General features: G+C 73.8%; 195 protein-coding genes, 7 tRNA genes, 1 other RNA gene and 15 pseudogenes. 47 read left to right on the top strand and 171 right to left on the bottom strand.

Annotated features, from left to right (window positions below):
• The first annotated feature begins 259 nt into the window (after positions 1–259).
• Positions 260–739, top strand: coding sequence for a DUF3515 family protein (locus POD19_RS11045; RefSeq protein WP_036382062.1), 480 nt, complete (start codon positions 260–262; stop codon positions 737–739).
• Between the two features lie 28 nt (positions 740–767).
• Here the strand turns inward: POD19_RS11045 and POD19_RS11050 are convergent.
• From POD19_RS11050 to leuC, 6 genes and pseudogenes are all read right to left on the bottom strand, one after another.
• Positions 768–1906 (bottom strand): annotated as a pseudogene (locus tag POD19_RS11050) (D-alanine--D-alanine ligase family protein).
• Entirely contained in the window at positions 1903–2940 is a 1038-nt protein-coding gene (locus tag POD19_RS11055; protein ID WP_036382068.1) for an NAD(P)H-dependent glycerol-3-phosphate dehydrogenase, read from the bottom strand. Before POD19_RS11055 ends, POD19_RS11050 begins: the two are co-directional and overlap by 4 nt.
• Positions 2937–3611, bottom strand: coding sequence for a lysophospholipid acyltransferase family protein (locus POD19_RS11060; protein WP_095347316.1), 675 nt, complete (start codon positions 3609–3611; stop codon positions 2937–2939). The genes POD19_RS11055 and POD19_RS11060 overlap by 4 nt, the downstream gene beginning before the upstream one ends.
• A gap of 80 nt (positions 3612–3691) precedes the next feature.
• On the bottom strand, positions 3692–5020 hold the full coding sequence (gene murA, locus POD19_RS11065; RefSeq protein WP_002856412.1) for a UDP-N-acetylglucosamine 1-carboxyvinyltransferase: 1329 nt from the start codon (positions 5018–5020) through the stop codon (positions 3692–3694).
• Positions 5021–5192: 172 nt separating this feature from the next.
• Entirely contained in the window at positions 5193–5798 is a 606-nt protein-coding gene (gene leuD, locus POD19_RS11070; RefSeq protein ID WP_010078962.1) for a 3-isopropylmalate dehydratase small subunit, read from the bottom strand.
• A 3-nt stretch (positions 5799–5801) separates the two neighbouring features.
• Positions 5802–7255, bottom strand: a pseudogene (leuC, locus tag POD19_RS11075) (3-isopropylmalate dehydratase large subunit).
• Positions 7256–7484: 229 nt separating this feature from the next.
• On the opposite strand from leuC, the gene POD19_RS11080 reads away from it, so the two are divergent.
• The gene (locus POD19_RS11080) at positions 7485–8261 is read left to right on the top strand and encodes an IclR family transcriptional regulator (protein WP_002856418.1); all 777 of its coding nucleotides are present in this window, start codon (positions 7485–7487) and stop codon (positions 8259–8261) included.
• Between the two features lie 122 nt (positions 8262–8383).
• Entirely contained in the window at positions 8384–9850 is a 1467-nt protein-coding gene (locus POD19_RS11085; RefSeq protein WP_070709130.1) for a UDP-glucose dehydrogenase family protein, read from the top strand.
• 27 nt (positions 9851–9877) lie between these two features.
• Here the strand turns inward: POD19_RS11085 and POD19_RS11090 are convergent, their stop codons facing one another.
• The 23 genes and pseudogenes from POD19_RS11090 to ilvD form a co-directional block, all read right to left on the bottom strand.
• Positions 9878–11026, bottom strand: a complete 1149-nt coding sequence (locus POD19_RS11090; protein ID WP_247316746.1) for a thiamine-phosphate kinase — start codon at positions 11024–11026, stop codon at positions 9878–9880.
• Positions 11023–12784 (bottom strand): annotated as a pseudogene (locus POD19_RS11095) (GTPase). Before POD19_RS11095 ends, POD19_RS11090 begins: the two are co-directional and overlap by 4 nt.
• Complete coding sequence (locus tag POD19_RS11100) at positions 12781–14589, bottom strand: dynamin family protein (protein ID WP_134416627.1); 1809 nt, start codon at positions 14587–14589, stop codon at positions 12781–12783. Before POD19_RS11100 ends, POD19_RS11095 begins: the two are co-directional and overlap by 4 nt.
• Positions 14590–14695: 106 nt before the next feature.
• Positions 14696–14768: transfer RNA gene (locus POD19_RS11105), tRNA-Glu, on the bottom strand.
• Positions 14769–14897: 129 nt separating this feature from the next.
• Positions 14898–14970, bottom strand: a tRNA-Glu gene (locus tag POD19_RS11110).
• 55 nt (positions 14971–15025) lie between these two features.
• A tRNA-Gln gene (locus POD19_RS11115) sits at positions 15026–15097 on the bottom strand.
• Positions 15098–15216: 119 nt separating this feature from the next.
• A complete protein-coding gene (locus POD19_RS11120; RefSeq protein WP_041103180.1) occupies positions 15217–16002 on the bottom strand; it encodes an HAD family hydrolase in 786 nt (261 codons plus the stop codon).
• An 8-nt stretch (positions 16003–16010) separates the two neighbouring features.
• Positions 16011–17588, bottom strand: a complete 1578-nt coding sequence (gene gltX, locus POD19_RS11125) for a glutamate--tRNA ligase (RefSeq protein WP_041103182.1) — start codon at positions 17586–17588, stop codon at positions 16011–16013.
• A 50-nt stretch (positions 17589–17638) separates the two neighbouring features.
• Complete coding sequence (locus tag POD19_RS11130; protein WP_036338067.1) at positions 17639–18433, bottom strand: fumarylacetoacetate hydrolase family protein; 795 nt, start codon at positions 18431–18433, stop codon at positions 17639–17641.
• 188 nt (positions 18434–18621) lie between these two features.
• Positions 18622–18867, bottom strand: a complete 246-nt coding sequence (locus tag POD19_RS11135) for a YbdD/YjiX family protein (protein ID WP_069941574.1) — start codon at positions 18865–18867, stop codon at positions 18622–18624.
• A gap of 1 nt (position 18868) precedes the next feature.
• Positions 18869–21130, bottom strand: a complete 2262-nt coding sequence (locus POD19_RS11140) for a carbon starvation CstA family protein (protein WP_144818332.1) — start codon at positions 21128–21130, stop codon at positions 18869–18871.
• Positions 21131–21155: 25 nt separating this feature from the next.
• Positions 21156–22205, bottom strand: a complete 1050-nt coding sequence (locus tag POD19_RS11145; RefSeq protein ID WP_069941579.1) for a branched-chain amino acid aminotransferase — start codon at positions 22203–22205, stop codon at positions 21156–21158.
• Positions 22206–22392: 187 nt separating this feature from the next.
• The gene (locus POD19_RS11150) at positions 22393–23469 is read right to left on the bottom strand and encodes a 3-isopropylmalate dehydrogenase (protein WP_144818330.1); all 1077 of its coding nucleotides are present in this window, start codon (positions 23467–23469) and stop codon (positions 22393–22395) included.
• 71 nt (positions 23470–23540) lie between these two features.
• Positions 23541–25166, bottom strand: a complete 1626-nt coding sequence (gene metG, locus POD19_RS11155; RefSeq protein ID WP_063190343.1) for a methionine--tRNA ligase — start codon at positions 25164–25166, stop codon at positions 23541–23543.
• Positions 25159–25671, bottom strand: coding sequence for a hypothetical protein (locus tag POD19_RS11160; RefSeq protein ID WP_257997770.1), 513 nt, complete (start codon positions 25669–25671; stop codon positions 25159–25161). The genes metG and POD19_RS11160 overlap by 8 nt, the downstream gene beginning before the upstream one ends.
• Positions 25635–26018 (bottom strand): hypothetical protein, encoded by a 384-nt coding sequence (locus tag POD19_RS11165; protein ID WP_241252039.1) that lies wholly within the window; start codon positions 26016–26018, stop codon positions 25635–25637. The genes POD19_RS11160 and POD19_RS11165 overlap by 37 nt, the downstream gene beginning before the upstream one ends.
• 64 nt (positions 26019–26082) lie before the next feature.
• Positions 26083–27677, bottom strand: a pseudogene (gene serA, locus POD19_RS11170) (phosphoglycerate dehydrogenase).
• Positions 27678–27826: 149 nt separating this feature from the next.
• Positions 27827–28858, bottom strand: a complete 1032-nt coding sequence (ilvC, locus tag POD19_RS11175) for a ketol-acid reductoisomerase (RefSeq protein WP_010078979.1) — start codon at positions 28856–28858, stop codon at positions 27827–27829.
• Between the two features lie 35 nt (positions 28859–28893).
• The gene (gene ilvN, locus POD19_RS11180; protein WP_002854209.1) at positions 28894–29403 is read right to left on the bottom strand and encodes an acetolactate synthase small subunit; all 510 of its coding nucleotides are present in this window, start codon (positions 29401–29403) and stop codon (positions 28894–28896) included.
• 12 nt (positions 29404–29415) lie between these two features.
• Positions 29416–31317 (bottom strand): acetolactate synthase large subunit, encoded by a 1902-nt coding sequence (locus tag POD19_RS11185; protein WP_340309472.1) that lies wholly within the window; start codon positions 31315–31317, stop codon positions 29416–29418.
• A gap of 290 nt (positions 31318–31607) precedes the next feature.
• Positions 31608–32828 (bottom strand): N-acetylglucosamine-6-phosphate deacetylase, encoded by a 1221-nt coding sequence (locus tag POD19_RS11190; RefSeq protein WP_340309473.1) that lies wholly within the window; start codon positions 32826–32828, stop codon positions 31608–31610.
• A gap of 43 nt (positions 32829–32871) precedes the next feature.
• Positions 32872–33657 carry a glucosamine-6-phosphate deaminase gene (nagB, locus tag POD19_RS11195; protein ID WP_063190340.1) on the bottom strand — a complete coding sequence of 262 codons (786 nt, stop codon included), beginning with the start codon at positions 33655–33657 and terminating at the stop codon, positions 32872–32874.
• A 103-nt stretch (positions 33658–33760) separates the two neighbouring features.
• On the bottom strand, positions 33761–35488 hold the full coding sequence (gene ilvD / locus POD19_RS11200; RefSeq protein WP_340309474.1) for a dihydroxy-acid dehydratase: 1728 nt from the start codon (positions 35486–35488) through the stop codon (positions 33761–33763).
• A 104-nt stretch (positions 35489–35592) separates the two neighbouring features.
• Between ilvD and POD19_RS11205 the strand changes: the two genes are divergently transcribed.
• The 8 genes from POD19_RS11205 (at position 35593) to POD19_RS11240 (ending at position 43547) form a co-directional block, all read left to right on the top strand.
• Positions 35593–36141, top strand: a complete 549-nt coding sequence (locus POD19_RS11205; protein WP_095353806.1) for a hypothetical protein — start codon at positions 35593–35595, stop codon at positions 36139–36141.
• 67 nt (positions 36142–36208) lie between these two features.
• Positions 36209–36281: transfer RNA gene (locus POD19_RS11210), tRNA-Lys, on the top strand.
• 86 nt (positions 36282–36367) lie between these two features.
• On the top strand, positions 36368–36856 hold the full coding sequence (gene bcp, locus POD19_RS11215) for a thioredoxin-dependent thiol peroxidase (protein ID WP_010078986.1): 489 nt from the start codon (positions 36368–36370) through the stop codon (positions 36854–36856).
• A 67-nt stretch (positions 36857–36923) separates the two neighbouring features.
• Positions 36924–37004, top strand: a tRNA-Leu gene (locus tag POD19_RS11220).
• Positions 37005–37052: 48 nt separating this feature from the next.
• Positions 37053–38408 carry an ABC transporter substrate-binding protein gene (locus POD19_RS11225; protein ID WP_340309475.1) on the top strand — a complete coding sequence of 452 codons (1356 nt, stop codon included), beginning with the start codon at positions 37053–37055 and terminating at the stop codon, positions 38406–38408.
• Positions 38333–38716: a hypothetical protein gene (locus tag POD19_RS11230; RefSeq protein WP_267714127.1), complete on the top strand. Its 384-nt coding sequence runs from the start codon at positions 38333–38335 to the stop codon at positions 38714–38716. The genes POD19_RS11225 and POD19_RS11230 overlap by 76 nt, the downstream gene beginning before the upstream one ends.
• 99 nt (positions 38717–38815) lie before the next feature.
• A complete protein-coding gene (locus tag POD19_RS11235; protein ID WP_241252040.1) occupies positions 38816–40306 on the top strand; it encodes a malate:quinone oxidoreductase in 1491 nt (496 codons plus the stop codon).
• A gap of 7 nt (positions 40307–40313) precedes the next feature.
• Positions 40314–43547 (top strand): efflux RND transporter permease subunit, encoded by a 3234-nt coding sequence (locus tag POD19_RS11240; RefSeq protein ID WP_340309476.1) that lies wholly within the window; start codon positions 40314–40316, stop codon positions 43545–43547.
• A 46-nt stretch (positions 43548–43593) separates the two neighbouring features.
• Here the strand turns inward: POD19_RS11240 and POD19_RS11245 are convergent, their stop codons facing one another.
• Both POD19_RS11245 and POD19_RS11250 read right to left on the bottom strand, forming a co-directional pair.
• A complete protein-coding gene (locus POD19_RS11245) occupies positions 43594–46638 on the bottom strand; it encodes an AAA family ATPase (protein WP_119217399.1) in 3045 nt (1014 codons plus the stop codon).
• Positions 46635–47858, bottom strand: a complete 1224-nt coding sequence (locus POD19_RS11250) for an exonuclease SbcCD subunit D (RefSeq protein ID WP_069941941.1) — start codon at positions 47856–47858, stop codon at positions 46635–46637. The genes POD19_RS11245 and POD19_RS11250 overlap by 4 nt, the downstream gene beginning before the upstream one ends.
• Before the next feature lie 66 nt (positions 47859–47924).
• Between POD19_RS11250 and POD19_RS11255 the strand changes: the two genes are divergently transcribed.
• On the top strand, positions 47925–49079 hold the full coding sequence (locus POD19_RS11255; RefSeq protein WP_049145222.1) for an ADP-ribosylglycohydrolase family protein: 1155 nt from the start codon (positions 47925–47927) through the stop codon (positions 49077–49079).
• Between the two features lie 5 nt (positions 49080–49084).
• On the opposite strand, the pseudogene POD19_RS11260 reads toward POD19_RS11255, so the two are convergent.
• The 8 genes and pseudogenes from POD19_RS11260 to clpS all read right to left on the bottom strand — a co-directional run bounded on the left by POD19_RS11260 (position 49085) and on the right by clpS (position 54576).
• Positions 49085–50228, bottom strand: a pseudogene (locus POD19_RS11260) (exonuclease domain-containing protein).
• Entirely contained in the window at positions 50225–50914 is a 690-nt protein-coding gene (locus POD19_RS11265; RefSeq protein WP_044659188.1) for a non-canonical purine NTP pyrophosphatase, read from the bottom strand. The pseudogene POD19_RS11260 and the gene POD19_RS11265 overlap by 4 nt, the downstream one beginning before the upstream one ends.
• Positions 50911–51675 (bottom strand): ribonuclease PH, encoded by a 765-nt coding sequence (gene rph / locus POD19_RS11270; RefSeq protein ID WP_144818326.1) that lies wholly within the window; start codon positions 51673–51675, stop codon positions 50911–50913. The genes POD19_RS11265 and rph overlap by 4 nt, the downstream gene beginning before the upstream one ends.
• A 22-nt stretch (positions 51676–51697) precedes the next feature.
• Entirely contained in the window at positions 51698–52513 is an 816-nt protein-coding gene (locus POD19_RS11275; RefSeq protein ID WP_144818324.1) for an MBL fold metallo-hydrolase, read from the bottom strand.
• The gene (gene murI / locus POD19_RS11280; protein WP_036313006.1) at positions 52510–53442 is read right to left on the bottom strand and encodes a glutamate racemase; all 933 of its coding nucleotides are present in this window, start codon (positions 53440–53442) and stop codon (positions 52510–52512) included. Before murI ends, POD19_RS11275 begins: the two co-directional genes overlap by 4 nt.
• Positions 53439–53966: a DUF2017 family protein gene (locus POD19_RS11285; RefSeq protein ID WP_340309477.1), complete on the bottom strand. Its 528-nt coding sequence runs from the start codon at positions 53964–53966 to the stop codon at positions 53439–53441. Before POD19_RS11285 ends, murI begins: the two co-directional genes overlap by 4 nt.
• Positions 53906–54205 (bottom strand): DUF2017 family protein, encoded by a 300-nt coding sequence (locus tag POD19_RS11290; protein ID WP_340309478.1) that lies wholly within the window; start codon positions 54203–54205, stop codon positions 53906–53908. Before POD19_RS11290 ends, POD19_RS11285 begins: the two co-directional genes overlap by 61 nt.
• 8 nt (positions 54206–54213) lie before the next feature.
• Positions 54214–54576 carry an ATP-dependent Clp protease adapter ClpS gene (gene clpS, locus POD19_RS11295; RefSeq protein ID WP_002857236.1) on the bottom strand — a complete coding sequence of 121 codons (363 nt, stop codon included), beginning with the start codon at positions 54574–54576 and terminating at the stop codon, positions 54214–54216.
• A 64-nt stretch (positions 54577–54640) separates the two neighbouring features.
• On the opposite strand from clpS, the pseudogene POD19_RS11300 reads away from it, so the two are divergent.
• The 3 genes and pseudogenes from POD19_RS11300 to POD19_RS11310 all read left to right on the top strand — a co-directional run bounded on the left by POD19_RS11300 (position 54641) and on the right by POD19_RS11310 (position 57290).
• A pseudogene (locus POD19_RS11300) lies at positions 54641–55992 on the top strand (nicotinate phosphoribosyltransferase).
• A gap of 3 nt (positions 55993–55995) precedes the next feature.
• On the top strand, positions 55996–56679 hold the full coding sequence (locus tag POD19_RS11305) for an isochorismatase family protein (protein WP_144818322.1): 684 nt from the start codon (positions 55996–55998) through the stop codon (positions 56677–56679).
• 272 nt (positions 56680–56951) lie between these two features.
• A complete protein-coding gene (locus POD19_RS11310; protein WP_260849630.1) occupies positions 56952–57290 on the top strand; it encodes a GNAT family N-acetyltransferase in 339 nt (112 codons plus the stop codon).
• On the opposite strand, the gene POD19_RS11315 is transcribed toward POD19_RS11310, so the two are convergent.
• The 8 genes from POD19_RS11315 to POD19_RS11350 all read right to left on the bottom strand — a co-directional run bounded on the left by POD19_RS11315 (position 57203) and on the right by POD19_RS11350 (position 67122).
• Positions 57203–59266: a heavy metal translocating P-type ATPase gene (locus tag POD19_RS11315; RefSeq protein ID WP_340309479.1), complete on the bottom strand. Its 2064-nt coding sequence runs from the start codon at positions 59264–59266 to the stop codon at positions 57203–57205. The two genes, POD19_RS11310 and POD19_RS11315, sit on opposite strands and share 88 nt — an antisense overlap.
• 134 nt (positions 59267–59400) lie before the next feature.
• Entirely contained in the window at positions 59401–59841 is a 441-nt protein-coding gene (locus POD19_RS11320; protein WP_340309480.1) for a hypothetical protein, read from the bottom strand.
• Between the two features lie 543 nt (positions 59842–60384).
• Positions 60385–62115 (bottom strand): DEAD/DEAH box helicase, encoded by a 1731-nt coding sequence (locus POD19_RS11325; RefSeq protein WP_260849648.1) that lies wholly within the window; start codon positions 62113–62115, stop codon positions 60385–60387.
• An 81-nt stretch (positions 62116–62196) separates the two neighbouring features.
• Positions 62197–62535, bottom strand: coding sequence for a DUF3039 domain-containing protein (locus POD19_RS11330; protein ID WP_044659196.1), 339 nt, complete (start codon positions 62533–62535; stop codon positions 62197–62199).
• Between the two features lie 10 nt (positions 62536–62545).
• Positions 62546–63556 (bottom strand): IS481 family transposase, encoded by a 1011-nt coding sequence (locus tag POD19_RS11335; RefSeq protein ID WP_036383560.1) that lies wholly within the window; start codon positions 63554–63556, stop codon positions 62546–62548.
• 128 nt (positions 63557–63684) lie between these two features.
• Complete coding sequence (locus POD19_RS11340) at positions 63685–65286, bottom strand: Tat (twin-arginine translocation) pathway signal sequence (protein ID WP_036313027.1); 1602 nt, start codon at positions 65284–65286, stop codon at positions 63685–63687.
• A complete protein-coding gene (locus POD19_RS11345) occupies positions 65277–66101 on the bottom strand; it encodes an ABC transporter ATP-binding protein (RefSeq protein ID WP_036313031.1) in 825 nt (274 codons plus the stop codon). The genes POD19_RS11340 and POD19_RS11345 overlap by 10 nt, the downstream gene beginning before the upstream one ends.
• A gap of 64 nt (positions 66102–66165) precedes the next feature.
• Positions 66166–67122 carry a co-chaperone YbbN gene (locus POD19_RS11350; RefSeq protein WP_260849629.1) on the bottom strand — a complete coding sequence of 319 codons (957 nt, stop codon included), beginning with the start codon at positions 67120–67122 and terminating at the stop codon, positions 66166–66168.
• A 126-nt stretch (positions 67123–67248) separates the two neighbouring features.
• Between POD19_RS11350 and POD19_RS11355 the strand changes: the two genes are divergently transcribed.
• Positions 67249–68571: an AI-2E family transporter gene (locus POD19_RS11355; RefSeq protein WP_144818312.1), complete on the top strand. Its 1323-nt coding sequence runs from the start codon at positions 67249–67251 to the stop codon at positions 68569–68571.
• Between the two features lie 34 nt (positions 68572–68605).
• Here the strand turns inward: POD19_RS11355 and POD19_RS11360 are convergent, their stop codons facing one another.
• Positions 68606–68965: a hypothetical protein gene (locus POD19_RS11360; RefSeq protein WP_144818310.1), complete on the bottom strand. Its 360-nt coding sequence runs from the start codon at positions 68963–68965 to the stop codon at positions 68606–68608.
• Positions 68966–69017: 52 nt separating this feature from the next.
• Between POD19_RS11360 and nucS the strand changes: the two are divergent.
• Positions 69018–69712, top strand: a pseudogene (gene nucS / locus POD19_RS11365) (endonuclease NucS).
• 14 nt (positions 69713–69726) lie between these two features.
• On the opposite strand, the gene POD19_RS11370 reads toward nucS, so the two are convergent.
• The 24 genes and pseudogenes from POD19_RS11370 to POD19_RS11485 all read right to left on the bottom strand — a co-directional run bounded on the left by POD19_RS11370 (position 69727) and on the right by POD19_RS11485 (position 94569).
• Positions 69727–70116: a DUF2550 family protein gene (locus POD19_RS11370; protein WP_230259842.1), complete on the bottom strand. Its 390-nt coding sequence runs from the start codon at positions 70114–70116 to the stop codon at positions 69727–69729.
• 34 nt (positions 70117–70150) lie between these two features.
• On the bottom strand, positions 70151–70426 hold the full coding sequence (locus tag POD19_RS11375) for a F0F1 ATP synthase subunit epsilon (protein WP_036313044.1): 276 nt from the start codon (positions 70424–70426) through the stop codon (positions 70151–70153).
• A 6-nt stretch (positions 70427–70432) separates the two neighbouring features.
• Positions 70433–71890 (bottom strand): F0F1 ATP synthase subunit beta, encoded by a 1458-nt coding sequence (gene atpD / locus POD19_RS11380; RefSeq protein WP_102708346.1) that lies wholly within the window; start codon positions 71888–71890, stop codon positions 70433–70435.
• Positions 71891–71943: 53 nt separating this feature from the next.
• Positions 71944–72837: a F0F1 ATP synthase subunit gamma gene (locus POD19_RS11385; RefSeq protein ID WP_036313050.1), complete on the bottom strand. Its 894-nt coding sequence runs from the start codon at positions 72835–72837 to the stop codon at positions 71944–71946.
• 83 nt (positions 72838–72920) lie between these two features.
• Positions 72921–74555 carry a F0F1 ATP synthase subunit alpha gene (gene atpA, locus POD19_RS11390; protein ID WP_036341407.1) on the bottom strand — a complete coding sequence of 545 codons (1635 nt, stop codon included), beginning with the start codon at positions 74553–74555 and terminating at the stop codon, positions 72921–72923.
• Positions 74556–74645: 90 nt separating this feature from the next.
• Entirely contained in the window at positions 74646–75461 is an 816-nt protein-coding gene (locus POD19_RS11395; protein WP_078026026.1) for a F0F1 ATP synthase subunit delta, read from the bottom strand.
• Positions 75458–76012: a F0F1 ATP synthase subunit B gene (locus tag POD19_RS11400; RefSeq protein ID WP_036313055.1), complete on the bottom strand. Its 555-nt coding sequence runs from the start codon at positions 76010–76012 to the stop codon at positions 75458–75460. Before POD19_RS11400 ends, POD19_RS11395 begins: the two co-directional genes overlap by 4 nt.
• Before the next feature lie 84 nt (positions 76013–76096).
• Positions 76097–76312, bottom strand: a complete 216-nt coding sequence (locus POD19_RS11405; RefSeq protein ID WP_002857264.1) for an ATP synthase subunit C — start codon at positions 76310–76312, stop codon at positions 76097–76099.
• Between the two features lie 150 nt (positions 76313–76462).
• On the bottom strand, positions 76463–77263 hold the full coding sequence (atpB, locus tag POD19_RS11410; protein ID WP_002857266.1) for a F0F1 ATP synthase subunit A: 801 nt from the start codon (positions 77261–77263) through the stop codon (positions 76463–76465).
• Positions 77264–77494: 231 nt separating this feature from the next.
• Complete coding sequence (locus tag POD19_RS11415; RefSeq protein WP_036313059.1) at positions 77495–77929, bottom strand: hypothetical protein; 435 nt, start codon at positions 77927–77929, stop codon at positions 77495–77497.
• Entirely contained in the window at positions 77926–79065 is a 1140-nt protein-coding gene (locus tag POD19_RS11420; protein ID WP_078026025.1) for an MraY family glycosyltransferase, read from the bottom strand. The genes POD19_RS11415 and POD19_RS11420 overlap by 4 nt, the downstream gene beginning before the upstream one ends.
• Before the next feature lie 9 nt (positions 79066–79074).
• Positions 79075–79805: pseudogene (locus POD19_RS11425) on the bottom strand (L-threonylcarbamoyladenylate synthase).
• Positions 79802–80704, bottom strand: a complete 903-nt coding sequence (gene prmC / locus POD19_RS11430) for a peptide chain release factor N(5)-glutamine methyltransferase (RefSeq protein WP_078026024.1) — start codon at positions 80702–80704, stop codon at positions 79802–79804. Before prmC ends, POD19_RS11425 begins: the two are co-directional and overlap by 4 nt.
• Entirely contained in the window at positions 80701–81810 is a 1110-nt protein-coding gene (prfA, locus tag POD19_RS11435; protein WP_010079025.1) for a peptide chain release factor 1, read from the bottom strand. Before prfA ends, prmC begins: the two co-directional genes overlap by 4 nt.
• 114 nt (positions 81811–81924) lie before the next feature.
• On the bottom strand, positions 81925–83994 hold the full coding sequence (gene rho, locus POD19_RS11440) for a transcription termination factor Rho (RefSeq protein WP_078026023.1): 2070 nt from the start codon (positions 83992–83994) through the stop codon (positions 81925–81927).
• Positions 83995–84313: 319 nt separating this feature from the next.
• Positions 84314–85267, bottom strand: a complete 954-nt coding sequence (gene thrB / locus POD19_RS11445) for a homoserine kinase (RefSeq protein WP_144818308.1) — start codon at positions 85265–85267, stop codon at positions 84314–84316.
• A 3-nt stretch (positions 85268–85270) separates the two neighbouring features.
• Complete coding sequence (thrC, locus tag POD19_RS11450) at positions 85271–86383, bottom strand: threonine synthase (RefSeq protein WP_036313078.1); 1113 nt, start codon at positions 86381–86383, stop codon at positions 85271–85273.
• Between the two features lie 3 nt (positions 86384–86386).
• A complete protein-coding gene (locus POD19_RS11455) occupies positions 86387–87709 on the bottom strand; it encodes a homoserine dehydrogenase (RefSeq protein ID WP_036313081.1) in 1323 nt (440 codons plus the stop codon).
• A 171-nt stretch (positions 87710–87880) separates the two neighbouring features.
• Positions 87881–89353, bottom strand: a complete 1473-nt coding sequence (gene lysA / locus POD19_RS11460) for a diaminopimelate decarboxylase (RefSeq protein ID WP_078026021.1) — start codon at positions 89351–89353, stop codon at positions 87881–87883.
• An 8-nt stretch (positions 89354–89361) separates the two neighbouring features.
• Positions 89362–91032, bottom strand: a complete 1671-nt coding sequence (gene argS, locus POD19_RS11465; protein ID WP_069942038.1) for an arginine--tRNA ligase — start codon at positions 91030–91032, stop codon at positions 89362–89364.
• A gap of 113 nt (positions 91033–91145) precedes the next feature.
• Complete coding sequence (gene moeB / locus POD19_RS11470; RefSeq protein ID WP_041105268.1) at positions 91146–92342, bottom strand: molybdopterin-synthase adenylyltransferase MoeB; 1197 nt, start codon at positions 92340–92342, stop codon at positions 91146–91148.
• Positions 92339–93157: a thiazole synthase gene (locus POD19_RS11475; protein ID WP_036316581.1), complete on the bottom strand. Its 819-nt coding sequence runs from the start codon at positions 93155–93157 to the stop codon at positions 92339–92341. The genes moeB and POD19_RS11475 overlap by 4 nt, the downstream gene beginning before the upstream one ends.
• A 3-nt stretch (positions 93158–93160) precedes the next feature.
• Entirely contained in the window at positions 93161–93403 is a 243-nt protein-coding gene (thiS, locus tag POD19_RS11480) for a sulfur carrier protein ThiS (protein WP_078026018.1), read from the bottom strand.
• Positions 93400–94569: an FAD-dependent oxidoreductase gene (locus POD19_RS11485; protein WP_073115808.1), complete on the bottom strand. Its 1170-nt coding sequence runs from the start codon at positions 94567–94569 to the stop codon at positions 93400–93402. The genes thiS and POD19_RS11485 overlap by 4 nt, the downstream gene beginning before the upstream one ends.
• Before the next feature lie 145 nt (positions 94570–94714).
• On the opposite strand from POD19_RS11485, the gene thiE reads away from it, so the two are divergent.
• Both thiE and POD19_RS11495 read left to right on the top strand, forming a co-directional pair.
• Positions 94715–95458, top strand: a complete 744-nt coding sequence (gene thiE, locus POD19_RS11490) for a thiamine phosphate synthase (protein WP_036316591.1) — start codon at positions 94715–94717, stop codon at positions 95456–95458.
• A gap of 86 nt (positions 95459–95544) precedes the next feature.
• Positions 95545–95617 (top strand) — tRNA-Arg (locus POD19_RS11495).
• A 196-nt stretch (positions 95618–95813) separates the two neighbouring features.
• Here the strand turns inward: POD19_RS11495 and thiD are convergent.
• Positions 95814–96668, bottom strand: a complete 855-nt coding sequence (gene thiD, locus POD19_RS11500) for a bifunctional hydroxymethylpyrimidine kinase/phosphomethylpyrimidine kinase (protein ID WP_044659216.1) — start codon at positions 96666–96668, stop codon at positions 95814–95816.
• Positions 96669–96741: 73 nt separating this feature from the next.
• Between thiD and POD19_RS11505 the strand changes: the two genes are divergently transcribed.
• The 4 genes and pseudogenes from POD19_RS11505 to POD19_RS11520 all read left to right on the top strand — a co-directional run bounded on the left by POD19_RS11505 (position 96742) and on the right by POD19_RS11520 (position 102414).
• Complete coding sequence (locus POD19_RS11505) at positions 96742–97899, top strand: YkvI family membrane protein (protein ID WP_044659217.1); 1158 nt, start codon at positions 96742–96744, stop codon at positions 97897–97899.
• A gap of 172 nt (positions 97900–98071) precedes the next feature.
• A pseudogene (gene thiC / locus POD19_RS11510) lies at positions 98072–99893 on the top strand (phosphomethylpyrimidine synthase ThiC).
• Positions 99894–100185: 292 nt separating this feature from the next.
• Positions 100186–100935, top strand: a complete 750-nt coding sequence (locus tag POD19_RS11515) for a DNA-3-methyladenine glycosylase I (protein WP_063190326.1) — start codon at positions 100186–100188, stop codon at positions 100933–100935.
• A 63-nt stretch (positions 100936–100998) separates the two neighbouring features.
• Positions 100999–102414 (top strand): NAD-dependent succinate-semialdehyde dehydrogenase, encoded by a 1416-nt coding sequence (locus POD19_RS11520; RefSeq protein ID WP_144818306.1) that lies wholly within the window; start codon positions 100999–101001, stop codon positions 102412–102414.
• A 54-nt stretch (positions 102415–102468) separates the two neighbouring features.
• On the opposite strand, the gene POD19_RS11525 is transcribed toward POD19_RS11520, so the two are convergent.
• On the bottom strand, positions 102469–103062 hold the full coding sequence (locus tag POD19_RS11525; protein WP_144818305.1) for a 2'-5' RNA ligase family protein: 594 nt from the start codon (positions 103060–103062) through the stop codon (positions 102469–102471).
• Positions 103059–104693: a sodium/proline symporter PutP gene (gene putP / locus POD19_RS11530; protein ID WP_073115753.1), complete on the bottom strand. Its 1635-nt coding sequence runs from the start codon at positions 104691–104693 to the stop codon at positions 103059–103061. The genes POD19_RS11525 and putP overlap by 4 nt, the downstream gene beginning before the upstream one ends.
• Before the next feature lie 108 nt (positions 104694–104801).
• Here putP and hrpA point away from each other — a divergent pair, with 108 nt between their 5' ends.
• Positions 104802–108905 (top strand): ATP-dependent RNA helicase HrpA, encoded by a 4104-nt coding sequence (hrpA, locus tag POD19_RS11535; RefSeq protein ID WP_144818303.1) that lies wholly within the window; start codon positions 104802–104804, stop codon positions 108903–108905.
• Positions 108906–108929: 24 nt separating this feature from the next.
• On the opposite strand, the gene POD19_RS11540 is transcribed toward hrpA, so the two are convergent.
• The gene (locus POD19_RS11540; protein ID WP_049160060.1) at positions 108930–109358 is read right to left on the bottom strand and encodes an HIT family protein; all 429 of its coding nucleotides are present in this window, start codon (positions 109356–109358) and stop codon (positions 108930–108932) included.
• Between the two features lie 44 nt (positions 109359–109402).
• On the bottom strand, positions 109403–110224 hold the full coding sequence (locus tag POD19_RS11545) for a sulfurtransferase (protein WP_340309481.1): 822 nt from the start codon (positions 110222–110224) through the stop codon (positions 109403–109405).
• Positions 110225–110639: 415 nt separating this feature from the next.
• Between POD19_RS11545 and POD19_RS11550 the strand changes: the two genes are divergently transcribed.
• Positions 110640–111086, top strand: coding sequence for a Fur family transcriptional regulator (locus POD19_RS11550; protein WP_049160055.1), 447 nt, complete (start codon positions 110640–110642; stop codon positions 111084–111086).
• A 19-nt stretch (positions 111087–111105) separates the two neighbouring features.
• Here POD19_RS11550 and POD19_RS11555 read toward each other — a convergent pair whose 3' ends face one another.
• The 6 genes from POD19_RS11555 to POD19_RS11580 form a co-directional block, all read right to left on the bottom strand.
• Positions 111106–111924 carry a metal ABC transporter ATP-binding protein gene (locus POD19_RS11555; RefSeq protein WP_144818301.1) on the bottom strand — a complete coding sequence of 273 codons (819 nt, stop codon included), beginning with the start codon at positions 111922–111924 and terminating at the stop codon, positions 111106–111108.
• On the bottom strand, positions 111921–112820 hold the full coding sequence (locus POD19_RS11560) for a metal ABC transporter permease (RefSeq protein ID WP_041104321.1): 900 nt from the start codon (positions 112818–112820) through the stop codon (positions 111921–111923). The genes POD19_RS11555 and POD19_RS11560 overlap by 4 nt, the downstream gene beginning before the upstream one ends.
• 2 nt (positions 112821–112822) lie before the next feature.
• Positions 112823–113830 (bottom strand): metal ABC transporter substrate-binding protein, encoded by a 1008-nt coding sequence (locus POD19_RS11565; protein WP_041104319.1) that lies wholly within the window; start codon positions 113828–113830, stop codon positions 112823–112825.
• Positions 113831–113905: 75 nt separating this feature from the next.
• Positions 113906–114964 carry a hemolysin family protein gene (locus tag POD19_RS11570; RefSeq protein WP_041104317.1) on the bottom strand — a complete coding sequence of 353 codons (1059 nt, stop codon included), beginning with the start codon at positions 114962–114964 and terminating at the stop codon, positions 113906–113908.
• Positions 114961–116277 (bottom strand): hemolysin family protein, encoded by a 1317-nt coding sequence (locus POD19_RS11575; protein WP_041104315.1) that lies wholly within the window; start codon positions 116275–116277, stop codon positions 114961–114963. Before POD19_RS11575 ends, POD19_RS11570 begins: the two co-directional genes overlap by 4 nt.
• Before the next feature lie 184 nt (positions 116278–116461).
• On the bottom strand, positions 116462–117943 hold the full coding sequence (locus POD19_RS11580) for a GMP reductase (protein WP_144818299.1): 1482 nt from the start codon (positions 117941–117943) through the stop codon (positions 116462–116464).
• Positions 117944–118143: 200 nt separating this feature from the next.
• Here POD19_RS11580 and POD19_RS11585 point away from each other — a divergent pair, with 200 nt between their 5' ends.
• The 3 genes from POD19_RS11585 (at position 118144) to POD19_RS13060 (ending at position 122697) form a co-directional block, all read left to right on the top strand.
• Positions 118144–121896 carry a multifunctional oxoglutarate decarboxylase/oxoglutarate dehydrogenase thiamine pyrophosphate-binding subunit/dihydrolipoyllysine-residue succinyltransferase subunit gene (locus POD19_RS11585; protein WP_144818297.1) on the top strand — a complete coding sequence of 1251 codons (3753 nt, stop codon included), beginning with the start codon at positions 118144–118146 and terminating at the stop codon, positions 121894–121896.
• A gap of 76 nt (positions 121897–121972) precedes the next feature.
• The gene (locus tag POD19_RS11590) at positions 121973–122578 is read left to right on the top strand and encodes a GDSL-type esterase/lipase family protein (RefSeq protein WP_136939822.1); all 606 of its coding nucleotides are present in this window, start codon (positions 121973–121975) and stop codon (positions 122576–122578) included.
• Positions 122579–122622: 44 nt separating this feature from the next.
• On the top strand, positions 122623–122697 hold the full coding sequence (locus POD19_RS13060) for a 50S ribosomal protein bL37 (RefSeq protein WP_095346645.1): 75 nt from the start codon (positions 122623–122625) through the stop codon (positions 122695–122697).
• Positions 122698–122833: 136 nt separating this feature from the next.
• Here POD19_RS13060 and rsrA read toward each other — a convergent pair whose 3' ends face one another.
• Positions 122834–123112: a mycothiol system anti-sigma-R factor gene (gene rsrA, locus POD19_RS11595; protein ID WP_036313960.1), complete on the bottom strand. Its 279-nt coding sequence runs from the start codon at positions 123110–123112 to the stop codon at positions 122834–122836.
• The gene (locus POD19_RS11600; protein ID WP_036314006.1) at positions 123109–123825 is read right to left on the bottom strand and encodes a sigma-70 family RNA polymerase sigma factor; all 717 of its coding nucleotides are present in this window, start codon (positions 123823–123825) and stop codon (positions 123109–123111) included. The genes rsrA and POD19_RS11600 overlap by 4 nt, the downstream gene beginning before the upstream one ends.
• Positions 123826–124026: 201 nt before the next feature.
• Here POD19_RS11600 and aroA point away from each other — a divergent pair, with 201 nt between their 5' ends.
• From aroA to POD19_RS11625, 5 genes are all read left to right on the top strand, one after another.
• Positions 124027–125457: a 3-phosphoshikimate 1-carboxyvinyltransferase gene (gene aroA, locus POD19_RS11605; protein WP_136939823.1), complete on the top strand. Its 1431-nt coding sequence runs from the start codon at positions 124027–124029 to the stop codon at positions 125455–125457.
• Positions 125457–126557, top strand: a complete 1101-nt coding sequence (gene rsgA, locus POD19_RS11610; RefSeq protein ID WP_044659234.1) for a ribosome small subunit-dependent GTPase A — start codon at positions 125457–125459, stop codon at positions 126555–126557. The genes aroA and rsgA overlap by 1 nt, the downstream gene beginning before the upstream one ends.
• A 29-nt stretch (positions 126558–126586) precedes the next feature.
• Positions 126587–127426 carry a histidinol-phosphatase gene (gene hisN / locus POD19_RS11615; protein WP_136939824.1) on the top strand — a complete coding sequence of 280 codons (840 nt, stop codon included), beginning with the start codon at positions 126587–126589 and terminating at the stop codon, positions 127424–127426.
• Positions 127427–127502: 76 nt separating this feature from the next.
• Positions 127503–127988: a FluC/FEX family fluoride channel gene (locus POD19_RS11620; RefSeq protein WP_041104301.1), complete on the top strand. Its 486-nt coding sequence runs from the start codon at positions 127503–127505 to the stop codon at positions 127986–127988.
• Positions 127985–128431, top strand: a complete 447-nt coding sequence (locus POD19_RS11625; RefSeq protein WP_136939825.1) for a CrcB family protein — start codon at positions 127985–127987, stop codon at positions 128429–128431. The genes POD19_RS11620 and POD19_RS11625 overlap by 4 nt, the downstream gene beginning before the upstream one ends.
• A gap of 79 nt (positions 128432–128510) precedes the next feature.
• Here POD19_RS11625 and ssrA read toward each other — a convergent pair.
• The 16 genes from ssrA to POD19_RS11705 all read right to left on the bottom strand — a co-directional run bounded on the left by ssrA (position 128511) and on the right by POD19_RS11705 (position 141805).
• Positions 128511–128882: a transfer-messenger RNA gene (ssrA, locus tag POD19_RS11630) on the bottom strand.
• Positions 128883–129017: 135 nt separating this feature from the next.
• A complete protein-coding gene (gene smpB, locus POD19_RS11635; RefSeq protein ID WP_044659238.1) occupies positions 129018–129533 on the bottom strand; it encodes an SsrA-binding protein SmpB in 516 nt (171 codons plus the stop codon).
• A 129-nt stretch (positions 129534–129662) separates the two neighbouring features.
• Positions 129663–130328, bottom strand: coding sequence for a CoA transferase subunit B (locus tag POD19_RS11640; protein WP_063190316.1), 666 nt, complete (start codon positions 130326–130328; stop codon positions 129663–129665).
• Positions 130325–131134 (bottom strand): CoA transferase subunit A, encoded by an 810-nt coding sequence (locus POD19_RS11645; RefSeq protein ID WP_144818295.1) that lies wholly within the window; start codon positions 131132–131134, stop codon positions 130325–130327. The genes POD19_RS11640 and POD19_RS11645 overlap by 4 nt, the downstream gene beginning before the upstream one ends.
• 31 nt (positions 131135–131165) lie before the next feature.
• The gene (locus tag POD19_RS11650; protein WP_036313976.1) at positions 131166–132374 is read right to left on the bottom strand and encodes an acetyl-CoA C-acetyltransferase; all 1209 of its coding nucleotides are present in this window, start codon (positions 132372–132374) and stop codon (positions 131166–131168) included.
• 189 nt (positions 132375–132563) lie between these two features.
• Positions 132564–133631 (bottom strand): 2,3-butanediol dehydrogenase, encoded by a 1068-nt coding sequence (locus POD19_RS11655; protein WP_069941469.1) that lies wholly within the window; start codon positions 133629–133631, stop codon positions 132564–132566.
• 217 nt (positions 133632–133848) lie between these two features.
• Positions 133849–134970 carry a peptide chain release factor 2 gene (gene prfB / locus POD19_RS11660; protein ID WP_061867909.1) on the bottom strand — a complete coding sequence of 374 codons (1122 nt, stop codon included), beginning with the start codon at positions 134968–134970 and terminating at the stop codon, positions 133849–133851.
• 167 nt (positions 134971–135137) lie between these two features.
• On the bottom strand, positions 135138–136292 hold the full coding sequence (locus tag POD19_RS11665; protein ID WP_144818292.1) for a LysM peptidoglycan-binding domain-containing protein: 1155 nt from the start codon (positions 136290–136292) through the stop codon (positions 135138–135140).
• 159 nt (positions 136293–136451) lie between these two features.
• Positions 136452–137192 (bottom strand): alpha/beta fold hydrolase, encoded by a 741-nt coding sequence (locus POD19_RS11670; RefSeq protein WP_069941462.1) that lies wholly within the window; start codon positions 137190–137192, stop codon positions 136452–136454.
• Complete coding sequence (locus POD19_RS11675; RefSeq protein ID WP_069941461.1) at positions 137189–137647, bottom strand: pilus assembly protein TadG-related protein; 459 nt, start codon at positions 137645–137647, stop codon at positions 137189–137191. The genes POD19_RS11670 and POD19_RS11675 overlap by 4 nt, the downstream gene beginning before the upstream one ends.
• The gene (locus POD19_RS11680; protein WP_069941460.1) at positions 137647–138075 is read right to left on the bottom strand and encodes a hypothetical protein; all 429 of its coding nucleotides are present in this window, start codon (positions 138073–138075) and stop codon (positions 137647–137649) included. Before POD19_RS11680 ends, POD19_RS11675 begins: the two co-directional genes overlap by 1 nt.
• A complete protein-coding gene (locus POD19_RS11685) occupies positions 138059–138487 on the bottom strand; it encodes a TadE/TadG family type IV pilus assembly protein (RefSeq protein ID WP_010079077.1) in 429 nt (142 codons plus the stop codon). Before POD19_RS11685 ends, POD19_RS11680 begins: the two co-directional genes overlap by 17 nt.
• A gap of 2 nt (positions 138488–138489) precedes the next feature.
• Complete coding sequence (locus tag POD19_RS11690) at positions 138490–138696, bottom strand: hypothetical protein (RefSeq protein ID WP_010079078.1); 207 nt, start codon at positions 138694–138696, stop codon at positions 138490–138492.
• Positions 138697–138783: 87 nt separating this feature from the next.
• Positions 138784–139725: a type II secretion system F family protein gene (locus POD19_RS11695; protein ID WP_041104286.1), complete on the bottom strand. Its 942-nt coding sequence runs from the start codon at positions 139723–139725 to the stop codon at positions 138784–138786.
• Positions 139722–140579: a type II secretion system F family protein gene (locus POD19_RS11700; RefSeq protein ID WP_010079080.1), complete on the bottom strand. Its 858-nt coding sequence runs from the start codon at positions 140577–140579 to the stop codon at positions 139722–139724. Before POD19_RS11700 ends, POD19_RS11695 begins: the two co-directional genes overlap by 4 nt.
• Positions 140579–141805, bottom strand: coding sequence for a CpaF family protein (locus POD19_RS11705; RefSeq protein WP_010079081.1), 1227 nt, complete (start codon positions 141803–141805; stop codon positions 140579–140581). The genes POD19_RS11700 and POD19_RS11705 overlap by 1 nt, the downstream gene beginning before the upstream one ends.
• Before the next feature lie 237 nt (positions 141806–142042).
• On the opposite strand from POD19_RS11705, the gene POD19_RS11710 reads away from it, so the two are divergent.
• Both POD19_RS11710 and POD19_RS11715 read left to right on the top strand, forming a co-directional pair.
• Positions 142043–145042 (top strand): FtsK/SpoIIIE domain-containing protein, encoded by a 3000-nt coding sequence (locus tag POD19_RS11710; RefSeq protein ID WP_049147206.1) that lies wholly within the window; start codon positions 142043–142045, stop codon positions 145040–145042.
• Between the two features lie 578 nt (positions 145043–145620).
• On the top strand, positions 145621–146199 hold the full coding sequence (locus POD19_RS11715) for a dienelactone hydrolase family protein (RefSeq protein ID WP_070708710.1): 579 nt from the start codon (positions 145621–145623) through the stop codon (positions 146197–146199).
• A 19-nt stretch (positions 146200–146218) separates the two neighbouring features.
• Here POD19_RS11715 and POD19_RS11720 read toward each other — a convergent pair whose 3' ends face one another.
• Together POD19_RS11720 and POD19_RS11725 are read right to left on the bottom strand one after the other, a co-directional pair.
• The gene (locus POD19_RS11720; protein ID WP_036339096.1) at positions 146219–147622 is read right to left on the bottom strand and encodes an MFS transporter; all 1404 of its coding nucleotides are present in this window, start codon (positions 147620–147622) and stop codon (positions 146219–146221) included.
• Between the two features lie 71 nt (positions 147623–147693).
• Positions 147694–148275 (bottom strand): LURP-one-related/scramblase family protein, encoded by a 582-nt coding sequence (locus tag POD19_RS11725; RefSeq protein ID WP_036339093.1) that lies wholly within the window; start codon positions 148273–148275, stop codon positions 147694–147696.
• Between the two features lie 141 nt (positions 148276–148416).
• Here POD19_RS11725 and POD19_RS11730 point away from each other — a divergent pair, with 141 nt between their 5' ends.
• The 3 genes from POD19_RS11730 to POD19_RS11740 are packed head-to-tail and all read left to right on the top strand — an operon-like array spanning position 148417 to position 150809.
• Entirely contained in the window at positions 148417–149607 is a 1191-nt protein-coding gene (locus POD19_RS11730; RefSeq protein WP_036313995.1) for an LLM class flavin-dependent oxidoreductase, read from the top strand.
• Positions 149604–150257 carry a CE1759 family FMN reductase gene (locus POD19_RS11735; RefSeq protein ID WP_340309482.1) on the top strand — a complete coding sequence of 218 codons (654 nt, stop codon included), beginning with the start codon at positions 149604–149606 and terminating at the stop codon, positions 150255–150257. Before POD19_RS11730 ends, POD19_RS11735 begins: the two co-directional genes overlap by 4 nt.
• Before the next feature lie 6 nt (positions 150258–150263).
• On the top strand, positions 150264–150809 hold the full coding sequence (locus POD19_RS11740; RefSeq protein ID WP_020628146.1) for a MarR family winged helix-turn-helix transcriptional regulator: 546 nt from the start codon (positions 150264–150266) through the stop codon (positions 150807–150809).
• Positions 150810–150914: 105 nt separating this feature from the next.
• On the opposite strand, the gene POD19_RS11745 is transcribed toward POD19_RS11740, so the two are convergent.
• From POD19_RS11745 to POD19_RS11780, 8 genes and pseudogenes are all read right to left on the bottom strand, one after another.
• Positions 150915–152141, bottom strand: a complete 1227-nt coding sequence (locus tag POD19_RS11745) for a trypsin-like serine protease (RefSeq protein ID WP_223247523.1) — start codon at positions 152139–152141, stop codon at positions 150915–150917.
• Positions 152142–152261: 120 nt separating this feature from the next.
• Complete coding sequence (locus tag POD19_RS11750) at positions 152262–153263, bottom strand: SseB family protein (RefSeq protein WP_078025993.1); 1002 nt, start codon at positions 153261–153263, stop codon at positions 152262–152264.
• Complete coding sequence (gene priA / locus POD19_RS11755) at positions 153260–154045, bottom strand: bifunctional 1-(5-phosphoribosyl)-5-((5-phosphoribosylamino)methylideneamino)imidazole-4-carboxamide isomerase/phosphoribosylanthranilate isomerase PriA (protein WP_020628149.1); 786 nt, start codon at positions 154043–154045, stop codon at positions 153260–153262. Before priA ends, POD19_RS11750 begins: the two co-directional genes overlap by 4 nt.
• A 32-nt stretch (positions 154046–154077) precedes the next feature.
• Positions 154078–154236, bottom strand: coding sequence for a hypothetical protein (locus POD19_RS11760; protein ID WP_004167696.1), 159 nt, complete (start codon positions 154234–154236; stop codon positions 154078–154080).
• Complete coding sequence (gene hisH / locus POD19_RS11765; RefSeq protein ID WP_004167703.1) at positions 154236–154895, bottom strand: imidazole glycerol phosphate synthase subunit HisH; 660 nt, start codon at positions 154893–154895, stop codon at positions 154236–154238. The genes POD19_RS11760 and hisH overlap by 1 nt, the downstream gene beginning before the upstream one ends.
• Positions 154895–155476 (bottom strand): imidazoleglycerol-phosphate dehydratase HisB, encoded by a 582-nt coding sequence (hisB, locus tag POD19_RS11770; protein ID WP_152743305.1) that lies wholly within the window; start codon positions 155474–155476, stop codon positions 154895–154897. Before hisB ends, hisH begins: the two co-directional genes overlap by 1 nt.
• A gap of 181 nt (positions 155477–155657) precedes the next feature.
• A pseudogene (locus tag POD19_RS11775) lies at positions 155658–156778 on the bottom strand (histidinol-phosphate transaminase).
• Positions 156779–156821: 43 nt separating this feature from the next.
• Positions 156822–157196 (bottom strand): LysM peptidoglycan-binding domain-containing protein, encoded by a 375-nt coding sequence (locus tag POD19_RS11780; RefSeq protein ID WP_020628151.1) that lies wholly within the window; start codon positions 157194–157196, stop codon positions 156822–156824.
• Between the two features lie 291 nt (positions 157197–157487).
• On the opposite strand from POD19_RS11780, the gene lexA reads away from it, so the two are divergent.
• Entirely contained in the window at positions 157488–158204 is a 717-nt protein-coding gene (lexA, locus tag POD19_RS11785; protein WP_020628152.1) for a transcriptional repressor LexA, read from the top strand.
• A 43-nt stretch (positions 158205–158247) separates the two neighbouring features.
• Here the strand turns inward: lexA and POD19_RS11790 are convergent, their stop codons facing one another.
• Together POD19_RS11790 and hflX are read right to left on the bottom strand one after the other, a co-directional pair.
• Positions 158248–160347: an ATP-dependent DNA helicase gene (locus POD19_RS11790; RefSeq protein WP_036314002.1), complete on the bottom strand. Its 2100-nt coding sequence runs from the start codon at positions 160345–160347 to the stop codon at positions 158248–158250.
• Positions 160344–161984 carry a GTPase HflX gene (hflX, locus tag POD19_RS11795; RefSeq protein WP_340309483.1) on the bottom strand — a complete coding sequence of 547 codons (1641 nt, stop codon included), beginning with the start codon at positions 161982–161984 and terminating at the stop codon, positions 160344–160346. Before hflX ends, POD19_RS11790 begins: the two co-directional genes overlap by 4 nt.
• Positions 161985–162490: 506 nt before the next feature.
• On the opposite strand from hflX, the gene POD19_RS11800 reads away from it, so the two are divergent.
• Entirely contained in the window at positions 162491–163591 is a 1101-nt protein-coding gene (locus POD19_RS11800) for an NAD(P)-binding domain-containing protein (RefSeq protein WP_340309484.1), read from the top strand.
• Between the two features lie 25 nt (positions 163592–163616).
• Positions 163617–164252, top strand: coding sequence for a class I SAM-dependent methyltransferase (locus POD19_RS11805; protein ID WP_020628156.1), 636 nt, complete (start codon positions 163617–163619; stop codon positions 164250–164252).
• 57 nt (positions 164253–164309) lie between these two features.
• Here POD19_RS11805 and dapF read toward each other — a convergent pair whose 3' ends face one another.
• The 14 genes and pseudogenes from dapF to dapA all read right to left on the bottom strand — a co-directional run bounded on the left by dapF (position 164310) and on the right by dapA (position 179251).
• Entirely contained in the window at positions 164310–165263 is a 954-nt protein-coding gene (gene dapF, locus POD19_RS11810) for a diaminopimelate epimerase (RefSeq protein WP_020628157.1), read from the bottom strand.
• A 9-nt stretch (positions 165264–165272) separates the two neighbouring features.
• Entirely contained in the window at positions 165273–166211 is a 939-nt protein-coding gene (miaA, locus tag POD19_RS11815) for a tRNA (adenosine(37)-N6)-dimethylallyltransferase MiaA (protein WP_222959099.1), read from the bottom strand.
• Positions 166211–167757 (bottom strand): annotated as a pseudogene (gene miaB, locus POD19_RS11820) (tRNA (N6-isopentenyl adenosine(37)-C2)-methylthiotransferase MiaB). Before miaB ends, miaA begins: the two are co-directional and overlap by 1 nt.
• A 39-nt stretch (positions 167758–167796) precedes the next feature.
• On the bottom strand, positions 167797–168804 hold the full coding sequence (locus POD19_RS11825; protein ID WP_136939827.1) for a regulatory protein RecX: 1008 nt from the start codon (positions 168802–168804) through the stop codon (positions 167797–167799).
• Entirely contained in the window at positions 168801–169865 is a 1065-nt protein-coding gene (gene recA / locus POD19_RS11830; protein ID WP_070708704.1) for a recombinase RecA, read from the bottom strand. The genes POD19_RS11825 and recA overlap by 4 nt, the downstream gene beginning before the upstream one ends.
• A gap of 210 nt (positions 169866–170075) precedes the next feature.
• Positions 170076–170294 carry a DUF3046 domain-containing protein gene (locus tag POD19_RS11835; protein WP_002856506.1) on the bottom strand — a complete coding sequence of 73 codons (219 nt, stop codon included), beginning with the start codon at positions 170292–170294 and terminating at the stop codon, positions 170076–170078.
• A gap of 98 nt (positions 170295–170392) precedes the next feature.
• Positions 170393–170794 (bottom strand): helix-turn-helix domain-containing protein, encoded by a 402-nt coding sequence (locus tag POD19_RS11840; RefSeq protein ID WP_036315027.1) that lies wholly within the window; start codon positions 170792–170794, stop codon positions 170393–170395.
• A gap of 108 nt (positions 170795–170902) precedes the next feature.
• On the bottom strand, positions 170903–172186 hold the full coding sequence (locus tag POD19_RS11845) for a hypothetical protein (RefSeq protein ID WP_102708367.1): 1284 nt from the start codon (positions 172184–172186) through the stop codon (positions 170903–170905).
• A gap of 80 nt (positions 172187–172266) precedes the next feature.
• Positions 172267–172788: a CinA family protein gene (locus tag POD19_RS11850; RefSeq protein ID WP_169577768.1), complete on the bottom strand. Its 522-nt coding sequence runs from the start codon at positions 172786–172788 to the stop codon at positions 172267–172269.
• A gap of 10 nt (positions 172789–172798) precedes the next feature.
• A complete protein-coding gene (locus tag POD19_RS11855; RefSeq protein WP_044658592.1) occupies positions 172799–173413 on the bottom strand; it encodes a CDP-alcohol phosphatidyltransferase family protein in 615 nt (204 codons plus the stop codon).
• Positions 173410–175116 (bottom strand): annotated as a pseudogene (locus POD19_RS13065) (DNA translocase FtsK); the annotation flags it as partial. The gene POD19_RS11855 and the pseudogene POD19_RS13065, both read right to left, overlap by 4 nt.
• Positions 175101–176618 (bottom strand): DNA translocase FtsK 4TM domain-containing protein, encoded by a 1518-nt coding sequence (locus POD19_RS13070; RefSeq protein ID WP_445299762.1) that lies wholly within the window; start codon positions 176616–176618, stop codon positions 175101–175103. The pseudogene POD19_RS13065 and the gene POD19_RS13070, both read right to left, overlap by 16 nt.
• Positions 176619–176633: 15 nt before the next feature.
• Positions 176634–178319: a ribonuclease J gene (locus POD19_RS11865; RefSeq protein WP_078026116.1), complete on the bottom strand. Its 1686-nt coding sequence runs from the start codon at positions 178317–178319 to the stop codon at positions 176634–176636.
• Between the two features lie 14 nt (positions 178320–178333).
• Positions 178334–179251, bottom strand: coding sequence for a 4-hydroxy-tetrahydrodipicolinate synthase (dapA, locus tag POD19_RS11870; protein ID WP_078026115.1), 918 nt, complete (start codon positions 179249–179251; stop codon positions 178334–178336).
• 41 nt (positions 179252–179292) lie between these two features.
• Here dapA and POD19_RS11875 point away from each other — a divergent pair, with 41 nt between their 5' ends.
• A complete protein-coding gene (locus POD19_RS11875) occupies positions 179293–180564 on the top strand; it encodes a heparan-alpha-glucosaminide N-acetyltransferase domain-containing protein (protein ID WP_078026114.1) in 1272 nt (423 codons plus the stop codon).
• 17 nt (positions 180565–180581) lie between these two features.
• Here POD19_RS11875 and POD19_RS11880 read toward each other — a convergent pair whose 3' ends face one another.
• From POD19_RS11880 to rpsO, 5 genes are all read right to left on the bottom strand, one after another.
• Positions 180582–181100 carry a hypothetical protein gene (locus POD19_RS11880; RefSeq protein WP_044658599.1) on the bottom strand — a complete coding sequence of 173 codons (519 nt, stop codon included), beginning with the start codon at positions 181098–181100 and terminating at the stop codon, positions 180582–180584.
• Entirely contained in the window at positions 181093–181803 is a 711-nt protein-coding gene (gene dapB, locus POD19_RS11885; RefSeq protein WP_340309517.1) for a 4-hydroxy-tetrahydrodipicolinate reductase, read from the bottom strand. The genes POD19_RS11880 and dapB overlap by 8 nt, the downstream gene beginning before the upstream one ends.
• A 123-nt stretch (positions 181804–181926) precedes the next feature.
• Positions 181927–183255 carry a M16 family metallopeptidase gene (locus tag POD19_RS11890; RefSeq protein ID WP_036315003.1) on the bottom strand — a complete coding sequence of 443 codons (1329 nt, stop codon included), beginning with the start codon at positions 183253–183255 and terminating at the stop codon, positions 181927–181929.
• An 83-nt stretch (positions 183256–183338) separates the two neighbouring features.
• On the bottom strand, positions 183339–185600 hold the full coding sequence (locus tag POD19_RS11895; RefSeq protein WP_036315001.1) for a polyribonucleotide nucleotidyltransferase: 2262 nt from the start codon (positions 185598–185600) through the stop codon (positions 183339–183341).
• 294 nt (positions 185601–185894) lie between these two features.
• Entirely contained in the window at positions 185895–186164 is a 270-nt protein-coding gene (rpsO, locus tag POD19_RS11900; protein ID WP_017488396.1) for a 30S ribosomal protein S15, read from the bottom strand.
• A 131-nt stretch (positions 186165–186295) separates the two neighbouring features.
• On the opposite strand from rpsO, the gene POD19_RS11905 reads away from it, so the two are divergent.
• On the top strand, positions 186296–187300 hold the full coding sequence (locus POD19_RS11905; RefSeq protein WP_044658601.1) for a CPBP family intramembrane glutamic endopeptidase: 1005 nt from the start codon (positions 186296–186298) through the stop codon (positions 187298–187300).
• On the opposite strand, the gene POD19_RS11910 is transcribed toward POD19_RS11905, so the two are convergent.
• From POD19_RS11910 to POD19_RS12020, 23 genes and pseudogenes are all read right to left on the bottom strand, one after another.
• A complete protein-coding gene (locus POD19_RS11910) occupies positions 187278–188120 on the bottom strand; it encodes a class I SAM-dependent methyltransferase (protein WP_036314991.1) in 843 nt (280 codons plus the stop codon). The genes POD19_RS11905 and POD19_RS11910 overlap by 23 nt on opposite strands.
• Positions 188117–189094 (bottom strand): bifunctional riboflavin kinase/FAD synthetase, encoded by a 978-nt coding sequence (locus tag POD19_RS11915; RefSeq protein WP_036314988.1) that lies wholly within the window; start codon positions 189092–189094, stop codon positions 188117–188119. Before POD19_RS11915 ends, POD19_RS11910 begins: the two co-directional genes overlap by 4 nt.
• On the bottom strand, positions 189094–189525 hold the full coding sequence (locus POD19_RS11920; protein WP_036314984.1) for a hypothetical protein: 432 nt from the start codon (positions 189523–189525) through the stop codon (positions 189094–189096). Before POD19_RS11920 ends, POD19_RS11915 begins: the two co-directional genes overlap by 1 nt.
• An 11-nt stretch (positions 189526–189536) precedes the next feature.
• A complete protein-coding gene (locus tag POD19_RS11925) occupies positions 189537–189905 on the bottom strand; it encodes a hypothetical protein (RefSeq protein ID WP_002855305.1) in 369 nt (122 codons plus the stop codon).
• A complete protein-coding gene (gene truB, locus POD19_RS11930; RefSeq protein ID WP_078026112.1) occupies positions 189902–190867 on the bottom strand; it encodes a tRNA pseudouridine(55) synthase TruB in 966 nt (321 codons plus the stop codon). The genes POD19_RS11925 and truB overlap by 4 nt, the downstream gene beginning before the upstream one ends.
• A 13-nt stretch (positions 190868–190880) precedes the next feature.
• Complete coding sequence (rbfA, locus tag POD19_RS11935) at positions 190881–191333, bottom strand: 30S ribosome-binding factor RbfA (RefSeq protein ID WP_036314977.1); 453 nt, start codon at positions 191331–191333, stop codon at positions 190881–190883.
• Between the two features lie 80 nt (positions 191334–191413).
• Positions 191414–194215, bottom strand: a complete 2802-nt coding sequence (gene infB, locus POD19_RS11940) for a translation initiation factor IF-2 (protein ID WP_206496342.1) — start codon at positions 194213–194215, stop codon at positions 191414–191416.
• A gap of 191 nt (positions 194216–194406) precedes the next feature.
• Complete coding sequence (locus tag POD19_RS11945; RefSeq protein WP_036314070.1) at positions 194407–194748, bottom strand: YlxR family protein; 342 nt, start codon at positions 194746–194748, stop codon at positions 194407–194409.
• Positions 194749–194790: 42 nt separating this feature from the next.
• Entirely contained in the window at positions 194791–195777 is a 987-nt protein-coding gene (nusA, locus tag POD19_RS11950) for a transcription termination factor NusA (protein ID WP_036314069.1), read from the bottom strand.
• Position 195778: 1 nt separating this feature from the next.
• Entirely contained in the window at positions 195779–196366 is a 588-nt protein-coding gene (rimP, locus tag POD19_RS11955) for a ribosome maturation factor RimP (protein ID WP_036314068.1), read from the bottom strand.
• A gap of 130 nt (positions 196367–196496) precedes the next feature.
• On the bottom strand, positions 196497–197246 hold the full coding sequence (locus tag POD19_RS11960) for a sulfite exporter TauE/SafE family protein (RefSeq protein WP_169577818.1): 750 nt from the start codon (positions 197244–197246) through the stop codon (positions 196497–196499).
• A gap of 43 nt (positions 197247–197289) precedes the next feature.
• Positions 197290–199116, bottom strand: a complete 1827-nt coding sequence (locus POD19_RS11965) for a proline--tRNA ligase (RefSeq protein WP_061866730.1) — start codon at positions 199114–199116, stop codon at positions 197290–197292.
• 119 nt (positions 199117–199235) lie between these two features.
• Positions 199236–200168, bottom strand: a complete 933-nt coding sequence (locus POD19_RS11970) for a GNAT family N-acetyltransferase (protein WP_061866742.1) — start codon at positions 200166–200168, stop codon at positions 199236–199238.
• A complete protein-coding gene (gene ispG, locus POD19_RS11975; RefSeq protein ID WP_168196730.1) occupies positions 200143–201327 on the bottom strand; it encodes a flavodoxin-dependent (E)-4-hydroxy-3-methylbut-2-enyl-diphosphate synthase in 1185 nt (394 codons plus the stop codon). The genes POD19_RS11970 and ispG overlap by 26 nt, the downstream gene beginning before the upstream one ends.
• A gap of 105 nt (positions 201328–201432) precedes the next feature.
• A pseudogene (locus POD19_RS11980) lies at positions 201433–202801 on the bottom strand (M50 family metallopeptidase).
• Positions 202798–204033: a 1-deoxy-D-xylulose-5-phosphate reductoisomerase gene (gene dxr, locus POD19_RS11985; RefSeq protein WP_180951237.1), complete on the bottom strand. Its 1236-nt coding sequence runs from the start codon at positions 204031–204033 to the stop codon at positions 202798–202800. The pseudogene POD19_RS11980 and the gene dxr overlap by 4 nt, the downstream one beginning before the upstream one ends.
• A gap of 138 nt (positions 204034–204171) precedes the next feature.
• Positions 204172–205737 (bottom strand): solute symporter family protein, encoded by a 1566-nt coding sequence (locus POD19_RS11990; protein ID WP_340309485.1) that lies wholly within the window; start codon positions 205735–205737, stop codon positions 204172–204174.
• Positions 205738–205791: 54 nt separating this feature from the next.
• The gene (locus POD19_RS11995) at positions 205792–206166 is read right to left on the bottom strand and encodes a DUF485 domain-containing protein (RefSeq protein ID WP_041104222.1); all 375 of its coding nucleotides are present in this window, start codon (positions 206164–206166) and stop codon (positions 205792–205794) included.
• Between the two features lie 202 nt (positions 206167–206368).
• Positions 206369–207247, bottom strand: a complete 879-nt coding sequence (locus POD19_RS12000) for an HpcH/HpaI aldolase/citrate lyase family protein (RefSeq protein ID WP_044658614.1) — start codon at positions 207245–207247, stop codon at positions 206369–206371.
• The gene (locus POD19_RS12005; RefSeq protein WP_041104218.1) at positions 207244–207774 is read right to left on the bottom strand and encodes a MaoC family dehydratase; all 531 of its coding nucleotides are present in this window, start codon (positions 207772–207774) and stop codon (positions 207244–207246) included. Before POD19_RS12005 ends, POD19_RS12000 begins: the two co-directional genes overlap by 4 nt.
• A gap of 1 nt (position 207775) precedes the next feature.
• Positions 207776–208963 (bottom strand): acyl-CoA dehydrogenase family protein, encoded by a 1188-nt coding sequence (locus POD19_RS12010; RefSeq protein ID WP_041104216.1) that lies wholly within the window; start codon positions 208961–208963, stop codon positions 207776–207778.
• 15 nt (positions 208964–208978) lie between these two features.
• The gene (locus POD19_RS12015; protein ID WP_144818285.1) at positions 208979–211114 is read right to left on the bottom strand and encodes an acetyl/propionyl/methylcrotonyl-CoA carboxylase subunit alpha; all 2136 of its coding nucleotides are present in this window, start codon (positions 211112–211114) and stop codon (positions 208979–208981) included.
• A 7-nt stretch (positions 211115–211121) separates the two neighbouring features.
• Positions 211122–212738 carry a carboxyl transferase domain-containing protein gene (locus POD19_RS12020; protein WP_041104212.1) on the bottom strand — a complete coding sequence of 539 codons (1617 nt, stop codon included), beginning with the start codon at positions 212736–212738 and terminating at the stop codon, positions 211122–211124.
• Positions 212739–212851: 113 nt separating this feature from the next.
• On the opposite strand from POD19_RS12020, the gene POD19_RS12025 reads away from it, so the two are divergent.
• Complete coding sequence (locus tag POD19_RS12025; RefSeq protein WP_340309486.1) at positions 212852–213616, top strand: TetR/AcrR family transcriptional regulator; 765 nt, start codon at positions 212852–212854, stop codon at positions 213614–213616.
• Positions 213603–214076: a GNAT family N-acetyltransferase gene (locus tag POD19_RS12030; protein ID WP_051995227.1), complete on the top strand. Its 474-nt coding sequence runs from the start codon at positions 213603–213605 to the stop codon at positions 214074–214076. Before POD19_RS12025 ends, POD19_RS12030 begins: the two co-directional genes overlap by 14 nt.
• A gap of 105 nt (positions 214077–214181) precedes the next feature.
• Here POD19_RS12030 and POD19_RS12035 read toward each other — a convergent pair.
• From POD19_RS12035 to rpsB, 10 genes and pseudogenes are all read right to left on the bottom strand, one after another.
• A pseudogene (locus POD19_RS12035) lies at positions 214182–215608 on the bottom strand (dihydrolipoamide acetyltransferase family protein).
• Positions 215605–216660: an alpha-ketoacid dehydrogenase subunit beta gene (locus tag POD19_RS12040; protein ID WP_044659478.1), complete on the bottom strand. Its 1056-nt coding sequence runs from the start codon at positions 216658–216660 to the stop codon at positions 215605–215607. The pseudogene POD19_RS12035 and the gene POD19_RS12040 overlap by 4 nt, the downstream one beginning before the upstream one ends.
• A gap of 8 nt (positions 216661–216668) precedes the next feature.
• Positions 216669–217823, bottom strand: coding sequence for a pyruvate dehydrogenase (acetyl-transferring) E1 component subunit alpha (gene pdhA, locus POD19_RS12045; RefSeq protein ID WP_041105099.1), 1155 nt, complete (start codon positions 217821–217823; stop codon positions 216669–216671).
• Between the two features lie 154 nt (positions 217824–217977).
• On the bottom strand, positions 217978–218577 hold the full coding sequence (locus POD19_RS12050) for a DivIVA domain-containing protein (RefSeq protein ID WP_041105097.1): 600 nt from the start codon (positions 218575–218577) through the stop codon (positions 217978–217980).
• 49 nt (positions 218578–218626) lie between these two features.
• Positions 218627–219196, bottom strand: coding sequence for a phosphatidate cytidylyltransferase (locus POD19_RS12055; RefSeq protein WP_340309487.1), 570 nt, complete (start codon positions 219194–219196; stop codon positions 218627–218629).
• On the bottom strand, positions 219133–219462 hold the full coding sequence (locus POD19_RS12060; RefSeq protein WP_340309488.1) for a hypothetical protein: 330 nt from the start codon (positions 219460–219462) through the stop codon (positions 219133–219135). The genes POD19_RS12055 and POD19_RS12060 overlap by 64 nt, the downstream gene beginning before the upstream one ends.
• A gap of 36 nt (positions 219463–219498) precedes the next feature.
• Positions 219499–220056 carry a ribosome recycling factor gene (frr, locus tag POD19_RS12065; RefSeq protein WP_144818280.1) on the bottom strand — a complete coding sequence of 186 codons (558 nt, stop codon included), beginning with the start codon at positions 220054–220056 and terminating at the stop codon, positions 219499–219501.
• Between the two features lie 53 nt (positions 220057–220109).
• Positions 220110–220877, bottom strand: coding sequence for a UMP kinase (pyrH, locus tag POD19_RS12070; protein WP_002857706.1), 768 nt, complete (start codon positions 220875–220877; stop codon positions 220110–220112).
• Positions 220878–221085: 208 nt separating this feature from the next.
• A complete protein-coding gene (gene tsf, locus POD19_RS12075; protein WP_010079157.1) occupies positions 221086–221922 on the bottom strand; it encodes a translation elongation factor Ts in 837 nt (278 codons plus the stop codon).
• 103 nt (positions 221923–222025) lie between these two features.
• Positions 222026–222928 (bottom strand): 30S ribosomal protein S2, encoded by a 903-nt coding sequence (gene rpsB, locus POD19_RS12080; protein ID WP_036382563.1) that lies wholly within the window; start codon positions 222926–222928, stop codon positions 222026–222028.
• Between the two features lie 404 nt (positions 222929–223332).
• Here rpsB and POD19_RS12085 point away from each other — a divergent pair, with 404 nt between their 5' ends.
• Positions 223333–224007 carry a M23 family metallopeptidase gene (locus POD19_RS12085; RefSeq protein WP_041105090.1) on the top strand — a complete coding sequence of 225 codons (675 nt, stop codon included), beginning with the start codon at positions 223333–223335 and terminating at the stop codon, positions 224005–224007.
• Here the strand turns inward: POD19_RS12085 and POD19_RS12090 are convergent.
• Positions 223943–225139, bottom strand: a complete 1197-nt coding sequence (locus POD19_RS12090; RefSeq protein ID WP_070708481.1) for a glycosyltransferase — start codon at positions 225137–225139, stop codon at positions 223943–223945. The two genes, POD19_RS12085 and POD19_RS12090, sit on opposite strands and share 65 nt — an antisense overlap.
• Before the next feature lie 371 nt (positions 225140–225510).
• Here POD19_RS12090 and POD19_RS12095 point away from each other — a divergent pair, with 371 nt between their 5' ends.
• The gene (locus POD19_RS12095) at positions 225511–226329 is read left to right on the top strand and encodes an NlpC/P60 family protein (RefSeq protein ID WP_340309489.1); all 819 of its coding nucleotides are present in this window, start codon (positions 225511–225513) and stop codon (positions 226327–226329) included.
• Positions 226330–226390: 61 nt separating this feature from the next.
• Here the strand turns inward: POD19_RS12095 and POD19_RS12100 are convergent.
• From POD19_RS12100 to POD19_RS12120, 5 genes and pseudogenes are all read right to left on the bottom strand, one after another.
• Positions 226391–226464: transfer RNA gene (locus POD19_RS12100), tRNA-Ile, on the bottom strand.
• A gap of 45 nt (positions 226465–226509) precedes the next feature.
• Positions 226510–227729: pseudogene (locus POD19_RS12105) on the bottom strand (glycosyltransferase).
• A 126-nt stretch (positions 227730–227855) separates the two neighbouring features.
• Entirely contained in the window at positions 227856–228497 is a 642-nt protein-coding gene (locus tag POD19_RS12110; protein ID WP_020624488.1) for a CDP-alcohol phosphatidyltransferase family protein, read from the bottom strand.
• A 153-nt stretch (positions 228498–228650) separates the two neighbouring features.
• Positions 228651–229511 carry a phage holin family protein gene (locus POD19_RS12115; protein ID WP_340309490.1) on the bottom strand — a complete coding sequence of 287 codons (861 nt, stop codon included), beginning with the start codon at positions 229509–229511 and terminating at the stop codon, positions 228651–228653.
• Positions 229512–229704: 193 nt separating this feature from the next.
• Positions 229705–230538 (bottom strand): aldo/keto reductase, encoded by an 834-nt coding sequence (locus POD19_RS12120; RefSeq protein WP_044659469.1) that lies wholly within the window; start codon positions 230536–230538, stop codon positions 229705–229707.
• Positions 230539–230686 lie beyond the last annotated feature (148 nt).

Genomic DNA, 230686 nt, shown 5'->3' on the forward strand with positions numbered 1-230686 from the left:
GATGATCCGGGCGATCCCGCCGACGAACACCGCCGCCGCGATGCCCACGGCCAGCAGCGCCACGAGCACGACGGCCAGGGCGATCAGCCACGGGCGGCGACGACGACGACGCCGCCCGACGGCGACGTCCTCCTGCGGGGGCGGGGGCGGGGGTCCGCGGTGCTGCTCACGTGGGCTCCTAAGGCGGGGACGGGAACGGTCTCGCCCATGCTAGGGCACGGGCCCCCGCGGGTCCCGGCGCCGCACGTATCCTGGGCGGATGGAATCCCGCCGTCTGCGTCGTCTCGTGCCCCTCCTGACCGCGATCGCCCTCGGCGCCACGGCCTGCACCGGACGGGTGGCCACGGTGGAGGCCGCGCCCCACGCCGCTGACCCGGCGTGTGCCCCGGCCATGGTGGCCATGCCCGACGCCCTGGGCGACCTCGACCTGCGCCCCACCGACAGCCAGGCGACGGCCGTGTGGGGTGACCCGGCCGCCGTCGTCCTGCGCTGCGGCGCCGAGGTCCCCGGCCCCACCACGGACCGCTGCATCTCCGTGGACGGGATCGACTGGGTCGTCCGGGACGAGGACGAGAACTGGCGGATCACCACCTACGGCCGTGACCCGGCCGTGGAGGTGCTGTTCGGCAAGGACCAGGCCAGCTCGGACACCGTGATGGTGGGCCTGTCCTCGGCGGTCGCGCAGATCGAGCCCAGCGGCGGCTGCGTCGGCGTGCAGGACGCCACACCCGTCGGCTGAGACCGACGCGGGCCGGCCGCGAGCCGCGTCAGTGCAGGCCGACGCCCCGCTCGAGGGCGAGGTCCAGCAGCTCCGAGATCAGATCGTCGTAGGACAGGCCCGTCCGCTCCCACATGGCCGGGTACATGCTGATGGGCGTGAAGCCCGGCATGGTGTTGATCTCGTTGACCACCCACCGCCCGTCCGGGGTGAAGAAGAAGTCGCAGCGGCCCAGGCCGGATCCGTCCACGGCCTCGAAGGCGCGGATCGCCAGGGCGCGCAGCCGCTCGATCTCCTCCTCCGGCAGCTCGGCCGGGCAGGACAGCTGGGTGGTGCCGGTGTCCTGGTACTTCGACTCGAAGTCGTAGAACTGCGTCTCGCCCTCGTCGTGGGCCACGACGATCTCCCCGGCAGCGAGGCGCGCGGGGCGGCGGCGCCGTGCCCGTCGAGGACGGCGCACTCGATCTCGCGGCCGACGATGCCCGCCTCCACCACGACCTTGGGGTCGAAGCGCCGGGCCTCCTCGACGGCGGCGCGCAGACCCGCGGGCTCGGTGACGCGGGTGATGCCGAAGGAGGAGCCGGCGCGGGCGGGCTTGACGAACAGCGGGTAGGCGAGCGCCCCGGCGCGGGCGAGGGCCGCCTCTGGATCGCGCGCCCAGTCGCGGGCGGTGATGGTCTCCCACGGGCCGACCTCGAGGCCGGCGGCCTGGAAGGCGACCTTCATGAAGTGCTTGTCCATGCCGACCGCGGAGGCGAGCACGCCGCAGCCCACGTAGGGCAGACCCAGCGACTCGAACATGCCCTGGAGGGTGCCGTCCTCGCCCCAGGGGCCGTGCAGCAGCGGGAACACGACGTCCACGGGGCCCAGCGAGGAGCCGTCGGCCGCGGTCAGCTCGACGGTGCCGTCCGGCAGGGCGCGCAGGCTCACCGGGGCCTCGGGCTCCGGCACCTCCGGCAGGGCGTCGCCGTCCAGGCGGAACGAGGCCACGTCCAGCTCGTCGTGCGACCACAGGCCGGAGCGGGCCACACCCACCGGCACGACGTCCCAGCGCTGACGGTCGGCCGCGTGCAGCACGCCCGCCGCGGTCACGCAGCTGATGGGGTGCTCGCTCGAGCGGCCGCCGAAGAGCAGGAGCACGCGGGGACGCGCGTCGGCGGCGGCCTCCGGGGCGGGGGTGGCGGTCATGCGGTGCGTCCTTCCGACTTCAGGTCACGGGCGAGCAGCAGCTCGGCGAGGCGGTCCACGGCCACGTCCCCGGCGACCACCCGGTCCATCAGCTCGCTGATGGGCATCTCCACACCGTGGGCGCGGGCGGCGTGCACGATGGCGGAGACGGACTTGATGCCCTCGGCCGTCTGGCTCATGGCGGCCACCGCCTCCTCCGCGCTGAGGCCGGTGCCGATGTGGCGGCCGGCCGTGCGGTTGCGGGAGAGGGGCGAGGCGCACGTGGCCACGAGGTCGCCCAGGCCGGCGAGCCCGGCCATGGTGGCCGGGTCGCCGCCGAGCGCGACGGCCAGCCGGGTGGTCTCGGCCAGGCCCCGGGTGATGACGGAGGCCTTGGAGTTGTCCCCCAGCCCCTGCCCGTCGCAGATGCCCACGGCGAGCGCGATGACGTTCTTCACCACGCCGCCGATCTCCACGCCCACGACGTCCGTGTTCGTATAGGGCCGGAAGGTCCGGCCGGCCGTGAGGGCGGCGATGCGCTCCGCCGTCGCGCGCGAGGCCGAGGCGACCACCGTGGCGGTGGGCTCGCCGCGCGCGATCTCGAGAGCGAGGTTGGGTCCGGAGACCACCGCGAACCGGTCCGGGCTGAGGCCCAGCTCCTCCGCGCAGACCTGCGACATCCGCGCGTCGGTGCCGCGCTCGAGGCCCTTGACGAGGGAGACCACGACGGCGTCCGGGGCCAGGTCGGCGCGCACGGTGCGCAGCGTCTCGCGCACGTGCTGCGCGGGCACGGCCACCACCACGACGCCGGCGCCCCGGACCGCCTCGGCGGCGTCGGTGACGGCGCGCACGCAGGTGGGCAGGGTGATGCCGGGCAGGTACTCGGGGTTCTCGTGTCGCTCGGTGATGGCCTCGGCGACCTCGGCCCGCCGGGACCACATCACGATCTCGGACGCGCGGGCGGACTCGGGGCTGGTGCTCAGGCCCAGGACGCGGGCGAAGGCCGACCCCCAGCTGCCGGCCCCGAGGACGGCGACGGTGCGCGGATCGCTCATGCCCCGATCACCCGCGCTCCGGTCGTGGGATCCCAGCGGCCCTCCGGGGCCGGTTCTCCGCGCAGCTCGGCGACCAGGTCGGTGATCGCGGCCATCATGCGGCCGGTGCCCTCGCGCAGGGTCGCCGCCGTCACGGGGCGGTCCCGCAGGTCCGCGAGGTCGACGGGCGCGCCGACCCGGATCCGGGCGGTCTTGCGCGGGAGGACGCGGAGGGAGCGGCCGCCGTACGGCAGCAGCTCCTGGATGCCCCACTGACCGACGGGGATGAGCGGGGCGCCGGTCTGCAGGGCGAGGCGCACGGCCCCGTTGCGCCCGGCCATGGGCCAGCCGTCGGGATCGCGGGTGACGGTGCCCTCCGGGTAGACGATGATCGCCCGGCCCGTGGCGACGGCCTCGCGGGCGGCGGCGAGCGAGCGGCCGCCGTCGCGGGTGCGCTCGACCGGGATCATGCGGGTGGCCTCGAGGACCTGCTTGAGCACGGGCACCTTCCAGAGCTCGGCCTTGGCGAGGAAGGTCGGCAGCAGGCCCTGGTTGTAGACCATGTGGGCCACGGAGAGCGGGTCCACCTCCGAGATGTGGTTGACGGCGAGGATCGCGCCGGTCTCGGGCAGGTGCTCGGTCCCCTCCCACACCTGGCGGACGAGAGCCCGCATCGCCGGTCGCACGATCACCCCCGGGATCACGTAGGGGGCCCGCGCGGCACGCGTCGGACGACCCCCCGCGGCGGCAGGGCTCTGCGCGTCCACGCCGCTCACCGGTCGCGTTCGGTCAGCTCGACGTCGGCGCCGAGGCCCTCGAGCTTCGCCATGAAGTGCTCGTAGCCGCGGTTGATGATCTCCAGGCCCGTCGCCGTGGAGGTGCCCTCGGCGGTGAGGGCGGCGATCAGGTGGGAGAAGCCGCCGCGTAGGTCCGGGATGTCGAACTCGACGCCGTGCAGCGGCGTCGGGCCGGAGATCACGGCCGAGTGCAGGAAGTTGCGCTGACCGAAGCGGCACGGCACGGAGCCGAGGCACTCGCGGTGCAGCTGGATGGAGGCGCCCATCCGCACGAGGGCGTCGGTGAAGCCGAAGCGGTTCTCGTACACGGTCTCGTGCACGATGGAGACCCCCTTGGCCTGGGTCAGCGCCACCACGAGGGGCTGCTGCCAGTCGGTCATGAAGCCGGGGTGCACATCCGTCTCGAGCACGAGCGGGTTGAGATCGCCGCCGGCGTGCCAGAACCGGATGCCGTCGTCGACGACGTCGAACTCGCCGCCGATCTTGCGGTAGGTGTTCAGGAACGCCGTCAGGTCGCGCTGCTCGGCGCCGCGGACGTAGATGTCCCCGCGGGTGGCCAGGGCGGCGGAGGCCCACGAGGCGGACTCGTTGCGGTCGGGCAGCGCGATGTGGTTGTAGCCGCGCATCTCGCTCACGCCCTCGATGCGGATGGTGCGGTCCGTCTGCACGGTGATGATGGCGCCCATCTTCTGCAGGACGGCGATGAGGTCGTGGATCTCCGGCTCGACGGCGGCGCCCTTGAGCTCGGTGATGCCCTCGGCCTTCACAGCGGTCAGCAGCACCTGCTCGGTGGCTCCGACGGAGGGGTACGGCAGCTCGAGCTTGGCGCCGTGCAGGCCCTTGGGGGCGGAGATGGAGATGCCGCCCGGGCGCTTGTCCACGACGGCGCCGAAGTTGCGCAGCACGGCCAGGTGGTAGTCGATCGGGCGGTCGCCGATCTTGCAGCCGCCGAGGTCGGGGATGAAGGCCTCGCCGATCGCGTGCATGAGCGGGCCGCAGAAGAGGATCGGGATGCGCGAGTCGCCGGCGTGGGCGTCGATCTCGGCGGTCAGGGCCGACTTCACCCCGGCCGGGTCCATCGTGATCCGCCCGGTCTCCTTGTCCCACTCCACGGACACGCCGTGGATCTCGAGGAGGGAGCTGACGACGTCCACGTCCTTGATCTCGGGGATGTTCCGGAGCACGGACGGCGAGTTGCCGAGCAGGGCGGCCACCATGGCCTTGGGCACCAGGTTCTTGGCGCCGCGCACGGTCACCTCACCGGTCAGCGGCTTGCCGCCATGGATGGTCAAGAGCTTCGCCATGCGCGTCCTTCCTCAGTGCGGCCGCAGGGCCACGGTCTCGGCCACTCCGCCGGAGCGGGGAGGTCTCTGAACGGGACCGCCCGCCGTGTGCGGCGGGCGGTCCCGGAATCGCCTCCCAGCATAGGGCGTCGCCGGGCACGCGCGGCAATGGTGCGCTCCCGGCGGCGGCCGGTCAGCCGGCCGTGCGGGCCGGCAGGGTGGTGGGCTTGTACGCGGGGCGGTCCGCCTCATAGGCATCGATCTCGGCCTGGTGCCCCAGGGTGACGGCGATGTCGTCCAGGCCCTCGAGCAGCCGGCGACGGGTGTCGTCGTCGATCTGGAAGGGGGCGGTCACATCCCCGCACTCGACGGTGCGTGTGACGAGGTCCACGGTGACCGTGGTCCCGGGACGGTTCTCCAGCTCCTTCCAGATGCGCTCGACGTCCTCCTGCTCCACCTGAGCCGCGACGAGCCCCTGCTTGGCGGAGTTGCCGCGGAAGATGTCCGCGAAGCGCGGGGAGATCACGGCGCGGAAGCCGTAGTCCTTGAGCGCCCACACGGCATGTTCGCGCGAGGAGCCGGTGCCGAAGTCGGAGCCCGCCACGAGCACGGTGCCCCCGCTGAACGGCTCGGTGTTCAGGATGAAGTCGGGGTCCTGGCGCCAGCCGGCGAACAGGGCGTCCTCGAAGCCCGTGCGGGAGATCCGCTTGAGGTACACGGCCGGGATGATCTGGTCCGTGTCCACGTTCGAGGCGCGCAGCGGCACGCCGACGCCGGTGTGGGTGGTGAACTTCTCCATGGCTCAGGCCTCCTGGAGGGTGAGGGCGGGCAGGTCGGACGGGCTGGCGAGGCGGCCCAGCACGGCGGTGGCCGCGGCGACCACCGGGGACACCAGGTGGGTGCGTCCGCCCTTGCCCTGCCGGCCCTCGAAGTTGCGGTTGGAGGTGGACGCGCAGCGCTCCCCGGGGCGAGCTGGTCCGGGTTCATGCCCAGGCACATGGAGCAGCCGGCGAACCGCCACTCGGCCCCGAAGTCCTCGAACACCCTGTCCAGGCCCTCGTCCATGGCCTGCAGACGCACGCGCGCCGAGCCCGGCACGACCATGACGCGCAGCCCCTCGGCCTTGCGCCGGCCCCGGACGACCTCGGCGAACGCCCGCAGGTCCTCGATGCGGGAGTTGGTGCACGAGCCCATGAACACGGTGTCGACCTCGACCTGCTTCATCGGGGTGCCGGGGGCCAGGTCCATGTAGGACAGCGCCTTGCGGGCCGCCTCCTGGGCCACCGGGTCGGCGAAGTCCTCGGGCGCGGGGACGGTGTCGTTCAGGCTCACGCCCTGCCCCGGGTTGGTGCCCCACGTGACGAACGGCTCCAGCGTGTCCGCGTCGATGACCACCTCGGCGTCGAACTCCGCGCCCTCGTCCGTGGCGAGGGTGCGCCAGTGCTCGACGGCGGCGTCCCAGTCGGCGCCCTCGGGGGCATGGGGCCGTCCCTTCAGGTAGGCGAAGGTGGTCTCGTCCGGGGCGACCATGCCGGCGCGGGCGCCGGCCTCGATGGACATGTTGCAGATGGTCATCCGGCCCTCCATGGAGAGGTTCTGGATGGCCTCACCGCGGTACTCGAGCACGAAGCCCTGGCCCCCGCCCGTGCCGATCTTCGCGATGACCGCGAGGATGATGTCCTTGGCCGTCACACCCGGGCGCAGCGTGCCGTCCACGGTGACCGCCATGGTCTTGAAGGGCTTCAGCGGCAGGGTCTGGGTGGCCAGGACGTGCTCGACCTCGGAGGTGCCGATGCCGAACGCCAGGGCGCCGAACGCGCCGTGGGTGGAGGTGTGGGAGTCGCCGCAGACCACGGTGAGGCCGGGCTGGGTCAGGCCCAGCTGGGGGCCGACGACGTGGACGATGCCCTGCTCGGCGTCGCCCAACGGGTGCAGGCGCACACCGAACTCGGCGCAGTTGGCCCGCAGGGTCTCGATCTGCGTGCGCGAGGTGGGATCCGCGATCGGCTGGTCGATGTCCAGCGTCGGGGTGTTGTGGTCCTCCGTGGCGATGGTCAGGTCGGGCCGACGCACCGGACGCCCGGCCAGACGCAGCCCCTCGAAGGCCTGCGGGCTCGTCACCTCATGCACGAGGTGCAGGTCGATGTAGAGCAGGTCGGGGGTGCGGGAGGCGCCCTCGCCCTCGCCGCGCACCACCACGTGCTCGTCCCAGACCTTCTCGGCCAGCGTCCTGGGCCGCGTCGTCGCCGTCGTCATGTGCCGCACCTTCCTGCTCACGCACCTGTCGGTCGTCGCCCGGCGCGGGGCGCCGGTGCTCACGGACCACTGTGGGGCGCGGCGGGGCCGTTCTCGACCACGCGGCGCGATATTCCATATCGTGAGATTTCGTCTCACATGCCGGACCTGGCGCCGGCCGGCCCGGTCACATGCGACGCACACCGACACCCCCGGTCCGTCCGAGCAGTGAGACGACTACGATCACCCCATGACCACCGAGCCCGTGCGCCCGCCCACCGAGGACGACCTCATCGGCCCCTCGCTCCACCGGCATCCCAGCGGCGTCGGCGTGGTGGACAAGTCGGTGGCGATCCTCGACGCGCTCGAGTCCGGCCCGGCCACGCTCGCCCAGCTCGTCACCGCCACCGGGATCGCGCGGCCCACGCTGCACCGGCTCGCGGCCGCCCTCACGCACCACCGCATGGTGGGCAAGGACCTGCAGGGCCGCTACGTGCTGGGCACCCGCCTGGCCGAGCTCGCCTCCGCCGCCGGCGAGGACCGGCTCACCACGGCCTCCGGCCCGGTGCTGCTGTGGCTGCGCGACGCCACGGGAGAGAGCGCCCAGGTGTTCCGTCGGCAGGCGGACTCCCGCGTGTGCGTGGCCAGCGCGGAGCGGCCCTGGGGCCTGCGCGACACCATCCCCGTGGGCGCCCGCATGTCCATGAAGGCCGGCTCCGCCGCGCAGGTGCTCCTGGCCTGGGAAGACCACGAGCGGCTCGTCGAGGGGCTGGCCGGCGCCGTGTTCACACCCACCGTCCTCGCGGCGGTGCGGCGCCGCGGCTGGGCCCAGTCCCTGGCCGAGCGCGAGCCCGGGGTCGCCTCGGTGTCCGCACCGGTGCGCGGCCCCAGCGGACGCGTCATCGCGGCGGTCTCGATCTCCGGCCCCCTCGAGCGGCTCTCCCGCCAGCCGGGCCGGCTGCACGCGGACGCCGTCGTCTCCGCCGCGACGCGGCTCACCGAGCTCATCCGCGCCGGCGAGGCCTGAGGCCCGCCCGCGCCACCGACGGGACGCGCCGCCGAGACACCCCGTTCTTCCCGCGTTCACCCGCGGGGCCTAGCGTCAGCCAGGTCCCCGACCGCCGCCCCCGCACCACCGAGGAGTCCGCCGTGACCGAGACGACCGCGCCCGCCGCCCCCGCCGAGCAGGAGGCCGCGCCGCGGCTGTCCGTGGTCGGCACGGGCTATCTGGGCGCCACGCACGCCGCCTGCATGGCCGAGCTGGGCTTCGAGGTCCTCGGCGTCGACGTGGACCCGGCCAAGATCGAGCGCCTGGCCCGCGGCGAGGTGCCCTTCCACGAACCCGGCCTGCCCGAGCTGCTGCGCACCCACGTCGCCTCCGGGCGGCTGCGCTTCACCACCGACGTCGCGGAGGCGGCCCGCTGGGCGGACGTCCACTTCATCGGCGTCGGCACCCCGCAGAAGGTGGGCGAGACCGCGGCGGACCTGAGCTATGTGGACGCCGCCGTCGCCTCCCTCGCCGCGGCGATCGACCGCGACGCGCTGATCGTCGGCAAGTCGACCGTGCCCGTGGGCACGGCGCGCCGCCTGGCCGAGCTCGTGCGCACCGTGCGCGCGGAGGCCGGACTGCCGGGCGAGGTCGAGCTCGCCTGGAACCCCGAGTTCCTCCGGGAGGGCTTCGCCGTGAGGGACACGCTCACCCCGGACCGCCTCGTCATCGGCACGCACGGGCCCCGCGCCGAGGGCATCCTGCGCCGCGTCTACGCGCGGCAGCTCGCGGCCGACACCCCGTGGATCAGCACGGACCTCGAGACGGCCGAGCTGGTGAAGGTGGCCGCCAACGCCTTCCTGGCCACGAAGATCTCGTTCATCAACGCGTTCTCGGAGATCACCGAGAACGTGGGCGGGGACATCGGCACCCTCGCGGACGCGATCGGCCACGACGCGCGGATCGGACGCCGGTTCCTCAACGCGGGCGTGGGCTTCGGGGGCGGCTGCCTGCCCAAGGACATCCGCGCGCTCCAGGCCCGCGTCTCCGAGCTGGGCCTGGACCGGACCATGCGGTTCCTGGCGGAGGTGGACGACATCAACCTGCGCCGCCGTGACCGCGTGGTGGACCTGGCGGTGCAGGTGCTCTCCGCGGCTCGCGACGGCCGGATCCGCCGGGCCGAGGCCTCCGGGCCCGCCCCCACCCCCGCGAGCGTGCAGGTGCTCAACGGCACGCGGATCGCCGTGCTGGGCGTCACGTTCAAGCCGGACTCCGACGACGTCCGGGACTCCCCCGCCCTCGACGTCGCCAACCGTCTCTACACGGCCGGCGCCGACGTCCGGGTGTACGACCCCGAGGGCAACGCCAACGCGGCCGCCCGCTTCCCGCGGCTCGACTACGTGGACTCGCTCGAGGCGGCCGTGGACGGCGCCGAGCTGACCCTGCTGCTGACCGAGTGGCGCCAGTTCCGTGAGATGGATCCGGACGCCGTGGGCGCACGCGTGGCCTCCCGCCTGCTGATCGACGGGCGCAACGTCCTGGACGTCGCCGCGTGGCGCGAGCACGGGTGGGACGTCATCGGCCTCGGCCACCGCTTCGACCCGGAGCGACTCCTCCGCGCGGCCTGACCCGCCCGCGGGCCCCGGCCCGGACGCTCAACCGCCGAACGGGTCCCAGCCGGACTCGGGCAGCGGCCGGTGACCACCCGGCGGCCGGGCCCCGTCCGGCACGAGCCGGCCGATCCGCGTGAACCCCCGGGGCAGCTCGGTCTCGGGCCACGCCAGCCCCAGGAGGCCGTAGTCCTCGCCCCCGCCGGTCACGAGCGCCTCCGGACTGGTCCCGGCCAGGGCGGCCACGCGGCGCAGGGGTGCGGCGGTCGCCGCCAGCCAGGCCTCGTCCAGCCACGGTGCCGGCGCGGGTCCGGCCCCGCCGGTGGCGGCCGCCATGCGGTGCGCGTCCTTGCCCAGGCCGTCGGAGACGTCCATGAGGGTGAGCAGGCCGGCCGTCACCGCGGCGGGCCCGAGGGCCAGCGGCGGGCGCGGTCGCAGCTGGGCCCGGACGGCGCGGGCGAGCTCCCGCGGTGACGGCAGGTCGGCGGCGGCGAGGGCGTCCGCCCGTCGCTCCAGCTCCGCGCGGTCGGTGAGCAGCAGGGCGAGCCCGGCGGCGGCCCACCCCGGCCCCGAAGGCGCGGCGGCCCGGGGACTCCCCGGCACCGCCTGGGCATGGACGAGGTCGGCGCCCTCGGCGAGCACGCGGTCCCGGTCCGCCGCGGCCGGCGCGCGGCGCAGCACGCCGCCGGGGTGCGGGTCCCCGAGCACCGTCACTGCGGCGTGGACCCGTCCGCCGGTGCCCAGGTCGCCCCCGGCCACCCGGCAGTCCGGCGCGCCGAGGTGACGCACCGCGCCCACGATGCCCGCGGCGAACGACCGCACCCAGGCGACCGGCGTCGTCGGCGGCAGGGTGAGGGCGGTGACGAGCGCGGAGGCGGTCCCGCCCATCGCGTTGACGTCCGAGAGGTTCTGGGCGACGGCCTTCCAGCCGGCGTCGTGGCCGCGGGTGCGGGGACCGGCGGGCCAGCGGTGCAGGAAGTCCGTGCCCTCCCCCATCGCGTCCGTGGAGATGAGCGTCCCGCCGCGGGGCGCGGGCACGAGGGCGGCGTCGTCGCCCGGGGCGACGGTGCCGGCGGGCCAGTGGCCGTCCCGGACGGCGGGGGCGAGCCCGGCCAGGACGACCTCGAGCAGCTCGGCCTCCGTGAGGTCGCCGACGGTCGCCCCCGCCGCAGCCGCGGGGTCGCGCATCGTCATCGGCGGCCCCGCCGGACCGGGACGCCGGAGGCCCGGGCGAGGGCGTCGCGGAAGGCGCGGAAGCGGTCCACCTCGGCGCGCACCGGGTCGACGACGAGCCGCCGGCCGACGTCGGTGGTCGCCTCCTCGAGGCGGCGGCGCGCGCGGCGTCCCCGCGCCGCGGCGGTCCACCGGGTCAGGGGGATCGCCAGCAGGGCCAGCAGCACGCCGAGCGCGAGGCCGCCGACGAGCAGCAGCGTCGGGAGAGGGGAAGCCCTCGACCGTGGGCGCGGGCGGCAGGGGGAACTGCAGGTACCCCGCCAGGGCGAGGACGCCCAGCCAGCCGGCGCCGACGACGGCGGTGAGGAGGGCGAGCCACTGCAGCACGTCCAGCACGGGGTGCCACCAGCTGCCCCGACCGGCCCCGAGGTCGGTGGCGGCGATCGCCTGGTCCACGGCGCCGGGGAGCTCCTCGGCGTGCTCCCGGCCCGCGCGGCGGATGGCGGCGGCCCACGGCTCGGAGGCTCCCGCGCCGGCCGCGGCGGCCAGCGTGCGGACCGCGCCGTCGACGACGGCCCGCTGGGTGCCCGAGCGCTCGGGCAGGGAGGTGCGGTGCAGCGCGGGGTCGCGGGCGACCTCGTCCCGGTCGCGGCGGGGGGCGGCGCTCTCGGGCATCAGGTGCAGGCGCCGCAGGGGGTCCGCGCGGAAGGAGTGCATCCAGCGCAGCACGGGCCAGCTGGTGCGCTTGGCCGAACGCAGCCGGTACGAGCCCTCGACCGCCCGGACGACGGCCGGCACGCCGCCGGCCACGGCCAGCTCGCGCCCGAGCCGCTGCTCGTCCCCGGGCCCGACGCCGGCCGGCTCGCCCTCGCCCGAGGCGGCGGCGAGGTCCGCGGCACGGGCCGCGACGTCCGCGCCCAGGCGCTCGGCGGCCGCGCCGCGCTGGGCGACGATCGCCGCGACCTGCCGGCCGACCTCCTCGAGGCCCTCCCCCGTGCGCGCGGACACGGGCAGCACCCGGACGTCGCCGAGGCCGTGGCCGGAGAGCATCCGGCGCAGCGAGGCCAGCACGACGTCCCGGTCCCGCACCGAGAGCCGGTCCACCTGGTTGAGCAGCACGAGGGTCACGGCCGCGTGCGAGCCCATGGTCGCCAGGAACTCGCGGTGCAGCACGGCGTCCGCGTACTTCTCCGGGTCCACGACCCACACCAGCACGTCCACGTGGCCGGCCAGCCGGGAGGTGATCTCGCGGTTGCCCCGCTCGACCGAGTCGATGTCCGGCAGGTCCAGCAGGATCAGGCCGGTGGCGTCGGCGCCGTCACGGCGGCCGAAGCCGAGGAAGCCGGGGCGGCCGTCGTCGAGCACGGGGGCCTCGTCCAGCAGGTGGCGGCGGCGCACGCCGAGCCAGTCGAGCAGGGCGGCCGCGCCGCCGCCCTCGCCGGTGCCGTCGCCGTGCTCCGCGTCCGGGTCCAGCCCCTGTCCCCGGCCCACGCCCCAGACCGCGGCGAGCGGCTCGGACGTGGTGGGCCGGGTGGCGGCCACGCGGGCCAGGTCGCGGCCGGTGAGCGCGTTGAACAGGGAGGACTTGCCGGAGCCCGTCGCCCCGAAGAACCCGACCACGGTGTGCTCCGCGGAGAGTGCCTGGCGCTCCCCGGCCGCGCGCACGACGGCGTCGGCCCCGGCCACGACGTCCTCGGGCAGGCGGCCCGCGGCCAGCTCGGCGGCCTCACCGAGGGCGTCCAGGCGGGGGGCCAGGGCGGGGGTGTCGCGGCGGCTCATCGGGGCTCCTCCCCCGCCTCGGCGGCGGACGGGACGTGCTCGGGCCCGGTCGGGCCGTCGACGCCGGCGGCCACCCCGCGGCGCAGCACCGGCACGAGGGCGCGCAGCTCCTCGGTGGCCTGCGGCTCGCGCTCGAGGTGGAGCAGCGGCAGGAAGCGGTCCGCGAGCACGGTCTCGAGGAAGGCCCGCACGCGGTGCTCGAGCAGCTCATCGGCCCGCCGGGCCATGCGGCGCACGGCGTCCTCGCCGAAGATCGACTCGAGCAGCTTCTGCCCGACGACGGCGGCGCCGCCGGCGATGCCGACCTCGATGCCCGCGAGTCCGCCGGTGGAGGCGAACGAGATGATCATGAGGGCCACGGCCGCGCCGTTCACGCCGGTGGCCGCCAGGCGGGCGCGCGTGCGCTTGCCCGCGCCCTCCTCCTGGACCAGTGCCAAGACGTCCGACTGCCAGTCCCGCACGACGTCGGCCGCCCGCGCCGACGTGTCCGGCGCCAGGGCGCCCAGGTCGCGCCCGGCCACGAGGGCCCGGCCCGCCGGCTCGGACGCCCAACGCCGCTCGATCTGCTCGGCGGCCGCGGCAGCCGCCTCGACCATCACGGCGTGCAGGCCGGTCTCGAGCGCGGTCTCGACCTCTTCGGGCGGGGCCGGGCGCCCGCGCACCAGGGCGCCGAGGCGGTCCCGCAGCCGGCCGATCGTGGTCTCGACGCCGCGGAAGAACTCCCCCGTGCCCACGAAGTCCTGCCAGCGGGAGAGCACCTCGCCGCGCAGCAGCGTGCCGTCCGAGGTGGCCTCACGGACCCGGCCGACGGCCTGGTCCGTGGAGTCCCCCACGATCCGGGCGAGCAGGTCCGCGGCATGCCGCTGCTCCTCCTCGGCGCGGGCCAGGTCGGCGACGCGGGCGGCCAGCTGGCCCAGCACGCCGTCCACGGTCCGGCGGGCGACAGCGCCGCGCGCCTGGGCGTCGGCGGCGAGGGTCTCGAGCCAGGCGCGCAGGCCCGCGACGTGCTCCTGCGGGAGCAGACCGCGCTCGTCGAAGCGGGTCTCGGGGATCACGTGGATCCGGGCGTCGGCGAGGCCGCGCTCGGTGAGCATGCGCCGCAGGTCCGGGGTGATGTCCTCCGCCGCGCCCTCGGGCACGCGGCCGAGCACGACGGCCACGGTGATGTCGCGGGCGGCGGCCTCGTCCAGCAGCTGCCAGGGCACGGCGTCGGCGTAGCGGTGCGCCGTCGTCGTGAAGATCCACAGGTCGGCGGCCTCGAGGAGCTGCCGGGCCAGCGCGCGGTTCTGGTCCGCCACGGAGTCGATGTCCGGGGCGTCCACGAGGGCGATGCCCGAGGGCAGTGCGGGCTCGGCCACGAGCGCGACCGTGTCCATCGCGGACTGGTCGGGTTCGACGGGGCCGGCGGCCGCGTCGCGGTGCACGCTGACGCGGGCGAGGTCGGGCAGCACCCGCGGGCCCGTGAACCAGTGGGCGTCGGCGGGGTTGTGCAGCAGCAGCGGCTGGCGCGTGGTGGGCCGCAGGGCGGAGGAGCGGGAGACCTCGTGGCCGACGAGCGCGTTCACCAGCGTGGACTTGCCCGCACCGGTGGAGCCGCCCACGACGGCCAGCAGCGGCGCGTCGAGCGAGTCGAGGCGGGGCAGCACGTAGTCGTCGATCTGGTGCAGGGTGCGCTCGCGCTCGGCGCGGTCCTGCCCCGCGGTGACGGTCTCGAAGGGCAGCTCGAGCGCGGCGAGGTGCTCGCGCACGCGACGGACGGCCGTGTCGACGCCGAGGTCTGGGGCGTTCTGATCCGTGTGTGGCACGTGGGCCATCGTCTCACGGGCGCGCACCGGCCGCCCATCCCGCCGGCCCGGCGGACGGAAACGACGGAAGCCCGGTCCGCAGGGACCGGGCCTCCTGTCACTCGGGTGACCCCAGCGGGATTTGAACCCGCGTTACCGCCGTGAGAGGGCGGCGTACTAGGCCGCTATACGATGGGGCCGAGCGCGCTGTCCGCGTGTGCGGAAGCGATGCCGTGGAGACCTTCTTCTGCGCCTGCGTCTCCTGTTCAGGCGGCGGATGCGTTCATCCGCCCGTGCCGTTCCGGTCCGAGGACCGGGCGGCGACTGCGTGACCCCAGCGGGATTTGAACCCGCGTTACCGCCGTGAGAGGGCGGCGTACTAGGCCGCTATACGATGGGGCCGTGCGCCACGTCCGAGCGTCTCCGCCCGTGCGCGTTCATTGAGTCCGAAGACTCGCTGGGGTACCAGGACTCGAACCTAGAATGACGGTACCAGAAACCGTTGTGTTGCCAATTACACCATACCCCACTGTCGGTCAAGCATGCCTGACCGATGTGCATCATATTCATGAGCTCGGTGTTCCCGGATCTCTCCGGCAACGAGTAAGAACTCTACACCCTCCGGGCGACGTGTGCAAAATCGGCGGGTCAGGCCGCCAGCCAGGTCCGCAGCCCGCCGATCGCCCGCATCCGCCAGCATGCGTGCTCCTCGTCCCAGAGCGGCTCCTCCGCCCCGCCGTGGGCGGGGGCGTCGGGGCTCATCCACACCGGAACGAGCCCCGCCGACCGGGCCCCCTCGACGTCGTGACGCAGGCTGTCCCCCACCATGAGGGTGCGTCCCGGGTCCGTGCCCAGGCGGGAGCAGCCGGCCAGGAAGGGGGCCGGGTCCGGCTTCGGGGCCCCGGCCGTGTCCGAGCCGATCAGCACCTCGACCCACTCCAGACCGAGGGCGTCGGCCTTGCCGCGCTGGTAGGCCTCCACGTTGTTCGTGACGATCCCCACGCCACGGCCTGTTCCCCGCACCTCGGCGAGGACGTCGACGGTCGCGGGGAACAGCGCCCAGTGCCCGCGCACGACCTCTTCGTAGTCGGTGGTCCACAGGCCGTCGAGCGGGGTCGCCGCGTCCTCGGGCACGCCGAGCGCGCGCAGGGCGTCGGCCACGCGGGCCAGCCGCTGCTCCTCGAACGTCAGCTCCCCGGCCACGTAGCGCCCGTAGTGGCCGCCGGCGTCGGACGCGAAGGCGTCGGTGGCCTCAGCCAGCACCGCCGGGTCGACGTCGGCGGCCCCGGCCCACTGCCGGCGCACCGTCGCGTCGAACGCGGCGTGCTGGGCGGAGCGCAGATCCAGCAGCGTGTCGTCCAGGTCGAAGAGGACGGCGTCCCAGGCCGGCGGCGCGGGCGCGCCCGCGGACCCGCCGGCCGGCGTCGTGCTCACGCCCCGGCTCATGCGTCGGCGGGCTGGTCCTGGTCCAGGCCCTGTTCCGCGGCGAAGCGGTCCAGACGGGCGAGCGCGGAGTCCCGGCCCAGGATCTCGAGCGACTCGAAGAGCGGCGGGGACACCTTGCGGCCGGTCACCGCGACGCGCACCGGGCCGAACGCCTGGCGCGGCTTGAGGCCCAGGCCGTCGATGAGGGCGGCCCGCAGCGCCGCCTCGATGCGCTCGGTGGTGAACTCGTCCTCGGGCAGGGCGGCCAGCGCCTCCCGGGCCGCGGCGACGGCGGCGCCCAGGTCCGCCGGCATGCCCTTGAGGGCGCCTTCGGCGGTCCGGACGTCCCGGTCCGCCGTGAAGAGGAAGGTGAGCATCTCGACGGCCTCACCGAGCAGCTGCACGCGCTCCTGCACGAGCGGGGCCGCGGCGGTGAGGACCTCCATCTCCCGCTCCGTCAGGTGCTCGCCCACGAGGCCGGCCGCGTGCAGGTAGGGCACGAGACGGTCACGGAAGTCGGCCACGTCGAGCATGCGCACGTGCGTGCCGTTGATCGCGATCGCCTTCTTCTCGTCGAAGCGGGCGGGGTTGGCCAGCACCTTGTGCACGTCGAAGTGCTCCACGAACTGCTGCGGGGTGAAGATGTCCTCGTCCGCGGAGAGGGACCAGCCCAGCAGGCCGAGGTAGTTCAGCAGGCCCTCCGGGATGAAGCCGTTGTCCCGGTGCAGGAACAGGTTGGCCTGCGGATCGCGCTTGGACAGCTTCTTGTTGCCCTCGCCCATCACGTAGGGCAGGTGGCCGAACACCGGCATGTACCGGGCGACGCCGATCGCGTGCAGGGCGCGGTAGAGCGCGATCTGGCGCGGAGTGGACGAGAGCAGGTCCTCGCCGCGCAGCACGTGGGTGATGCCCATGAGCGCGTCGTCCACCGGGTTCACGAGGGTGTACAGCGGCGACCCGTCCGCGCGGACCACCACGAAGTCCGGCACGGAGCCGGCCTTGAAGGTGATCTCCCCGCGCACCAGGTCGGTGAAGGTGATGTCCTCGTCCGGCATGCGCAGCCGCCAGACCGGCGCGCGGCCCTCGGCCTCGAAGGCGGCGATCTGCTCGTCCGTGAGGTCACGGTCGTGGCCGTCGTAGCCCAGCTTGGGGTCGCGGCCGGCGGCCCGGTGACGGGCCTCGGTCTCCTCGGGGCTCGAGTAGGACGGGTAGATGTATCCGCCGGCCTTGAGCTTCTCGATCACGTCCGCGTAGATCTCCCCACGCTGGGACTGACGGTATGGCTCGTGCGGACCGCCGACCTCGACGCCCTCGTCCCAGTCGATCCCGAGCCAGCGCATCGCCTCGAGCAGCTGCTGGTAGGACTCCTCCGAATCGCGCTTGGCATCCGTGTCCTCGATGCGGAACACGAGGGTGCCGCCGGTGTGCCGCGCCCAGCCCCAGTTGAACAGGACGGTGCGGATCAGCCCCACGTGGGGGGTGCCGGTGGGCGAGGGGGCGAAGCGCACGCGCACGGGGGTCTCGGCGTCCACCTGGGGGACGTCGGCGAAGGGGGCGGGGGCGTTCTCGGACACGGGGGCGGTGGCGTCAGTCATGATGCCCCGAGTCTACGCGGGGGCCCGGACGGCGTAGTCGGGCGCCTGCGTCAGCGGCGGAAGACGGTGGCCAGGACGCCGATCCCCTCGACCTCGGCCTCGACGCGCTGGCCCTCCTGGACCGTCCCGACCCCGCCCGGGGTGCCGGTCAGGATCACGTCGCCGGGCAGGAGGGTGAACATCTCCGAGGCCGCGGCCACGAGCTCGCGGACGCCGAAGACCATGTCCGCCGTCGTGCCGTCCTGGCGGGTCTCGCCGTCGAGCCGGGACGTGATGCGCAGGCCGCCGGCCGGCTCCACGTCCAGCTCGGTCTCGATCCACGGGCCCAGCGGGCAGGCGCCGTCGAAGCCCTTGGCGCGGGCCCACTGCAGGTCGGTGCGCTGGGCGTCGCGGGCGGTGAGGTCGTTGCCCACGGTGTAGCCGAACACGACGTCGTCCACGCGGCTCACCGGCACGTCCTTGCAGATGGTGCCGATGACGACGGCGAGCTCGGCCTCGTAGGAGACCTCGTCCGACCAGCTCGGCAGGGTCACGGGCTCGTTCGGACCCACGACGGCGGTGTTCGGCTTGAGGAAGAACTGCGGCGAGGCGGGGACCTCGTTGCCGAGCTCCTTCGCGTGGTCGGCCCAGTTGCGGCCGACGCCCACGATCTTCGAACGCGGGATGATCGGGGCCACGAGACGCACGTCCTCGAGGCGGTGGGTGGTGCCGGTGGGCTGGATCCCGTGGAAGAACGGGTCGCCCTGCAGGGCGGTGATGCTCAGCTCGGCGGGGTCGGCGTCGGCCGGGCCCTCCACGATGCCGTAGGTCGGTTCGGCCTGGTCCACGAAACGGGCGATGCGCATGGGGGTCAGCGTAATGGGTGAGCGGCGGTCGCCGTCGCCGGACACCCACTCGATGCCAGCCCCGCTGACGCCGCGAACCAGACGATTCGGCCGCGGCGGACGGCCTGAGGCGACCGATTCGTCTGGCTCGCGGGCGGATTCGTCTGGCTCAGCGCGGCGCGGTGCGGAGCGGGGCGGGTCCAGGCCGCTCAGCAGCAGCGGCTGCCCGGATTGGCCTCCTGGCGCGCGTACTCGGCCCGCCAGAACTCCCGCTCGGTCATCGGCGCGCGTTCCGGATGGTGCGCCCGGTGGTGGGCCACGTACGCGTCGTACTTCCCCTCGCCGGAGAGCTGGCGGACCCACCAGCGCGCCCGGGCCCACACGCTGGGCCGAGACGGGCCGGCCGGGCCCTCCGCGGAGGAGGGCCCGGCCGGCGTCGCGCGCGGATCGGCCACGTCAGTGACCCCGCACCGGCTGCCGGTCCGCCGGCAGCGCGTCCCACTTCCGCTGCAGCTCCTTCTCCTCGGCCGTGGCGAACAGCCCGGCCGGGGCGAAGCGCTGCGAGGGCACGTACGGGTCCTGGTGGTCGATGACCTCGGTGCCGCGGAAGGCGCGCACCGTGGCGAGCACCGACGTCGTGATGACGATCAGCGCCAACACCAGGAAGACGACGGAGAGCGTGCCCTGGATGAAGGTGTTGCGGACCACGGCCTCCATGGCCGGCACGGACTTCGCGGCGCCGAAGCTCGTCTTCCCCGCCGCCAGCGCGTCCTGGAACGCGCGATGCTGCGCCCAGTAGCCCACCGCCGGGATGGAGGAGAAGATCTTCTGGAACGACGCCACGGTGGTGACCACGGTGATGAACGCCAGCGGCAGCGCCACGATCCACAGGCCCCGGAAGTCCCGGCGGCGCGCGACGATCGTCAGGACGACGGCGAGCGCGATCGCCGCGAGCAGCTGGTTGGCGATGCCGAACAGCGGGAACAGCGTGTTGATGCCGCCCAGCGGATCGGTGACGCCCATGATCAGCACGGCGCCCCACGCGGCCACCATGATAGCCGTGCAGACCCACGCGCCCACGCGCCACGAGGTGTCCTTGAAGCGCGGGACCACGTTGCCCAGGGAGTCCTGGAGCATGAACCGGGCCACGCGGGTGCCGGCGTCGACGGCGGTGAGGATGAACAGCGCCTCGAACATGATCGCGAAGTGGTACCAGAAGCCCATGAGCGCGTCGCCGCCCACGAGCTGGCCCATGATGTGCGCCAGGCCGACCGCGAGGGTGGGGGCGCCGCCGGTGCGGGAGACCACGGTCTCCTCGCCCACGAGGTCGGCCAGGTGGGTCAGGTCCCCGGGGGTGAGGTTCACGCCGGCCAGGCCGAGGCCCATGACGAAGTCGACGGCGGTCTCCGGGGTGCCGCCGGTGAGGGCGGCCGGGGAGTTCATGGCGAAGTAGATGCCGCGGTCGAGCGAGACGGCGGCCACGAGCGCCATGATGGCCACGAAGGCCTCCATGAGCATGCCGCCGTAGCCGATGAAGCGGGTCTGCCGCTCCTTCTCCACCATCTTGGGCGTCGTGCCCGAGGCGATCAGCGCGTGGAAGCCGGAGAGCGCACCGCACGCGATGGTGACGAACAGGAACGGGAACAGCGAACCGGGCCACACCGGGCCGGTCTGGCCCGAGGCGAACTCGGAGAACGCGGGGGTGCCGATGCGCGGCTGCACGACGACGATGGCCAGCGCGAGACCGGCGATCACGCCGATCTTCATGAAGGTGGACAGGTAGTCGCGCGGCGCGAGCAGCAGCCACACGGGGAGCACGGCCGCGACGAACCCGTAGATGATCACGGCCCAGGCGATGGTGGTGCGGTCCAGGGTGAACAGGGCCGCGCCCCACTCGGTCCCGGCCACCCAGCCGCCGCCGATGATGGCCGCCAGGAGCAGGACGAACCCGATCACGGAGATCTCGGTGATGCGGCCCGGGCGGATCCAGCGCAGGTACACGCCCATGAAGAGCGCGATCGGGATGGTCATGGCCACGGAGAACACGCCCCACGGGGACTCGCCCAGGGCGTTGACCACCACGAGGGCCAGGATGGCCGTGATGATCACCATGATCAGCAGGGTCGCGACGATCGCGGCGGTGCCCCCGACGCGGCCCAGCTCGTCCCGGGCCATCTGGCCGAGCGAGCGGCCGCCGCGGCGCATCGAGAAGAACAGGACGAGGTAGTCCTGGACCGCGCCGGCCAGGATCACGCCGACGATGATCCAGATGGTGCCGGGCAGGTAGCCCATCTGCGCGGCGAGCACGGGGCCCACGAGCGGACCGGCGCCGGCGATGGCCGCGAAGTGGTGGCCGTAGAGCACGCGGCGGTCGGTGGCCACGTAGTCCCGGCCGTCGGCCCGGTACTCGGCCGGGGTGGCGCGGGTGTCGTCCGGGTGGACGATCATGCGCTCGACGTACTTCGAGTAGAAGCGGTAGCCGATCGCGAACGTCGCCACGGCGGCGAACACGAACCAGATCGCGTTGATCGTCTCGCCGCGGTGCAGGGCGAGCATGGTCCAGGCGACGCCGCCGAGCAGGGCGACGGCCACCCAGACGGCGATCTTCGCGGGCGTCCAGCGGGGCCGGCCGGCGGCCTCGGTGGGCGGGAGGTCTTCCGGCGTCGTGGCCGGGAGTGGGGCGCCCTCGGCGGCCGCGGAGGAGCGGTGCGAGCTCACGGGGGTCTCCGTTCGTGGGGTGGGGTCAGACGAGGCGGTGCAGCCAGCCGTGGCGGTCCTCGACGCGCCCGGTCTGGATGCCCTCGAGCTCGGTGCGGATCTTCAGGGCCACGTCGGCCCCGCCGGCGGACTCGATCACGTCGTCGCCGTCGAGCAGACGGCCGATCGGGGTCACGACGGCGGCGGTGCCGCACGCGAAGACCTCGGTGATCTCGCCCGAGCGGACGCCCTCGGCCCACTCGGCGAGGGTGACGCGACGCTCCTCGACGGTCAGGCCCATGTCCCGGCCGAGCTGGAGGATCGAGGAGCGGGTGACGCCCTCGAGGATCGTGCCGGTGAGCGCCGGGGTGACGAGGCGGCCGTCGGCGTGCACGAAGAACACGTTCATGCCGCCGAGCTCCTCGATCGCGTCGTCGTGGTACTGGTCGAGGAACACGACCTGGTCGGCGCCCTTCGCCGCGGCCTGCAGCTGGGGCAGCAGCGAGGCGGCGTAGTTGCCGCCGGTCTTGGCCGCGCCCGTGCCGCCCTTGCCGGCGCGGGCGTAGTCACGCGAGACCCAGATGGTCACCGGCTTGAGCTCGCCGCCGAAGTAGTTGCCGGCCGGCGAGGCGATCACCATGTACCGCACCTGCCGGGCCGGGCGGACGCCGAGGAACGCCTCGGAGGCGAACATGAAGGGGCGCAGGTAGAGGGACTGGCCCGGGCCGGTGGGCACCCAGGCCCGGTCCGCCTCGAGCTGGGCCTGCAGCGAGCCGAGGAACAGCTCCTCGGGCAGCTCCGGCAGGGCCAGGCGGCGGGCGGAGCGGTTCAGGCGGGCCGCGTTGGCCTCGGGGCGGAACGTCCACACCGACCCGTCCTCGTGCCGGTAGGCCTTCAGGCCCTCGAAGATCTCCTGGCCGTAGTGCAGCACGGCGGCCGCGGGGTCCAGGGACAGCGGGCCGTAGGGCTCCACGCGGGCGTCATGCCACGCGCCGCCGTCCTCGTCCCAGGTCCAGTCGATCGAGACCATGTGGTCCGTGAAGACGTTGCCGAAACCGGGGTCCTGGAGGATCTCGACGCGCTGCTGATCGGACATCGGGGACAGATGTGGTTGCCGCGTGAACACGGTCTCGGACACGGTGGGATCACTCCTCGTGACGGGTGACGGATGGGGACGGCTCCGGTGCCGGGCACGACGCGCGGGGGCCACGGCGCCGGGCGTGGCACACGCCACAGGCCGTCGCCCCATCCTAGACCCGGCGTCGACGCGCCGGGCCCGCGCGTCAGACCCGCGCGGCGACGTCGGCGCCCACCTCGGCGGTGGTGCCCCGCGCGCCGTCCACCCGGTCCTTCAGGTGCGCCCACACCGCGGTGCGCACGCGCGCCGCGGCGCCGGTCTCGCCCACGTGCTCGAGCAGCAGGGCGGCGGAGAGGATGGCGGCCACGGGGTCGGCGATCCCCTGGCCCGCGATGTCCGGAGCGGAGCCGTGGACCGGCTCGAACATCGACGGCGCCGTGCCCTCGACGTTGATGTTGCCGGAGGCGGCGAGCCCGATGCCGCCGGTCACGGCCGCGGCGAGGTCCGTGATGATGTCCCCGAACAGGTTGTCCGTCACGATCACGTCGAAGCGGGCCGGGTCCGTCGCCAGGAAGATCATGGCGGCGTCGACGTGCATGTAGTCCCAGGTGACCGCGGGGAAGTCGGCCGCCACGGACTCCACGGTGCGGCGCCACAGGTGGCCGGCGTGGACCAGGACGTTGTGCTTGTGCACGAGCGTGAGGCGCTTGCGCTCGCCCGCGTCGGCGCGACGGAAGGCGTCCTCGACGACGCGGCGCACGCCGAACGCCGTGTTCACGGAGACCTCCGTGGCGATCTCGTGCGGGGTGTCCACGCGGATCGCACCGCCGTTGCCCACGTACGGCCCCTCCGTGCCCTCGCGCACCACGGTGAAGTCGATCTCGCCGGGCGCGGCCAGGGGGCTGACGGCGCCGGGCAGCAGGGTGGCCGGGCGCAGGTTCACGCCGTGGTCCAGCGCGAAGCGCAGCTTGAGCAGCATGCCGCGCTCGATCAGCCCGGACGGGATGCGCTCGTCCCCGGGCGCGGCGCCGACGGCCCCGAACAGGATCGCGTCGTGGCGGCGAAGGGACTCGAGGACCTCGTCCGTGAGCGCCTCGCCGGTCTCGAGCCAGTGCTCCGCACCCAGCGGATACGGGGTGAGCCGGGCCTCCGGACGCCCCTCGGCACGCAGCGCCGCCTGCAGGACGGCGGCGGCCTGGTCGGTGACCTCGGGGCCGATGCCGTCGCCGCCGATGACGGAGATGTCCAAGGGGTCTGCGGAGCTGCGTGTGGTCTCGGTCATGGCCCTCAGGCTACGCGCGGCACGCGTGAGGACCACATCGTGTGACACCCGGTCTCACCCTCCGGACGGACTCAGTCCTCGGCGGGCTCCTCGTGCCGCGGGAAGACCGGCTGCGGGGCGGGCAGCGGGGTGCCGGGGACCAGGTCCTCGTGGAACGCGGCGAAGGACCGCGGGCCGGTGCCGGACGCGCCGGTGCGGCCGGCGTCGCCCTCGGCGGGGACGCCGAGCAGGTCCAGCAGCCGCGAGGCCGAGCCGGGCATCACCGGCTGCGCGAGCAGGGCCACCCGGCGCACGGCCTGCAACGTCACGTACAGCACCGTGCGCATGCGCGGCTCGTCCGTCTTGCGCAGCACCCACGGGGCCTGGTCCGCGAAGTAGGCGTTGATCTCACCGAGCACGCGCCAGGTCTCCTCGAGCGCGTCGTGGAAGTCCTGCACCGCGTACGCGGACCGGGAGCGCTCCAGCAGGGCGTCGACCTGGGCCAGGACGGCGCGGTCCGCCTCGGTGAACTCGCCCGGCTCGGGCACGGCGGCGCCGCAGTTCTTGGCCACCATGGACAGCGAGCGCTGGGCGAGGTTGCCGAGGTTGTTGGCCAGGTCCGCGTTCTTGCGGCTCACCACGGCCTCGTGGCTGTAGGAACCGTCCGCGCCGAACGGGAACTCGCGCAGCAGGAAGAAGCGAATGGCGTCCAGGCCGTACCGGGCCACCCATTCCCGCGGGTGCACCACGTTGCCCAGGGACTTGGACATCTTGGCCCCGTTGTTGTTCAGGAAGCCATGGATCATGACGCGGCGCGGCAGCTCGAGGCCGGCCGACATGAGGAACGCGGGCCAGAAGATGCAGTGGAACCGGGAGATGTCCTTGCCGATCACGTGCAGGTCCGCCGGCCAGTAGCGCGCGAACGCCTCCGGGTCCTCCGCCGGCCAGCCCGCGCCGGTGAGGTAGTTCGTCAACGCGTCGACCCAGACGTAGGTGACGTGGTCGGCGCGCCGGTCGGCGTCGGCGGCGTCGGGGTCCGCGGGCGCCGGCAGGTCGATGCCCCACTGGAAGGAGGTCCGGGAGATGGACAGGTCCTCGAGCCCGGCCTCCACGAAGCGGATGACCTCGTTGAAGCGGTACCGGGGGGCGGCGAAGTCCGGGTGCTCGCGGTAGTGGTCCAGCAGCGGCTGCTGGTACTTGGACAGGCGGAAGAAGTAGGACTCCTCCTCCGTCCACGTCACCTCGGTGCCGGTCTCGACGGCGCGGCGCACCCCGTCCTGACCCACCTCGGTCTCGTCCTCGCCGAAGTAGCGTTCGTCCCGCACGGAGTACCAGCCGGCGTAGGAGCCGAGGTAGATGTCCCCGTTGGCCTCCATCCGCCGCCAGATCTCGCGGACGGCCTCGGCGTGGTCCGTGTCCGTGGTGCGGATGAAGCGGTCGTAGGAGATGTCCAGGACGTCGTCGTCCATCTCCTTGAAGACGGCGGCGTTGCGCGTGGCCAGCTCGAGGGCGCTCACGCCCTGCTGCTGCGCCGTCTGCTCCATCTTCTGGCCGTGCTCGTCCGTGCCGGTCAGGAAGCGCACATCCCGCCCGTCGAGCCGCTGGAAGCGGGCCATCGCGTCCGAGGCGATGTACTCGTAGGCGTGGCCGATGTGCGGCTCGCCGTTCGGGTAGGAGATGGCCGTGGTCAGGTAGTACGGGGCGCGGGCGTCAGTCACAGTCGTCGAGTCTAGCCGCGGGGCCGGGGCCCGCGCCGAGGACGACGTCGTCCGCGCCGGCGTCCGGGACGCCGTCGGCGGTCACCTGCAGATGGCCCGGCGCAGGCCGCAGGTGGAGGTGGGCCCACGGGGCCACCACGAGCACGGACGCCCCGATCATCTCGGTCAGCTCCTCCGCGTGGGTCGCCACGTGGTAGGCCAGGGTGCTGCGCCCGATCCCGAAGACGAGCGGCACCGCCTCGAGGACGATCGCGCCGAAGAAGAACACCGCGCCGCCCGCCACCGTCAGCGCTCGGGTCCGGCGGGGCAGGGCGACGGTGCACAGCGCGAGCAGCCCGAGGACGACGATCGCGGCCGGCGCGCCGAGGATCAGCCACTGGAACGCGGGCAGCGGGTTCTCCCCCGCGAACGGCAGAACCTCCCACAGCTGGCCGGCCTGCTCGTGGAGCTGCGTCGATTCGTCCAGGCTCATGGGGCCGCCAGCAGGGCCGCGGGGGTCAGCCACGCGAGCAGGCTCCGCCGCCGATCCGCCCCCAGCGCGCGGCGCACGAGACCCACCGTGGTGAAGCCCGCGGCCCCCAGCAGGAGCAGGCCCGAGCTCCACCACGCCGTGAGGTTGGCCTCGTGGTTCACGTCGAAGACCTCGCGCCACCACGGCACCTGCCGCGGGCCCAGCCCGAACACGAAGGGGAGGGCGAACGACCAGGCGGCGAGCAGGACACTGACGCCGATCAGCCCGCCCGCCGCGCGCCGGGCCCAGCGGCCCTGCACGCCCGGAGGCGTGGCGGGGCGGGCCGCTGCGGCGCGCGCGGTCGGGGCGGGTGCGGGGCGGGGCTCGGCTGGACGCGACATGGACACCATCTCAACACAGGGCGACGCGCGCCGGCCCCGCGTTGCCCGCCCGGGCGTCGACGGGTCAGACGGAGAGGTCCACCTCGGCCGCACGGGCGGCGCCGATGGCCGCGGCCAGCGTGGCCGCGGTGTCCCCGGAGAGGGCCCCGTCCAGGGTCAGTACGGCCAGGGCGGCGCGCTCGTCGTCGCGCGAGACGTCCATGCCGGCGATGTTCACGCCCTGCACCCCGAGGGCCTGGCCCAGGACGCCGATCACGCCCGGGCGGTCCTGGTAGGCGAACACGAGCAGGTGGTCGGCCAGCGGCACCTCGAGCTCGTGCCGGTCCACACCGACGAGCTTCTGCACCTGGCGCGGGCCGGTGAGCGTTCCGGTGACGGCGGTCTGGGTGCCCTGCGCGGTCGCGGCGCGCACCGTGACGGTGTTGCGGTAGGACTCGGACACCGCGGTGGTGGTGAGGCGGCACTCGACGCCGCGCTGCTCGGCCAGCACGGGGGCGTTCACGTAGGAGACCTGGTCCGAGACGATGTCCGTGAACACGCCCTTCAGGGCGGCCAGGCGCATCGCGGAGACGTCGTGCTCGGCGATCTCACCGGCGATCTCCACCTCGACGGCCGTGATGGACTGCTCGCCCACCAGCGCGGTGAGCACGCGGCCCAGCTTCTCGGCCAGCGGCAGACCGGGGCGCACGTCCTCGTGGATCGCGCCGCCGGCCACGTTCACGGCGTCCGGCACGAGCTCGCCGGAGAGGGCCAGGCGCACGGAGCCGGCGACGGCGACGCCCGCCTTCTCCTGGGCCTCGGCGGTCGAGGCGCCCAGGTGGGGGGTGACGACGGCGGAGTCGTGCGCGAAGAACGCCAGGTCCGTGGCCGGCTCGGAGCTGAAGACGTCGATGCCGGCGCCCCCGATGGTCCCGGCCTCGAGCGCGCGGGCGAGGGCGTCCTCGTCCACGAGGCCGCCGCGGGCCACGTTCACGATGATCGCGGTGTCCTTCATTTGGGCGAACTGCTCATCGCCGATCATGCCGACCGTCTCGGGGGTCTTGGGCATGTGGATCGTCACCACGTCGGCGCGCTCGAGCAGCTCGTCCAGCTCGACGAGGCTCGCGCCGAGCTGCTGCGCGCGGGCGGTGGTCACGTAGGGGTCGTAGGCGAGGATCTCCATGCCGAACGCCTTCATGCGCTCGGCCACGAGCGCGCCGATGCGGCCCAGGCCGATCACGCCCAGCCGCTTGCCGTAGAGCTCGACGCCCGTGTACTTCGAACGCTTCCACTCCCCGCCTTCAGCGAGCCGTGGGCGGCCGCGATGTTGCGGGCGGCGGCCAGGATGTGGCCGCAGGTGAGCTCGGCGGCGGAGATGATGTTCGACGTCGGCGCGTTGACGACCATGACGCCGGCCTCGGTGGCGGCGGGCACGTCCACGTTGTCCAGCCCGACGCCGGCGCGCGCGATGACCTTCAGCTGCGGCGCGGCGGCGATCGCCTCGGCGTCCATCTGGGTGGCCGAGCGGATCAGCACCGCGTCGACGTCGCGCAGGTCCTCGAGGAGTCGGGCGCGGTCGGCGCCGTCCGTGCGGCGGATCTCGAAGTCGGGGCCGAGGGCCTCGACGGTGGCGGGCGAGAGTTCCTCGGCGATCAGGACGACGGGCTGGGCTGCGCTCACGGGTGCTCCTGGAGGTGTGGTGCGGTGGGATGGGAGGCGGGCCGGCCCGCGCTCCGGTTCGAGCCTAGACGCGTGACCGGACCGTGGCCGGAATGCGACGCCGGCCCCGGAGCGCGATGCCCGGGGCCGGCGTCGGGGGCTCGGGCGGCTCAGCGGGCCGCCGTGCCCTCGGTGTAGTCGTCGTCCGCGTCCTTGAGCCAGGAGAACATCTGGCGCAGCTCGCGGCCGGTCTTCTCGATCGGGTGGGCCTCGCCCCGGGCGCGGAGCTCCTTGAACTCGGGCGCACCGGCCTTCTGGTCGTCCATGAAGCGCTGCGCGAAGGCGCCGGACTGGATGTCGGCGAGGACCGCCTTCATGTTCTCCTTCACGTCGGGGGTGATGACGCGGGGGCCGGAGACGTAGTCGCCGTACTCCGCGGTGTCGGAGATGGACCAGCGCTGCTTGGCGATGCCGCCCTCGACCATGAGGTCGACGATGAGCTTCAGCTCGTGCAGCACCTCGAAGTAGGCGATCTCGGGCTGGTAGCCGGCCTCGGTGAGGGTCTCGAAGCCGTACTGCACGAGCTGGGAGGCGCCGCCGCAGAGCACGGCCTGCTCGCCGAACAGGTCGGTCTCGGTCTCCTCGGTGAAGGTCGTCTCGATGACGCCGGCGCGGGTGCCGCCCACGGCCTTGGCGTAGGACAGGGCGAGGGCGTGGGCCTGGCCGGAGGCGTCCTTCTCGACGGCGATCAGCGCGGGCACGCCGCGGCCGGCCTCGAACTCGCGGCGCACCACGTGGCCCGGGCCCTTGGGGGCGACCAGGGCGACGTCGACGCCCTCGGGGGCCTGGATGTAGCCGAAGCGCACGTTGAAGCCGTGCGCGAAGAAGAGGGCGTCACCCTCCTGCAGGTTGCCGGCGATGTGCTGGTCGTACACGTCGGCCTGGACCTGGTCCGGGGTGAGGATCATGATCAGGTCGGCCTCGGCGGCGGCGGTGGCGACGTCGACGACGCGCAGGCCCTCGGCCTCGGCCTTGGCGCGGGACTTGGAGCCCTCGGCGAGGCCGATGCGCACGTCCACGCCGGAGTCGCGCAGCGACAGGGCGTGGGCGTGGCCCTGGGAGCCGTAGCCGATGACGGCCACGGTGCGGCCCTGGATGATCGACAGGTCGGCGTCGTCGTCGTAGAACTTCTTCACGGTCATGCTGTTCTCCTCACGGGATGGGTGGATCGGGACGGTCAGCGGGCCAGGGCGCGGTCGGTCATGGACCGCGGCCCCCGGGCGAGGGCGAGGGTGCCCGAGCGGACGAGCTCGCGCACACCGTAGGGCTCCATCATCTCGAGGAAGGCCTCGAGCTTGTCACGGGTGCCGGTGGCCTCGAGGGTCAGGGACTCCGGGGCCACGTCGACGACGTGGGCGCGGAACAGGTCGGCCGCCTGGACGACCTGGCCGCGGGTGGCCGCATCGGCGCGCACCTTCACGAGCAGGTGGTCGCGCTGAACGGAGGAGTCGGGCGTGAGCTCGACGACCTTGATCACGTTGATCAGCTTGTTCAGCTGCTTGGTGACCTGCTCGAGCAGGTCCGTGTCGGCGTCGACGACCACGGTGATCCGGGACAGGCCCTCGACCTCCGTGACGCCCACGGCCAGCGAGTGGATGTTGAACGCGCGCCGGGCGAAGAGGCCGGCCACGCGGGTCAGGGTGCCGGGCACGTCCTCGACGAGCACGGACAGGGTGTGGCGTTCCATCGGTTGCCCTCCTCAGTCTTCCTGGTCCCAGTCGGGCGTCATGTCCCGGGCCACCTGGATCGCGTCGTTGCTGACCCCCGCGGGGACCATCGGCCAGACCATGGCGTCACGGGAGACCACGAAGTCCACGATCACGGGGCGGTCGTCGATGGCGAGGGCCTGGCGGATGGTGTCGTCCAGGTCCTCCCGGCGGTCGCAGCGCAGGCCCGCGGCGCCGTAGGCGTCGGCGAGCTTGACGAAGTCCGGCACCCGGGCGGTGTCGTGGCCCGTGTTCAGGTCCGTGTTCGAGTAGCGCCCGTCGTAGAAGAGGGTCTGCCACTGGCGCACCATGCCCAGCGAGGAGTTGTTGATCACCGCGATCTTGATGGGGATGCGGTTGATCACGCACGTGGCGAGCTCCTGGTTGGTCATCTGGAAGCAGCCGTCGCCGTCGATGGCCCAGACCACGCGGTCGGGCTCGCCCACCTGCGCCCCCATCGCGGCGGGGACGGCGAAGCCCATCGTCCCGAGGCCGGCCGAGTTGAGCCACTGGCGCGGGCGCTCGTAGGCGACGAACTGGCTGACCCACATCTGGTGCTGGCCGACGCCGGCCACGTAGGTGGCCTCGGGGCCGGACAGGGCCGACAGACGCGAGATCACCTCCTGGGGCGCGAGGAGGCCGTCCTCGGTCTCGGTCCAGCCCATCGGGTAGGTCTCCTGCAGGCGCCGCAGCACCGCCCACCAGTCGGCGAGGTCGGGCAGCGCCTCGGTGTCCGTCGCGAGCTCGGCCACCAGGTCCGGGATGATCTCCTTGACGTGGCCGACGATCGGCACGTCCGCGGTGCGGTTCTTGGAGATCTCGGCCGGGTCGATGTCCGCGTGGATCACGCGGGCGCCGGGGGCGAACGAGGGCAGGTGACCGGTCACGCGGTCGTCGAAGCGGGCGCCGAGCGTGATCAGCAGGTCGGCCTGCTGGAGCGCGGCCACGGCGGGGACGCCGCCGTGCATGCCCGGCATGCCCAGGTGCTGGGGGTGCGAGTCGGGGAAGACGCCGCGGGCGGTGAGGGTGGTGACCACCGGGGCGCCCGTGAGCTCGGCGAGGGCGCGCAGCTCCTCGTGGGCCTCGCCGCGGGCCACGCCGCCGCCCACGTACAGCACGGGGCGCCGGGCCTCGCGGATCAGCCGGGCGGCCTCGCGGATCTGCCGGGGGTGGCCGCGCAGGACGGGGCGGTAGCCGGGCAGGTCGATCCGGGGCGGCCACGCGAACTCGAACTCGCCCTGCTGGGCGTCCTTGGTGACGTCCACGAGCACGGGCCCGGGCCGGCCCGTGGCGGCGATGTGGAACGCCTCGGCGAGGGCCTGGGGGACGTCCTCGGGCCGGGTCACGAGCCGGGAGTGCTTGGTGATGGGCATCGTGATGCCCACGATGTCCGCCTCCTGGAAGGCATCCGTGCCGATCGCGGCGGAGGAGACCTGGCCGGTGATGAACACGACCGCCTGGGAGTCCATGTGGGCGTCCGCGATGGCGGTCACCAGGTTGGTGGCGCCGGGACCGGAGGTGGCGATGGCCACGCCGACCTTGCCGGTGGCCAGGTGGTAGCCCTGCGCCGCGTGACCGGCACCCTGCTCGTGGCGCACCAGGATGTGGCGGATCCGATCGGAGTCCATGAGCGGGTCGTAGGTCGGCAGGATGGCGCCGCCGGGCAGCCCGAACACGTCCGTGACCCCCAGCTCCTCCAGGGAGCGGATGATGCCCTCGGAGCCGGTCATCCGGGTCGGCTCGACGCGGGAGCCCTCGCCGGGCACCCGCGGCTCGACGATCTCGGGCCGGGGGGCCGGACGGCGCTCCTGGACCCGGGCGGTCTCCGTCGGGTGGGAGGCCGGCGTCGGGACCTGCGGGACCGCCGCGCGGGCGTCGCGGGGGGTCGTGCTCATGGGGTCACCTCACTGCGTTCGTCGCTGCGTGTCCGTCGCGGGGGCGTCGGACGGTCGTCGTTCGGATCCGTCGGGCGTCGGGGACCGTGGCCGCGTCGATGACGGATCGGGCCGGCGTGGCGGAGTCTGAGGTGGGGACACGGGCCGCCGGGTCCTTCGGGGTGGTATCAGTATCGACAGCCGTGCGCCCCGTCCGCCATCGACCACCCGCCTGTCTCGCAATGTGAGATAAAGCGTCACATCGTGAGACGACCGGGCGGTCGGGGTCGAATCCCGGGCCTGAGCCCACCCTAGTCAGCCGCCGCGGTGGCGGCCGCCTTCACCCACGTTCCGTGACGGAGCACCCCGCGCACCTCGAGCTCCGGGCCGAGGACGACGGCGTCCGCTCGGCTCCCGACTCGGAGCCGGCCGACGTCGGGGAGCCCCAGGGCGTCCGCGGGCGCGGCCGTCGCCGCCCGCAGCGCGGCGTCGAGGTCGACCCCGGCGGCGACGGCGGAGCGCACCGAGCCGGCGACCGTGGCCGTGGACCCGGCGATGGCCCCGGCGGCCCCGTCTGCGCCGACCACCCGCGCGACGCCGTCGTGGACCCGGACCCGCAGCGGCCCGAGGGGGAACTCGCCGTCGCCGCAGCCGGCGGCGGCCATCGCGTCCGAGACGAGGATCCACCGCTCCCCGGCCTCCCGGGCGACCCGCCGCACCGTGGCCGCGTGCAGGTGGACGCCGTCCACGATGGTCTCGATCCCCACGCGCGGGTCCTCCAGCAGGGCGACGGCCGGCCCGGGCTCGCGGTGGTGGGCGGGCCGGCACGCGTTGTGCAGGTGCGTGGCCATCCGCGCGCCCGCCTCGATCGCCGCGCGCGTGGTCTCGTAGGAGGCGTCCGTGTGGCCGATCGCGACGACGACGCCCGCCTCCGCCAGCCGGCCCACCGCGTCGAGGGCCCCGGGCAGCTCGGGGGCCAGCGTGACCATCGCCAGGTGGCCCGCGCCGACCTCGACGAGGCGAGCGACGTCCTCGGGCTCCGGAGCCCGCAGCGACGCGGCCCGGTGTGCGCCGCGGTGCAGGGGCGAGAGCCAGGGACCCTCGAGGTGCACGCCGGCCAGCACCCCCTCCGCGCACAGGGGCGTCAGGGCCGTCAGCTGCGCCGCGAGCGCGTCGACCTCGTCCGTGACGATGGAGGCCACCACCGTGGTCGTGCCCGCACGGGCGTGGGCCGCGGCCGCCGCGCGTGCCGCGGCCGCGCCGGACTCGAAGGCGTGTCCGCCGCCGCCGTGGCAGTGCACGTCCACGCAGCCGGGAGCGAGGAGGGCGTCGCCGAGGTCGTGTACGGGGCCGTGGGTGCGCGGCGGGTCCCCGCCCCCGACGGCCACCACCCGGCCCTCGGCCAGGGCGATCCAGCCGGGGCCGCCGAGGCGCTCACCGTCATGGACGCGGTCCGCGCACAGCACCGACGGGGACGCGGCGGCCGGCGACGCCTGCTCGGCGCGCGGCCGGTGAGGGACCGAGGCGGGCACGGATGCACCTTCCGGGGTGGGCGGGTCGATGGACGAGGGGCGCTCAGAGGCCCTGCCAGGACGGCTTGGCCTCCCACATGTGGCGGTACTCCCCCGCGAGCTCGAGTCGCCCGGCGGCGGCCTCGTCCACGAGGACGGTCACATGCGGGTGCAGCTGCAGGGCCGTGACCGGCCAGCGCGCGCTCACGGGGCCCTCCACGAGCTGCCGCACCGCCTCGGCCTTGCCCTCGCCCCGGGCCAGCAGGACCAGGTGCCGGGCGTCGAGGATCGTGCCGACGCCCTGGGTGAGGCAGTGGGTAGGCACCTGGTCGAGGTCGCCGTCGAAGAAGCGGGCGTTGTCCCGCCGGGTCTGCTCGGCGAGCACCTTGATGCGCGTGCGGGAGGCGAGGGAGGAGCCGGGCTCGTTGAACGCGATGTGCCCGTCCGTGCCCACGCCGAGCAGCTGCACGTCCACGCCGCCGGCCTCACGCAGCGCCTCCTCGTAGGCGGCGCAGGCGCCCGGGACGTCCGCCGCCCCGCCGTCCGGACCGTGCACGGCCTCCGGGGCGATGTCCGTGCGCGCGACGAACTCCCGCTCGATCACGGTGCGGTAGGACTCGGGGTGTCCCGCGGGCAGGCCGACGTACTCGTCCAGCAGGAACGCGCGGCAGGAGCGCAGGGACAGCTCCCCGTCCCGGACCCGGCGGGCGAGCTCGTCGTAGACGGGCAGGGGCGAGGAACCGGTGGCCAGCCCCAGGACGGCCTCGGGACGGGCCGCCACGTGGGCGGCCACCGCGTCCGCGCCGTGCCGGCCCAGGGCGGCGGCGTCGGGCAGGATGACGACCTCCATCAGCGCGCCTCCCGCCCGGGACGCGGCGGGGTTCCCCCGGCCCGGGCGTCGGTCTCGTGCATGCTCATCCTCTGCTCGTCTCGGCGTGCGGGCCGACCGGCCCTCAGCCCAGGTAGGCGCCCTCGGCGGCCGAGTGCACCAGCTTGGCGTACTTGCCCAGCACGCCCGTGGTGAACTTCGGCTCCACCGGCTTCCAGGACTCGCGGCGGGCGGCGAGCTCGGCCTCGTCCACGAGCAGGTCCATGGTGCGTCCGGCGATGTCCACGCGGATGCGGTCGCCGTCCTGCACCAGCCCGATCGGCCCTCCCTCGGCGGCCTCGGGGGCGATGTGGCCGATGCACAGGCCGGTGGTGCCGCCGGAGAAGCGCCCGTCGGTGATCAGCAGGACGTCCTTGCCCAGACCCGCCCCCTTGATCGCGCCGGTGATCGCGAGCATCTCGCGCATGCCCGGACCGCCCTTCGGCCCCTCATAGCGGATGACCACCACGTCGCCGGCGGCGATGGTCCCGTCCTCGAGGGCGTCCATGGCGGCGCGCTCCCGGTCGAAGACGCGCGCGGTGCCCTCGAAGACGTCCGCATCGAAGCCGGCGGACTTCACGACAGCGCCCTCCGGGGCCAGCGAGCCGTGGAGGATCGCGATGCCGCCGTTGGGGTGCAGCGCGTCGTCCATGGTCCGGATGACCTTGCCGTCCACCGGGTCCGGATCGAGCGCGGCCAGGTTCTCGGCGAGGGTCTTGCCGGTGACGGTGAGGGTGTCCCCGTGCAGCAGGCCCTCGTCCAGCAGGGCCTTCATGACCACCGGGACGCCGCCGATGCGGTCCACGTCCGTCATGACGTACTGACCGAACGGCTTGAGGTCGGCGATGTGCGGGGTGCGGTCGGCGATGCGGTTGAAGTCGGACAGCTGCAGGTCCACGCCCGCCTCCCGGGCGATGGCGAGCAGGTGCAGCACGGCGTTGGTGGAGCCGCCGAACGCCATGGTCACGGCGATCGCGTTCTCGAACGCGGGCTTGGTCATGATGTCCCGGGCCGTGATGCCCTGGCGGAGCATGTTCACCACGGCCTCGCCGGAGCGGCGCGCGAAGGCGTCGCGGCGGCGGTCCGCGGAGGGGGCGGCGGCGGAACCGGGCAGGGACATGCCGAGGGCCTCACCGATGGAGGCCATGGTGTTGGCGGTGTACATGCCGCCGCAGGCGCCCTCACCCGGGGCGATGGACTTCTCGATGCGGAGCAGGTCCTCCTCGGACATGAGACCGCGGGCGCAGGCGCCGACCGCCTCGAAGGCGTCGATGATGGTCACCTGCCTCTCGGTGCCGTCGGTCAGGCGGGCCACGCCCGGCATGATCGAGCCGGCGTAGACGAACACGGACGCCAGGTCCAGGCGGGCGGCGGCCATGAGCATGCCCGGCAGCGACTTGTCGCAGCCGGCGAGCAGGACGGAGCCGTCCAGGCGCTCGGCCATCATCACGGTCTCCACCGAGTCCGCGATCACCTCGCGGGAGACGAGCGAGAAGTGCATGCCCTCGTGGCCCATGGAGATGCCGTCCGAGACGGAGACCGTGCCGAACTCCAGCGGATATCCGCCGGCGGCGTGGACGCCGTCCTTCGAGGCCTGGGCGAGGCGGTCCAGGGAGAGGTTGCAGGGAGTGATCTCGTTCCAGGACGACGCGATGCCGATCTGCGGCTTGCCGAAGTCCTCGTCCCCCATGCCGACCGCGCGGAGCATGCCGCGGGCGGCGGTGCGCTCCATCCCGTCGGTGACGTCGCGCGAGCGCGGCTTGATGTCGGGAGCGGCGGACGGGGTGCTGGGAGTCGACGCGGCGGAGTCCATGCCGCGGAGTCTAGTGAGCACGGCGCCACCGGGCCGACGCGACGTCCCCGTGTGACGGGTGCCGCAGCATGACACGCGCGGACGGGTCCGCGTACGTTGGGCCCATGGACACGCCCACCCTGCACAGACGGCTGCGCCGCGTCTTCGATGCGCGCGTGTTCAACCACGGCGACTACAACGTCGTCTACGGCCAGCCCTCGGGCTCCTCCTCCCCCCTCGTGATCGGCTACCGCCACCAGCCGCTCGAGATGCTGCTGTGCCCGTTCGACCCCACCTCCACCCCGGACGACCACGACCGCCGCGCGCCGGGCGTGGCCGAGGACGACCCGCACGGCCCGGTGACCGAGGCCTCCACGGACCGCGCCGACGTCGTCGAGGTGGGCCTGGCCAACGTGGCCACCGTGGCGGACACGGGCAGCGGCTATCAGGTGGAGACCGTCACGGGCTTCCGGACGTGGTTCGACGTCCCGGAGCACACGCGGGTGCCGGTGGGCGACCTCACGGAGGACGGCACCGCGGAGCTCGACCAGGCCGAGGACGCCACCGACTTCCACGCCTTCATGACCGCCTTCATGGACGAACTGGACCGCCTCTACGCGACCCCGGAGACGGACGCGACGGACGTCACGCCCCCCGATTTGCGCGGCGTCTGAAACCCCTGGTAGGGTTTCACCTCGTTGCACGGCGCACCGGAGAGATCCGAGAGGCGGTGCGGCACCTGCACCTCTAGCTCAACCGGTAGAGCATCTGACTCTTAATCAGCAGGTTCCGGGTTCGAGTCCCGGGGGGTGCACCCACCGAAGCGAAGGCCCCGTCTCCACGGAGACGGGGCCTTCGTCGTCCCCGCTCCCCGCCCGGGCCCACCGTAGGCTGGGGCCCATGACCGACACGACCCAGCACCGCCTCCAGCCCGGCGACACGGCACCCGCGTTCACCCTCCAGGACCAGGAGGGCCGGCCCGTCTCGCTGCGCGACAGCGCGGGCAAGCACACGATCGTCTACTTCTACCCGGCCGCGTCCACGCCCGGCTGCACCACGCAGGCCTGCGACTTCCGGGACAGCCTCGCCTCCCTGACCGCGGCCGGCTACGTCGTCCTGGGGATCTCCCCCGACCCGATCGGCAAGATCATCCGGTTCGCCGAGCAGGAGGGCCTGACGTTCCCCCTGCTCTCGGACGAGGACCACGCGGTGGCCGAGGCCTACGGCGCCTGGGGTGAGAAGAAGAACTACGGGCGGACCTTCGAGGGTCTGATCCGCTCCACGATCGTCGTCGGCCCGGACGGGAAGGTCACCCACGCGCAGTACAACGTGAAGGCGACCGGCCACGTGGCCCGACTGCGCCGCACCCTCGGCCTCGACGAGGCCTGATCCGCGCCCGCCGCGCCCGGGCGCCGCACGGTAGGATCGGGCCTCGCCCCGCCCGCGCGGGGTGTGCGCGGGCGTGGCGGAACTGGTAGACGCGCTGGATTTAGGTTCCAGTGTCCTGGACGTGGGGGTTCGAGTCCCCCCGCCCGCACTCCCCGGACCCGCCCGACCCCGACGTCACCCGCCACAGGAGGCCGCCATGCAGCCCACTCGCCGCGCCTTCCTCGGCGGGGGCCTGGGCCTGCTCGGCCTGGGCGTGGCCGGCTGCGCGACGTCGCCCGCGGCGCCGTCCTCCGCCGCCCCGACCTCCTCGGGCCCGAGCCGGCTGCTCGTGGTCGGCGCCCCGGCGCGGGCGCTGACGCGGGATCCGGCCCGCGCGCTGGACGTCGAGTCCTTCCGTCTGATCCGCCAGGTCTTCGAGACGCTGCTCGGCGTGGACGCGGACACCGGCGCCCCCACGCCCCGCCTCGCCGAGCGGCACGAGGAGTCCGACGGCGGCCGCCTCCACACGTTCCACCTGGTCTCCGGGGTGGTGTTCGACGACGGCGAGCCGTGCGACGCCGCCGCCGTGGTCGCGAACATCGAGCGGTGGGCCGCCGCCCCCGCGCCCGTGGACGGGACCGTCGCCCCGCCCTCCTCGTTCGTCTCGGCCTTCGGCGGATACGCCGGGGACGCGGACTCCGCCTTCGCCGGCGTCGAGGCCCGCGGAGAGCTCGAGGTGCGGCTGCGCCTGCACTCCCCCCGCCGTCACCTCGCGGCCGCGCTGGCCTCGCCGGCCTTCGCGATCTCCTCGCCGGCCTCGTGGGACCGCACGGTCGACGTGGACGGCTCCGAGGTCACCACCCCCGCCGGCACCGGCCCCTACCGCTGGGCCGACGCCGCGGAGACCGCCGAGCTCACGCGCGCCCACCCGGGCGCCTCGGGCGCGACGATCCTGGTCCCCAGCGCCCGCCACCGCGGCTCCGATCCGGCGGCGTACCCGGTGGCCGTGCAGGCGTGGGGTCGGGCCTCCGTGCGCCTGCGGGAGCTGCGGCGCGGCACGGCGGATGTGATCGACGTCGTCGCCCCCGGCCAGCTGCGCCCCCTCGTCGAGGCCGGCACCCAGGTGCTGCCCCGGGACCCCCTGGGCGTGCTCTACGTGGGCATGAACCTGGACCACCCGCGCGTGCGCTCGCAGTACCTGCGCCAGGCGATCGCGTACGCGGTGGACCGCCCGCGCATCGCCGGCAGCGACGTCTTCCTCGAGGGCACCCGCCTGGCCCACGACCTCGTCCCCCCTCCCTCGGCGTCGGCGACGAGGAGGCGCGGCGCTACGACGTCAACCCGGGCCGGGCCCGCGAGTTCCTCGGCCTGGCGGGATACGACGGGGAGCCGTTGGAGTTCCTCTACCCGGCCGGCACGGCCCGCCCCTCCCTGCCCGAGCCGGAGCGGGTCTACGCGATGGTCGCCCGCGACCTCGGCGCGGTGGGGATGCACATCGTGCCCGTGCCCGTGCCGGAGGACCAGGACTACCTGCACGCCGTCGTCTCCCGACCCACCCGAGCCCTGCACCTGATGGGCCGCACCGGCGACTACCGCGACCCGCACGCGTTCCTCGAGCCCTTCGCGCGCTCGGGCCGCGCCGAGACCGGCTACCGCAACCCGCGCGTCGTCGAGGACGTGGACGCGGCCGCGGCCGAGACCGACGACGACGCGCGCCGCGCCCTGTTCCGCCGCGTCGTCCGGGCCATGGCCCTCGACCTGCCGGCGCTGCCGCTGGTCTATCCGATCTCGGCCCTGGCCACCGGCCCGCGCGTGGCCTCCTACCCGACGTCGCCGCAGCTGGACGAGCCCTTCTCGCGCGTCAGGCTGACCGAAGGCTGAACGCACCGGTAGTACAGTGGGAGATCACGGCGCCCGGCCCGACCGCCACTGCTCGGCCTGGTCGCACTGCGCCCACCCGCCGTCGTTCTGCTTCAGGAGTTGACCGTGCCCACCACCTCGTCCACCGCCACCCACGACGTCGTCCTGATCGGCGGCGGCATCATGAGCGCCACCCTGGGCGTGCTGCTGCAGAAGCTCGAGCCCACCTGGTCCATCGCCCTGTACGAGAGCCTCGACCAGGCCGGCCTGGAGTCCTCCGACCCGTGGAACAACGCGGGCACCGGCCACGCCGCCCTCTGCGAGCTGAACTACTCGCCCATGGACAAGAACGGCCGGGTGGACGTCACCAAGGCGCTGGGCATCAACGAGCAGTTCTGGACCACCCGCCAGTTCTGGTCCTCCCTGGTGGCGGACGGCACGCTCAAGGACCCCAAGTCCTTCATCAACCCGCTGCCGCACATGTCCTTCGTGTGGGGTGACGACCACGCGGACTACCTCCGCGCCCGCTACGAGGCCATGTCCGCCCAGCCGCTGTTCGCTGGCATGGAGCACAGCGAGGACCCGGAGCAGATCCGCGCCTGGGCCCCGCTGCTGATCGAGGGCCGTGAGCCGGGCCAGCGCCTGGCGGCGTCCCGCAACACCGGCGGCACCGACGTGGACTTCGGCTCCCTCACCCGCCAGCTCATCACGGCCATGGCCGGCGCCGGCGCCGAGGTGCGCTTCGGTCACAAGGTCACCGGGCTCACCCGCGGCACGGACGGCCGCTGGGAGGTCAAGGTCAAGAACAAGGCCGCCGGCTCCGAGCTCGTGGACCGCGCCCGCTTCGTCTTCGTCGGTGCCGGCGGCGGCGCCCTGCCCCTGCTGCAGAAGTCCGGCATCCCCGAGGCCAAGGGCTTCGGCGGCTTCCCGGTCTCCGGCCAGTTCCTGCGCTGCACGGACGAGTCCGTGGTCAACCAGCACATGGCCAAGGTGTACGGCCAGGCCGCCGTCGGCGCCCCGCCGATGTCCGTGCCCCACCTGGACACCCGCTTCGTCAACGGCAAGCGCTCCCTGCTGTTCGGCCCCTACGCCGGGTTCTCCACGAACTTCCTCAAGACCGGCTCCTACCTGGACCTGCCGCTGTCCGTGCGCCCGCACAACCTCAGCACGATGCTGGACGTGGCCAAGGACAACATGGACCTGACCAAGTACCTCGTGACCGAGGTGCTGAAGTCCCGGGACAAGAAGATCGACGCGCTGCACGAGTTCTACCCGGAGGCCGACGGCGGCGAGTGGGAGCTGATCACCGCGGGCCAGCGCGTGCAGGTGATGAAGCGCAAGGGCCGCTTCGGCGGCGTCCTGCAGTTCGGCACCGAGGTCGTCACGCACGCGGACGGCTCGCTCGGCGGCCTGCTCGGCGCCTCGCCGGGCGCCTCCACCGCGGCCCCCATCATGGTGAAGCTGCTCGAGCGCTGCTTCCCCGCGAAGATGGCCGGCTGGGACGGCACGCTCAAGGAGCTCATCCCGTCCCTGGGCCACACGCTCAACGACGACCCGGCGCTGCTGGACGAGGTCCGCACCGTCACGGACGCCGCACTGAAGCTGGCCTGACGCCCCGATGGGAGCGCTCGCACGGTTCTCACTCGGTCGGCGGGCGCTCGTGGCGCTCGTCACCGTGTTCATCGCGGTGTTCGGCGTCCTCTCCGCCGGGCAGCTCAAGCGGGAGCTGATCCCCCCGCTCGAGCTGCCCGTCATCTCCGTCTCGACGCTCTACCCGGGGGCGTCCCCCGAGGTCGTGGACGCTCAGGTGGGCGAGCCCCTCGAGACGGCCCTGCAGGCCGTGGAGGGGCTCGAATCCTCGCGGTCCACGTCGCAGTCCGGCTTCAACGCGGTCCAGCTGGAGTTCGCCTACGGCACAGACCTGAACCGGGCCCGGTCCCAGGTGGACCGCGTGGTGGCCAACCTGGGGCCGCAGCTGCCGGAGGAGGCGGAGACCTCGTCCTTCGCGGGCTCCGTCTCCGACTTCCCGGTGGTCTTCCTCGCCCTGTCCGGGGACGAGGACCTCAACACCCTGCGCCGCCGCGCCGAGGACGTCCTGGCCCCGCGGCTGCAGAAGATCGACGGCGTCCGTGGCGCCGACGTCCTCGGCGGCACGGACGAGAACGTCTCCGTGGTCCCGGACCCGGCCGCGCTCGCCGCCGCCGGGCTGACCACCTCCGACATCACCGACGCACTCGAGGAGAACGCCGGCCTCTTCCCCGTCGGCCAGGTCACCGAGGGGGCGACCACCTATCCCGTCCAGGCGGGCGCCGCCGTCGAGGACCTCGAGGGCCTGCGCGGGATCGTCGTCGCTCCCTCCGGCGACGGCGAACCGCGCACCCTGGACGAGGTCGCCGACGTCACCCTCGTGGCCGCGGCCCCCACGTCCCTGACCCGCACCGACGGGGTGCCGACGCTGTCCGTCTCCGTGACCGCGACCCCGGACGCCGACCTCGTGGCGGTCTCGCAGGCCGTGCGCGACGCCCTGCCGGAGCTGGCGTCCCTGGTCGGCGGCGGCGCGGACCTGACCGTGGTGTTCGACCAGGCCCCGTTCATCCAGCAGTCCATCGACACGCTGTTCCAGGAGGGCCTGCTGGGCCTGGCGTTCGCCGTGCTGGTGATCGCCGTGTTCCTGCTCTCGGTGCGCTCCACCCTCGTCACCGCCGTGTCCATTCCGCTGTCCCTGCTGGCCGCCCTCATCGGGGTGGCGGCCTTCGGCTACTCCCTCAACACGCTGACGCTCGGGGCGCTGACGATCTCGATCGGCCGAGTCGTGGACGACGCGATCGTGGTGGTGGAGAACATCCGCCGGCACCTCGGCCTGGGTGCCGACTGGCGCACCGCGATCCTGGACGGCACGCGCGAGGTCGCCACCGCGATCACCGCCTCCACCCTCGTCTCCGTGGCCGTGTTCCTGCCCATCGCCTTCGTGGGCGGCCTGGCCGGCGAGCTGTTCCGGCCCTTCGCCGTGACCGCCACGGTCGCCCTGCTGGCCTCCCTCGTCGTCGCCCTGACGATCGTGCCGGTGCTGTGCTGGTGGTTCCTGCGCTCCCCGCGGCGCGGGGCCGAGACCACGGCCGCGCCCGCCGTCCCCGGCGACCGGCCCGTGGCGGCCGGCGGATGGCTCACCCGGGCCTACCGCCCGGTGCTGCGCTGGACACAGCGGCACACCGTGGTCACCCTCGCCGCCGCCCTGGCGCTGCTGGCCGGCACGGCCGCGCTGGTCCCGCTGATCCCCACGAACCTCCTGGGCGACTCGGGACAGAACTCGTTCGTCGTCACGGCGGAGCAGGAGCCGGGGGCGTCGCTGGAGACGACGGCCGCCGCCGCCGAGCGCATCGAGCGGGTGCTGCTGGACACCGACGGCGTCGAGACGGTCCAGTGGACGGCCGGCACCGCCGCCGGTCCGATGGGGGCCTTCGGCGGCTCCTCGGCGGACCGGGCGCGGTTCACGGTGGTGACCGACCCGGATGCGGACCAGGTGGCCCTTCAGGACGGGGTGCGCGCCGAGCTCACGGGTCTCGACGGCGTGGGCGACGTGTCCGTCTCCACGCAGCAGGGGCCGAGCGGCGGCCAGGACATCGAGGTGTCCGTCTCCGCCCCCGACCCGCAGGCCCTCACCGCGGCCGCCGATCAGGTCGCCGAGGCGCTGCGGCCCGTCGAGGGTGCCCGCGAGGTGACGACGCCGGCCTCGGACCTGCGCCCGACGTTCCAGGTGGACGTGGACACCGTCGCCGCCGCCCGGCTCGGCCTGACCGAGGAGGCGGTGGCCGGCCAGGCCGCCGCCGCCCTGCAGGCCGTGCCCGTGGGCGAGGTCCGCTTCGGGTTCGAGAGCTTCGCGGTGCAGCTGGGTGACCCGGAGCCGGTCGAGTCCCTCGACGCCCTGCGCCAGGTGCCCGTGGAGACGGCCGAGGGGCCCGTGCCGCTGGGGGACCTCGCCGAGGTCTCGCGGATGTCCGTACCTGCCCGGGTGACGTCCTCGAACGGCGAGCGGACCGCCGTCGTCACGGTGACCCCGGACGACGAGGACCTCGGGGCCGTCTCGCGCCGGGTCACGCAGGCCGTGGCGGAGCTGGACCTGCCCGAGGGCGTCACCGCGGCCGTGGGCGGCGCGGCGGAGCAGCAGGCGCAGACGTTCCGGGACCTCGGGCTGGCGCTGCTGGCCGCCGTGGCGACCGTGTACGTCGTGATGGTGGCGACGTTCAACTCGCTGCGCCAGCCGCTCGTGCTGCTCGTGTCGATCCCCTTCGCCGCCACGGGCGTGTTCCTGGCGCTGCTGGCCACCGGCACGCCGCTGGGACTGTCCACGATGATCGGGCTGCTCATGCTGGTGGGCATCGTGGTGACGAACGCGATCGTGCTGATCGACCTGATCAACCAGTACCGCCGCGACCGCGGCATGACCTTGGACGAGGCGATCGAGGTGGGCGCGCTCAACCGCGTGCGCCCGGTGGTGATGACGGCCCTGGCCACCGTCCTGGCCATGACCCCGATGGCCCTGGGCGTCACGGGGCACGCGGGGTTCATCTCCCAGCCCCTCGCGGTGGCCGTGGTGGGCGGCCTGGTGTCCTCCACCCTGCTCACGCTCGTGCTCGTGCCCGTGCTGTACCGGCTCACCGAGGTCCGCGGGGAGCGCCGCCTGCAGGAGGAGCGCCGTGTCGCGGCCGAGCGGGAGGCGCAGCGCGTCGCGGCCGAGCGCGCGGCCGAGCAGGCGCGCCGGGCTGAGGAGCGTTGGGCGGCCCCGTCCGAGCTCGACGCCGGACGCCTCGGCCGACTCCGGCAGCGCCTCCGCCGGCGGTGGCGCCGGGCCTGACCGCCCGCCCGGCGCGGGCCGGGGCGGCGGGGCGCACCCCCGCCGCTCAGGCGCCGTCGTGCACCGCGAGGCTCGAGCCGCGCCGGTCCTTGCGCACCTCGAGGCGCACGCCGATCTCCTGCCTCATCCGTTCGACGTGGGAGACGAGGCCCACGGTCCGGCCACCGGTCCGCAGGGTGTCCACGACGTCCAGGACGTCGTCGAGGGTGTCCGCGTCGAGCGAGCCGAAGCCCTCGTCCACGAAGAGCGTGTCCAGTTCGATGCCGCCGGCTTCGGCCTGCACGGTGTCCGCGAGCCCCAGGGCGAGGGCGAGGGAGGCCATGAAGGTCTCGCCGCCCGAGAGCGTGGCCGGGTGGCGCGTCTCGTCCACGTAGTGGTCCCGGATGACGAGTTCGAGGCCCTTGTTCCCGCGCCCGCCCACGGCGTCGGAGTACTCGATCGAATACCGCTGGTCCGTCATGGCGAGCAGACGCTCGGTGGCCGCGGCGGCGACCTCCTCGAGCCGCCCGGCGAGGACGTAGCTCGTCAGGGGCATCTTGAGCAGGTTCTCCCCGCCGCCGCGGACGAGGTCGAGCAGCCCCCGCACCCGCGTGTGCTCGGCGATGAGCCCGGCGGACCGCTCCAGGACCTCGGTCAGGGCGGCTGACTGGCGGCGCACCGTGGCGACGAGTGAATCGAGTCGCCCGACCGCCGTCGCCCGGGACGAGCTCGCGGCCTCGGCCGCGGCGAGCGCCTCGGCGGCGGCGCGGGTCTGCTCCTCGGTCGGCGGCTCGACGCCCGCCTCGGCGAGGGCGCGGCCCCGGCGGACGGGCTCGCTCGCCTCGAGCTCGGCGAGGCGGGCCCGTTCGGCGTGCCACTCCTGCACGGCGGCCGTGCGCGCGGCGGCCTCCGTCTCCTCGAGGCGGGCCGCGCGCGCCGCGTCGACGTCGTCGAAGTGCTGTTCGGCCAGCGCGGCGGTGAGCGCCTGGTCGGTCTCGTCGGCGACCGCCCGGGCGCGCGCGTCCTCGTCCTGCGCCGCAGCGAGGGCGGCCAGGACCCGGCGTGCGGCGGTGACCTGGTCGCGGCGGGCGTCGAGGGTCTCGGCGTCACCGCGGGCGGCCTCGACGGCGTCCCGCAGCTCGGTCAGCCGGGCGGCACGGTGGGCGGCGGCCTCGGCGAGCCGACCGTCCTCGGCCGCGAGCGCGGCGGCGGTCTCGTCGGCCCCGGCGAGCGTCTTCTCGGCGGCGGTCAGCCGCCGGCGGTCCGCGGCGAGGTCCTTCGCCGCCTGGTCCAGCGCGGCCCGTTCGGCCTCGGCGCGCTCGAGCGCCTCCCGCGCGGCCTCGGGTGCGAGCCCGGCGGCGGCCTCGCGCGCCGTGCGGAGGGTCTGCTCGGCGGCGCGCAGGGCGGTCTCGGCGTCGGTCGCGGCCCGGTCGGCCGCGGTCCGGGCCTGCTCGGCGTCCCGCACGTCCGCCTCGGTCACCGTGGTGTCCGCGGTGGCGGCCGGGGCCGGGTGCTCGGGCGAGCCGCACACGGCGCACGGCTCGCCGGGCACGAGCCGCTCCGCCAGTTCGGAGGCGGCCTGCTCGTACCGGGCACGCAGCAGACCGACGTGCCGTTCGGCGGCCTCGCGTCGCCGCTCCTGTGCCTCCCGGTGGGCCCGGGCCGCGGTCTCTGCCTCGACGGCGCGGGCGGCCGCGGCCTCGGCGGCCGTGCGGCGAGCGGCGGCCTCGGACACGGCGCGGTCCACGGCCTCCCGGGCGCCGAGACGCTCGGTGCCGCGTTCGACGGCCGCGCGGTGTGCCGCGACGGCCGCCTCACGCTCGGGGCGGGACTCGACCAGGGCGGCGCGGTCGCGGCCGATCTCGGCCCGACGCTCCGCCGCGGCGGCCGCCTCCTGCTCCAGCTCGCCCATCCGGGCACGGTCCTGGACGGCGCGTGCCACCGCCTCCGCGGCGCGCTCGGCCTCCCCCAGCGCCTGGCGGGAGGCGGGCGCGTCGGCGGCCCCGTCCGCCCGGGCGGCGGCGAGCCACGCCGCCGCGGTCGGCTCGTCCTCGACGTGCGCCAGGGCCTCCGTCACCGTCTCCGACGCGGTGCCGGCGGCGTCCGCCGCCGCGGTGGCCCGCTGGGCGGCCGCGAGCACCCGCCCGGCGCGCTCATGGGCGTCGACGGCGCGGCGCCGCGCCGCGGCGGTCTCGGCCTCGGCGTCGTGGTCGCGTCGACGGCTCGCCCACGCCTCGGCCGCGGCCAGGTCCCGCCCGCGGGTCTCCAGCTCACGCGCCGTCACCCGGGCCCGCTGCTCCGCGGCGCGGGCCGTGGCGAGGTCGGCCCGCGCGTCCTCGTGGGCGCGACCTGCGCGCTCGGCGGCGAGGCCGAGCAGCCGGTCGTCCGTGTCCGGTGACGGCTCCGGCGCATGCCAGTCCGGGCCGAGCGCCTCGTGGAGCGCCTCGGCCAGCTGTGCCCGCGCGGTCCGGGCCACGTCCGCGTCCACGGCCACCGCGGTGTCCAGCCGGGCCGTCTCGACGCGCAGGTGCTCCTCGACGCCGTCGAAGCGCTGCGTGCCGAAGAGCCGCCGCAGCAGGACGCGGCGCTCATCCGACTTCGCGGTGAGGAACTGGGCGAACTGTCCCTGGGGCAGCAGGACCACCTGCATGAACTGCTCGGCGTCCAGGTGCAGGACGGCCGCGATCTGCTGGCCGACCTCGTCCGCCCGGGTGAGCGGCGCCGTCCATTCCCCGTCCACGCGTTCCCGCAGGGAGACCGTGGCCTGCGTGGTGACGGTGGCGCCGCCCGCCGCGCTGCGTCTCCGGCGGGGCCGCTCGTGCTTGGGCGAGCGGACCACCTCGAAGCGCCGGCCCTGCACGGTGAACTCGACCTGCACCTCGGGGATCACCGCGCCGGGCTCGCGCAGCGTGGTCACGAGCGACTCGGCCGACCGTCCGCCCGGCACGGTCCCGTAGAGGGCGAAGCACAGCGCGGCCAGCACCGTGGACTTGCCCGCGCCGGTGGGCCCGTCCAGCAGGAACAGGCCGCCCGCGTTGAGCCGGTCGAAGTCGACGTCCTGCGCCTGGGCGTAGGGCCCGAGCCCCTCCAGGCGCATCCGATGGATCCTCATGCGCGCACCTCCCCCGCGCGAGCGGCCTCGAGGGCGTCCCGCAGCAGGTCCTGCTCGGCCCCGCTGGCCGGCCGCTGCCGGACGTGGTCCACGAAACCGACCGCGAGCGCGTGGTCCGAGGGTGCCTGCCGCAGGACCTGGGCGTAGGTCCGCTCCCGGGCCCGCCTCCCGCCGGCCGGTTCGTGGCGGAAGACGAGCACGGAGGGGAACCGGGTCTTCAGGCGCTCCAGGGCCCGCTCGGGGCGTTCGTCGTCGGTGACGGTGACCTGCACCCAGCACTGCTCCGCCCACGCGAACTCCGGGGACTCCAGCAGGTCCTCGATCGGCCCGGACAGCACCGCCAGGCGCCGTCCGGCGTCCCAGTCCACGGCCTCGACGTCGGTGACGGCCCCGCCCGTGACGTGGACGAGCCAGCCGCCCTTGCGGTGGCCCGCCTCGGAGAAGGAGTACGGCAGCGGTGAGCCGGAGTACCGCACGTGCTCTGCCAGCCGCTGGCGGCCGTGCAGGTGGCCCAGGGCCGCGTAGTCGAGCCCGTCGAACACGGAGACCGGCACCTGCCCCAGCGTGCCCACCAGCATCTCGGGCGGGGCGTCCGGCTCGACGTGCTCGCCCTCGCCGATGTCCCGTTCGGACTCGGAGCCGTGGCCCCCGGCCGCGAACAGGTGGGCCAGCACGACGGCGGCCACCGGCTCCGGCGTCTCGGCGCGGCGGGCGGCCAGATCGGCGTGGACGCGGCGGACCGCCTCCGTCAGCACGGCCGTGTGGTGGGGCTCCACGCCCCAGGCCGGTCCCTGGTGGCGCGGTTCGAGGTAGGGGATGCCGTAGACGGCCACGGTCTGGCCCGCGCCGCCGTCGACCCCGGGCTCGGTGAGCAGCACGGGGCGGTCCAGCTCCGCCGCGTCCGCGCGCACGTGCACGCCCGCGGCCGCCAGGAGTCCGCCGCCGAAGCCGAGGCGCACCGCCGAGTCGTGGTTGCCGCTCGTGAGCACCACCTGGGCGCCGGCCGCGTGCAGCCGGGTGAGCGTCCGGTCCAGCAGCCGGACGGCGTCCGCCGGCGGCAGCGCGCGGTCGTACACGTCCCCGGCCAGCAGGACGGCGTCCACGCCGCGCTCCGTCACGGTCGCGACGAGGGCGTCCAGGACCTCCTCCTGGGCCTCGAGCAGCCCGGTGCCGTGGAACGACCGGCCCAGATGCCAGTCCGAGGTGTGCAGCAGGATCATGCGGCCCACTCTAGGGAGGGTGTGGACGGGATAAGCACGACGCGGTGCAGCTCGTACGATGGCGGCATGTCCGCCACCGCGCCCGAGCCCACCGCCTCCTCGTCCACGCCCCTGCCCGGCCCCGAGCACGCCGACCGGGTCCTGGCCCTCCTCGCGGCCGGTGCCGCCGGGGACGCGCTGGGCGGCGTCGTCGAGTTCACCCCCGCGTCGGGGATCGCGGCGGTGCACGGCCCCGCCGGCGTCACCGACGCCGCGGACCTGCTCGCCCAGGAGGGCGCCCACGCCCTGCCGATCACCGACGACACGCAGCTGACGCTGTACGTGCTCGACGGCCTGCTCGAGTGGATCGAGTGGCAGAACGACGGCGTCCCGGCCGATCCTGCGGCGTGCGTGTGGCTCGCGTGCCTGCGCTGGTTCGCCACGCAGGACGGCGCGCTGCCCGAGGGCGCTCCCCCGGCCCCGCCCCGCTGGATCGACGCGCACGCGGAGCTGAAGGTGCGCCGCGCGCCGGGCACCGCGTGCCTGACCGGGCTCGCCGAACCGGGGATGGGCCTGCCGGGCGACCCGCACAACCCGGGTTCGAAGGGCTGCGGGACGGTCATGCGCTCGGCCCCGTACGGGATGGTGCCGGGGCTCGAGGACCCGCACGTCGTGTCCCTCGCCCGCCAGGGGGCCGTCCTCACGCACGGCCACCCCACCGCGTGGGTCGCGGCGGGCGCGTACGCCCTCGTCATCGCGGCCCTGCTGCGCGGCCTGGACCTGGCCGCCGCGGTCGCGCACGCCCGCGCGTGGCTCGACGGCCTGGGCGAGGAGGCCGCGGAGACCCGCGCCGCCGTGACCGCGGCGGTCGACCTGGCCGGCACCGTCGACGCCGACCCCGGCGCCCCCGGCGCCCTCCCCACCGCGCTCGGCGAGGGCTGGGTCGCGGAGGAGGCCCTGGCGATCGCGCTGTATGCCGCGCTCACCGCGCAGGCGGTGCACCCGGCCGATCCGGCGGCGGCGCTCGCCCTGGCGCTGCGGATCGGCGTGAACCACGACGGCGACTCCGACTCCACGGCCTCGCTGGCCGGGCAGGTGCTCGGCGTGGCGCACGGCACCGCCGTGTTCGGTGCGCACGACCCCGCGGACCGCGCCGCGGCCGAGGCCTCCGTCCCGGGGTGGATCGCCGAGCGCGAGGTCGTCCTGGAGGCCGCCCGGCGCTGGAGCGCCGCGACCACCTGAGTGGTTCAGCGCGCGGCGTCCGGCCAGTTCCCGTCGAGCATCTGCAGGAACTCCCCCTCGGAGACCAGGGCGATGGCCTGCCCACGGTCCCGCCGGCGCAGGGCGTCCCGCGTCTTGCGGTGCGCCAGCGCCGTGGTCACGGCCTGCGGTGCCCCGTCCTCGGCGCGCGGGCGGTGCAGGTCCGCGGCCTCGAAGCCGTCCCCCACGACGAGCATCGTGGTGGCCGCGCCCACCCGGTTCGCGGTCTGCGCGCCGTGCGCGGCCGCGCGCGTCTTGGCACTCTGACGCGACATGCCGATGCCGCCCGTGAACACCACGGTCTGGCCGAACAGGGGGTGGCCCGGGTCGGCGGCCGGGTTCGGGAGCGGATTGACGCCCTCGTCCGGCCAGCGCATGAAGTCGGGCATGGCGCGTTCGTCCCGCAGCGGGACCCGCGCGTCGAAGACGCCCTCGGTACGCCGGGCCTGGCGGGTGGCCTTCGACTCGGCGCCCGATCCCGCCGCCCGGGGGGCGAGGACGCTGACGCTCAGCCCCTGGGCCCGCATCAGGCGGTCGACGCCGCGGCCGGCCGGCGCGTCGGTCAGCCCGGGCAGAATCTCCGCGTCGGCCGGCGGCGCCCCCAGCACGCGCCGGCCGATGTCCACGAGGATGGCCGCGCAGGCCTCGGCGTCGGCCAGTGCGTCGTGGTGGCGCCCCGGGGTGAACCCGGCCTCGCGCGCCGCGGAGGGCAGGGCGTACGAGGGCAGGTCGTAGACGCGGCGCGCCAGCACCAGGGTGCACACGAACTCCAGGCCCGGCACGTCCCGGCCGGAGACCTCGAGGCCGGACTCGATGACGCCGACGTCGAAGCCCGCGTTGTGCGCCGCGAGCACGTCCGTCCCCACGAAGTCCGCGAGCTCGTCGTACACCTGCGCGAACCGGGGGCGTCCAGGACGCGGTCCTCGGTGATGCCGTGGATGCGCACGTTGCGGGGATCGAACCGGTCGAAGCCGACGGGCGGACGGATCAGCCACTCGGCACGGTCCACCATGACCCCGTCCCGCACCGGACGGCGCCCACGGCGCACGGGGAGCCGCGGAAGCCGTTGGCGGTCTCGAAGTCGATCGCGGTGAAGTCCAGCCCCGGCACGGGGACGCGCCCGCCGCTCACGGGCGCGCGTCGAGCGCGTCCACCAGGTAGGGCAGCAGGGCGCGGAAGGCGTGCCCCCGGTGGCTGATCGCGTTCTTGTCCTCGGGGCTCAGCTGCGCGGTGGACACGTCCCGGCCCTCGGGCCGCAGGATCGGGTCGTAGCCGAAGCCGCCGTCCCCCACGGGCTCGCGCAGCAGCGTGCCGGGCAGGCGGCCGTGCTCGACGTGCTCGACGTGGATGGCCCGGGCGCCCGCGGCGTCCGGGCCGCTGGGGACCGCGAGCGCGGCGGCGCACACGAACTGGGCACCCCGATGCTCGTCCGGCACGTCGGCCAGCTGGGCCAGCAGCAGCTCGAGGTTGGCACGGTCGTCCCCGTGGCGCCCGGCCCAGCGGGCCGAGAAGATCCCGGGGGCGCCGTGCAGCACGTCCACGGCCAGACCGGAGTCGTCCGCGACGGCGATCAGCCCCGTGTGCGCGGCCACGGCGCGGGCCTTCTTCAGCGCGTTCTGGGCGAACGTGACGCCGTCCTCGACGACGTCCGGGGCGCCCACGGCGCCCGCGTCCACCACCGCGGCCTCCACGTCGAGGCCGGGCACGGCGCCGGCGAGCAGCTGCCGCAGCTCGCGCACCTTGCCCGCGTTGTGCGTGGCGAGCACGATGCGGGCGCCCTCCGGCAGGCCCGCCGACGAGGAGGCGGGCGCGCTCACGCCCGGTCCTCCGTGGCGGCGGCCAGGGTCTCGGCCTGGACGCGGGCCAGCTCACCCGTGCCGATCAGGGCCAGGTCCAGCAGGGTGTCCAGCTCGGCGCGGGTGAACGGCGCGCCCTCGGCGGTGCCCTGCACCTCCACGAACTCCCCGGCCCCGGTGACGACCACGTTCATGTCCGTCTCCGCCTTCACGTCCTCCACGTACGGCAGGTCGAGGACGGGCACCCAGTCCACGATGCCCACGGACACCGCGGCGACGGAGTCCTTGAGGACGGCGGCGCCCTTCGCGAGGATCCCCTCGCGCCGCGCCCAGGCCACCGCCTCGGCGAGGGCGACGTAGGCGCCCGTGATGGCGGCGGTGCGGGTGCCGCCGTCGGCGTCGAGGACGTCGCAGTCCAGGACGATGGTGTTCTCCCCCAGGGCGGACAGGTCGATGACGGCGCGCAGGGACCGGCCGATCAGGCGGGAGATCTCGTGGGTGCGCCCGCCGATCCGGCCCTTGACGGACTCGCGCTGGCTGCGCTCGTTGGTGGCCCGCGGGAGCATCGCGTACTCGGCGGTGACCCAGCCGGTCCCCTCGCCCTTGAGCCAGCGCGGCACGCCCTCGGTGAAGGAGGCGGTGCACAGCACGCGGGTGTTCCCGAACTCGATCAGGGCCGAGCCCTCCGCCTGCCGGGACCAGCCCCGGGTGATGGTGATGGGGCGCAGCTCGTCGACGGCGCGGCCGTCCGGGCGGGGGGCGGTGGGGGCGGGAGAGCTCATGGCCTCCAGTCTAGGCACGCCCTCAGACGCCGTAGCTCAGCCCCGAGACGGCGACGGCCAGCGGGCCGTCGTACACCTCGCGGGCCTCCTGGACGGCGCGCTGCGGATCGTTCCACACCGGCAGGTGCGTGAGCAGCAGCTTCCGGGCCCCGGCCTGCGCCGCCGTCTCGCCGGCCCGTCGGCCGGTCAGGTGGACGCCGTCGATGCCGTCGTCCCGGCCCTCGTGGAAGGCGGCCTCGCACAGGAACACGTCCGCGTCCCGCGCGGCCTCGACGAGCCCCTCACACGCGTCGGTGTCCCCGGAGTAGGTGAGCACGCGGGTGGTGACGTCGCCGTCGTCGTCGACGCGGTCCACCTCGACCCGGATCGCATAGGCCTCGTCGATGGGATGGCGCACGGGGACCGGGGTGAACCGGAACGGACCCAGCCGCTCGGTGCGGCCGGCGGCCCAGCACCGGAACTCGAAGTCCTGGTGCATCCCCGGCTCGGGGTCCATCCCGTACGCCTCGGCGATGCGGTCGGCGGTGCCGGCGGGCCCGTAGACGGGCAGCCGGCCGCGGCCCCAGCCGGCCGGGTTCCAGCGGATGGCCACGTGCATCCCGCACAGGTCCATGAAGTGGTCCGGGTGCAGGTGGGAGAGCAGGATGCCGTCCAGGTCCGCGAGCTCGACGTAGCGCTGCAGCACGCCGAGGGCGCCGTTGCCGAGGTCGAGCAGGATCCGCCACGTGCGCGGGGTGACGCCGTCCTCGGCCACGCCCTCCGCGGTGAGGAGGTAGCACGAGGCGGGCGAGCCCGGGCCGGGGAAGGACCCGGAGGCCCCGATGATGGTCAGCTTCACGTCACACCCTCCTGCTCGGCGCCCAGCCGCACGAAGGCCGCCGAGCGCGTCGGGACCGGCGCGGCCGCGGGGCGGGGCGCGCCGATCGTCTCCAGGCGTCGCACGGACTCGACCTCGGGTCCGAGGAAGCGGCGCGCGAGGGCCTGGAAGTGGTCGGGGTCGCCGGTGGCGGCGAAGCGGTGGCGAGTGGCCTGGCCGGAGCCCGCGGCCGAGTGGGGGTGCTCGAGGCCGAGGCGGACCAGTTCCCGGTAGAGGTCCTTGGCGGTCTCCTCCGCGGAGGAGACGAGCGTGACGTCCTCCCCCATCACGAGCGAGAGGGCGCCGGTCAGCAGCGGGTAGTGGGTGCATCCCAGCACGAGGGTGTCCACGCCCGCCGCGCGCAGCGGGGCCGTGTACTCCCGGGCGGTCTCCAGCAGTTCGGGGCCGGTGGTGATGCCGGCCTCCACGAACTCCACGAACCGCGGGCACGCGACCGAGGTGATCTCGAGGTGCGGGGCGGCCGAGAACGAGTCCTCGTAGGCGCGGGACCCGACGGTCGCCTCGGTGCCGATCACGCCGATCCGGCCCGTGCGGGTGGCGGCCACGGCGCGGCGCACGGCGGGCTGGATCACCTCGATCACGGGGATGCCGTGGCCTCCCGTGTAGCGCTCGCGGGCGTCGCGCAGCACGGCGGCCGACGCGGAGTTGCACGCGATCACGAGCGCCTTGACGCCGCGCGCGACGAGCTCGTCCATGATCGCCAGGGCGAGGGCCCGCACCTCGGCGATGGGCCGCGGGCCGTACGGCGAGTGCTCCGTGTCGCCCACGTAGAGGATGGACTCGTGGGGCAGCTGGTCCATGATCGCCCGGGCCACGGTCAGCCCGCCCACGCCCGAGTCGAACACGCCGATCGGCGCCGCGGCGTCCACGGCGGCGCGCTGGCCGCTCACTGCTCGCCCTCCGCGTCCCCGGCGCCCGGCGCGGACTCGTCCGCGCCCTCGGGCAGCTCGCTGAGCATCTCCGTCATGAGCGTCTCCAGCAGCCACGAGGTGAAGTTGTAGAGCAGGGCCATGGTGGACTCGACGTCCTCCGCGCTGCGCCAGTCGTCCACGGCGTGCACGCGGGCGGCGTCCTCCTCGGTCTCGACGCCCAGGCGGGCGGCGAGGACGAGGCGCACGTCGTTGAGCGCGCGGCCGAAGGCCGGCGCCTGGTCGTGCGGCACCTCCACGCGCGTCGAGCGCAGCAGCTCGAGGGCCAGGCGCGCGTCCGCGAGCTTCCCCTCCGACAGGGCGTCCTCGGTCAGGGCCCGGTGGGCGCCCTGTTCGGCGGCGCCGGCCTGGGGCATCGCATCCGGCAGGAGGCGTGCGACGGCCGGGTCGGTGGGGGCCGAACGCTGCGGCTCCGGGTCCTGGCTCAGGTGCAGCCCGGAGACCAGCCCCCAGAACGCGGCGTCGGACGCGTCCAGCCCAGCCACGGGGCCCGCGTCCTGCGCGGCGGACACGGACGGCGGCGCCGCCGGGGATCTTCGGGCGTGTCGACGCCGTCCTCGGCGGCCGGGGCCTCGGCGGGGTCCGCCTCGGCGGGGCGCACGTCCGCGCGTCGGCCCTCGAGCAGGGCGACGACGTCCCTGACCAGCCCGCGCAGCAGGCGCACCTCCGGCAGCTCCAGCTGCGCCGTGTACCCCCGCCGCGTCCAGCGGAACCGTTCTGCCATGCCCCTCCTCAGTCCTCCGCCTGCTCCAGCGTGGCCCACAGCCCGTAGCCGTGCATCGCGCCCACGTGCAGCTCGGCCTTCTCCTTGGTGCCCGTCGCCACCACGGACCGGCCCCGCTCGTGGACCTCGAGCATGAGCCGCTGCGCCTTGGCCGCGGAGTAGCCGAAGTGGGTGCGGAACACGTAGGCGACGTAGCTCATCAGGTTCACCGGGTCGTTCCACACCACCACGTTCCACGGCCGGTCCCGGGCTGTGTCCTCGTGAGGCCGCTCCAGCAGGGCGGTGTCGGTGGCGCCGGCAGGGACGGACTCACCCGGCGCCGGACGCACGGCGCGCGGCGCGGACGGATCGTGGCGGGTCAGCACGGACATGCGCCCCAGTGTACGAGGCGGGCGGGCCAGGACCGGCCCCGCCACGGTCCACTAGGGTGGGCGCGTGAGCCAGAACCCCGTGCCCAGCGCCCCGCGGACCGCCGACGACTGGCAGATCCCCACGGCGCTGATGACCGACCACTACGAGCTGACCATGCTCCAGGCCGCGCTGAAGGCCGGCACCGCGCACCGCCGCTCCCGCTTCGAGCTGTTCACCCGACGCCTGCCCAGCGGCCGCCGCTACGGCGTGGTGGCCGGCGTGGGCCGCGCGCTGGAGGGCCTGTCCCGCTTCCGGTTCGACACGCCCGAGCTCGACTTCCTCGCGGACACCACCGCCCTCGACGACGCCACGCTGGCCTGGCTGGCCGACTACGAGTTCACGGGCGACATCGTGGGCTACGCCGAGGGCGAGGCCTACTTCCCGCACTCCCCCTCCTGCAGGTGGAGTCGACGTTCGCCGAGGCGTGCATCCTGGAGACCTACCTGCTCTCCATCTACAACTACGACTCCGCCGTGGCCTCCGCAGCCTCCCGCATGACGGCCGTCGCGGACGGCCGCCCGTGCGCCGAGATGGGCTCGCGCCGCACGCACGAGGAGTCCGCCGTGGCCGCCGCCCGCGCCGCGGCCATCGCGGGCTTCACCGCGACCTCGAACCTCGAGGCGGGCCGCCGGTACGGCATCCCGACCGTCGGCACCGCCGCCCACTCCTTCACCCTGCTGCACGATTCGGAGCGCGCCGCCTTCGAGGCCCAGGTCGCCGCGCTCGGGGCGGACACCACCCTCCTCGTGGACACGTATGACGTGGAGCAGGGCGTGCGCACCGCGGTCGAGGTGGCCGGCCCGGCCCTGCGGAACGTCCGGGTCGACTCCGGCGACCTCGTGATCCAGGCCCACCGCGTGCGCGAGCTGCTCGACGAGCTGGGCAACACCGAGACCGGGATCATGGTCACCTCGGACCTGGACGAGTACGCGATCGCCGCCCTGCGCTCCGCCCCCGTCAGCTCGTACGGCGTGGGCACGCGCCTGGTCACCGGGTCCGGCGCGCCCACCGCCTCCATGGTCTACAAGCTCGTGGCCCGCCAGGACGACGACGGCACGTGGGTGGACGTGGCCAAGGCCAGTTCCGGCAAGGCCAGCCGGGGCGGCCGCAAGGAGGCCGCGCGCCGCCGCGACCCGCGGGGCCGGGCCACCGCCGAGGTGATCGGCGTCAACCGCGGCGCCGCGCCCGACGCCGACGACCGTCCCCTGCTGCACCGTTTCGTGCACGCCGGCGAGCTGGCCGAGGGCTGGACCGGCCCCGAGGCCGTGACCCGCGCCGCCGAGCGGCACGCCGCCTCCCTGCGCGAGCTGCCCGCCTCGGTGGGCCGCCTGCAGCCGGGCGATCCCGCCATCCCGACCATCTTCCTGGAGGACTGACCCGTGGAGAACCTGAACCGCGCCCTGGTGATCGTGGACGTGCAGAACGACTTCTGCGAGGGCGGCGCCCTCGGTGTGACCGGCGGCGCCGCCGTCGCGGCCGGGGTCAGCGAGCACCTGGCCGAGCACGCGGACGCCTACGCGGCCGTGGCCGCCACGCGCGACTGGCACGTCGACCCGGGCACGCACTTCGCGGCGGCCACCGGTGCCGAGCCGGACTTCCGCACCACCTGGCCGGTGCACTGCGTGGCCGGCACCGCCGGCGCCGAGCTGCACCCCGACCTGGACGACGAGCACCTCGACGCCGAGTTCCTCAAGGGCCTGCACACGGACGCCTACTCCGGCTTCGACGGCGCCCTCGGTGAGCCCGACGCCGTCCCGACCGGGGCCGCGGGCGAGCGCCCCTCCGGGACCGTCGGCCCGTACGGGGCCACCGCCGTGGCCGCGGCCGCCGTCGAGTCCGGCGCCCCCGGCCTCGACGAGTGGCTCCGTGAGCAGGGCGTGGACGCGATCACCGTGGTGGGCATCGCCACGGACCACTGCGTGCGCGCCACCGTGCTCGACGCCCTCGACGCCGGCTACGAGGTCACCGTGCTGACCGACCTGGTGGCCGGCGTCGACGAGGCGGCCGCCCAGGCCGCGCTCCACGAGATGGAGGCCGCCGGGGCCATCCTGGCGACCTCGTGAGCGGGTTCGGCCCTGAGCGGCACCGGCGTCGCCTCTGAGGCGCCGCACGCCGAGACAGTGACGGATGTCACTCGATGCGGCATGATGGAGGCACGCGGCCCCGGCGGGCGTGCCGGAGCCGGTGCCCGACGCAGACGAGGAGAGCAGCCATGACCGACTCCCCCATCGCCGCAGACCGGGACGGCATCCGCTACCTCTCCGGGGCGATTCCGGCCGCCGACGACGTCCGCGCCCTCTACGACGCCGTGGGCTAGTCCGCCTACACGGCGGACATGGACACGCTCATGGGCGGGCTGCAGGGCTCGGCCACCGTGGTGACCGCCTTCGACGGCGGCCGTCTGGTCGGCCTGGCCCGCGTGGTCTCCGACGGCCACACCATCGCCTACCTGCAGGACATCCTCGTGGATCCGGGGCACCAGCGCCGCGGCATCGCCTCCGAGCTGCTGCGCCGCGTCTTCGCCCGGTTCGGCCAGGTGCGTCAGCACGTGCTGCTCACGGACACCGAGGAGCGCCAGCGCGCCTTCTACGAGGCCCATGGATTCCGCGAGTCCCGTGACGTGGAGGGTGACGAGCTGCGCGCCTTCGTGCGCTTCCAGTCCCGGGACGGCTGAGCCCGGCGCTCAGGCCGGCACGGCCCGCCGCTCCCCCGGGCGGGGGCGGCGGCGAGATCGCCGAGCCGCTCGGCCTCGTGCGGGCCGGGCTTCATGGCGCGCAGCGCGTTGACGATGGCCACGACGTCCACGAGCTCCTGGAACAGCGCGCCGACCAGAGCCGGGATGGCGCCCGTGGCGGCGATGACCATCAGGACCAGGGAGAGCGCGATGCCGACCCAGATCGACTGCGTGGCCACCTGCAGGGTGCGCTGGCCGGCGGCCACGGCGACGGCGACCTTGGAGACGTCGTCGGCGAGCACCACCACGTCGGCGGACTCGGAGGCGGCGGTCGAGCCGCGGGCGCCCATGGCCACGCCCACGTCCGCGGCGGCGAGCACGGGGACGTCGTTGACGCCGTCGCCGACCATCATCACCGGGCGCTCCGGGCGCTCGGAGAGCAGGCGGACCTTGTCCGCGGGCAGCAGGTCCGCGTGGACCTCGTCGATGCCCGCCTCCCTGGCGATGTGCCGTCCGGTGGCCTCGGCGTCGCCGGTGAGCATGAGGACCTGTCGTGCGCCGAGGCGGTGGAGCGCCTGCACGGTGGCGGCGGACTCGGGGCGGATGCGGTCGGCCAGCAGCAGGACGCCGGCGAAGGCGCCGTCCACGGCCACGTAGACGGCGGACTGACCGGGGGCGAGGTCGGCGGTGACGGTGTCCGGGGCGGCCTGCGTGACGTAGGCGCGCTTGCCGACGACGACGCGCCGACCCTCGAGCACCGCCACGACCCCGTGGGTGGCCTCCTCCGTGGCATCCTGCGCGGTCGCCAGGGACAGCCCGCGCTCCTCGGCCGCCGCGCGGATGGCGTCGGCGAGCACGTGCACGGAGTACTGCTCGGCGGAGGCGGCCAGGCGCAGCAGCTCGTCCTGGGCGAAGCCGGCGGCCGGGCGCACGCCGACCAGCTCGGGGCGGCCGGCGGTGAGGGTGCCGGTCTTGTCGAAGCCCACGGTCTGCACGGAGCCGAGGGCCTCGATGGTCCCACCCGACTTCACGATCACCCCGGACGTGGCGGCGCGGGACATGCCGCCGAGGAAGGCCACCGGAGCGGCGATGAGCAGCGGACACGGCGTGGCCACCACGAGCACCTCGGCGAAGCGGACCGGGTCCTGGGACAGCCACCAGGCCAGGCCGGCGATCAGGTAGGCGACGGCGGTGAACGGCACGGCGTAGCGGTCGGCCAGGCGCACCATGGGGGCGCGGGACTCGGCCGCCTGCTGCACGAGGGAGACGATGGCCGCGTACTGCGAGTCGGCCGCGGAGGCGGTCGCCTCGAGCACGAAGGCGCGGGTGCCGTTGAGCGCGCCGGACATCACGGCCGAGCCGGTGCGGTGCGTGACGGGCAGGGACTCGCCGGTCAGGGAGGACTCGTCCAGGTCCACGGCGACCTCCCCGCCGTCCTCGGCGGAAGCCACGGTGCCGTCCACGGGAAGCACCTCGGCGGGACGCACCAGGAGCCGGTCGCCGGCACGCACCAGGAGCCGGTCGCCGGCACGCACCTCCTCCACCGGCACGTCCTCCACGGAGCCGTCCGGGCCCAGGCGATGCGCGCGCTGCGGGGCGCGGTCCAGCAGGGCGGACAGATCCCGCCGAGCGCGGCCGGCCGCGTAGTCCTCGAGGGCCTCCCCACCGGTGAGCATCAGGCAGACGAGCACGGCGGCGAGGTGCTCCCCCACCAGCACGGTGGCGACGATCGCGGTGACGGCGAGGATGTCCACACCCCAGTGCCCGCGCATCAGGTCCCTGACCATGCCCACCGAGGTCCACGCGGCCACCACCAGGGCATACGCCGAGGCGATCCAGCGCGCCGGATCCTCCGCCCCCGCCAGGTGCAGGCCGAGGGTGAGGGCGACGACGACCAGCGTCGCGAGCACCCACGGGTACCGCGCGGCGAAGCCGAGGACGGCGGGACGTGACGGGGACGGGGCGGACACGGGCATGGCGACTCCTGACATCGTGCCCCCATTCCAGCCCGTCCCCGTGCCGGGTGCCAGCCAGGGGAGGCGAACCTCAGACCGCCGCGTGCGGGCCTTCAGGCCAAGTCGGCGGAGCGCCTCGCTGACGGGATGGCATGTCACGCATCGCTTTCGGCAACATGCTCAACCATCTTTGCCCTCCTGAATGCAGAGTAAAATCCCCTCGCGCTATCTGCAAATGATTCATCCGAATTCCATGAATAGATGAAATAGTCAATATCAAGGAAATCATAGACCTCAGCAATGTCGCACTCATGCGGAGTTAAGCCCTCAGGCGCCAGCTGCTTAGCGCGGAACTCTATAGACGTTAGATCATCAATTGGCCGTGATGACGGCCATTGGCCGACACCAAAAGTCCCACCGCCGAAGAGTCGCCCCGCCACGCGCTCCGCCTGCCGGATCCACCGAGGCCGCTGCTGCGCTTCGGCAGCAGCAAGGGCCTTAATGAGGCAAGGGTCAATATTTTCACGCATACATATGGAATCGATTTGAGACCACGTCTTCTGTCCGATGTCCTTAATGGAGTAATCGATTTCCATTTGCACATCCGGACCGGACCGGGTGTTGAATCGCTGGAAAGATATCGCCAAAACGGAAGCGAACAGGGCTGTCCAGAGTGCAATAACAAGCTCCCTGACCGACGGAACCAGGACAGAGAAGTGCGGGTATACCAATACTGCGACACTGCAATAAATCGTTGTGACGACTACAGACGCCGAAAGATAGACAGTATTCACTGTAGACAATTGTCTCAATGCGCCCTTTGGGCTGAAAGTAGACCGAATTTCCGCCAAGGTCGAATAGGTCCAAAATACGAATGCTGACGTCCAATACGGGTCCCCTCCCGACTCCACGGCCAAGTTCAGGGCCAGGACAGTCACGGAAAACGTAGGTATTCCCCTGTATATAAGTAGATACTTTACCGAGCTTCTTCTTGGCATTAAATCAAGAGAGTCCCGAGCTGTCGCATAAACTTCGGGCCATCTAGTACCAATAGCCTGGTAAATTAGCCATAAAAATATTCCCCCTAAAGATCCGATTACGATTGACACACCCGCCCCCTAGAGTCTCGAATCTGAACCTCAGGTCCGGCCGACGAACCACCCGCGCAGGGTGCTCAGCCGCTTCTCCAGCTGCTCGCGGGAGGCCTGGGCCACGGCGGGGCCGCCGGAGATCTCCCGCAGGCGGTTGTGGATCACCCCGTGCGGCTGGCCGGACCGGGCCGCCCAGGCGGACACCGTCTTGGACAGCTCCGCGCGCAGCTCCTTCATCCGCCGGTGGTCCACGACGTCGGCGGGCTCGGCCGCCTGCGCACGCGGCCGGCGCTGGATCTGCTCGGCCTGCCGCTGCCGCAGCAGGGCGGAGACCTGCTCGGCGTCCAGCAGGCCCGGGATGCCGAGGAAGTCCTGCTCCTCCTCCGAGCCGACGGCGCCGCCGAGACCGAACTCGCCGCCGTCGAAGAGCACCTTGTCGAAGCTCGCCCGGGACTCGAGGGCCTCGAACTTCTCCCGCGTCAGCGCGTCCGAGCCGCTCTCGGCCCGGTTGGCCTCCGCGATGAGGTCCTCCTCGGGGGCGTCCTCGAGGTCCTCGACGTCGACGGCGCCCTCCTTGCGGTCCAGCGCGTGGTCCCGCTCGAGCTCCATCTCGTTGGCCAGCAGCATGAGCGCGGGCACGGACGGCAGGAACACCGAGGCGGTCTCCCCACGCCGGCGGGAGCGCACGAAGCGGCCCACGGCCTGGGCGAAGAACAGGGGCGTGGACGTGGACGTGGCGTACACGCCCACGCACAGGCGGGGCACGTCCACGCCCTCGGACACCATGCGCACCGCCACCATCCACCGCTCGTCCGACGCGGCGAACTCCTCGATGCGATCCGAGGCCCCCTTGTCGTCCGAGAGGATCACGGCCGGCCGCTGGCCGGTCAGCGCCTCGAGCTGCGCGGCGTACGCGCGCGCGTCCTGGTGGTCCGTGGCGATCACGAGGCCGCCGGCGTCGGGCACGTTGCGGCGCACCTCGCTGAGCCGGCGGTCGGCCGCGCGCAGCACGGACGGGATCCACTCGCCCGCCGGGTCCAGCGCGGTGCGCCAGGCGGAGGCGGTGATGTCCTTCGTGGCGGCCTCGCCGAGCTGAGCCTCCATGACCTCGCCGGTGGAGGTCTTCCAGCGCATCTGGCCCGAGTAGGCCATGAAGATCACGGGGCGGACCACGTGGTCGCGCAGCGCCGGCCCGTAGCCGTACGTGTAGTCGGCCTTGGAGCGCTCGATGCCGTCCTGGCCGAGCTCGTAGCGGACGAAGGGGATGGAGGCGGTATCCGAGCGGAAGGGCGTGCCGGTCAGGGACAGCCGCCGCGTGGCCGGCTCGAACGCCTCACGGATGCCCTCGCCCCAGCTCAGGGCGTCGCCGCCGTGGTGGATCTCGTCCAGGATCACCAGCGTCTTGGCGGCCTCGGTGCGGTTCCGGTGCAGGACGGGCTTGTTCGCCACCTGGGCGTACGTCAGCGCCACCCCGCGGTACTCGGCGCCGTGCCGCCCGTCGGCGTTCTTGAAGTTCGGGTCGATCGCGATGCCGACGCGCGCGGCGTTGTCCGCCCACTGGCGCTTGAGGTGGTCCGTGGGCGCGACGACGGTCAGTCGCTGCACGACGCCGGAGTCCATCAGGATCTTGGCCACGCGCAGCGCGAACGTCGTCTTGCCCGCGCCGGGGGTCGCGACCGCCAGGAAGTCCTGCGGCGCGGTCTGGAGGTAGCGCTCCAGCGCCTCCTGCTGCCACTGGCGCAGCTTGGGGGCCGTCCCCCACGCCGCGCGCTCGGGCATGGCGGGGGAAGGTCCTCGCCGATGTGGAACAGGTCGTGCTGGACGCTGCCGTCCGGGGTGCCGCTCGTCAGGGAGCGGCCGTCAGCCACGGCCGCGGCCTCCGAACCAGCCACCGCGCTTGCCGTCGCCGTCGCCGCCGTCCTGCGGCTCGCGCAGGCCCTCGTAGATCTCCTTGCACGTGGGGCACACGGGGAACTTGTTCGGGTCCCGGCCCGGCACCCACACCTTGCCGCACAGGGCGATCACGGGGGCACCGGTGACGGCGGACTCCGTGATCTTCTCCTTGCGGACGTAGTGGGCGAAGCGCTCGTGGTCGCCCGGCTCGATCTCCTGGCGCAGCTCCTCACGCTCGAGGACGGACGTGCCGCCGCCGGCGGGCGCGAAGGGGTCGTTCAGGTCGGGTTCGCCGGTCACACTCATGCGGGCCAGTCTAGCTGTAGGAGGGCATGACGTTGTTGACACGCACCGGGGCCAACGAGGCCGGAGGAGCCTCTCCGCAGGAGGTATGCGGCCGATGGTAGTTGTAGTGATTCACCCACACCTGCAGGGCCTCACGCCGAGCCCGCTCTGAGGAGTACGGGCGGGCGTAGAGGACCTCGTCGACCATCAGCCGGTTGTACCGCTCGACCTTCCCGTTATGGCGCGGGGTGTAGGGGCGGATCCGGTGATGCCGGCCCCCGAGAGAGACCACCTTCCGGGTGAAGTCCACGGCCCGGTAGTTGTTCCCGTTGTCCGTGACCACCCGGTCCACGGTGATGCCGTGAGCGGCGAAGAACGCGCGGGCCCGGCAGTAGAACCCGATCGTGGTCACCGCCCGCTCATCCTCCAGCGCCTCCGTGTACGCCAGGCGGGTGAACCCGTCGATCGCCGAGTGCAGGTAGGTGTAGCCGACCCGCTGGCCAGACCCCCGCTTGGAAGCACGCCCTGCCTCACTGTCTCTTCCGTGGGCGCGCCAGCCTCCCCCTTCAGGGATGCGTCCGATCTTCTTCACGTCCAGGTGCACCATGTGCCCTGGCCCCCTCGCGGTGATCCTCCGGGCCGGCTGCCGGCGGAGGTCTTCTCCGGCTGGGGTCAGGTCCCGTAGGCGGGAGATCCCGGCCCGGTGCAGCCATCGCCCCACGGTGCGAAGACACACCTGGTGGCCCTCGCCGACCAGATGGTGATGGATGCGCCGGGCGGACCACTTCTCGGCCCGGCGCAGGGCCTCCAGCTCGGCCACGATCGCGGGGTCGAGCCGGGCAGGTGAGCGATGGGGCCGGCTCGAGCGGTCTTGCAGTCCTGCCTCGCCTTCGGCACGGTAGCGGGCGACCCAGGTGGCCACCGTGGGCCGACTGACGCGGAACTCCGCGGCCACGTGGGACTGCGGGATCCCGTCGTTCAGGTGGCGGTGGACCATGCGCAGCCGGCCGGTGGGGGTCAGAGGTGCGTTAGCGTGAGTCACGAGCGGGCTTCCTTCCGCGGATGAGTGGATGTCGCAATTCCCATCCTGCGGGGCGGAGCCCGCTCGTCTCATCTCAGCCCGTGCCTCGTGTCAAGAACCTCATGACCCACAACATCTAGCCGCGCCCCTCAGAAGGCGGCCACGGCCTGGTAGGTCTCGGCCTGCGCGCGGTCGTACCAGCGCGCCCCCAGGCGCACACCCAGCCACAGCGCGACGGCGCCCCACGCGAGCCCGAGCGCCACCGTCACCCACCCCCACACGGCGGCCCCGGTGACGAGCCGGACGACGAAGGGCACCAGGAACGGCACCGCGAGCGCCAGGCTGACCAGCATCGCGGCGCCCTGGACGAGCATCGTGCGCATGGCCGCGCCCTGCGGCGTCGCGAACGGGCTGTCCCCCGGCTTCGGAACCGGGTAGACGAAGCGGGCGGAGACGAACGCGGACAGCCCGGCGGTCGTCCCGAACAGGCCGAGGGCCAGGCCCAGCATCGGCGCCAGCAGGGACCAGTCCCCCGCCGCCGCCACCGTCGCCGTCGTCACGAGCAGGATCATCGGCACGCCCCAGCCCGCCAGGCCCAGGACCCGGCCCCAGCGGTCGTCCACGCCCCGCACGCCCGAGACGACCTGCAGGTGGAACGCCGTGTGGTCGTAGGCGATGTCCGCGGAGATCGAGTAGGCCAGGGACCAGGCGGTGATCGGCCCGAGGATCAGCAGCAGGCCCAGTCCGGGACCCCCCTCCGCGGCCATGCCCCCGGTGAACCACAGCAGGACGGCCATGAGCGGGATGATGATGAGCCCGGCCGCGTACCGCGGATCGGCCAGCCAGTAGCGCTGGGCGCGGGCCGCGATCGCGGTGCGCGGGCCCGTGGCCCGTCGGCCCAGCCAGCGCAGCGGCATCGGGTCCGCTCCCGCGGCGACGCGGCGGGACCGACCGCCGCCCACGGCCACCGGCTCCACGGTGCGGCGCACGGCCAGGTGCCACAGGGCCAGGGCGGCCAGGCACCAGGCCGCCGCCACCGCGAGGTGGAGCGCGACGGCGGCGCCGCGGCCCTCGGCGGCCGCCCACGCCGCGGCGGGGCCCGCCCCGAACGGGGTCCACGCCGCGCCGCGGGCGACCTGGGGCGCGATCGCCAGGAAGTCCTCGAACGACGCGATGGCCTGCGAGAGGGCGACGCCGCCGAGCATGAGCGGGATGAACAGCAGGACGGAGACGACGTCCCGCACCCGACGCCGGCTCGCGTAGGCGGCCAGGAGGCCGGCGAGGCCGGAGCCGATCGCCACGGCGGTCACCGCGGTCAGCGCGCCCCCGGCCAGGCCCGCCGCCAGCGCGGCCGGCCGGTCCCACCAGCTGGCCCCCAGGCCCACCAGCACGGCCAGCGTGGCGAGCCCGACCGGCGTCGTGAAGGCGCTCAGGACCAGACCGGCGATGAGGGTGCGGGCCGGGACGGGGAAGAGCACGAAGCTGTGCGGGTCGAGGGTGGCGTCCACGCCCGTGACGAACGGCGGGATGACGAGCCAGGCGAGCACCACGACGGCGGCGGCCAGCACGGTCGTGGCGCCGCGGGCCTCGTCCGGCAGGGCGGGCAGGCCCGTGACGAGCAGCGTCACCGCCACGGCGGCCATGCCGAGCACGTACAGCGCGCCGAGCACGCTCATCACCAGGGTGAACGGGGACCGCCGCCACTGGTTCAGGGTCAGCGTCCAGCGCAGTCGGACGAGCGTCAGAGCCATGCCAGCCCCTCCGAGCCGTGGCGGCCGCCGACGAGGTCCACGAAGCGGTCCTCGAGGTCGCGCCCGTCCCGGACCTCCTCGAGCGTGCCGGCGGCCCGCAGCGTCCCGGCCGCGATCACGGCGACGTGGGTGCACATGCGCTGGACGAGGTCCATCACGTGGCTCGAGACGATCACGGTGCCGCCCCGCTCCACGTACGAGTGCAGGATGTCCCGGATGTTCGCGGCGGAGACCGGGTCCACGGCCTCGAACGGCTCGTCCAGGACGAGCAGGTCCGGGGCGTGGACCATGGCGGCCGCCAGGGACACCTTCTTGGTCATGCCGGCGGAGTAGTCGGCCACGAGCTTGCGGCCGGCGTCCTCCAGGTCCATCACCCGCAGCAGGTCCGCGGTCCGCTCGGCCACGGTGTCCGCGTCGAGGCCATGCAGCAGCCCGGCGTAGGTCACGAGCTGCGTGCCCGTGAGGCGGTCGAAGGTGCGCACGCCGTCGGCGAGCACGCCGACCCGTCGCTTGGCCTCGAGGGGCTGCTCCCACACGTCGACGCCGTGGATCCAGGCGCGGCCGTGGTCCGGGCGCAGCAGCCCGGTGGCCATCGACAGGGCCGTGGTCTTGCCCGCCCCGTTGGGCCCGACCACCCCGAAGAACGATCCGGCCGGGACGTCCAGGTCCAGCGCGTCCAGCGCCAGCTTGTCCCCGAACCGCTGGGTCAGCCCGCGCGTGACGAGGGCGAGGTCCGGATCGGGGGCGTCGGCCGCACGCCGACGGGCGGCGGCCGCCAGGTGGGCGGGGGCAGGCTCGGGCGCATGCGGAGTCATGCCTGGGACGTTACCCACCGTCAGGCGGACACGGCGTCCTCCTCAGGGATGAACTGTGGGTCCCTCAGAACAGCGCTGCGGCCAGCCGACGCCGCGAGGCCTGCACACGGGGGTCGTCCGTGCCCACCACGGTGTAGAGGTCCACGAGGTGGGCGCGCGCCGTCTCCCGGTCGTCGCCGGGGTGGAGGGCGATGAACCGCACGAGCCGGGCGAAGGCGTCCTCCACGTGGCCACCGAGCACGTCCAGGTCGGCGACGGCGAGCTGGGCGGCGACGTCGTCCGGGCCGTCCGCGGCGGCCGCGCGCACCGCCGCAGCGTCGGCGTCACGGGTGCGCAGCATGAGGCGGGCCGCCGACAGGCCCTGCTGGGCCACGGCGTCCGCGGGGCTGTCGGCCAGCGCCGCCTCCCACGCCGAGACAGCCCCGGGCAGGTCGTCGGCGGCGAGGGCCTCGTGGGCCGCCCGGTGCAGCGGCGGCACGGGCGGAGCCTCCGCGGCCGCGGCGCCGGCGTCCTGGCGCGCCGGGGCGACCGCGGGCACGGTGCCGGCGACGCCGTTCTGACGGGCCACCTCGAGGATCTCCCCCATGAGCTGGCGCAGCGTCTCCTCCGGGACCTCCTGATTGACCAGCGGCACCGGCTGCCCCGCCACCACGGCCATGACCGCGGGGCCGGCCCCCAGGCCCAGCGCCTGCAGCACGGCGGGCTCCTTCGCCACGTCCAGACGCGCGAGTACGAGCCGTCCCGCCTGCGCGTCGACCGCGTCCGCGAACTGCCGGTACAGCGCCTCGCTCGCCGCGTCCCCGGGCACGTGCAGGTGCAGCAGCACCGGCACCTGGGCGGAGAGCTGGACCAGCTGCTGCAGCAGACCCTGGTCGGCGTCCGCGATGACCCACGAGCCACCGCCGGCGCCGGCGTCGGCCCCCGGCGCAGTGCGCCCGGCCGAGGCCGGGGTGCCGAGCGAGGACAGGTCGACGGCGCCGCGCAGGTGGGACGGGGCGTCGGAGGGGGGCTGGGCGGTCACGTCGGTCACGATCCTTCCGGTCCGGGTCCGCCCCGTCGTCGGGGCGAGGGGCGTTGTCGCTGGGCACCACGGTAGCCTCCCGGGCGCGGCGCGGTCAGGACCGGGGCGCTGTCGTACGCTGAGCGCGTGGAGGAGAAGGAACCCGCGTCCGGTCCGGACGCCCCCAGCGTCGCCGACGTCCGTGCCCCGGCCGAGCCCGAGGGCGCCGAGCAGCAGCCCGTGGGCGGCATCCCCGTGGAACCGGTCGGGGCGGCCGCCGCGCCGCCGCCGCACGGGCCGACGCCCGCCGGGCGCCGTCGACGGCTCCGCCTGGGCTCCGTCCTGCGGCGGCGCCGACCCTTCCTCGAGGAGGACCGGGTGGACCCCGAGTCGGTCCCCGCCGACGGCGCCGAGGATCCTGCGGTCGCGGCCGTGGCCCTCGAGTCCCCCGTTCTGACCGGCTTCCTGCTCGCGGTGGGCGTGACCCTGGCCATCGGGATCGTCTCGGTGCTGCGCACGAACGGGCAGCTGATCGTGTGGATCGCCGCGGCCCTGTTCATCGCCCTGGGCCTGGACCCGCTGGTGCGCCGGGTCGAGTCCTGGGGCGCGCCCCGCTGGGTCGGCGTGCTCACGGCCGCCCTCGGCCTGGCCGCCGTGGCCGGGGCGTTCGTCGCCCTCCTGGTCCCCACGGTGATCGAGCAGTCCACGCAGCTGGTCCAGGACCTGCCGGCCATCATCGACGGGGTGATGCGGGCCGAATGGTTCGTGCAGCTCGACGAGGAGTTCCACCTCCAGGAGGCCGTCCGCGCCCAGACCGAGCGCCTCGCCGCCGACGGCGTCGCCGTCACCGACCTGTTCGGCGGGCTCCTCGGCTTCGGCCAGACCGTGCTGAACGCCGTCTTCTCGGTGCTCGTGGTGGTCGTGCTGACGCTGTACTTCCTCTCCTCCCTGCCGCACATGAAGTACTGGGCCTACCGGCTCGCACCGTGCTCGCGCCGGCCCCGGATCGAGGCGCTGTCCGAGCAGATCACCTCCTCGGTCGGCCACTACGTGATGGGCCAGTCCTTCGTGGCCGCCCTCAACGGCGCGGTGGCGTTCACGGCGCTGGCCATCGCCGGCGCCCCCTTCGCCGTCCTGCTCGCCGCGATCGCCGCCTTCATGGCGTTCATCCCGCTGGTGGGCGCCGCGATCGGCGGCACGCTGCTGACACTCGTGAGCCTGCTGACCTCGTGGCAGACCGCCGCCGTGTTCGCGGCCATCTACTTCGTCTACCTGCAGATCGAGGCCTACGTCATCTCGCCGCGCGTCATGGCACGCGCGGTGTCCGTGCCGGCGGCCGTGGCCGTGATCGCGGTGATCGCCGGAGGCGCGCTGCTCGGCGTCCTCGGCGCCCTCATGGCGATCCCGCTCGCCGCCGCGCTGCTGCTGCTGGTCCGCGAGGTCTTCATCCCCCGCCAGGACGCCCGGTAGGCCCACGACGGCGGCGCGGCCCGGACCGTCGCGGTCAGCGGCCCGGTCGGGTGCGCCAGCACACCGGGTGCCAGTGCCGCCGGTCCGCCCCCGCGTCCTCGTCCCCCATGATCCAGTCCGCGCGCCAGGCCACGAGGTGCGCCTGGCCCTGCCGGATCACCCGACCGCAGCCAGGGCACGTGTAGTCCTTCACCGCGCGCCACGCGGGGATCTGCCGGACGTGCCAGCCGCCGTCGGACCCGGACTGGCGCGAGTAGCGCGCGTCCAGGCCGAGGAGCTCCTCGAGCGGGTCGGCGCGCCCCGGCGACGGCCGGGACCGCCGGGAGGCGCCGGAGGCCCCGCGCTCACTCCGCCGAGGCGCGGACGAGCGGCGGGGGCGGTTCGAACGGGGCATGCCCCCATGCTGGCACACGAGCGGGTGGGCGCGGTCCGCCTAGGATGGACCGGTGCGACTCGTCATTGCCCGCTGCTCCGTGACCTATGAGGGCCGCCTGAACGCCCACCTGCCCACCGCCACCCGCCTGCTCATGGTGAAGGCGGACGGCTCGGTGCTGGTGCACTCCGACGGCGGCTCCTACAAGCCCCTCAACTGGATGTCGCCGCCCGCGACCCTGCACGTGGAGGAGCCCTCCCCGATCAGGCCGACCAGGGGGTGACGCAGGTCTGGCGCGTGCAGGCCAAGAAGTCCGACGACCGACTCATCGTGCTCATCGAGGAGGTCCTGGCGGACGACTCCCACGAGCTCGGCGTGGACCCCGGCCTCGTCAAGGACGGCGTGGAGGCGGATCTGCAGCGTCTGCTGGCCGAGCAGATCAGCCTGCTCGGCGACGGCCACACCCTCGTGCGCCGCGAGTACATGACGGCGATCGGCCCCGTGGACATCCTGGCCCGCGACGCCGACGGCGGCACCGTGGCGGTCGAGCTCAAGCGCCGTGGGGACATCGACGGGGTCGAGCAGCTCACCCGCTACCTCGAGCTGATGAACCGGGACCCGCTCCTGGCGCCCGTGCGCGGCGTGTTCGCGGCCCAGCAGATCAAGCCCCAGGCCCGCACCCTCGCCGAGGACCGCGGCATCCGCTGCGTCACCCTCGACTACGACGCGATGCGCGGCGTGGACGACGCCGAGTCCCGCCTGTTCTGAGGCGCCGGGCGGGCTCAGCGGCGCCAGAAGGACGACGCCGCGGACGGCCCCGCCTCGCTCCAGGCGCGCAGGGCGCCGGCGTCGTCGGGGTCGACGACGACGCGCACCGGACGTGTGCCGGCGCTCAGCTCCAGGACGGCCCGGCCGGCCTCGTCCGCCGGGAGGCGGTCGATCTGCAGGCGGCTCCGGTCCGCGCTCCAGCGCTCTCGCGAGAGGCGCCAGCCCCCGGTGAGGCGCAGGCGGGACTCGTCGTACACGCCGATCACACGCTCACGCCCCGGGCCCTCCCGCTCCAGGACCGCAGGGAAGGCGGCCGTGACACGGGCGAGGGCCCGGCGCCGCATCACCAGGGCGAGTGCCGACAGCACGATGACTGCCACCACGGTCGCCGAGGCGATGAGCACCGGGCCCTCCACCGTCAGGTCCTGCCGCGCCGCGTCAGGCCGCCGCGGCGTCGCCCAGCCGGGCGGACGTCGCGGCGATCACGACACGGTCGTGGTCCACGGAGAAGAAGCCGCCGCGGGCCTGCGCGGTGACGGTGCCGCCGTCCGTGGTCCGCACCACGACCTCGCCGTCGCCGAGGACGGCGAGCATCGGGGTGTGGCCCGGGAGGATGCCGATCTCACCGTTGACGGTGCGCGCCGACACGGCCGACGCGGCGCCCGACCAGATGGACCGCTCCTCGGAGACGATCTCGACGTTGAGCTCAGCCATGATCGATCAGCCCTCGGCCTGGATCTTGGCCCACTCGCGCTCGACGTCGTCCAGGCCGCCCACGTTGTAGAAGGCCTGCTCCGCGACGTGGTCCAGGTCGCCGTCGGCGATGGCCTTGAAGCCCTCGACGGTGTCCTTGACCGGCACGGTGGAGCCCTCGACGCCGGTGAACTGCTTGGCGGTGTAGGTGTTCTGCGAGAGGAACTGCTCGATCTTGCGGGCGCGGCCCACGGTGATCTTGTCCTCCTCGGAGAGCTCGTCCACACCGAGGATCGCGATGATGTCCTGCAGCTCCTTGTTCTTCTGCAGGATCTGCTTCACGCGGATGGCCACGTCGTAGTGGTCCTGGCCCACGTACTGCGGGTCGAGGATGCGCGAGGTCGAGGCCAGCGGGTCCACGGCCGGGTACAGGCCACGGGACGCGAGGTCACGGGTCAGGTTGGTGGTCGCGTCCAGGTGCGCGAACACGTTGGCCGGGGCCGGGTCGGTGTAGTCGTCCGCGGGGACGTACACGGCCTGCATCGAGGTGATGGAGTGGCCGCGGGTCGAGGTGATGCGCTCCTGGAGCACACCCATCTCGTCCGCCAGGTTCGGCTGGTAGCCCACGGCGGAGGGCATGCGGCCCAGCAGCGTGGAGACCTCGGAACCGGCCTGCGAGAAGCGGAAGATGTTGTCGATGAACAGCAGCACGTCCTGGTTCTGCACATCGCGGAAGTACTCCGCCATGGTCAGCGCGGACAGGGCCACGCGCAGACGCGTGCCCGGCGGCTCGTCCATCTGGCCGAACACGAGGGCGGTGTCCTTCAGGACGTCCGCCTCGTCCATCTCGACCCAGAGGTCGTTGCCCTCACGGGTGCGCTCGCCGACGCCGGCGAACACGGAGGTGCCGCCGAAGTTGCGGGCCACACGGGTGATCATCTCCTGGATGAGCACGGTCTTGCCCACGCCGGCGCCGCCGAACAGGCCGATCTTGCCGCCCTTGATGTAGGGGGTCAGCAGGTCGATGACCTTGATGCCGGTCTCCAGCATCTCGGTGGAGCCCTCGAGGGAGGCGAAGTTCGGCGCCGGGCGGTGGATCGGCCAGCGGTCCTCGGCCTGCAGCTGCGAGGTCGGCATGTCCAGGGTCTCGCCGAGCACGTTGAAGATGTGGCCCTTCACGGCGTCGCCGACCGGCACCGAGATGGGGGCGCCGGTGTCCACGACGTCGGTGCCGCGCACCAGGCCGTCGGTGGACTGCAGGGAGATGGCGCGGACCATGTTGTCGCCGAGGTGCTGGGCGACCTCGAAGGTGACCGTGCGGCGCTGGCCGTTGAGGTCGATCTCGGTGGTCAGCGCGTTGTAGATCTCCGGCATCGCGTTGGCCGGGAACTCGGCGTCGATCACGGGGCCGATGACGCGGGACACGCGTCCGGTGGCACCGCCGGTGGGGGTCCCGGTGCCCTGGTCAGTGATGGTGGCAGTCATCTCTCTCACTTCTATCGTGTGTGGATGGCGAGTCTGGTGAGTCCCGAACGGGCTCAGGAGTTGTTGAGCGCGTCCGCGCCCGCGATGAGCTCGGTGAGCTCCTGGGTGATCTCGGCCTGACGGGCGTTGTTCATCAGGAGGGTGTAGTCCTTGATGAGGCTCGTGGCGTTGTCGCCCGCCGACTTCATGGCGCGCTGACGGTTGGCGAGCTCCGAGGCCGCCGACTGCAGCATCGCGTTGAAGATGCGCGACTCGATGTACTTGGGCAGCAGCGCGTCGAGGACCTCCTCCGCGTCCGGCTCGTACTCGTAGAGCGGCAGCACGTCCTCGGCGGTGGCGGCCTCCTCCTCGACGACCTCGAGGGGCAGCAGGCGCACCACGTGGGGGTTCTGCTTCACGAGCGAGACGAACTCGGTGAACACGACGTGGATCTCGTCCACGCCGCCGTCGGCCGTGTCCGTGAGGAACGCGTCCACGAGCACCTCGCCGATCTCGGCGGCGCGCTCGGCGACGGGGGCGTCCGTCTGACCGGTCCACAGCTGCTTGTAGCCGCGGCCACGGAAGTCGAAGTACGTCTGCGCCTTGCGGCCGACGACGTACACGTCCACGTCCTTGCCCTCCTCACCGAGGCGGGTGAGGAGCTGCTCGGCCTTGCGCAGCACGTTCGCGGAGTACGCGCCGGCGAGGCCGCGGTCCGAGGACATGATGAGCACGGCCGCCCGGGTCGGATTCTCGGGCTCCGTGGTGAGGACATGATCGATGTCGTGCTGGCTCGACACGGCCGAGACGGCGCGGGTGATCGCGTTCGCATACGGCAGCGACGCGCTGACGCGCTCACGTGCCTTGGTGATGCGAGACGTGGCGATCAGCTCCATCGCCTTGAAGATCTTCTTCATCGACGACGTCGACGCGATCTTCTGACGGTAGACCCGGATCTGGGCTCCCATGGTGGTCCTTTCCCTGGCGGGAGGGCAGCCCGGCGTCGTCCCCGTGGGGCCCGACGCCGGACCGCTCCCTCACCGACCGGCGGTCAGCGCTTCTGCTTGGTGATCTGCTCCTGCGCGACCTGGTCCTGCTCGATCGCGCGATGCTCCTCGTGGCCGGCCCGCACGCCGCCCTCCTCGGAGGACTGGAAGCCCTTCGAGAACTCGGCGACGGCCGACTCGAGCGCGGACACGGTGCCGTCCTCGAGCTTGCCGGTGGAGGCGATGTCGGTCAGGACGGAGGTGTGGCGACGCAGGTGGTCGATGAACTCGCGCTCGAAGCGCAGCACGTCCTGCACCGGCACCTCGTCGAGGTGGCCCTTGGAGCCGGCCCAGATGGACACGACCTGCTCCTCGACCGGGTAGGGCGAGTACTGGGGCTGCTTGAGCAGCTCCATGAGGCGCTCACCGCGGGCGAGCTGGCGGCGGGTGGCCGGGTCCAGGTCCGAGGCGAACATGGAGAACGCCTGCTGGTCGCGGTACTGCGCCAGGTCCAGCTTCAGCGTGCCGGAGACCTTCTTCATGGCCTTGACCTGGGCGGCGCCGCCCACGCGGGACACCGAGATGCCCACGTCCACGGCGGGACGCTGGTTGGCGTTGAACAGGTCCGACTGCAGGAAGATCTGGCCGTCGGTGATGGAGATGACGTTGGTCGGGATGTAGGCCGAGACGTCGTTCGCCTTGGTCTCGATGATCGGCAGGCCGGTCATCGAGCCCGCGCCCATCTCGTCCGAGAGCTTGGCGCAGCGCTCGAGGAGCCGGGAGTGCAGGTAGAAGACGTCGCCCGGGTAGGCCTCGCGGCCCGGCGGGCGGCGCAGCAGCAGGGAGACGGCGCGGTAGGCCTCGGCCTGCTTCGACAGGTCGTCGAAGATGATCAGCACGTGCTTGCCGCCGTACATCCAGTGCTGGCCGATGGCCGAGCCGGCGTAGGGGGCGAGGTACTTGAAGCCGGCCGGGTCGGACGCCGGGGAGGCCACGATCGTGGTGTACTCCAGGGCGCCGTGCTCCTCCAGCGTGGCGCGGACGCCGGCGATGGTGGAGGCCTTCTGGCCCACGGCCACGTAGACGCAGCGGACCTGCTTCTCGACGTCGCCCGACTCCCAGTTGGCCTTCTGGTTGAGGATCGTGTCCACGGCGATGGCGGTCTTGCCGGTCTGGCGGTCACCGATGATCAGCTGACGCTGGCCACGGCCGATCGGGATCATGGCGTCGATGGCCTTCATGCCGGTCTGCAGCGGCTCGTGGACCGACTTGCGCTCGGTCACGGTCGGCGCCTGCAGCTCGAGGGCGCGGCGGCCCTCGGCCTCGATCGGGCCCAGGTCGTCGATGGGCTGGCCCAGCGGGTCCACCACGCGGCCCAGGAAGGCATCGCCCACCGGGACGGAGAGGATCTCGCCGGTGCGCTGCACCTCCATGCCCTCGCGGATCTCCTGGAACTCGCCGAGGACGACGACACCGATCTCGCGGGTGTCGAGGTTCTGGGCAAGGCCCTGGATGCCGTTCTCGAAGCGCAGCAGCTCGTTCGCCATGACGGAGGGCAGACCCTCCACACGAGCGATGCCGTCCGCCGCGGAGATGACACGGCCGACCTCGGTGCGATCGGTGCCCGACGGTTCGTACGATGCCGCGAATTCGTTCAAGGCATTGCGGACATCGTCAGCGTTGATGGTCAATTCGGCCATCTGCAGTCCCTGCTCTCTGTGCTTGGTGATCATCGACGTGACGATGATGCTTACGTTCGTGGGTGTTCCGGATGCGGGCGGGGGCCGGCGTCAGCCGGCCATCCGCCGCTGGAGGTCGTGGAGGCGCGAGGCCATGGACCCGTCGACGACGTCGTCGCCGACCTGGACGCGGACGCCGCCCACCACGTGGGGGTCCACCGTCACGTCCATGACGAGATCGCGGCCGAAGGCGCGGCGCAGGCCCAGGGCCAGCCGCTCCTGCTGCTCGGCCTCGAGCGGCCGGGCCACGGTCACCTCGGCGATCCACTGGCGCTGCCGCTCGGCGACGGCGTCCGCGGCCTTGCGGATAGCGGCGGACGGCTTCAGGCCGCGCGGGGCCGAGACGGCGCGCTCGACCAGCAGTCGGCCGGCCGGGCTGGCCGACTCGCCCAGGAGACGACCGGCCAGAGCGGCCCGCGCCTCGAGGGGTGCGTGCTGATCGGTGAGCGCCCGCTGCAGCTCGTGCGAGTCCTCCACCGTGCGGTTGAAGGCCAGCAGCTCGCCCAAGAGGGCGGCCAGGCCCGCGTGTCCGCCGCGTGCGGCCTCCGCGGCGGCCGCGTGCACGGCCACCGTCTCGAGGGCGTCCCCGAGATCGCGCTCCGCGGACCAGCGGCGGCCGGCCAGGTCCTTGAGGACCTGCAGTGCACCGGGGGTCACCCGGGCGCCGAACAGCGAGTCGACGAGGCCGTGACGGCGCTCGGTGGTCCAGGCGGGGTCGGTCAGGGCGCGGCGCAGGGCGCCGTGCTCGTCCACCACGTCCAGCGCGCCGAACAGCTCGCGTGCCAGGGCCACGCCGCCCTCGTCCAGCACCGGACCGACGGCCTCCAGGGAGGCGGCCAGGGAGTCCCTCGATGCGCCCGTCATCATTCGGCGACACCTGCGCTCTGGTGACGGTCCAGGTCAGCCAGGAAGCGGTCGACCACGCGCTGCGAGCGGGCGTCGTCCTCGAGGGACTCGCCCACGATCTTGCCGGCCAGGGTCGTGGCCAGCGAGCCGACCTCGCCCTTGAGCTGCGCGGCGGCCTGCTGACGCTCGGCGGCGATCTGCGCCTGCGCCTGCTCGGAGATGCGCCTCGCCTCGGCGGTCGCGCGCTCGCGCGCCTCGGCCACGATCTCGGCGGCCTCGGTGCGGGCATCCTCGCGGATGCGGTTCGCCTCGGTGCGGGCGTCCGCCAGCTGCGACTCGTAGTCCGCCATCATCGCGTTCGCCTCGGCCTGGGCCTTCTCAGCCTTGGCCAGACCGCCCTCGATCGCCTCGACACGGTCCTGGTAGGACTTCTCGAGGGTCGGGACGATGAACTTGATGACGATGAACATGAGCAGGGCGAAGCCCACCACGACGACGAGGATCTCCCACGGGTTGGGGATCAGGGGGTTGGCCCCCTCAGCCGCCGCGAGGATCAGTCCGTTGCTGATCATGTTTCAACCATCCTTCGGTCAAGAGTCCTGTGGAGATGGAGCACCGACGGTCTCACCGTGCGGGCGCTCCGTGGACGCGGCGCGTCAGGCGCCGATGACGAAGGCGAAGACGAGGCCCAGGATGGCGAGGGCCTCGGCGAGCGCGAAGCCCAGGAGGGCGATCGGCTGCAGGATGCGCTGGGCCTCCGGCTGACGGGCGACGCCGTTGATGTAGGCGGCGAAGATCAGGCCCACGCCGATGGCGGAGCCGATGGCGGCGAGGCCGTAGCCGATCATGTTGAGCGAACCGTGCAGTTCCATGGTGTTCCTTTCACGAGGCCGAGGTGTCCGGCCGGGTTGTGGAGGGTCGGCCTCCCGGGTGGTCCTCCTGCGGAGGGCCGGGAAGACTGGTGGCGGGCTCTCCCGCCGTACCGCAGCCGCCTGGGTCGTGCCCGAGGCGGCCCCGGAAGATCAGTGGTCGTTCGCGTCGATCGCGCCCTGGATGTAGATCGCGGTCAGCAGCGTGAAGACGAAGGCCTGCAGGTACATGATCAGCAGCTCGAGGAAGTACAGGGCCACCGAGCCGAGGATGACCAGGATGCCGGTGCCCTGCAGGGCCAGGCTGCCGGTCTGCGTGATCAGGTAGGCGGCGCCGGCGCCGGCGAGCATCACGATCATGTGGCCGGAGAGCATGGTGGCCATCAGACGCAGGGAGTGGGTCAGCGGGCGCACGATGAAGTTGGAGATGATCTCCAGCGGCACGAGCAGCGGCAGGATCCAGCCGGGCACACCCGAGGGCACGACGGCCAGCTTCAGGTAGCGCACGCCGTGGCGCTTGATGCCGACGCCGATCCAGATCGCGTAGACGATGAGGGCCAGGCCGTAGGCGGCGCCCGCGTGGGAGAAGGTCGGCAGCTGCAGCACCGGGATGGCGCCGAACAGGTTGTTCAGCAGCACGAAGAAGAAGATGGCGAAGAGCAGCGGGACCCACTGCTTGAAGTTCTTCTCGCCCAGGATGTCCTTCGCGATGTCGTTCCGGACGAAGGAGTAGCCGGACTCGGCGAGCCACTGGGCCTTGCCGGGCACGAGCCGGGGACGGCGCATGGCCCACGCGAAGAAGGCGGTGATGAGCACCACGGAGAGCAGGACGAGCAGCATCTGCTTGCCGAAGCCGGTGCCGTACTCCGCACCCCAGGGGAAGATCTCCGGGAGGTGACCATCAGAGATGGTGGGGGGCACGAATGATGCGTTGGCCAGCACGAGGGTCAGCACGCGGTTCCTCTCCGAAGTGATGCAGTCGACGGGACCGCAGCCTCGTCCCCGGACCACAGGCGGGCGCCGCGACATTGCGGGGGTACCGGTGCGATGCGAGACACGGATGGCGGCAGATGGACGCCGTCGAAGTGTTCGCCGCCAACGATACCAAACGGTGACCCGTGCTCCGTACCGCAGACGGGGCCCACGGCATGGCCCGCGGCTCCGTGTCTTCGCCCCTCGGGCGGGTCAGTCGGCGTAGATCCCGCGGCGGGTCCGGGCGAAGACGAGGACCTCCGCGGCCTGCCAGACGAGGATCGTCACGAGGGCGGCGATCGCCGCCGCGTCCGCCCGGACCCAGCCGGGGCGGGGCAGGACCCCCAGCAGCACCGCGAACACCGCGATCTTGAGCACGAACAGCCCCACGCTGACCGGCAGCGCCGCCTCGCGCGCCCGGTCCCAGACGAGTGCCGTCGTCACCCCGGTGAGCGCCGAGAGCGCAAGCACCGCGCCACCGCCCAGCAGGGCGCTCCCGGCTGCCTCCCCGCCGACGGAGAGCAGCCACGCGGCGCACGTGATCGCCAGGGCAACCCCCGCCGCGGCCAGGGACCACCCGAGGATCCCCCACCAGCCGCGGCGGTTCTCCCAGCGGCGCCGGCGTCGGCGACCTCCCGCCCCGGTCACGCGTCCCCCCGCTCGTCCGGGTGGGCCGCGGCGTCGTTCCGGTCCGCGCGACGGCGCTCCACGATCGGATGCAGGGTGAGGTAGCCGGCTCCGGCCAGGGCCACGGCGAGCACGGGCAGGACGACCATGTGGTCCACGAAGTTCAGGGACACCGCGCCCCATGCCACGAGGAACGCCCAGAGCCAGAGCAGCCCGACGGCCTGCGCCTGGGTGTAGCCGCCGTCCACGAGCTTGTGGTGCAGGTGCCCGCGGTCCGCCGAGAAGGGGCTGGTGCCCTTGGCCGTCCGCCGCAGCACGGCCAGGGCGAGGTCCGCGAGCGGCAGTGCGAGGACGGCGACGGGCAGCAGGATCGGCATGTAGGCGGGGACGTTGCGGAAGCGCATCCCGTCCAGGGCGTTCACGTCAGCGGTCACGGCGACCGCGGCCGCAGCCATCAGCAGGCCGATGAGCATGGCCCCCACCTCGCCCATGAAGATGCGGGCCGGGGCCAGGTTCCACGGCAGGAAGCCTACGCACGCGCCGACGAGCAGGGCCATGAGCAGGGTGGCGAGGTTGGCGTAGTCGAACTGGTTGATGGTCCGCGTCAGCAGATACGAGTAGACGAAGAAGGCCGAGCCGCCGATCAGCGCGACGCCCGCCGCCAGGCCGTCCAGACCGTCCACGAAGTTGATCGCGTTCATCGTCAGCACCACGGCGAACACCGTGAGGATGACCTGCGTGGTCTCGTTCCCCACCGGGATCCAGCCCACCGGCATGGCCTCGATGCGGATCCCGCCGAGGGCCACCGCGAGTCCGGCCAGCACCTGGCCGGCCATCTTCACCCACCAGCGCAGGTCCCACATGTCGTCGGCGATGCCCACGACGAGCACGACGGCGACGGCGACCAGGAGCCCGCGCATCGCGGCGTCGTCCGCGTAGATCCCCTGGAGGAACGGCACGACTCCCCCGACGGCGAAGCCGACCAGCACGGCCGCGGCCATGGCGACGCCACCCAGCTTCGGCACGGGGTGCCGGTGCACGTCCCGCTGGCGCAGCGGGGTGAACACGCGCGCGCGCAGCCCCAGCCGGCGCATGAGGGGCGTCAGGGCCCCGCAGGCGACGGCCGTGACCATGACCAGGACGAGATACGCGCGCATAGGGGCCGGTCAGGCCTCCCGGTCGGCGGGGCGCGCCGCGGCAGCGTCCTCAGCCGCGATCCGATCGGCGGCGACCGGGGGCTCCTCGCCCTCGGCGAGCAGGTCCGGCACCACCGCGCGCAGCTCCTCCAGGGGCACGGAGCCCTGCCGGGCCACGCGGAACGGGGTGACGGTGCAGTCCACGATCGTCGAGGGATCCCGGCTCTCGCGGGGGCCGGCGTCGAGGTAGAGGGCCACGGACTCCCCCAGCATCGAGCGGGCGGCGTCGGCGGTGGTGGCGGCGTCCATGCCGGTGCGGTTCGCACTGGAGACGGCCATGGGGCCGACGGCGTAGAGCAGCTCGCGGGCCACCGCGTCGTCGGGCACGCGCAGGGCGACGGTGCCGCGGGTCTCGCCCAGGTCCCAGGTCAGCGTGGGCTGGGACTTGAGGATGAGCGTGAGGGCGCCGGGCCAGAAGCGCTCGGCGAGGGCCTCGGCCTCCTCCGGCACGTCGTACGCGAGGCCCGCCATGACGCGGCGGTCCGCGATGAGCACGGGCGGCGGCATGGTGCGGCCACGGCCCTTGGCGGCCAGCAGCACGGCCACGGCCAGGGGGAGAACGCGTCCGCCCCGATGCCGTAGACGGTGTCCGTGGGCAGGACCACGCAGCCGCGGTCCGCGAGGACCTCGCGGGCGCGGGCCACGGCATTCTCGAGGGCGGCCGGATCCGAGACGTCGATGAAGTCACTCACGTCGGTCATTCTTCCACCTCCGCGCCCGCCGCGGCTTCGCCGGACCGGCGCGCCGTCAGGAACCGGTCCCGTCCGGTGAGGTCCCGGTGGACTCGGACGCCCATGAACCGCGGGTCCGCGCCGAGGGCGGCCAGGAGGGCCGGGCCCTGCGTCTCGTGGTGCTCCATGGCGAACAGGCCGCCCGGGACGAGCAGCTCCGCCGCCCGGTGCACGATGGCCTGCGGGATCCGCAGCCCGGGTGCGTCCCCGCCGTAGAGTGCCCGCGCCGGGTCCAGCCGCGCTTCGGGCTGGGCGGGCACCTCGGCCTCGGGCACATAGGGCGGGTTGCTCACGACGACGTCCACGCGGCCCTCGAGGTCCGGGCATGCGACAAGGGCATCACCTTGTCGCAGGTCGACCCCGCGCGGGGCGAGGTTCCGCCGGGCCCAGTCGGCCGCCGTCGGGTCGAGCTCGACGGCGGTGACGGCCAGCGGGCGGCCCCGTGCCTCGCCCCACGCCGCGACGGCCGCGGCGATCGCGCCGGAGCCGGTGCACAGGTCCACCACCACGCCCGCCGTGGGCCGCGCGGCCAGGTCGGCCACGACGGTCTCCACGAGCAGCTCGGTCTCCGGCCGCGGGACGAAGACGCCCGGGCCGACCGCCAGGTCGAGCCCGTGGAAGTGCGCGACGCCGGTCAGGTGCTGGACGGGCTCGCGGGCGGCGCGGCGTCCGATGAGCGCCTCGAACGCCGCCGCCTGCGCGGGCTCGGCCACGGCCCCGGCGAACACCCGGGCCAGCAGCGCGCCGCGGTCGAGGCCGAGCACGTGGGCCAGCAGCAGCTCGGCGTCCACGCGCGGCGAGTCGATGCCCACCGTGGTCAGGCGTGCGGCGGCGTCGCGCAGCAGCGCGGACCAGGCCGGTGCGCTCACGCGTCCCCGCCCAGCGCGGCGAGCCGCCGCTCCTCGTCGAGGGCGAGGCAGGAGGCGATCACGGCCTCGAGGTCGCCGTCGAGGACCGCGTCGAGGTTGTGCGCCTTGTAGCCGGTGCGGTGGTCCGCGATCCGGTTCTCCGGGAAGTTGTAGGTGCGGATGCGTTCCGAGCGGTCCATGGTGCGCACCTGCGCGGCGCGCGCCGCGGAGTCCTCGGCGTCCTGCTCCGCCCGCTGCCGCTCGAGCAGCCGCGACCGCAGCACGCGCAGCGCGGCCTCGCGGTTCTGGATCTGGGACTTCTCGTTCTGCATGGAGACGACGATCCCCGTGGGCAGGTGCGTCAGACGCACCGCGGAGTCGGTCGTGTTGACGGACTGGCCGCCCGGCCCGGAGGAGCGGAAGACGTCCACCTTGAGGTCGTTCGGATCGAGGTGGACCTCGTCCGGGGCGTCCACCTCGGGCAGCACGAGCACGCCGGCGGCGGAGGTGTGGATGCGGCCCTGGGACTCGGTGACGGGCACGCGCTGCACGCGGTGCACGCCGCCCTCGAACTTGAGCCGGGCGTAGACGCCGTCGGCCGGGTCGGCCGCGCTCCCCCGCACCGCCACGTGGACGTCCTTGTAGCCGCCCAGGTCGGAGTGCGTGGCGGAGAGGACCTCCGTCTTCCAGCCCCGGGAGTCGGCGTAGCGCAGGTACATGCGCAGCAGGTCGCCGGCGAACAGGGCGGCCTCCTCGCCGCCCTCGCCGCCCTTGATCTCGAGGATCACGTCGCGGGCGTCGTCGGGGTCGCGCGGGATCAGCAGCCGGCGCAGCCGTTCGGCGGCCTCCGCCTCGGCCGCCTCCAGACCGGGCACCTCGGCCGCGAAGGCCGCCGCGTCGTCGTCGCCGGCCGCGGCCAGCTCCCGCGCGTCGGCCAGCTCCTCCGCGGCCGCCGACCAGGCGCGGTGCGCCGTCACCACGGCGCCGAGCTCGGCGAACCGCCGGTTCAGCCTCCGGGCGAGCGCCGGGTCCTGGTGCACCGCCGGGTCGGACAGGCGCGCCGTCAGCTCGCGATGCTCCGCCAGGAGCCGATCCACGGCCTCGCGCCGCTGCTCCGAATCGAACACGTGCGTGCCTCTCCTCCTCCGGCCTCAGCGGGCCGGGCTGTCCGACGCGGACGGCCCCGCCCCGTCCGGCGGAGACGAGCTCCCCGGGCGGGACGGGGCCGTGCGACGGGGCGGTCAGTCGTCACCCTTGGACCCCAGCGTGGTCTTGGAGACCAGCATGAGGAACTCGGCGTTGGACGCGGTGTCCTTGATCTTGTTGGTGAGCAGGTCGAGGGCCTGCTGCTGCTCGAGGCCGGAGAGCACCCGGCGCAGCTTCCACATGATCTTGACCTCCTCCTGCGAGAGCAGGGCCTCCTCGCGGCGGGTGCCGGACGCGTTGACGTCCACCGCCGGGAAGATGCGGCGCTCAGCGAGGTGGCGGGACAGGCGCAGCTCCATGTTGCCGGTGCCCTTGAACTCCTCGAAGATCACCTCGTCCATGCGCGAGCCGGTCTCGACCAGCGCGGTGGCCAGGATGGTCAGCGAGCCGCCGTTCTCGATGTTGCGGGCGGCGCCGAAGAACTTCTTCGGCGGGTACAGAGCCGAGGAGTCCACACCGCCGGAGAGGATGCGGCCCGAGGCCGGGGCGGCCAGGTTGTAGGCGCGGCCCAGGCGGGTCATGGAGTCGAGCAGCACGACGACGTCGCGGCCCATCTCCACGAGGCGCTTGGCGCGCTCGATGGCCAGCTCGGCGAGGGTGGTGTGGTCGTCCGCCGGGCGGTCGAACGTGGAGGCGATGACCTCGCCGTCCACCGACCGCTGCATGTCGGTGACCTCCTCGGGGCGCTCGTCCACGAGCACCATCATGAGGTGGACCTCGGGGTTGTTCGTCTTGATCGCGTTGGCGATCGACTGCAGGATCATCGTCTTGCCGGCCTTGGGCGGGGAGACGATGAGGCCGCGCTGGCCCTTGCCGATGGGGCTGACCAGGTCGATCACGCGGGGGCCGATCAGCTTGGGATCGGTCTCCAGGCGCAGGCGCTCCTGCGGGTACAGCGGCACGAGCTTGCCGAACTCCACGCGCTGCGGGTGCTCGACGGCGGGCTGGCCGTTGACCGAGGAGATCTTCACCAGGGCGTTGAACTTCTGGCGGTTGGAGCCGCCGCCGTGGTGCTGCTGCTTCTCGCCGTCGCGCGGGGCGCGGATCGCGCCGACGACGGCGTCGCCCTTGCGCAGACCGTACTTCTTCACCATGGCCAGGGAGACGTAGACGTCGTTCGGGCCCGGCAGGTAGCCGGAGGTGCGGACGAACGCGTAGTTGTCCAGCACGTCGAGAATGCCGGCCACGGGCTGCAGGACGTCATCCTCGGTCAGCTCGGTCTCGTCGACCTCGGGGCCGCCGCGGCCACGGCGGTTGCGGCCGCGCTCGTTGCGGTTGCGGCGGTTGCGACGGTTGCGGCCGCCCTCGTCGTCGCGGTCGTCGCGGCGGCTGCGGTCCCCGCGTCCGCCGTCGCCCCGGCCGCCGTCCTCGGACTTGTCGCCGCGCTGCTCGCGCGAGCCGTCACGGCCGTTCTCACGGTCCCGATTGTTCTCGCGGCCGTTCTCACGGTCGCGGCCGTTGTCGCGGTCCCGCCCGTTGCGGCCGTTGCGGCCGCGGCCGTTCTCGCGCCCGTTGTCGTCACGGTCCTCCCTGTCGCCGCGGCGGTCCGCGCCGTCCTCGCCCTGGGCGCCGTCGGAGCGACGGTCCTGACCCTGCTGGGCGTCGTCGTCGCCGGCGCGGCGGCCGCGGGAGCGGCGCTCGGACTGCGGGCGGCCCTCGCCCTCGTCGCGGGTCTCGGACCCCTCGGACCGATCCTGGTCCGAGGCGGTCTCACGGGGGGCCTGCTCCGTCTGGTCCTCGCGGGCCTCGGCCTGGGGCTGCCCGTCCTGGGCGGCGGCCGGAGCGGAGGTGTCGGCGTCGGCGCGGCGCGAGCGGCGGCGGGCCGGGCGCTCGGCGGCCGGGGCCGCGTCCTGAGAGGACGCGGCGGCCGGGGCGGCCTCGGCGGCGGGGGCCGCGGGGGCCTGGGCCGCGCGCTCGGCGGCGTCGCGGTCCGCCACGGAGCCGCCGCGCTGGTGGTCGGAGATCGCGGTCACCAGGTCGGCCTTGCGCATGCGCGAGCCGCCGGCGATGCCGAGCTGAGAGGCCAGGGCCTGGAGCTGGGCGAGCTTGAGCGAGGCCAGGCCACCGCCGTTCGTCGGCGTGGTCTGTTCCGTGGATTCGGTCACGAAGGTTCCTTCTCCCTCGAATGCGGCCCGGCGGCGCGTGGCGCGTCGGGCTGCGGTGTGCATCCGGTCGGGCCGCGCAGCGGCGCCCCAGAAAACCGGGTTTCATGGTGTGAACTCATCAGTGGCGCCTCCCTGATCGTGCGCAGTCGCTGCGTGACGGGGCGGAGGCGTCCGGACTCGACCGAGCCGGAGGGGGTCCCGCACGCCGGCCGTGCGCAGCACGGGATGGATCGCGGCGGGGTTCCGGCCGACGGCGCACGGTGCGTCCGGCCGTCACTGGCCCGGGCACCGGAGACCCGGGCCGCGCGAGGCGGTGGGGTCAGCCGTGGTGGAGTGATTCCACCCTAACACCGTCCACGGCCACGCACGGCACCAGCACGCGCCAGGAGGCCGCCCCGTCCGCCGTCAGAGCACGCGCCGCCTCCGCGGCGTGCTCGGCCGCCTGAACGCCGTCGCACAGCGCGAGCACGGTGGGACCTGCGCCGGAGACGACGGCGGCGTGGCCGCGCTCGCGCAGCCCCGCGACCAGTGCGGCGCTGGCCGGCATGGCCACGGCGCGCGGCTCCTGGTGCAGCCAGTCCCGCGTGGCGGCCGGCAGCAGCGCGGGGTCCTCCGCCAGCGCGTGGACGAGCAGCGCGGCACGGCCGGCCTGGGCCGCCGCCACGGCGTGGGGCACGTCGGCGGGCAGCACGCCCCGAGCGACGTGGGTGGACAGCTCGGTGTCCGGGATCGCGACCACCGGCACCACGCGCTCGTGCAGCCGCAGCCGCACCGTGGCCGGGCCGGGGACGTCGTCGCGGGTCCAGGAGACGGTGGCCCCGCCCACGAGCGCGGGGGCGACGTTGTCCGGGTGCCCCTCGAAGCGGGTGGCCGCCTCGAGCAGGTCCGCGGGTGCCCGGCGCAGCGCGGCCGGCAGCAGGGCCTCGGCTGCGGCGTAGGCCGCGACGACGGCGGCCGCGGACGAGCCGAGCCCGCGTGCGTGCGGGATCCGGTTCACGGCGCGCAGATGCAGCCCCGGCGCGGTGAACCCGCGGCCCCGCAGGTGCTCGCGCGCCAGGCGCAGGATCAGGTGCGCCCCGTCCCGCGGCAGGGTGGCCTCCCCCTCCCCCTCGACCTCCGCGACGTCGGGACCCGCCACGACCGTGAGCGTCACCTCGTCGCGCAGCTCCAGGGCCAGGCCCATCGAGTCGAAGCCGGGGCCGAGGTTGGCGGACGTGGCGGGGACGGAGACGGACGCGGCGGTCCCGGGCGCCAGCGGCTGCGGTGCGGCCATGGCTCAGCTCAGGCCGAGGGCCTGGGCGACGGTGACCACGTCGAACGGCACCGAGCGCGGGGTCACGTCGGCGCCGTCGGCGCCGCGCAGGGCCCACTGCGGATCCTTGAGGCCGTGGCCGGTGACGGTGATGACCCAGCTCTTGCCGGCCGGCACGTTCCCGGCGGCGTGGTGCTTGAGCAGCCCGGCGACGCCGGCGGCGGAGGCGGGCTCGACGAACACGCCCTCCTTCGCGGAGAGCCAGCGATGGGCCTCGAGGATCTCCTCGTCCGTGACGGAGTCGATCATCCCGCCGGACTCGTCGCGGGCGGCCTCGGCCTGCTCCCACGAGGCCGGGTTGCCGATCCGGATGGCGGTGGCGATCGTGTCCGGGTCCGTCACGGGGTGGCCCTGGACGATCGGGGCGGCGCCCGCGGCCTGGAAGCCCCACATCACGGGGGTCTTCGTGGCCACCGCGGGCAGCTCGGCGTCCGAGGCGCCCTCGTGCGGGTTCACGTAGGGGGCGGCGTACTCGCGGTAGCCCTTCCAGTACGCGGTGATGTTGCCGGCGTTGCCCACGGGCAGCAGGTGGTAGTCCGGGGCGTCGCCGAGGGTGTCCACGACCTCGAATGCGCCGGTCTTCTGCCCCTCGATGCGGGCCGGGTTGACGGAGTTCACGAGGAACACGGGGTAGTTCTCGGCGAGCTTGCGGGCCACCTCGAGGCAGTCGTCGAAGTTGCCCTGCACCTGGAGGATCTCCGCGCCGTGGGCCACGGCCTGGGACATCTTGCCCATCGAGATCTTCCCCTCGGGCACGAGCACGGCGCACGTGATCCCGGCCTGCGCGGCGTAGGCCGCCGCCGAGGCGGACGTATTGCCGGTGGATGCGCAGACGACGGCCTTCGCGCCGTCCGCGACGGCGGCGGTGATCGCCATGGTCATGCCGCGGTCCTTGAAGGAGCCGGTCGGGTTCATGCCCTCGAACTTCACGTGCACGGTGCCCTGCACCAGCTCGGAGAGGTGGGGGGCGTGGATGAGCGGGGTGCCGCCCTCGCCGAGGGTGATCACGCGCGTGTCCTCGGTGACGGGCAGGCGGTCGGCGTACTCGCGGACGACGCCGCGCCACTGGTGGGCCATGGGTCAGTTCCCTTCGACTCGGAGGACGGACGCGACCTCGTGGACGACGTCCAGGGCGGCGAGCGCCTCGACGGTGGCGTCGAGGTCGCGCTGCCGCGCACGGTGGGTGATCAGCCGCAGGGACGCGCCGGGGGCGTCCTCGCGCTCGGACGGGACCTGGCGCAGCGTCTCGATGGAGACGCCGTGCTCCTCGAACACCCCGGCGACGCGGCGCAGCACGCCGGGCTGGTCGGCCGCGCGCAGCACGACCATGAAGGAGGTGTGGGCCTCGGCCGGGTCCAGGGCGGGCAGGGCGGTGACGGGGGTGCGCAGGCGCGCCGGGCCGCCGCGCACGATGCGCTGGGCGATCGAGACGACGTCGCCCATCACCGCGGAGGCGGTGGGGGCGCCGCCGGCGCCGGGACCGTAGAACATGAGCTCGCCGGCGTTCTCGGCCTCCACGAAGACGGCATTGAACGCCCCGCGCACGGAGGCCAGCGGGTGCTCCCGCGGCAGCAGGGTGGGGTGCACGCGCAGGACCGCGCCCTGGGCGCCGTCGGCGGCGCGGCCGCGCTCGGCGATCGCCAGCAGCTTGATGACGTAGCCCGCCTCCGCGGCGGCAGCGTTGTCCTCGGCCGTGATCGCGGTGATGCCCGCGACGGCCACCTGGTCCAGGGTGTACGGCGCGCCGAACGCGATGGTCGCCAGGATCGCGGCCTTCGCGGCGGCGTCGTGGCCCTCGACGTCGGCGGTCGGGTCGGCCTCGGCGTAGCCGAGCCGCTGGGCCTCGGCGAGGGCGTCGTCGAAGTCCGCCCCTTCGGAGTCCATCCGGTCAAGGATGAAGTTGGTGGTGCCGTTGGCGATGCCCATCACGCGGGTGACGCGGTCGCCGCCCAGGGAGTCGCGCAGCGGGCGCAGGATCGGGATGGCGCCGGCGACGGCGGCCTCGAAGCTGAGCTGCGCGCCGGTGGCGGCGGCCGCGGCGTACAGCTCCTCGCCGTGCTGGGCCAGCAGCGCCTTGTTGCCGGTCACCACGGACGTGCCGGCGGCCAGGGCGCGCAGGATCAGGGTGCGGGCCGGCTCGATGCCGCCCATCAGCTCGATGACGACGTCGGCGCCGTCCACGAGCGCCTCGGCGTCGGTGGTGTAGAGCGCCGGGTCCGCCTGCCAGTCGCGCGTCGCGCCCGTGTCCCGCACCGCGATGCCCGTGAGCTCGAGGTCGGCGCCCACGCGGTCCCGCAGGATGTCGGCGTCCTCGGTGAGGATCCGGGCGGTCTGGGACCCCACGGTCCCGCCGCCCAGCAGGGCGACCTTGAGTGCGGTGGGGGCATCGGTGTGCTGGGGCATGGTCCTCCGTGATCCAGGGTGGGGTCGGGCCCGCGCGACCGCGCGGCCCGGCTGGCCTCGAATCTAGCGTGGCGCCCCGGCCCGTCCCGCCGCGCGACACTCGGTGTCCGCAGAGCGGGACGGACCCACCCGGGCCCGAGGCCGGCGGCCGGGTGCGCCGTGCCCGCGTCCTCAGCGGGCGAGGCGCGGATCGGTCTCGCGGGCGAACAGGTCCTCCTGCGTCTCGCGGCGGATGATCACCCGCGCCTGCCCGCCGGAGACCGCGACGACGGCCGGGCGGGCCAGCGCGTTGTAGTTCGAGGACATCACGTGCGTGTACGCGCCCGTGGCCGGCACGGCCAGCAGGTCGCCGCGGCCCAGGTCGGCCGGCAGGTACACGTCGCGGACGAGGATGTCGCCGGACTCGCAGTGCTTGCCCACCACACGGGAGAGCACCGGCTCGGCCTCCGAGGTGCGGCGCGCGGAGACGGCGGTGTAGTCGGCGTCGTAGAGGACGGGACGCGGGTTGTCGGACATGCCGCCGTCCACGGCGACGTAGCGGCGGGCCGCGGTGCCGCCGTCGGGGGCGTCCACGTCCACGGTCTTGGTCACCCCGACCGTGTAGAGGGTCAGCCCCGCGGGGCCCGAGATGGCCCGCCCCGGCTCGAGCGAGATGCGCGGGCACGCCAGGCCGAGGCGCTCGACGGTCTTCTGGACGTCGTCGGCGAGGGCGTCGGCGATCTCCGCGGCCGGACGGGGCTCGTCCACGGCCGTGTAGGCGATGCCGTGGCCGCCCCCGAGGTCGAGCTCGGCCAGCTCCACCCCGTGCTCGGCCTTGACCTCGGCGAGGAACTCGAGCACGCGTCCGGCCGCCAGCCCGAAGCCCTCGGCCTCGAAGATCTGGGACCCGATGTGGCAGTGCACGCCCAGCAGCTCGATCGACTCGGCGGCCAGGGCCGCGGCCACGGCGACGGCGGCCGGCGAGCGGCCGGCCACATTGCCGTCCCGGTCGGTGGAGGCCGGGGCCAGGGAGAGCCCGAACTTCTGGTCCTCGTGCGCGGTGGCGATGAAGTCGTGGGTGTGCGCGTGCACGCCCGGGGTCAGCCGGAGCATCACGGGGGCGCGGCGGCCGGCCTCGGCCGCGAGCGCGGCCAGGTGGGTGAGCTCGTCGAGCGAGTCCACGATGATCCGACCCACGCCCGCCTCCAGGGCCGTGCGCAGCTCGGCGTCCGACTTGTTGTTGCCGTGCAGGCCGATGTGGGCCGGGTCGATGCCGGCGGCCAGCGCGATCGCCAGCTCGCCGCCCGAGGCGGTGTCCACGCGCAGGCCCTCCTCGGCGGCCCAGCGGGCGGTGGAGAGGGTGAGCATGGACTTGCCGGCGTAGTAGACGTCCGCTCCCCCGCACAGGTCGGCGAAGGCGGCGTCGAAGCCCTTGCGGAACGCGCGGGCGCGGGCGCGGAAGTCGTCCTCGTCCACCACGAGCAGCGGCGTGCCGAACTCCGCGGCGAGCGCGCTCGCGCGCAGGCCCTGGACGGTGAGCTCGCCGTCGGCGGCGCGGTCCACGCCGGCGGCCCACAGGCCGGGCACGAGCGCGTCCGGGTCCCCCGGTGCGGGGAGCCAGGCGGGGGCGAGCGGGGAGGCGGGGGCGGGCTGCGGCGTCCTCATCCGGGCGCTCACATCTTCTCCGGGGCGGTCACGCCGAGCAGGCCGAGGCCGTTGGCCAGCACCTGGGCGGTGGCGTCGTTGAGCCACAGGCGGGTGCGGTTGAGGGTCTCGACGGGACGCGGCGTCCCGTCGTCGGTGGGCATGGGCACGATGCGGCAGGCGGCGTACCACGAGTGGTAGGCCCCGGCGATCACCTCGAGGTGTCGGGCCACGCGGTGGGGCTCGCGCAGGCGCGCCGCCGCGCCGACGACGGCCGGGAACTCCGCCAGCTGGGCCAGCAGCTCCGACTCGGTGGCGTGGGTGAGCAGGGCGGCGTCGAACTCGGAGCGGTCCACGCCGTGGGCCTGCGCGGTGCGCGCCGCGCCGGAGGCGCGGGCGTGGGCGTACTGCACGTAGTAGACGGGGTTGTCGTTCGTGGTGGAGCGCAGCAGCTCGGGGTCGATCGTCAGGGGCGAGTCCGCGGGGTAGCGGGCCAGGTCGTAGCGCAGGGCGTCGCGGCCGAGCCACTCCACGAGGTCCTTGAGCTCGATGATGTTGCCGGCGCGCTTGGAGAGCTTCGCGCCGTTGACCGAGATGAGCTGGCCGATGAGGATCTCGATGTTCGTCGCCGGGTCGTCGCCGGCGGCGGCGGCGATCGCCTTGAGGCGGTTCACGTAGCCGTGGTGGTCGGCGCCGAGCAGGTACACCTTCTCCTCGAAGCCGCGGTCGCGCTTGTGGAGGTAGTACGCGGCGTCGGCGGCGAAGTAGGTGGGCTCGCCGTTGGCGCGGATGAGCACGCGGTCCTTGTCGTCGCCGAAGTCCGTGGTCTTGAGCCACACCGCGCCCTCGCGGTCCTCGACGTGGCCCTGCGCGCGCAGCCGCTGCACGGCCTGCTCGATCGCGCCGGAGTCGTGGAGCGTCTGCTCCGAGGTGAACACGTCGAAGTGCACGTCGAAGGCGGCGAGCGTGTTTTTAATGTCCTGCATCTGGAGCCGGTACGCGGCCTCGCGGACCACCGGGCGGGCGGCCTCGTCCGTCAGCTCGCGCACGTCCGGGTGCTCGAGGGCGACGGCGTCGGCCAGCTCCTGCACGTACGCGCCCGGGTAGCCGCCCGCGGGGACGTCGCGGCCGTGCAGGCGGGCGAGGACCGAGTCGGCGAACACGTTCATCTGGTTGCCGGCGTCGTTGACGTAGTACTCGGCGGTGACGTCCGCGCCGGAGGCGCGCAGGAGGCGGGCGATCGCGTCGCCCAGCGCGGCCCAGCGGGTGTGTCCGATGTGCAGCGGGCCGGTGGGGTTGGCGGAGACGAACTCCATGTTCACGGTGTGCCCGGCCAGGGCGTCGTTGCGGCCGTACTCCGGGCCGGCCTCGACGATCTCGCGGGCCAGGGCGCCGGCCGAGGCCGCGTCCAGGGTGACGTTGAGAAAGCCGGGGCCGGCGACGTCGACGGCGGCGATGCCCGGCTTGTCGGTCAGGCGCTCGGCTACGAGCCCGGCGAGGTCGCGCGGGGCCATCCCGGCCTTCTTGCCCAGCTGGAGGGCGACGTTGGTGGCCCAGTCGCCGTGCTCGCGGCTGCGGGGTCGCTCCACCTTCACGCGCGCGGGGGTGATCTCCTCCCGCAGCGCGGCGGGGAGGTCACCGGCATCGACGGCGTCGGTGAGGACAGCGGACAGCAGGGCGGAGAGGTCTTCGGGCTTCACCCGCGCAAGTCTACGGAAGGGCCGCCGCGCCCGTGCGCGTGCGAACGAACCCTGCGAGATGGCCCCTCCGGCCCGCGGTGGGGGCCATCTCGCAGGGTTCGTCGGGGTGGGGGTCAGGCGGGCCAGGCGGCGAGGCCGCCGGCGAGGGACAGGACGCGCCCGCCGGCGCTCGGGTCGGCCCCGACGACGGCGTCCCGCGCCCGGGCCGAGCGGGCTCCGGCGGCGCAGTAGACCACCAGGACGCGGTCCTGCCCGGGCGCGAGGGCCGCCGGCTCCGCGAGGACGGCCTCGAGCGGGACGTGCCGATCGGCCACCGTCGCGGGGGCCTCGACCCGGCGCAGGCGGCGCTCCCAGTCCTCGCGGACGTCGAGCAGGGTGAGGGACGCGGCCCGGGCGGGGTCGGCGAGCAGGGCGGCCAGCGCGGCGGGGGCGATCTCCCCGCCCGCGGCGCCGCACGCCTCCGCCGAGCCGGGGGCGCCGGCGTCGTCCGGGCGGGGGGCCTGGTCCGCGTGGGCGGACAGGTCCGTCACGGGGGTCCGCTCGGGGTCGGGCACGAGCCGCAGCTCACGGAAGCGCATCGTCAGGGCGTCCACGGAGAGCAGCCGCCCGACCAGGGGCTCACCCACCCCGGAGAGCAGCTTGATCGCCTCGGCCGCCATGAGGGAGCCGATGATCCCGGGCAGCACCCCGAGCACCCCGGCCTGCGCGCACGAGGGCACCTCGCCGGGTTCGGGCCGCTCCGGGAACACGTCCCGGTACAGCGGCCCGCCCGGGGCGAACACGCTCACCTGCCCCGCGAACCGCAGGATCGCGCCCCACACCACGGGCACGCCCGCGATCTCGCACGCGTCGGCCACGAGGTAGCGGGTCGCGTAGTTGTCCGTGCCGTCGAGCACGAGGTCCACGGCGCCGACCCGTTCGAGCGCGTTGGCCGCGGTCAGGCGTTCGCGGTGCTCGACCACGCGCACCTCGGGGTGCAGGCCGCGCATCGTCGCGGCGGCGGAGGCGGTCTTGGGGCGGCCGAGGTCCGCCTCGGCGTGGATCACCTGGCGGTGCAGGTTGGAGCGGTCCACCATGTCGTCGTCGATCACGTGGACCTCCCCCACGCCCGCGGCGGCGAGGTAGGTCAGCACGGGCGCCCCGAGGCCGCCGGCGCCGACCACGAGGACGCGGGAGCGCAGCAGCGCCAGCTGGGCCTCGGGGCCGAAGCCGTCCAGGCTCAGGTGGCGGGCGAAGCGCTCCAGCTGGGTGTCGGACAGCGCGGTGAGGTCGCGGGGCTCGCGGGCGGCGGGGTCCAGGGCGGCGGTCACCGCTCGTCCTCCTCGGCCGTGACCCGCCCGGCCATCGGCGAGGAGGCCAGGGCGTGCTCGCGGCGCGGGATGCGCCCGGCACGGCGGGCGTGGAAGCCCGCCTCGAGCGCGAGCCGGCACGCGTGGGCCATGCGGGCGGGCTCGGCGGCGCGCGTGATCGCCGAGGCGGCGAGCACGGCGTCGCAGCCGGCCTCCATCGCCAGGGCGACGTCCGAGGCGGTGCCCACGCCGGCGTCGAGCACGATCGGCACGGAGGCGCGGGAGACGATCAGCTCCAGGTGTGCGCGGTTGAGGATGCCCAGCCCCGAGCCGATCGGCGAGCCCAGCGGCATGACGGCGGCGGCGCCGGCCTGCTCGAGGCGCAGCGCCATGGCGGGGTCGTCCGAGGTGTAGGCCAGGACGGTGAAGCCGTCGGCGGCGAGCCGCTCGGTGGCCTCGAGGGTCTCGACGACGTCGGGCAGCAGGGTGCGCTCATCGGCGATGACCTCGACCTTCACGAGGTCGGTCTCGAGCGCCTCCCGGCCGAGCCGGGCGGTGAGCACGGCGTCCCGGGCGGTGTAGCAGCCGGCGGTGTTGGGCAGCACGTCGATGCCGAGGCGGTCCAGCAGCGCGACCAGGCCGTCACGGGTGTCCGCGGACCAGCGGCGCAGCGCCACGGTGGTGAGCGTGGTGCCGGAGGCGACGAGGGCGCCCTCGAGGGCGGTCAGGTCGGTGATGCCGCCCGTGCCCATGATGAGCCGGGAGGCCAGGTCGTAGCCGCCGATCCGCAGCGGCGGGATCGCGGGGGCGGCGGGCGGGGTGCGGTGCTCGGCCATCGCTCAGCCCCCCTGCACCGCGGTGACGACGTCGACCTCGTCCCCGGCGGCCAGCTCCCGGGTGGCCCAGGCCGACCGGGGCACGACCTCGCCGCCGACCGCCACGGCCACGCCGAGCCGCCGCCCATCCGCGGCGGCGCCGTCCTCGCCGATCGCGCGCCCGGTGACGTGCGCGACGACGTCGCGGACGGTGGCCACGGCCAGCTCGGCGGGCTCTCCGTTGAGGGTCAGGGTGAGGGTGCTCATGCGATCTCCTTCAGGCGGGCGTGCAGCAGCTCGAGGATCCGCCCGGCCGCCCAGGGGGCGAGCAGGATCCCGTGACGGTGGAAGCCGGTGGCGACGACGGCGCCCGGGGCCTCGGGCACGGTAAGCACGCGCGGGGCGTCGTCGGGGGTGCCGGGGCGGGCGGCGGTGGTGATCTCGACCAGCTCGCACTCGCGGACGGCGGGCAGGATCGCGGCGGCGTCGGCGAGCAGGTCCAGCACGGCCCCGGCGGAGGTGCCGGCCAGGCCGTCCTCGCGGGCCGAGGCGCCGACCACGAGGGTGCCGTCCGCGCGGGGCACGAGGTAGACCTGGCGCCCGTGGACGAGGCCGCGGACGGTGCGGGTGATCAGGTGCGACTCCCCCGGCAGCAGCTGCTCGGGGCGCACCCGCAGACGCAGCACGTCGCCGTGGACGGGGCGCAGCGGGACCTCGACGGCGGTGGCCGCGCCGCCGATCCCGCGGTGGCCCAGGCCCGCGGCGAGGACCGCGCCGTCGGCGGTGAGGACGCCCCCGTCGGCCAGCGTGAGGCGCACCCCCTCGCCCTCCGGGCCGGCGGCGGTGACGCGTCCGGCCACGAACCGGGCGGCGGGTCCGGCGCCGACCGGGAGCGGGCCGCCGTCGGGTCCGGTCTCGGCGCGCAGGGCGGCGACGCAGGCGGCGGCGAGCCGTCGCGGGTCCACCTGATGGTCGTCCGGGGCGTCGAAGCCGGCGGCCAGGCCCGGGGCCAGGGCGGGCTCGGCGCGGCGCAGCGCGCGGACGGAGACGGGCTCGACCCGGCGACCGAGGATCGAGGCGTGCTCGAGCACGTGGTCCCAGGCGCGGGCGTCCGAGGGGTCCGCGGCCACGATCCAGGCGCCCTGTGCGAGGAAGCCCGTCTCCACATCGGTGAAGGCGGCGAGCAGGTCCACGAGGGCCGGGTAGGCCTCCCAGCCGGCCTGCAGCAGCGGGGCGAGGTCGTCCTGGCTGAACTGGGTCTCGGCGAGCGGCGCGAGCATCCCCGCCGCGGCGTGGGTGGCCCCGGCCACGGCGTGCGGGCGCCCGGCGGCGTCCAGCTCGGGGGCGATCAGGGTGACGGCGTGGCCTGCGGCACGCAGACGCACGGCGGCGGTGAGGCCGATGATCCCGGCCCCGACGACGGCCACGTGCACGGACCGGTCCTCCTCACGGCGGCATGACCCGCATCGAGTGGTGATGGTCGGCCGCGCCGGCGCGGTGCGCCCCTGCGGCCCTCTCAGCCCGGCGTGTGCGGCCCGGGCTCCCATGGAACAGCGGCCAGTCTGCCACAGTGGGCGCATGCACTCCCCCGATCCGCTCCTGATGACCGCGGCCGGCCGCGACGACGGCGGCACCGGCCCCGGCGCGCGCCGCCGCGCCCGCCTCGCCGCCTCCCGGCTGTACGTCTGCACCGACCTGCAGCGGTTCCTGCGCCCGGACGGCACGCTCGACACGGCCGCGTTCGCCGACTTCTGCGCGGCGGCGTTCCGCGGCGGAGTAGACGTGATCCAGGTGCGGGACAAGGCCGTGGACGTGGCGGTCGAGCTGGCCGCGTTCGCCACGCTCGTCCCGCTGGCCCGGGAGCACGGGGCGCTCTCGGCCGCCAACGACCGCGCCGACGTCGCCGCCCTGGCCGGGGTGGACGTGTTCCACACGGGCCAGACCGACCTGACCACCGCGCAGTGCCGCGCCCTGCTGGGCCCGGACGTGGTGCTCGGCCGCTCGTGCCACACCGAGGCGCAGGTGCGCGGCGCCCGCGCGGAGGACGGCCTGGACTACTTCTGCACGGGGCCGGTGTGGGCGACGCCCACGAAGCCGGGCCGGGCCGCCGTCGGACTGGAACTGCCGACCCTCGCCGCACGCCTGGACGCGGAGGACCCGGCGGGGGCGCGGCCGTGGTTCGCCATCGGCGGCGTCGACGCGGACCGGCTGCCCGAGGTCCGCGCGGCCGGGGCGGAACGGATCGTGGTGGTCCGCGCCGTGACGCAGGCCGAGGACCCCGAGGCCGCGGCCCGGACCCTGCGCGCGGGCCTGCCCGGCTGACGCGCCCCGCGGGGAGGTCACGGACGGGCCGTCCTGATGGTGTAGAGTCGACGAGTCCGCAACGCGCTCGACGCGTCGCGACCCCCGCCTCCGTAGCTCAGGGGATAGAGCGTCTGCCTCCGGAGCAGAAGGCCGCAGGTTCGAATCCTGCCGGGGGCACGAGCGAACAGAGCCGGACCCCCGTGGCGACACGGTGGTCCGGCTCTTCTGCGTTCTGCGGACCCGGACGCTCGAGCGGAGCGGGAGGTCCGGGTCACCGGCATTCGAGGCGGGAAATCGACCTCATAGGACGTCCCGAGGTGCGTATTCGCCGGATTTCCCGCCTCGAACGTGTCGAAGCCCGGAGGTCCCGCCCTCAGCCCCGCTGCGCATGACCGTGGTCGACGGGCCCGTGCCACGTCGGCCGCGAGGCGTCCCCGACCGCGAGCGCCTCCCCCGCCCGCATCGCGTCGGCCAGCCACGGCTTGGCCCGCTCGAGTGCGTCGTCCCAGCTCAGGCCCGCCCCGGCCAGCGTGGCCAGGGCCGAGGAGAGGGTGCAGCCGGTGCCGTGCGAGGCGCGGGTCGTCACGCGCGGGCCGCGCACCTCGTGCACGGCCCCGCCCACGCGCACGACGGCGTCCGGCACCTCCGCCGCTGCGGCCTCGGGCGCCTCGGTCTCGTCCAGGTGCCCGCCCTTGAGCAGCACCGTCACCCCGTGCTCGGCGGCCAGGCCCCGCGCCGCGTCGAGGGCGGCGTCCCAGTCCGTCGCGTCCCGCCCGGTCAGCCGGGCCAGCTCGGGCAGGTTGGGTGTCACCAGGTGCGCCACCCGCAGCAGCCGGGCCCACGCGGCGCGCCCGTCGTCGTCGCCGACCGCGGTGAGGGCGTCCCCGCTCGAGGCCACCATGACCGGGTCCAGCACGACGACGGCGGGCCGGGTCTCCTCGAGCCAGCCGGCGACGGCCCGCATGAGCTCCACCGTGCCGAGCATGCCGATCTTCACGGCGTCCACGGCGATGTCGGCGGCGACCGAGTCGAGCTGGGCGCGCACCACGTCCACCGGCAGCGGGTGGACGGCCTGCACGCCCTGCGTGTTCTGGGCGGTGATCGCGGTGATCGCGGTCATCCCGTAGCCGCCCCACGCGGCGATGGTCTTCAGGTCGGCCTGGACACCGGCGCCGCCGCCGGAGTCGGAGCCGGCGATGCTGAGCACACGGGGGACGGCGGAGGTCATGCGGGGGCTCCTTCGGGTCGGGGCGGATCGGCCGCCCGGGCCGGGCCGATCCCGCCCATGAGAATGTAGTCGCATGTCCCACGTCACAGAGAGCTCTCCCGCGCACCCCGGCCGAGCCGAGGAGTCGGCGCCGCTGCGGCCGACCTCCCCGCTCGGGATCGCCGCCACGTTCATCGGCACCACCATCGGCGCCGGGTACGCCTCGGGCAACGAGATCCTGCAGTACTTCGTGAGCTTCGGCCTCTGGGGCGGCACGGGGGCGCTCGTGATCGCCGGCGCGCTGTTCTTCCTGCTCGCGGTGATCGTGCTGCGGCTGGCGCAGAAGCTGCGGACCACGGACATCCACCGGATCGTGAACCCCACGACGTCGCGCGTGCCCACCTGGTTCGCGGACCTGTCCATCACCACGTCCCTGCTGGGGACGCTGGTGATCATGCTGGCCGGGGCCGGGGCGGCGGTGCACACCGCGTTCGGGCTGCCCTCGCTCGTGGGCTCGCTGGTGATGGCCACCGTCTGCGTGGTCTCGGTGCTGGCCGGCATCACGGGCCTCGTGCGCGTCCAGGCCGTGGTGGTCCCCCTGATCATCGTGGTCGCCGTCGGCGTCGCGGTGTGGGGGTTGGCGAACCCGGGGGCCGCGGTGGACGACGTCGCCGCGCTCGTGACCTCGTCCCCGCTGATCAACCAGTGGTGGCTCTCGGGCGTGCTGTACGTGGCCTTCAACATCCAGCTGGCCTACGCGGTGCTCGCCCCGATCGGCGAGGAGAGCTCCTCGTCGGGCCGCTCCCTCGTCGCCGGGGCCGGGCTCGGGGCCCTGGGCCTCGTGGTGATGGCCGGCGCGGTGATGGCCGCGATGACCGCCCACGCCCAGCTGATCGGCCGCGCCGAGCTGCCCATGGTCGAGCTGGCCGCGATGATCGGCGGCTGGGCCGCCCTGCTGTACACGGTCGTCCTGCTGCTGGCGCAGTTCACGACGGCGGTCTCGTGCCTGTACGGCGGGGTGGAGCGCATCGCCCTGCTGTCCTCGATGCGCCGCGTGCCGGGCTGGGTCATCGCCGTCGTCACGGCCCTGGCCGCCACCCTGCTCTCGAGCGTCGGCTTCTCCGACCTCGTGGGCACCGTCTACCCCGTCCTCGGCTACGCCGGCCTCGTCATCATCGTGATGCTGGTCGTGACGTGGATCGTCGAGCGCTCCACGGTACGCCGCCGGGCGGCCCGCGCGGCGCGCGCCTGAGCGCCCGGCCGCATGGCCGGACGGCGGACGGTGAGGCGCCGCGGGGGACGTGCTAGGGTCGCTCGCATCCCACGGGAGCCCCACGGCACGGGGCTGAGACCGGGCTGACGCCGCCCGGAGACCGTCTGAACCTGTCCGGGTCATTCCGGCGAAGGAAGAAGGAGCAGCGGCCATGTCCGTTTCCGAGCGCACCCCCTGCCCGCAGCCGAGTCGACGGCCGAGGTCGTCGCCGAGGAGAACTACCCCACGCACCGTCTGGGATGGCTCGAGGACGCCGAGCACGGCATCCGCGTGCCCGTCACCGAGGTCCACCAGGACGACTCCCCCGACGGCACGCCCAACGCGCCCCTGACCGTCTACCGCACCATGGGCCCGGGCTCCGTGCCCGAGCGCGGCCTGCCGGCCCAGCGCGCCGAGTGGATCCGCGCCCGCGGCGACGTCGAGGAGTACGAGGGCCGCGAGCGCGACCTGCTCGACGACGGCCGCTCGGCCGTGCGCCGCGGCGCCGCCTCACAGGAGTGGGCCGGCGAGCGCCGCCCCCGCTGCGCGCCAAGGAGGGCGCGCGCGTCACCCAGATGCACTACGCCCGGCGCGGCGAGATCACCCCGGAGATGCGCTACGTCGCCCTGCGCGAGGGCGTGGACGTGGAGCTGGTGCGCTCCGAGGTCGCGGCCGGCCGCGCCATCATCCCGGCGAACGTGAACCACCCCGAGTCGGAGCCGATGATCATCGGCAAGGCGTTCGCCGTGAAGGTCAACGCGAACATCGGCAACTCGGCGGTGACGTCGTCGATCGCCGAGGAGGTCTCGAAGCTGCAGTGGGCCACCCGCTGGGGCGCGGACACCGTGATGGACCTGTCCACGGGCGACGACATCCACACCACCCGCGAGTGGATCCTGCGCAACTCCCCCGTGCCGATCGGCACCGTGCCGATCTACCAGGCCCTCGAGAAGGTCGGCGGCGACCACCAGGCCCTGACCTGGGAGATCTTCCGCGACACCGTGATCGAGCAGTGCGAGCAGGGCGTGGACTACATGACCGTGCACGCCGGCGTGCTGCTGCGCCACGTGCCGCTGTCCGCGGACCGCGTGACCGGCATCGTCTCCCGCGGCGGCTCGATCATGGCCGGCTGGTGCCTGGGCCACCACAAGGAGAACTTCCTCTACGAGAACTACGACGAGCTCTGCGAGATCTTCGCGCGCTACGACGTCGCGTTCTCCCTGGGCGACGGCCTGCGGCCGGGCTCCGTGGCCGACGCCAACGACGCCGCCCAGTTCGCCGAGCTCGACACGCTGGCCGAGCTGACGGAGCGGGCGTGGGCGTACGACGTCCAGGTCATGGTGGAGGGCCCCGGCCATATCCCGCTGCACCTGGTGCGGGAGAACGTGGAGCGCCAGCAGGAGCTGTGCAAGGGCGCCCCGTTCTACACGCTCGGCCCCCTCGTCACGGACATCGCCCCGGCGTACGACCACATCACCTCGGCCATCGGCGCCACCGAGATCGCCCGCTACGGCACCGCGATGCTCTGCTACGTCACGCCCAAGGAGCACCTGGGCCTGCCGAACCGGGACGACGTGAAGACGGGTGTGATCACCTACAAGATCGCCGCGCACGCCGCCGACGTCGCCAAGGGCCACCCCGGCGCCCGCGACCGCGACGACGCCCTGTCCAAGGCGCGCTTCGAGTTCCGCTGGCGCGACCAGTTCGGCCTCGGCCTGGACCCGCAGCTCGCCGAGGAGTACCACGACGAGACGCTGCCGGCCGAGCCCGCCAAGACCGCCCACTTCTGCTCGATGTGCGGGCCGAAGTTCTGCTCCATGCGCATCAGCCAGGACATCCGCAGCGAATTCGGCGGCGCGTCCGAGCAGGCGCGGATCGCCGAGGCCGGCATGGCCGCCAAGTCCGCGGAGTTCCGGGCCGCCGGCGGGTCCGTGTACCTGCCCGAGCCGAGTCTGCGCCGGCCCGAGGGGGACGCGGTGCTCGCGAGGGACTGAGCGGCCCGTGCCGCGGCGCGGGGGCCAGGGTGCCGGCCTTGAGCACCTCCCCGCGCGCGGCGCGAGCCTGCCCTCGCCGGTCGGCCTGCCCTGGGCGCGCTCCCGGCTGGCGTGGCCCCGACCGCGGTCGCCCCCAGCATCTCCCCCCTCGCCGCACGTGCCGCTGCGGGCCGGGCGGCTCGAGTGACGAGGTCCGGCCGCGCCTCCTGCACAGGTGTCCGCAGACGGCGTTGCGTCCCCGGGCGTCGCGTTCCGGCTCCGGATGTCCGGGGCCGCTCTTAGGCTCGGGTGCATGAGCGCGCACCACGCCGACGACGGCCTCCCCGCCCCCGTCTCCACCCTCGCCGAGGATCCACCGGCCGACGGGCGACAGGCGCCGCCGAGTGGCGTCGTCGTGGGTGAGGACGGGCGGGCCCGCCCGCCGTGGGCGGCACGGGATCCGCTGCTGCGGGAGTACTACGACACGGAGTGGGGCCTGCCCGTCACGGACGAGCGGGGCCTGTTCGAGCGCCTCGTGCTCGAGGCGTTCCAGTCGGGCCTGAGCTGGCGGACCGTCCTGGCCAAGCGGCCGCGGTTCCGGGAGGTGTTCGCGGGCTTCGACCCGGACGCCGTCGCGGCGTTCGGGGACGCGGAGGTCGAGGCACTGCTGGCGGACCCCGGCATCATCCGGAACCGGCGCAAGATCGAGGCCGCGGTCGCGAACGCACAAGCCGTCGTCGGGATGCGCGGCGAGCGGTTCGCCCCGCTGCACCCGGGCTCCCCCGGCGCGGGCCCCGCCTGGCACGGCGACGGCGACCGTCCCGCCACCGGCCTGCCGGGGCTGGTCTGGGCTCACCAGCCTGCCGCGACCCCACGGCCGGAGACGGTGGCGCAGGTCCCCTCGACCTCGGACGAGTCGCGCGCGCTCGCGAGGGCGCTGAAGGCGCATGGCTGCCGATTCGTGGGGCCGACCACTTGCTTCGCCCTGCTGGAGGCCGCCGGGATCGTGGACACCCACCTTCTCGGCTCGTGGCGAAGAGGGGCGTCCGGGATCTGGGAGTGAGCGGGGGCCTCCGGCAGGATGGGGAACTCAACGCAGGACGTCCACACGAAAGGGTGACGACTGATGACCACCACCTCCGCCTCTCAGGGCTACCGCACAATCAACCCGGCCACCGGGGAGCTGCTGAAGTCCTTCGACAACGCCACGGATCAGCAGATCGCCGACGCCCTCGACGCCTCGCAGGCCGCCTACGAGCAGTGGTCCCGGAAGTCGGTGGCCGAGCGCGCCGCCGTCGTGAAGCGGATCTCCGAGCTGCTGGCCGAGCGGTCCAAGGACATCGCCGCGGTGATCACCACGGAGATGGGCAAGTCCCTCGGCGCGGCGGTCGGCGAGGTGCGCTACAGCGCCCAGATCTTCGGGTACTACGCGGACGAGGCCGAGGAGCTGCTCGCGGACCAGCCGATCAAGCAGTTCTCCGGGCAGGAGGCGTTCGTCCAGCGGCTGCCGATCGGCCCGCTGCTGGGGATCATGCCGTGGAACTTCCCGGTGTACCAGGTGGCCCGTTTCGTGGCGCCGAACCTCATGCTCGGCAACACCATCCTGCTCAAGCACGCCGAGATCAACCCCCAGGTGGCGCAGCTGCTGGAAGAGCTCTTCACCGAGGCCGGACTGCCGGAGGGCGTGTACCAGAACGTGTTCGCCACCCACGACCAGATCTCCACGATCATCGCCGATCCGCGCGTGCAGGGCGTGTCCCTCACCGGTTCGGAGCGGGCCGGCGCCGCCGTCGCCGAGCAGGCCGGCCGGCACCTCAAGAAGGTCGTCCTCGAGCTCGGCGGCTCCGATCCGTACATCGTGCTCTCCGCGCCGGACGCCCGCGCCGCCGCCCGCGACGCACTGGCCACCCGGATGGGCAACTGGGGCCAGGCCTGCAACTCGAACAAGCGCATGATCGTCATGGAGGACCTCTACGACGACTTCGTGGACGAGCTGGTCCAGCGCTCCTCGGAGATGAAGCCCGGCGACCCGACCTCGCGCGACGCCGACGTCTACGGCCCGCTGTCCTCCGAGTCTGCGGCCGACGGGCTCGCCGAGCAGATCGCCGCGGCCAAGGAGGCCGGCGCCACCGTCCACGTGGGCGGCGAGCGCGTCTCCGGCCCCGAGGGCGAGGGCTTCTACGTCTCCCCGGCCGTGATCACGGACGTGGACCAGGAGAACCCCGCCTACACGCAGGAGCTGTTCGGCATGGCCTCCGTGGTCTACAAGGTGTCCTCGGCCGAGGAGGCCGTGGCCCTGGCCAACGACTCCCAGTACGGTCTCGGCGGCGCCGTCTTCTCCACGGACCTGGACGAGGCCAAGCGCGTGGCCGACCAGCTCGAGGTGGGCATGGCGAACGTGAACCTCGCCTCCGCCGCCGGCGCGAACCTGCCCTTCGGCGGCGTGAAGCGCTCGGGCTTCGGCCGCGAGCTCGGCCCCATGGCCGTGGACGAGTTCGCCAACAAGCGCCTGTACGCGGTGCAGGGCCCCCTGGAGGGCTGACCCGGGGCCGGGTCGGCCGGGCGGGTCTCCCGCTCCGGCCGCCCCGTCGGCCTCTCAGCCGCGCAGCGGGACGGTCGCCAGCACCTCGTGCAGCGGCCCGCCGGACCGGCCCTCGCCGAGCCGGGACGCCACGACCTCGACCTCGTCGGCGGTCCACTCCGGCCCGCGGTACACGCCGAGCGCGCGCACGGCCTCGGCCAGCAGGACGGTGGCCGGCGCCGGCGGACGGGGCTCGCCCCGCCTCCGACCCCGAGGTCGGAGCGCGGCCCCCGAGACCCGCGCCACGGTGAGGTGGGCGCGCCGGCGGTCCCGGCCGTCGTCGTCGGCGAGCCAGGGCTCCGCCAGGAGCGCGCCGAGCTCCCGGACCTGCCCACCCACCCCCACCCAGAGCGTGCGGTGCGAGAACTCCCCCGCTCCGGCCAGGTGCAGGTCCAGCGGGCCATGTCCCGCCGCGATGCGGCCGGCGACGGCGACGACGTCGTCCACGGCGCCGGCGGGCACCTCCGGGCGGAACGCCAGCGTCAGGTGCCGCTGCTCCGGCTCGGTCCAGCACAGCGCGCGTCCGGCCCGGTCCCGGACGCCGTCGAGGGCCGGCTCGAGGTGGTCGAGCGCGGCCCTCGGCGGACGGATCGCGAGGAAGAGCCTCACGCCTGCGCGCGCGGATCCGCGGCGGCTGCGGTCGAGCCCCCGGCGGCGTCGCGCGTCATAGCGGCCGGGGCCACGTCCGGGTCCGGCTCGCGGCCGGCCACGATGTCGATCGCGCCGGTGAACTCGGCGTCGATCCGCCGCTGCACCCGGCGCGAGCGCTGGGTCACGAGGGACACCACCACACCCACCACGAAGGCGGCGACGAAGCCCGGCAGCAGCTCGTACAGGCCGAACCACTCCCACGTCTCGGCACTGGCCTCGGACCACACCCAGGCGACGGCGGCGCCGGTGACCATGGCGGCCATCGCCCCCCACGAGGTGAACCGCGGCCAGTACAGGGCGAGCAGGATCACAGGGCCGAAGGCGGCGCCGAAGCCGGCCCACGCGAAGGAGACGAGCTCGAGCACGGAGGAGTCCGGGTTGAGGGCGAGCAGTCCCGCCACGAGCGCCACCACCAGCACGCCGATGCGGCCGAGCCACAGGGTGAACGTCGGGGAACCGGTGCGCCCGCGCAGCATGTAGAGGTCCTCCACCAGGGCGGAGGAGCACACGATCAGCTGCGAGGAGAGCGTGGACATGATCGCGGCGAGGACGGCGGCCAGCACCAGGCCGGCCACGAACGGGTGGAACATGATCGAGGCCAGCACCAGGAACACGGTCTCCGGGTCCTCGAGCGTGGTGCCGGGGTTGGCCTGGAAGTAGGCGATGCCCACGAGGGCCACCATCACGGCACCGAACACGGACAGCGCCATCCAGCCGATGCCGACGCGCCGGGCGACGGCCGCGTCGTGCGGGGTGCGCAGGGCCATGAAGCGGACGATGATGTGCGGCTGGCCGAAGTAGCCCAGGCCCCAGGCGAGGGAGGACAGGACGCCGATCAGCGTTGCGTTCTCGAACATCGAGAAGTGGTTCACTCCGCCGCCGGCGGCGTCGGCGGCGCGGATGCCCTCGACGACGGCGTCCCAGCCGCCCATGGTCAGGATCACGACGATGGGGACGGCCAGCAGGGAGAGGAACATGAGGATGCCCTGGGCCACGTCGGTCAGCGAGGCGCCGAGGAAGCCGCCGAACAGGGTGTAGAGCACCGTGATGCCCGCGACCACGAGCATGCCGGTGAGGTAGTTGATGCTGATGCCCTGGGCGTAGAAGGAGTCGGGGCCGAAGGTGGACTCGACGAACTTGCCGCCGGCCACCATGCCCGAGGACACGTAGAAGGTGAAGAACACGAGGATGATCAGGCCGGCCACGATCCGCAGGATGTGCGTGCGGTCCTTGAATCGGTTCTCGAGGAAGGACGGGATCGTGATCGAGTTCCCGGCCACCTCGGTGTAGGAGCGCAGGCGGGGGGCGACCACGCGCCAGTTCACCCACGCGCCCACGGTCAGGCCGACCGCCATCCAGCCCTCGACCAGGCCCGCGGCGTAGATCGCGCCGGGCAGGCCCATCAGGAGCCAGCCGGACATGTCGGACGCACCCGCGGAGAGCGCCGCGACGGACGGCTTCATGTCGCGTCCTGCGAGCATGTAGTCGTCGAGGTCGGTGTTCTTGCGGGAGGCGTACAGGCCGATCGCGATCATCGCGAGGAAATAGAGGCCGATCGCCGCCAACAGGAAGACGGTGTTCGTGTCCATGGGCTCCAGGGAATCACATCCGGACTCTCAACCCCAGTCCCAGGTCCGTCCCAGATTCGCCCCGTCCGGGTCGGCCCGGGCCCCCGCGCGCCTAGGATGGAGGCCGTCATGACGCAGACTCCCCCGCCCTCCACGCCCGCCGCGCAGCCGTCGGCGACGCCCCACGACGCCGTCGCGATCACGTTCCCCGAACACCTGCCGGTGGCGGAGCGCCGTGAGGAGATCATGGCCGCGATCCGCGACCACCAGGTGGTGATCGTCGCGGGCGAGACCGGCTCGGGCAAGACCACGCAGCTGCCGAAGATGTGCCTGGCCCTCGGGCTCGGGGAGGCCGGCTCGATCGGCCACACCCAGCCCCGGCGCATCGCCGCCCGCTCCGTGGCCGAGCGCATCGCGCAGGAGCTGGGCGAGGAGATCGGGCAGACGATCGGCTACCAGGTCCGCTTCACGACGCAGACCTCGAAGGCCACCCGGGTCAAGGTCATGACGGACGGCATCCTGCTGGCCGAGATCCCCCACGACCCGCAGCTGCGCCGCTACTCCGTGATCATCGTGGACGAGGCCCACGAGCGCAGCCTCAACATCGACTTCCTCCTGGGCTACCTGCGCAACCTGCTGCCCCAGCGCCCGGACCTGAAGGTGATCATCACCTCGGCCACCATCGACCCGGAGCGCTTCGCCCGGCACTTCGGCCGGCCGCTGGCCGCGGGCGAGGACCATGCGGACGCGGTGGAGGCCGACGACGGCGGCCGCGTGGTCCCGGCGCCGATCATCGAGGTCTCGGGGCGCACCTACCCCGTCGAGATCCGCTACCGGCCGCTGACCGACGAGCCCTCCCCCGACGACCCCGAGGACGATGCGGACGACGCCGCCGAGACCCGCGACCCCCTCGACGCGATCGGCGACGCCGTCCTCGAGCTGGCCGCCGAGCCGCCGGGTGACATCCTCGTGTTCCTGCCGGGCGAGCGGGAGATCCGCGAGGCCGCGGACCACCTGACCGGCGTCGTCGCCGGCACCACGCGCCTGGCCGGCACGGAGATCCTGCCGCTGTTCGGCCGCCTGTCCATGGCGGAGCAGCACCGCGTGTTCGGCCGCGCCGGGGCCGGGGTGCGCCGGCGGATCGTGCTGGCCACGAACGTCGCCGAGACCTCCCTGACCGTGCCGGGCATCAAGTACGTGATCGACACGGGCACCGCGCGCATCTCGCGGTACTCGCACCGCACCAAGGTGCAGCGCCTGCCGATCGAGCGTGTCTCCCAGGCCAGCGCGAACCAGCGCGCGGGCCGGTCCGGCCGCACCTCGGACGGCATCGCGATCCGCCTGTACTCGGAGGAGGACTACCTCTCCCGCCCCGAGTTCACGGACCCGGAGATCCTGCGCACCTCCCTGGCCTCGGTGATCCTGCAGATGCTGTCCCTCGGTGTGGCCCGCACCCCGGGCGACGTCAAGGAGTTCCCCTTCGTCCAGCCCCCGGACGGCCGACAGGTCACCGATGGCGCCACCACGCTCACCGAGCTCGGCGCGCTCGAGGCCGGCGGCGCCCGCGCCGGCACCATCACCCGGGTCGGACGCCGCCTGGCCCGTCTGCCCGTTGACCCGCGGCTGGGCCGCATGATCCTCGAGGCCGGTGAACGCGGCTGCGTCCGGGAGGTCATGGTGATCGCCGCGGCCCTGACCATCCAGGACCCCCGCGAGCGCCCCACGGAGCAGCGCGAGGCCGCGGACGAGCTGCACCGCCGGTTCGCGGACGAGAACTCGGACTTCTCCGCGATCCTGAACCTCTGGGCCTACCTGCACGAGCGGCAGAAGGAGCTCTCCGGCTCCCAGTTCCGGAAGCTGTGCCGCCGTGAGCACATCAACTGGCTGCGCGTGCAGGAGTGGCAGGACCTGGTGCGCCAGCTGCGCCAGCTCGCCAAGGACGTGGGCCTCACCGTCGAGGCCGGACCTGTGGACCCGGTGGGCCGGCACGAGGCGGTGCACAAGTCCCTGCTCACCGGCCTGCTCGCGCAGATCGGCGCCTACGACGAGCGCCGTCGCGAGTACGCGGGCGCCCGCGGCACCCGCTTCGCCGTGTTCCCCGGCTCCGCCCTGTTCAAGAAGCGCCACCCGTTCGTCATGGCCGCCGAGCTCGTGGAGACCTCACGGCTGTGGGCGCGCACGGTGGCCCGGATCGAGCCGGAGTGGGCCGAGGAGGTCGCCGGCCACCTCGTCAAGCGGGCCTACAACGAGCCGCACTGGTCGCGGCGGGCGGGCTCCGTCGTCGCGCGCGAGAAGGTGACGCTGTTCGGCGTCACCCTGATCCCGGACCGCTCGGTCCGGTACGGCCGCATCGACCCGGAGCTCTCCCGCGAGCTGTTCATCCGGCACGCCCTCGTGGAGGGCGACTGGCGCACGCGCCACCGGTTCTTCGCCCGCAACCGCGCCGCGCTCGAGGAGGTCGACGCCCTCGAGACGCGCCTGCGCCGCCGCGACCTGCGGATCGGGGACGAGGACCTGTTCGCCTTCTACGACGCGCGGATCCCGGGAAACGTCGTCTCCGAGCGGCACTTCGACGCGTGGTGGAAGAAGGCGCGCCAGGATCAGCCGGACCTGCTGGACCTCGACGTCGCCGCCCTGCTCACCGCCGACGCCGAGGACCTGGACACCGACGCGTTCCCCACCACGTTCACGTATCCGATGCCCGGCGGCGACGTGGAGCTCGACCTCGAGTACACGTACGACCCGACCGGCGCGGCCGGCACCGACGGCGTGACCGTGGCCGTGCCGATCCTGCTGCTCAACCAGGTCTCCCCCGGCCCCTTCGCGTGGCTGGTCCCCGGCCTGCGGGTCGAGCTCGTCACCGCCCTCATCAAGGCGTTGCCCAAGGCCGTGCGCAAGAACCTCGTGCCCGCCCCGGACGTGGCCCAGCAGCTCGTCGCGGACCTCGAGGCCCACGCCGACCCGCTGCGGGACGAGCTGCCGGACGCGCTGTCCGCGGCCGTGCGCCGGGTGCGCGGCGTGGTGGTGGAGCCCGGACTGTGGGCCCCGGACGCGGTGCCCCTGCACCTGCGGATGGACTACCGCGTCGTGGACGCCCGCGGCGCCGTGATGGGCGCCGGCCAGGACCTGCCCGCGCTGCAGGCCCGGCTCGCGCAGGCCAACCGCTCCGCGATCGCCGCCCGGCTCGCCGGCACCGACGACCCCGCCTCGGCCCGGCCGGGGCCGCGCGGCACGGGCCGCGGCGGCCGGGCCCAGGCCGACGGGCGGGCCGGGGCCGAGGGACGCCGTCGCCCGGAGGGCCCCGGGCGGTCCGGCGCGACGCCGGCCTTCGAGGAGCGGCACGGGCTGACCTCATGGAGCATCGGCACGGTGCCGAAGACCGTCTCCACCGCGGCCGGGGCGCGCGGCCCCGCCATCACGGGCTACCCGAGCCTGGTGCCCGAGACCACGCCCGACGGCGGCCCCGCGGCCGGCCTGACCGTGGCCCGGTCCGCGGAGGACCAGGCGGCCTGGCACCGGGCCGGGGTGATCCGGCTGCTGCTGGCCACCCTGCCCAGCCCCCAGCGCTACGTGCTGGACCACCTGGACAACAGGGAGAAGCTCACCTTCACCCAGAATCCGCACGGCTCGGTGGACTCCCTCGTCGCGGACTGCACGCAGGCCGCCGTCGACCGTCTCGTCGGGGACGAGCTGCCGTTCGACGAGGCCGCGTTCCGCGCCCTGTTCGACCGGGTGCGGGCCGACCTGATCGACACGGTCTTCGCCGTCACGTCCCTGGTGGAGCAGGTGCTCTCCCGGGCCGCGCAGGTGCGACGCCGGCTCAAGGGCTCGGTCTCGCTCGCCCTCGCGCCGGCGCTGTCGGACGTGAAGGCACACCTCGAGCAGCTCGTGTTCCCCGGCTTCGTGGCCGCCACGGGATGGGAGCGGCTGCAGCACCTGCCGCGCTACCTGCAGGGCATCCTGACGCGCCTGGACCGGTTGGACGCCGGCGGCCACCTGCAGCGCGACGGGCAGCACATGGCGGTGGTGCAGGGGCTCGAGGACGAGTTCGACGCCGCCGTCGCGGCCCACCGCGCCCGGTTCGCGGGCACGCCCGTGCCCGCGGAGCTGGAGCGGGTGCGCTGGCTCATCGAGGAGCTGCGCGTCTCGTTCTTCGCCCAGGAGCTGGGCACGGCCGTCTCGGTCTCCGAGAAGCGGGTGCGTCAGGCGCTCGCCCGGGCCACGCGCGCCTGAGTCGGGTCCGGGCGGCGCGGCCCGTCAGTCCTGCGGGACGACCTCGCCGTGGCCCAGGTCCCGCAGGGCCGCGCGCAGGCGGGCGGCGGCGTCGTCCAGGTCCGCCGGATCGGGGGCGTTGTCCACGCGGGCCAGGTCGAAGTCGGCGAGCGAGGTGGAGGGCCACACATGCACATGCAGGTGCGGGATCTCGTAGCCGGCGATCATGAGCCCGGCCCGGCGCGCGGAGAACGCCGCCACCTGCGCCTTGCCGATCTGCTGGGCGACCGTCGTCAGGTGCGTGACCAGCGCCGGGTCGACCTCCACCCATTCGTCCACCTCCGCACGGGGCACCACGAGCGTGTGCCCCGGCTGGAGCGGCGCGGCGGACAGGAACGCGACGCATGTCTGGTCCTGCCACACGAAGCGGGCGGGCAGCTCGCCGGCGACGATCCTGCTGAAGACGGTGGCCATGGGGATCCTCCTGAGGGGTCGGCGGGGCGGGGCCCCGGGGGTCGTCAGTCCCGGCCGGACGCGCCGTCGGGCTCGGGGCCGACCGCGACGGCGTTGGACGGGTCCTGGACCCATGCTGACCACGAACCCGGGTAGAGCGCCACTCCGGGTCGCCCCGCGACGGCCAGGGTGAGCACGGCGTGCGCCGCGGTGATGCCCGAACCGCAGTACACGGCCACGGGAGTGGCGTCGTCCACGCCGACGGCGTCGAACCGCTCCGCCAGCTCCGCGGCGGGCCGCAGGCGACCGTCCTCGGCGATGCTCTCCGCCGTGGGCACGTTCCGCGCCCCGGGGATGTGACCGGCCACGGGGTCGAGGGGCTCGACCTCCCCGCGGTAGCGCTCGGCCGCCCGCGCGTCGAGGAGCAGACCGCCGGAGGCCATCGCCTCGGCGCCGGCCGTGTCCACGACGGGCATGCGGCCCCACGACGGCCGGGCGGTGCCGGGCACCGGGATGACCTCGCCGGGCTGCAGGGGCAGGCCCGCGGCGCGCCACGCCTCGAGGCCGCCGTCCAGGAGCACGGAGTCCCGCAGCCCCGCGTGGCGCAGCAGCCACCAGGCGCGCGCGGCGGACAGGCCGTGGTCGTCGTCGTAGACCACGATGGTGTCGCCCTCGTCGATCCCCCACATCCGCACGGTCTCCGCGAACTGGCGCGCGTCCGGCAGGGGGTGGCGCCCCGCCGCCGGACCGGCGTGGCCGGCGAGCTGGCTGGGCAGGGAGACGTAGACGGCGCCGGGCAGATGGCCCTGGAGATAGGCGGCGTGGTCCGGCCCGCCCCCGTGGCCCGGAACCGGACGTCGAGCAGGATCACCCGGTTCGGGCGGCATCGGCCCGGCTGGGCGTAGGCAGGGCCCCCGGGCACCGGCGGCAGGTCCTCGACGGGGGCCAGGCCGAGCCAGCCGGCCAGCACGTCCACCGTCACCAGGGTGGGCGGCTCGGCGGCCTCGGGATCGACGCCGTCGGTGTCCGCGTCCGGGTCGCCGCCGGCGTCATGGGCCGAGGGCGGGGCCGCCGTGGGCGCCGGGACCACGCGGCCCTGCCTCTCGTCGACGACGATCAGCGGGTCGGGTCGATCGGGGGCGGCGCCGTCGCGGTCCGGGACAGGGGATGGGTCCGGGCTCTCGCTGTGCACCCGGACACCCTACTCCACGCCCCCTTCGGCGCCGCTGATAACCTGGAGGATGGCCCGCGCGGACCCGTTCCGGACCGCGCAAGGAGGCGGCAGCCGCCGCAGAAGGAGTCGTGAGCACCGTGAGCGCCCCCCAGCCCGGCCCCCGCGTCGCCCGTCCCCGGGCGACCCGGCAGAAGGCCGCCGTCGACCGAGCCCTGGACCGCATCCCGGACTTCGTGAGCGCGCAGGAGCTCCATGCCCGCCTCCAGGACCAGGGCGAACGCGTCTCGCTGGCCACGGTGTACCGGACCCTGCAGCAGCAGCTCGACGACGGCCTCGTGGACATGCTCCGCCGCGACGACGGCGAGACCGTGTACCGCCGGTGCGAGGACGAGGGCCACCATCACCACCTGGTGTGCCGGATCTGCTGGACCACCGTCGAGGTCACCGCCCCCCACGTCGAGGCGTGGGCCACCGCCGTCGCCGCGGAGCACGGCTTCACGGACGCGGACCACACGGTGGAGATCACCGGCGTCTGTGCCCGCTGCCGGGCCGAGGGGCGCACCCGCGCGGCCTGACCCCGGGGCCGGGCCCCGGTCAGTGGCGGATGCCGCCCGCGGGGTCGTCCAGGAAGTCCGCCGCGTCCTCGACCGCCTTGGAGGGCCCGTGCAGGGCGCCCCGGCCGTACGCGATGTCCAGGTTCTCGACCGTGAGCACGTCCCGCGGCGGGCCCGAGGCCACGACACGCCCGCCCATCAGGACCACATGGTCCGCCTCCGCGGCCTCGTCGAGATCGTGGGTCGTGTAGACCACGGACACCCCGCGCGTCGGCTCCTCGTGGAGGAGGTCGTCGATCGTGCGGGCGGAGACGATGTCGAGGCCCGTCATCGGCTCGTCGAGCAGCAGCACGTCGTGGTCCTGGGCGAGGCCCTGGGCCACGTAGGCGCGCTGGCGCTGGCCGCCGGAGAGCTGGTCGAGGTGCCGCCGCGCCAGGTCCGCGACCTGCATGCGCTCCATGGCGGCCCGCACGATGTCCCGGTCCCGCTTCCGGAACCGGCGGAACCACCCGAGCGTGGGGTACCGGCCCATCCCGACGACGTCGCGCACCGTCACCGGCACGCCCTGGGGCACGCCGATGGACTGCATCACGAAGGAGGTGCGCTGCGTGCGCCGCCGCGGGTCCTCGCCGAGCACCTCCAGCGCACCGGAGGCCGGGTCGCTCAGGCCCGCCAGGGCGGTCAGCAGCGTGGACTTGCCGGAGCCGTTGGGCCCGATCACCGCGATCAGCCGCCGGGCCGGCAGGGTGAAGTCGGAGGGTCGGACGGCCACGTGCGAGCCGTGGCGCAGTTCGAGCGCCCGGGCGACCGCGAGGGGAGGCGGGGTCGCCGCGGCGCCCGCGGGGAAGGACGCGTTCATCGGGGGGCCTCCGCTCCGGGCAGGGCCACGACCGGCGCCTCCTGCTCACGCTGCGCGCGCGAGCGCACGTGCCGGCCCAGGAGCGCCAGCACGGCGGCGCGGACGGCGAGCACCACGAAGAACAGCAGGATCGGCATGAGCGCCATGGTGGCCGAACCCGCCGTGCCCAGCCGGTAGCTGAGGGTGAGCCCGGTGACGACGCACGCCGCGCCGATCACGACGGAGACGAGCATCATCTGGGGCACGCTGCGCGTCAGCAGCGCCGCCGTCGCGGGCGGTCCCACGAGGAGGCCGAACACGAGCACCGTGCCCACCGCCTGGAACGAACCGATCACGGCCGCGCCGATCATCACCAGCAGCAGCGTGTGCGTCAGCCCCGGTCGCATGCCCAGCGAGCGCGCCTTGACCTCGGAGAAGCTCAGCGCCAGCAGGGGCCGGTAGAGCAGCAGGGCCAGGGCGATCACCACGACGGCGATGACCGCCTGGGTCACGATGCCGTCCACGCTGACCCCCAGCACATCGCCGAACAGGATCGACGTGAGCGATCCCGTGTAGGAGTCCGACTTGGAGATGATCACCACGCCCAGGGCCATCATCCCCACGAAGAGCAGGCCGATGGCGGTGTCCTCCTTGAGGGTGGTGGCCCGGTGCACCAGCGAGATGCCCGCCATCATGACGACGGCGGCCACCGCCGCACCGAGGTGGGGGCTGCCACCGGTGACGACCGCCAGGGCGATGCCCGGCAGGACACCGTGCACGAACGCGTCCCCGAAGAAGCTCATCCCGCGCAGCACCAGCCACGTGCCCACGACCGAGCACATCACCACCGCGATGAGTCCGCCGACGAGGGCGCGCTGCTGGAATCCCATCTGGAAGGGCTCGAGCAGCCAGTCCATCCTCAGCCCTCCAGCGCGTCGGCGAGGGTGCGGGCGTTGAGGAGCATGGCCTCGGCGTAGTCCGCCTCCGGGGTGTCCTTCGGGCCGACGCCGCCCTCGTAGACCTCGATGACCGGCAGGTCGCCGGCCTCCTCGGCCACGGTGTCCACGAGGCTGTTGCGCGCGCCCACGGACGTGATCACGGCGTCTGCGCCGCCGTCGCGGATGGACCGGGCGAGCTCGGCGATCTCCTGGGAGGAGGGCTCGCCGTCGGTGGAGCCGCCCGGGACGACGACGCCGGACACGGTGAAGTCGTAGGCCTCGCTGAAGTAGCCGTAGGCGTCGTGGTCCGTGACCAGCGTGCGGCGGTCCTCCGGGACCCCGGCGAGGATCTCCCGGACCTGCGTGTCCGTCTGCTCGAGCTCCCCGCGCACGGTCGCGCCGCACTCGGCGAACCTCTCGTCACCCCGCTCCTGGGCGAGCGTGTCGCCCATCAGCTCGGCGGCCCTCGCCATGCGGGCGACGTCCATCCAGACGTGCGGGTCCTCGGACCCGTGGTCATGGCCCTCGTGGCCCGCCCCCTCCTCGGCGTGGTCATGGCCGCCGAAGGGCAGCGGATCCAGCTGGGGCGCCACCTCGACGACGGTCGCGCCGTCCGCCTCGGCGTTGGCGAGGGCGGACTCCATGCCGCCCTCGAGGCCGAGGCCGTTGGAGAACACGAGGCCGGAGGAGACCATGTCCTTCACCTGCGCGGACGAGGCGGAGAAGTCGTGCGGATCATCCCCCGGGCCCATCACCGTGACGCTGCGGGCGTCGGCGCACGCGACCACGCGGTCGAGCACGGAGCCGAGCTGCGTCGTCGTGGCGACGGCCACGGGCGCGCCCGCGGCCGAGCCGGACCCGGCGGCAGCAGAGGCGCCCGCGGCCTGCTCGCCCGCGGAGTCGCCGCTGGTCCCGCCGCACGCGGCGAGGCTCAGGGTGAGCGCGGTGAGGGCCCCGGTCAGGGCGGGCAGACGACGGCGGCGGAGCATGGGGCGACCTCGTTCGTGTCGGGAGGATGTGTGAAATCGGTTCTCAACAGTAGCACCGCGCCGCCCGCGCGACGCTCACGCGGGCCGGAACCGACGTGGCGACTGCGTCACGTCGTTGATCTCCCCGACGAGCTCCTCGAGCACGTCCTCGAGGAAGAGGATGCCCGCGGTCTCGCCCTCGGGCGTGATGACCCGGGCGAGGTGGGAGCCCGTGCGCTGCATGAGCGCGAGTGCGTCCTCGACCTCGTCCTCGAGCCGCACGTTGGCCAGCGAGCGCACGCGCGTGAGCGGGATCGGCTCGTCGTGTCCCGACGGGCCCACGGTGAGGACGTCCTTCAGGTGCAGGTAGCCGGTGTAGCCGCCGTCGGGGTCCTCGACCACGAACCGGGAGAAGCCCACGCGGCCCACGGTCCACTCGAAGTCGTGCGGCGTGATCCCCTCGGGGACGGTGACGACCCGCTCGAGCGGCACCATCACGTCCCCGGCCCGGTGGTCCGAGAACTCGAGGGCCGAGTGCAGCACGCCGGACTCGTCCTCCAGGGTGCCCGAGCGGGTGGACTCGGCCACGATCGACTGCACCTCCTCGAGCGTGTAGGAGGAGGCCACCTCGTCCTTCGGCTCGATGCGCAAGGCGTGCAGCACGAGGTTGGCCGTCCAGTTCAGCGCGGCCACGACGGGATGCAGCAGCTTCGAGAGCCACACGAGCGGCTGGGCCAGCAGCATCACGGCGCGGTCCGCGAACGAGACGGCGGCGTTCTTGGGCACCATCTCGCCCAGGGTCACGTGCAGGAAGGTGACCACCAGCAGCGCGAGCACGAAGGCGGTCACGTCCGCCGCCGCGGACGGGACCCCGAGGGCGGCCATCGGGACGACGAGCAGGTGGTGCAGCGCCGGCTCGGACACGTTGAGGATGAGCAGGGAGCACACCGTGATGCCGAGCTGGCAGACGGCCAGCATCTGGGAGACGTGCTCCATCGCGTAGAGCGCCACCTGGGCCTGGCGGGAGCCGGCCTCGGCCCGCGGCTCGATCTGCGCCCGGCGGGCGCCCATGACGGCGAACTCGCCCGCCACGAAGAAGGCGTTGGCGGCCAACAGGACCACCAGCCACAGCAGTCCGACGACGTCCCCGTTCATGCGCGCGTCTCCTCGTCCTCAGCGGCCGGGTCGAAGCGCACGCGCTCGATGCGGCGGCCGTCCATCCGCTCGACCGTCAGGGTGCCGCCGTCCACGTCCACCACGTCCCCGACCTCCGCCAGGCGCCCCAGTCGGGCCAGGATGTACCCGCCGACGGTCTCGTAGGCCCCGTCCTCCGGCACCACGAGGGCCGGGATCTGGGTCCGCACCTCGTCGGGCCGCAGCTCCGCCGGGAAGTACCAGCGGCCGGAGGCCGTCTGGAGGACCCCCGGGGTGACGCGGTCGTGCTCGTCCGCGACCTCGCCGACGATCTCCTCCACCACGTCCTCGAGCGTGACCACCCCTGCGGTGCCCCCGTACTCGTCCACGACGACGGCCATCTGCAGGTTCGCGTCGCGCAGCTCGGCCAGCAGCTGGTCCAGGTGCACGGTCTCCGGCACGCGGATGACCTCCGTCATCAGTGCACCGGCCTCGAGGTCGGCGCGGCGCTCCCGCGGCACGGCCACGACCTTCTTCACGTGCACCACGCCGCGGATGTCGTCCGAGGAGTCGCCGATCACGGGGAACCGCGAGTAGCCGGTGCTGCGGGCCAGGTCCAGGACCTCGGGCAGAGCCTGGTCCTCCCTCACCGTCTCCACGCGGATGCGCGGGGTCATCACGTCCGCGGCGGTGCGGTCCGCGAAGCGCAGCGTCCGGTCCAGGAACGTGGCGGTCTGCGCGTCGAGCGTGCCCAGCTGGGCCGAGCGGCGGACCAGCGAGGAGAGCTCCTCGGGGCTGCGGGCGCCGGAGATCTCCTCCTTGGCCTCGATGCCCACGCGGGCCAGCACGCCGTTGGAGAACCCGTTCAGGACCAGGATCGCCGGCTTGAACACGGTGCTGAACACGAGCTGGGGCCGGGCGAGTGCGCGGCCGATCGCCATGGGCTCGGCGATGGACATGTTCTTGGGGATCAGCTCGCCGAGGAGCATCGAGAGCAGGGTCGCCACGACCATCGCGACGACGAGCGAGACGGTGCCCACCACGCCGGCCGGCAGCCCCACCTGGAGCAGCAGCGGGTCGATGAGCCGGCTGATCGCCGGGTCCATCACGTAGCCGGTGAGCAGTGTGGTCAGAGTGATGCCCAGCTGGCACGCGGAGAGCTGGGTCGAGAGTGACTTGAGACAGCGCAGCAGGGGCTCGGCGCCGCGGTCACCCGCGTCCACCATGCGCTGCACGGTGGGCACGTCGATCGCGATCATGGCGAACTCGACGGCCACGAAGAACCCGGTGCCCACGATCAGGGCCAGGCCGAGGATCAGCAGGAGCCACTCCACCCGACCTCACCCCCTCGACGGCGGGCCGGGCGGCGGTGCGGGGCACCGGGACTGGAAGGCTCCGATCCGGCCGCGTCCGCGTGGGCGGACGAGCGGTCTGGCACACAGGTGTCAGGGTGATCCATAGTCCGCCCAGTATAGGGGCGTCAGGCCCCGGCGGAACGAGCAAGGGCATGCGGCCGCCTCACCACGACGAGGCGACCGGCCGGCCCTCCTCGTAGCCCGCCGCGGACTGCAGGCCGACGACGGCGCGGTCGCGGAACTCCGCCAGGTCGTGGGCGCCGGCGTAGGTCAGCGACGAGCGCACACCGGACGTGATGGTGTCCAGCAGGTCCTCCACCGACGGGCGGCGCGGGTCCACGTACATGCGCGAGGACGAGATGCCCTCCTCGAACATCGCCTTGCGGGCCTTGGTGAAGGCGTCCTCGTGGCGGGTGCGGTGCTGGACCGCACGGGCCGAGGCCATGCCGAAGCTCTCCTTGTACCGCCGACCGTCCGGACCGTGCACGAGGTCGCCCGGAGACTCGAGCGTCCCCGCGAACCACGAGCCGATCATCACCGAGCTGGCTCCGGCGGCCAGCGCGAGCGCCACGTCCCGCGGGTGCTTCACCCCGCCGTCCGCCCACACGCGTGCCCCGAGCTCGCGGGCCGCGGCGGCGCACTCCAGGACCGCCGAGAACTGCGGCCGGCCCACCGCGGTCTGCATGCGCGTGGTGCACATCGCGCCCGGGCCCACGCCCACCTTCACGATGTCCGCGCCGGCCGCGACCAGGTCCCGGACGCCGTCGCCGGAGACGACGTTGCCGGCCACCACGGGCACGCCGGGGTCGAGGGCCCGCACCGCAGCGAGCGCGTCCAGCATGGTCCGCTGATGACCGTGCGCCGTGTCCACGACGAGCACGTCGACGCCGGCCTCGACCAGGACGGCGGCCTTCTCCCCCACCGCCCCGTTGATGCCGACGGCGGCGCCGACGCGGAGCCGTCCGTCGTCGTCGAGACCGGGCGTGAACAAGGACGAGCGCAGCAGGCCCGCCGCGGTGACGACCCCGCGCAGCACGGGGGCGGCGGTCCCCACCGCCGGGTCCACGACGGGGGCCATCTCCTGGCGCGCGGCGTGCAGGCGCTCGAAGGCCGCCTGCAGCGCCTCCTTGCTCGGGGCCCCGTCCGTGCCGCCGAGCTCGGCGAGCGTGAGGGTCACCGCCGGAGGGTGCATGACGGAGGCGGCCGAGGCGAAGCGGTCCACGCCCTCGCAGTCCTGGGGGCGGACCACGCCGAGCAGCCCGCCGTGCGCGTCCACCACGCAGACGGCCCCGTGGTTGCGGCGGTCCACGAGGTGGAGCAGGTCCAGCACCGTGTCCTGCGGCCCGACGGTCAGGGCGGTGTCCGCCACGGGGTGGGCCACCTTCACCCGACGCACGACGTCCCGGATCACGTCCGCCGGGATGTCCTGCGGCAGGATCCCGAGACCGCCGCGCCGGGCCATGGTCTCGACCATCCGGCGCCCGGTGACGGCGGTCATGTTGGCGGAGACCAGGGGGATGGTGGCGCCCGTGCCGTCATCCGGGGCGATGTCCACGTCCATGCGACTGGCGACGTCCGAGTGCGAGGGCACGAGGAAGACGTCGTTGTACGTCAGGTCGACGGCCGGGTCGGTGAGGAAGCGCATGGCGTCAGTCTCCCAGACGAGGCGGACGCCGAGAGCCCCCCGCGCGTCCGCCGGGAGCGGAGTCGAGCCGAGGCCGCGGCATTCCGACCGGGGGCGTCGAAGAACTATGATGTCTCGAGGCGTTCCCGGCCCCACGCGCGCCGCGCGGGTGGCCCGGCGCAGCACATCGCATCCCAAGGCTCAGGAAGAGGCGTTACACAGTGCCAGAACTCACGTCGGACCGGCTCGCACAGGAGTTCCCGGGGAACGAACGGCTCGTGGCCGAGATCTACCGGAAGTACCGCGAGGACTCCGGTTCCGTGGACCGGCAGTGGGCACAGATCTTCGCCCGTCTCGAGGCCAGCGCCCCCGCCGAGGCCGAGCCGAAGGCCGCCGCCAAGGCCGAGCCGAAGGCCGCCGCCAAGACCGAGCCGAAGACCGCCGCCCGGGCCGAGCCGAAGGCCTCCGCCAAGGTGACCGAGCCGAAGGCGGCGACCGCCCCGGCCCGGGGTGCGCAGCCCAAGGAGACCTCGGTCAGCACCGGCCCCAAGCCCAAGAAGACCCCGGCGGCCCAGGCCGTGCCCTCCGAGCCCGCCGACACCACCGCCACCACCGCGGACGAGAAGCAGGAGAAGGCCACCGTCCTCAAGGGCATGGCCAAGGCCGTGGCCACGAACATGGACGCCTCCCTGTCCATGCCCACCGCCACCACCGTGCGCGACCTGCCGGCCAAGGTGCTGATCGACAACCGCGTGGTCATCAACAGCCACCTGGCCCGCACCCGGGGCGGCAAGGTCTCCTTCACCCACCTCATCGGCTACGCCGTGGTCCGCGCGCTCGCGGCCATGCCCTCGATGAATGTGACCTACGAGGAGCGCGACGGCAAGCCCACCATGGTGGAGCCGGCCCACGTGAACTTCGGCCTCGCCATCGACCTGCCCCGCCCGGACGGCACCCGCGCGCTCGTGGTCCCCAACGTCAAGGCCGCCGAGACCCTCGACTTCCGCGGCTTCTGGAAGGCGTACGACGACCTCGTCCAGCGCGCCCGCAAGAACAAGCTGACGATGGACGACTACGCCGGCACCACGGTCTCCCTGACCAACCCGGGCGGCATCGGCACCGTGCACTCGGTGCCCCGCCTGTCCCAGGGCCAGGCCGCCATCATCGGCGTCGGCGCGCTGACCTATCCGGCCGCCTTCCAGGGCGCCGCCGAGTCCACGCTGCACGACCTGGCGATCTCCAAGACGATCACCCTCACCTCCACGTACGACCACCGCGTGATCCAGGGCGCCGGCTCCGGCGAGTTCCTGAAGATCGTGCACGGCCTCCTGCTGGGCGAGGACGGCTTCTACGACGAGGTCTTCCACTCCCTGCGCATCCCCTACGAGCCCGTCCGCTGGGCCCAGGACGTGCAGGTGAACCCGGAGGAGCAGATCGGCAAGGTCGCCCGCATCCAGCAGCTCATCCACGCGTACCGGGACCGCGGCCACCTGCTGGCCAACGTGGACCCGCTCGAGTACTCGATGGCCTACCACCCGGACCTCGACATCCGCGAGCACGGGCTGACCCTGTGGGACCTGGACCGCAAGTGGCCCACCGGCGGCTTCGGCGGGGCGAGCAGCCTGACGCTGCGCAAGATCCTCGGCGTGCTGCGTGACGCGTACTGCCGCACCATCGGCGTCGAGTACATGCACATCCAGGACCCGGCCGAGCGCGCCTGGTTCCAGGAGAAGCTCGAGCAGCCGTACGCCAAGCCCACCCGCGAGGAGCAGCTGCGCATCCTGGGCCGACTCAACGCCGCGGAGGCGTTCGAGACGTTCCTGCAGACCAAGTACATCGGCCAGAAGCGCTTCTCCCTGGAGGGCGGCGAGTCCCTCATCCCGCTGCTGGACGGCATCCTCGGCGACGCCGCCGACGCCGGGCTGGACGAGGTCGCCATCGGCATGGCGCACCGCGGTCGCCTGAACGTGCTGACCAACATCGCCGGCAAGACCTACAGCCAGGTCTTCCGCGAGTTCGAGGGGGCCACCCCGGGCGGCGCCTCGGGCTCGGGCGACGTGAAGTACCACATGGGCACCGAGGGCACCTTCGTGTCCGACGCCGGCAACAGCACCCGCGTGTACCTCGCCGCCAACCCCTCGCACCTGGAGGCCGTGGACCCGGTCCTCGAGGGCGTCGTGCGTGCCAAGCAGGACCGCCTCGATCTGGGTGGCCAGCGCCCGGACTCCTTCTCCGTGCTGCCGATCCTCGTGCACGGCGACGCGGCCTTCGCGGGCCAGGGCGTCGTGACCGAGGTCCTGCAGCTCTCGCAGCTGCCCGGCTACCGCACCGGCGGCACGATCCACGTGGTCGTGAACAACCAGGTGGGCTTCACCACGCCGCCGACCCAGGCGCGCTCCGCGGTGTACTCCACCGACGTGGCCAAGACCATCCAGGCCCCGATCTTCCACGTCAACGGCGACGAGCCGGAGTCCGTGGTGCACGTGGCCCAGCTCGCCTTCGAGTACCGCCAGCGGTTCAACAAGGACGTCGTCATCGACCTCGTCTGCTACCGCCGCCGCGGCCACAACGAGGGCGACGACCCGTCGATGACGCAGCCGCGCATGTACAACCTCATCGAGCAGAAGCGCTCCACCCGCAAGCTGTACGTCGAGTCCCTCGTGGGCCGCGGCGACATCACGCAGGAGGAGGCGGACAGCGCCCTGAAGGACTACCAGCAGCAGCTGGAGCGGGTCTTCGCGGAGACCCACGAGGACGCGCCCGCCTCCGGCGGGGAGGGCCTCCGCCCGGCCGAGGACCGGGACGCGGCCCCGGAGGCGCCGGCGTCCACGGCCATCTCGGCCGAGACGCTGCGGGCCATCGGGCAGGCGCACATCGACGTGCCCGAGGGCTTTACGGTCCACCCCAAGCTCGCGGCCCTGCTCGAGCGCCGCGCCAAGATGGCCGTCGACGGCGGCATCGACTGGGGCTTCGCCGAGCTGGCGGCCTTCGGCTCGCTGCTCATGGAGGGCGTGCCGGTCCGCCTGGCGGGCCAGGACTCCCAGCGCGGCACCTTCACGCAGCGCCACTCGGTGTTCCACGACCGGATCACCGGCGACACGTGGGCGCCGCTGAGGCACCTCTCCGAGGACCAGGCGAAGTTCTGGGTCTACAACTCGCTGCTGTCCGAGTACGCCGCCCTCGGCTTCGAGTACGGCTACTCCGTGGAGCGCTCCGACGCCCTCGTGCTGTGGGAGGCCCAGTTCGGCGACTTCGTGAACGGCGCGCAGACGATCATCGACGAGTTCATCTCCTCGGCCGATCAGAAGTGGTCGCAGACCTCGTCCGTGGTCCTGCTCCTCCCCCACGGCTACGAGGGACAGGGGCCGGACCACTCCTCCGCCCGCATCGAGCGCTTCCTGCAGATGTGCGCCGAGGACAACATGCGCGTGGTCAACCCCTCCACGGGCGCGAACCACTTCCACCTGCTGCGCGAGCACGCCTACGCCCGCCCGCGTCGGCCCCTCATCGTGTTCACCCCGAAGCAGCTGCTGCGCCTCAAGGCCGCCGCGAACTCGGTGGAGGACTTCACCGAGGGCGGCTTCCAGCCGGTCATCCCGGACGCCGGGGTGGACGCCAAGGACGTCACGCGCGTGGTGCTGGTCTCCGGCCGGCTGTACTACGACCTGCTCGCCCGCCGCGAGAAGTCCGGTGACACGTCCACCGCGATCGTGCGGGTGGAGCAGCTCTACCCGCTGCCGCTCGACGAGATCCGCAAGGCGCTCCGCGCCTACCCGGTCGCCGACGTCACCTGGGTGCAGGACGAGCCCGCGAACCAGGGCCCGTGGCCGTTCATGGCACTGAACCTCGTGCCGCAGCTCGACGGCCCCGTGACCCTCGTGTCCCGCCCGGCCTCGGCCGCGACCTCCGCGGGCACCAAGGGCCGCCACGACCAGGAGCTCAGCACGCTGCTGGACGCCGCCTTCGGCCGCTGACCCGGACCGACCCTGCGCCGCCGCCGCACCCTCCGGTGCGGCGGCGGCGCCGGAACGGCCGACGAAAGGACACACTGTGCACAACCGCCGGATCCGGATCGCCGCCGTCGGCGACCAGCTGCTGGCCGGTGCGGGCGACGCCCGCGCCATCGGCTGGTGGGGCCGCGTGCTCGCCCGCACCCAGGCCCCCGACGTGGAGCTGGAGAACTACGTGCTGGCCGTGCCGCACGAGACCACCGAGGACCTCAACGAGCGCTGGTGGGGCGAGGCCTCACGGCGCTTCTCCGAGGAGACGGAGAACCGCCTCGTCGTGGCCCTGTCCGACGCGGACCTGGACCTGGAGGCCACCTCCACCGCCCGTTCGCGGCTGAACCTGGCCAACGTCCTGGACACCGCCTCGCAGCGGAACATCCCGGTGCTCGTGGTGGGCCCCACGCCCACCCTGGACGAGCAGCGCAACGCCCGGCTCGCTGAGCTCAACGCGGCCTACCTGGATGTGGCCGATCGGCGCAACCACGTGTACGTGGACACGTTCACCCCGCTGGTGAGCCACGAGCAGTGGCGCTCGGACCTCGCCTCCGGCCAGGGCCGGCCGGGCCAGGCGGGCCACGGGCTCATCGCGTGGCTCGTGCTGCACCGGGGCTGGTACCAGTGGCTCGGTCTGCCCGAGCCCACGGCCTGATGTGACAGAATGGACCACCGACCGACTCGTTGAAGGGAGACGTCATGAGCAAGCGTGCACGCAAGCGTCGCGACCGCCGCAGGAACGGCGCCAACCACGGCAAGCGTCCCAACGCCTGATCCGCTGATCGGCGTCGCGGACCGGCCGGGTGCCACCCGGCGACCGCAGACCACGAAGGGCCGTCCCCTCAGGGGACGGCCCTTCGTCATCGTCGGGGCGCCCGATCGGGTGCCCACGGGTCCGCATGTCGCGGTGTCAGCCCCAGGTGACGGTCGTCATCGGGGTCTGGGTGATGCGGGTCATGATGGTGGCCCGCAGCTGCGCGGGCGCCTTCTCCTGGCAGCACCGACGCACCGCCGAGCGGATGAGCTCCTCGAGCTCCTTCTGGTGTCGGCAGTCCGGACAGTCCGCCACGTGGGCGCGCACCTGCTCGATGTCCTCGGGCGTCAGGGCGCCGTCCAGGTACTGGTACAGCCGCTCCAGGGAGGCGTCCTGGGCGTCGCGGCACTCATGGCCGTGCTGGTCCACAGTCATCGCGTGGCCTCCTTCGTGCTCGTCTCGGTCTGCTTCGTTCCGCCGCGCCCGGTCTTCTTCTTCGGCTGGGCCTTGATGCCGCGCGCCGCCGCGTAGTCCGCGAGGCGCTCGCGCAGCTGCTTGCGGCCCCGGTGCAGCCGCGACATGACGGTGCCGATCGGCACGTCGAGGATCTCGGCGATCTCCTTGTATGCGAAGCCCTCCACGTCCGCGAAGTAGACGGCGAGCCGGAACTCCTCCGGGATCGCCTGCAGGGCGTCCTTCACCTGGGAGTCGGGGAGCCGGTCGAGGGCCTCCGTCTCGGCTGAGCGCAGGCCACCGGAGGTGTGCTCGGCGGCCCGGGCCATCTGCCAGTCCTCCACCTCAGGGTTGTCCGCCTCGAGGGGCTGGCGCTGCCGCTTGCGGTAGAGGTTGATGTACGTGTTCGTGAGGATCCGGTAAAGCCAGGCCTTGAGATTGGTGCCGGGCCGGTACTGGTGGAACGAAGAGTAGGCCTTCGTGTACGCCTCCTGGACCAGGTCCTCGGCGTCCTGCGGGTTGCGCGTCATACGCAGCGCAGCGGAGTACAACTGGTCCACGAACTCGAGGGCGTCGCGCTCGAACCGGGCACGGCGCTGCTGTTCGGACTCGGCGGCGACGTCGATGTCGGCGCGGTCGTGCTCGGGGGCGTCCTCGGGCCGGGCGAATTCCGGCCGGCTGTTGTCAGTGCTCATCGCGGGCCAGTCTACGGTCCGGGAGGCATGCGTCAGCAGGGCGGCGCTCATGCGGGGCTCCTCTCCGGCTGCGGCCCTCGGCAAGCGGGACCGGTCCGCCGACACGGGTACGGGGTCGTCCAAGTGGAGCGCCAGCAGCGTTCCAGGTATTCCCCCGAGACAGGCCGACCCCGGCCGACAGACGCCGGATAGGCTGGTCCGGTGACCCGCCCCACGCGTGCCGCCACGCACTCCCCCGCCCCCCGTCCCGACGCCGCCGAGACCTGGCCCGCGCCCATGGCGCGCGGCCCGGTGCGCGGAGACGTGCGGCTGCCGGGATCGAAGTCGCTGACGAACCGGCACCTCGTGCTCGCCGCCCTCGCCGACGGCCCGTGCATCCTGCACGGCGTCCTCGAGTCGCGGGACACGGCGCTGATGCGCACGGCGCTCACCGCGCTCGGGGCCCGGTTCGAGCCCCTGTCCGACGGTGGACTGCGCGTGCATCCGATGCCGGTCGGCGAGCCGCTGGCCGGGGATGTCACCGTGGACTGCGGACTGGCGGGGACGGTCATGCGCTTCGTCCCGTTCGTCGCCGCGCTGCGGCCCGGCCGGGTCCGCTTCGACGGCGACGCCGGCGCGCGCCTGCGCCCGATGGCCCCGGTCCTGGACGCGCTGCGCCAGCTCGGGGTGGCCGTCAACGAGGAGGGCGAGCCCGGTCGCCTGCCCTTCACGATGACGACCCGCGCGGACGCGGCCACGGTGGCCCCCGACGGCGACGTGCCGGAGGTCGCGGTCGACGCCTCCGGCTCCTCCCAGTTCCTGTCCGCCGCGCTGCTGGCGGCCGCGGGGATGCCGCGCGGCCTCCGGCTGCGGCACACCGGGCAGACCGTGCCGAGTCCGGAGCACGTCGCGATGACCGTCGGGGTGCTGCGCGCGCTCGAGGTGGACGTCGCCGAGACGGGTCCCGGGGCGTGGACCGTGGCCCCGGGGCGCATCCCGGCACACGAGGCGACCGTCGAGCCGGACCTGTCCAACGCAGGCCCCTTCCTGGCCGCCGCCGTGGCCACGGGCGGCTCCGTGACGGTGCCGGACTGGCCCACCCGCACGACGCAGATCGGCGACCGCTGGCGGCGGATCCTGCCGCAGTTCGGGGCGAGCGTGGCCCTCACGGTCGACCGCACGGACCGCTCCCGCGGCCGGCTCACGGTGACGGGGGCGGTCCACGACGACGGCGCGCCCCGCATCACCGGCGCCGGTGAGATCGCGGACACGGCCGAGCTCGCCCCCACCGCGGCCGCGCTCGCCCTGCTGGCCTCCGGGCCCACCCGCCTGACGGGGATCGGCCATCTGCGGGGCCATGAGACGGACCGGCTCGCCGCGCTCACCGCCGAGGCCGCCCGCCTGGGGATCACCGTGGACGAGGACGAGACGTCGCTCGGCTTCCCGGGGACGGACGCGTCGGGGCCGCTGTCGCCCGCCGCCCTCGAGACCTACCACGACCACCGGATGGCGACCTTCGCCGCCGTCGTCGGCCTGCGCGTGCCGGGGACCGGCATCGTGGACGTGGCGACCACCGCGAAGACGATGCCGGACTTCCCCGCACTGTGGACCGCGCTCGTGGCACCCGGCGATGCGGCCGAGGAGGCCCGCTGATGGCCCGGCGCCTCGATCCCTCCGCGTGGGACGAGTCCGATGTCCGGGTGCGCCCGTCCAAACGCGGCACCCGCCCGCGCACCAAGGAGCGGCCCAAGCACGAGGATGCGCAGGTCGGCATGGTCACCACGGTGGACCGCGGCCGGTACGCCGTGGTGCTGCCGGATCGCCTGGACGAGCGGATCACGGCGATGCGCGCCCGCGAGCTGCGCCGCACGCCGATCGCCACGGGCGACCGGGTGGCCGTCGTCGGGGACCTCTCCGGGGACGAGGGCACGCTCGCACGCATCGTCCGTGTCGAGGAGCGCAGCACGGTCCTGCGCCGGTCGGCGGACGACTCGGACGAGGTCGAGCGGGTGGTGGTGGCCAACGCCGACCTGCTGGTGATCATGGTGGCCGCGGCCAATCCGGAGCCCCGGACCGGCTTCATCGACCGCGCCCTGGTCGCCTGCTACGACGCCGGCATCCACCCGGTGCTGCTCATCACGAAGACCGACCTGCGTGATCCGGCCGCGCTGGTGGCGCACTACGAGGCCCTGGACCTGGAGGTGATGACCTCCGGTGCGGCGACCTTCGAGGCCGAGACCGGGGACACCGCCCTGGACGCCTCGCTCGTGGCCCGGGTGGCCGAGCGGCTGATCGGGCACACGAGCGCGTTCGTGGGGCCCTCCGGCGTCGGCAAGTCCACGCTGCTGAACGCGCTCACCGGCGCGGAACGGGCCACCGGCCACGTCAACGCCGTCACCGGCCGGGGCCGGCACACCTCCTCGTCCGCGCTCGCACTGCCGCTGACGGGCGACGACGGCGCCCCCCTGCCGGACACCTGGGTGGTGGACACCCCCGGCATCCGGTCCTTCGGGCTGGGCTGGGTCGAGCCGGACCGCGTGGTGGAGGCGTTCGACGACCTCGCCGGCGGGCTGGCGGACTGCCCGCGCGGCTGCACCCACACCGCCGACTCCCCCGGCTGCGGCCTGGACGCATGGGTGGCCGCGGGCCACGCCGGCCCCTCGGGAGCGGCACGCCTGGCCTCGCTGCGGCGTCTGCTCGGCAACCGGCTGGCCCCCTCGGGGGCGGAGGACGCGGCGTCGTCCGAGGACTGAGGCGGCCCGCGCGGTATAGCGTGGGCGGCATGGAGCGACCTGAGAACCCTGCGACCCGCGGCCGCGACCTCACGGAGGACCTGCGGCTGGCCCACATGCTGGCGGACAACGTGGACTCGATCACGATGTCCCGGTTCAGGGCCCAGGACCTCGAGGTCAGCACCAAGCCGGATCTCACCCCTGTCACGGATGCGGACCGCGCCGCCGAGGAGTCCATCCGCTCGACCCTGTCCCGTGCCCGGGCGCGCGACGGCATCGTGGGTGAGGAGTTCGGCGGATCTCTGAGCCGCTCCGGCCGGCAGTGGGTGGTCGACCCCATCGACGGCACCAAGAACTTCGTGCGCGGCGTGCCCGTGTGGGCCACCCTCATCGCGCTGCTGATCGACGGCGAGCCCGTCGTCGGCGTCGTCTCCGCCCCCGCCCTGCACCGTCGCTGGTGGGCCGCGGCCGGCCAGGGCGCCTTCGCGGGCACCTCGCTCACGCGTGCTCAGCGGATCACCGTGTCCGGCGTGGACCGGGTCGAGGACGCGTCGCTGTCCTTCTCCTCGATCGAGGGCTGGCGCGAACGCGGCTCGATCCGCGCGTTCCTGCAGCTCACCTCGGACGTGTGGCGCGTGCGCGGCTTCGGCGACTTCTGGTCCTACATGCTCGTCGCCGAGGGCGCCGTGGACATCGCGGCCGAGCCCGAGCTCGAGCTGCATGACATGGCCGCTCTGGTGCCGATCGTGCGCGAGGCCGGCGGCCGCTTCACCTCGCTGGACGGCGAGGACGGCCCGTTCGGCGGGCACGCGCTGGCCACGAACGGCCTGCTCCACGACGACGTCCTCGCCCGCCTCCGCGCGGGTGACGAGACCGAGGGCGGCGCCTGATAGCAGTGCGGGGGAGACGACGGCCGACCGGAGGGGCGGGCGCGGGACAGATCGCCGGCCCGGCACTGCGGGTGCGGTGGCCCTCGGCGGTGCCGCGGGCGTGCTGTGCGGTGCGGGGGTGATGAACGCGGTGACCGCGCTGGCCGGGGCGCCCAACTTCCGCGGCACGTTCGGCGCCGCGTTCGGGGCGGTCGACGTGCTGGTCCAGGCCCTGCCGCTGTTCGTGGTGAACGTGCTCGGCTCGTTCCTGCTCGGCCTGCTGTGGGCGGCCTCGCGACGCCGCGGGCCGGACTGGCGTCCACGCCTGGTGGCGGGGCTGGGAACCGGCTTCCTCGGTGCGTTCACCACCATCTCCAGCGCCGTCGCCCTGGTGCTGTGGCCGGTGCGGCTGGGCGCCGCGGCGTCCGGGGCGGGTGGCGTCCTCGCCGCGGCGGTAGCGGTGCTGCTGGTGCTCGCGCTGATGGCTGCACTCTCGACGGCGGCGGCCGTGCTCGGCCTGCGCGCCGGTGGCGCCCCGGGGTCGCGCGCGGTCGGGACGGATCGTTCGGCGGAGGACGCATGAGCGGCGCGGGATACGAGGTCTTCGCTCTCCTCCAGGTGGCCCTCCTGGCCTGCCTCGCGGCGGGCGGGGCGCTCGGCGCCCTGGTGCGCCGGCGCCTGACCGACCGGCTCGGGCCCCGGGGTCTGCTCACCGCCAACACGACGGCGGCCCTGCTCCTCGGCGTCACCGTCGGCCTGGCCGTGCCGGAGCTGGTGCACACCTCCGGGGGCGGGGGCGACGGGCAGGGGCTCGTGCTCGTCGCGGCGGTGTCCGCCGTGGTGTCCGGGTTCTGCCTCGCCCTGGGGACGTGGTCCACCGTGGCCGCTGAGGCGGCTGACGCCGCGCTCGCCCGTCGATGGGGCACAGCCGCCCGCCTGTGGACCGCGCATCTGGGGCTGGGGCTGGTGGCCGTCGTCGTCGGCTGGGGCGCCGGCCTGGGCCTGCACGCCGTCCTGGCCGGCTGAGGGGCGGGCCGCCGCACACCGGCATGGACACGACGAAGGCCCCGGAATCGGGGTGATTCCGGGGCCTTCCCGTGGTGGTGAGTGGAGCCGGCGGGAATTGAACCCGCGTCCGATGAGGTGTTGCCAGGTCTTCTCCGGGCGCAGTCTGCTGTGGGTGTTGCTCGGTCCTGGCCGTCCCGCAGACGGGCGGCCAACCCGGACCCAGCCGGATTGATGTCGGCGTCACGACCCCCGGCGAGGGTGACGCCCAGTGGCTATCTAGCTGACGCCACGATCCGAGGCGACAGCGACCTCGGGGTGACGGACTCGATCACTGATCAGGCAGCGAGAGCGAAGTCAGTGCGCTTGGATTCGGCACTTATTGGTTTGCAGAGAGCGTTTGACGAGATGACTCTGCATCCTCGGCCCGCTTCTCCCGACGCGACACACACCGTCGAAACCGATCGGCCCCATGGGGGCGACTCCTCTATGAGGTTGTCAATCACCACTGCAGGCGGAGGGCGCGAGGCCCGCCGGTCCTGAAACCGGCCCTGCGAGAGATACAACGTAGCACGCCCCCGAGGCATTCCCAAGGGGTCCACCGCGCTCAGGCCACGCCGGCGCGCCGGTTGCGCATCCGCATGGCCCGCTGGGCCTCGCGGTTGTCCTGCTGCTCGCGCAGCTTGTGCCGCTTGTCGTATTCGCGGTTGCCGCGCGCGACGCCGATCTCCACCTTCACGCGCCCGTTCAGGAAGTACAGGGACAGCGGCACGATGGTCAGGCCCGGATCCTGGATCTGGCGGGAGATCTTCGTCAGCTCGGCGCGGTGCAGCAGCAGCTTGCGGCGGCGGCGGGCGGCGTGGTTGGTCCACGAGCCGTTGAGGTACTCCGGGATGTAGACCTGCTCGAGCCACAGCTCGTCCCGGTAGAAGACCGCGAAGCCGTCCACGAGCGAGGCCTTGCCCTCGCGCAGCGACTTCACCTCGGTGCCGGTGAGCACCATGCCGGCCTCGTACGTGTCGAGGATGGTGTAGTCGTGGCGCGCCTTCTTGTTGTTGGCGATCACCTGGCGCTCGCCGGGGGCCGGCTGCTTGGCGGCCTTGCCCTTGCTGTTCTTGCCCATGGCCTCACGTCCTTCCAGCGTCCACGGCGACGGCCGCGCCCCGATCAGGGCGCGGCCGTCCAGTCTATCCCGTGCCGGCCCGATGCCCGCCGAGGCGGTGCGCCGGGGCCGCGGGGCGGCGTCGTCGGCTCAGTCCAGCGGCGCGCCGGTGAGCGCGCGGACCTGCTCCTCGGTGATGCCGGGCGCGGTCTCCACGAGCGCCAGGCGGGGCTGTTCCGGGGTGCCGACGACGTCGATCACGGCCAGGTCCGTGATGATGCGGTCGACGACGGCGCGGCCGGTCAGGGGCAGGGTGCACTGGTCGACGATCTTGGGGGTCCCGTCCTTGGACACGTGGTCCATCATGACGATCACGCGGCCGGCGCCGTGGACGAGGTCCATCGCACCGCCCATGCCCTTGACCATCTTGCCGGGCACCATCCAGTTGGCCAGGTCGCCCGCGGCGGAGACCTCCATGCCGCCCAGGACGGCGACGTCGATCTTGCCGCCGCGGATCATGCCGAAGCTCAGCGCGGAGTCGAAGAAGGACGCCCCCGGGTTCACGGTGACGGTCTCCTTGCCCGCGTTGATCAGGTCCGGGTCCACGGCGTCCTCCGTGGGGTACGGGCCCGTGCCGAGGATGCCGTTCTCGGACTGCAGCACCACGGACCGCCCGGCGGGGATGTGGTTGGGGATCAGCGTGGGCATGCCGATGCCGAGGTTGACGTAGGCGCCGTCCGGCAGCTCCTGGGCGGCGCGGGCCGCCATCTGGTCACGACTCAGGCCCTGGGGACGCTCAGTGGTCTGCTCGCTCATGCCTGCTCCTCCCCCGATGCGCGCACGGTGCGCTTCTCGATCCGCTTCTCGATGTCCGTGCCGACCTCCACGATCCGGTGCACGAAGACACCGGGCAGGTGCACGTCATCCGGGTCGATCTCGCCGGGCTCGACGAGCTCCTCCACCTGGGCGATGCACACCCGGCCGGCCATGGCCGCGGGCGGGCCGAACTGGCGGGTGGCCTTGCGGAACACGAGGTTGCCGTGGCGGTCGCCCTTCCAGGCGTGCACGAGGGAGAAGTCGGTGACGATGGAGCGTTCGAGCACATAGGTCTCGGGCTCGTCCGGGGTCTGGCTGAGGTAGCCCTCGCCGAGCACGAACGTGTCCGTGGGCTTGGCCTGCGAGGACTTCACCACGGTGCCGTCCGCGTCGTAGCGCATGGGCAGGCCGCCTTCGGCCACCTGGGTGCCGACGCCGGAGCGGGTGTAGAACGCCGGGATGCCGGCGCCGCCGGCACGGAGCTTCTCCGCGAGGGTGCCCTGCGGGACGAGCTCCACCTCGAGCTCGCCCTCGAGGTACTGGCGGGCGAACTCCTTGTTCTCCCCCACATAGGAGGAGGTCATCTTCCGCAGCCGGCGCGCGCCGAGCAGGAGGCCCAGGCCCCAGCCGTCCACGCCGCAGTTGTTGGAGACGACGGACAGGTCCGTGGCGCCCTGCTCGAGCAGGGCCTCGATGAGCTGCACGGGGTTGCCGGAGAGTCCGAAGCCGCCGACGGCCAGGGACGCGCCGTCCGGCACATCCGCCACCGCCTCGGCGGGCGTGGCCACGGTCTTGTCGAGAGCCATGTCCGGGGTCCTTTCTCTCAGGGGCGGTCCGTCAGCGGAAGAGGATCAGGGCCTCGCCCTGGCCGCCGCCGCCGCAGAGCGAGACGGCCGCGCGGCCGCCGTCGCGCCGGTCGAGCTCGAGGGCGGCGTGCAGGGCCAGCCGGGCGCCGGACGCGCCGATCGGGTGGCCCAGGGCGATGGCGCCGCCGTGGATGTTGGTCTTCTCGTGCGGGTAGTCGAGGTCGCGCAGGGACTGGACGGCCACCGCGCCGAACGCCTCGTTGATCTCGATGAAGTCGAGGTCGGCCACGTCCCAGCCCTGCTTCCGCATGGCGGCGTTGATCGCGTCGGAGGGCTGCGAGTGCAGCTGCGAGCTGTCCGGGCCGGCGGTCTGGCCGGGTGCGCCCACCGTGGCGAGGATCGTCAGGCCCTTCTCCTCGGCGAAGGCACGGGAGGTCACCACGAGGGCGGCGGCGCCGTCGGACAGGGGCGAGGAGTTGCCGGCCGTGATCGTGCCGTCCTTCGCGAACGCCGGGCGCAGAGCGCCCAGCGACTCGGCGGTCGTGTCCGGGCGGACCCCTTCGTCCTGGGAGACGACCAGCGGGTCGCCCTTGCGCTGCGGGACCTCCACCGGGGCGATCTCGCCCTCGAAGACGCCCTCGGACTGGGCCCGGGCGGCCCGCTGGTGCGAGGCCGCGGCGACCTCGTCCTGCTCGGCGCGGGCGATGTTCCGCTCGCCGTTGCCGGACTCGGTCAGCTCGCCCATGGCCTCGTGGCTCAGGGAGTCGGTGAGGCCGTCCCACGCGACGGCGTCGAGCATGGTGGCCGGGCCGTACTTGAAGCCCTTGCGCGCGCCGGGCAGCAGGTGCGGGGCGTTGGTCATGGACTCCTGACCGCCGGCCACCACCACGTCCGCCTCGCCGAGGCGGATGAGACGGGCGGCGTCGATCACGGCGGTGAGGCCGGACAGGCACACCTTGTTGATCGTCATGGCCGGGACGTTCCACGGGATGCCCGCGGCGAGCGCGGACTGGCGGGCCGGGTTCTGGCCCGCGCCGGCCTGCACGACCTGGCCCATGTAGACCATGTCCACGTCCTCGGGGGCCACGCCGGCGCGCTCGAGCGCGTGCGTGATCGCGTGGGCGCCCAGGTCCACGGCGCGCAGGTCGGCCTGCTGCGAGAGCAGCCGGGTGAAGGGCGTGCGGGCACCGCCCACGATCACGGCATCGGTGGGCTGAGGCTGGGGCAGCTCGGCGGTCATGCGGTCCTCCTGGGACGTTCAACTCGGTTCATCACGATTCACTCAAATGCAGTCTATGACCCCGGTCACAGGCGCGCCAGGCGACGACGCATCCATGACGGCGCGCCGCGGTGCAGGGACCCGACGGCCCGCACCCGCCGGCTGCGGGCGCGGGCCGTCGTCGGGACGTCCGGGGGTCGGGCCGGAGCCTCAGAGACCCTGGCCGGTCGGCGAGACGAGGATCTTCACGGCCGTCTCGTTGTGGTGGATGAGGGTCTCGAAGCCCTGGTCGACCAGGTCGTCGAGGCCGATCTTGCCGGTGATGAACGGCGCGAGGTCCACGGCGCCGTCCTCGACCATGCGGATGGTGTCCGCGTGGTCGTTCGCGTACGCGATGGTGCCGCGCAGGTCGATCTCCTTCATCACCAGCTTGTGCAGGGCCACGGCGGGCTCGTGGCCCCAGATGGACTCGTTGACGATCTCCCCGCCGGGACGGACCGCGTCCAGCAGCATGTCCAGCACCACGTCCACCGAGGTGCACTCGAAGCCCACGTCCGCGCCCTGGCCGTCGTGCAGCTCGCGGATCTTCGCGGGCACGTCCACCTCGCGGGGGTCGAACGCCTCGTCCACCACGCCGGCCTCGAGCACCTTCTGCCGGCGCAGCTCGGAGAGCTCGGAGACGTACACCGTCAGGCCCTTGCCCTTGAGCACGGCCGCGGTGAGCGCGCCGATGGGGCCGGCGCCGCCGATCACGGCCACGCCCGACGTCGGGGAGCCGGCCCGCACCCACGCGTGGTGGGCCACCGAGAGCGGCTCGATGAGCGCGGCCTGGTCGAGAGGCACGGAGTCGGCCACCGGGTGGACCCAGCGGCGCTGCACCGCGATCTGCTCGGCCAGGCCGCCGCCGTTGCCGCCCAGGCCGATGAAGTTCATGTCCGGCGCGAGGTTGTAGTCCGGTCGGTCCTGGTCCTCTTCGCGCACGATGTACGGCTCCACGACGACCTTCTGGCCGACCTCGAGGTCCGTGACGCCCTCGCCCAGGGCGGCGACGGTGCCGGACATCTCGTGGCCGAGCGTGACGGGGGCGGCGTCGCCGGAGATCGGGTGCGGGTGCCCGGCCGGCGGGATGAAGATCGGACCCTCGAGGTACTCGTGCAGGTCCGTGCCGCAGATGCCGCACCACGCGACGTCCACGAGGACCTGCCCTGGACCGGCCGTGGGCGAGTCGATCTCCTCGATGCGGATGTCCTTCTTGCCGTGCCAACGGGCGGCGCGCATGGTCATGCTGGTCGACCTCCTGAGTGGGGATGGAATCGGGTGCCGGGCCGGCGCGCGGGGGCGCCCGCCCCGGCGCTTCGAGCATTCCACCGGGCCGGTCTCCCAGGCCAGGCCCGAGGCCCCTGCGGAGCCTGAACGACGACGCCGGCCCGCGCCTCGCTGCGGAGGTGCGGGCCGGCGTCGTGGTGGCCCGGGCGGCGGGGCCGCGCCGCGGGGCTCAGTCCTCCTGGGCGGCCTTGACCTGCTCGGCGCGCCAGCGGATCCCGGCGTCCACGAAATCGTCGATGTGGCCGTCGAACACGGAGGAGGGGTTGCCCTCCTCGTGGCCCGTGCGCAGGTCCTTGACCATCTGGTACGGGTTCAACACGTAGGAGCGCATCTGGTCGCCCCAGGACGCCTTGACGTCGCCGGCCATCTCCTTCTTCTTCGCGTCCTCCTCGGCCTTGCGCAGCAGCAGCAGGCGGGACTGGAGCACGCGCAGGGCGGCGGCACGGTTCTGGATCTGCGACTTCTCGTTCTGCATGGACACGACGATGCCGGTGGGCAGGTGCGTCATGCGGACGGCGGAGTCCGTGGTGTTCACGGACTGGCCGCCGGGGCCCGAGGAGCGGAACACGTCCACCTTGATCTCGGACTCGGGGATCTCGATGGAGTCGTCCGACTCGATCAGCGGCACCACCTCGACCGCCGCGAAGGACGTCTGGCGGCGGCCCTGGTTGTCGAAGGGGCTGATGCGCACGAGGCGGTGCGTGCCGGCCTCCACGGAGAGGGTGCCGAACGCGAAGGGCGCGTTGACCTCGAAGGTGACGGACTTCAGGCCGGCCTCCTCCGCGTAGGAGGTGTCCATGACCTTGGTGGACCAGCCACGCTGCTCGGCCCAGCGCAGGTACATGCGCATGAGGGTCTCGGCGAAGTCGGCCGCGTCCACGCCGCCGGCGCCCGCGCGGATGGTCACGACGGCGTCGCGCTGGTCGTACTCGCCGCTGAGCAGCGTGACGACCTCGAGCTCCTCCAGGGCCTTGCGGATGGAGGTCAGCTCCTGGTTGGCGTCGTCCAGGAGGGAGGGCTCGTCCTCCTCCGCGGCGAGCTCGACCATGGTCTCCAGATCCTCGATGCGGCCCTCCAGGGAGGTGATGCGCTTGAGGTCCGTCTGACGGTGGGAGAGCTTGGAGGTGACCTTCTGGGCCTCCTCCGGGTCGTCCCAGAGGTCCGGTGCGGAGGCCTGCTGCTCCAGTTCGGCGATGTCCGCCTTGATGCGGTCGAGGTCCGAGACCTGCTCGATGGAGGCCAGGGTGTGGCGCAGGGAGTCGATCTCCGCGGAGAAGTCAGTGTCAGCCATGATTCGGCCAGCCTACCGCGTGGGGTGGACGCCGGTCGCGGCCGGTGACGACGAATCCTCCCGGGCCGAGACCCGCGCGACGTCCAGGAGCAGCGGTGCGGTGGGGAGCAGGTGTGGTTCGGGCAGCGGGGTCGCCGGAGGGCCACCGGCCCACCGGCCCCGTCCGGTCAGCGGAGGCGCAGCCGCTGGCCCGGGTGGATCTCGGTGCTCAACGTGGCGCCGTTCAGGCTGAGCAGCTGGGCGACCGGGATGCCCGTGGCGCGGGACACCGCGTACCAGCCCTGGCCGGGGAGCACGGTGTAGGTGGCCGGCGTCGTCGTGGTGGAGGTGGCGGGCAGCAGCAGGGTCTGACCGATGCGGATCACGTACGGGTCGGAGATCTTGTTGAGGGTGGCCAGCGCCTGCCAGCCGCCGGTGACCCCGTAGCGGGTGGCGATGAGGCTCAGGGTGTCGCCGGCCTGGACCGTGACGGTCCGGGGTGTCGTGGACCGCAGCACCGGCGCGGTGTCCACGGCGAGGCGGACCAGACGCGCGTAGACGCTCGCACCCTGCCCGCGGGGGTGGATGCGGTCCTCGCGGAAGTCCGTCACGTAGGCCGAGGCTCGCTTCCAGTCCGCCACCACCACGCGGCTGGGGTAGGTGGCGGCGAGGTTGCGCATCGCCGTGTTGGTGGACGTCTCCCAGGCGACCGGGCCGGAGGCCGTGACCAGCACGAGTGTGCGTCCGGTGCCGACGAGGTCCATCGCCCGGCGGACCTGGGTGGCCGTGGCACCGCCGTCGTTCACGCCGAGGCCGAGCACGACGACGTCACCGAGGCGGCCGGCCTGCTTGAGCTCGGCCAGGCGTGTCAGGCCCTGGGCGAAGGTGCGTCCCTCGCGGGCGTCGATGGTCAGCCCCGGCATCTCGAGGTTCATCAGGGACGCCGCGCCGAGGGCGATGGAGTCGCCGACCACGGTCACCCGGCGACCGGCCGAGGAGGGGGCCATCGGCCCGGAGTAGGGGGTCCCGGTGCGCGAGGTGGCCGGCAGGTGCTTCGAAACGGCCGGAAGGACGAGGGGCTGGCCGGCGCGGATCGCGGTGCTGGTCGTGGCGCCGTTGGCACGGAGCAGGTCCGCGAGTTCGACGCCCACGCGTGGGGCGATGTACGCCCACGTGTCCCCAGACTGGGCCAGGTAGGTGCCCGGCGCGAGCCCGGTGGTCGCGGTGGTGGTCGTCGTCCCGGAGGTGGAGGTGACCGCCGGGGCGGCCGGTGCCGCGGAGACCAGGGCGGCGACGACGAGGACGGAGGCGCCGAGGCGCGTGCCGAGGGTGGAGCGGTTCATGCGGGGCTTTCAGACGGGGAGGACGGACTTCCGCAGGACTGACCACTCGAGACGTGCGTCACACCGGATGCGGTCAGCTCATTGTACGGCGCGCGGGACGTCTCGACGCGTTGCCCGCTTCGGAGGGGCACACATGATCGGTCGGCGGCGGGCGCGCGGTCAGCGGTGGGAAGCCTGGGTGGCCACGGTCGTGTGCCAGCGGCGGATCACCGAGGCGACGGCCTCGGGCTCCGCGACGTGCGGCCAGTGGCCCGGGCCGACGTCGACGACGGTGGTGTGCTCGGTGACCGCGTCCAGGTCCCGCTGGTGGACGTCCCGGGTGCTGCGCACGTACAGCGTCGGGACGGTGATGCCGGCCCAGAGGGCACGGGTGTCCGCGGCGAGGACGGCGGCCCAGAGCTCGCGCATCGGATGGTCCGGCGTGGCGTCCAGGTCGGTCAGGATCCGCTCGCGCCACGGCTCCGGGGCGAGGAGGTCGCGTGCGAGCGAGGCGCGGAGCACGCTCCGCCAGTCCGAGCGGGCGGCGAGGCGGGCCTTGGCCGCCCGGGCGGCCAGGGCGGTGTCCGTCACCGGGACGTTCGAGTCGATGACCACGAGGGCGCGGGGTCGCACCAGCCCGTCGGCGACGGCGCGCAGCGCGATGACCCCGCCCGTGCTGTGGCCGATCAGCAGCCCCGGCGCGGGGCCGGCCTGCGCCGCCCAGGTGCGGGCGGCGTCGAGGACGGGGTCCGCATCGGTCGCCGGCCGTGCGGCCCGGGGGCGGTCCTGACCGCCGGCGTCCGTGCCCGGGTGGCCGGGCAGGGCGGGCGAGGCGGCGAGGTCGGCTGCGGCGCCGAGGGCGTCGGCAAGGGGCTCGAAGTGGGCGGGTCGGCCGCCGATGCCGTGGAGGAAGCGGATCACCGGGCCAGGCTAGTGCGACTGCTGCCCGTCGCCTCGAGGGGGACCGACAGGGGCAGTGTCCCCGCGAACGGGCCGGTCATGGCGAACAGATCGGCCCGGGCGTCGAGGGTGACGACGACGGTGGTGCCGTCGTCGGCCACGCGGGCGGTCATCCCGCCGAGCCCGGGCACGGCCTCCTGAGCACCGACGGCCGCGAGGTGTGCGCTGGCGGAGGCGGCGACGTCGTCGTCGGAGAGCACGACGCCCGGGTCCTCCCCCAGCCGGAAGCCGAGCTCCTCTGCCCCGGCGATGGCGGCCGAGTCCGCGAGCGACTGAAGGCGGCGGTGCTGCAACTGCACGGTGGTGACCGCGAGCATGACCAGCATGAGGGCCACGAGCACGGCGCACAGGCCGACGGTGAGGACGGTGGTCTGCCCGTCGTCGTGACCCAGGCGAGCGGTGAGGCGGCGGCGCATCAGAACCTCGGCACCGTCTGCCGGGCGTCGGAACCCACCGTCACGGGGGTCAGCGACCACGCTGCCGGCGTGAGGGGGACGGTCACCGCCACGTCCACCCGCACGGCGACGACCTCGCCCGGTTCGAGCGTGCCACAGCCACCCTGGTCGCAGCCGACGGTCAGGTCGTACTGGCCGGCGCCCACGCCGTAGTCGGCGAGCGTGAGCTTGACGGTGGCGTGGGCGGCGCCTGCGCTGGGGTGATCGGCCTCGGCGACCACGGCCTTGACGGCCTGGTCCGCGGCGGCGACCGAGGCGAACGCCGCGGCCTGGACCTGGGAGACGTAGATCATCAGGTACACCACGGGGATCAGCAGGACGAGGGTGAGGCCCAGGAATTCGACCGTGGCCGCTCCCCGCTCGTCGCGGACGTCATTGACGGAACGCATGACCGCTCACCTCCACGGGGATCGGGCCCGGCAGGAACCCCAGGCCGGGCAGCGAGCTCGAGACCGTGACGCGCAGGACCGGGACCCCGTCCTGGCTGGTGAGCTCCGCGGCGACGTCGGCCCCGGACTGGCCGGGCACGCCGGCCGAGAGCAGCTCCCGAGCCCGCTGGACGCCGTCCTCGGGGCTCCGGTCCGCGAGCGCCCCGTACCGGGCGCCGGCGGAGGCGGCGTCGATCATCACGTTGCGCGTGTGGATCACGACGCCGGCCTGGAGCAGCGCCGCGAAGAGCAGGACGACCAGGGTCATCACCATGGTGGACTCGGCCACCGCGGCGCCCCGGTCGTCCCGCCAGCGGACGCCCATGTGGACGCCACGGGGCACCGGCACGGCGTGGACAGCACCCCGGGGCATGCTCAGCCGCCCTGGGACACCTGGGAGATGGCCTGGTTGAACAGTCCCTGGAGCGCCGGCAGGGCGAGGGCCAGCAGGCCGGCCACGAGCACGGCGGACATGAGGGTGATCATCACCCAGCCGGGGACGTCGCCGCGCTCGTCGCGGACGTCGTCGTGGATGAGTGCGCGCAGGGCGGCCAGGACGGTGATGGCGTGGTGGTGGAGCATGGTCCCCTCCTCGGGTGGCCGGCCGCCCGTGCGGCCGGAGTGGATGGTGATCGTGGGTGGATGGATGGACTATTCAGTTGTGGGTCTTCAGAACCCCAGGCGCATCAGGGAGATGCCGGGGAAGACGGCGAAGATCACCGTGAGCGGGAGGATGCCGAACACGAGGGGCACCATCATCTGTATCTCCTTCCGGCCGGCGGCCTCCATGAGCTCGCGGCGACCCATCTCACGCACGTCCTGGGCCTGCGCGCGCAGGACGTCGGCGAGGGGCGTGCCGCGGTCGAGCGCGATGAGCACGCCCCCGATGAACCGTTCGACGGGGGCCAGCTGCACGCGCCGTCCCATGGCCTTGAGCGCCGCGGACAGCGACGCCCCGGCACGCATGTCGGCGAGCGTGGTGCGGAACTCGCCGGCCAGCTCCCCGCGCGCCGTCCCCGCGATGCGTTCGAGCGCTCCGGCGGCGCTCTCCCCCGCGCCCACCGAGAGCGCGAACAGCTCGGCCACGGACGGGAACTCGGAGAGGATGGCCTCGCGCCGCCGTCGCACCCGCAGGGAGAGCAGCTGCTCCCGGAGCAGGAACCCGGCCATGCCGCCGGCGATCACGAGGGCGACCCCCGTGATCACCGGCACGCGGCCCGTGACGGTGAGGCTGAGCGCGAGGACGGCCGCCACGGCGGCCCCCGCGGCTCCGCTCAGGACCTGCTGGGCACGGAAGTCCGTCGACGTGACCGCGAGCCCCGCGGCGGCCAGCTTGCGGTCGAGCGCCACCCCGCCCGGGGAGATGCGCTGGACCCAGCCGACTCCGGCCTGCACCACGGGATCGAGGATGCGTCCCCACGCTCCCCAGGGTGAGGCGCCCGCACGTTCCTCCTCGAGGAGGCGGGAGGCCGGGATGTGGTGGCGCAGCTGCGGTTCGACCCGTTGCTCGAGGCTGGGGCGCCAGCCCACCGGCTGGGTGACCAGGATGAGGAGCAGTCCCGCCCCGAGGGTGAGGCCCAGGAGCGCGGCCCAGATCAGCGCGGACGTCATGCGAACACCCGCTTCTCCCGGGGCAGCGCGCCGATGCGGAGCATGACGCGGTAGCAGACGACGGAGGCCACCATGCCGGCGAGGAGCACGGCCCCGCCGGCGGCGGACCGGTAGGCCGCGACCGCGGCGGGCTGGGTCCCCAGCAGCAGGAGCACGAGCCACGGGGCGCACACCGCCAACCGGGCCGCGTTCACGGTCCACGACTGCCGGGCCTCGAGCTCGGCGCGGATGCGGGCGTCCTGCCGGAGGAACTCGGAGAGGGTCTGCAGCAGACGGCCGATGTCGGCGCCGCCGACCTCGCGGGTCAGGCGCAGCGAGACCACCAGGCGGTCCGCGACGGGGTCGGCCATCCGGGCCTTGAGCCGGTCCAGTGCGTCCACGAAGCGGGCTCCGGCCCGGTAGTCCCGGGCGAACTGCTGGAACGGCTCGCGCAGCCCCTCCGGCCCGGTCTCCCCGAGCTGGATGAGCGCCTCCGGGAGAGTCAGGCCCGCGCGGATGGCCGACCGGGCGTGGTCGATCGCGTCCGGCCACAGCTCGCGCAGTGCCGTGGACCGCCGGCGGGCCTGCCAGGACAACAGCAGCCAGGGCACGGCCGCGCCGAAGACGGCGAAGCACGCGGCGATGGTCCACGTACTGGTCAGCGACAGGACGAGCAGCCCGACCACGAGACCGCCGACGGCCATGGCGGACACGACGCCGGCCGGGCTGAGACGCTGGATGCCGGACTGGGCGATCAGCACACGCAGGCGCGAGTCGGGGCGGGCGGCCCCGGGTTTCTCCGTGGGAGGGGACCAGAGGGACCACCACAGCAGGAACAGGCCGCAGCCGAGCGCGAGCCCCAGCAGCGCGGCCATCAGCGCAGCCCCACCAGCTCGTGGACGTCCACGCCGCGACGGGCGAGCGCCTCGAACTCCAGGTTCGCACCCTCGTTGAGGCGCAGGTCGCCCTCGGCGTCACGCTGGAAGAGCGCCGACGTCTCGATGACCCCGCCCTCCACCCGTGAGCCGACGGTGAGGATCTCCCGCACCCGCCGGCGGCCCTGACGGTCGCGCTCGCAGTGCACGACGACGTCGATGCACGTGGCGACCGTCGGGACGACGAAGTCCCGGGAGATGTTCTCCCCGGCCAGCAGCGGCAGCGTGCAGAGCTTCGTGAGCGCGTCCGCGGCCGAGTTCGCGTGGATCGTGCACATGCCGGCCAGGCCGGAGTTCAGAGCGACGAGCATGTCCAGCGCCTCGGCCTCGCGCACCTCGCCGACGATCAGGCGGTCCGGGCGCATCCGCAGCGCCTCCTTGACGAGGCGACGCAGCGGGATCTCGCCGTGGCCCTCCAGGTTCGGCTGGCGGCACTGCAGCCCGACGACGTCGCGCACCGGGATCTGCAGCTCGAAGATCTCCTCCACGGTGATCACCCGCTCCCGCGGGCCGATGGCCGAAGCCAGGCAGTTGAGCAGGGTGGTCTTGCCCGCCTGGGTGGCCCCGCTGACGAGGATGTTCATGCCCGCGTCCACGGCCGCGTCCAGGAAGCGGGCCGCCGTCGGAGTGAGGGAACCGCCCCGGACGAGGTCGTCCAGCCGGCGCGCCCGGGCGATGAACTTCCGGATGTTCACGGCCCAGTGCCGCCGCGTGATGTCGGGGATGGCCACGTGCAGGCGCGAACCGTCTGGCAGGGCCGCGTCGACGAACGGCATCGACAGGTCCAGCCGCCGGCCCGAGGACTTCAACATGACTTCGACGAGGTCCTGCACCTCCTCCTCGGTCAGGACGATGCCCGTCAGCTCGGAGCGGCCGGACCGCGCGCAGTAGACGGCGTCCGGCGCGTTCAGCCAGATCTCCTCCACGGAGGGATCGTCCATGAGCCGCTGGAGCGGCCCGAGGCCCGCGATGCGGTCGAACAGGTCCTGCCGCGCCGCCACGGGATCCTCCAGGTCCGGCAGCGAGCTGACCATCGCGCGGGACTCGTAGTCCGCGGCCGCGTCCTGGATGAGCGTCAGGACCCGGGCGTGCTCACGCTGCGGGTCGATGCCCTGCCGCCGGACGATCTCCCGGATCTCGTCCTCGAGAATGCGCACCGCATCCATGTGTCCCTCCTGTGCCCGATTCGGCGCCATCCCCAGCGCCGCACATGTCTCGATCAGGAAGATACCCCGTTCCGTCGATGCGTGTGGTCCAGGACACCATGACTGTGGACAACGTGGCGGCGGTCCCGTTCGACGGGGAGTTGTCCACAGGCCGCCCGAACCGCCATCAGGCCGTGGCAGGGTCGTCCCCAGGCGGCCGGACGGGCCGGTCGCCGGTCTCAGGAGGGAGGGGCGGGGATGGCCTGGAGCGTGCGGATCCTGGGCGGGGCCGCTCCCGAGACATGGCGGGTGGAGCACTTCCCCGCCGACGCGGACGAGCAGGACCGGGCGGTGCGGGAACGTTTTCCCGCCCGGTCGCTGCACCGGTGCGCTGCCGGGCCGCGCAGCGTGACGTACGCGGAACGGGTCGGGAGTGCACCGGCCCGGGGGCCGGAGCTCGCGGTGGTCACCGAGCACGGACCCGACGCCGGCCGCCTCGTCCCTCTGGGGGAGGGCGGGTTGAGCACGGGACGCGGTGGGGCGCGGCTGCTGCTGGACGACCCCTCTGCCCCGTCGCGGCCGATGCGTCTGCGGCTCGCGCCCACCGGGCTGCACGTCCACGACGGTCCTCGGGACACCGGACGCCTGTGGGACGGCCGCAGCCCGCTCCCTGTGGGCCGGACCGCCCTGGGCCTGGTCCGCGGGCCCGGGGCCGCCCTGCCGCGGCCGGTCACGCCGGAGCCGCCCGCCGTCGACCTCGGATCCCCACCGGCCCGGCAGTCCGTCGTGATCCCGCTGGTGGCGGCCCTGGGCCCGCTGGTGCTCGGGGTCGCCCTGGTCCTGATGATGGGCAACCCGGTGTTCCTGCTGTTCGGTGTGCTGTCCGTGACGGTGGCGCTGGTCATGCTGGCGATGCAGCGCCGTACCCGGCTGCGGCATGCGCGGCTGCTCGCCGCCCGCGCGGACGCGGTCGTGCGCCGGCGGGCTCAGGCGGCACTGAGCCCCGGTGCGGTGGCCCGCGCCGTCCGCTCCGGCGCGACGGACCGCTTCGGGCTGACGTCGGGGGCCGACGAGGCCGTGGCGGTCTCGTGGGGTTCCGGCGTCGGGGCGCTGTCCCTGTCGCGGGACGACCCGGACGAGGCATGGGTGGAGGCCGTCACGTCGCGGCGCACCGTGATGACGACGTCACCGCCGGAGTCGCGCGTCGTCGTGCTCGGGCCGCCGCGCGATGTGGCCGGGGCCTGCCGGTGGGCGGTGTTCCAGCTCCTGCGGCACGCGGTGGCCGCCGACGGCGCGTTCGTGGTGGAGGCCGGTGGAGTCCGCCGCACCTGGTGGTCGGGCGGGTCCGGCCCGCGGCTGCTGGTGTCGGCTCCTGAGGACGCGGCACTGGATCCGGCGTGGCGAGCGTGGCGGGCCGCCATCGGCGGCGACGCGGGGACGACGCCCACGGCCCGGGCGGATCTGCCCTGGACGCGGTACGACTTCACCGGGCCGTCGCCTGCGCCGGGGGACGCCGTCGTCGACCTGCGCGGGCGCACCGTCGTGGTCCCGGCCGAACAACAGCGCTTCGAGGACGTGACCGCCGACGGCCTCGCCGACGGCACCCTGGTCGCCTGGCTGACCGAGCTGGCCGACGACGTCGTGGACCTCGGCCTGCTGCCCACCGACGACGGCGACGGCACGCTCACACCACCGGGGCAGGTGGGCGCCCGCGATGCCGTCGACGGGCTCACCGTGACCCTCGCCCGTAGCGGCGACGAGACGGGCGTCGTCGAGATGGACCTGGCCGCCGACGGGCCGCACCTGCTCATCGCGGGCACCACGGGGTCCGGGAAGTCGGATCTCCTGCTGTCCCTCCTGCTGGGGGCTGCGGCGCACCACCCGCCGGCCGAGGTCGCGTTCCTGCTGCTGGACTTCAAGGGCGGCGCGTCGTTCGGTCCGCTGGGCGCGCTCCCCCACACGATGAGCCTGGAGACCAACCACGTGGGAACGGCCTCGTTGCGGGCGCTGAGCGCCATCCGGGCGGAGCTGCATCGCCGCGAGGCCCTCTTCGCAGAGGCCGGGGTCAGCGACTATCCCGGTTTCCGTCGCCGCCATCCGGACGCGGCGCTGCCTCGGCTCGTCGTGGCGATCGACGAACTGCGCGTGCTCGTGGACGACCACCCGGACGCGGCCGCCGTCCTGCAGCGTCTGGCCGCCACGGGCCGTTCCCTGGGCTTCCACCTCATCCTGGCCACGCAGCGGGCCACGGGTGCGGTGGGCTCGGACCTGCGCTCGAACCTGGGCAGCACGATCGCCCTGCGCACCGCGACGGAGCAGGAGTCGTGGGATCTCGTGGGCACGGCCGCCGCGGCCCGGCTCGACCCGCGTCGCCCCGGCTCCGCGATCCTCTCGACGGCGGGGCGCCCGACGGTCCCGTTCCGCGCGTCCCAGTGGACGGTCGACGGCGGCACGCCCGTGTGGCGACGGCTGGGCGAGGCCGCGGCCGCCCCGGCCGTCGCCCCCTGGGAGGCCGTCGTCTCGGTCCTGGTGGAGAAGTACGCGGCGGGTGACTGGCCGACACCCCCGCCCGTGGTCACCCCCGCCCTGCCGGAGCGCTGGGTGCCGGACCGCGCTCGCCGGGCGGAGGCCACGGCCCTGGCCCTGCTCGACGACGCGGCCCACGGCCGGCACCGTCCCTGGCGGTGGCCGACCGGCGCGGAGGGACGCACCGCATGGATCGTCGAGGCCGCGGGCGGTCGCGCGGAGACGCTGGCCGCCGTCGTCGAAGTGGCGCTGCGCAGCGGCCGGCCGGTGGCCGTGCTGGACGGCACCGGGGAGGCCGCGGCGGCCGCGCGGTCCGGGACGCCGGTGCTGACCCCGGACGTCGAGGGGGCCGGGGAGGCCGCCCTGGCCCGCCTGCGCGAGCTCGCGGCCGCCGGCGGCACGGCGGTGATCACGGGCTGGAACGCGTGGTCCGGCCTGCGCGTCGGGGACACCTACCGCACGGTCGAGGAGGACGTGCACGACTGGCTCGGCCGTCCGACCGCCGCCGGCCTGCGGTTGGCGGTGTTCGGCGGCCGAGAGCTGGCGACGGGCCGGCTGCTGCTGCACCTGCCCCACCGCTTCTTCGTGCCGGCCGGGACGAACGCCGAGCACCGGCTCATCTGGCCACGGCTGACCGAGGTCGAGCCCCTGCCGGGGCGGGCCGTGCACATCAGTCCCGCCGTCCCCGAACCCGGCATGCCCTGCCAGCTCGCGTCTCCCGCCCCGGCGTGACCGCACTGACGGCGATTCCCGTGTGACCGCAGCGGAACGGTGGACTCAGCTCCGACGTCCACCCGGCGAGACGTTCTCCCGTCCTCCGTCGAACGTGGATGCCGTGGTCGAGGTCGCCAGGAGCAGTCGGACAGGGCGCCCCTTCGTCGCCGTCCGTCCAAAGGGGACGCCGCATCGTCCGGCGAAGACGTCCCGAAGGTCGCAAGACGGATGAAGCGAGGAGGCTGCTGTCCGGTCCTGCCTCGAGTAGCCCCGTGACCGTTCGCACGAGTGCCTCGGCACTCATGCAGAAGATTCCTCGCCGCTCGCTCGCGCAGTCTCCGGTGGGCAGGAGCCTCCTTTCCGCATCCGCACCGACAGCATGCGTCCCCGAGTCTCGCCCCCACCCAGCAGAGCACGCCCGGGGAGGAGCGCTGCAACGAGAACCCAGGGCACCGGTCGGAGAAACACTGCGCTTGCCCTCCACGCAATGAGCGGCAACTCACCCGTGGCGACAGACGCGAGCCACCTCACTTCTTCGCCCCGATCACCCACCCGCACTCTGGGGCAGCCGCTCACCGCGGTCTACGCTCTGACCCATGGCGCAGATCGTCCTCTTCCACCACGCCCTCGGTCTCACAGACGGCGTGCGCGCGCTCGCCGAACAGATCGCCAGCGGCGGTCACACCGTCCACACCCCTGACCTCTACGACGGCCGCACGTTCGCCACCGTGGACGAGGGTGTCGCCCACGCCCAGCACCTCGGCTTCGAGGAGATCGGCCGACGCGGCATGCGGGCGTGTGCCGAGCACCAGGAGGCCTCCGTCGTCGCGGGCATCAGCATGGGCGTGATGCCCGCCTGGCGTGCCGCCCAGGTGGTCCCCGGCTTCCGCGCGTGCATCGCCATGGCCGGCGTCCTGGCCCTCGACGCCTACGCCCCGCTCTGGCAGCCCCACACCGCCCTGCAGATCCACCTCGGCACCCGCGACCCCTGGGCCCTCGAGGGCGACCTCGCGACCGCCCGCTCCTACGCGGCCACCGCCGAGCACCCGGACCGCCCCGCCGACCTCTTCGAGTACGACACGGACCGGCACCTGTTCATGAACTCCTCCACCGCGGACTTCGACGCGGACCTCACCGCCGTGCTGGTCCGCCGCATCCACGAGCTCCTGGCCTGACGCGCGGAGCGGGTCCGGCTCAGGCGGGACGCCGCCCGCGCATCACCGTCGCCAGGGCGGCCAGCAGCACGAGCACGAAGCCCGCGGCCGCCGCGAACACGTAGCCCGCGGACGGGGCGACGCCGTCGATGAACACGCCGGCCAGCGGGGCGCCCATGGCGGCGCCGGCGGTCATGGCCGAGCCGTAGAAGCCCATCGCCTCGCCGCGCCGCTCCTCCACCACGAGGTGCGAGAGCCGGGACGAGGCCGAGGCCAGGGTCGGCGCCGTCAGCAGACCCGAGGGGATCGAGGCCAGCGCGAGCGCCCACACCCCGTCCACGAGCGCGAGCGGCACCGTCGCCACGGCGAACAGCGCCATCAGCAGGTACGGGTGCACCTGGCGGCCCCAGGCCCCATAGAAGAGCCCGCCCACGGCGGAGGCGCCGCACCAGAACGCGTACACCAGACCCACCGACGCCGCGGCGCCCTGCGACTCCAGCTCGGCCACCATCGAGACCTCGGTGCCGACCATGACGATCCCGGCCGCCATCGACACCACGAGCACACCGAGCACCTCCGGCCCGACCCAGGAGAAGTGGGTCCGCCGCCACTGCCGCAGCCGCTCGGCCCGGGCCCGGCGCGGCGCCGTCGTCGGCCCGGAGCCGTCCGCGGCGATGACGGGCAGCGACCCGGTGACCAGGGGGATGGCCTCCGTGATGGCCGGCAGCGCACCGGTCGCCAGGCTGGGGGCGGCCATCTCCACGTGCATGGGCGCGGCGGTCACCGCCTGGGCGATCGCCTCCTGACGGTCCTGCTCCTCGGTGTAGGGATCCTCGGTCGCCGGTCCGACGACGGCCAGCTGACTCGACCGTGTCGGCGGGTTGAACCACATCAGCAGGATGCCGCCCAGCGCGCTGGAGAGGCCGACGATGGTCAGGCCGAGGGCACTCGACCACGTGGCCGCGACGACGGCGCCCAGCGCCGGGCCCATCATGAAGATCGTCTCCGTGACGATGGAGTCCAGGGCAAACGCCGTCTGCCGGTCCTTGCCGTGGGTGAGCACGCCGAGTCCCTGCCGGACGACGGAGAAGATCGGCAGTGAGAACACGCCGCCCAGGAACACGGCCAGGAGCATCGGCCAGAACGGCAGCCACGGGACGATCGGCCAGATCACGGCCTCCGCGATCACGGAGGGCAGCAGTGCACGGCGCAGCCCCTTCGCGTCCACCACGCGGCCCCGCCACGGCGAGCCCACCGCGATGCCCAGCGTCATCGCCGCCCCAGCCAGGCCGGCCTGGCCGTAGCCCAGGCCCAGCGTGAGCGCCACGTGCAGGGTGAGGATCACCCCGGCCGCGGTGTGCGGGAAGCGGGCGATGAACCCCACCGCCAGCAGATGGCGGATCCGAGGGTCCTGCAACAGCCGTCCGTACGCTCCGAAGTCCACCGTCGAATCCTACGGGAGGGGTCAAGGCACGCCCCGGAGGCGCCGTCGAGACGGCCGCGCGCTCGGCGGACTCAGCCGTTGCTGCGCCGGTCCTTGGCCCGGATCAGGTCGAGGGCGATGGCCGTGCCGAGCACGGCGCAGCGCACCACGGGCGGCATGCCGGGGTCCAGGCGCATCTCGTACCGCGAGCGCCCGGCCAGGGCGTTCATGACGCCTCCGAACCGCGCGGTCACGCGGGCGATCGGCTGCTGGCCCACGGTCATGGCGTAGTCGTGGTCCCACAGGTCGCCGGTCACCGCGAAGCACGTGCCGTCCACGACCTCGACGTTCACGGACGTCCGCAGGAACGCGATCTGGCGGACGAGGTTGGCGAAGGGCAGCCCGTCGGCGTCCAGGATCGCGAAGCGGTCGCGGCCGAACGTGGCCGGGTCGGCGAGGCGGAAGAGCACGCGGCCGTCGTCACCGTCGACCACGTCGAAGCTGCGGTTCCCCATCAGCATTCGGCCCAGGCCCCCGCCCGTAGTGACCACCGAGACGACGGTGCGCCCGTCCGGGTCCGTCACCTGGATGTCGTTGGACAGGAAGCTCGTCACCTGCTGCAGGATGAGGACGTCCGTGTGGGCGAGGCGACCGGCGTCGAAGGCGGGGCTCATGGGACCAGTCTGCCGTGTCGGGCCCTGCGGAATATTCAGGACGGGGCGGCTCGTTGTGCGGTATAGTTCATTTTTGAAGAACACGGCGACGGCGCGGCCGGCACCGTGAGACCCGCCCCCGGGCACACTGAGGAGCACACCATGCAGTTCGGCGTCTTCACGATCGGCGACATCACCGCCGATCCGACGAACGGGACCGCCCCCACCGAGCATCAGCGGATCAAGGACACCGTCAAGATCGCCCGCCACGCCGAGCAGGCGGGCTTCGAGGTGTTCGCGACCGGCCAGCACCACAACCCGCCCTTCGTGGCCCCGGGCAACCCGCCCACGCTGCTGGCCTACCTGGCCGCGCAGACCGAGACCCTCCAGCTCTCCACGGCGACGACCCTGATCACCACCATGGACCCGGTGCGTCTGGCCGAGGACTACGCGTACCTGCAGCACCTCGCCGACGGTCGCGTGGACCTGACGATGGGCCGCGGCAACACCGGCCCCGTGTACCCGTGGTTCGGCAAGGACATCCGCCAGGGCATCCAACTCGCCGTGGAGAACTACAACCTCCTCTACCGCCTGTGGCATGAGGAGACCGTGGACTGGAGCGGCAACCACCGCACCCCGCTGCAGGACTTCACCCTCACCCCGCAGCCCCTGGACGGCGTCGCCCCCTTCGTGTGGCACGGCTCCATCCGCTCCCCCGAGATCGCCGAGCAGGCCGCCTACTACGGCGACGGCTACTTCCACAACAACATCTTCTGGAACAAGGAGCACGTCATCCAGATGGTGCGCCTGTACCGCCAGCGCTACGAGTACTACGGCCACGGCAAGGCCCATCAGGCGTACGTGGCCCTGGGCGGCCAGGCCTACATGGCGAAGAACTCGCAGGACGCCGTGGCGGAGTTCCGCCCCTACTTCGACAACGCGCCGGTCTACGGCCACGGCCCGTCCCTCGAGGACTTCTCGAGGATGACGCCCCTGACGGTCGGCTCGCCGCAGCAGGTCATCGAGCGCACGCTCACGTTCCGCGACTGGGTGGGCGACTACCAGCGTCAGATGTTCCTCATCGACCACGCCGGCCTGCCCACGGACACCGTCCTGCGGCAGATCGACCTCTTCGGCGAGGAGGTCCTGCCCGTGCTGCGCAAGGAGTTCGACGCTCTGAAGCCGGACGACGTCCCGGCGGCCCCGACCCACGAGTTCCTCGTGGCACGCGCCCGCCGCGGCGAGGCTCCCGTGCCCGGCGGCAAGGAGGGATCGCAGGCCCAGCTCGACCGCGCGGCGGCCGCCGAGCAGCGCGCCACCGCCGATGCCGCGAAGGGCGGTGCCGCGCAGTGACCACCCCCGGCGCCCCCGATGCCTCCGCCCCGTTCACGCCGCAGGCCCGGCACCTCGCCGTGGTCTCCGGCGGGTCCGGGGACCCGTCCCAGACCCGCATGCTCGCCGAACGCATGGCGGAGTCCGCCTCGGCGGCGCTCTCCGAGCACGGCGTGGTCCCGCAGATCCACCTGATCACGCTGCGGGAGCTCGCCGTGGACATCGCGCAGGCCCTGGTGACCTTCGCCATCTCCCCGGCCCTGCGCGCCGCCCTGGACGAGGTCGCCCAGGCCGACGCCGTCATCGCGGTCTCGCCCACGTACAAGGCCTCCTACTCGGGCCTGTTCAAGTCCTTCTGGGACCTCGCGGAGCCCACGTCCGTCGTCGGGGTGCCCGTGCTCCTCGGCGCCACCGGCGGCACCGCCCGCCACTCGCTCATGATCGACACCGCCATGCGGCCGCTGTTCGCCTACCTCAAGGCCCGCATCGTGCCGACCGCGGTCTTCGCGGCCTCGGACGACTGGGGCGAGGCGGCCGGCGTGCAGGCCTCGATGCGGACCGACCCGCTGCAGTCCCGCATCCGGGCCGCCGGACGCGACCTGGCCGAGATCACCCTGAGCCGCCCCCGCGGGCACGCGCCGCCGCGCCCGCGGACATCGACCTGGAGGTGACCCCCTTTGAGCAGCTCCTCAACCCCGGCCCCTGAGCCCGCCGCGCAGGACGCGGCGCCGGCGGAGCCCGACGGCGGCTGGTTCGGCTCCGCATCGGAGGCGCACCGCCCGGTGGACCCGCCCAAGCGCGCCTGGCGCGCCTACTTCGAGGCCACCCAGATGCTCACGGAGGTGGTGGAGCGCCGCCTGAAGCAGGACTGCGGCATGTCGCTGGCCGACTACAACCTGCTGCTGCTCCTCTACGAGTCCCCCGAGGGCCGGCTCCGGCTGGGAGAGCTGGCGTCCCGGATGGTCTTCTCCCCGTCGCGCATCACCTACCAGGTGAAGACGCTCGTGGCCCGCGGCCTGATCGACCGCCGCCCGGTGGCCTGTGACCGGCGGGGCTTCGAGGCCGTCCTCACCGACGAGGGCCGGTCCGCCTTCCGGCGCGCCGCGATCGAGCACGCCCGGCAGGTGGACGAGCTCTTCCTCGGCGACCTGGCGCCGGGCGAGGCGGAGTCCCTCACCCGGATCTTCTCCCGCCTGGGGCGGCGGCTCGAGGGGCTGTGCTGACCACGTCCCCACCTGGCCGGGGTCGCCCCGGCCCCGGGACATGACGAGGCCCGGTGATCCGTGCGGGATCACCGGGCCCCGTCGTGTCGTTCGGGGCGGAATCGATCAGCCGACCAGCTGACCGCCCAGGGTCACGGTGGCGTCCGTGGCGGCACCGGCCGCGTCGACCACGGTCACCACCACGGAGCCGCCCGCGGGCACCTCGGCCGGCACGGGCAGCCAGGCGCGGTACTCGCCGGTGAGGTCCAGGCCGTCCTGGCCGAGGACCGTGCCGTCGGCGTCGTAGGCCGTGACGGTGACGGAGGCGAAGCCGCCCTGATCCGTCTGCGCGACCACCTGGGTGCCGTAGGCGACACCCTCGGCGGGCGCGGCCACGACGTCGGTCACGCCCGGCGCAGCGGCCTCGGCGACCGGGGCCTCAGCAGCGGGGGCCGCCTCGGCGGCCTCCTCCTCCGCGGCGGCCTCGGCGCGGGCCTTGAGCTCGGCCGCGATGGCCTCCTCCTCAGCCGGCGTGAACTCGGTCAGCTCGGACTCGTCCACGGCGGGCTCGCCGCCGGTGGGCAGGTCCTCGTCGGCCACGGGGCCCGCGACGTCGGCGATCGCCGGGGCGGTCTCGGCGGCCGGAGCGGTCTCCGCGGCCGCGGCGGTCTCGGCGGCGGGCGCCGCGGAGGCGTCCAGCGCGTCGAGGGACTCGACCGGGACCATGATCGAGGACATCGCCTGGGCGTCGCAGCCCACCACGTTGCCCTCGGCGTCGAAGGTCACCGGGGCGATGCCCGAGATGACCCCGACCACCCGCTGCTGGGCGTCATAGACGGCCCCGCCCGAGTCGCCGGCGTAGGTCGAGGCGGTGTCGAGGGCAACCTGATCCGCGTACGCGTCGTCGCAGACCGTGGCGGCCTCGAAGGTCTGCGTGTGGGACACGGTGTTCGGCGCGCCCAGCGGCACGGACGAGCCGTGGGTGTAGACGGTCTCGCCCACACCGATGGACGAGGCCGGCCGCGTGGACCAGTCGCCCACGACGTCGACGTCGTCGGCCAGGGCCACGCGGACCGCGTCCACGCCCGAATCGCCGGGCAGTGCCGAGACGGTGCCGATCGCGGTGCCGTCGACGTCGCGGACGGTCGAGCCGATCTGCCATTGGCCCGCACCACAGTGGGCCGCGGTGTAGGCGGTGGCGTCGTCGACGATGGTCAGACTGCACGCCCCGGCCGGCGCGGTGATCGCCGAGCCCTGGGTGAGCGTGGTCTGCGCGAGGGCGGGGCCGGCACCGGCCACCACCACCGCGCCCAGCGCCGCGGTGGCGACGCCGGTCAAGGTTCTGGTTCTCATGGGTACTCCTCGGAGGATGGGAGGCATGGGGCCGGCGCGCGGCGCACGGCCTCCAGGATGGGGTGGGGCCACCACGGGCCCTCCTCCCCCTCAACGGTACCGGACAGGCCGGGCGACCGATCAGGGTCGGCGGACCGTGATCTCCACGGAGTCGGCCCGCTCGGCCAGCAGCGGCAGGTCTGCCAGGAGGGTCTTGAGCGTGGCCGTCATCAGGCGCACCCCGGCCGCGTCGGCGTCCCGGGTGGGCATCGCGACGATCTGCAGCTCGGGCCCGGCCCCGCCTCCGTTCATCACCGCGCCGGAGCCCGTGTGCGTGGCCACCCCCGACCCGGGTGCGAGGCCCAGGTTGAGCAGGTTCGGGACCAGGTCGGCGACCTCGGCGATCTCGTCCGCGATCTCCTGGTCCCGATAGGCGGGGGTCCACTCCCTCTGCTGGGCGAGCGACCACACGGCCGGGCGTCGCACCACGTACGTGTGCTCGGCGCCGGCGTCGATGACGACGAGCTCACAGCCCTCGTCCACGGCGGACAGGCAGGCACGCGGCAGCCACACGGCCACGGGTCGGGCGACCGGGTTCCACGCCGTCAGCGCGGGCACGTTCGTGAACACCGGCAGCGCCTGCCGGCCGTCCGGCGCGCGCATGGTCACGAGGGCCACGTCCGCGGCCTTGTCCCCGTGCGCCGCGACGTCGTGCTCGTGACCGGTGTGGTCGGCGTGGTCGTGGACGTCGTCCTCGTCCCCGGCGAGGGTGGGCACGACGGCGGCGAACACGCGGATGCGCGCGAGCACCTCCGTCACCTCCCGCTCACCGGCGGAGCCGTCCGTCAGGGCCGACATGACGGCGGTCCACTCGGCCGGGCTGGTGCCGTCGTCCTCGTCGAACACGTGCAACGGGTTCGCGGAGCCGTCCACGCCGGGGCCGGAGAGGTCACGGCCCTGCCACGGGACGCCCGCGGTGTCCGCGGTGTTCTCGCCCGCGGTCTTCTCCCGCATGCGGTCGAGTGCGGCCCGGATGTGCCCCGGCAGCTCCCGGGCCGCCGGATGCGGCACCGCGACCGTCTCGTCGATCGGACCGAGCCCGTCGTCGCGGGCCAGGCCGCCGTCGTCGTGCGAGCCCGTCACGGGGCGACCGGGCCGGGCTGCTCGGAGCGCGCCTGCTCCACCGTGGCGCCGCCGGCGACGGCCAGCGCCTGCTCCAGGCTGAAGCGGCCGGCGTACAGCGCCTTGCCCATGATCGCGCCCTCGACGCCCTGGCCGGTCATGGCCGCGAGCGCGGCAACGTCCTCGAGGGAGGAGATGCCGCCCGAGGCGACGACCGGCTTCGCGGTCTTCGCGCAGACCTGGGCGAGCAGCTCCGTGTTCGGCCCCTTGAGCGTGCCGTCCTTCGTGACGTCGGTGACCACGTAGCGGGCGCAGCCGGCATCCTCGAGGCGGGCGAGCACCTCCCAGAGGTCGCCGCCCTCCTTGGTCCAGCCGCGGGCGGCGAGCGTGGTGCCGCGCACGTCGAGGCCCACGGCCACCCGGTCGCCGAAGCGCTCGATGACGCGCGCGGTCCAGTCCGGGTCCTCGAGGGCGGCGGTGCCCAGGTTCACGCGCGCCGCACCCATCTCGAGGGCGTTCTCGAGCGAGGCGTCGTCGCGGATGCCGCCGGACAGCTCGATCTTCACGCCGATCTCCTCCACCACACGGCGCATGACCTCGCGGTTGTCACCGCGACCGAAGGCCGCGTCCAGGTCCACGAGGTGGATCCACTCCGCGCCGGCGCGCTGCCAGTCCAGGGCGGCGGTGACCGGGTCGCCGTACGAGGTGGCGCTGCCGGCCTCGCCCTGGACGAGGCGGACGGCCTGGCCGTCCTGGACGTCGACGGCGGGCAGCAGCTCGAGGGCGGGGGCGTTCGGGGTCATGGGGTTCCTCTCGGGTGGGGCGGCCGGCGCGGTCAGGCGCCGACGGTCAGGAAGGAGGCGGCGATGGCCATGCCGGCCAGCACGAGGACGATCACGATGGCCCACAGCGGCGCCTTCTGCGTGCGCATGGACCAGGCGGCGCCGAGCAGCAGCCCGCCGAGGGCGAGGTAGAGGACGGACCAGTAGGGCATCAGAGGGTCTCCAGCCAGTTGCGCAGCAGCTGCAGCCCGGCGTCCCCGGACTTCTCGGGGTGGAACTGCGTGGCCGACAGGGGGCCGTTCTCCACGGCGGCGATGAAGTCCGCGCCGTGGTGCGCCCAGGTGACCTGGGGCGGACGCATGGCGGAGATCGTCTGGTCGAACTCCCATTCGAGCACGCCGTAGGAGTGGACGAAGTAGAACCGCTCGTCCTCGATGCCCGCGAAGAGGGCGCTGCCCTCGGGCGGCCGGACGGTGTTCCAGCCCATGTGGGGCAGGACCTCGGCGGGCAGCTCGGCGACGACACCCGGCCACTCCCCCATGCCTGCGGTGCGCTCGCCGTGCTCGACGCCGGCGTCGAAGAGGATCTGGTGGCCCACGCAGATGCCGAGGACGGGTCGGCCCCCGGCCACGCGGCGGCCGATCCAGCGGGTGCCGCCGACCTCGGTCAGTGCCCGCATCACGGACGCGTACGCCCCGACGCCGGGCACGAGCAGCCCGTCGGCCTCCTGCACGGCCTGCGGATCGCGCGTGAGCTCGACCTCCGCGCCGGCCCGCTCCACGGCACGCAGCGCCGAGTGCACGTTGCCCGAGCCGTAGTCCAGGACGGCGACGCGCGGCCGCACGCCGGGGACGGTGGTGGGGCGGGCCATCAGAGGGCGCCCTTGGTGGAGGGCACGCCGGTCATGCGGGGGTCGTCCTCGACGGCGGCGCGCAGGGCGCGGGCGAAGGCCTTGAACTGCGCCTCGACGATGTGGTGCGGATCCCGGCCTCGCACGACGTCCATGTGGAGGCAGATCGCCGCGTGGTACGTGATCGACTCGAACACATGGCGGGTCATGGAACCGGTGAAGTGCCCGCCGATGAGGTGGTACTGCTGGCCCTCGGGCTCGCCCTCGTGCACGAGGTACGGCCGGCCGGAGACGTCGACGACGGCGCGCGCCAGCGCCTCGTCCAGCGGCACGGACGCCTCGCCGAAGCGGCGGATGCCGGACTTGTCCCCGAGCGCGGTCTTGAGCACCTCGCCCAGGGTGATGGCGACGTCCTCGACCGTGTGGTGCACGTCGATGTGCGTGTCCCCGGTGGCACGGACCGTCAGGTCGATCTGGGAGTGCCGGGACAGCGCGGTGAGCATGTGGTCGTAGAACGGCACGGTGGTGGAGATCTCAGCGCGGCCGGTGCCGTCCAGATCCATCTCGACGTACACGTCCGACTCGCTCGTGGTGCGCGTCATGCGCGCACGGCGTCCGGAGATCAACTCGGCTGCCACGGGTCCTCCTCGGGCTGGGTCCGCACCGGTCCGGGACGGGTGCGGGGGGATGCGGGTGCGCGCGGCCGGTGCCGGCGGGCCGGGGCGCCGCGCGCGCTGTCCCTATCCTAGGGAGCCGGGCGGACGCCGAGACTCCGGTGACGCCTCAGGACCGGTCCCCGGTCTCGCCGAGGACCTCCGCGAGAGCGGTGAGGAACGCCGTCGTCTCCGCCTCGGTGCCGGCGGTGACGCGCAGGTGGTGCGGGATGCCGACGTCCCGCACGAGGACGCCGCGGTCGAGCAGGCGGCGCCACACGTCGGACGCGTCCTCGAGGTGACCGAAGAAGACGAAGTTCGAGTCGGACACCGAGGGCCTCAGTCCCAGGCCGCGCAGGGTGGAGACGATGCGGTCGCGCTGGGCCTTGATGTCCTCCACGGTGCGCAGCAGCGCGTCCACGTGATCGAGGGCGGCCTCCGCCGTGGCCTGCGTGACCGCGGAGAGGTGGTACGGCAGGCGCACCAGGCGCAGGGCGTCGGCGACGGCGGGGTCCGCGGCCAGGTAGCCCAGGCGCGCGCCGGCCAGGGCGAACGCCTTGGACATGGTGCGCGTGACGATCAGCCGCTCACGGCCGGGCAGGAGGGTGAGGGCGGAGCGGGTGCCGGCGAGGGCGAACTCCGCGTAGGCCTCGTCCACGACGACCATGGCGCCGGGCCCGCCGGCGGCCTCGTTCTGCGCCTGCGCGGCGTACACGGCCTCGATGGTCGCCAGGTCCAGGGCGGTGCCCGTCGGGTTGTTGGGCGAGGCCAGGAAGACGACGTGCGGACGGTGCTCCCGCACCATGGCCGCCGCGTGCTCGGCGCTGAGGGTGTGGTCTTCGGCACGGCCGCCGTCCACGAACACGGTGTCCGTGCCGCCGGCCAGCAGCGGGTACATGGAGTACGAGGGCAGGAAGCTCAGCAGTGTCCGCCCGGGGCCGCCGAAGGCCTGGAGGATCTGCTGCAGGATCTCGTTGGAGCCGTTTCCGGCCCACACGTGGTCCGCCGTGAGGCCGTGGCCGAGGTAGCCGGCGAGCGCACGTCGCAGCCCCGTGAACTCGCGGTCCGGGTAGCGGTTCAGCCCCCGGCGACGGCCGCGACCCGCTCGGCGATGGCGGTGGCGACCTCCTCCGGCACCGGATGCGTGTTCTCGTTGGTGTTGAGCATGTACGGCACGTCCAGCTGGGGGGCGCCGTAGGGGCTCAGGCCGCGGAGGTTCTCACGCAGGGGCAGAGAGCTGAGGTCGGTCATGGCCGCCAGTCTAGGAAGCGTGGAGGGCGAGGCCCGCCGTGCGTCACCGCGTGGCCGGGACGAACAGCTCCTCGCCCGGCGCGGGGGCCCGGCCCTCGAGCCCGTTGAGCTCGTCGATCGTGGCGATCACCTCGTAGACGTCCGCCTCCGGAGCCACCGTGGTGGCGATGGTCCACAGGCTGTCCCCGGGCATGACCGTGACGGACTGGGTGGCGGGCCCCGCGGTGTCCGCGGACACCGCGGCGGGCGACAGCAGCACACCCAGGAAGAAGGCGGCCGCCAGCGTGGCGGCCACGGCCGCGGCGATCACGGGGATCCCCCGCAGCACGAGGCGGCCGCGGCGGGTCAGACGGATGGTGGCCGGACGCGGCCGCGCCGTCGCGGGCGAGCCGGCGAACTGGGCGGTGGTGAGCGTCATGGTGTCCTCCTCCGGGGCGGATGCCCTCCAGGTGATCGAACATGTGTTCGAATCCGTTCGAATGCCTTTCTAGCACAGGTGTTCGAGACATGCCACGACGAGATCGAACATATCTTTGAAGGAGAGGCGGCTCTCCTCTAGGCTCGAGGCCATGCACGGACGCCCCGGAACGCCCCGGGACCGCCAAGACACAGGCAACCAGCGGGGGCGGACACGGTAAGCGTCCGGACGGCAGCCGGACGCCGGAACACGAGTCCGGCCACCATCACCCCGGGAGAACGGACGGCAGCCATGAGCACCACCGACGATCAGCCGGCGGCGCGCGCGCCGCTCACCGACCGCCAGCGGCGGATCGTGCAGACCATCCGGGACGCGATCGCCGACCACGGCTACCCGCCCTCCATGCGCGAGATCGGCGACGCCGCGGGCCTGGCCTCGCTCTCCTCCGTCACGCACCAGCTGGGCCGTCTCGAGCGGCACGGCTACATCCGGCGCGACCCCGGACGCCCGCGTGCCCTCGAGGTGCTGCTCGACGTGGACGGCACCCCGCTGGGCGAGGCCGCCTCCCCCACCGCTGCGCCGTCGTCGCGGGTCTCCGCGATCCCCGCGTGGCACACCGGCGCAGACGAGGCGGACAGCGTGCCGGTCCCCTGGGTCGGCCGCATCGCGGCGGGCGGCCCGGTCCTGGCTGAGCAGCAGGTCGAGGACGTCATGGCGATCCCGCGACGCCTCACGGGCGAGGGCGAGCTGTTCATGCTGCGCGTCACGGGCGACTCGATGGTGGACGCCGCGATCTGCGACGGCGACTGGGTGGTGGTGCGCCGGCAGGACACGGCGGAGAATGGCGACATCGTCGCGGCCCTCCTCGACGACGAGGCCACCGTGAAGACCTTCCGCCGCCGCGACGGGCACACCTGGCTCCTCCCCCAGAACACGGCCTACGAGCCCATCCTCGGCGATCACGCCACCGTGATGGGGCGGGTCGTCACGGTCCTGCGTTCGCTCTGACCCGCTCCCTCCGGCCGGGCCGACGGCCCGAGGCCGAGCGAGGTCAATCGCCCGAGGCGAGCCGTGCCAGCACCCCGCGGACGACGTCGCGGTCCGTGGTGCGCCAGAAGTCCGGCAGGGCGCTCGTGATGTAGCCGCCGTACCGCTCGGTGGCCAGGCGGGGGTCCAGCACGGCCACCACGCCGCGGTCCGTCACGGAGCGCACGAGGCGCCCGGCGCCCTGGGCCATGCGCACGGCCGCATGCGTGGCGGAGATCCGCATGAACCCGTTGCCGCCGTGCCGGGCGACGTCCCGGGTGCGGGCCTGGGAGAGCGGGTCGTCCGGCCGCGGGAACGGGATGCGGTCGATCACCACGAGCCGCAGCGAGTTCCCCGGCACGTCCACGCCCTGCCACAGGCTCATGGTCCCGAACAGGGACGTGTCCGGCTCCTCGGAGAACTGGCGCACGAGGGCGGAGAGGGTCGCGTCCCCCTGGCACAGGATCGTGGTCTTCGGCCCGAGCCGACGGCGCATCTCGGCGGCGGCGTCCTCGGCCGCCCGGCGCGAGGAGAACAGGCCGAGGGCCCCGCCCCGCGACGCCCTCAGGAGCGCCTCGAGCTCATCCAGGGACTCCGGCGAGGCCGTCCTGCCGGGCCGGGGCAGGTGCCGGGCCACGTAGAGCACCCCCTGACGCGGGTAGTCGAAGGGGCTGCCGACGTCGAGGGCCTCGAACTTCGGGGCGTCCGGACCGGCCAGGCCCACGTCGCCGGCCACCGAGTCGAACCGGCGCTCCCCCGAGCCCACGGTGAGCGTGGCGGAGGTGAGCACCGTCGTCGCCTTGCCGAACAGGCCCTCCCGCAGCTTGCCGGCCACCGAGAGCGGGGCCACGTAGAGCTGGGGCGGGTCGGTCTCGTCCCCCGGCTGCCAGCCCACGCCGGGCTCGAAGTGGCCGGGGCGGGTGGCCCACAGCACCTCGGGGAAGTCGGCCTCGGGCCGGGCGGCGAGCATGCGCTCCACCACCTCGAGGACCTCGAGGATCCGCGAGCGCGCCATCTGCCGTCCGCCGTCGGCGTCGGCCTCCTTGTCCTTGTCCTGGCCGAGGTCGGACAGGCACTGGCGCGCGGCCGTGAGGACGCCGGTGAGGGCCTGCTCCTGCACCTCGTCCGGGCCGGCGGCGATCAGGCCGGACGGGGTGTCCGTGAACGCGCGGTCCAGGGCCGCCCCGGCTTCGATCAGGTCCTCCACGGCCACGGTGGTGTGACGGCGCAGCGAGGTGGCGGCGCCGTGCACGATCGACCCAGACAGCTGCCCGGTGACCGCACCGGTCACCCGGTCCTGCAGCTCGTGGGCCTCGTCCACGACGACGGCCGAGTACGCCGGCAGCACCGCGAGCCCCTCGAAGGCGCTGATGGCGAGCATCGCGTGGTTGGTGACCACGACGTCCGCGTCCGCCGCGTCCGCGCGGGCCCGCTCGGAGAAGCACTCCTCGGCCTGGGGGCAGCGGGACGCGCCGAGGCAGTCGACTGCGGAGACGGAGACCTGCCGCCACGCGCGGTCGGTGACGGGGACCTCGAGGTCGTCGCGGTCACCGGTCTCGGTCTGGTCCGCCCACGCCCGCAGGTACATCACCTCCTTGCCCAACAGGGAGGAGGGCCCGGCGGCGCCGTCCGTGGCGGAGCCGATCATCCCGCCGTCGTCGGCGACCGTGAAGAGGGCCTCCTCGCCCTCGTCCCCGGGGTAGCCGCCGTCCACCTTGTGCCGGCACAGGTAGTTGGAGCGGCCCTTGACCAGGGCGACGACGGGCTCGCGAGGCAGCTCGTCCTTGAGCGCCTCGACCAGCCGGGGGGCGTCCCGCTTCATGATCTGGGCCTGCAGCGCGAGCGTGGCCGTGGCGACGACGACGGGGTCCTCCTGCGTCATCGCGTGCTGGATCGCGGGGATCAGGTAGGCCAGGGACTTGCCGGTGCCGGTGCCGGCCTGCACGAGCAGGTGGCGGCGCGACTCGAGGGCGCGCGCCACCTGCAGCACCATCTCCCGCTGTCCCGCGCGGTGCTGGCCGCCGGTGGCCTGGACCGCGGCATCCAGCAGGCGCAGCGCCTCGCGCTCGTGCTCCGTGCGCGGCTGCGCGCCGCCCGCCCCGGCCTCCTGCTCCTCCTCGCTCACGACGCGTCCGCCTCCACGACGAACTCGGCGAAGTCCGGCGCGATGTCCTCACGGACCAGCACGGACAGGCGGGTGCCGCCCTCCTCGTAACCCTCGGCCAGGATCTCCGCGTCCGCCGAGTGGAGGCGGGAGACCAGCTCACCCCGGGTGAACGGGATCAGCAGTTCGAGCCGCACGTCCGGCCGCGGGATGGTGGCCGCGATGGCGCGCTCGAGCTCGTCGATGCCCTCGCCGGTGCGCGCGGAGACCACCACGGCGTGGGGCTCCTTGGACCGGATCCGGGCGATGACGGCCGGGTCCGCGGCGTCCGCCTTGTTCAGCACGATGATCTCGGGGATCCGGTGCGCGTCCACCTCCGCGAACACGGAGCGCACCGCGGCGATCTGGCCCTCGGGATCCGGGTGCGAGCCGTCCACGACGTGCAGGATGACGTCCGCGTCCGCGACCTCCTCGAGGGTGGAGCGGAACGCCTCGACCAGCTGCGTGGGCAGGTTCCGCACGAAGCCGACCGTGTCCGAGAGGGTGTAACCGATGCCGTCCGGCGTCATGGCCTTGCGCACGGTGGGGTCCAGCGTGGCGAACAGGGCGTTCTCCACGAGCACCCCGGCGTGGGTGAGGCGGTTGAGCAGGGACGACTTCCCGGCGTTGGTGTACCCGGCGATCGCCACGGACGGCACCCGGTTGCGACGACGGTTGGCACGCTTGGCCTCCCGGGCCGGCTTCATCCCGGCGATGTCCCGGCGCAGCTTCGCCATGCGGGTGCGGATGCGGCGGCGGTCCAGCTCGATCTTGGTCTCGCCGGGGCCGCGGGAGCCGATGCCCTCGCCGGCGGCGGCACGGCCGCCGGCCTGCCGGGACATGGACTCGCCCCAGCCGCGCAGGCGCGGCAGCAGGTACTCGAGCTGCGCGAGCTCGACCTGGGCGCGGCCCTCACGCGAGCTCGCGTGCTGGGCGAAGATGTCCAGGATCAGCGCGGTCCGGTCGATCACCTTCACCCGCACCACGTCCTCCAGCGCGCGACGCTGAGACGGGGCGAGCTCGGAGTCCACCACCACGGTGTCCGCACCGGAGAGCGCCACGATCTCGGCGAGCTCCTGCGCCTTGCCCTTGCCGAGGAACGTGGCCGGGTCCGGGGTGGCGCGGCGCTGGATGACGCCGTCGAGCACCTCCGAGCCCGCGGTCTCGGCGAGCGCGGCGAGCTCCCGCAGGGAGTTCTCCGCATCCTCCGCGGAGCCCTCGGTCCAGACGCCCGCCAGCACCACGCGCTCCAGGCGCAGCTGGCGGTACTCGACCTCGGTCATGTCCTCGAGCTCGGTGGACAGACCCTGCACGCGCTTGAGGGAGTGGCGCGCGGCGAGCTCGTCCTGGTCACCGTCGGCGTCCGTGTGCCCGTCCTCGCCCTCGTCCAGGGCGAGTGCACGGCCCGCGAGCGCGCCGGAGCGGTCCGGGGTGCCGGCGTCGGGGGCGTCCTCGTGGTCCGCGACCACACTGTCCGCGGAGCCGCGCCCGGTCGCCTCGCGCTCGGAGGCGCGGCGAGCGTCATCGGCGGCCAGGATGCGGTCGATCACGGCCTGGATCTCGTCCTCGGAGCCGTGGGCGCCCTGAGGGCCGGGGGTGTGCTGGTTCTTCTCAGTCATGGTCTCCTCTGGGCCGCCGCGGTCGGGCGACCCGATCGTCTCAGGGTAGAGGGGTCGGCGGACGCGTTAGGCGGCTGTCCGCAGGGGGCGGACGTGGCGGGTGACGCGCACGGCCGGTTAGGCGGAGGTCGGCGCCGCGCTGCGACGATCTCGCGGCGGCTCCGTCGGCATGGGGAAGGTGAGCACGCGGCACCGCAGCCACGAGGTCTCGTCGGCGGGCGTGCAGGGACGGACCACATCGTCCATGGTGGGATCTCCATCAGGTGCCGGGGCGCGCTCGACGGCCTCATCCGAGGCGGGCGCGCGAGGGGGCGGGGGCGGGCAGTGACGCGGGGGCGTCAGCGCAGGAAGATCCACATGGGCGTCGAGTGTACCGGGCGGCGCGTGTGGGCGACAGGGGCCCCGGCGCCCGGTCCGCTGACGACGCGCACGTATCCTGCGGGCATGACCGCGTCCCCCTCCCCGCCCCGCCGCGGCCCGGCCGGACGGGCCGGGCGACCGTCGTCGTGATCGGCGCGGGCCAGGCGGGGCTGTCCGCCGCCTACCACCTGCGCCGCCGCGGTTTCGTGGGGCTGGGTCCGAACGACGACGGCGCCGCCGGCGTCCCCGACGACGCCCCCGGCACGTTCGTGGTGCTCGACGCGGAGACCGCCCCGGGCGGCGCGTGGCAGCACCGCTGGGACTCGCTCACGATGGCCACCGTCAACCACATCCACGAGCTGCCCGGCGACCCGGTGCCGCCGGCCGACCCGGCCGCGCACGCCAACACCCTGCTGCCGGCCTACTTCGCCGATTACGAGGCACGGTTCGCCCTGCCGATCCGGCGGCCCGTGCGTGTGAGGCGCGTCGAGCGGATCGGCGAGCCGGGACGTGCGCGCGGGTTCTTCGTCCGCACGGACGGGGCGCCGGGCACGTGGCGGGCGGACTTCGTGGTCAACGTGACCGGCACCTGGACGTCCCCGCGGTGGCCCTCGGTGCCCGGGATGCGCTCGTTCCGCGGCCGGCAGCTGCACACCCATGACTACGTGTCCAGGGACGAGTTCGCCGGGCAGCGGGTGGTGATCGTGGGCATGGGCGTCTCGGCGACGCAGCTGCTGGCCGAGACCTCCACGGTCGCGGACACCCTGTGGGTGACCCGCCGCGAGCCGCAGTGGCAGGACTCGGCCGCGCCCGGCGCCCTGGCCGAGTCGGTGCGCGGGGTGGACGAACGGACCCGTGCGGGCCTGCCGCCGGGCTCCGTGGTCGAGGCGACCGGGATGCACCGCTCGTCCTGGGTGCGCGAGGCCGAGACACGAGGCGTGCTGGTGCGCCACCCCATGTTCACGGCCGTCGAGCCGGACGGGGTGCGGATGCCCGACGGCTCGTTCGAACCGGCGGACGTGATCCTCTGGGCCACCGGCTTCCGGCCGGCGATCCGGCACCTCGCTCCCCTGCGGCTGCGCACGCCCGCCGGCGGCATCCGCGTGGCGGGCGGGCGCGCCCTGGACGAGCCGCGCCTGTTCCTGCTCGGCTACGGGCCCTCCCAGTCCACGGTCGGGGCCAACCGCGCCGGGCGCGACGCCGTGCGCGCGATCCTCTCGGACCTGGCCGGGCCGCCGTCGGGCTGAGGGCCGCGACGACCCGCTGGCTACCATGGTCGCCGTGAGCTCCGCATCCCACTACTTCGACGCCGACCCCTCTGCACCCGAGCGGCGGCGCACCGTGCGGACACGCCTGGCCGGCCGCGACGTCGAGGTCCAGACGGCCAACGGGATCTTCTCCCCGGACGGTCTGGACAAGGGCACCGCGGCCCTGTTCTCGGCCGTGCCCGCGCCGCCGGCGAGGGGCCGGTTCCTCGACGTCGGCGCGGGCTGGGGACCGATCGCCCTCACGCTGGCGCTGCGGTCGCCCGAGGCGGAGGTGACCGCCGTCGAGGTCAACGACCGCTCCCTGCAGCTGACCCGCGACAACGCCGCGGCGCTGGGTCTCGACAATCTCGTGGCACTGCGGCCGGAGGACGTCCCCGAGGGCGCGGAGTTCGACCTCATCTGGTCCAACCCGCCCATCCGGATCGGCAAGCCGGCGCTGCACGCCCTGCTGGAGCGGTGGCTGCCGCGCCTGGCCCCCGGCGGCGAGGCCTGGCTGGTGGTGCAGAAGAACCTCGGCGCGGACTCGCTGCTGCCGTGGATCGGCCGGATGCTCGAGGAGCGCGCGCCCAGCCGGTTCACCGCGGAGCGGGCGGACAGCGTCAAGGGCTTCCGGATCCTGCGGGTGGCGCGGGCGCGCTGAGGCGCCGTTTCCCGAACGACAGCGGTTCGTGGCCCGCCGTTTCCCGAACGAAAGCGGTCAGGCGGTGAGTTCGCCGTCGAAGACGAGCTCGGCCGGCCCCGAGAGGACCACGTGCTCGGCCCCCTCCGGGCCCGGCACGACATCCACGGCCAGCACGCCGCCGGGCACCTCGACGAGCCACGAGTCCGAGCCCTGGTCGCCCGACCATGCGCGCATCGCCACAGCCGCCGCGCACGCGCCCGTCCCGCAGGACTGGGTCTCGCCCACCCCGCGCTCGTGCACGCGCATCCGCACGCGGCCGACGCTCTCGCGCACGAGCGGCTCGTGCGCGGCCACGAACTCGACGTTCGTCCCGTGCGGCGGGGCGGGGTCCACCTCGGGGGCGCGGCCCAGGTCCAGCCCCTGCAGGTCGGCGAAGGAGGCCAGCGGGACCACGGTGTGGGGGTTGCCCATCGAGATGCTCAGCGCCGGACGCGGATCGGTGAGGCCGTGGGCGAGGACCATCGAGTCCGACGCCGCCTCCTCCGCCAGCTCGGGGTCGAGGTACGACCAGGGGCCCATGTCGATCGCGTAGCCGTGCTCGAGCCGGGTCACGGCCTTCACACCGGCGCGCGTGCCGATGGTGATCGCCCGGCCGGGGGCCAGGTCCACGAGGCCCTTCTCGACCAGGAAGTGCACGAAGACGCGCACCCCGTTGCCGCACATCTCGGCGATCGAGCCGTCGCCGTTGCGGTAGTCCATGAACCACTCGGCCTCGGGGTGCTCGGCGAGCAGCGCCGCACCCTCCGGCAGACGCGCGGACCGCACGGCGCGGATGACGCCGTCGGCGCCGATCCCCCGGTGCCGGTCAGCCAGCCGTGCGACGCGCTGAGCGTCGAGCTGCGTGTTGCCGTCCGGGTCGGCGATCAGCACGAAGTCGTTGCCCGTGCCATGGCCCTTCGTGAACGGCACGCGCGGCGCGCTCGCGTGGAGGGGGTCCTGGGCGGCGGGCGCCGCGGGCTGCTCGGTCATGGGCCCAGTCTAGGTGGCGTCCCCGGCGACGACGGCGAGCGCCTCCGCCACGATGTCCTCGCCCTGCGCGTCGAGCCAGACGACGCGTGGGTCGGCCCGGAACCAGGTCTCCTGGCGTCGGGCGAACCGGCGCGTGGCCACGACGGTCTGCTCGGCCGCCTCCGCCTCGGTGAGCTCGCCGTCGAGGACGGCGAGCATCTGGGCGTAGCCGATCGCGCGGGACGCGGTCGGTCCCTGCCGCAGCCCGTCCGGCCCGGGGACGTCGAGGCGGCGGACCTCGTCCAGCAGACCCTCGGCCAGCATGCGCTCCACCCGGGCCGCGATCCGCTGGTGCAGCTCGGCCCGGTCCAGGCGCAGGCCGAGCTGCACCACGGGGGCGACCTCCGGGGCGTACGTGCGCTCCGGCATGAACGCGGAGAACGGACGGCCCGTCAGCCGGCACACCTCCAGCGCGCGCACGATGCGGCGAGCGTCCTGCAGCCGCTCCGCCGAGACCGGGTCCAGGGCGGCCAGCTCGGCCCTCAGCCCGGCCAGGCCCTCCCGCTGCGCGCGCGCCTCCAGCTCGGTCCGCAGCGCCGGGTCCGTGGGCGGGAAGTCGAGCACGTCCAGCGCCGCCCGCACGTACAGCCCGGAGCCGCCCACGAGGATCGGGGTCCGACCCCGCGCGCGGATCTGGTCGAACAGGTCGCGGGCCGCGGACTGGAAGGCCGCCACCGAGGCCTCCTGGCCGACGTCGAGCACGTCCAGCAGATGGTGCGGGACGCCCTCGCGTTCAGCCGGGGTGACCTTCGCCGTGCCCACGTCCATCCCCCGGTAGAACTGCAGGGCGTCCCCGTTGACCACCTCGCCGTCCAGCGCGTGCGCCAGGGCGACGGCGAGGGCGGACTTGCCCGTCGCCGTCGCCCCGACGACGGCGACGACGGGCGGCCGGGCCGCGGCGGCGGGCATCAGGACCGCGGGCGCAGGGTCGGCATGCCGAGGCTCGTGGCACCGGAGCCGCCCGCCGTGCCGGGGGCCGGCGCGCCGCACGATTCGGCCTGGGCGCGGTCCCACGCATCGCCGGCGCGGGAGCGGCGCAGGACGTAGTCCTGTGCGGTCGGGTCGGCGACGGCGAAGAACGGGTGGGCCTCGGTGACCGTCACGGTGACGAAGTCGCCGGGGCGGGGGTCTCGGCGCCGGCGGGCACGGAGAAGTGCACGAGCCGGTTGTCGGGTGCGCGCCCGGACAGGCGGCCGCGCTCCGCGGCCTTGGAGCCGGAGTCGGCGGTGACGAGCAGCTCCTGGCGGGTGCCGACGAGCGTGGCCATCTCCTCGGCCGAGATCCGGTCCTGCAGGGCCACGAGGCGCTCGAAGCGCTCCTGGACGACGGCCTTGGGCACCTGGTGGTCCATCTCCCCGGCGGGGGTCCCGGGGCGGATGGAGTACTGGAAGGTGAACGCGGAGGAGAAGCGGGAGGCCTCGACCACGCGCATCGTCTCGGCGAAGTCCTCCTCGGTCTCCCCGGGGAAGCCGACGATGATGTCCGTGGTGATGGCGGCGTGCGGGATGCGCTCGCGCACCTTCTCCAGGATCCGCAGGAACTTCGCGGACCGGTAGGAGCGGCGCATGTCCTTGAGCACCTTGTCCGAGCCCGACTGCAGGGGCATGTGCAGCTGCGGCATGACGTTGGGGGTCTCGGCCATCGCGTCGATGACGTCGTCCGTGAACGCGGCCGGGTGGGGGCTGGTGAAGCGGACGCGTTCGAGGCCCTCGATCTCCCCGCACGCGCGCAGCAGCTTGGCGAACGCGCCGCGGTCGCCGAACTCGACGCCGTAGGTGTTCACGTTCTGGCCCAGCAGCGTGACCTCGACGGCGCCGGCGTCGACGAGCGCCTGCACCTCGGCGAGGATCTCCCCGGGGCGGCGGTCCTTCTCCTTGCCGCGCAGCGACGGGACGATGCAGAACGTGCACGTGTTGTTGCAGCCCACGGAGATGGACACCCAGCCGGAGTGGGTGGAGTCGCGCTTGGTGGGCAGGGTGGAGGGGAACACCTCGAGCGACTCGAGGATCTCGATCTCGGCCTCGGCGTTGTGGCGCGAGCGCTCCAGCAGCACGGGCAGGGAGCCGATGTTGTGGGTGCCGAAGACGACGTCCACCCACGGGGCCCTGCGCTGGATGGCGGCCTGGTCCTTCTGGGCGAGGCACCCGCCGACGGCGATCTGCATGCCCGGGTGCGCGTCCTTCACCGCACGCAGGTTGCCGAGGTTGCCGTACAGGCGGTTGTCCGCGTTCTCGCGGACCGCGCACGTGTTGAAGACCACGAGGTCGGCCTGGGCGTCCTCGGCGACCGGGGCGTAGCCGGTGGACTCGAGCAGGCCGGAGATGCGCTCGGAGTCGTGCACGTTCATCTGGCAGCCGAAGGTGCGGACCTCATAGGTCAGGCCCTCGTGCGGGCGCGCGGCGGCGCCGTCCTGCGCGAGCGGGGTGGTGCGGGGGGTGGGGTCCGTCAGAGTCACCGCACCATTCTAGGAACTCCGGGCGCGGCCCGGGTCCGCTCACTCCTCGTGCTCGGCGAGGACCTCCTTCACGACGGCGAACGCGAGGCCGCCGCCGTAGCCCTTGCGTCCCAGCATGCCGACGAGGCGGCGGGTCACCTTGTCCCGCTCGGCCCGGGCCTCCGGCGAGGCACCGCCGGGGACGGTGCGGCCCCGCAGCCGTCGGCGCACGAGGTCGAGGGCGGCGGCCCGTTCGTCCTCGCCGTCGATGGCCTCGAGCGCCTCGGCGGCGATCTCCCGGTCCACGCCCTTCTGCTGGAGCTCGTGCCCGAGGGCACGGCGCGCCAGGCCCTTGCTTCGGTGACGGCTGCGGACCCAGACCTCGGCGAAGGCGGCGTCATCCACGAGGCGCACCTCCTCGAAGCGGTCGAGGACGCGCTCGATCAGCTCGGGCTCGGCCTGGCGCTCGGCGAGCTTGCGTTCGAGCTGGCCGCGGGAGCGGGGGCCCAGGGCGAGCTGGCGCAGGACGACCTCGCGTGCGGCCTCCTCGCGCTCACGCGGTGCGGTGGGCAGGGGCGCCGGGCCGGGGCGACGTCGGGGGCGGTCGGTCTCGACGGCGGGGCGGGGATCCACGGCCGGGCGTCCCTCGTCGCGAGGACGGCCACGCCGCGGGGGCGTGGTGGCCCGCTTCCGGCCCCGGCGCTCGATGTCCGCCCGGGTGTCCTCGCGCCCGGACCAGGGCAGCGCACGGGGCCCGGCGCCGGGCGCGGGACTGGGCAGATCGCTCGCGCGAGTCAGCAGGGCCCCGAGATCCGGTGCCGCGCCGGGGGCGGGATCCGAGCCGTCCCCCGCGGGGGTTCCGGCGTCGCGCGCGGGCACGGCGTCCCGCGCGGCGTCCGCGTCGGACGACGTCGGCTCCGGTGCGCCGGCCAGGTCGAGCCACATCCGGCCCACGTCCGAGTCCCGGGCGTCGTCGAACGCGGACGCACCGGAGGCGGAGCCGCTCCGGCCGGTCGTCTCCGACCGGTGGGCGGCCCCGCCTCCGACGTTCCTGCGCGATCGGGTCATCCGGCCGCGGTGTCCCCCGGAACCGCGGTCAGGGCCGGGGCCTCGTCGTCCTCGGCCTCCGGGGCCACGCCGATGCCGAGCTTCGTGAGGATGCGCTCCTCGATCTCGTTGGCGAGGTCCGGGTTGTCCCGGAGGAAGCGACGGGCGTTCTCCTTGCCCTGCCCGAGCTGGTCCCCGTCATAGGTGAACCACGCGCCGGACTTCTTGACGATGCCCTCCTCGACACCCATGTCGATCAGGCCGCCCTCGCGGGAGATGCCGACCCCGTAGAGGATGTCGAACTCGGCCTGCTTGAAGGGCGGGGCCATCTTGTTCTTGACGATCTTCACGCGGGTGCGGTTGCCGACGGGGTTGCCGGCCTCCTTGAGGGTCTCGATGCGGCGGACGTCGATGCGCACGGACGCATAGAACTTGAGCGCCTTGCCGCCCGTGGTGGTCTCCGGGGAGCCGAAGAACACGCCGATCTTCTCGCGCAGCTGGTTGATGAAGATGGCCGTGGTCTTGGTCTGGTGCAGGCGGCCGGTCACCTTGCGCAGCGCCTGGGACATGAGGCGGGCCTGCAGGCCGACGTGGGAGTCGCCCATCTCGCCCTCGATCTCGGCGCGCGGGGTCAGCGCGGCCACGGAGTCGATGACGACGATGTCCAGGGTGCCCGAGGAGACGAGCATGTCCATGATCTCCAGGGCCTGCTCGCCGGTGTCCGGCTGGCTGACCAGCAGGGCGTCCGTGTCCACCCCGAGCTGGCGGGCGTAGACCGGGTCCAGGGCGTGCTCCGCGTCGATGAAGGCCGCGATGCCGCCGTTGCGCTGCGCGTTGGCCACCGCGTGCAGGGCCAGGGTGGTCTTGCCCGAGGACTCCGGGCCGTAGATCTCCACCACGCGGCCGCGCGGCAGGCCGCCGATGCCCAGGGCCACGTCCATGGCCACCGAGCCCGTGGGGATGACCTCGACGGGTGCCTGGGTCTGGTCCCCCAGCCGCATGACGGAACCCTTGCCGAACTGCTTGTCGATCTGGGCGAGAGCGGCCTCGAGGGCCTTCTCGCGATCCGTCACCTTGCTCATCCTTCACCCCTAGCTCTGGTGGTGCTGCCGCGGACGCTGGAGCGCCCGCCTCGGTCATGTCCGTGAATCTACGGGGGGCGGCGGACACGATAAGCGTGGCCGGCCCCGCCTGTGCACGAGATCACCCCGTCGCACTGCTGTGCAGGACTCTACCGCATTCTTCGAACACGTGTTCGAACAGGGGCAGTGCCCCGCCAGCGCGTCGCGGCGTCAGCGTTTCGGCGGCACGTCCCGACCGAGACGCCGCTCCTGGGGGATCTCATGCAGGTCGCAGACCGCCAGCCAGACCCGCCGCGGGTCCACGCCGGCGGCGAGCGCCGCCGTCGCGGTGGTGTCCAGGCCGGGCAGGTGCAGGGAGTCGGCCACGAGGCCGGCCCGGGCGGGGCCGAACTCCTCGTCCATCAGCCGGCGGAACTCGCTCTCGCGCACGGGCGGTCCTCTCTGTGGTCGGTCGCGGGGTCAGGGACGGGGACGCAGACGGCGCGGGCGCCCCGAGACGGGGCGCCCGCGCCGTGGGTGTGGCGGGGTCAGCGGCCGGCCAGCGAGCCCAGGCTGGGGTCCGTGAGGTCGTCCGGCAGGGTGTCCGGGACGACCATGCCCTCCTGCTCCACGAGCCGGTCCGAGACCTCCCGCAGCAGGTAGGACAGCGGGATGTCCAGCGCCTGGCAGATCGAGGCCAGCAGCTCGGAGGAGGCCTCCTTCTGGCCGCGCTCCACCTCCGACAGGTAGCCGAGCGAGACACGGGCGTCGTGCGAGACCTCGCGCAGGGTGCGGCCCTGGAGCTGCCGGACGTCGCGCAGGACGTCGCCGATCTCGTGGCGGAGGAGGGGCATGCTGCGCTCCTTGATGTCGGGGGCGGCCGCGCGGGGACGGGGCTGGTCATCGACCCAGCGCGTGATTCCGTGGGAATGGACGGGATGTCGCATCATGTCTATCGCCTGCTCCTGGACTTTTCCTGAAGGGCGCCGGGCCGCGGGCCTGATCCCGCCGGGGCACTCTTCTTGACTCGTTACATTCAACGTCGGGCGGGGTCGCGTTCATTCCCGAGACATGGTCTCCTCCGCCGTCGGGCCCTCGGCGGCCCCGTCGCCCTCGTGCCGCTCCGAGCGCCGATGTCGTTCCCGCAGGGAGTACGTGGCGTTCCGGATGCGGTCGGAGTCGTCCAGGCTCGAGCCGACGGCCCCGGCCATCGTGCCCATCGACGCCGCGAGCCACACGAGCCGCACGTAGTCGCGCACGCCGCCGGGCTGGTCGAGCTCCTCCTCCAGATACTCCACGGGGATGATCATGAGCGCGACCAGCAGCAGCGTGACGAAGAGCAGCACGTAGACGACGGTGCAGGCCAGACCGACGGTGAGCACGGTGGAGAGGTTGTCCAGCCGCGAGCTGTGCCGGTGGGTCGCACCGTGCGTCCACAGGCCGTTCGTGGTGACCAGCCACGCCACCAGCAGCACCACGGACAGCACGCTGACCGCCGCGAGCCGCACCGGGGACATCACGCTGGAGAGCACCCAGATGGAGCCGAAGAACACGCCGTAGGCACCGGCCGCGCTGGCCGAGGCGATCGTGAACGTCATGTCCCGCGGCATGAGCAGCGGCCGGTTGGCCATCACCATCCCGGCCAGCAGACGCAGCGTGCCCGTCCAGCCCTTCACGTACACCGTGGACGTGCGCCGGGACCCGCCGCCCATCCGGGTGGTCGTGGTCACGTCCGCGTCGACGTCGACCAGGGGGGCGATGCCCCGCAGTGCGGCCGTGTCGGGCTCGGGGGGCTCGTCCGTCGGGGACGGGCCGTCGTCCTCCTCCACCTCGCCGGACTCGTCGGAGGACTGCACGTCCAGCTCCCCGTCCGGCGGGTCCACGTGGGGGGCGGTGTCGATGTGCTCGACGATCCGCAGCACCGTCTCCCGCAGCCGGCGGGCCGGGGTGATGACCCCCAGCGCCGGGACGCACACGACGCCGACCCGCAGCTGCGGCACGACGTCCGCCACCACGCCGCGCCGGTCGTCGAACCGGGGCAGGTCGACGACGGCGACCACCGTGTCCCATCCCTGCCCGTCTGCGAGGGAGCGGACCGGCTCCTCCAGGACCATGCCCCCGGTCGCACCGACCGGCAGCGACTCCTGCCGCGTCTCGACCCGCCAGCCGCCGGGCTGCGGCAGGCGTTCGTCGAGCCGGTCCTCGACGTCCCCGGCGATGCGGCGCACGAGAGCCCACGGGGTGCCCGGGTCGGCCACGAGGCCGATGACGCGGGGGCCCGGGGCGTCGTCGCCGTCCTGCGGTGCATGCTCGGGCGGGGTGGGAGGCGATGCGGTCTCCATCGCGCCGAACCTACGCGGCGGGGCGGGCCGGCACCAGGGACGGGGCGCCGAGGCGGGTCGGTCGGCGCCCCCATGCAGCCTCAGTGGCCGGGGCCGGCGAGCAGGTGCGTCAGGGCCTGCAGCGCCGCGGCGACGGTGGCCTCCCGGATCGCGGCCCGGTCGCCGTCGAGCCGGAGGAGGATCGCGGTGGCCGCGCCGTCGCGCTCGCCGCCGAGCACGTCCAACGCGTTCGCGTCCGCGTCGGGCACGGCCAGGCCGAGCCACACGGTGCCCACCGGCCGGCCCTGGTGGGGCTCGGGCCCGGCGACGCCCGTGGTGGCCACGCCGACGTCGGCGCCCAGGGCCGCCCGGGCGCCGAGGGCCATCCGTCGGGCCACGTCCGCGTCCACCGCCCCGACCCGCGTGAGCAGGTCCTCGGGCACACCCAGCAGGCCGGTCTTCACGGCGTTCTGGTAGGCCACCACGCCACCGTGCAGCACGGCCGACGCCCCGGGGACGTCGGCCAGGCGCGCGGCCAGCAGGCCGGCGGTGAGGGACTCCCCCGTCGCCACCGTGCGGCCCGCGTGCGCGAGCGCGTGCACCACGTCCTGGGCGCCTGCCATGGTCATCGCCTCAGGCCCCCCGCTGGGCGGCGAGGGCGTCCCGCCGCAGGACCCACGCGTCCTTGACGTACTCCAGGCCGGTCAGCACCGTCAGCACGGTGGCGGCCCCGATGACCACCCAGCCGGCCCACGGCCACCAGCCGCCCACGACCGGGGCCAAGGGCAGGAGCAGCAGGCCGATGCCCACGGTCTGCAGCACGGTCTTGAGCTTGCCGCCGCGGCCGGCCGGCATCACGCCGTAGCGGATCACCACGAAGCGCATCAGGGTGATGCCCCATTCGCGCACCAGGATCACGATGGTCACCCACCACCACAGCTCCCCCAGCAGGGAGAACAGCACGAGGGCCGTGCCCGTGAGCAGCTTGTCCGCGATGGGGTCCGCGATCTTGCCGAAGTCGGTGATCAACCCGCGGGCGCGGGCGATGTCCCCGTCGAGCTTGTCGGTGTACATGGCCGCCGCGAACAGCGCCAGCGCGAGCCACCGGGCGACGAGCGAGTCACCGCCCCACGGCCCGCCGACCCACAGCGCCCAGGCGAAGAAGGGCACCATCAGGATGCGCACCGAGGTCAGGATGTTCGGCAGGTTCCAGGCGGACACGCGCTGCGCCCCGCCCGCCGCGCTCATCTGCCCGTCAGCTGCCACGCGTCCTCCGATCCCTCATCATCGTCCTCGTCGTTCCAGTCCACGGCGGCCGGGCGCGAGTCCAGGTCCTCCTGCACCAGGTCGCGCGGAGCGGCCGACGCCGAGGCGTCGCCGTCGCCGGTTCCGGCCGAGGCGTCGCCGTCGCCGGAGGTGGCCGAGGGCGGGGTGTCTCCGGAGATGGTGGCGAGCACGTCCGCGAGGTCGTCGGGCTTGACCAGCACGTCGCGGGCCTTGGAGCCCTCGGAGGGGCCCACGACGCCGCGGGACTCCATGAGGTCCATGAGGCGGCCGGCCTTCGCGAAGCCCACCCGCAGCTTGCGCTGCAGCATGGACGTGGAGCCGAACTGCGTGGTGACCACGAGTTCGACGGCCTGCAGGAGCAGGTCCAGGTCGTCGCCGATGTCCTCGTCGATGACCTTCTCGGTCTTCTCGGGGATCACGTCCGCGCGGTACTGGACCTGCATCTGCGACTTCACGTGCTCCACGACGGCGTGGATCTCGGACTCGTTGACCCACGCCCCCTGCACGCGCATGGGCTTGGACTTGCCCATCGGCAGGAACAGGGCGTCGCCCTGGCCGAGCAGCTTCTCCGCGCCGGGCTGGTCCAGGACCACGCGGGAGTCCGTGACCGACGACGTCGCGAACGCCATGCGCGAGGGCACGTTGGCCTTGATCAGGCCCGTGACCACGTCCACGGACGGCCGCTGCGTGGCGAGCACGAGGTGGATGCCGGCCGCACGGGCCAGCTGGGTGATGCGCACGATCGCGTCCTCGACGTCGCGCGGGGCGACCATCATCAGGTCCGCGAGCTCATCCACGATGACCAGCAGGTACGGGTACGGGCGCAGCACGCGCTTGGAGTCCGGCGGCAGCTTCACCTGGCCGGCCCGGACGGCCTTGTTGAAGTCGTCCACGTGCTTGTAGCCGAACGCCGCGAGGTCGTCGTAGCGGGTGTCCATCTCCTTGACGACCCACTGCAGCGCCTCGGCCGCCTTCTTCGGGCTCGTGATGATCGGGGTGACCAGGTGGGGCACGCCCTCGTACGCGGTGAGCTCGACGCGCTTGGGGTCCACCATCACCATGCGCACCTCGTCCGGGGTGGAGCGCATGAGGATCGAGGTGATCATCGAATTCACGAACGAGGACTTGCCGGCGCCGGTGGCGCCCGCCACGAGCATGTGGGGCATCTTCGCGAGGTTGGCCACCACGTAGCCGCCCTCCACGTCCTTGCCGACGCCCATCACCATCGGGTGGTCGGTGCGCTGGGCGGCCTGCGAGCGCAGGACGTCGCCGAGGGCCACGACCTCCTTGTCCGTGTTGGGGATCTCGATGCCGATCGCGCGCTTGCCCGGGATGGGGCTGAGGATCCGCACGTCCGAGGAGGCCACCGCGTACGCGATGTTCTTCTCCAGCGCCGTCACCTTCTCCACCTTGGTGCCGGGGGCGACCTCGACCTCGTAGCGCGTCACCGTCGGCCCGCGGGAGAACCCGGTGACCTGGGCGTCCACCTTGAACTCGGTGAACGTGGTGGTCAGCGCGGCGACGACCCGGTCGTTGGCCTCGGAGCGCTCCTTCGGCTGGGGCCCGGCCGGGAGCAGGGCCGACTGCGGCAGCGTGTAGGACACGTCCCCGCCCAGCTCGGACTGGGTGCCGCGGGCCGGCTCGGCGGTCACCGGCGGCACCGGCGCGGGGGTGCTGGCGGGCACGGCGGAGGACGACGACGGTGCGGCGGCCCCGGAGCCCTGACGTGGGGCGTCGTCCAGGGCGAACGGGGTGTCCTCCCCCGCGTCCTCCTCCGGGGCTGCGGCGGCCGGGGCGGCGGCCTCGCGCTGGGCGCGGGCGTGCTCGCGGACCTGCTCGAGGGCACGGTCCGCGGCCGTGGGCCGGCGCACTCCGGCGGGCGGCTGCGGCTCGGCGTCCGCGTCCTCGGGCGCGTCGTCCTCGTCCACCCACGGGTCGAAGTCGTCCGAGGCGTCCCGGCCCGCGTCCCGCGCGTCCGCGGCGGCCTGCTCGGAGTCGAACACGCCCTGCTCCCCGCGAGCGGCTCGCCGGGGGCGGGCCGGGGCAGGACCTGGGTGGTCTCCGCCTCGGGGGCGGCGTGGGAGCCGACCTCGGCCTCGTGGATCACCGGGGAGTCGTAGGCGGTGCTGGCGGTGTGCTCCGGGGCGGCGTCGGCGGCCTGCTCCTCGCGTGCCCGGCGCCCGCCGAACAGGCGCGCGAACAGGCCGGGGCGGGAGGCCCCGGCGGCGTGGGCGCCGGCGGCCGGGCCGTCCAGGTAGGACTGGTCGTGGTCCGGGTGGGTGCGCCCGGTCTCCGCGTCCACGGAGAGCGGGGCGGCGAGGTCCTCGGCCTCGCGGCGCTCCTCACGGGCCCGGCGCCGCTCGGCACGGCGGGCGGCCCGCTGTTCGGAGGCGCCCTCGGGGTCCTGGCCCGTGAGCCAGTCGTAGCCGCCCGCGATCCGCTGCGGGATCGAGCCGACGGGCGTCGCGGTGAGCACGAGCACCGAGAAGAAGGCCAGCAGGATCATGAGGACCCAGACGGGCACGGGTGTCAGCAGGGAGGCCAGCGGCGCCGTCGCGAGGTAGCCGACCATGCCCCCGGCGCCGAGCATGTCCTCGAAGGCGTCGGCGGCCGAGGGCACGCCGCCCACGAGGTGGGCGATGCCGGAGCCCGCGACCGTGGCCATGAGCAGGCCGATGATGATGCGCCCGTTGGCGCGATGGTCCGTGGCGTGGCGGAAGCAGCGCACGGCCACGACGAGCAGGGCGATCGGCACCAGGAGGGCGAACCACCCGACGGTGCCGCCCACCACCCCGTGCACCACGCGGCCGACGGCGGTGCCGCGCAGGCCCCACCACTCCACGGCCGCGATCAGCGCGGCGAGCAGCAGCAGGACCAGGCCGGTGCCGTCACGGCGTTCCTCGCGGTCGATGCGCACGTCCGGGCCGAGCTTGCGGAAGCCGGCGCCGACCGGCGTGGCCAGCCCCATCCACAGGGTGTGCAGGGCGCGCAGGGGCGCGGCGGGCCGGTCGGCCTCGGGGACGGTCGCGGTCGACCCCTTCCGTCCGGAGCCTCGGCGTCCGGCGGAGCCGGAGCGGGACGTGGCGGAGGAGGACGACGAACGCGTGGGGGAAGTACGGGTCGCCATGCCCACCAAACTACCGCGAACCGCGGACACGGCAGGCATGGCGACCCGGAGGGGTCAGGCCTCCAGGACCACCGGGATGATCATCGGGCGGCGGCGCAGCTTGCGGTTGACCCACGTGCCGACGGTCCGGCGGACCACCTGCTGGAGCTGGTGGGCGGTGTGGTCCTTGCTGGACTGCACGGCCTCCTCGAGCGCCCGGACGATCTTCGGCTTGATCTCCTCGAACACCTTCTCGTCCTCGGCGACGCCGCGGGCGTGGACGTCCGGGCCGGACACGATCGCGCCGGTCTGCCGGTTGACCACGGTGATGATCGAGAGGAAGCCCTCCTCGCCCAGGACACGGCGGTCCTTGAGGTCCGAGTCGGAGATCTCGCCCACGGAGGAGCCGTCCACGTACACGTAGCCGCACTCCACCTCGCCGACGACCTTCACGAGACCGTCGGTCATGTCCACCACGGTGCCGTTGCCGGCCAGGATGACGTTCTCGGCCGGCACGCCGGTCTTCTCCGCGATCCGGCCGTTGGCGATCAGGTGGCGGGTCTCGCCGTGCACCGGCATCACGAACTCGGGCTCGACGATGTTGTAGCAGTACAGCAGCTCGCCCTCGGAGGCGTGGCCGGAGACGTGCACCTTGGCCATGCCCTTGTGCACCACGGTCGCGCCGAGCTTCATGAGCCCGTTGATCACGCGGAACACGGAGTTCTCGTTGCCCGGGATCAGCGAGGAGGCCAGCACGACGAGGTCGCCCTCCTCCAGCTGCACCTGGTGGTCGCCGTTGGCCATCCGGGACAGGGCCGCCATCGGCTCGCCCTGGGAGCCGGTGACCATCAGCACGATCTCGTCGTCGCGGTACTTGTCCACCTTGCGGATGTCCACGAGGATCCCGTTCGGCACGTTGAGGTAGCCGAGCTTCGCCGCGATGGTCATGTTGCGGATCATGGAGCGCCCGCCGAAGGCCACCTTGCGACCGTGCTTGTGGGCGGCGTCGAGGACCTGCTGCACGCGGTGCACGTGGGAGGAGAACGAGGCCACCACGATGCGGCGCTTCGCCGTGGCGAAGTAGCGCTCGAGGGTGGGGCCGATCTCCGCCTCCGTGGTGGTGAACCCCGGGACCTCGGCGTTCGTGGAGTCGGTCATGAACAGGTCCACGCCCTCCTCGCCGAGACGGGCGAAGGCGCGCAGGTCCGTGATGCGGCCGTCGAGCGGCAGCTGGTCCATCTTGAAGTCGCCGGTGTGCAGGATGGTGCCGGCGTCCGTGTGGATGGCGACGGCGAGCGCGTCCGGGATCGAGTGGTTCACGGCCACGAACTCGCACTCGAACGGGCCGAACTCGACGATGTCGTCTTCCTTGACCACGCGGGTGCGCGGCTTGATCCGGTGCTCCTCGAGCTTGGCCTCGATCAGGGCGAGCGTCAGCTTGGAGCCGATCACGGGGATGTCGTCGCGCAGGCGCAACAGGTACGGCACGGCGCCGATGTGGTCCTCGTGGCCGTGGGTCAGGACGATGCCGACGACGTCGTCCACGCGGTCCCGGATGTAGTCGAAGTCCGGCAGGATCAGGTCGACGCCGGGCTGGTGCTCCTCGGGGAAGAGGACGCCGCAGTCGACGATGAGGATCTTGCCGTCGATCTCGAAGGTGACCATGTTGCGGCCGACCTCCTCGAGGCCGCCCAGCTGGACGATGCGGCAGGTGCCCCGCTTGAGCTTGGGCGGGGTGGACAGGCGGGTGCCTGCGGTCATGGAACGGGTCCCTTCTAGAAGGTGATGCCGGCCTCCGCGAGGTCGGCTCGGATGACGGAGAGCTCGTCCCGCGTGGCCTGGACGAGGGGCAGCCGCACGGCTGCGGACGGGATGACGCCCTGGGCGGCGAGGACGGCCTTCGCGGCCACCGCGCCCTGGACATGGGTCATGATGCCGCGCTGGACGGGGTCCAGCGCGAAGTGGTGATCACGGGCACCGGCCAGGTCGCCTGCGTGGACGGCGTCCACGAGCTGGCGGTACAGCTCGGGGGCCGCGTGCGCGGCCACCGAGACGACCCCCACGGCGCCGAGCGCCATGAGCGGCAGGGTCGCGCCGTCGTCGCCGGAGTAGAGGTCGAGGTCCGTGTGCGCCAGGACGGTCGTGGTGGACTGCAGGTCCCCCTTCGCGTCCTTGAGCGCACGGATGTTGGGATGCTGCGCGAGCGCGATCAGCGTCTCGGGCTCGATCGGCATCACGGAGCGGCCCGGGATGTCGTAGAGCATGATCGGCAGGTCCACGCCGTCGGCCACGGTCTCGAAGTGCGCGCGGATGCCGGCCTGGTTGGGCTTGTTGTAGTACGGGGTGACGAGCAGCAGCCCGTCCACGCCCGTCTCGGCCGCGCGGCGGGACAGCTCGAGGGTGTGCGCCGTGTCGTTGGTGCCGGTGCCGGCCACGACCCTGGCGCGGTCCCCCACGGCCTCGACGACGGTGCGGAACATCGCCACGTTCTCGTCGTCCGTGAGCGTGGAGGTCTCGCCGGTGGTGCCGGTGACCACGAGGCCGTCGGCCCCGCGGTCCACCAGGTGCTCGGCCAGCGCGGCGGCCGCCTCGAGGTCCACGGCGCCCTCGTCCGTCATGGGGGTGACCATGGCGGGCACGACCGTGCCGAAGAGCAGCTCGGAGGGGATGACGGCGGAACGGACGGCACTCATGGGCCCCACCCTACCTGCGAGACTGGGGGCCCGCGCCGTCCGTGGCCCCTCCGCGACGCGCGGCGACCCGAGAGGAGCCCGCCCTGCGTCCCGCCCCGCCCCCCGCCGCCGTCCGCCCGGACCGGCCCGCGCGTCGCCGGCTGCCCGGCGTCGACGCGGCCCGCGCGATCGCCCTGCTCGGCATGATCACCGTCCACGTCCTCGACCCGGTGACGGCGGACGGGGCGCCGCACCCGGCGTTCCTGTGGTTCGCCGGACGCGCCTCGGTGCTGTTCGTCCTGCTGGCCGGAGTCGGGCTGGCCCTGTCCACGGGGGGCGCGACGCCGGCCACGGGGGTCCGGCGCGCGGCGCTGCGCCGCCGGATCGCCCGACGGGCGGGCCTGCTGTTCGTGCTCGGGCTCGCGTGCGGGACGCTCGGCGTCCCCGTGGCCGTCATCCTGTGCCACTACGCCCTGCTCTTCCTGCTCGCGCTGCCCCTGCTGGGCCTGCGCGCCCGCGCCCTGGGCCTGATCGCGGGGGCGTGGCTCGTGCTCGGGCCGGTGCTGGTGTTCGCGGTGGTCGCGGCCGCGCAGGCCGCCGTGGGGCGTCAGGAGTTCTTCGTGGGCGGGCGGCTCTGGCTCTCCCCCGGCCCCGCGGACCTGCTGCGTCCCGGGCTGCTGCTGGCCGATCTCACGGTCACGGGCTACTACCCCGTCCTGTCCTGGGGCGCGTTCCTCGTGCTGGGGCTGGCCCTGGGGCGGCTGCCGCTGGACCGTCGCCGCGTGGCCGCCGGGATCCTCGGCGGCGGGGCCACGGCGTGGGCGGCGGCCGGCGTCGTCGGTGCGGCGGTGCTGCGGGCCCCGGGCACGGTCGGGCGGGTCGCCGCGGCGATCGGCACGGACCCGGTCGAGACGGCGCTCACGCTGCGCACGGGCGAGCCGCGGCTCGCGCTGCTGATCCCGGATCCGCTGTGGCTCGCCCTGCCGACCCCGCACTCCGGGTCCGTGGTGGCCGCCGTGCTTGCGGCGGGCTGGGCCTGCGCCGTGCTGGGCGCCTGCCTGCTGGCCCGGCCGCTGGTCGGGCACGCCGCGCTGCGCCCGCTCGTGGGTGCGGGGCGCATCCCGCTCACGCTCTACGTGGGGCACCTCGTGGTGCTCGCGCTCGTGGACGCGACCGGACTCGATCCGGCCGACGGGGCGCTGCTCACCGCCCTCGTCGTGCTGAGCCTCGCGGCCGGGCTGGCCGCCGAGCTCAGCGGCCGACGGGGTCCGCTCGAAGCCGTGATGGCCCGGCTCTCCCGGACGGGTGGGGAACGGGCCGTCGGAGGGCGCTGAGCGACGCGTGGGCCGCGTCAGCCGGCGCGGTGCAGGCGGACGGCCTCCCGGGCCGCCTCGCGGGCGCGGCGGCGGTCGCCCGAGGCGTCGTAGGCCAGGGCGAGGCGGTAGCGGGCGCGCCAGTCGCGCGGTGCGGCCTCGGCCTCCACGCGGTACAGCTCGAACTGGGCGTCGGCGGCCTCCCGGTCGATCCGGCCGCCGGGCGAGCGCGGCAGGTCGTCCTCCGGCAGCCCGCCCTCGGCCTCGAGCTGGTCGGCCAGGCGTTCGGTCTGGCGCCCGAACCACACCTCGCGGGCCAGGACGGCCACGGTCACCAGCACCACGAGGATGACGCCCGCGCCGATCGCCTTGGCCAGTGGCTGCGGGGCGCGCACCAGCGCGACGGACGCGTTGAGGGCGAACCCGGCGAACAGCAGCACGAGCAGGCACACGAAGCCGACCCACACCTTGCTCATCACGGTCGAGCGGCGGGCACGGACGGCGGGCGCGGGCGGGCCCACGGCGCCGTCGTCGGGGGTGCGGGAGGGCTCAGCCAAGGTCCAGGTATCCGTCCAGTCCATAGGTCAGACCCGGGCGGGAGGCCACGGTCCGCAGGCCGAGGACGACGCCGGGCATGTAGGCCCCGCGGTCGAACGCGTCGTGCCGGACCACGAGCTGCTCGCCCGGCCCGCCCAGCAGCACCTCCTGGTGCGCCTCCAGGCCGCGCAGGCGCACCGCGTGCACGTGCACGCCGTGGACGACGGCGCCGCGCGCGCCGTCCGGGTCGTGCTCGGTGGCGTCCGGGGAGACGGGCACGCCGGCCGCGTCCCGGGCCGCGCCGATGAGCTCGGCGGTCCGCACGGCCGTGCCCGACGGGGCATCCACCTTGTCCGGGTGGTGCAGCTCGACGAGCTCGACGGACTCGAAGTACCGCGCCGCCTGCGCGGCGAACGCCGAGGCCAGCACCGAGCCGACCGAGAAGTTCGGGGCGATCAGCACGCCCACCCCCGGGTGCTCAGCCAGCTGCGCCTCGAGGCGCTCGCGGCGCTCGGGCACCCAGCCCGACGTGCCGACGACCGTGTGCAGCCCGTGCTCCACGGCGAAGGCCACGTTCTCGGGCGAGGCGTCCGGGACCGTGAGGTCCAGGACGTGGGTGGCGCCGGCGTCGAGCACCGCGTCCAGGCGGTCCTGCGAGCCGAGCTCGGCCACGAGCTCCAGCCCCTCGGCCGCTCGCACCGCGGGCACCGCGTGGCGGCCCATGCGGCCACGGGCGCCCAGGATCGCGACGCGCGGGACGTCGTCGGGAGCGGACACGGCGGAGGGGTGCGGGTCTCGGTCATGGCCTCCAGCCTACGCGGCCCGCCCCGGCGGCCGTGGCCGAGGTCAGGCCGGGGCGACGACGACGCGCGCCCGGTCCCCCGCGGCCAGGCGCGCGGCCACGGCCCGGACCTGGCCGGCGTCGACCTCGCGGACCCGGGCGAGGGAGGCCGCCAGGTCCACGTACTCCCCCGTGACCAGCTCGGCCCGTCCCAGCCGGGACATGCGGGCGCCCGTGGACTCCATGCCCAGCACGGTGCCGCCGCAGATCTGCCCGTGGGCGCGCGCGAGCTCCTCCCCGGTGACGTCGGCCTCGGCCATCCGGTCCAGCTCGGCCTCCATCAGCGCGGCCACCTCGTCCACCCGGTCCGGCTGGCAGCCCGCGTACAGGCCCCAGTAGCCGGCGTCGGAGTACCCGGCGGAGAACGAGTAGGTGTTGTAGGCCAGGCCGCGGCGCTCGCGGATCTCCTGGAACAGCCGCGAGGACATGCCCCCGCCCAGGACGGACTGCATGACGCCCAGGGCGAAGCGGTCCGGGTCCGTGGTGGACAGCGAGCGGCCGCCGACGAGGACGTTGGCCTGCTCGACCGCCTTGGTGACGGTGTGCGTGCCGGTCCGCACCCGCGAGGCCGCGGCCCCGGCGGTGTCCACGGCACGACGCGGGGCGGGCAGGGCCCCCTGGGTGAGCTCCCAGCCCGAGGCGCGCAGGGCGGCGAGGACGAGGCGGCAGACCTCGTCGTGGTCGAGGTGGCCGGCGGCGGTGACGACGAGCTCGTCCGGGCGGTACCAGTGCGTGTAGTGCCCCACCACATGGTCGCGGGTGACGGCCCGGATCGTCTCGGGCGTGCCGCCGATCGGCCGGCCGAGGGGGTGGCCGTCCAGCATGACCTCGGCGAGCTTCTCGTGGGCCACGTCCACGGGGTCGTCCGCGTCCATGGCGAGCTCCTCGAGGATCACGCCGCGCTCGGTCTCGAGCTCGTCCGGGTCGATCAGGGAGGAGGTGAGCATGTCCGTGAGGACCTCCACGGCCATCGGCAGGTCCTCGTCCAGCACGCGGGCGTGGTAGACGGTGGACTCCTTGGCCGTGCCGGCGTTGGACTCCCCGCCCACGCGGTCGAAGGCGGCCGCGATGTCCATCGCGGTGCGCGTGGGAGTGCCCTTGAAGAGCAGGTGCTCGAGGAAGTGCGTGGCGCCGTAGCCCTCGGGCGACTCGTCACGGGACCCGACGGCCACCCAGTAGCCGATGGTCACCGAGCGCTGGTCCGGCATGGCCTCGGTGAGCACGCGGACGCCGCCGGGCAGCACGGAGCGGCGCACCACGGAACCGTTGCCCTCGTCCGCCAGCACGCCGTCGAAGTCCAGGGGGATCTCACGGTGAACACTCATGACGGCCATTCTCGCCCATGCGCGACGACGGCGCCGCACCACTCGCGGGGAGGGTGCGGCGCCGTCGTGGTCACCGGGCCGGGCGGGGCGGATCAGGCCTCGATCTGCGAGGACTCGATCGCGTCCGCGGTCTCGGCCAGGGCGTCGGACTCCGCCACCACCGGGGAGAGGGACAGCTTGCCGCGGTCGTCGATCTTGGTGATCTCGACCTGGACCTTCTGGCCCACGCCGAGCACGTCCTCGACGTCGTCCACGCGCTTGCCCTCGTTGAGCTTTCGCAGCTCGGAGATGTGCAACAGGCCGTCCTTGCCCGGGGTGAGCGAGACGAACCCGCCGAACGTGGTCAGCTTCACCACGGTGCCGAGGTAGCGCTCACCGACCTCGGGGACCTGCGGGTTGGCGATCGCGTTCACCGCGGAGCGCGCGGCCTCGGCCGAGGCGCCGTCGGTGGCGCCGATCAGCACGGTGCCGTCGTCCTCGATGGTGATGTCCGCGCCCGTGTCGTCCTGGATCTGGTTGATCATGGCGCCCTTGGGGCCGATGACCGCGCCGATCTTGTCCACCGGGATGCGCACGGAGATGATCCGCGGGGCGGTGGGGGCCATCTCGTCCGGGGCGTCGATGGCGGCGTTCAGCACGGACAGGATGTGCAGGCGCGCCTCGCGGGCCTGCGTCAGGGCGGCGGCCAGCACGGAGGCCGGGATGCCGTCCAGCTTGGTGTCCAGCTGGATCGCGGTGACGAACTCCGCGGTGCCGGCCACCTTGAAGTCCATGTCGCCGAACGCGTCCTCGGCGCCGAGGATGTCGGTCAGGGCCGCGTACTGGGTCTGGCCGTCCACCTCGGCGGAGACCAGGCCCATGGCGATGCCGGCCACGGGCGCACGCAGCGGCACGCCCGCGTTCAGCAGGGACAGGGTGGAGGCGCAGACGGAGCCCATCGACGTCGAGCCGTTGGAGCCGAGGGCCTCGGAGACCTGGCGGATCGCGTAGGGGAACTCCTCGCGGGCCGGCAGCACGGGCACGAGGGCGCGCTCGGCGAGGGCGCCGTGGCCGATCTCGCGGCGCTTCGGGGAGCCCACGCGGCCGGTCTCGCCGGTGGAGTACGGCGGGAAGTTGTAGTGGTGCATGTACCGCTTGGCCGTCTCCGGCGCCAACGAGTCGATCTGCTGCTCCATCTTGAGCATGTTCAGCGTGGTGACGCCCATGATCTGGGTCTCGCCGCGCTCGAAGATGGCGGAGCCGTGCACGCGGGGCAGGACCTCCACCTCCGCGGTCAGCTTGCGGATGTCCGTCAGGCCGCGGCCGTCGATGCGCACCTGGTCGGTGAGGATGCGGCGGCGCACGATCTGCTTGGTGAGGGAGCCGTAGGCCTTGGCGATCTCGCCCTTGCGCTCGGCGAAGTCCTTGCCCTCGCCGGCGAGCTCCTCGAGCACCTCGAGCAGGTAGGCGTCCGAGGCCGACTCGCGCTCCTGCTTGTCGCCGATGGAGAAGATCTCGGTCAGGCGGTCCGTGGCGAGCTTCTCGACGGCGGCGTAGGCGTCGTCCTGGTAGTCCTGGAACACGGGGACGTCCACCGGGTCCTTGCCGGCGCGCTTGACCAGGTCGGCCTGGGCCTCGCACAGGGCGCGGATGAAGGGCTTGGCGGCCTCGAGGCCCTCGGCCACGATCTCCTCGGTGGGCGCCTGCGCGCCGCGCTCCTTGACCAGGGTCCAGGAGTCCGGGGTCGCCTCGGCCTCGACCATCATGATGGCGACGTCGTCGCCCACCACACGGCCGGCCACGGCCATGTTGAACACGGCGCCCTCGAGCTGGGAGTGCTTCGGGAACGCGACCCACTGGCGCGTGCCGGAGCCGTCGTCCATGAGGGCCATGCGCACGCCGCCGATGGGACCGGAGAACGGCAGGCCGGACAGCTGCGTGGACAGGGAGGCGGCGTTGATGGCCACCGTGTCGTAGATCTCGTCCGGGGCGATCGAGGTGACGGTCACGACGACCTGGACCTCGTTGCGGATGCCCTTGACGAACGCCGGGCGCAGCGGGCGGTCGATCAGGCGGCAGGTGAGGATCGCGTCCGTGGACGGGCGGCCCTCGCGGCGGAAGAACGAGCCGGGGATGCGGCCCGCGGCGTACATGCGCTCCTCGACGTCCACGGTCAGCGGGAAGAAGTCGAAGCCCTCGCGGGGCGACTTGCCGACGGTGGTGGCGGACAGCATCGACGTCTCCTCGTCGATGTAGACCATGGCGGCGCCGGCGGCCTGCTGGGCGAGGCGCCCGGTCTCGAAGCGGACGGTGCGCTTGCCGTACGAGCCGTTGTCGATGACGGCCTCGGCGAAGGTGATCTCAGGACCCTCCATGAGGGCCTCCTTTCAGGTGGACGGCGCCGCAGGCGTCCCTGTCCCCCTGGTCTTCGATCGAGGCCCTCGGCGTCCCGCCGTGCGGCGGGGTCCGGGAGCCACTGTCGAGGACCGCGGGCGATGGGCGCGGAACCGTCGGGTGTGTCGATGATGCGGGGATGCGCGCCATGGCGCGCCGGAGTGCCGCAGGCTGCGGCGGTCTCCCCCCGGGACACACTACGTGCGTCCGGGGGCAGACGAAAGGCGGCGCCGGCGCTCGCGGGTCCCCGCGGGCTCCGGCGCCGCCTCCTCAGGTCACTTGCGCAGGCCGAGGCGCTCGATCAGCGCACGGTAGCGCTCGATGTCGACCTTCTGCAGGTAGCCGAGCATGCGACGACGGCGACCCACCAGGGCCATCAGGCCGCGACGGGTGTGGTGGTCGTGCTTGTGCTCCTTGAGGTGCTCGGTCAGGTCCTTGATGCGGCGGGACAGGACCGCGATCTGCACCTCGGGGGAACCGGTGTCGCCCTCGTGGGTGGCGTACTCCTTGATGATCTGCTGCTTGACAGCGGGATCCAGGGCCATGGTGGGCCTCCTTCACTTCGGTACCGCGAACACGGGCCGCGCCCCGCCGGGGCGGACGACGCGGGGCCCACCCCACCGCGGACTGCAGGGAGGCCGAGGGTCGAGTCTACCGCATCGCCTACCCTGGCCCGGTGAGCACCCCACCGGTCCCCCACTCCCCGGCCCCGTCGTCGTTCCCCCTCCGGCCGCCCGCGCCGCCCCTGGATCTGCCGCTGATCGGCCACGGCTACCCCGCGCTGCTGCGCACGCCGCGGGCCCGATGGTGGAACCCGCTCGCGTCCTTCGGCCTCGTGCTGGCCGGCCTGGTGGGCCTCCTCGTGCTCGGGGGCGTGCTGGGCGCTCTCGCCCTGATCGCCACGTCCGGGCCCGCGCTGCTCGGCGCGGCCGACCCGACGGACGTGACCGACCTCGACCTGTACTCCGCGCCCATGGTGCTGCTGAACAACCTCCTGCTCGCCGCGCTGATCGGGGTCGCGCTGCTGGCCGTGGCGCTGGGCCACCCCGTCGCCGCCCGCTTCGTCCACTCGGTCGAGGGCCGCGTGCGCTGGCGCTGGCTGGCGCGCTGCGTCGTCGTGCTGACGCCGCTGTTCCTCGCCTACGTGCTGGGCGCGTGGGCCCTCGACGGCGCCCCCACGGCCCCGCGCGCGCAGGACTGGGTCTGGCTGCTCGTCATGGCGTTCGTGCTCACCCCGTTCCAGGCCGCGGGCGAGGAGTACCTGTTCCGCGGGTGGCTGCTGCTGGCCGTCGGCACGTGGATCCGCCGGCCGGTCGTGGCCGCCGCGGTCACCGCGGTGCTCTCGGCGGCGACCTTCTCGCTCGCCCACGGCTCGCTCGACCCGTGGATCCTGCTGGACCTCGCCGCGTTCGCCGTCGCCGCCGTCCTGCTCACGTGGCGCACGGGCGGGCTCGAGGCCGCCGTCGCCCTCCACGTGGTCAACAACGTGGTGATCATCGCCGTCGGCACGCTCGTGGGCACCGTCGAGGACAGCTACGTGGGCGCGGAGACCGCCGGCTCCCCGGCGGCCACGCTGCTCTCGGTGGCGGTGGTCGCGGTGGCCACGGCGCTGCTGCTCTGGCAGGCGCGGCGGGCCGGGATCGCCCGGACGGTCCCGGTCACCGTGGGCGCCCGCCCCTGACCGGCGCCGCCCACCAGGCCACCGTCACGTAGGGCACCTGCAGGACCGCGTCCGCCGCATGGCCCAGGTGCTCGTGCAGGTACCAGTCGAGGTTGGCCGTCATCCGCGACCGGATCCGCTCGTCCGCGCGCAGCCAGTACGAGCGCGAGGCCATGAGTCCGTGCAGCCCCGCCGCGGTCATGGGCTGCGTCCACGCCCAGCGCGCGTGCTCCTCCGCCCCGAACGGGGCGGCGAACCGGCGCTGCTCCGGCCGGGCGGCGTGCACGTCCCCGGCGTGCATGATCCGGGTGAGTCGGTGCACCCACGGCACCGCCGTGTCGAGCTGGTTCCACACCGCGGCCAGGCGCCCACCCGGGCGTAGCACCCGTGCGGCCTCCGCGCTCGCCGCGGCCGGGTCCATCCAGTGCCATGCCTGGGCCGCCACCACGGCGTCGGCGCTCGCCGCCGGCAGGCCCGTGGCCTCGCCCGTGCCCGGCACGGCGCGCACCCGCCCGCCCGTGCCGGCCGCGACCTCGCGTTCCAGGACGGCGCGCATCGACGCCGACGGCTCGAGGGCCGTCACCGTCCGCACCCGGTCCGCCGGGCGGGCCGCGAGCAGCCGGGTGAACAGTCCCGTCCCGGCCCCGAGCTCCACCACCTCCGCGCCGTCGGCGATGCCCGCCAGGACGCGGTCCACCACGGCGGCCGGGTAGGAGGGGCGGACGGCGTCGTAGTGCTCCCCTCCGGTCTCGAAGGGGTTGGGCCCGGCCCGACGGGCCCGGGCCGGGCGCCCCGGCAGGTTCGGCACAGCGGGGGAAGCGCCCGGCTCCGGGGCGCTCACCGGTCGGAGGGGGTCGTGGCCAGGATCGCCCGGGCCTCGTCCACGTCCTGCGTGATCTGCGCCACGAGCTTCTCGACGCCCTCGTAGGCGACCATCCCGCGCAGCCGGGCCACGAACTCGACCTCGATGTGCTGGCCGTACAGGTCGAAGTCCTCCACCCGCTCGTCATGGCGGTCGATCACGTGCGCCTCCACCACGCGGGAGACGTCCTCGAACGTGGGGTTCGAGCCGATGGAGATCGCGGCCGGCCACACGCCGCCGTGCGCGTCGTGCACCCAACCGGCGTAGACGCCGTCGGCCGGGATCATGCCCTGCACATCCGTCTCGAGGTTCGCCGTGGGGAAGCCGAGCTCGCGGCCGCGCGCGAACCCGTGCACCACCTCGCCGGCGAGCACGTGGTGCCGGCCGAGCACGGCCGCGGCCTGAGCGACGTCGCCCGCGGCCAGGGCCTCGCGCACCCACGTCGAGGAGCAACGGCGCTCCGGCTCGGCCCCGTGCTCGGCGGGGAACTCCTCGACGGCCTCGACCTCGAAGCCGTAGCGGGCCCCCAGGCGCACCATCTCCGCGACGTCGCCGGTGTTGCCCCGGCCGAAGCGCACGTCGTGCCCCACGACCACGACGGCGGCATGCAGCCCGTGCACGAGCATGCCGCGGACGAACTCCTCCGGGGACTGGTCCGCGAACTCGAGGGTGTAGCGCTGCAGGAGCACCGCGTCCAGACCCGCCTCCTCCAGGAGGACGACCCGCTGCTCGGGGCTGATGATGTCCACGTGGGGCACCTCGGGCTGGTGCACGGCGCGCGGGTGCGGGGTGAAGGTCACGGCCACGGCCAGGGCGTCGCGGGCCCGCGCCAGCTCGACGACCCGGCGCAGCACCTCCCGGTGGCCGCGGTGCACGCCGTCGAAGTTGCCCAGGGTGACCACGGTGCGCGGCAGGTCCGTGGGGACCTCGTCCAGGCTGTTCCAGACCCGCATCAGAGCGCCCCCGCCTCGGCCGGGCGGGCGGGGCGGTGCGTCAGCAGCCAGATCAGGCCGACCACCGGCAGCACGAGCGGCACATAGCCGTAGCCCGCGCCGAACCGGGACCACACGGTGTCGTGGGCGAACATCCCCGGATCCAGGACGGTCCACAGGCCCACGCCCACCACGCCGGCCAGCTCCACGAGCACGGCGCCCAGCGCCACGGCCCAGGCGCGCGCGCCGGAGCGGGCGAGCGCGAACGTCGCCACGATGTACACGACCGCCGCGACCGCGGAGAGCGTGTACGCCACGGGGGCGGCGTCGAACTGCGTGAGGATCTGGAAGAGGCTGCGCGCGCTCGCGGAGAGGGCGAACACCGCGTAGACCATGACGATGATCCGGCCGAGACCCTGGTTGCGCGCGGGGGCGCCGTCGCTGGGTGCCATGTCCATCCTCCTCACCACTGCCCGAACCAGATGACCTGCATGCGATGCAGCATCACGGCGATCGTGGGCCCGACCACGGCCAGCACGAGGTTGGACCACCGGGTCTTGTCCGTGACGGCCCAGCCCACGGCGATCACCGGCACGATCAGGGCGGTGAGGATGTAGCCCCAGAACTCCCAGCCGGGGCCGTTCAGGGTGTCCCCGCCGAGCTGGCGGACGGCGGCGGCCGCCGCATAGACGAGCGTGAACAGCTCGACGGCGGCCACCGAGAGGATCGAGGCGTCCGCGGGGTGGCGGCGGATCGCCGTCATCACCACGCAGACGACGAACGAGACGGCACCGATCACCAGTCCCGTCCAGAACCAGGCGTCGAGGATCATGCGGTCCTTCCCTGTCCCGGCCCCTCGGCCGGGGCGAACACGAGCTGGGGCTTGGCGACGTCGGCGCCGCGGCGGCGCACGTCGGAGACGAGGGCGATGACGCGGCCGTCCGGCGCGCGCCCGGCGACGAGCGTCTCACCCGTGCCGGTGGGCGCCACGACCCGCCCGAAGGCGAGCTCGTGGGCCTCGTGCTCCGTCAGCTCGCGCACCGGGAAGAGCCCGGCGGCGGCCTCGGAGAGCTCGGTCATCGCGAACCGCTCCGCGAGGGCCTCGAGCGAGAGCGCGTCGGCCACGTCGAACGGGCCGACGGCGGTGCGGCGCAGCGCCGTCAGGTGACCGCCGGTCTCGAGGGCCTCGCCCAGGTCGCGGGCGAGCGCCCGGATGTAGGTCCCGGAGGAGCAGCGCACGGTGACGTCGAGGTCGACCAGCCGGCCGCCGTCGAGCCGGCGCAGCTCGTGCACCGTGAACTCGTGCACGGTGACGGGGCGGGCGTCGAGGGTGACGTCCTCTCCCGCGCGGACGCGATCGTAGGCGCGCCGGCCCGCCACCTTGACGGCGGAGACGGCCGAGGGCGCCTGCAGGATCTCGCCCGTGAGGGCGGCGACCTGCTCGGCCACGCGCTCGGGCGTGACGGCGTTGGCCAGCCGGGTCTGCACGACCTCGCCCTCCGCGTCGTCCGTGACGGTCGACTGCCCGAGCCGGATCGTGGCCGTGTACGTCTTGTCCGTGCCCGTGATGGCGGTCAGCAGGCGCGTGGCCTTGTTGACGCCGACCACGAGCAGGCCCGTGGCCATGGGGTCCAGGGTGCCGGCGTGGCCCACCTTGCGGGTGCCCGCCAGCCGGCGGACCCGCCCGACGACGTCGTGCGAGGTCCACCCCTGCGGCTTGTCCACGAGGACGACCCCCGACGCCTCCGTTCCCGGCGCGTCGGGGGCCTGTCCCCCGGTGCTGCGTGCGCTCACCGTGCCGCGGGCCTCAGGCGCGCGGGGCGTCGTCGGCGTCGGCGTCCGGCTCCGCGGTGCGGTACGGGTCCGCGTCACCGGCGTACGACGCGCCCTCGCGCGCCTTCGCCAGCTCGGCGTCCCGCTCCTTGGCCGCGCGGAGGACGTCCTCCAGGTGTGCGGCCGCCTCGGGGACGGTGTCCGCCACGAACTCGAGCGTGGGCACCAGGCGGATGGTGAGCCCGCGGCCCACCTCGCGGCGCAGGATGCCGCGGTTGTCCTGGATGCCCTCGTGGGCGGCGGCCACCGTGGCCTCGTCGCCCAGGACGGTGTAGTAGACGGTGGCGTGCTGCAGGTCGTTGGTCACGCGGACCTCCGTCACGGTGACGGGCTCCACGCGGTCGTCCTTGACGCCGCGGCGCAGCGCCTCGGCCACGAGGACCTTGATGCGCTGGGCCAGGCGGCCGGCGCGTGCCGGATCGGCCATGGTGCGGTTCCTTCCGGTGGTGATGGTTCAGAGGGTGGGACGCGGAGGGCGGGGGCCCGTGCGGGCCCCCGCCCCGGCCGTCAGACGCGCGGCTTCTCCTGCATCTCGAAGGTCTCGATCACGTCGCCCTCCTTGATGTCGTTGAAGCTGCCCAGGCCGATGCCGCACTCGTAGCCCTCGCGGACCTCCGTGGCGTCGTCCTTGAAGCGGCGCAGCGACTCGATCTTGAGGTGCTCGGAGACCACCACGCCGTCGCGCACCAGGCGGGCCTGGGCGTTGCGGCGGATGAGGCCCGAGCGCACGAGCGAACCGGCGATGTTGCCCCACTTGGAGGAGCGGAACACCTCGCGGACCTCGGCCGAGCCGAGCTCGACCTCCTCGTACTCCGGCTTCAGCATGCCCTTGAGCGCGTTCTCGATGTCGTCGATCGCGTCGTAGATCACGCTGTAGAAGCGCATGTCCACGCCCTCGCGGTCGGCCAGGTCGGCGACCCGCTCGGCGGGGCGCACGTTGAAGCCGATGATGATGGCGTTGTCCACGGTCGCCAGGTTCACGTCGTTCTGCGTGATGGCGCCGACGCCGCGGTGGATGACGCGCAGCTGCACCTCGTCCTCGCCGACCTCGATCTTGAGCAGCGAGTCCTCGAGCGCCTCGACGGCACCGGACGCGTCGCCCTTGATGATGAGGTTGAGCGTGTCCAGCTTGCCCTCGGCCACGGCCTGGTCGAAGTCCTCCAGGGTGATGCGCTTGCGGCGCTTGGCCAGCTGGGCGTTGCGGTCCGCGGCCTCGCGCTTCTCCGCGATCTGGCGGGCGGTGCGCTCGTCGTCGGTGACGAGGAACGAGTCGCCGGCACGCGGCACCGTGGACAGGCCGAGCACCTGGACGGGACGCGACGGATCGGCCGCCTCCACGGCGTTGCCGTTCTCGTCGAACATGGCGCGCACACGGCCGTGGGCGGAGCCCACCACCATGGTGTCGCCCACGCGCAGCGTGCCGGTCTGCACCAGCACGGTGACGACGGCGCCGCGGCCCTTGTCGAGGTTGGCCTCGATGGCCACGCCGCGGGCGGCCTTGTGCGGGTTCGCCGTGAGCTCGAGGGCGGCGTCCGCGGTGAGCAGGATCGCCTCGAGCAGCTGGTCGATGTTGATGTTGTTGCGCGCGGAGACGTCCACGAACATCGTGTCGCCGCCGTACTCCTCGGGCACGAGGCCGTACTCGGTGAGCTGACCGCGGATCTTGTCCGGGGCGGCGGTGTCCTTGTCGATCTTGTTGACCGCCACCACGATCGGCACGCCGGCCGACTGGGCGTGGTTGAGCGCCTCGACGGTCTGCGGCATGACGCCGTCGTCGGCCGCCACCACCAGCACGGCGATGTCGGTGACCTTCGCACCGCGGGCACGCATGGCGGTGAACGCCTCGTGACCCGGGGTGTCGATGAAGGTGAGGCGACGCTGCTCGCCCTCGTGCTCCACGGGCACCTGGTAGGCGCCGATGTGCTGCGTGATGCCGCCGGCCTCGCCCTCGATGACGTTCGAGGAGCGGATGGCGTCCAGCAGACGCGTCTTGCCGTGGTCCACGTGGCCCATGACGGTGACGACCGCGGGGCGCGGCTCGAGGTCGGCCTCGTCCTCGTTGGCCGCCTCGGCCTCGAGGTCGATGTCGAAGGCCTCCAGCAGCTCCTTGTCCTCGTCCTCCGGGGACACGATCTGGACCTTGTAGCCCAGCTCGTCGCCGAGCAGCTGGAAGGTCTCCTCGTCGAGGGACTGGTTGGCCGAGGCCATCTCGCCGAGGGTGAAGAGCACCTTCACCAGGTCGGCGACGTCGGCGCGGATCTTCTCGGCGAAGTCGGCCAGGGACGCGCCGCGGCGCAGACGCAGGACGGTGGTGCCGTCACCCTTGGGGACCTTGACGCCGCCGATCTCACGCGTGTGCTGCTGCTCGAACTCCTGGCGCTTCGCGCGCTTCGACTTGCGTCCCTTGCGCGGGCCGCCGCCGCGCCCGAAGGCGCCCTGGGCGTTGCCGCGACCGCCACGGCCGCCCGGGCCGCCGGGACGACCCGGACCGCCACCGGGGCCGCCGCCCGGACGGCCACGGCCGCGGGCCGGCTGCGGGGCCGGGGTGATCTGCTTGGGCATCATGCCCGGGTTCGGACGCGGCCCACCGGGGCGGGGACCGCCGGCGCCCGCGGCCGGGCGCGGACCGCCCGGACGGGGACCGCCGGCACCGGCCGGCGGACGGGGGCCGCCCGGACGAGGCGCGCGGTCCTCACGACCGGAGCGCATGCCCTGCGAGGGGGCGAACGGGTTGTTGCCCGGACGCGGAGCACCGCCACGGCCGCCCGGGCGGGCGCCCGGGCGAGGCCCGGCGGAGCCGCCCTTGGGGCTGAACGGGTTGTTGCCGGGACGCGGGGCGCCCGGCTTGGGCGCGGAGGCACCCGGCTTGGGCGCGGCGGCGCCCGGCTTCGGCGCGGCCGACCCCGGCGTGGCCGGCGGCTGCGGGGCCTTCGGCTCGGCCGGGGCGGCCGGCGTCGGTGCGGCGGGGCCGGGGGTCGGGGCGGCGCCCGGCTTGGGCGCGGCGGTGCGGCCCGCGGCGGGACCGGGCGCCGGGGCGCCGGCATTCGACGTGGGGGCCGCGGCGCGCGGCGACGGGGCGGCCGCCGGCTTCGGCGCGGCGGAACGGCCCGGGGCGGCGGGCGTGGAACCGGGCTTGGCGGCGGACTTGCCGGCACCCGGGTAGGCGTTGCGCAGCTTCTTGACCACCGGGGGCTCGATGGTGGACGAAGCCGAGCTGACGAACTCGCCGAGGTCCTTGAGCGTGCTCAAGGCCTCCTTCGAGGTGATGCCGAGCTCCTTGGCGAGCTCATGGACGCGGACCTTGGCCACGGTTCTCCTGTTCTGGCCCCACGGGCCGGAACGGAGCCGCTCGGGCTGTCCGTCTCAGCGCGTCCTGGGACCGTTGACGTTGCTCCAGGCCGTCGCGCGCGCCACCAGGGCACGCGCACCACGGCCTGCCTGATAGCAGGGGGTGAAGTTCATCGCTGGGCACTCATGCTTCAGTGCTCATCGGGTACGCATCAGATCTCTGACCCGCCTTCATCTGTCGGTCTGTCAGCCGGTGCCTCCGCGGTGCGGCCCAGCGCGTCGGCGTCGACGGCGGACCGGAAGGCCCGCCCGAACGCGCGGCGGCGCAGGGCGAGGAGGAGGCAGTCCTCGCCGGGATGCAGCCACGCACCCCGGCCGGGACGGCGTCGTTCCGGGTCCCAGACGACGGATGGGGGTTCCGTCGAGGAGTCCAGGGCGACGCGCACCAGCTCTTGCTGGTCCGCCCTCGATCGGCATCCGATGCAGGTGCGCACGACCGTCCGAGACGTCATGCGTTCACCCCTCACGGGCGTCGGATCGAGAAAGGACCTCATCCATCCTAGCGCGTCCGGGCCCGGATCTGTTCCCGGGGACGGTCAGCGGCCCGGGGCGGAGGTGGTGACCCCGTCGCCGACGATGTCGATCCGCCAGCCCGTGAGCTTGGCCGCGAGGCGGGCGTTCTGGCCCTCCTTGCCGATGGCCAGGGACAGCTGGTACTCCGGCACCACGGCGCGGGCCGAGTGCTGGTCCGCGTCGAGGATCTCCACCGAGACGGTCGTGGCGGGCGAGAGGGCGTTGGCGATCATCGCGGCGGGGTCGTCCACGTGGTCGACGATGTCGATCTTCTCGTCGTTGAGCTCCGTCATGACGGCGCGCACGCGGCTGCCCATCTCCCCGATGGAGGCGCCCTTGGCGTTCACCCCGGGGCGGGTGGCGCGCACGGCCATCTTGGTGCGGTGGCCGGCCTCGCGGGCCAGCGCCGTGATCTCGACCGAGCCGTCCGCGATCTCCGGGACCTCGAGCTCGAAGAGCTTGCGCACGAGGCCGGGGTGCGAGCGGGACACCGTGACGGACGGGCCCTTGGCGCCGCGCGTCGCGGAGACCACGTAGGCGCGGATCCGGCGGCCGTGGGCGTAGTCCTCGCCGGGCACCTGCTCGGGCGGCGGGAGGACGGCCTCGAGGGTGCCGAGGTTCACCTGGACCATGTGGCGGTTCAGGCCCTGCTGGATGACGCCGGAGACGAGCTCGCCCTCCTTGTCCTTGAACTCGCCGAGGACCTTGTCGTCGTCCTCCTCGCGCATGCGCTGGATCATCACCTGGCGCGCCGTGGAGGCGGCCACCCGGCCGAAGCCGTTCGGGGTGTCGTCGAACTCGCCGATGGGCGTGTCGTCCTCGTCCAGCTCCGTGGCCCACACGGTGACGTGGCCGGTCGCGCGGTCGATCTCCACGCGGGCGCGCTTCAGGGCCCCCGGGGTGCGGTGGTACGCCATGAGCAGGGCCTGCTCGATGGTGGGGATGAGGCGGTCCATCGGGATCTCCCGCTCCGCCTCCAGCATGCGCAGCGCGCTCATGTCGATGTCCAACTCATGCCTCCGTGTGCTCGGCCGTGTCCTCGCCCGCGGCGGCGTCGGCGTCGCCGGCCTGCTGAGCGGGGCTCCACTCTACCTGCACGATCGCCGGACCGAGGCGGTCGAGGGCGACCCGCTCGGCGGGCAGCTCCTTGGCCTTCATGCCCTTCTTCGCGGGCGGGCGCACCACGGCCAGCTCGACGTCGTCGTCCGTCACGTCCTTCAGGCGGGCGGTCACGGGCGCGGCGCCGTCGACCGAGACCTCGACGAGACGGCCGACGTTGCGGGCGAAGTGGCGGGGCTCGGTGAGCGGGCGGTCCACGCCCGCGGTGGTGACCTCCAGCAGGTACTCCCCCGCGCCGACGCCGGGCACGTGGTCGCCCAGGGCGTCGAGGGCGGCGGAGACCCGGCCGGAGAGGCGGGCGACGTCGTCCAGGCTCAGGCCCTGGGTGCCCGAGGCGCGGTCGAGGACCACCTCGACGGTGCGGTGCTCGGCGGTGCCCGTGGCGCGCACCTGCTCCACCACCACGTCGTCGGCCGCCAGGGCCTCCTCGACGCGGGTGCGCAGCTCGGCGAGGTCGTCGCGGCGGTCGGTGCTGTCCATGGGGTGCCTCACTCGTCGGGTCGGGGCCGCCGCGCCACGCGGGCGGGGGCCGGGGTCGGGATCCGGGGCCGAGCCTACCGGCGGCCCACGGCGGGGCCGAGTGCTCCCGACCGGGTTGGACGGGGCGAGCTCAGCGCAGCAGCGGGGCGAGGGTGTCCGCGCCGACCTTGACGATGAGCGCGGTCACCACCATGAGGTACACCACGCGGATGAAGCCGGTGCCGCGGGCGATCGCCATGCGGGCCCCCACGTAGCCGCCCATGAGGTTGGCCGCGCCGAGCAGCAGCCCCAGGCCCAGCACCGCGTGCCCCGAGGGCACGAAGTACGCGAGCGCGCCGAGGTTGGTCGCGAGGTTGACCACCTTCGCCTGTGCCGAGGCGTGCAGGAAGTCGAACTTGAGCAGCAGGACCAGCCCCAGGATGAGGAACGTGCCCGTGCCGGGGCCGAGGACGCCGTCGTAGAAGCCCACCGCCGCGCCGAGCGCCACGGCCCGGGCCAGCGCGGTGCTCCGCCGCGGCCCCACGCCGGCGACCTGTCCGAGGCCTGGGCGCACGGCCGTGAACACGGCGACGGCGATCAACGCCGCCAGGATCACGGGCCGGATCACGCCGGCCGGCAGATGCGCGGCGACCACGGCCCCGCCCAGGGCCGCCGCGAAGGCGACGGCGGCCATCGGCAGTGCGGTGGACAGATCCTGCCGCAGGCGCCGCCGGTAGGTGAGCGCCGACGTCGCCGTGCCGAACACCGAGCCGAGCTTGTTGGTGGCCAGGGCCTGGATCGGGCTCAGCCCGGGCACGAGCAGCAGGGCCGGCAGCTGCAGGAGCCCGCCCCCGCCCACGACGGCGTCGATCCAGCCCGCCGCGAAGCCCGCGGCGAGCACGAGGACGAGCAGCCCGGCGGTCAGCTCGACGGCGCCGAACCACTCAGCGCCCGTCGCGCACCTCCGCGAGCACCGCCGCGACGGCCCCGTCCACGGGCACGGGGCGCGCCTCACCGGTGGCACGGTCCTTGAGCTCGAGCTCGCCGTCGGCCAGGCCGCGGCCGATCACCACGGTGGTGGGCACGCCGATGAGCTCGGCGTCCTTGAACTTCACGCCGGGGCTGACCTTCGGACGGTCGTCCACGAGCACGGTCAGGCCCTCGGCCTCGAGGCCCGCGGCGAGGGTCTCGGCGGCGGCGAGGCCGTCCTCGCCCTTCGTGGCGACGACGACGTGCACGTCCGCCGGGGCCACCGCGCGCGGCCACGCCAGGCCCTTGTCGTCGTGGTAGCGCTCGGCGATCGCGGCGACGGCGCGCGTGATGCCGATGCCGTAGGAGCCCATGGTCACCACGACCTGCTTGCCGTGGACGTCGAGGACCTTCAGGTCGAGGGCCTCGGCGTACTTGCGGCCGAGCTGGAAGATGTGGCCCATCTCCATGCCGCGGCGGGTGTGCAGCGGGCCGGAGCCGTCCGGGGCCTGGTCGCCCTCGCGCACCGCGGTGGCCTCGAGCACGCCGTCCCACGTGAAGTCGCGGCCGGCCACGAGGCCGAACACGTGGCGCTGGTCCGCGTTCGCGCCGGTGATCCACGCGGTGCCGGGGGCGATGCGCGGGTCCACGAAGAAGGGCAGGCCCGAGACGGAGCCCTCCGCGCCGAGGACCGGGGTGCCCTCGACCGCGTCGGCCGCCGCGGGGCCGATGTAGCCCTTGACCAGGGCGGGGTGCGCGGCCAGGTCCGCGGCGGTCGCGGCCTCGAGCGTGGGCTCGCCGACCACGCCGAGCGCCGGGCCCACGGAGGCCTCGAGACGCTTGAGGTCCACCTCACGGTCGCCGGGCACGCCCACGACGAACGGGCGGCGCTCGCCGCCGTCCACCACCGCGGTGACCACGACGCACTTGAGCGTGTCCGCGGCGGTCCACGGCTCGCCGTCGCGCGGGGCCAGCCGGTTGGCGACGTCCACGAGCGCGGCGATGGTGGTGGAGACCGGGGTGTCCTTGACCTCGGCGGCGGGCAGGACCGCCATGGCCGCCTCGTCCAGCGGGGCGGGGGCCACCGTGGTGACGGCCTCGACGTTGGCGCGGTAGCCGCCGTCGGACTCGACGAAGGTGTCCTCGCCCACCTCGGTGGGGTGCAGGAACTCCTCGGAGCGGGAGCCGCCCATCGCACCGGAGGTGGCCCGCACCGGCACGACCTCGAGGCCGAGGCGGTCGAAGATCCGCAGGTAGGCGGCCCGGTGGGCCTCGTACGCGGCGTCCAGGCCGGCGTCGTCCACCGTGAAGGAGTAGGAGTCCTTCATGATGAACTCGCGCCCGCGCAGCAGGCCGGCGCGCGGGCGGGCCTCGTCCCGGTACTTGGTCTGGATCTGGTACAGGTACGCGGGCAGGTCCTTGTACGAGGAGTACAGGTCCTTCACCAGGAGCGTGAACATCTCCTCGTGTGTGGGGGCCAGGAGGTAGTCGTTGCCCCTGCGGTCCTGCAGGCGGAACAGCCCGTCGCCGTACTCATCCCAGCGCCCCGTGGCCTCGTAGGGCTCCCGCGGCAGCAGCGCCGGGAAGTGCACCTCCTGGGCGCCGATCGCGTCCATCTCCTCGCGCACGATCCGCTCCACCTTGGCCAGCACCTTGAGGCCCAGCGGCAGCCACGAGTAGATGCCCGGGGCCGCGCGACGGATGTAACCGGCACGGACGAGGAGCCTGTGGCTCGCCACCTCGGCCTCCGCCGGGTCGTCGCGCAGGGTGCGCAGGAACAGGGTGGACATGCGCAGGGGCATGACGGGGCCTCCTCGGACGGGCTCGCGCGGTCGGGGCGGCGCGCGGGACGGGACGACGCCGGCACGGGGTGCCCGGCGTCCTGACCGCCGATCCTATCGCCCGCGCAGGGCCCGCCGGGTCAGTACAGGACGGTCGCGAACGTGCCGCGCCGCTCGAACCCCACGCGCTCGTACGTGCGCAGCGCGGGGGTGTTGTACGCGTTGACATAGAGGCTGACCACGGGCGCCTGGAGTCGCACGTAGTCCACGACGGCGGCCATCGCCGACGCCGCCAGTCCTCGGCCGCGCGCGGCGGGGGCCATCCACACGCCCTGGATCTGGGCGCACCGGGAGGAGAGCAGCCCGATGTCCGCCTTGAAGCGCAGCGGGCCGCCCGCGTCGCGCGGTCCCGGGTCGATGAAGACGCGTCCGGTGTGGATCAGCCGCTCGACGCGGTCCCGGTACTGGGCCGCGCCCCCGGCGAATGGGGAGAAGCCGAGCTCCTCCTCGAACATCGCCGCGCTGGCCGGCAGGACGCGCGCGAAGTCGTGTGGCTGCGCCTGCACCACGTGCGGGTTCGGGTCGATCCCCCCGGCCGTGCCCAGCACGAGCAGCGGCTGGTCGGGGCGCACGGACCGGGACCGGTGGCCCGCGGCGGCGAGGGCCTCGCCGGCGGCCAGCACGGGACCGGCCGGGCCGTAGATCGACCCGTACCGGCGGCGCAGCGCGGCGGCCGCCGCGCCGAGCGCCTCCGCGTCGCCCGGCGCCCAGCCGGCGTCCGGGGCCTCGGACGCGGCGACCGGCACCACGTTCGAGCCGATCCAGACGGCCGCGCGCAGCGCGCCGGCGCCCGGGGCGTCGTCGTCGATCCCGAGGAACAGGGTGCCCGCCGCTCCCCCGCGCGGGCCGGCCAGGCGGCCCGCCTCGAGCAGGGAGTCCACGAACACGTTGGACACGGGGGCACGGGCGGACAGGGCCGCGAGCGCGGCGGTGTCCGCGTCGGTCAGCAGGCGGACGCGGTCACCCGTGGCGGCCCGGACCTCCCGGTCAGTGGACGGAGACCACCGGGGCACCGGCGGCAGCCTGGTCACCGCCGTCCTCCCCCAGGTCCATCTCACCGGCGATCCGGTTGGCCTCCTCGATGAGGGTCTCCACGATCTGGTCCTCGGGCACGGTGCGGATGACCTCGCCCTTGACGAAGATCTGGCCCTTGCCGTTGCCGGAGGCGACGCCGAGGTCGGCCTCGCGGGCCTCGCCCGGCCCGTTGACGACGCAGCCCATGACGGCCACCCGCAGCGGGACCTCAAGGTCCTGGAGGCCCTCGGTGACCTGCTCGGCCAGCGTGTACACGTCCACCTGGGCGCGGCCGCACGAGGGGCAGGAGACGATCTCGAGCTTGCGCTCACGCAGGTTCAGGGACTGCAGGATCTGCAGGCCCACCTTGACCTCCTCGACCGGCGGCGCGGAGAGGGAGACGCGGATGGTGTCACCGATGCCCTGGCCGAGCAGGTAGCCGAAGGCGGTAGCGGACTTGATGGTGCCCTGGAAGGCCGGGCCGGCCTCGGTGACCCCGAGGTGCAGCGGCCAGTCACCCTGCTCGGCGAGCAGCTCGTAGGCGCGGGCTATGATCACCGGGTCGTTGTGCTTGACGGAGATCTTGAAGTCCTTGAAGCCGTGCTCCTCGAAGAGGGAGGCCTCCCAGACGGCGGACTCGACGAGGGCCTCCGGGGTGGCCTTGCCGTACTTCTGCAGCAGGCGCGGGTCCAGGGAGCCGGCGTTGACGCCGATGCGGAGGGAGGTGCCGTGGTCCGAGGCGGCCTGCGCGATCTCCTTGACCTTGTCGTCGAACTTCTTGATGTTGCCCGGGTTCACGCGCACGGCGCCGCAGCCGGCCTCGATCGCCGCGAACACGTACTTCGGCTGGAAGTGGATGTCCGCGATCACGGGGATGGTGGACTGCTGGGCGATGACCTTGAGGGCCTCGGCGTCCTTGTCCGTGGGGCAGGCCACGCGGACGATGTCGCAGCCGGCGGCCGTGAGCTCGGCGATCTGCTGCAGGGTCGCGCCGATGTCGTGCGTCTTGGTGGTGGTCATCGACTGCACCGAGACGGGGTGCTGCGAGCCGACGCCCACCGAGCCCACCTGGATCTGCCGGGTGGTGCGGCGCGGGGCCAGCACGGGCGGCGGGGCGGACGGCATTCCAAGGCTGACGGGCACGGGGGCGCTCCTCATGGGTTCTCGGGGTCGACGGCGCGGGGCCGCCGGGTTCTCCGGTCCATCCTAGGCGCGCGGGCGCCCCGGGGCGCGGGGCGACCGCCCACGGCGAACGGGCCGGGCTCAGAACAGCCGGACCGGCTCCACGATGTCCGCCACGATCAGGATGACGCCCATGAGCAGCATCGCCGCGCCCACCGCGTAGGTCAGCGGCAGCATGCGGGCCAGGTCGAACGGCCCCGGGTCCGGGCGGCCCGTGATCCGGGCCCAGCCGCGGCGCACCGCCTCCCACAGGGCGCCGGCCACGTGGCCGCCGTCGAGCGGGAGCAGCGGGATGAGGTTGAACACCATGAGCGCCACGTTCACGCCCGCCAGCAGGGACAGCAGCAGGGCGGCCTTGTCCGTCAGCGTGGCCTCCTCGAGCGCCGCCGCCTCCCCGGCGATCCGGCCGACTCCCACCACGGACATCGGGCCGTCCGGGTCGCGCTCGGCCGGGGTCACCACGGCGACGGCGGTGTCCCACAGCCGCTGCGGCAGCACGAGGACGACGTCGACGACGCCCCGCACCTGCTGGGCCACGAGCGGGCCGGCGTCGAGCGGGGTGCCGCGGACCGTCTCGAGCTGCGCGCCCATGCCGATGAACCCGACCTCGTGGGTCGCCACGGTCCCGTCCGGGGCCCGCTCGGGCCGGCCCAGCGCGTCCGTCACGGGCCGTTCCGTCAGGCGCGGGGTCAGGGTGGCGCTCATCCGCTCGCCGTCGCGCTCCCACTCGATCCGGGTGGGCTGTCCGGCGCGGTCCCGGATCGCGGCGGAGAGGGCGTCCCAGTCGGAGACCGGCCGCCCGTCGAAGGCGAGCACGGTGTCGCCGGGGCGCAGTCCCGCCTCGTGGGCGGGCGCGGCGGGATCGCCCGGGCGGCAGTCCTCTGTCCCGCCGGAGGCGGCGCGGGCCTGCTGCTCCTGCATCGTGACCACGCACCGGTAGACCTCGGCGACGGTGGTGCTGGGCTGCGAGGTGCCCACCGTGGTGACCAGCAGGGCGGTGGCGCCCAGCGCGATGAGCAGGTTCATGAACGGCCCGCCGAGCATGATCACCACCCGCTTCCACACCGGCAGGGCGAGGAAGCGGCGGTGCTCGTCGCCGGGGCGGACCTCCTCGGCGGCCTGGGCCCGCGCGTCGTCGGCCATGCGGCCCAGCTGCTGGACGAAGCCCGTGGACGCCGCGCGGGGCGTCTGCCCGGGCCGCGGCGGGGGCAGCATCCCGATCATCGCGACGTAGCCGCCCAGCGGCACGGCCTTGAACCCGTACTCCGTCTCGCCGCGGCGCCACGAGACGAGCGTCGGGCCGAAGCCGATCATGTACTGCGTGACGCGCACGCCGAAGAGCTTGGGCCGGGACGAGGTGGCCGATCTCGTGCAGGGCGATCGAGACCGCCAGGCCCAGCGCGACCGCGAGGACGCCCGCGACGTACCAGAGGATCTCCACGACGGTCACCAGCGGGCCCGCGCCGCACGGCGCGCCCAGGCCTCGGCGGCGAGCACGGCATCCACGGTGAGCCCCGTCGGCGCGGGGTCGTGGCCGGCCGCGGCGAGCACGTGCTCGGGGGCATAGTCGGCGACGACGGCGCGGACCGTGTCCACGATCCCGTCGAAGGGCAGGGCGCCGGCGTGGAAGGCGTCCACGGACTCCTCGTTGGCGGCGTTGAACACGGCCATGTGGGTGGGCGAGGCGGCCGCCGCCTCCTTCGCGGCCCGTACCGCGGGGAAGGCCTCCTCGTCGAGGGGCTCGAACGTCCAGGTGGCCGCCCGCGTCCAGTCGCAGGCCGGGGCCGCGCCCGGGAGACGGCGCGGCCAGCACAGCCCCAGGGCGATGGGCAGGCGCATGTCCGGCGGGGAGGCCTGGGCGAGCGTGGACCCGTCGACGAACTCGACCATCGAGTGGACCACGGACTGCGGGTGGACCACGACGTCGATCCGGTCCAGGGGCACGTCGAACAGCAGGTGGGCCTCGATCACCTCGAGGGCCTTGTTCACGAGGGAGGCGGAGTTGGTGGTGACGACGCGGCCCATGTCCCACGTGGGGTGGGCGAGGGCCTGGGCGGGCGTGACGGCGTGCAGGGCGGCGCGGTCCAGGCCGCGGAACGGCCCGCCCGAGGCCGTGAGCACGAGGCGGCGGACCTCGTCCGCCGTGCCCCCGCGCAGCGCCTGCGCGAGCGCGGAGTGCTCGGAGTCCACCGGCACGAGCTGGCCCGGCGCCGCGGCCGCCTTCACGAGGGCCCCGCCGACGATGAGCGACTCCTTGTTGGCCAGGGCCAGGCGGTGGCCGGCGTGCAGGGCGGCGAGGGTGGGCCGCAGGCCGATCGAGCCCGTGATCCCGTTGAGCACGGTGTCGGCGCCGGGCCACGCGGCGATCGGCTCGGCGGCGCACGGGCCGGTGAACAGCACGGGTCGGGGGGACGGGCGCCCGAGGCGGGCGGCGGCGTCGGCGAGGGCGGCGCGCAGCTCCTCCTCCCCCGCCGCGGCGGAGCCCACCGCCTCGACCTCGAAGCGCACGGCCTGCTCGGCCAGCAGGGTCGTGTTCGCCCCGCCCGCGAGCGCGACGGCCCGGAGCCGGGCGGGGTCCTGGGCGATCACGTCGAGGCCCTGGGTGCCGATCGAGCCCGTGGAGCCGATCAGGGCGACGGCGCGCGGGGCGCCGTCGTCGTCCGCCGGGGCGGGGGCGGGCAGCGTGTAGTCGGTGAGGGATCCGTGCGTCACCCCGCCATGATGCCAGTCGGGCCTGGACACGGACGGGGGCCGGCCGGACGGACGCCGCACCCCGACGTCCCGCCCCGCCGGCCCCCGTGGGACCGGGTCAGCCGCGGATCAGTGCTGCACCGGCTTCTCGGCGCCGATGCCGGTGAGGGAGCGGACCTCCATCTCGGCCTGCTTGTCGGGGTCCTCGGCGCGCGACGAGGTCACCGAGCCGAGCCAGCCGAGGAAGAAGGCCAGCGGGATGGAGACGATGCCCGGGTTCTTCAGCGGGAACACCGCGAAGTCCGCGCCCGGGATCATCGAGGTCGGCGTCCCGGACATCACCGGGGACAGGACGATCAGGATGATCGCGGAGAGCAGTCCGCCGTACATCGACCACACCGCGCCGCGGGTGGTGAAGCGCCGCCAGAACAGGGAGTAGAGGATGGTCGGCAGGTTCGCCGAGGCCGCCACCGCGAAGGCGAGCGCCACGAGGAACGCCACGTTCTGGCCCTGGGCGGCGATGCCGCCGACGATCGCCAGGACGCCGATCACCACCACGGTGATCTTGCCGATCCGCACCTCCTCCTGCGGGGTGAGCGGGTGCTTGGCGATCACGGAGCCGTACACGTCGTGGGCGAAGGACGCCGCCGCCGTGATGGCCAGGCCCGCGACCACCGCGAGGATGGTGGCGAACGCGACCGCCGAGATCAGGCCCAGCAGGATGGAGCCGCCGAGCTCGAACGCCAGGAGCGGGGCCGCGGAGTTCTGCCCGCCGGGCGCGGCCAGGATGCGCTCGGGGCCGATCAGCGCGCCGGCACCGTAGCCCAGCACGAGGGTGAACAGGTAGAACGCGCCGATGAGGACGATGGCCCACACCACGGACTTGCGCGCCTCCTTGGCGGTGGGCACCGTGTAGAACCGCATGAGCACGTGCGGCAGGCCGGCGGTGCCGAGCACGAGCGCGATGCCCAGGGACACGAAGTCGAGGCGGGTCAGCGCGCTGGCGCCGTACTGCAGGCCCGGCTCGAGGATCGCCTCGCCCTTCGGGTTCATCTCGACGGCGGCCCCCAGCATGGCGTTGAAGTCGAAGCCGAACAGGGCCAGTGACCACACGGTCATGATCCCCGCGCCGGCGATCAGCAGGATCGCCTTGATGATCTGCACGTAGGTGGTGCCCTTCATGCCGCCGATCAGCACGTAGACGATCATCAGCACGCCCACGATCACGATCACGAGGGCCTGGCCGGCCCGGTCGTTGATGTTCAGCAGCAGGGACACCAGGCCGCCGGCGCCGGCCATCTGGGCCAGGAGGTAGAAGAGGCAGACGGCCATGGTGCCGAAGGCGGCGGCGATGCGCACGGGACGCTGCTGCAGGCGGAAGGACAGCACGTCCGCCATGGTGAACTTGCCGGTGTTGCGCAGCAGCTCGGCCACCAGCAGCAGGGCCACGAGCCACGCCACGAGGAAGCCGATCGAGTAGAGGAAGCCGTCGTAGCCGTAGAGGGCGATCGCGCCCACGATGCCCAGGAACGAGGCCGCGGAGAGGTAGTCACCCGCGATGGCCGTGCCGTTCTGGGTGCCGGAGAAGCCGCGGCCGCCGGCGTAGTAGTCGGCCGAGGACGCGTTCGTCTTGGACGCGCGGATCACGATCACGAGGGTGACCACCACGAAGGCGACGAAGATGCCGATGTTCACGGCGGGGTTGCCGACCGTCTGCGGGGCGGCCTGGAGCAGGGGGGGTGAGCGCGCTCATCGCGTGGCCTCCGGGTTCTCGTGGGCGCCGGCGGCCTCGCGCTCGAGGCGCTCACGCAGCGCGGTGGCGCGGGGGTCCAGGGTCCGGTTGGAGAAACGGACGTAGGCGAAGGTGATCAGGAACGTGGTGACGAACTGGAGCAGGCCGAGGATCAGGCCGAGGGTGATGTTGCCGCCGAGGCGGATCGCCATGAACTCGGGGAAGAACGCGCCGACGATCACGAACACCAGGTACCAGACGAAGAACGCCACGGTCATGGGGAAGGCGAAGGATCGGTGGGTGCGCCGGAGCTCGATGAACTCCTCGGACTGCTGCGCGGCGCGGAACTGCGCGGCCGTGGGGACCGGCGCCGTGGGCTCGCTGGATGACATGGGCCCTCCGGGGGTGCGTAGGACGGATCAGTGTGAGACAGATCACTGTGATGACAACCACACTCTGGCGGGCGGAGGGGTGCGCCGTCAAGCGCGCCCCGGGGCCGTGCGCCCGTGTGACAGCCCCGGGGCGCAGCCGTGCGGACGCGGACGCGCCCCGACGGCACGGGGCCGCCGGGGCGCGGAGCCGCCGAGGAGCCGGTCAGGCGCTCGCCGGCCGGGGCGCGTCCGCGCGGCGCAGGACCGCGCGGGCCTGGGCGAGGACCACCTCGTCGACCATCGCCCCGTCCAGCTCGAAGGCCCCGTGTCGGCCCTCGGCCGCGGCGAGGACGCGCCGGGCGCGTTCGACGGCCTCCGGGGCGGGCGTGTAGGCGGAGCGCACGACGGGCACCTGGCGCGGGTGCAGGCACACGGTCGCGGTGCAGCCCAGGGCGACGGCGTCCTCGGCCTCGGCGGCCAGCCCGGCCTCGTCGCCGAGGTCCAGGTGGACGGCGTCCCATGCGGCCGCGCCGTGGGCGGCCGCCGCCAGCAGCACCGTCGCGCGGGCGTGCTGGACCACGGAGCGGTAGGCGCCCTCGGGGGTGCGGGAGGAGCTGCCGCCCATCGACGCCACGAGGTCCTCGGCGCCCCACATCAGCGCACCCACGTGCGGGTGGGCGGCCAGGTCGGCGGCGGCGAGGATCCCGGCCGCGGTCTCGCATAGGGCGACGACGCGGGTCTGCGGGCCGAGGGCGGCGACGACCCCGTCCACCTGCGCGGCGGACTCGGCCTTGGCGAGCATGAGCGTGCGCCAGCCCGTCCCGGCGAGCATGGCCAGGTCGGCGTCGTGGTCCGCGGTGCCCGCGGGGTTCACGCGGACCACCACGCGGTCCTCGTCCAGCGGGCCGCCGTCGACCCCGCCCGTCGCCCGCCCCGCCCAGGCCGCCGCGACGGCGTCCCGCGCGGTGGGCCGGGCGTCCGGGGTGACGGCGTCCTCGAGGTCGAGGATCACCGCGTCCGCGCGCTCGAGCGCCGTGGCGTACCGCTCGGGGCGGTCCGCCGGGGTGAACATGACGGCCGGTCCGAGGGTCAGCGCGCTCATGCCCGCTCCCCCGTGCCTGCGGCGTCGGCGGCCTTCGCCTTGGCCTCCGCGTGCGCCTGCGCGGTCCACATCAGACAGGTGCGCTGGGCGCGGACGACGACGTCGCCGTGCTGGTTCTCCCCCGTCATCGCGAACGTGACGATCCGCTGCCCCGGCCGCGAGGAGGACTCGCGGATTGCGGTGACCTCGGAGCGCCCGTAGAGCGTGTCCCCGTGGAAGACCGGCTTCGGGAACGCGATCTCCCCCAGGCCGAGCTGGGCCACGAGCGTGCCCTGTGTGGTCTGCCCGACGGCGAGGCCCACCAGGGTGGACAGCGTCAGCATCGAGTTGACCAGCGGTCGGCCGAACGGCTGGTCCGCCGCGTACGCGTGGTCCAGGTGCAGGGCCTGCGGGTTCATGGTGAGGGTGGTGAACAGGACGTTGTCCGCCTCGGTGAGCGTGCGGCCGGGCCGGTGCAGGTAGACCTGACCGACCGCCAGCTCGTCCGCGTAGCGGCCCCGCTGCTCGATCTCGACGCGCTCCGTCACGTCAGAGGCCCAGCTCGCGGGCGATCAGCATGAGCTGCACCTCGGTGGTGCCCTCGCCGACCTCGAGGATCTTGGAGTCGCGGTAGTGACGGGCCACGAGGGTCTCGTTCATGAAGCCGTAGCCGCCGAACACCTGGGTGGCGTCCCGGGCGTTGTCCATGGCGGCCTCGCCGGCGATCAGCTTGGCCATGGCGGCCTCGGTCTTGAACGGCTTGCCGGCCAGCATCTTCTGGGCGGCCTCGTAGTAGGCCAGGCGGGCGGCGTGCGCGCGGGCCTGCATGCGGGCGATCTTGAAGGACACGGCCTGGAACTGCCCGATCTTCTGGCCGAACGAGGTCCGCTGCTTGGCGTAGGCGACCGACTCGTCCACGCAGCCCTGGGCCGCGCCGGTGGCCAGGGCCGCGATGGCGATACGGCCCTCGTCGAGGATCTCGAGGAAGTGGGCGAAGCCGCGGCCGCGGGCGCCCAGCAGGTTCTCCTCCGGCACGCGCACGTCCGAGAAGTGCAGGGCGTGGGTGTCCGAGGAGTTCCAGCCGACCTTGTCGTAGGCCTTGGCCACGGAGAAGCCCTCGGTGCCGGCGGGCACGAGGATCGTGGAGATCTCCTTGGCGGGGCGGCCGTCGTGGCCGGTCCTGCCCTCCACGGTGCCGGTCACGGCGGTGACGGTGACGAGCGAGGTGATGTCCGTGCCGGAGTTGGTGATGAACTCCTTGGCGCCGTTGATGCGCCACTGGCCGTCCTCGAGCGCGGCGGTGGTCTGGGTGCCGCCGGCGTCGGAGCCCGCGCCCGGCTCGGTGAGGCCGAAGCCGGCCAGGTGCGTGCCGGCCACGAGGTCCGGCAGCCAGCGCTGCTTCTGCTCCTCGGTGCCGAACTTCAGCAGCGGCATGGCGCCCAGGGAGACGCCGGCCTCGAGGGTGATGGCCACGGACTGGTTGACGCGGCCGAGCTGCTCGAGGGCCAGGGCCAGGGCGAAGTAGTCGCCGCCCATGCCGCCGTACTCCTCGGGGAACGGGAGGCCGAACAGGCCCATCTCGCCCATCTGGGCCACGATCTCGTACGGGAACTCGTGCTGGGCGTCCAGCTCGGCGGAGACCGGGGCCACGACCTCGTCGGCGAACTCGCGGACGGTGTCGGAGAGGACCTGGTAGTCCTCCTCGAGGGCGGGCAGGGTGCGGTGCTTGGTGCTCATGGTCCTCTCCTGTTCTCAGGTGTTCTCTGCGGGTGCTGCGTGCTCGGTGGGCTCGACGACGGCGATCAACGCCTGCGCGGCCACGGCGTCGCCCTCGGCGACGTGGACGGTCACGACGCCGGCGACGGCGGCCGTGACGGGGTGCTCCATCTTCATGGCCTCGACCACCGCCAGCTCCTGGCCCGCGGCCACGGTGTCCCCGGTGGCCACGGACACGGCGACGACGGTGCCCGGCATGGGCGTGCGGGCCTCGGGGGACGCTGCGCCGGCCGGGGCACGACGCGCGGCCGCGGCCGCGCGGGCGGCCTCGACCACCTCGGCCCGGGTGAGGCGGCGGACCTGCCACGCGGCGCCGTCGCGGTGCAGCCACGCTGAGCGCGGGTCCCGCGGGTCACCGGCCAGGAGGTTGACGCCCGCCAGGCCTCCGGCGTCCTCGTCCACCTCGGCGTCGGCGGCGGGGGCGGTGAGGATGCGGTCCTCGTCCCCGACCCGGACGCGCATCCCGGGCTGCGGGGCGCCCGCGCCGCGCCAGCCGTCCGCCCGGGCCCACGCGGTGCCGGCCGCGCGGTGCTCGGCGGCGGCCGCGTCCTCGGACACGTCGGCCAGGGCCTCGGCCGCGAGCGCGGCGAGGTCCTCGGGCAGCGCGGGGGCGGTCCACGCCTCGAGGCCGTCGATCAGCTCGGTGGTGAGCCGGCCGGTCCGCACGTCCTCGCGGGCCGCGAGCTCGCGCAGCCAGCCCAGGTTGGAGCGGACGCCGAACAGCACGGTGTCCGCGAGCGCGGCGTCGAGCCGGTCCAGGGCCTCGGCGCGGTCGGCGCCACGGGCGATGAGCTTGGCGATCATCGGGTCGTAGAAGCCGGTGATCTCGGGCTGTGCGCCGTCGACGTCCACGGGGTCCACGGCGCCGGCGGCGGGGCCAGTCTGCGGTCCGGAGCCGAACGCGCGCTCCTCGGCCGGCCGGGAGGGCAGCAGGAGGGTGTCGACGCGGACGCCCTCGCCGGCGGGCTCGCGCCAGCGCAGCACCGGCCCGGTGGAGGGCAGGAAGCCGTTCGCGGGGTCCTCCGCGTAGACGCGGGCCTCGACGGCGGCGCCGTCGAGGCTCACGTCCGCCTGGGCGAAGCCGAGCGGCTCCCCCGCCGCGATGCGCAGCTGCAGCTCCACGAAGTCCAGGCGTCGTCCGCGCACCCGGACGACCTCCTCGGAGACCGGGTGCTCCACCTGCAGGCGGGTGTTCATCTCCATGAAGAAGAACTCGTCCGGGTTCTCGTCCGAGACGAGGAACTCGACGGTGCCGGCGCCGCGGTAGCCCACGGACACGGCCGCGTCCACGGCGGCCCGGCCCAGGCGCTCGCGGAGCTCGGCCCCGTGCGCCAGCCCGGTCAGCAGGGGCGCGGGGGCCTCCTCGATCACCTTCTGGTGGCGGCGCTGCAGGGAGCACTCGCGCTCACCCAGGTGCACGGTGGCGCCGTGGGCGTCCGCGAACACCTGCACCTCGATGTGCCGGGGCGCGGTGATGAGCCGCTCGAGCAGCAGGGTGTCGTCGCCGAACGCCGAGCGCGCCGTGCGCCGGGCCGAGGCGAGGGCGCCGGGCAGCTCCTCGGCGGCGCGCACGGCCACCATGCCCTTGCCGCCGCCTCCCGCGGAGGGCTTGATCAGCAGCGGGAAGCCGACGTGCTCGGCCTCGGTCGTGATCTGCTCGTCGGTGAGCGTGGGGTCCTGGATGCCGGGGACCACCGGCACGTCGTACGCGGCCACGGTCTCCTTCGCCCGGATCTTGTCCGCCATCGCGTCGAGCGAGCCCACGGGAGGGCCCACGAACACGATGCCGGCCGCCTCCAGCGCGCGGGCGAAGTCGGCGTTCTCGGACAGGAAGCCGTAGCCGGGGTGCACGGCCTGGGCGCCGGTGCGGCGCGCGGCGTCGACGACGGCGTCGATGTCCAGGTAGGACTCGCGGGCCGGAGCCGGGCCGAGGCGGACCGCCGTGTCCGCCTCCCGGACGTGCCGCGCGTCGGCGTCGGCGTCGGAGTACACGGCCACCGAGCGGATGCCGAGGCGGCGCAGGGTGCGGATGACGCGCACGGCGATCTCGCCGCGGTTGGCCACCAGCACGGTGTCGAACAGGGGCGTCCCCTGGGCGTGGTTCTCGGTCACGGGTGCCTCACATGCGGAACAGGCCGAACCGGGAGTCCGGCAGCGGGGAACGGGAGATGACGTCGAGGGCCAGGGAGAGCACCCGGCGGGTCTGGCCGGGGGTGATCACCCCGTCGTCCCAGAGGCGGGCGGTGGAGTACAGGGGGCTGCCCTGGTCCTCGTACTGCCGACGGACCGGCGCCTGGAAGGCCTCGACCTCCTCGGAGGACATCGGCTCCTCCCCCGCGGCGGCCCGCTGGTCCTGCTTGATCTGCGTGAGCACGGAGGAGGCCTGCGGGCCGCCCATCACGGAGATGCGCGCGTTCGGCCACATCCACAGGAAGCGGGGTGAGTAGGCGCGGCCGCACATCGCGTAGTTGCCGGCGCCGAACGAGCCGCCGATCACCACGGTCAGCTTGGGCACGCGGGCGGTCGCGACGGCGGTGACCATCTTGGCGCCGTCGCGCGCGATGCCGCCGGCCTCCGCGTCCCGACCCACCATGAAGCCGGAGATGTTCTGCAGGAACAGCAGCGGGATGCCGCGCTGGTCGCACAGTTCGATGAAGTGCGCGCCCTTGCGGGCGGAGTCTCCGAACAGGATGCCGTTGTTGGCGAGGACGCCCACGGGGTGGCCGTCGATCCGCGCGAACGCGGTGACCAGGGTGGTGCCGTAGAGGGGCTTGAACTCGTGGACGGAGCCGCCGTCCACGAGGCGGTCGATCACCTCGCGCACGTCGTAGGGGGTGTTCACGTCCACGGGCACGACGCTGGTCAGCTCGGCCGGGTCCTTGGCGGGCTCCGCGGCGGGGGCGACCTCCCAGGCCGGCGCCTCGGCCGGGGGCAGGGTGGCCACGATGTCCCGGAGGATCTGCATGGCGTGCAGGTCGTCGTCCGCCAGGTGGTCCGCGACGCCGGAGCGCTCGGCGTGCAGCCGGCCGCCGCCGAGGTCCTCGGGCGAGACGTCCTCCCCGATCGCGGCCTTCACGAGCGGGGGGCCGCCGAGGAAGATGGTGCCCTGCTCGCGCACGATCACGGTCTCGTCCGACATGGCCGGCACGTACGCGCCGCCCGCCGTGGAGGAGCCGCACACCGCGGCCAGCTGCGGGATGCGCTGCGAGGAGAGCAGCGCCTGGTTCCGGAAGATGCGGCCGAAGTGCTCGCGGTCCGGGAAGACCTCGTCCTGGCGGGGCAGGAACGCGCCGCCGGAGTCCACGAGGTAGATGCACGGCAGGCGGTTCTCCAGGGCGATCTCCTGGGCCCGCAGGTGCTTCTTCACCGTCATGGGGTAGTAGGTGCCGCCCTTCACGGTGGCGTCGTTGCCGACCACCATCACGAGGCGGCCGTGGACCAGGCCGATGCCCGCCACGACGCCGGCGGCGGGGCTGTCCCCGCCGTACAGGCCGTGCGCGGCCAGCGCGCCGACCTCGAGGAAGGGCGAGCCCTCGTCGAGCAGCGCGTCGATGCGGTCCCGCACCAGCAGCTTGCCGCGGCCGGTGTGGCGCTCGCGCGAGCGCTCGGGCCCGCCGAGCGACGTGCGGGCGACGAGGTCGGCGAGCTCCTGCTCGAGCCGAGCGTGGCCGGCCGCGTTGCGCTCGGCCACGGTGGGCGCGGACTGCGCGGCCGGGGCCGGGGTGCTGGCGGTCATGAGACCCCCTTCAGTGAATGACGACTAACTGAACCGAGCCTCAGTGTAGTGACGATCGTCACTGACGTCGACCGGGCGCCCGGCGCGCCTCGTCTCGTCCTACAGTGGAACCCATGCCCGCCGCCGATCCCGCGTCCCCCGCCGCCCCGGCGACCCCGCCGACCGCCCGGGAGGCCGCCAAGGCCCGACGCCGGGTGGACCTGCTCGCGGCCGCGGCGCGACTGTTCGCGGCCCGGGGCTTCGACGCGGTCCGCCTCGAGGACATCGGCGCCGCGGTCGGGATCAGCGGCCCCGCCATCTACCGCCACTTCGCCGGCAAGGCCGCCGTGCTCACGGCGATCCTCGACACGGCCTCGCAGGACCTGCTGGACGGCGGGCTGGCCGCCGAGGCGCAGCACGCGCCGGGGGCGGAGACCCTGCGGGCCCTCATCGGCTTCCAGGCGGACTTCGCCCTCGCCCAGCGCGACGTGATCCGCGTGCAGGACCGCGACATGTCCGCCCTGCCCGACGGCGCGCGCACGGCCATCACGCGCACCCAGCGCGCCTACATCGACGTGTGGGCGCGCCAGCTGCAGGTCGTCCACCCCCGCGAGGACCAGGCCACCGCCGTGTTCCGCGCCCAGGCCGTGCTGGGCCTGCTCAACTCCACCCCCGCTCGGTGCGGCGCACCGCGGCCGACCGCGCGGCCCGCCGCGCGACCCTCGTGGCCATGGCCTGGGCCGCGGCCACGGCCCCCGGGCCGCTGCCCGGCGGGGACTGAGCGGGCGGCACCGGCCCGGCGGGCCGGTGTCGTGCCCGGTGGTACGGTGGCCGGTACCCGCGACGGCGGACGCCGTCGAACCCCGCCCCGAGAGGTCCACCGCCGTGCTTCTTCGTGACGTCCGACCCGAGGATCTGGACGAGTTCTTCCTCCACCAGCAGGACGAGCAGGCCAACCTGATGTCCGCCTTCGCCCCCCGCAACCCCCGGGACCGCGGTGTCTTCGACTACCACTGGGCCCACCTGCTCGGGGACGAGGACACCGTCGTGCGGACCATCGAGCACGAGGGCCGCGCCGTGGGTGCGCTCGTGTGCACCCAGCAGGACGGCGTGGGCGAGCTGTCCTTCTGGACCGCGCAGGACTACTGGGGCCTGGGGCTGACGACCGCGGCCGTGGACCGGTTCCTGGAGGAGCACACCGCCCGCCCGCTGCGGGCGCACGTGCCCGAGGACAATGTGGGCTCCGTGAAGGTGCTCTCCCGCCGCGGCTTCGAGACCGTCGGCGAGGAGAAGGTCTTCTCCAACGCCCGTGCCGAGGTCATCACCGAGCTCGTGATGGAGCTGCCCGCCGCCGACTGAGCGCGCCCCGCGGCCCCCGCCGTGCCGGCGGCCGCACCGGTCTGCCACGACGACGGCCCCGCCTCCCGGTGCCCGGGTGGCGGGGCCGCGGCGCGTCCGGGGCCGTCAGACCATGGTCAGGGTCAGACCCGGGCGGCGCAGGATCGCGCCGACGTCCGCGAGGAAGCGCGAGCCCTGCTCGCCGTCCACGAAGCGGTGGTCGAACGAGAGGGACAGCGTCATGACGTCCCGCAGGGCGATCTCGCCGCGGTGCTCCCACGGCATCCTCCGGACCTGGCCGATCGCGATGATCGCCCCCTCGCCCGGGTTGATGATCGGGGTGCCCGCGTCCACGCCGAACACCCCGACGTTCGTGAGCGTGAAGGTGCCGCCGGCCAGGTCCGCCGGGGACAGCCGCCCCTCGCGGGCGAGGCCCGTGAGATCGCGGATGGCGTCGGCCAGCTCCCTCAGGCTCATCGCCTGGGCGTCCTTGACGTTCGGCACCATCAGCCCGCGGGGGTGGCGGCGGCGAAGCCGAGGTTCACGAAGTTCTGCTGGACGATCGTCCCGGCGGCCTCGTCCCACCGGGCGTTGACGTCCGGGGTGCGCTCCATCGCCACGAGGCACGCCTTGGCGGCGAGCGTCATGGGCGTGAGCTTGACGTCCCGGAACTCGCGGGAGGCCTTGAGCTCGGCGAGCAGCTCCATGGTCTCGGTGACGTCCACCTGCAGGAACTCGGTCACGTGCGGGGCGGTGAACGCGGACTGCACCATGGCCGCCGCGGTCGCCTTGCGCACGCCCTTGACCGGCACGGCCTCGGTGCGCGGGCGGCCACCCAGGGTGCGGACGCCCCCGGTCGAGCCCGACTCGGCGCCGGACTGCGGCGGCGCCGCCGCGGCCGCGGGCTGCCCGCCCCCGGCCAGGAACGCCTCGACGTCCGCGCGGGTGATGACCCCGCCCACACCCGTGCCGGTGACCTGCTCCAGATCCACGCCCGCGCGGCGCGCGTACAGGCGCACGGGCGGAGTGCACCGGGGTCGCTCGCCCGGGGCCGGCTCGTGGGCCGCGTCCGCGCGGTCCGGCTCGGCGGCCTCGGGCTGCGGGCGCCCGGCGCCGGCGGGGGCCGCCTCCGACGTGGACGGCGCCTGTCCGCGGGCGGGCTCACCCACCGGGGCGGCCGACGTCGCCGGTGCCGCTGAGCCGCGCCGCGCACGGCGGCCGGGCTTGCCGGTGTCCGGCGCGGCGCCGTAGCCGACGAGGGTGGGCACGCGGCCGTCACCCTCGGCGGGCCCGCCGACGTCGGGCTCGGCGCCCTCGAGGGTGAAGGTCACCAGGGGCGCACCGACCTCGAGGGTCTCACCCTCGGCGCCGTGCAGGGCCGCGACGACGCCCGCGAACGGGCTCGAGACCTCGACCACGGCCTTGGCCGTCTCGACGTCGGCGAGCACCTGGTTCACGCTCACCGCGTCGCCCTCGGCCACGCGCCACGTCACGATCTCGGACTCGGTCAGGCCCTCGCCGAGGTCGGGCAGGCGGAAGGTCTTCTGGCTCATCGGGTCTCCTCCCCGGCGTTCTGGGCCGCGAGGAACTGCTCGGCGGTCTCGGGGGCGGCGAACGCGTCCACGGAGTCCAGCGAATTCGGCCGGCCCAGAGCACGGTCCAGGCCGTCGAGGATGCGGTCGAGGTCCGGCAGGTGCAGGTGCTCGAGCTTGGACGGCGGGTAGGGCACGTCCATGCCGGTGACGCGCACCGGCGGGGCCTCGAGCCAGTGGAACGCTCGCTCGGCCACCGTGGCCACGAGCTCGGCGCCGAGGCCGCCGGTGCGGGAGGCCTCGTGCGCCACGACGAGCCGGCCGGTGCGCCGCACCGAGGACTCGACGAGGCCGGTGTCCAGCGGGGACAGGCTGCGCAGGTCGACCACCTCGACCTCGACGCCCTCCTCGGCCGCCACCTCGGCGGCCTGCAGGGCGGTCTTCACGAGCGGGCCGTAGGCCACGAGCGTGGCGTCACGGCCCTCGCGCAGGATGCGGGCCGGGCTCATCGGCGGGATCGCGACGTCCAGGTCCACGTCGCCCTTGTCGTGGTAGCGACGCTTGGGCTCGAGGTAGACCACCGGGTCCTCCGAGGCGATCGCGGCGCGGATGAGGTCGTACCCCTCCTGTGGGGAGGACGGGGAGACCACGCGCAGGCCCGCGGTGTGCAGGAAGTAGGCCTCGGGCGACTCGGAGTGGTGCTCCGGGGAGCCGATGCCGCCGCCGAAGGGGATGCGGATGGTGACCGGCATCGGCACGGCGCCGCGGGTGCGGGCACGCAGCTTGGCCAGGTTCGCCACGATCTGGTCGAACGCCGGGTACACGAAGCCGTCGAACTGGATCTCGACGACGGGCCGGTAGCCGCGCATCGCCAGGCCGATGGCCGTGCCCACGATGCCGGACTCGGCCAGCGGGGTGTCGAGCACCCGGTCCTCGCCGAACTCGGCCTGCAGGCCGTCGGTGATGCGGAACACGCCGCCGAGGGCGCCGATGTCCTCGCCCATGAGCAGGACCTTGGGGTCGTCGGCCAGGGCACGGTGCAGGCCGCGGTTGATCGCACGGCCGAAGGTCATGCGCTCGCTCACGCGCCCGCCTCCTCGTCGTCGAACTGCTGCAGGTAGAGGGCGTGCTCGCGGCGCTGCCGCTCGAGCTCCTGGTGGGGCTCAGCGTAGATCTCGTCGAAGAGCCTGTCCGCGCCGTCCTCCTCGAGCGCCTCGAGGGCGCGGCGGACCTCGGCCGCCAGCTCGTCGGCCTCGGCCTGGGCCTGTGCGAGCACGGCGTCCACGTCCACATCGAGGGTGCGCAGGTGCGCCTCCACGCGGGTCAACGGGTCACGGGCCTTCCAGGCCTCGAGCTCGGCGTCGTCCCGGTAGCGGGTGGGGTCGTCCGCGGTGGTGTGCGGGCCCATGCGGTAGGTGACGGCCTCGATGAAGGTGGGACCGCCCCCGTCGGCCGCGCGCTCGACGGCGGCGCGGGTCGCGGCGAGCACGGCCAGGACGTCGTTGCCGTCCACGCGCATCGACGGGATGCCGAAGCCCCACGGGCGGTCCGCGATGCTGCGGCGGGTCTGCAGGCGCACGGGCTCGGAGATGGCCCAGTGGTTGTTCTGGCAGAAGAACACCACGGGCGACTGGTACGAGGCGCTGAAGACCATGGCCTCGTTGACGTCTCCCTGGCTCGTGGCGCCGTCGCCGAAGTAGACGATCGTGGCGACGTCCGCCTGGTCCCGCTGGACGCCCATCGCATAGCCGACGGCGTGCAGGGCCTGCGCGCCGATGATGATCTGCTGGGTGGCCACCCGCGTCTCGTTCGGGTCCCAGCTCGAGAACGTGGAGCCGCGCCACACCCGCAGCAGGTCCAGCGCGGGGACGCCGCGCAGCAGGGCCACGCCGTTCTCGCGGTAGGACGGGAAGACGAAGTCGTCCGGGCGCAGCGCGACGGCGGAGCCCACCTGGGCGGCCTCCTGGCCCAGCAGCGGCGGCCACAGGGCCAGCTCGCCCTGACGCTGCAGGTGCGTGGCCTCGACGTCGAGGCGACGGACCACGGCCATCTGGCGGTACAGCGCGGCGAGGGCGTCGGCGTCGACGTCCTCGATCCACGGGTCGAGCTCCGGCTGCGGACGGCGGCGGCCCTCCGCGTCGAGCACCTGGAGCATCACGGCCTCGGCCGGGCCCGCCGGGGGCGGAGAGCCGGCGGACTGTCCGCCGGTGGGACGGGTGTGGTCCACGAGGGTCACTGCACTGCCTTCCGATCGACGCCCACGGTGCGGGGCGAGGGAGTTGTACGCATGCGCGAGCAGGGGTGGAGCGCGCGGCGTCTCGGTGGTGTGATTGTAATCACTCCAGTGTGATCTGCGCCACTCTCCCGGGCCGCCGCGCGAGGGCAGGGTGTCAGGCGCGGCGCAGCAGCACGTCGACGGCGGCGTCGAGGTAGGCGTCGACCTGGCCCTCCTCGTAGCCGGCGGCACCCTCCGCCTCGCCGAACGACGCGCGGCGCACGTCGTCCGCGGTCAGCCCGCCCTCGGCGTCGGGATCCGTCGAGCCCTCCGCGCCGGCCAGGGTGACGCGCAGGCGGTCCACGAGCGCGTCCACCTGGTCCACGTCGTAGCTCACAGCGTCCGCGCGGGAGGGGCGGCGGAAGCGCTCCGCCGGGGCCCGATCGGCGCGGGCCACGAGTTCGGCCACGCGCTCCTCGAGGTCCGCGGCCCAGTCCTCGTCCCCGCGCTCGGCGACGAAGGCCTGACGCTCGGCGGCGGCCAGCTCCTCCTCCAGACGGTCCAGCTCGTCGTCCACCTCGTCGGTGGCGTAGCCGCCGTTGACGGTCGCGAAGCGGGCCTGGCGCACCTCCTCCGCCGTCAGCGGGGCACCGCCGTCGCGCGCCTCACGGGCACGCGCCATGAAGGCGTCCACGTGGGTGGTCTCGTAGCCGATCTCGTCCTGCTCGACGAGCTCGAAGACCGGCTCGGTGTCCGGGGTGGTGCGGGGGGTCATGGGCGTCTCCTGCGGTGCGGGTCCCGGCCGTGCCGGGTCGAGGGGTGGATCAGGTCAGGGGCAGCGCCAGCACGGTGTAGGCCACCGGCGCGGCGAACACGAGGGAGTCCAGGCGGTCCATCACGCCGCCGTGGCCGGGCAGGGCGGAGGACATGTCCTTGATGCCGAGCTCACGCTTGACCATGGACTCAGAGAAGTCCCCCGAGGTGGCGGCGGCGACGGTGGTCACGCCGAGGACGGCGCCGACCCACCACGGCTGGCCGACCAGCAGGGGGACGGCGACGACGCCCACCAGCACCGAGCCCGCCAGGGAGCCGGCCAGGCCCTCCCAGGACTTCTTGGGGCTGATGCGCGGGGCGATCGGGGTGCGGCCGAAGCGGTAGCCCACGATGTAGCCGAACGTGTCGTTGGAGACCACCATCAGCAGCAGGACCGCCACCATGCGGTGCCCCAGCGGCTCGTCCAGGAGCGCCGCGGCGAAGGAGAGCAGGAACGGCGCCCACAGCACGATGAACACGCCCGCGAGCATGAACTGGCCCGCCGGACGCCGCCGCGTCAGCGCCGTCCACACGGCCACCAGCGCCAGGCATGCCACCAGGGCGATGAACAGCGCGGGCACCCCCACCGCCACGCGGTGAGCGGCAGGACCGCCGCGGCCACCCAGAGCGGGGGCCGCGGCACGTCCAGGCCGATGCCGCGCACCACCGTCGCGATCTCGGACACCGCGCCGACCAGCAGGGCGACCACGAGGAGGACCAGCAGCCAGTCGAGCCAGAAGAGGCCGACCAGGGCCGTCGCCAGCAGCCCCACCCCCACGAGGACGGCGGACTTGAGGTCGCGGCCGCCGCGCGGAGGTGCGGGCGAGGTGGACACGGCGGAGGTCATGGGGAGGTCATGGGGCGAGCGCGGACGGCGGGAGGCTCAGACCTCCAGCAGCTCCTGCTCCTTGTTCTTGGCCATCTCGTCGATGAGCTCGACGTGGCGTTTGGTGAGCGCGTCCAGCTCCTTCTCGCCGCGGGCGCCCTCGTCCTCGCCGACCTCGCCGTCCTTGACGGCCTTGTCCATGGCCTCCTTGGCCTTGCGGCGGGCATTGCGCACGGAGATCTTGTGCTCCTCCGCCTTGGACTTGACCAGCTTCACGTACTCCTTGCGGCGCTCCTCGGTCAGCTCCGGCATCACGATGCGGATGACCTTGCCGTCGTTGGACAGGTTCGCGCCGACCTCGGACTCGGACAGCGCCTTCTCGATGTTGCGCAGGGCCGACTGGTCGAACGGGGTGATGAGCAGCGTGCGGGCGTCCGTGGTGGTGAAGGACGCCAGCTGCTGCAGCGGGGTGAACGAGCCGTAGTAGTCGACCATCACCTTGGAGTAGAGGCCCGGGTTGGCGCGGCCGGTGCGCACGGAGGCGAAGTCCTCACGCGTGGCCTCGATGGTGCGGTCCATCTGCTCTTCGGCGGACTGCAGGGTCTCCTGGATCACGGTGTCTCCTCGGTGTGGTGGAACAGGTCTGCCGCCATCCTACGCGGCGCGCCTCAGACGGTGACGGTGGTGCCGATCGGCTCGCCGAGCAGGGCGCGGGTCACGTTGCCCGGGCCCTCCATGCCGAACACGCGCATGTCCAGGTCGTTGTCCTTGCACATGGTCATGGCGGTCAGGTCCATCACGCGGATGTTCCGCAGCAGCGCCTCGTCGTAGGTCAGGTGCGTGAGACGCTCGGCGGTGGGGTCCTTCTTGGGGTCCGCGGTGTAGACGCCGTCCACGCCGGACTTGGCCATCAGGACCTCGTCCGCCCCGACCTCGAGGGCACGCTGGGCCGCCACGGTGTCCGTGGAGAAGTAGGGCAGGCCGGTGCCTGCGCCGAAGATCACGACGCGGCCCTTCTGCATGTGGCGGATGGCGCGCAGCGGGATGTAGGACTCCGCCACCTGCTCCATGTGGATGGCGGACTGCACGCGCGTGGTGACCCCGGCCTGGATGAGGAAGTCCTGCAGGGCCAGGCAGTTCATCACGGTGCCGAGCATGCCCATGTAGTCGGCCCGACGGCGGTCCATCCCGTTCTCGGACAGCTCGGCGCCACGGAAGAAGTTGCCGCCGCCGACGACGATCGCGATCTCCACCTGGTCCGCCGCGGCGGCGATCTGCTCGGCGATGCCGCGGACGGTCTCCGGGTCCACGCCGATCTTGCCGCCGCCGAACACCTCGCCCGAGAGCTTGAGGAGCACGCGACGGCGGCCGGTGTCGTCCGAGGTCTGCGGGGCGTGGGCGGTGGTCGGGTCCTCGGGGGCGCGGTTCGTCTCCATGGGAAGCATCTCCTGGTCGGTGGGGGGTCGGGCCGGGGACGGCCGTCCCGGGGGCGGACACGCGGACGGGGTGGCCGCCCGGTCGGGGCGGCCACCCCGTCATGCGATGGTCGTCGGCGCCATCCGGCGCCGGAGTGGACCTCGGGTCGCTCCCGATCCTACGCCCCCGCGGGGCGTGGACCGGGAGCGGCCGGTCCGGGTGCGGCGGTCAGTTGCCGACGCGGAAGCGGGCGAACCCGGTGACGTTGGTGCCGGCGTCGGAGGCGACCTTGCCGACGGTCTGCTTCGGGTCCTTCGCGAACGGCTGGTCCACGAGCACGATCTCCTTGAAGAAGCCGGTCAGGCGGCCCTCCACGATCTTCGGCAGGGCCTGCTCCGGCTTGCCCTCGGCACGGGCGGTCTCATCGGCGATGCGACGCTCGTTCTCGACGGTCTCGGCCGGCACGTCCTCACGGGTGAGGTACGTGGGCGAATAGGCCGCGGTGTGCACGGCGATGTCGTGCGCGGCGGTCTTGGCGTCGGCGGAGTCGGCGTCCACGGCGAGGAGCACGCCCACCTGGGCCGGCAGGTCCTTGGAGGTCTTGTGCAGGTAGGCGTCCACGAAGGCGCCCTCCACGCGGGCCAGGCGGCGCACGGCCACCTTCTCGCCCAGCAGGGCGCCCTCCTCGGTCACGTAGTCGCCCAGGGTGCGGCCCTCGTAGTCGGAGGCCAGCAGGCCGTCGACGTCGGTGGCGCCGGAGGCGACGGCGGCGCGCAGCACCACGTCGCCCAGGGCGATGAACTTGTCGGCCTTGGCCACGAAGTCGGTCTCGCAGTTGAGCTCGATCATGACGCCGACGCCGTTCTCGACGGTCGCGGCCACGAGGCCCTCGGCGGCGGAGCGGCCCTCGCGCTTGGTGGCGCCCTTGAGGCCCTTCACGCGGATGATCTCGATGGCCTTCTCGGCGTCGCCGTCGGCCTCGTCCAGAGCCTTCTTCACGTCCATCATGCCGGCGCCGGTGCGCTCGCGCAGGGCCTTGATGTCAGCAGCGGTGTAGTTCGCCATGCTCGTTCGGTCCTTCCCGTGGTGTGGGTTGTGCGGGATGTTCGGGGTCTGATCCGGTCCGTCGGCCCGGCCGGGTGGGGCCGGGCCGACGGGCCGGCCGGGATCACTCGCCCTGCGGGGCGGCCTCGGCGGCGGGGGCCTCGGCCTGCTCGGCCGGCGCCTCGGCGGCGGGGGCCTCGGCCTGCTCGGCCGGCGCCTCGGCGGCGGGGGCCTCGGCCTGCTCAGCCTGCTCGGCCTGCTGGGCGTTGTGCTGCTCGAGCAGCTCGCGCTCCCACTCGGCCATCGGCTCGGCGGCCGCCTGGCCGGACTTGCCGCCCTGACGGGCGATCAGGCCCTCGGCGACGGCGTCCGCGACCACGCGGGTCAGCAGGTTCACGGAGCGGATGGCGTCGTCGTTGCCCGGGATCGGGTAGGCGACCTCGTCCGGATCGCAGTTGGTGTCCAGGATGGCGACGACCGGGATGCCGAGCTTCTGGGCCTCGTCGACGGCCAGGTGCTCCTTCTTGGTGTCCACGACCCACACGGCGGAGGGGGTCTTGGCCATGTTGCGGATGCCGCCGAGGTTGGCCTGCAGCTTCTCGAGCTCACGGTTGAGCAGCAGCAGCTCCTTCTTGGTGAACTGCGAGCCGGCCACGTCCTCGAAGTCGATCTCCTCGAGCTCCTTCATGCGCTGCACGCGCTTGGAGACGGTGGAGAAGTTGGTCAGCATGCCGCCGAGCCAGCGGTGGTTCACGTAGGGCATGCCCACGCGACCGGCCTGCTCCGCGATGGCCTCCTGGGCCTGCTTCTTGGTGCCGACGAACAGGATGGTGCCGCCGTGGGCGACGGTCTCCTTGACGAACTCGTAGGCGCGGTCGATGTAGGACAGCGACTGCTGGAGGTCGATGATGTAGATGCCGTTGCGCTCGGTGAAGATGAAGCGCTTCATCTTGGGGTTCCAGCGGCGGGTCTGGTGGCCGAAGTGGACACCGGAGTCGAGGAGCTGGCGCATGGTCACGACGGGCATGACGTTCCCTTCTGTGGCAGCCGTGGCACCCCGCGCTTCACGCGCGGGCGGTCTGCCGGTCGATTTCTTGACGGTTGGCGGCCGGCCCGGTCGGGCGGCCCCTGGCACCACGACGGCGGGCTGCCGGGCCCCACGAGCACCCGCGCCGACGTCCTCTCCAGGAGGACGGCGGGGACGGGACCGAGCGTGGGGGCTGGGCCGCTGAAGCGACCCACCGCGATGCGCGGAGTCGGCGTCCGGGGCACAGCACAGGGCCGGCCACAGGACACCGCTGAGGTGAATCCTACCCCAGGTGGGCGCCCGCTCCCATCGCCGACTCCTGCACAGGGGCCGGTGCGGCGGGCGCTCTCCACGATGGGACTGCGGGCCTGCCACGCGGCCGCCCGGAACGCCAGGCTGACGCCATGACCCCTCGCACGCTCCTCCCCCGTCCGCTCCCGCGTCCGCGCATCGCGGGGTGCGTCGCGGCAGCCCTGCTCGCCTGGCTCGTCCTCGCCCTGGGGATGGGCGACCTCGGCCCCGTGTCCCGGGCCACGCCCGCACCGTCCACGCGTGACGCGCTGCTCCTCGTCGCGGCGTCCCCGGCAGGTCCGGGCGCGACGGCCGCGCCGGTCGCGTGGCACCCGCCCGTCGCCGGCGCCGCCCCGGATGACGTGCTCCGCGCGTTCGTCGCACCCGAGCGACCGTGGAGTCGGGGGCACCGGGGCGTGGACCTCGCCGTGCAGACCGGGGCTCCGATCCAGGCGCCGGCGGCGGGCCGGGTCGTGTTCGCCGGGGTCGTGGTCGACCGCCCCGTGCTGACCCTGGAGCACGAGGACGGGACCCGCAGCTCGCTCGAGCCGGTGGAGGCGGATGTCGCCGTGGGGGCCGTCGTCGCCGCGGGCGACCCGGTGGGGCGACTGGCCGGGGCGCCACCGCACTGCACGCGCGCGTGCGTGCACTGGGGCGTGCGGGAGCCCGACGGCTGGCGTGTGGGGGAGGCGGCCTTCGACCGCTACCTCGACCCGCTGGTGCTCATCGGGTGGAGCGGCCCGTCCGTGCTCTGGCCGCACGCCGCGCCACACCCAGCGCGGCCGTGAGGTCCAGGAGCCGGCGGGCGGACTCGTCCCAGCTGAACCGGGCCGCCTGGGCGACGCTCGCCCGGGAGGCCACGGCGAACTCGGCGGGATCCTCGAGCTCCCGCACGCGGGCGGCGAGCGCGGCCGCCCGGTCCCCCTCGAGCGGGACACCCCGGAAGGACGGGGTGCCCGCGCCGGCGATCTCGCGGAAGATCGGCAGGTCCGAGCACACCACCGGCGTGCCATGGGCCATCGCCTCGGCCACGGGCAGGCCGAAGCCCTCGGCGCGGGAGAGGGTGACGGCCGCGGTGGCCCGGCGGAGCAGGCGCACGTACTCGGCCTCGTCGGTGCCGTCGTGGAACACCACGTCTGCGCCGTCGGCCCCTGCGACGGCGCGACGCTCGGCCAACCGGTCCTCGAGCTGCCCGCGGCGCTCCGGGCTGATGCGGGAGAGCAGGTGCAGCGTGTAGCCCGGCAGCAGCGGCGCGGCGGCCACGAGGGACTCGACGTCCTTGTAGTCCATGAACGAGCCCATGTAGAGCAGCGTGCGCTCCGGGGTCTCGTCCGGGTCCCGCGGCTCCGGGACCGCCTGCGCCGCGTTCGCGACGACGTGGACCGGACGCCGGGTGAGGCGGTGCCGGGCGATGAGCTCCGCCGTCGTCCGGGAGACCGTGGCGACCGCGTCCGCGCGGTCGAGCAGGAGCCGCTGCGGGATCTTGGTCAGGTGATAGGCCCGCCAGAGCCAGCGGATCGGCTCGGACAGGTTCCGCGGCGGGGTGCGGTGCTCGTAGTAGATGAGGTCGTGGAGCGTGAGGATCAGGGCGTAGTCCCGCCCCCACGACCCCATGGTCTGCATGGGCGAGAAGACGACGTCCGGTCGCAGACGCGCGACCTGACGGGCCACGAACGGCTCGCGTGGGGAGGTGGGGCCGGAGACGAGGTGCCACGGCACGCCGTCCGGGAGCAGGGCCAGCTGTCGTTCGTCCGAGATCAGCATCGCGACCTCGACGTCAGCCCCCGCCGGGCCCGGTGCGGCGGCCCGGCGGGCGACCGCCTCGAGGAGGCTCGCGCCGTAGCGGGAGATGCCGTCGTGGAAGTCGGTGCGGGTGTAGCGGGCGTCCATCAGCAGGCGCAGGGGGCGGGAGGGGCTCACCCGGACCACGCTAGCGCCGCGCCGGAGCGGGGCGGGGACAGCCGCGCGCGGAGGGTGTCGAGCGGGGGGTGTCGAGCACCGAGCGGCCACCTGGACGACATCCGAATTTCTGATTGCGTTTCGATAACGATCGTGTATCTTGATCACGGATCGGTTACGACCGGTCCGCCACACCGGGGCTTCCTCCGCATCCGCGCGTACCCGGTCATCCGCACTGCTCGTCAACTCGCACCCGCGGTCCGGCCTCGTTCCGGGCACCGCCCCGAGGCACCACCCTCACGGGCCGCAGGTCCTGTCCGGGAAGAAGATCTGATGTCTGTGACCTCCCCGCACGCCGCCGCGCGTCGCGCCCCCGCACCGCCGCCGCCTCCGTGGCGCTCGCCCTGGGCGCCGCCGCCCTGACCGGCGTCGGCACCGTGTCCGTCGCCGAGACCGCCCAGGCCGCCGAGACCACCTACACCGTCCGCTCCGGCGACGGCTGGTGGATCATCGCCCAGCGCACCGGCGTCTCCATGTCCACGCTGCAGTCGCTCAACGGCATGACCGCCGCGACCGTGCTGCACCCCGGCATGGTCCTCAAGACCTCCGGCACCGCCACCCCGGCCCCGGCCCCGGCGCCGTCCACCTCGGGCTCGACCTACACCGTGCTGGCCGGCGACGGCTGGTGGATCATCTCCTACCGCACGGGCGTGTCCGCCTCGGTCCTACAGTCCATCAACGGCATGACCTCCTCGACCATGCTCCACCCGGGAATGGTCCTGAAGACCACCTCGGTCTCCACCTCCAGCGCCCCTGCCCCTGCGCCGGCGCCCGCGTCCAAGCAGGCTGCCGTCGACTACGTGCGCTCCGCCGTCCGGAACCCGTCCTCCTATTACGTGTGGGGCGGCAACGGCCCCTCCGGCTTCGACTGCTCCGGCCTCACCCAGCAGGCCATGGCCCGGGCCGGCATCTCCATCCCGCGCCGCGCCGGCGACCAGTACCTCGCCGCGAAGTCCTACGTGCCGATCTCCCAGGCCCAGCCCGGCGACCTCGTGTTCTATGCGAACCAGTCCACCGGCCGCATCTACCACACGGCCATGTACATGGGCGGCGGCCAGCTCGCCCACGCCCTCAACGAGGACGCGGGCCTAGTGTTCACCTCCACGACGATCATGAAGTCCGACATGCTCGCGGTGGCCGCCCGCTACTGAGCACCGGCACGACGACGGCCCCCGGCCCGCGCCATACCGCGCGGCCGGGGGCCGTTTTCTGTAGGGCGTGCGGGACTTGAACCCGCGACCCAGGGATTATGAGTCCCCTGCTCTGACCGACTGAGCTAACGCCCCTCCCCCGCGGCATCGCGCGGGACCCGCCCATCCTACCGACGGGTCTCAGAGCATCGCGCGGACCTCGGCGGCCGTCGCGCCGCGGTAGAGGCGCTCGAAGATGTCCACCGTCTTCTGGGCGGAATGATGCAGGGCCTTCGCGTGGGACGCCTCGCCCATGGCGGCGCGGTCCGCGTCCGAGAGGTCGAGGATCCGGGCGATCCGATCGGCCAGGGCCACGTGGTCCCCGGGCGGGAAGAGGTGGCCGTTGACGCCCTCGTCCACGAGGTGGGGCAACGCGAGGGCGTCCGCGAGGACCACCGGGGTGGACGCGCTGAGCGCCTCGAGGGTCACGAGGGACTGCAGCTCCGCCGTGCCCGGCTGGCAGAACACGTCGGCGCGCAGGTAGGCCGCCCGCAGCTCCTCCTCGGAGACGTGGCCGCGCAGCAGGACGCGGTCGGCCACCCCTCCTCGTCCACCGTGGCACGGATGCGGTCGCGCTGCTCGCCGTCGCCGACGATCTCGGCGTGCACGTCCAGGTCGGGGCGGGTGCGGGCCAGGTGCGCGATCGCACGGATCAGCACCTCCACGTTCTTCTCCACGGCCAGCCGCCCCACGAAGAGCACGACCGGATGGCCGGGATGGTCCACCCTCTCCCCCGGCTGCAGCTCGTAGGCGCTCGCGTCGATGCCGTTGGAGACCGGGAGAACGTTGTCCAGGCCAGCGTGCTCGGCCATGGCCTGCGCGGCGAGGGCCGTGGGGGTGGTGACCACCGCGCCCTTGCCCATGAGTCGACCCATGTCCTTCCACGACACCCGGGAGACGATGTCCAGGAACCACTGCGGGAACGGCAGGAACGGCTCGAGGTTCTCCGGCATGAAGTGGTTCGTGGAGACGATCCGGATGCGGCGCCGCTCGGCCTCGTTGATGGCGGCCTCGCCGATCATGTAGTGGCACTGGGCGTGCACGACGTCCGGCTGGACCTCGCGGTAGATGCGGCGGAAGGAGATCTTGGCATGCCGCGGGAGCACCACACGGTAGTACTCGTGCGTCGGCGCCGGCAGGGAGCGCAGCAGGTGCACGGTGGCCTCCGGCCGGTGCTCCACGGTGTCCGGGCCGGCGTCACTGCGCGGCATCACGACGTGGACCTCGTGGCCGCGCGCGTGCAGCGCCGTGGCGAGGCGGTGGCCGAAGGTGGCGGCCCCGTTGACGTGCGGCGGATAGGTGTCTGCGGCGATCAGCACCTTCAGGGGGCGGTCGGCGGCGATCCCGGGACGGTCGGACACGGCGGTCCCTCTCTGTGGTGGCGATGGCACGACGGCGCCCGGCCCGTGCCGTGAGGATCGGCCGCGGGCACGGCGCGCGTCCCACGGTAGCAACCGTCGGCGCCGGCACGAGGATGCGCGAGGGGGTCAGCCCCGGCGGGACGGGTGCTCGCGCGGGTCCTGACCGTCCGCCCGCAGGCCGCGGGCCTTGCCCACCGCGCGCACGAGGTAGTCCCCCGCGGCGAGGATGTGCAGCAGGCAACCGGCGCCGACCAGAGCCAGGGCCACGCCGCTCCACGGGCCGCCGTCGACCCCCGGCACACGGGCGAGCAGCAGCAGGGGCGTGCCCACCAGCAGCAGCGCGGTGCGCACCTTGCCCAGGACCGTGACCGGCAGGTCCGGGCTGCCGCCGAACAGCCACAGGCACACGGCGGCGAGCACGAGGTCCGGGATCGCGATGGCCAGGGCGAGCCAGAGCGGGGCGATACCGGTGGCCACGAACGTCACGGCCACCACCAGCAGGGAGAGGCGGTCCGCCACCGGGTCGAGCCACCGCCCGACCGTGGAGATCATGTCGAACCGGCGCGCCACGTAGCCGTCCACCCAGTCCGTGCCGGAGAGCACCGCCAGGATCACGAACGCGTCCAGGTGCCGGCCGTCGACGGTGAGCCACACGAACACCGGGACCAGGGCGAAGCGGGCCAGGGTGATGAGGTTCGGCACGGTCAGCCAGGTGTCGCGGACGCGGTACTCGTGGCCCTCGCGCAGGCCGACGTCGATCACACGCATGGGTCGCTCCTCCAGGGTCCGCGGGCGGACGCCCCCGCCGGGCGCCCCACACGCCCAGCCTACCGACGCCGTCGCCCCTCCCCGCAGACGACGAGGCCCCGATCCGTGGGGATCGGGGCCTCAGGGGCCGGGGAGGGCGGGCACCCCCCCGGGTCAGCGGCGGCGCAGGCGGCCGGCGAGCGCCACGAACGCGGCGGAGGAGGCGCCGAGCAGCGCGAGCGGCTGCCAGTTGTCCTTCACGTAGTCCTCGGCCTCGGCGGTCCGCTCCCCCGCGCGGGCGGCACCGGTGAACGGCGCGGTCTGCTCGGTGGCGTGTGCGGTCTCGGGGGTGACGCCGCGACCCTTGCGCTGCGCGGCGAAGGCCGCGAGCTGGCCCTTCACGCTGGTCTTCTCGTCCAGGCCGGAGCGGATGTCGCCCAGGTGGCGGCGGCGCAGGTCGGCACGGCGACGGATCTCCGCCTCGCTGGCGTCGGCGCGGTCCGGATGGGGAGCGGCCTCGCCGTTCTTGCGGGCCTTCTTGTTCTCCTCCTTCTCCACCTTCTTCCGCTCGGCCTCGCGGGCGGCCTCGACACGCTTGGCCTCGGCGCGCTCCGCCTTGAGGCGGTCGTACTCGGCCGGATCGAAGGCGTTGCCCTCCTTGAGGTAGCCGAGGTCGTACTCGAGGTTGCGCACGATCTCCTGCGGCACGAGCGGCATGGCGCCCTTGACCATCATGAGGCCGACGCCGGCGAAGATCAGGCCGAGCACGAGGAACGCCAGCGCCACCATCAGCGCCGGGAACCAGAAGGTCGGGTCGGCGAAGGCGCCGATCAGGGTCACCACGAGGGCGACCACCATGAGTGCGAGGAAGAACAGGCCCACCACCGCGATGCCGGCGCCGATGCCGGCCTTCTTGCCCTTCGCGGCCACGTGCCTCTTGGCGAGCTCGAGCTCGTCCTTCATCTGCAGGGGCAACAGGCGCACGACGGCGCCGAGCAGGTCGGTCAGCGAGCTCGCGCGGGTCTGCGGGGTCACCGGGACGGCGGTCCGCGGCGCGCGGACCTTCGACGCATCGGCGGGGGAGCCTGGTGGGACATGGTGCATGCCTTCCGTGGAGTGCCTGGACAGATGCGCCCGGGCGGCGCGGCGGTCGCCGGGCATTCTCGAGCAAAGCTATCACCGGCCCGCCCCCAGGGGGACGGGCCGGGTGCGCGCGATGGCGGCTGGATCAGAAGTCGATGACCGCCGGGTCGGGGCCGAGACGGCCGTCCTCGCGGTCGAGGGCGTCGATCCGGGCGACGTCGTCGTCGGTCAGCTCCACCCCCGCGGCCTCGAGGTTCGAGACGATGCGCTCGGGCGTCACGGACTTGGGGATGACCACGAAGCCGTGGGCGAGGTGCCACGCGATGACCACCTGGGCCGGCGTCGCGCCGCGGGCCTCGGCGATCTCCGTGACCACGGGGTCGGCGAGGAGGTCGCCGCCCTGACCGAGCGGGGACCAGGACTCGTGGACGATGCCGTGGCGGCCCTCGACCTCGCGCAGCTCGCGCTGCTGCCAGTACGGGTGGGTCTCGACCTGGTGGATCACGGGCACCACGCCGGTGGCCTCGATGATCTCCTCGAGCTGGGCGGCCGGGAAGTTGGAGACGCCGATCGAGCGCACCTTGCCCTGCTTCTGCGCCTCGATCAGGGCCTTCCAGGTGTCCAGGTACTTCCCCTGCGCCGGCTTGGCCCAGTGGATGAGGTAGAGGTCGACGTAGTCGGTGCCGAGCTTGTCGAGCGAGACGTCGAGGGCGGCGAGCGCCTCCTCGTAGCCCTGGTCCGAGTTCCACACCTTGGTGGTGAGGAACAGCTCCTCGCGGGCGACGCCGGACGCGGCGATGCCGCGGCCCACGCCCTCCTCGTTCCCGTAGATCGCGGCGGTGTCGATGTGGCGGTAGCCGGCGCGGATCGCCTGCTCGACGACGTCGGCCGCGACGTCGTCCTCGACCTGCCACACGCCGAGCCCGAGCTGCGGGATCTGCTGGCCGTCGTGGAAGGGGACGGTGGGAACGTCGGTCATGAGGGAGCTCCTGGAGGGTCGGGGTCGGGCGGATGCCTCGGGTGCAACCGCACGCGGACGGGGGGCATTCCCGACGGCGGTCACCGGGCCGGGGCGCCGCCGTCGGGCGTCCGCTCCCCGCGACGACGGCGCCCACCGCGCGGGCGAA

Source organism: Micrococcus sp. GPGPB33, from assembly GCF_037853785.1.
Taxonomy (GTDB): domain Bacteria; phylum Actinomycetota; class Actinomycetes; order Actinomycetales; family Micrococcaceae; genus Micrococcus; species Micrococcus luteus.

Excerpts from the sequence above, each read along its gene's own strand:
- POD19_RS11045 (WP_036382062.1), top strand. The coding sequence starts at position 260 with ATGGAATCCCGCCGTCTGCGTCGTCTCGTGCCCCTCCTGACCGCGATC.
- POD19_RS11055 (WP_036382068.1), bottom strand. The coding sequence starts at position 2,940 with ATGAGCGATCCGCGCACCGTCGCCGTCCTCGGGGCCGGCAGCTGGGGG.
- murA (WP_002856412.1), bottom strand. The coding sequence starts at position 5,020 with ATGGCGAAGCTCTTGACCATCCATGGCGGCAAGCCGCTGACCGGTGAG.
- leuD (WP_010078962.1), bottom strand. The coding sequence starts at position 5,798 with ATGGAGAAGTTCACCACCCACACCGGCGTCGGCGTGCCGCTGCGCGCC.
- POD19_RS11080 (WP_002856418.1), top strand. The coding sequence starts at position 7,485 with ATGACCACCGAGCCCGTGCGCCCGCCCACCGAGGACGACCTCATCGGC.
- POD19_RS11090 (WP_247316746.1), bottom strand. The coding sequence starts at position 11,026 with ATGACGATGCGCGACCCCGCGGCTGCGGCGGGGGCGACCGTCGGCGAC.
- gltX (WP_041103182.1), bottom strand. The coding sequence starts at position 17,588 with ATGACTGACGCCACCGCCCCCGTGTCCGAGAACGCCCCCGCCCCCTTC.
- POD19_RS11130 (WP_036338067.1), bottom strand. The coding sequence starts at position 18,433 with ATGCGCATCGCCCGTTTCGTGGACCAGGCCGAACCGACCTACGGCATC.
- POD19_RS11145 (WP_069941579.1), bottom strand. The coding sequence starts at position 22,205 with ATGTCCGATCAGCAGCGCGTCGAGATCCTCCAGGACCCCGGTTTCGGC.
- POD19_RS11150 (WP_144818330.1), bottom strand. The coding sequence starts at position 23,469 with ATGACCGAGACCACACGCAGCTCCGCAGACCCCTTGGACATCTCCGTC.
- POD19_RS11165 (WP_241252039.1), bottom strand. The coding sequence starts at position 26,018 with ATGTCGCGTCCAGCCGAGCCCCGCCCCGCACCCGCCCCGACCGCGCGC.
- ilvC (WP_010078979.1), bottom strand. The coding sequence starts at position 28,858 with ATGACCGTGAAGAAGTTCTACGACGACGACGCCGACCTGTCGATCATC.
- ilvN (WP_002854209.1), bottom strand. The coding sequence starts at position 29,403 with ATGGAACGCCACACCCTGTCCGTGCTCGTCGAGGACGTGCCCGGCACC.
- POD19_RS11185 (WP_340309472.1), bottom strand. The coding sequence starts at position 31,317 with ATGAGCACGACCCCCCGCGACGCCCGCGCGGCGGTCCCGCAGGTCCCG.
- nagB (WP_063190340.1), bottom strand. The coding sequence starts at position 33,657 with ATGGAGGTCGTCATCCTGCCCGACGCCGCCGCCCTGGGCCGGCACGGC.
- ilvD (WP_340309474.1), bottom strand. The coding sequence starts at position 35,488 with ATGGACTCCGCCGCGTCGACTCCCAGCACCCCGTCCGCCGCTCCCGAC.
- POD19_RS11205 (WP_095353806.1), top strand. The coding sequence starts at position 35,593 with ATGGACACGCCCACCCTGCACAGACGGCTGCGCCGCGTCTTCGATGCG.
- bcp (WP_010078986.1), top strand. The coding sequence starts at position 36,368 with ATGACCGACACGACCCAGCACCGCCTCCAGCCCGGCGACACGGCACCC.
- POD19_RS11225 (WP_340309475.1), top strand. The coding sequence starts at position 37,053 with ATGCAGCCCACTCGCCGCGCCTTCCTCGGCGGGGGCCTGGGCCTGCTC.
- POD19_RS11240 (WP_340309476.1), top strand. The coding sequence starts at position 40,314 with ATGGGAGCGCTCGCACGGTTCTCACTCGGTCGGCGGGCGCTCGTGGCG.
- POD19_RS11245 (WP_119217399.1), bottom strand. The coding sequence starts at position 46,638 with ATGAGGATCCATCGGATGCGCCTGGAGGGGCTCGGGCCCTACGCCCAG.
- POD19_RS11250 (WP_069941941.1), bottom strand. The coding sequence starts at position 47,858 with ATGATCCTGCTGCACACCTCGGACTGGCATCTGGGCCGGTCGTTCCAC.
- POD19_RS11255 (WP_049145222.1), top strand. The coding sequence starts at position 47,925 with ATGTCCGCCACCGCGCCCGAGCCCACCGCCTCCTCGTCCACGCCCCTG.
- rph (WP_144818326.1), bottom strand. The coding sequence starts at position 51,675 with ATGAGCTCTCCCGCCCCCACCGCCCCCCGCCCGGACGGCCGCGCCGTC.
- POD19_RS11290 (WP_340309478.1), bottom strand. The coding sequence starts at position 54,205 with ATGGCAGAACGGTTCCGCTGGACGCGGCGGGGGTACACGGCGCAGCTG.
- clpS (WP_002857236.1), bottom strand. The coding sequence starts at position 54,576 with ATGTCCGTGCTGACCCGCCACGATCCGTCCGCGCCGCGCGCCGTGCGT.
- POD19_RS11310 (WP_260849630.1), top strand. The coding sequence starts at position 56,952 with ATGGACACGCTCATGGGCGGGCTGCAGGGCTCGGCCACCGTGGTGACC.
- POD19_RS11315 (WP_340309479.1), bottom strand. The coding sequence starts at position 59,266 with ATGCCCGTGTCCGCCCCGTCCCCGTCACGTCCCGCCGTCCTCGGCTTC.
- POD19_RS11320 (WP_340309480.1), bottom strand. The coding sequence starts at position 59,841 with ATGGAAATCGATTACTCCATTAAGGACATCGGACAGAAGACGTGGTCT.
- POD19_RS11325 (WP_260849648.1), bottom strand. The coding sequence starts at position 62,115 with ATGCCCGAGCGCGCGGCGTGGGGGACGGCCCCCAAGCTGCGCCAGTGG.
- POD19_RS11330 (WP_044659196.1), bottom strand. The coding sequence starts at position 62,535 with ATGAGTGTGACCGGCGAACCCGACCTGAACGACCCCTTCGCGCCCGCC.
- POD19_RS11340 (WP_036313027.1), bottom strand. The coding sequence starts at position 65,286 with ATGGCTCTGACGCTCGTCCGACTGCGCTGGACGCTGACCCTGAACCAG.
- POD19_RS11345 (WP_036313031.1), bottom strand. The coding sequence starts at position 66,101 with ATGACTCCGCATGCGCCCGAGCCTGCCCCCGCCCACCTGGCGGCCGCC.
- POD19_RS11360 (WP_144818310.1), bottom strand. The coding sequence starts at position 68,965 with ATGCCCCGTTCGAACCGCCCCCGCCGCTCGTCCGCGCCTCGGCGGAGT.
- POD19_RS11375 (WP_036313044.1), bottom strand. The coding sequence starts at position 70,426 with ATGGCTGAGCTCAACGTCGAGATCGTCTCCGAGGAGCGGTCCATCTGG.
- atpD (WP_102708346.1), bottom strand. The coding sequence starts at position 71,890 with ATGACTGCCACCATCACTGACCAGGGCACCGGGACCCCCACCGGCGGT.
- POD19_RS11385 (WP_036313050.1), bottom strand. The coding sequence starts at position 72,837 with ATGGGAGCCCAGATCCGGGTCTACCGTCAGAAGATCGCGTCGACGTCG.
- atpA (WP_036341407.1), bottom strand. The coding sequence starts at position 74,555 with ATGGCCGAATTGACCATCAACGCTGACGATGTCCGCAATGCCTTGAAC.
- POD19_RS11395 (WP_078026026.1), bottom strand. The coding sequence starts at position 75,461 with ATGATGACGGGCGCATCGAGGGACTCCCTGGCCGCCTCCCTGGAGGCC.
- POD19_RS11400 (WP_036313055.1), bottom strand. The coding sequence starts at position 76,012 with ATGATCAGCAACGGACTGATCCTCGCGGCGGCTGAGGGGGCCAACCCC.
- POD19_RS11405 (WP_002857264.1), bottom strand. The coding sequence starts at position 76,312 with ATGGAACTGCACGGTTCGCTCAACATGATCGGCTACGGCCTCGCCGCC.
- POD19_RS11420 (WP_078026025.1), bottom strand. The coding sequence starts at position 79,065 with ATGCGCGCGTATCTCGTCCTGGTCATGGTCACGGCCGTCGCCTGCGGG.
- thrB (WP_144818308.1), bottom strand. The coding sequence starts at position 85,267 with ATGGCCGCACCGCAGCCGCTGGCGCCCGGGACCGCCGCGTCCGTCTCC.
- thrC (WP_036313078.1), bottom strand. The coding sequence starts at position 86,383 with ATGGCCCACCAGTGGCGCGGCGTCGTCCGCGAGTACGCCGACCGCCTG.
- POD19_RS11455 (WP_036313081.1), bottom strand. The coding sequence starts at position 87,709 with ATGCCCCAGCACACCGATGCCCCCACCGCACTCAAGGTCGCCCTGCTG.
- lysA (WP_078026021.1), bottom strand. The coding sequence starts at position 89,353 with ATGAGGACGCCGCAGCCCGCCCCCGCCTCCCCGCTCGCCCCCGCCTGG.
- POD19_RS11475 (WP_036316581.1), bottom strand. The coding sequence starts at position 93,157 with ATGGCCGAGCACCGCACCCCGCCCGCCGCCCCCGCGATCCCGCCGCTG.
- thiS (WP_078026018.1), bottom strand. The coding sequence starts at position 93,403 with ATGAGCACCCTCACCCTGACCCTCAACGGAGAGCCCGCCGAGCTGGCC.
- thiE (WP_036316591.1), top strand. The coding sequence starts at position 94,715 with ATGCACTCCCCCGATCCGCTCCTGATGACCGCGGCCGGCCGCGACGAC.
- thiD (WP_044659216.1), bottom strand. The coding sequence starts at position 96,668 with ATGACCTCCGCCGTCCCCCGTGTGCTCAGCATCGCCGGCTCCGACTCC.
- POD19_RS11505 (WP_044659217.1), top strand. The coding sequence starts at position 96,742 with ATGTCCCACGTCACAGAGAGCTCTCCCGCGCACCCCGGCCGAGCCGAG.
- POD19_RS11515 (WP_063190326.1), top strand. The coding sequence starts at position 100,186 with ATGAGCGCGCACCACGCCGACGACGGCCTCCCCGCCCCCGTCTCCACC.
- POD19_RS11520 (WP_144818306.1), top strand. The coding sequence starts at position 100,999 with ATGACCACCACCTCCGCCTCTCAGGGCTACCGCACAATCAACCCGGCC.
- putP (WP_073115753.1), bottom strand. The coding sequence starts at position 104,693 with ATGGACACGAACACCGTCTTCCTGTTGGCGGCGATCGGCCTCTATTTC.
- hrpA (WP_144818303.1), top strand. The coding sequence starts at position 104,802 with ATGACGCAGACTCCCCCGCCCTCCACGCCCGCCGCGCAGCCGTCGGCG.
- POD19_RS11540 (WP_049160060.1), bottom strand. The coding sequence starts at position 109,358 with ATGGCCACCGTCTTCAGCAGGATCGTCGCCGGCGAGCTGCCCGCCCGC.
- POD19_RS11545 (WP_340309481.1), bottom strand. The coding sequence starts at position 110,224 with ATGCCGCCCGAACCGGGTGATCCTGCTCGACGTCCGGTTCCGGGCCAC.
- POD19_RS11555 (WP_144818301.1), bottom strand. The coding sequence starts at position 111,924 with ATGAACGCGTCCTTCCCCGCGGGCGCCGCGGCGACCCCGCCTCCCCTC.
- POD19_RS11560 (WP_041104321.1), bottom strand. The coding sequence starts at position 112,820 with ATGGACTGGCTGCTCGAGCCCTTCCAGATGGGATTCCAGCAGCGCGCC.
- POD19_RS11565 (WP_041104319.1), bottom strand. The coding sequence starts at position 113,830 with ATGCTCCGCCGCCGTCGTCTGCCCGCCCTGACCGGGGCCCTCACCGCG.
- POD19_RS11570 (WP_041104317.1), bottom strand. The coding sequence starts at position 114,964 with ATGAACGGGGACGTCGTCGGACTGCTGTGGCTGGTGGTCCTGTTGGCC.
- POD19_RS11580 (WP_144818299.1), bottom strand. The coding sequence starts at position 117,943 with ATGCGCTTCCTCACCGACCCGGCCGTCGACCTGACGTACAACGACGTC.
- rsrA (WP_036313960.1), bottom strand. The coding sequence starts at position 123,112 with ATGACTGTGGACCAGCACGGCCATGAGTGCCGCGACGCCCAGGACGCC.
- POD19_RS11600 (WP_036314006.1), bottom strand. The coding sequence starts at position 123,825 with ATGAGCACTGACAACAGCCGGCCGGAATTCGCCCGGCCCGAGGACGCC.
- rsgA (WP_044659234.1), top strand. The coding sequence starts at position 125,457 with ATGGCCCGGCGCCTCGATCCCTCCGCGTGGGACGAGTCCGATGTCCGG.
- hisN (WP_136939824.1), top strand. The coding sequence starts at position 126,587 with ATGGAGCGACCTGAGAACCCTGCGACCCGCGGCCGCGACCTCACGGAG.
- POD19_RS11625 (WP_136939825.1), top strand. The coding sequence starts at position 127,985 with ATGAGCGGCGCGGGATACGAGGTCTTCGCTCTCCTCCAGGTGGCCCTC.
- smpB (WP_044659238.1), bottom strand. The coding sequence starts at position 129,533 with ATGGGCAAGAACAGCAAGGGCAAGGCCGCCAAGCAGCCGGCCCCCGGC.
- POD19_RS11640 (WP_063190316.1), bottom strand. The coding sequence starts at position 130,328 with ATGAGCGAGCAGACCACTGAGCGTCCCCAGGGCCTGAGTCGTGACCAG.
- POD19_RS11645 (WP_144818295.1), bottom strand. The coding sequence starts at position 131,134 with ATGGCTCTCGACAAGACCGTGGCCACGCCCGCCGAGGCGGTGGCGGAT.
- POD19_RS11650 (WP_036313976.1), bottom strand. The coding sequence starts at position 132,374 with ATGACCGCCGAGCTGCCCCAGCCTCAGCCCACCGATGCCGTGATCGTG.
- POD19_RS11655 (WP_069941469.1), bottom strand. The coding sequence starts at position 133,631 with ATGCGCGCCGCCCGTTGGCACGGCAAGAAGGACATCCGCATCGAGGAG.
- prfB (WP_061867909.1), bottom strand. The coding sequence starts at position 134,970 with ATGGCTGACACTGACTTCTCCGCGGAGATCGACTCCCTGCGCCACACC.
- POD19_RS11665 (WP_144818292.1), bottom strand. The coding sequence starts at position 136,292 with ATGAACCGCTCCACCCTCGGCACGCGCCTCGGCGCCTCCGTCCTCGTC.
- POD19_RS11675 (WP_069941461.1), bottom strand. The coding sequence starts at position 137,647 with ATGCGCCGCCGCCTCACCGCTCGCCTGGGTCACGACGACGGGCAGACC.
- POD19_RS11680 (WP_069941460.1), bottom strand. The coding sequence starts at position 138,075 with ATGCGTTCCGTCAATGACGTCCGCGACGAGCGGGGAGCGGCCACGGTC.
- POD19_RS11685 (WP_010079077.1), bottom strand. The coding sequence starts at position 138,487 with ATGCCCCGGGGTGCTGTCCACGCCGTGCCGGTGCCCCGTGGCGTCCAC.
- POD19_RS11690 (WP_010079078.1), bottom strand. The coding sequence starts at position 138,696 with ATGCTCCACCACCACGCCATCACCGTCCTGGCCGCCCTGCGCGCACTC.
- POD19_RS11695 (WP_041104286.1), bottom strand. The coding sequence starts at position 139,725 with ATGACGTCCGCGCTGATCTGGGCCGCGCTCCTGGGCCTCACCCTCGGG.
- POD19_RS11700 (WP_010079080.1), bottom strand. The coding sequence starts at position 140,579 with ATGGCCGCGCTGCTGGGGCTCGCGCTCGGCTGCGGCCTGTTCCTGCTG.
- POD19_RS11705 (WP_010079081.1), bottom strand. The coding sequence starts at position 141,805 with ATGGATGCGGTGCGCATTCTCGAGGACGAGATCCGGGAGATCGTCCGG.
- POD19_RS11710 (WP_049147206.1), top strand. The coding sequence starts at position 142,043 with ATGGCCTGGAGCGTGCGGATCCTGGGCGGGGCCGCTCCCGAGACATGG.
- POD19_RS11715 (WP_070708710.1), top strand. The coding sequence starts at position 145,621 with ATGGCGCAGATCGTCCTCTTCCACCACGCCCTCGGTCTCACAGACGGC.
- POD19_RS11725 (WP_036339093.1), bottom strand. The coding sequence starts at position 148,275 with ATGAGCCCCGCCTTCGACGCCGGTCGCCTCGCCCACACGGACGTCCTC.
- POD19_RS11730 (WP_036313995.1), top strand. The coding sequence starts at position 148,417 with ATGCAGTTCGGCGTCTTCACGATCGGCGACATCACCGCCGATCCGACG.
- POD19_RS11745 (WP_223247523.1), bottom strand. The coding sequence starts at position 152,141 with ATGAGAACCAGAACCTTGACCGGCGTCGCCACCGCGGCGCTGGGCGCG.
- priA (WP_020628149.1), bottom strand. The coding sequence starts at position 154,045 with ATGACCCCGAACGCCCCCGCCCTCGAGCTGCTGCCCGCCGTCGACGTC.
- POD19_RS11760 (WP_004167696.1), bottom strand. The coding sequence starts at position 154,236 with ATGCCCTACTGGTCCGTCCTCTACCTCGCCCTCGGCGGGCTGCTGCTC.
- hisH (WP_004167703.1), bottom strand. The coding sequence starts at position 154,895 with ATGGCCCGCCCCACCACCGTCCCCGGCGTGCGGCCGCGCGTCGCCGTC.
- hisB (WP_152743305.1), bottom strand. The coding sequence starts at position 155,476 with ATGACGCGCACCACGAGCGAGTCGGACGTGTACGTCGAGATGGATCTG.
- POD19_RS11780 (WP_020628151.1), bottom strand. The coding sequence starts at position 157,196 with ATGACGCTCACCACCGCCCAGTTCGCCGGCTCGCCCGCGACGGCGCGG.
- lexA (WP_020628152.1), top strand. The coding sequence starts at position 157,488 with ATGAGCACCACCGACGATCAGCCGGCGGCGCGCGCGCCGCTCACCGAC.
- hflX (WP_340309483.1), bottom strand. The coding sequence starts at position 161,984 with ATGACTGAGAAGAACCAGCACACCCCCGGCCCTCAGGGCGCCCACGGC.
- POD19_RS11805 (WP_020628156.1), top strand. The coding sequence starts at position 163,617 with ATGGTCGCCGTGAGCTCCGCATCCCACTACTTCGACGCCGACCCCTCT.
- dapF (WP_020628157.1), bottom strand. The coding sequence starts at position 165,263 with ATGACCGAGCAGCCCGCGGCGCCCGCCGCCCAGGACCCCCTCCACGCG.
- miaA (WP_222959099.1), bottom strand. The coding sequence starts at position 166,211 with ATGCCCGCCGCCGCGGCCCGGCCGCCCGTCGTCGCCGTCGTCGGGGCG.
- POD19_RS11825 (WP_136939827.1), bottom strand. The coding sequence starts at position 168,804 with ATGACCCGATCGCGCAGGAACGTCGGAGGCGGGGCCGCCCACCGGTCG.
- recA (WP_070708704.1), bottom strand. The coding sequence starts at position 169,865 with ATGAGCAAGGTGACGGATCGCGAGAAGGCCCTCGAGGCCGCTCTCGCC.
- POD19_RS11840 (WP_036315027.1), bottom strand. The coding sequence starts at position 170,794 with ATGATGCGACATCCCGTCCATTCCCACGGAATCACGCGCTGGGTCGAT.
- POD19_RS11845 (WP_102708367.1), bottom strand. The coding sequence starts at position 172,186 with ATGGAGACCGCATCGCCTCCCACCCCGCCCGAGCATGCACCGCAGGAC.
- POD19_RS11850 (WP_169577768.1), bottom strand. The coding sequence starts at position 172,788 with ATGGCAGGCGCCCAGGACGTGGTGCACGCGCTCGCGCACGCGGGCCGC.
- POD19_RS11855 (WP_044658592.1), bottom strand. The coding sequence starts at position 173,413 with ATGAGCGCGGCGGGCGGGGCGCAGCGCGTGTCCGCCTGGAACCTGCCG.
- POD19_RS13070 (WP_445299762.1), bottom strand. The coding sequence starts at position 176,618 with ATGCCTGCCGTGTCCGCGGTTCGCGGTAGTTTGGTGGGCATGGCGACC.
- POD19_RS11865 (WP_078026116.1), bottom strand. The coding sequence starts at position 178,319 with ATGACCGCAGGCACCCGCCTGTCCACCCCGCCCAAGCTCAAGCGGGGC.
- dapA (WP_078026115.1), bottom strand. The coding sequence starts at position 179,251 with ATGAGTGCCGTCCGTTCCGCCGTCATCCCCTCCGAGCTGCTCTTCGGC.
- dapB (WP_340309517.1), bottom strand. The coding sequence starts at position 181,803 with ATGGGCCGCCACGCGGTGCCCGCGGTGCGAGCGGCCGAGGGGCTGGAG.
- POD19_RS11890 (WP_036315003.1), bottom strand. The coding sequence starts at position 183,255 with ATGGCCGTCATGAGTGTTCACCGTGAGATCCCCCTGGACTTCGACGGC.
- POD19_RS11895 (WP_036315001.1), bottom strand. The coding sequence starts at position 185,600 with ATGGAGGGTCCTGAGATCACCTTCGCCGAGGCCGTCATCGACAACGGC.
- rpsO (WP_017488396.1), bottom strand. The coding sequence starts at position 186,164 with ATGGCCCTGGATCCCGCTGTCAAGCAGCAGATCATCAAGGAGTACGCC.
- POD19_RS11915 (WP_036314988.1), bottom strand. The coding sequence starts at position 189,094 with ATGCGGGTCTGGAACAGCCTGGACGAGGTCCCCACGGACCTGCCGCGC.
- POD19_RS11920 (WP_036314984.1), bottom strand. The coding sequence starts at position 189,525 with ATGGCACCCAGCGACGGCGCCCCCGCGCGCAACCAGGGTCTCGGCCGG.
- POD19_RS11925 (WP_002855305.1), bottom strand. The coding sequence starts at position 189,905 with ATGATCCTCGACGCCTGGTTCTGGACGGGACTGGTGATCGGTGCCGTC.
- rbfA (WP_036314977.1), bottom strand. The coding sequence starts at position 191,333 with ATGGCCGATCCGGCACGCGCCGGCCGCCTGGCCCAGCGCATCAAGGTC.
- POD19_RS11945 (WP_036314070.1), bottom strand. The coding sequence starts at position 194,748 with ATGAGGTCCTTTCTCGATCCGACGCCCGTGAGGGGTGAACGCATGACG.
- rimP (WP_036314068.1), bottom strand. The coding sequence starts at position 196,366 with ATGGACAGCACCGACCGCCGCGACGACCTCGCCGAGCTGCGCACCCGC.
- POD19_RS11965 (WP_061866730.1), bottom strand. The coding sequence starts at position 199,116 with ATGCCCCTGCGCATGTCCACCCTGTTCCTGCGCACCCTGCGCGACGAC.
- ispG (WP_168196730.1), bottom strand. The coding sequence starts at position 201,327 with ATGAGGAGCGCCCCCGTGCCCGTCAGCCTTGGAATGCCGTCCGCCCCG.
- POD19_RS11995 (WP_041104222.1), bottom strand. The coding sequence starts at position 206,166 with ATGTCATCCAGCGAGCCCACGGCGCCGGTCCCCACGGCCGCGCAGTTC.
- POD19_RS12000 (WP_044658614.1), bottom strand. The coding sequence starts at position 207,247 with ATGAGCGCGCTGACCCTCGGACCGGCCGTCATGTTCACCCCGGCGGAC.
- POD19_RS12010 (WP_041104216.1), bottom strand. The coding sequence starts at position 208,963 with ATGAGCACCAAGCACCGCACCCTGCCCGCCCTCGAGGAGGACTACCAG.
- POD19_RS12020 (WP_041104212.1), bottom strand. The coding sequence starts at position 212,738 with ATGACCGCCAGCACCCCGGCCCCGGCCGCGCAGTCCGCGCCCACCGTG.
- POD19_RS12025 (WP_340309486.1), top strand. The coding sequence starts at position 212,852 with ATGCCCGCCGCCGATCCCGCGTCCCCCGCCGCCCCGGCGACCCCGCCG.
- POD19_RS12040 (WP_044659478.1), bottom strand. The coding sequence starts at position 216,660 with ATGACCTTCGGCCGTGCGATCAACCGCGGCCTGCACCGTGCCCTGGCC.
- POD19_RS12050 (WP_041105097.1), bottom strand. The coding sequence starts at position 218,577 with ATGACCCCCCGCACCACCCCGGACACCGAGCCGGTCTTCGAGCTCGTC.
- POD19_RS12060 (WP_340309488.1), bottom strand. The coding sequence starts at position 219,462 with ATGACCTCCGCCGTGTCCACCTCGCCCGCACCTCCGCGCGGCGGCCGC.
- pyrH (WP_002857706.1), bottom strand. The coding sequence starts at position 220,877 with ATGGAGACGAACCGCGCCCCCGAGGACCCGACCACCGCCCACGCCCCG.
- tsf (WP_010079157.1), bottom strand. The coding sequence starts at position 221,922 with ATGGCGAACTACACCGCTGCTGACATCAAGGCCCTGCGCGAGCGCACC.
- rpsB (WP_036382563.1), bottom strand. The coding sequence starts at position 222,928 with ATGCCCGTCGTGACCATGCGCCAGCTCCTCGACTCCGGTGTCCACTTC.
- POD19_RS12085 (WP_041105090.1), top strand. The coding sequence starts at position 223,333 with ATGACCCCTCGCACGCTCCTCCCCCGTCCGCTCCCGCGTCCGCGCATC.
- POD19_RS12110 (WP_020624488.1), bottom strand. The coding sequence starts at position 228,497 with ATGCGTGTGATCGACGTCGGCCTGCGCGAGGGCCACGAGTACCGCGTC.
- POD19_RS12120 (WP_044659469.1), bottom strand. The coding sequence starts at position 230,538 with ATGACCGACGTTCCCACCGTCCCCTTCCACGACGGCCAGCAGATCCCG.